Annotated in this window: 197 protein-coding genes, 4 tRNA genes and 1 pseudogene (1 of these 202 cut by a window edge); 124 read left to right on the top strand and 78 right to left on the bottom strand. The window is 68.7% G+C overall.

Translation table 11 applies throughout. The features are described 5' to 3' along the window. Nucleotides 1–116: 116 nt before the first annotated feature. Nucleotides 117–1,169: an NAD(P)-dependent alcohol dehydrogenase gene (locus tag ACFXIV_RS11855; RefSeq protein WP_379404190.1), complete on the bottom strand. Its 1,053-nt coding sequence runs from the start codon at nt 1,167–1,169 to the stop codon at nt 117–119. A gap of 105 nt (nt 1,170–1,274) precedes the next feature. Here ACFXIV_RS11855 and ACFXIV_RS11850 point away from each other — a divergent pair, with 105 nt between their 5' ends. Both ACFXIV_RS11850 and ACFXIV_RS11845 read left to right on the top strand, forming a co-directional pair. After that, nucleotides 1,275–2,012 (top strand): ZIP family metal transporter, encoded by a 738-nt coding sequence (locus ACFXIV_RS11850; RefSeq protein ID WP_379404191.1) that lies wholly within the window; start codon nt 1,275–1,277, stop codon nt 2,010–2,012. Nucleotides 2,013–2,076: 64 nt separating this feature from the next. Next, a complete protein-coding gene (locus ACFXIV_RS11845) occupies nt 2,077–3,225 on the top strand; it encodes a S1C family serine protease (RefSeq protein WP_379404192.1) in 1,149 nt (382 codons plus the stop codon). On the opposite strand, the gene ACFXIV_RS11840 is transcribed toward ACFXIV_RS11845, so the two are convergent. The 5 genes from ACFXIV_RS11840 to ACFXIV_RS11820 all read right to left on the bottom strand — a co-directional run bounded on the left by ACFXIV_RS11840 (nt 3,222) and on the right by ACFXIV_RS11820 (nt 7,419). After that, complete coding sequence (locus ACFXIV_RS11840; RefSeq protein WP_379404193.1) at nt 3,222–3,788, bottom strand: vitamin K epoxide reductase family protein; 567 nt, start codon at nt 3,786–3,788, stop codon at nt 3,222–3,224. The genes ACFXIV_RS11845 and ACFXIV_RS11840 overlap by 4 nt on opposite strands. Further along, nucleotides 3,788–4,582 (bottom strand): DsbA family protein, encoded by a 795-nt coding sequence (locus ACFXIV_RS11835; RefSeq protein ID WP_379404194.1) that lies wholly within the window; start codon nt 4,580–4,582, stop codon nt 3,788–3,790. Before ACFXIV_RS11835 ends, ACFXIV_RS11840 begins: the two co-directional genes overlap by 1 nt. A gap of 163 nt (nt 4,583–4,745) precedes the next feature. Then, on the bottom strand, nt 4,746–5,597 hold the full coding sequence (locus tag ACFXIV_RS11830; protein WP_379404195.1) for a polyphosphate kinase 2 family protein: 852 nt from the start codon (nt 5,595–5,597) through the stop codon (nt 4,746–4,748). A gap of 67 nt (nt 5,598–5,664) precedes the next feature. Further along, complete coding sequence (locus ACFXIV_RS11825) at nt 5,665–6,372, bottom strand: ESX secretion-associated protein EspG (RefSeq protein ID WP_379404196.1); 708 nt, start codon at nt 6,370–6,372, stop codon at nt 5,665–5,667. Between the two features lie 126 nt (nt 6,373–6,498). After that, complete coding sequence (locus tag ACFXIV_RS11820) at nt 6,499–7,419, bottom strand: esterase/lipase family protein (RefSeq protein WP_379404197.1); 921 nt, start codon at nt 7,417–7,419, stop codon at nt 6,499–6,501. Between the two features lie 133 nt (nt 7,420–7,552). Here ACFXIV_RS11820 and ACFXIV_RS11815 point away from each other — a divergent pair, with 133 nt between their 5' ends. Further along, nucleotides 7,553–8,101, top strand: coding sequence for a TetR/AcrR family transcriptional regulator (locus ACFXIV_RS11815; protein WP_379421240.1), 549 nt, complete (start codon nt 7,553–7,555; stop codon nt 8,099–8,101). An 11-nt stretch (nt 8,102–8,112) separates the two neighbouring features. Here ACFXIV_RS11815 and ACFXIV_RS11810 read toward each other — a convergent pair whose 3' ends face one another. Then, nucleotides 8,113–8,736 (bottom strand): TetR/AcrR family transcriptional regulator, encoded by a 624-nt coding sequence (locus ACFXIV_RS11810; protein ID WP_379399594.1) that lies wholly within the window; start codon nt 8,734–8,736, stop codon nt 8,113–8,115. 83 nt (nt 8,737–8,819) lie between these two features. Between ACFXIV_RS11810 and ACFXIV_RS11805 the strand changes: the two genes are divergently transcribed. Beyond that, nucleotides 8,820–9,776 (top strand): hypothetical protein, encoded by a 957-nt coding sequence (locus ACFXIV_RS11805; protein ID WP_379399593.1) that lies wholly within the window; start codon nt 8,820–8,822, stop codon nt 9,774–9,776. A 36-nt stretch (nt 9,777–9,812) separates the two neighbouring features. On the opposite strand, the gene ACFXIV_RS11800 is transcribed toward ACFXIV_RS11805, so the two are convergent. The 3 genes from ACFXIV_RS11800 to ACFXIV_RS11790 all read right to left on the bottom strand — a co-directional run bounded on the left by ACFXIV_RS11800 (nt 9,813) and on the right by ACFXIV_RS11790 (nt 13,365). After that, a complete protein-coding gene (locus ACFXIV_RS11800) occupies nt 9,813–11,054 on the bottom strand; it encodes a saccharopine dehydrogenase family protein (protein WP_379399592.1) in 1,242 nt (413 codons plus the stop codon). Nucleotides 11,055–11,080: 26 nt separating this feature from the next. Continuing rightward, entirely contained in the window at nt 11,081–12,514 is a 1,434-nt protein-coding gene (locus tag ACFXIV_RS11795) for an ABC1 kinase family protein (RefSeq protein ID WP_379399591.1), read from the bottom strand. A gap of 110 nt (nt 12,515–12,624) precedes the next feature. Beyond that, nucleotides 12,625–13,365, bottom strand: coding sequence for a TetR/AcrR family transcriptional regulator (locus ACFXIV_RS11790; RefSeq protein WP_379389195.1), 741 nt, complete (start codon nt 13,363–13,365; stop codon nt 12,625–12,627). Between the two features lie 186 nt (nt 13,366–13,551). Here ACFXIV_RS11790 and ACFXIV_RS11785 point away from each other — a divergent pair, with 186 nt between their 5' ends. The 6 genes from ACFXIV_RS11785 to ACFXIV_RS11760 all read left to right on the top strand — a co-directional run bounded on the left by ACFXIV_RS11785 (nt 13,552) and on the right by ACFXIV_RS11760 (nt 19,018). Next, nucleotides 13,552–14,847 (top strand): DUF445 domain-containing protein, encoded by a 1,296-nt coding sequence (locus ACFXIV_RS11785; protein WP_379399608.1) that lies wholly within the window; start codon nt 13,552–13,554, stop codon nt 14,845–14,847. A 136-nt stretch (nt 14,848–14,983) separates the two neighbouring features. After that, entirely contained in the window at nt 14,984–15,520 is a 537-nt protein-coding gene (locus ACFXIV_RS11780) for a helix-turn-helix domain-containing protein (RefSeq protein WP_379399590.1), read from the top strand. Next, a complete protein-coding gene (locus ACFXIV_RS11775; RefSeq protein WP_379399589.1) occupies nt 15,517–16,185 on the top strand; it encodes a heparin-binding hemagglutinin in 669 nt (222 codons plus the stop codon). Before ACFXIV_RS11780 ends, ACFXIV_RS11775 begins: the two co-directional genes overlap by 4 nt. Nucleotides 16,186–16,377: 192 nt before the next feature. Then, nucleotides 16,378–16,662, top strand: coding sequence for a DUF2516 family protein (locus ACFXIV_RS11770; RefSeq protein WP_379399588.1), 285 nt, complete (start codon nt 16,378–16,380; stop codon nt 16,660–16,662). Nucleotides 16,663–16,843: 181 nt separating this feature from the next. Further along, entirely contained in the window at nt 16,844–17,866 is a 1,023-nt protein-coding gene (locus tag ACFXIV_RS11765; protein ID WP_379399587.1) for an alpha/beta fold hydrolase, read from the top strand. A 147-nt stretch (nt 17,867–18,013) separates the two neighbouring features. Then, nucleotides 18,014–19,018 (top strand): alpha/beta fold hydrolase, encoded by a 1,005-nt coding sequence (locus tag ACFXIV_RS11760; RefSeq protein ID WP_379399586.1) that lies wholly within the window; start codon nt 18,014–18,016, stop codon nt 19,016–19,018. 59 nt (nt 19,019–19,077) lie between these two features. On the opposite strand, the gene purU is transcribed toward ACFXIV_RS11760, so the two are convergent. Both purU and ACFXIV_RS11750 read right to left on the bottom strand, forming a co-directional pair. After that, nucleotides 19,078–19,959, bottom strand: coding sequence for a formyltetrahydrofolate deformylase (gene purU, locus ACFXIV_RS11755; RefSeq protein ID WP_354847010.1), 882 nt, complete (start codon nt 19,957–19,959; stop codon nt 19,078–19,080). 161 nt (nt 19,960–20,120) lie between these two features. Then, nucleotides 20,121–20,669, bottom strand: coding sequence for a GNAT family N-acetyltransferase (locus tag ACFXIV_RS11750; RefSeq protein WP_379399585.1), 549 nt, complete (start codon nt 20,667–20,669; stop codon nt 20,121–20,123). Between the two features lie 72 nt (nt 20,670–20,741). On the opposite strand from ACFXIV_RS11750, the gene deoC reads away from it, so the two are divergent. Further along, a complete protein-coding gene (gene deoC / locus ACFXIV_RS11745; protein ID WP_379399584.1) occupies nt 20,742–21,401 on the top strand; it encodes a deoxyribose-phosphate aldolase in 660 nt (219 codons plus the stop codon). Here deoC and ACFXIV_RS11740 read toward each other — a convergent pair. Beyond that, nucleotides 21,398–22,522, bottom strand: coding sequence for a DUF2993 domain-containing protein (locus tag ACFXIV_RS11740; protein WP_379399583.1), 1,125 nt, complete (start codon nt 22,520–22,522; stop codon nt 21,398–21,400). The genes deoC and ACFXIV_RS11740 overlap by 4 nt on opposite strands. A 112-nt stretch (nt 22,523–22,634) precedes the next feature. Between ACFXIV_RS11740 and ACFXIV_RS11735 the strand changes: the two genes are divergently transcribed. Next, entirely contained in the window at nt 22,635–23,252 is a 618-nt protein-coding gene (locus ACFXIV_RS11735; protein ID WP_379399582.1) for a hypothetical protein, read from the top strand. A gap of 72 nt (nt 23,253–23,324) precedes the next feature. Continuing rightward, nucleotides 23,325–24,815 (top strand): hypothetical protein, encoded by a 1,491-nt coding sequence (locus ACFXIV_RS11730; protein WP_379399581.1) that lies wholly within the window; start codon nt 23,325–23,327, stop codon nt 24,813–24,815. Nucleotides 24,816–24,839: 24 nt separating this feature from the next. On the opposite strand, the gene ACFXIV_RS11725 is transcribed toward ACFXIV_RS11730, so the two are convergent. The 3 genes from ACFXIV_RS11725 to ACFXIV_RS11715 form a co-directional block, all read right to left on the bottom strand. Then, nucleotides 24,840–25,640 (bottom strand): class I SAM-dependent methyltransferase, encoded by an 801-nt coding sequence (locus tag ACFXIV_RS11725; protein ID WP_379399580.1) that lies wholly within the window; start codon nt 25,638–25,640, stop codon nt 24,840–24,842. After that, nucleotides 25,610–26,125, bottom strand: a complete 516-nt coding sequence (locus ACFXIV_RS11720) for a DUF2505 domain-containing protein (protein ID WP_379399579.1) — start codon at nt 26,123–26,125, stop codon at nt 25,610–25,612. The genes ACFXIV_RS11725 and ACFXIV_RS11720 overlap by 31 nt, the downstream gene beginning before the upstream one ends. Before the next feature lie 72 nt (nt 26,126–26,197). Then, nucleotides 26,198–26,683, bottom strand: a complete 486-nt coding sequence (locus tag ACFXIV_RS11715; RefSeq protein ID WP_379399578.1) for a DUF2505 domain-containing protein — start codon at nt 26,681–26,683, stop codon at nt 26,198–26,200. A gap of 44 nt (nt 26,684–26,727) precedes the next feature. Between ACFXIV_RS11715 and ACFXIV_RS11710 the strand changes: the two genes are divergently transcribed. The 3 genes from ACFXIV_RS11710 to ACFXIV_RS11700 all read left to right on the top strand — a co-directional run bounded on the left by ACFXIV_RS11710 (nt 26,728) and on the right by ACFXIV_RS11700 (nt 30,451). After that, a complete protein-coding gene (locus ACFXIV_RS11710) occupies nt 26,728–27,819 on the top strand; it encodes a UDP-N-acetylmuramate dehydrogenase (protein WP_379399607.1) in 1,092 nt (363 codons plus the stop codon). A 64-nt stretch (nt 27,820–27,883) separates the two neighbouring features. Next, nucleotides 27,884–29,122, top strand: a complete 1,239-nt coding sequence (locus ACFXIV_RS11705; protein ID WP_379399577.1) for an Ig-like domain-containing protein — start codon at nt 27,884–27,886, stop codon at nt 29,120–29,122. A gap of 15 nt (nt 29,123–29,137) precedes the next feature. Beyond that, nucleotides 29,138–30,451 (top strand): hypothetical protein, encoded by a 1,314-nt coding sequence (locus tag ACFXIV_RS11700; protein ID WP_379399576.1) that lies wholly within the window; start codon nt 29,138–29,140, stop codon nt 30,449–30,451. On the opposite strand, the gene ACFXIV_RS11695 is transcribed toward ACFXIV_RS11700, so the two are convergent. From ACFXIV_RS11695 to ACFXIV_RS11675, 5 genes are all read right to left on the bottom strand, one after another. Next, nucleotides 30,419–31,990, bottom strand: a complete 1,572-nt coding sequence (locus tag ACFXIV_RS11695; protein WP_379399575.1) for a class I adenylate-forming enzyme family protein — start codon at nt 31,988–31,990, stop codon at nt 30,419–30,421. The two genes, ACFXIV_RS11700 and ACFXIV_RS11695, sit on opposite strands and share 33 nt — an antisense overlap. Continuing rightward, entirely contained in the window at nt 31,987–32,739 is a 753-nt protein-coding gene (locus ACFXIV_RS11690; RefSeq protein WP_379399574.1) for a glycosyltransferase, read from the bottom strand. The genes ACFXIV_RS11695 and ACFXIV_RS11690 overlap by 4 nt, the downstream gene beginning before the upstream one ends. A 30-nt stretch (nt 32,740–32,769) precedes the next feature. Further along, nucleotides 32,770–33,651 carry a hypothetical protein gene (locus ACFXIV_RS11685; RefSeq protein ID WP_379399573.1) on the bottom strand — a complete coding sequence of 294 codons (882 nt, stop codon included), beginning with the start codon at nt 33,649–33,651 and terminating at the stop codon, nt 32,770–32,772. 6 nt (nt 33,652–33,657) lie between these two features. Then, nucleotides 33,658–34,692, bottom strand: coding sequence for a 3-oxoacyl-ACP synthase III family protein (locus tag ACFXIV_RS11680; protein WP_379399572.1), 1,035 nt, complete (start codon nt 34,690–34,692; stop codon nt 33,658–33,660). Between the two features lie 139 nt (nt 34,693–34,831). Continuing rightward, nucleotides 34,832–35,566, bottom strand: a complete 735-nt coding sequence (locus ACFXIV_RS11675) for an SDR family NAD(P)-dependent oxidoreductase (protein ID WP_354846970.1) — start codon at nt 35,564–35,566, stop codon at nt 34,832–34,834. 59 nt (nt 35,567–35,625) lie between these two features. On the opposite strand from ACFXIV_RS11675, the gene ACFXIV_RS11670 reads away from it, so the two are divergent. The 6 genes from ACFXIV_RS11670 to ACFXIV_RS11645 all read left to right on the top strand — a co-directional run bounded on the left by ACFXIV_RS11670 (nt 35,626) and on the right by ACFXIV_RS11645 (nt 42,699). Beyond that, entirely contained in the window at nt 35,626–36,450 is an 825-nt protein-coding gene (locus ACFXIV_RS11670) for an alpha/beta fold hydrolase (RefSeq protein WP_379399571.1), read from the top strand. Between the two features lie 119 nt (nt 36,451–36,569). Continuing rightward, nucleotides 36,570–37,937: a D-inositol-3-phosphate glycosyltransferase gene (gene mshA, locus ACFXIV_RS11665; RefSeq protein ID WP_379399570.1), complete on the top strand. Its 1,368-nt coding sequence runs from the start codon at nt 36,570–36,572 to the stop codon at nt 37,935–37,937. Next, the gene (locus tag ACFXIV_RS11660) at nt 37,934–38,503 is read left to right on the top strand and encodes a YbjN domain-containing protein (protein ID WP_379389216.1); all 570 of its coding nucleotides are present in this window, start codon (nt 37,934–37,936) and stop codon (nt 38,501–38,503) included. Before mshA ends, ACFXIV_RS11660 begins: the two co-directional genes overlap by 4 nt. Nucleotides 38,504–38,717: 214 nt before the next feature. After that, a complete protein-coding gene (locus ACFXIV_RS11655; protein WP_379399569.1) occupies nt 38,718–39,641 on the top strand; it encodes an ROK family protein in 924 nt (307 codons plus the stop codon). Further along, nucleotides 39,638–40,375, top strand: coding sequence for a phosphoglyceromutase (locus ACFXIV_RS11650; RefSeq protein WP_379399568.1), 738 nt, complete (start codon nt 39,638–39,640; stop codon nt 40,373–40,375). The genes ACFXIV_RS11655 and ACFXIV_RS11650 overlap by 4 nt, the downstream gene beginning before the upstream one ends. Nucleotides 40,376–40,650: 275 nt before the next feature. After that, nucleotides 40,651–42,699 (top strand): CocE/NonD family hydrolase, encoded by a 2,049-nt coding sequence (locus ACFXIV_RS11645; RefSeq protein WP_379399567.1) that lies wholly within the window; start codon nt 40,651–40,653, stop codon nt 42,697–42,699. Nucleotides 42,700–42,786: 87 nt separating this feature from the next. On the opposite strand, the gene ACFXIV_RS11640 is transcribed toward ACFXIV_RS11645, so the two are convergent. The 3 genes from ACFXIV_RS11640 to ACFXIV_RS11630 form a co-directional block, all read right to left on the bottom strand. Continuing rightward, nucleotides 42,787–43,818 carry a medium chain dehydrogenase/reductase family protein gene (locus ACFXIV_RS11640; RefSeq protein ID WP_379399566.1) on the bottom strand — a complete coding sequence of 344 codons (1,032 nt, stop codon included), beginning with the start codon at nt 43,816–43,818 and terminating at the stop codon, nt 42,787–42,789. An 81-nt stretch (nt 43,819–43,899) separates the two neighbouring features. Continuing rightward, nucleotides 43,900–44,463: a TetR/AcrR family transcriptional regulator gene (locus ACFXIV_RS11635; protein ID WP_379399565.1), complete on the bottom strand. Its 564-nt coding sequence runs from the start codon at nt 44,461–44,463 to the stop codon at nt 43,900–43,902. 47 nt (nt 44,464–44,510) lie between these two features. Continuing rightward, nucleotides 44,511–45,206: an NADPH-dependent F420 reductase gene (locus ACFXIV_RS11630; RefSeq protein ID WP_379399564.1), complete on the bottom strand. Its 696-nt coding sequence runs from the start codon at nt 45,204–45,206 to the stop codon at nt 44,511–44,513. Between the two features lie 88 nt (nt 45,207–45,294). On the opposite strand from ACFXIV_RS11630, the gene ACFXIV_RS11625 reads away from it, so the two are divergent. The 3 genes from ACFXIV_RS11625 to ACFXIV_RS11615 all read left to right on the top strand — a co-directional run bounded on the left by ACFXIV_RS11625 (nt 45,295) and on the right by ACFXIV_RS11615 (nt 47,783). Beyond that, nucleotides 45,295–45,681, top strand: a complete 387-nt coding sequence (locus ACFXIV_RS11625) for a winged helix-turn-helix transcriptional regulator (RefSeq protein ID WP_379399563.1) — start codon at nt 45,295–45,297, stop codon at nt 45,679–45,681. Nucleotides 45,682–45,846: 165 nt separating this feature from the next. Continuing rightward, nucleotides 45,847–47,097: a sensor histidine kinase gene (locus ACFXIV_RS11620; RefSeq protein ID WP_379389222.1), complete on the top strand. Its 1,251-nt coding sequence runs from the start codon at nt 45,847–45,849 to the stop codon at nt 47,095–47,097. After that, complete coding sequence (locus ACFXIV_RS11615; RefSeq protein WP_154790977.1) at nt 47,094–47,783, top strand: response regulator transcription factor; 690 nt, start codon at nt 47,094–47,096, stop codon at nt 47,781–47,783. The genes ACFXIV_RS11620 and ACFXIV_RS11615 overlap by 4 nt, the downstream gene beginning before the upstream one ends. 106 nt (nt 47,784–47,889) lie before the next feature. Here ACFXIV_RS11615 and ACFXIV_RS11610 read toward each other — a convergent pair whose 3' ends face one another. From ACFXIV_RS11610 to ACFXIV_RS11580, 7 genes are all read right to left on the bottom strand, one after another. Further along, on the bottom strand, nt 47,890–48,246 hold the full coding sequence (locus ACFXIV_RS11610; RefSeq protein WP_379399562.1) for a hypothetical protein: 357 nt from the start codon (nt 48,244–48,246) through the stop codon (nt 47,890–47,892). Nucleotides 48,247–48,502: 256 nt separating this feature from the next. Then, a complete protein-coding gene (locus tag ACFXIV_RS11605; RefSeq protein ID WP_379399561.1) occupies nt 48,503–48,985 on the bottom strand; it encodes a hypothetical protein in 483 nt (160 codons plus the stop codon). Nucleotides 48,986–49,007: 22 nt separating this feature from the next. Then, a complete protein-coding gene (locus ACFXIV_RS11600) occupies nt 49,008–49,463 on the bottom strand; it encodes an Ig-like domain-containing protein (protein ID WP_379399560.1) in 456 nt (151 codons plus the stop codon). A 177-nt stretch (nt 49,464–49,640) separates the two neighbouring features. Then, nucleotides 49,641–50,186 carry a hypothetical protein gene (locus tag ACFXIV_RS11595; RefSeq protein WP_379399559.1) on the bottom strand — a complete coding sequence of 182 codons (546 nt, stop codon included), beginning with the start codon at nt 50,184–50,186 and terminating at the stop codon, nt 49,641–49,643. A 55-nt stretch (nt 50,187–50,241) separates the two neighbouring features. Further along, nucleotides 50,242–50,856: a hypothetical protein gene (locus tag ACFXIV_RS11590; RefSeq protein WP_379399558.1), complete on the bottom strand. Its 615-nt coding sequence runs from the start codon at nt 50,854–50,856 to the stop codon at nt 50,242–50,244. A gap of 34 nt (nt 50,857–50,890) precedes the next feature. After that, nucleotides 50,891–51,646 (bottom strand): hypothetical protein, encoded by a 756-nt coding sequence (locus ACFXIV_RS11585; RefSeq protein ID WP_379399557.1) that lies wholly within the window; start codon nt 51,644–51,646, stop codon nt 50,891–50,893. Nucleotides 51,647–51,753: 107 nt separating this feature from the next. Next, nucleotides 51,754–52,674 (bottom strand): hypothetical protein, encoded by a 921-nt coding sequence (locus tag ACFXIV_RS11580; protein ID WP_379399556.1) that lies wholly within the window; start codon nt 52,672–52,674, stop codon nt 51,754–51,756. Between the two features lie 65 nt (nt 52,675–52,739). On the opposite strand from ACFXIV_RS11580, the gene ACFXIV_RS11575 reads away from it, so the two are divergent. From ACFXIV_RS11575 to ACFXIV_RS11535, 9 genes are all read left to right on the top strand, one after another. Beyond that, entirely contained in the window at nt 52,740–53,732 is a 993-nt protein-coding gene (locus ACFXIV_RS11575; protein WP_379389230.1) for a hypothetical protein, read from the top strand. Then, entirely contained in the window at nt 53,729–55,453 is a 1,725-nt protein-coding gene (locus ACFXIV_RS11570) for a hypothetical protein (protein WP_379399555.1), read from the top strand. Before ACFXIV_RS11575 ends, ACFXIV_RS11570 begins: the two co-directional genes overlap by 4 nt. A gap of 22 nt (nt 55,454–55,475) precedes the next feature. After that, nucleotides 55,476–56,396, top strand: coding sequence for a sugar phosphate isomerase/epimerase family protein (locus ACFXIV_RS11565; RefSeq protein WP_379399606.1), 921 nt, complete (start codon nt 55,476–55,478; stop codon nt 56,394–56,396). Nucleotides 56,397–56,495: 99 nt separating this feature from the next. Beyond that, nucleotides 56,496–57,392 carry a thioesterase family protein gene (locus tag ACFXIV_RS11560; protein WP_379399554.1) on the top strand — a complete coding sequence of 299 codons (897 nt, stop codon included), beginning with the start codon at nt 56,496–56,498 and terminating at the stop codon, nt 57,390–57,392. A gap of 85 nt (nt 57,393–57,477) precedes the next feature. Further along, complete coding sequence (proC, locus tag ACFXIV_RS11555) at nt 57,478–58,296, top strand: pyrroline-5-carboxylate reductase (RefSeq protein WP_379399553.1); 819 nt, start codon at nt 57,478–57,480, stop codon at nt 58,294–58,296. 212 nt (nt 58,297–58,508) lie between these two features. After that, a complete protein-coding gene (locus ACFXIV_RS11550; protein WP_045437601.1) occupies nt 58,509–58,751 on the top strand; it encodes a helix-turn-helix domain-containing protein in 243 nt (80 codons plus the stop codon). Between the two features lie 192 nt (nt 58,752–58,943). Then, nucleotides 58,944–59,045, top strand: a complete 102-nt coding sequence (locus ACFXIV_RS11545; protein WP_003402602.1) for a 30S ribosomal protein bS22 — start codon at nt 58,944–58,946, stop codon at nt 59,043–59,045. Nucleotides 59,046–59,272: 227 nt separating this feature from the next. Then, the gene (locus ACFXIV_RS11540) at nt 59,273–60,304 is read left to right on the top strand and encodes an NAD-dependent epimerase/dehydratase family protein (protein WP_379399605.1); all 1,032 of its coding nucleotides are present in this window, start codon (nt 59,273–59,275) and stop codon (nt 60,302–60,304) included. Next, nucleotides 60,301–61,320, top strand: a complete 1,020-nt coding sequence (locus tag ACFXIV_RS11535) for a lysophospholipid acyltransferase family protein (protein WP_379389234.1) — start codon at nt 60,301–60,303, stop codon at nt 61,318–61,320. The genes ACFXIV_RS11540 and ACFXIV_RS11535 overlap by 4 nt, the downstream gene beginning before the upstream one ends. Nucleotides 61,321–61,402: 82 nt before the next feature. Here ACFXIV_RS11535 and ACFXIV_RS11530 read toward each other — a convergent pair whose 3' ends face one another. Beyond that, nucleotides 61,403–62,353 (bottom strand): HAD family hydrolase, encoded by a 951-nt coding sequence (locus tag ACFXIV_RS11530; RefSeq protein ID WP_379399604.1) that lies wholly within the window; start codon nt 62,351–62,353, stop codon nt 61,403–61,405. 183 nt (nt 62,354–62,536) lie between these two features. Between ACFXIV_RS11530 and ACFXIV_RS11525 the strand changes: the two genes are divergently transcribed. From ACFXIV_RS11525 to ACFXIV_RS11500, 6 genes are all read left to right on the top strand, one after another. Continuing rightward, nucleotides 62,537–62,797, top strand: a complete 261-nt coding sequence (locus ACFXIV_RS11525) for a glutaredoxin family protein (protein ID WP_354846896.1) — start codon at nt 62,537–62,539, stop codon at nt 62,795–62,797. 323 nt (nt 62,798–63,120) lie between these two features. Continuing rightward, complete coding sequence (locus tag ACFXIV_RS11520) at nt 63,121–63,885, top strand: redox-sensing transcriptional repressor Rex (RefSeq protein ID WP_379399552.1); 765 nt, start codon at nt 63,121–63,123, stop codon at nt 63,883–63,885. Next, nucleotides 63,882–65,270, top strand: a complete 1,389-nt coding sequence (locus ACFXIV_RS11515; protein WP_379399551.1) for a glutamyl-tRNA reductase — start codon at nt 63,882–63,884, stop codon at nt 65,268–65,270. The genes ACFXIV_RS11520 and ACFXIV_RS11515 overlap by 4 nt, the downstream gene beginning before the upstream one ends. Beyond that, nucleotides 65,267–66,331 (top strand): hydroxymethylbilane synthase, encoded by a 1,065-nt coding sequence (hemC, locus tag ACFXIV_RS11510; protein ID WP_379399550.1) that lies wholly within the window; start codon nt 65,267–65,269, stop codon nt 66,329–66,331. The genes ACFXIV_RS11515 and hemC overlap by 4 nt, the downstream gene beginning before the upstream one ends. After that, nucleotides 66,328–67,890 (top strand): uroporphyrinogen-III synthase, encoded by a 1,563-nt coding sequence (locus ACFXIV_RS11505; RefSeq protein WP_379389237.1) that lies wholly within the window; start codon nt 66,328–66,330, stop codon nt 67,888–67,890. Before hemC ends, ACFXIV_RS11505 begins: the two co-directional genes overlap by 4 nt. Before the next feature lie 185 nt (nt 67,891–68,075). Beyond that, nucleotides 68,076–68,327, top strand: coding sequence for a hypothetical protein (locus tag ACFXIV_RS11500; RefSeq protein WP_379399549.1), 252 nt, complete (start codon nt 68,076–68,078; stop codon nt 68,325–68,327). 66 nt (nt 68,328–68,393) lie between these two features. Here the strand turns inward: ACFXIV_RS11500 and ACFXIV_RS11495 are convergent, their stop codons facing one another. Next, nucleotides 68,394–68,714, bottom strand: coding sequence for a hypothetical protein (locus ACFXIV_RS11495; RefSeq protein ID WP_354846878.1), 321 nt, complete (start codon nt 68,712–68,714; stop codon nt 68,394–68,396). Between the two features lie 208 nt (nt 68,715–68,922). On the opposite strand from ACFXIV_RS11495, the gene hemB reads away from it, so the two are divergent. The 5 genes from hemB to ACFXIV_RS11470 all read left to right on the top strand — a co-directional run bounded on the left by hemB (nt 68,923) and on the right by ACFXIV_RS11470 (nt 71,822). Then, a complete protein-coding gene (gene hemB / locus ACFXIV_RS11490; RefSeq protein WP_364620156.1) occupies nt 68,923–69,900 on the top strand; it encodes a porphobilinogen synthase in 978 nt (325 codons plus the stop codon). 22 nt (nt 69,901–69,922) lie between these two features. Next, on the top strand, nt 69,923–70,435 hold the full coding sequence (locus ACFXIV_RS11485; protein ID WP_379399548.1) for a hypothetical protein: 513 nt from the start codon (nt 69,923–69,925) through the stop codon (nt 70,433–70,435). 277 nt (nt 70,436–70,712) lie between these two features. Then, complete coding sequence (locus tag ACFXIV_RS11480) at nt 70,713–71,279, top strand: hypothetical protein (protein WP_379399547.1); 567 nt, start codon at nt 70,713–70,715, stop codon at nt 71,277–71,279. Beyond that, nucleotides 71,279–71,515 (top strand): hypothetical protein, encoded by a 237-nt coding sequence (locus ACFXIV_RS11475; protein ID WP_379399546.1) that lies wholly within the window; start codon nt 71,279–71,281, stop codon nt 71,513–71,515. Before ACFXIV_RS11480 ends, ACFXIV_RS11475 begins: the two co-directional genes overlap by 1 nt. Before the next feature lie 82 nt (nt 71,516–71,597). Next, entirely contained in the window at nt 71,598–71,822 is a 225-nt protein-coding gene (locus tag ACFXIV_RS11470; RefSeq protein WP_379399545.1) for a hypothetical protein, read from the top strand. A gap of 103 nt (nt 71,823–71,925) precedes the next feature. Here ACFXIV_RS11470 and ACFXIV_RS11465 read toward each other — a convergent pair whose 3' ends face one another. Beyond that, nucleotides 71,926–72,309, bottom strand: coding sequence for a hypothetical protein (locus tag ACFXIV_RS11465; RefSeq protein WP_379399544.1), 384 nt, complete (start codon nt 72,307–72,309; stop codon nt 71,926–71,928). Between the two features lie 514 nt (nt 72,310–72,823). Between ACFXIV_RS11465 and hemL the strand changes: the two genes are divergently transcribed. The 7 genes from hemL (at nt 72,824) to ACFXIV_RS11430 (ending at nt 80,655) form a co-directional block, all read left to right on the top strand. Continuing rightward, a complete protein-coding gene (gene hemL / locus ACFXIV_RS11460; protein ID WP_379399543.1) occupies nt 72,824–74,161 on the top strand; it encodes a glutamate-1-semialdehyde 2,1-aminomutase in 1,338 nt (445 codons plus the stop codon). A gap of 449 nt (nt 74,162–74,610) precedes the next feature. Beyond that, nucleotides 74,611–75,216, top strand: a complete 606-nt coding sequence (locus ACFXIV_RS11455) for a histidine phosphatase family protein (protein ID WP_354847158.1) — start codon at nt 74,611–74,613, stop codon at nt 75,214–75,216. After that, complete coding sequence (locus ACFXIV_RS11450) at nt 75,213–75,848, top strand: TlpA family protein disulfide reductase (protein WP_379399542.1); 636 nt, start codon at nt 75,213–75,215, stop codon at nt 75,846–75,848. The genes ACFXIV_RS11455 and ACFXIV_RS11450 overlap by 4 nt, the downstream gene beginning before the upstream one ends. A gap of 5 nt (nt 75,849–75,853) precedes the next feature. Beyond that, nucleotides 75,854–76,678, top strand: coding sequence for a cytochrome c biogenesis CcdA family protein (locus ACFXIV_RS11445; protein WP_379399603.1), 825 nt, complete (start codon nt 75,854–75,856; stop codon nt 76,676–76,678). 1 nt (nt 76,679) lies between these two features. Further along, nucleotides 76,680–78,299: a cytochrome c biogenesis protein ResB gene (locus ACFXIV_RS11440; protein ID WP_379399541.1), complete on the top strand. Its 1,620-nt coding sequence runs from the start codon at nt 76,680–76,682 to the stop codon at nt 78,297–78,299. Then, on the top strand, nt 78,299–79,288 hold the full coding sequence (gene ccsB / locus ACFXIV_RS11435; RefSeq protein WP_379399540.1) for a c-type cytochrome biogenesis protein CcsB: 990 nt from the start codon (nt 78,299–78,301) through the stop codon (nt 79,286–79,288). Before ACFXIV_RS11440 ends, ccsB begins: the two co-directional genes overlap by 1 nt. A 176-nt stretch (nt 79,289–79,464) precedes the next feature. After that, complete coding sequence (locus tag ACFXIV_RS11430; RefSeq protein WP_379399539.1) at nt 79,465–80,655, top strand: Rieske 2Fe-2S domain-containing protein; 1,191 nt, start codon at nt 79,465–79,467, stop codon at nt 80,653–80,655. A 61-nt stretch (nt 80,656–80,716) separates the two neighbouring features. On the opposite strand, the gene ACFXIV_RS11425 is transcribed toward ACFXIV_RS11430, so the two are convergent. Continuing rightward, on the bottom strand, nt 80,717–81,139 hold the full coding sequence (locus ACFXIV_RS11425) for a hypothetical protein (protein WP_379399538.1): 423 nt from the start codon (nt 81,137–81,139) through the stop codon (nt 80,717–80,719). Nucleotides 81,140–81,230: 91 nt separating this feature from the next. Between ACFXIV_RS11425 and ACFXIV_RS11420 the strand changes: the two genes are divergently transcribed. Both ACFXIV_RS11420 and ACFXIV_RS11415 read left to right on the top strand, forming a co-directional pair. Then, complete coding sequence (locus ACFXIV_RS11420) at nt 81,231–81,809, top strand: TetR/AcrR family transcriptional regulator (protein WP_379399537.1); 579 nt, start codon at nt 81,231–81,233, stop codon at nt 81,807–81,809. Between the two features lie 141 nt (nt 81,810–81,950). Beyond that, nucleotides 81,951–82,277, top strand: coding sequence for a Dabb family protein (locus ACFXIV_RS11415; protein ID WP_379399536.1), 327 nt, complete (start codon nt 81,951–81,953; stop codon nt 82,275–82,277). Between the two features lie 92 nt (nt 82,278–82,369). Here the strand turns inward: ACFXIV_RS11415 and ACFXIV_RS11410 are convergent, their stop codons facing one another. Next, entirely contained in the window at nt 82,370–82,558 is a 189-nt protein-coding gene (locus ACFXIV_RS11410) for a hypothetical protein (RefSeq protein ID WP_040862127.1), read from the bottom strand. 69 nt (nt 82,559–82,627) lie between these two features. Then, complete coding sequence (locus ACFXIV_RS11405; RefSeq protein ID WP_051152909.1) at nt 82,628–82,861, bottom strand: BldC family transcriptional regulator; 234 nt, start codon at nt 82,859–82,861, stop codon at nt 82,628–82,630. A gap of 251 nt (nt 82,862–83,112) precedes the next feature. Here ACFXIV_RS11405 and ACFXIV_RS11400 point away from each other — a divergent pair, with 251 nt between their 5' ends. Then, on the top strand, nt 83,113–83,424 hold the full coding sequence (locus tag ACFXIV_RS11400) for a DUF4229 domain-containing protein (RefSeq protein ID WP_354851448.1): 312 nt from the start codon (nt 83,113–83,115) through the stop codon (nt 83,422–83,424). After that, nucleotides 83,421–84,506: a PLP-dependent cysteine synthase family protein gene (locus tag ACFXIV_RS11395; RefSeq protein ID WP_379399535.1), complete on the top strand. Its 1,086-nt coding sequence runs from the start codon at nt 83,421–83,423 to the stop codon at nt 84,504–84,506. The genes ACFXIV_RS11400 and ACFXIV_RS11395 overlap by 4 nt, the downstream gene beginning before the upstream one ends. A gap of 38 nt (nt 84,507–84,544) precedes the next feature. Here the strand turns inward: ACFXIV_RS11395 and ACFXIV_RS11390 are convergent, their stop codons facing one another. Next, entirely contained in the window at nt 84,545–85,429 is an 885-nt protein-coding gene (locus ACFXIV_RS11390; protein WP_379399534.1) for a helix-turn-helix domain-containing protein, read from the bottom strand. 341 nt (nt 85,430–85,770) lie between these two features. Between ACFXIV_RS11390 and ACFXIV_RS11385 the strand changes: the two genes are divergently transcribed. The 3 genes from ACFXIV_RS11385 (at nt 85,771) to ACFXIV_RS11375 (ending at nt 87,033) form a co-directional block, all read left to right on the top strand. After that, nucleotides 85,771–85,992 carry a hypothetical protein gene (locus ACFXIV_RS11385; protein ID WP_040813561.1) on the top strand — a complete coding sequence of 74 codons (222 nt, stop codon included), beginning with the start codon at nt 85,771–85,773 and terminating at the stop codon, nt 85,990–85,992. After that, nucleotides 85,992–86,582, top strand: coding sequence for a Clp protease N-terminal domain-containing protein (locus ACFXIV_RS11380; RefSeq protein ID WP_379399533.1), 591 nt, complete (start codon nt 85,992–85,994; stop codon nt 86,580–86,582). Before ACFXIV_RS11385 ends, ACFXIV_RS11380 begins: the two co-directional genes overlap by 1 nt. Nucleotides 86,583–86,652: 70 nt before the next feature. Beyond that, the gene (locus ACFXIV_RS11375) at nt 86,653–87,033 is read left to right on the top strand and encodes a phage holin family protein (protein WP_379399532.1); all 381 of its coding nucleotides are present in this window, start codon (nt 86,653–86,655) and stop codon (nt 87,031–87,033) included. Nucleotides 87,034–87,050: 17 nt separating this feature from the next. Here the strand turns inward: ACFXIV_RS11375 and ACFXIV_RS11370 are convergent, their stop codons facing one another. Further along, on the bottom strand, nt 87,051–87,920 hold the full coding sequence (locus ACFXIV_RS11370) for a 1,4-dihydroxy-2-naphthoate polyprenyltransferase (protein WP_354851434.1): 870 nt from the start codon (nt 87,918–87,920) through the stop codon (nt 87,051–87,053). 72 nt (nt 87,921–87,992) lie between these two features. Then, nucleotides 87,993–88,448: an SRPBCC family protein gene (locus ACFXIV_RS11365; protein ID WP_379399531.1), complete on the bottom strand. Its 456-nt coding sequence runs from the start codon at nt 88,446–88,448 to the stop codon at nt 87,993–87,995. Nucleotides 88,449–88,609: 161 nt separating this feature from the next. Between ACFXIV_RS11365 and ACFXIV_RS11360 the strand changes: the two genes are divergently transcribed. After that, the gene (locus ACFXIV_RS11360) at nt 88,610–92,224 is read left to right on the top strand and encodes a BTAD domain-containing putative transcriptional regulator (RefSeq protein WP_379399530.1); all 3,615 of its coding nucleotides are present in this window, start codon (nt 88,610–88,612) and stop codon (nt 92,222–92,224) included. Nucleotides 92,225–92,264: 40 nt separating this feature from the next. Here ACFXIV_RS11360 and ACFXIV_RS11355 read toward each other — a convergent pair whose 3' ends face one another. The 8 genes from ACFXIV_RS11355 to ACFXIV_RS11320 all read right to left on the bottom strand — a co-directional run bounded on the left by ACFXIV_RS11355 (nt 92,265) and on the right by ACFXIV_RS11320 (nt 98,803). Next, nucleotides 92,265–93,104, bottom strand: a complete 840-nt coding sequence (locus tag ACFXIV_RS11355) for an ABC transporter permease (RefSeq protein ID WP_364620085.1) — start codon at nt 93,102–93,104, stop codon at nt 92,265–92,267. After that, nucleotides 93,101–94,111: an ATP-binding cassette domain-containing protein gene (locus tag ACFXIV_RS11350; RefSeq protein ID WP_379399529.1), complete on the bottom strand. Its 1,011-nt coding sequence runs from the start codon at nt 94,109–94,111 to the stop codon at nt 93,101–93,103. Before ACFXIV_RS11350 ends, ACFXIV_RS11355 begins: the two co-directional genes overlap by 4 nt. A gap of 144 nt (nt 94,112–94,255) precedes the next feature. Next, nucleotides 94,256–95,392 carry an o-succinylbenzoate--CoA ligase gene (menE, locus tag ACFXIV_RS11345; RefSeq protein ID WP_379399602.1) on the bottom strand — a complete coding sequence of 379 codons (1,137 nt, stop codon included), beginning with the start codon at nt 95,390–95,392 and terminating at the stop codon, nt 94,256–94,258. A gap of 109 nt (nt 95,393–95,501) precedes the next feature. Further along, a complete protein-coding gene (locus ACFXIV_RS11340; protein WP_379399528.1) occupies nt 95,502–95,861 on the bottom strand; it encodes a DUF3349 domain-containing protein in 360 nt (119 codons plus the stop codon). Nucleotides 95,862–95,886: 25 nt separating this feature from the next. Then, the gene (locus ACFXIV_RS11335; protein ID WP_379399527.1) at nt 95,887–96,156 is read right to left on the bottom strand and encodes a hypothetical protein; all 270 of its coding nucleotides are present in this window, start codon (nt 96,154–96,156) and stop codon (nt 95,887–95,889) included. A gap of 9 nt (nt 96,157–96,165) precedes the next feature. Then, a complete protein-coding gene (locus ACFXIV_RS11330; RefSeq protein ID WP_379399526.1) occupies nt 96,166–97,383 on the bottom strand; it encodes an anion permease in 1,218 nt (405 codons plus the stop codon). A gap of 96 nt (nt 97,384–97,479) precedes the next feature. Beyond that, the gene (locus tag ACFXIV_RS11325; protein ID WP_354851412.1) at nt 97,480–97,869 is read right to left on the bottom strand and encodes a VOC family protein; all 390 of its coding nucleotides are present in this window, start codon (nt 97,867–97,869) and stop codon (nt 97,480–97,482) included. A 40-nt stretch (nt 97,870–97,909) separates the two neighbouring features. After that, entirely contained in the window at nt 97,910–98,803 is an 894-nt protein-coding gene (locus ACFXIV_RS11320; RefSeq protein WP_379399525.1) for a 1,4-dihydroxy-2-naphthoyl-CoA synthase, read from the bottom strand. A 350-nt stretch (nt 98,804–99,153) separates the two neighbouring features. Between ACFXIV_RS11320 and ACFXIV_RS11315 the strand changes: the two genes are divergently transcribed. Continuing rightward, nucleotides 99,154–99,600: a DUF6918 family protein gene (locus ACFXIV_RS11315; RefSeq protein ID WP_379390844.1), complete on the top strand. Its 447-nt coding sequence runs from the start codon at nt 99,154–99,156 to the stop codon at nt 99,598–99,600. 133 nt (nt 99,601–99,733) lie between these two features. Here the strand turns inward: ACFXIV_RS11315 and ACFXIV_RS11310 are convergent, their stop codons facing one another. Beyond that, entirely contained in the window at nt 99,734–100,561 is an 828-nt protein-coding gene (locus tag ACFXIV_RS11310; protein ID WP_379399524.1) for a siderophore-interacting protein, read from the bottom strand. An 88-nt stretch (nt 100,562–100,649) separates the two neighbouring features. On the opposite strand from ACFXIV_RS11310, the gene menD reads away from it, so the two are divergent. After that, nucleotides 100,650–102,284 carry a 2-succinyl-5-enolpyruvyl-6-hydroxy-3-cyclohexene-1-carboxylic-acid synthase gene (gene menD, locus ACFXIV_RS11305; RefSeq protein WP_379399523.1) on the top strand — a complete coding sequence of 545 codons (1,635 nt, stop codon included), beginning with the start codon at nt 100,650–100,652 and terminating at the stop codon, nt 102,282–102,284. 21 nt (nt 102,285–102,305) lie between these two features. Here menD and ACFXIV_RS11300 read toward each other — a convergent pair whose 3' ends face one another. Both ACFXIV_RS11300 and ACFXIV_RS11295 read right to left on the bottom strand, forming a co-directional pair. Beyond that, a complete protein-coding gene (locus tag ACFXIV_RS11300; protein ID WP_379390838.1) occupies nt 102,306–102,533 on the bottom strand; it encodes a hypothetical protein in 228 nt (75 codons plus the stop codon). Between the two features lie 113 nt (nt 102,534–102,646). Next, nucleotides 102,647–102,880: a hypothetical protein gene (locus ACFXIV_RS11295; protein WP_364625607.1), complete on the bottom strand. Its 234-nt coding sequence runs from the start codon at nt 102,878–102,880 to the stop codon at nt 102,647–102,649. 195 nt (nt 102,881–103,075) lie between these two features. Between ACFXIV_RS11295 and ACFXIV_RS11290 the strand changes: the two genes are divergently transcribed. Then, nucleotides 103,076–103,654 carry a TIGR03086 family metal-binding protein gene (locus ACFXIV_RS11290; RefSeq protein WP_379399522.1) on the top strand — a complete coding sequence of 193 codons (579 nt, stop codon included), beginning with the start codon at nt 103,076–103,078 and terminating at the stop codon, nt 103,652–103,654. A 76-nt stretch (nt 103,655–103,730) separates the two neighbouring features. On the opposite strand, the gene ACFXIV_RS11285 is transcribed toward ACFXIV_RS11290, so the two are convergent. After that, nucleotides 103,731–104,417 carry a TetR/AcrR family transcriptional regulator gene (locus ACFXIV_RS11285; protein WP_379399521.1) on the bottom strand — a complete coding sequence of 229 codons (687 nt, stop codon included), beginning with the start codon at nt 104,415–104,417 and terminating at the stop codon, nt 103,731–103,733. Between the two features lie 85 nt (nt 104,418–104,502). Here ACFXIV_RS11285 and ACFXIV_RS11280 point away from each other — a divergent pair, with 85 nt between their 5' ends. Further along, nucleotides 104,503–105,537, top strand: a complete 1,035-nt coding sequence (locus ACFXIV_RS11280) for an aldo/keto reductase (protein ID WP_379399520.1) — start codon at nt 104,503–104,505, stop codon at nt 105,535–105,537. Between the two features lie 4 nt (nt 105,538–105,541). On the opposite strand, the gene ACFXIV_RS11275 is transcribed toward ACFXIV_RS11280, so the two are convergent. The 4 genes from ACFXIV_RS11275 to ACFXIV_RS11260 all read right to left on the bottom strand — a co-directional run bounded on the left by ACFXIV_RS11275 (nt 105,542) and on the right by ACFXIV_RS11260 (nt 112,693). Then, entirely contained in the window at nt 105,542–106,603 is a 1,062-nt protein-coding gene (locus tag ACFXIV_RS11275) for an alpha/beta hydrolase (RefSeq protein ID WP_379399519.1), read from the bottom strand. Between the two features lie 145 nt (nt 106,604–106,748). Continuing rightward, complete coding sequence (locus ACFXIV_RS11270; RefSeq protein ID WP_379399518.1) at nt 106,749–111,272, bottom strand: molybdopterin-dependent oxidoreductase; 4,524 nt, start codon at nt 111,270–111,272, stop codon at nt 106,749–106,751. Between the two features lie 157 nt (nt 111,273–111,429). Continuing rightward, on the bottom strand, nt 111,430–112,131 hold the full coding sequence (locus tag ACFXIV_RS11265) for a demethylmenaquinone methyltransferase (RefSeq protein WP_379399601.1): 702 nt from the start codon (nt 112,129–112,131) through the stop codon (nt 111,430–111,432). A 142-nt stretch (nt 112,132–112,273) separates the two neighbouring features. Next, on the bottom strand, nt 112,274–112,693 hold the full coding sequence (locus ACFXIV_RS11260; RefSeq protein WP_379399517.1) for a DUF3592 domain-containing protein: 420 nt from the start codon (nt 112,691–112,693) through the stop codon (nt 112,274–112,276). 147 nt (nt 112,694–112,840) lie between these two features. Here ACFXIV_RS11260 and ACFXIV_RS11255 point away from each other — a divergent pair, with 147 nt between their 5' ends. Then, nucleotides 112,841–113,344, top strand: coding sequence for a DUF2505 domain-containing protein (locus tag ACFXIV_RS11255; protein ID WP_379399516.1), 504 nt, complete (start codon nt 112,841–112,843; stop codon nt 113,342–113,344). 52 nt (nt 113,345–113,396) lie between these two features. Here the strand turns inward: ACFXIV_RS11255 and ACFXIV_RS11250 are convergent, their stop codons facing one another. Next, nucleotides 113,397–113,840, bottom strand: coding sequence for a VOC family protein (locus ACFXIV_RS11250; RefSeq protein ID WP_379399600.1), 444 nt, complete (start codon nt 113,838–113,840; stop codon nt 113,397–113,399). A 216-nt stretch (nt 113,841–114,056) separates the two neighbouring features. Between ACFXIV_RS11250 and ACFXIV_RS11245 the strand changes: the two genes are divergently transcribed. Continuing rightward, nucleotides 114,057–115,706: a purine-cytosine permease family protein gene (locus tag ACFXIV_RS11245; RefSeq protein ID WP_379399599.1), complete on the top strand. Its 1,650-nt coding sequence runs from the start codon at nt 114,057–114,059 to the stop codon at nt 115,704–115,706. Nucleotides 115,707–115,730: 24 nt separating this feature from the next. On the opposite strand, the gene ACFXIV_RS11240 is transcribed toward ACFXIV_RS11245, so the two are convergent. Further along, nucleotides 115,731–116,150, bottom strand: a complete 420-nt coding sequence (locus ACFXIV_RS11240; RefSeq protein ID WP_379399515.1) for a helix-turn-helix domain-containing protein — start codon at nt 116,148–116,150, stop codon at nt 115,731–115,733. Further along, nucleotides 116,147–117,421, bottom strand: a complete 1,275-nt coding sequence (locus ACFXIV_RS11235) for a geranylgeranyl reductase family protein (RefSeq protein ID WP_379399514.1) — start codon at nt 117,419–117,421, stop codon at nt 116,147–116,149. The genes ACFXIV_RS11240 and ACFXIV_RS11235 overlap by 4 nt, the downstream gene beginning before the upstream one ends. Before the next feature lie 178 nt (nt 117,422–117,599). On the opposite strand from ACFXIV_RS11235, the gene ACFXIV_RS11230 reads away from it, so the two are divergent. Next, the gene (locus ACFXIV_RS11230) at nt 117,600–118,622 is read left to right on the top strand and encodes a polyprenyl synthetase family protein (RefSeq protein ID WP_354850777.1); all 1,023 of its coding nucleotides are present in this window, start codon (nt 117,600–117,602) and stop codon (nt 118,620–118,622) included. 107 nt (nt 118,623–118,729) lie between these two features. Further along, nucleotides 118,730–119,611 carry a zinc metalloprotease HtpX gene (gene htpX / locus ACFXIV_RS11225; protein ID WP_379399513.1) on the top strand — a complete coding sequence of 294 codons (882 nt, stop codon included), beginning with the start codon at nt 118,730–118,732 and terminating at the stop codon, nt 119,609–119,611. Here htpX and ACFXIV_RS11220 read toward each other — a convergent pair. After that, nucleotides 119,608–120,099, bottom strand: coding sequence for a YajQ family cyclic di-GMP-binding protein (locus ACFXIV_RS11220; RefSeq protein WP_354850771.1), 492 nt, complete (start codon nt 120,097–120,099; stop codon nt 119,608–119,610). The genes htpX and ACFXIV_RS11220 overlap by 4 nt on opposite strands. A 138-nt stretch (nt 120,100–120,237) precedes the next feature. Here ACFXIV_RS11220 and ACFXIV_RS11215 point away from each other — a divergent pair. The 26 genes from ACFXIV_RS11215 to ACFXIV_RS11090 all read left to right on the top strand — a co-directional run bounded on the left by ACFXIV_RS11215 (nt 120,238) and on the right by ACFXIV_RS11090 (nt 147,265). Next, nucleotides 120,238–120,322: transfer RNA gene (locus ACFXIV_RS11215), tRNA-Tyr, on the top strand. 225 nt (nt 120,323–120,547) lie between these two features. Further along, nucleotides 120,548–120,620: transfer RNA gene (locus ACFXIV_RS11210), tRNA-Thr, on the top strand. Nucleotides 120,621–120,700: 80 nt separating this feature from the next. Next, nucleotides 120,701–120,773, top strand: a tRNA-Met gene (locus ACFXIV_RS11205). A 42-nt stretch (nt 120,774–120,815) separates the two neighbouring features. Further along, a complete protein-coding gene (gene rpmG / locus ACFXIV_RS11200) occupies nt 120,816–120,986 on the top strand; it encodes a 50S ribosomal protein L33 (RefSeq protein WP_029925945.1) in 171 nt (56 codons plus the stop codon). A gap of 199 nt (nt 120,987–121,185) precedes the next feature. Then, a complete protein-coding gene (locus tag ACFXIV_RS11195) occupies nt 121,186–122,238 on the top strand; it encodes a fused (3R)-hydroxyacyl-ACP dehydratase subunits HadA/HadB (protein ID WP_379399598.1) in 1,053 nt (350 codons plus the stop codon). A 181-nt stretch (nt 122,239–122,419) separates the two neighbouring features. Further along, nucleotides 122,420–122,492, top strand: a tRNA-Trp gene (locus ACFXIV_RS11190). Between the two features lie 29 nt (nt 122,493–122,521). Next, complete coding sequence (secE, locus tag ACFXIV_RS11185) at nt 122,522–122,911, top strand: preprotein translocase subunit SecE (RefSeq protein ID WP_379390814.1); 390 nt, start codon at nt 122,522–122,524, stop codon at nt 122,909–122,911. 135 nt (nt 122,912–123,046) lie between these two features. Beyond that, entirely contained in the window at nt 123,047–123,880 is an 834-nt protein-coding gene (gene nusG, locus ACFXIV_RS11180; RefSeq protein ID WP_379399512.1) for a transcription termination/antitermination protein NusG, read from the top strand. Nucleotides 123,881–124,038: 158 nt separating this feature from the next. Next, nucleotides 124,039–124,473, top strand: coding sequence for a 50S ribosomal protein L11 (rplK, locus tag ACFXIV_RS11175; RefSeq protein WP_354850762.1), 435 nt, complete (start codon nt 124,039–124,041; stop codon nt 124,471–124,473). Between the two features lie 70 nt (nt 124,474–124,543). After that, nucleotides 124,544–125,254 (top strand): 50S ribosomal protein L1, encoded by a 711-nt coding sequence (rplA, locus tag ACFXIV_RS11170; RefSeq protein WP_040862030.1) that lies wholly within the window; start codon nt 124,544–124,546, stop codon nt 125,252–125,254. 418 nt (nt 125,255–125,672) lie between these two features. Then, complete coding sequence (rplJ, locus tag ACFXIV_RS11165) at nt 125,673–126,227, top strand: 50S ribosomal protein L10 (RefSeq protein ID WP_354850760.1); 555 nt, start codon at nt 125,673–125,675, stop codon at nt 126,225–126,227. Between the two features lie 64 nt (nt 126,228–126,291). After that, the gene (rplL, locus tag ACFXIV_RS11160; RefSeq protein WP_040862028.1) at nt 126,292–126,672 is read left to right on the top strand and encodes a 50S ribosomal protein L7/L12; all 381 of its coding nucleotides are present in this window, start codon (nt 126,292–126,294) and stop codon (nt 126,670–126,672) included. A gap of 272 nt (nt 126,673–126,944) precedes the next feature. Continuing rightward, the gene (locus ACFXIV_RS11155; protein ID WP_379399511.1) at nt 126,945–128,006 is read left to right on the top strand and encodes an ABC transporter ATP-binding protein; all 1,062 of its coding nucleotides are present in this window, start codon (nt 126,945–126,947) and stop codon (nt 128,004–128,006) included. Nucleotides 128,007–128,016: 10 nt separating this feature from the next. Beyond that, the gene (locus ACFXIV_RS11150; RefSeq protein ID WP_354850753.1) at nt 128,017–128,811 is read left to right on the top strand and encodes an ABC transporter permease; all 795 of its coding nucleotides are present in this window, start codon (nt 128,017–128,019) and stop codon (nt 128,809–128,811) included. Between the two features lie 66 nt (nt 128,812–128,877). Then, entirely contained in the window at nt 128,878–129,681 is an 804-nt protein-coding gene (locus ACFXIV_RS11145; RefSeq protein ID WP_379390846.1) for an MlaE family ABC transporter permease, read from the top strand. Beyond that, nucleotides 129,678–131,030, top strand: coding sequence for an MCE family protein (locus tag ACFXIV_RS11140; RefSeq protein WP_379399510.1), 1,353 nt, complete (start codon nt 129,678–129,680; stop codon nt 131,028–131,030). Before ACFXIV_RS11145 ends, ACFXIV_RS11140 begins: the two co-directional genes overlap by 4 nt. Before the next feature lie 8 nt (nt 131,031–131,038). Further along, on the top strand, nt 131,039–132,115 hold the full coding sequence (locus ACFXIV_RS11135) for an MlaD family protein (protein ID WP_354850823.1): 1,077 nt from the start codon (nt 131,039–131,041) through the stop codon (nt 132,113–132,115). Beyond that, entirely contained in the window at nt 132,115–133,122 is a 1,008-nt protein-coding gene (locus ACFXIV_RS11130) for an MCE family protein (RefSeq protein ID WP_364625557.1), read from the top strand. Before ACFXIV_RS11135 ends, ACFXIV_RS11130 begins: the two co-directional genes overlap by 1 nt. Before the next feature lie 3 nt (nt 133,123–133,125). Then, the gene (locus tag ACFXIV_RS11125) at nt 133,126–134,403 is read left to right on the top strand and encodes an MCE family protein (RefSeq protein ID WP_379399509.1); all 1,278 of its coding nucleotides are present in this window, start codon (nt 133,126–133,128) and stop codon (nt 134,401–134,403) included. Continuing rightward, nucleotides 134,400–135,641 (top strand): MCE family protein, encoded by a 1,242-nt coding sequence (locus tag ACFXIV_RS11120; protein WP_379399508.1) that lies wholly within the window; start codon nt 134,400–134,402, stop codon nt 135,639–135,641. Before ACFXIV_RS11125 ends, ACFXIV_RS11120 begins: the two co-directional genes overlap by 4 nt. Then, on the top strand, nt 135,638–136,882 hold the full coding sequence (locus tag ACFXIV_RS11115) for an MCE family protein (RefSeq protein ID WP_379399507.1): 1,245 nt from the start codon (nt 135,638–135,640) through the stop codon (nt 136,880–136,882). Before ACFXIV_RS11120 ends, ACFXIV_RS11115 begins: the two co-directional genes overlap by 4 nt. Nucleotides 136,883–136,964: 82 nt before the next feature. Then, nucleotides 136,965–137,828, top strand: a complete 864-nt coding sequence (locus ACFXIV_RS11110) for a hypothetical protein (RefSeq protein WP_379399506.1) — start codon at nt 136,965–136,967, stop codon at nt 137,826–137,828. 12 nt (nt 137,829–137,840) lie between these two features. Further along, nucleotides 137,841–138,593, top strand: a complete 753-nt coding sequence (locus ACFXIV_RS11105; protein WP_379399505.1) for a hypothetical protein — start codon at nt 137,841–137,843, stop codon at nt 138,591–138,593. Between the two features lie 533 nt (nt 138,594–139,126). Further along, nucleotides 139,127–142,615, top strand: a complete 3,489-nt coding sequence (locus tag ACFXIV_RS11100) for a DNA-directed RNA polymerase subunit beta (RefSeq protein ID WP_379399504.1) — start codon at nt 139,127–139,129, stop codon at nt 142,613–142,615. Nucleotides 142,616–142,705: 90 nt separating this feature from the next. After that, complete coding sequence (locus ACFXIV_RS11095) at nt 142,706–146,659, top strand: DNA-directed RNA polymerase subunit beta' (RefSeq protein ID WP_379399503.1); 3,954 nt, start codon at nt 142,706–142,708, stop codon at nt 146,657–146,659. A 135-nt stretch (nt 146,660–146,794) separates the two neighbouring features. Then, on the top strand, nt 146,795–147,265 hold the full coding sequence (locus ACFXIV_RS11090) for a hypothetical protein (protein WP_379399502.1): 471 nt from the start codon (nt 146,795–146,797) through the stop codon (nt 147,263–147,265). A gap of 83 nt (nt 147,266–147,348) precedes the next feature. On the opposite strand, the gene ACFXIV_RS11085 is transcribed toward ACFXIV_RS11090, so the two are convergent. Together ACFXIV_RS11085 and ACFXIV_RS11080 are read right to left on the bottom strand one after the other, a co-directional pair. Next, nucleotides 147,349–148,044 (bottom strand): hypothetical protein, encoded by a 696-nt coding sequence (locus ACFXIV_RS11085; RefSeq protein WP_379399501.1) that lies wholly within the window; start codon nt 148,042–148,044, stop codon nt 147,349–147,351. Between the two features lie 129 nt (nt 148,045–148,173). Next, nucleotides 148,174–149,142 (bottom strand): DMT family transporter, encoded by a 969-nt coding sequence (locus tag ACFXIV_RS11080; RefSeq protein WP_379399500.1) that lies wholly within the window; start codon nt 149,140–149,142, stop codon nt 148,174–148,176. 39 nt (nt 149,143–149,181) lie between these two features. On the opposite strand from ACFXIV_RS11080, the gene ACFXIV_RS11075 reads away from it, so the two are divergent. Continuing rightward, complete coding sequence (locus ACFXIV_RS11075; RefSeq protein ID WP_379399499.1) at nt 149,182–149,718, top strand: CGNR zinc finger domain-containing protein; 537 nt, start codon at nt 149,182–149,184, stop codon at nt 149,716–149,718. 13 nt (nt 149,719–149,731) lie between these two features. On the opposite strand, the gene ACFXIV_RS11070 is transcribed toward ACFXIV_RS11075, so the two are convergent. Beyond that, nucleotides 149,732–150,613 (bottom strand): LLM class flavin-dependent oxidoreductase, encoded by an 882-nt coding sequence (locus ACFXIV_RS11070; RefSeq protein ID WP_379399498.1) that lies wholly within the window; start codon nt 150,611–150,613, stop codon nt 149,732–149,734. A gap of 254 nt (nt 150,614–150,867) precedes the next feature. On the opposite strand from ACFXIV_RS11070, the gene mqo reads away from it, so the two are divergent. Continuing rightward, on the top strand, nt 150,868–152,373 hold the full coding sequence (gene mqo, locus ACFXIV_RS11065; protein ID WP_379399497.1) for a malate dehydrogenase (quinone): 1,506 nt from the start codon (nt 150,868–150,870) through the stop codon (nt 152,371–152,373). Nucleotides 152,374–152,485: 112 nt separating this feature from the next. Beyond that, nucleotides 152,486–152,977 carry a PaaI family thioesterase gene (locus ACFXIV_RS11060; RefSeq protein ID WP_379399496.1) on the top strand — a complete coding sequence of 164 codons (492 nt, stop codon included), beginning with the start codon at nt 152,486–152,488 and terminating at the stop codon, nt 152,975–152,977. Nucleotides 152,978–152,998: 21 nt separating this feature from the next. Here ACFXIV_RS11060 and ACFXIV_RS11055 read toward each other — a convergent pair whose 3' ends face one another. After that, on the bottom strand, nt 152,999–154,006 hold the full coding sequence (locus tag ACFXIV_RS11055) for an aldo/keto reductase (protein ID WP_379399495.1): 1,008 nt from the start codon (nt 154,004–154,006) through the stop codon (nt 152,999–153,001). Nucleotides 154,007–154,171: 165 nt separating this feature from the next. Between ACFXIV_RS11055 and ACFXIV_RS11050 the strand changes: the two genes are divergently transcribed. Beyond that, the gene (locus ACFXIV_RS11050) at nt 154,172–155,011 is read left to right on the top strand and encodes a helix-turn-helix transcriptional regulator (RefSeq protein WP_379399494.1); all 840 of its coding nucleotides are present in this window, start codon (nt 154,172–154,174) and stop codon (nt 155,009–155,011) included. A gap of 54 nt (nt 155,012–155,065) precedes the next feature. Here the strand turns inward: ACFXIV_RS11050 and ACFXIV_RS11045 are convergent, their stop codons facing one another. The 4 genes from ACFXIV_RS11045 to ACFXIV_RS11030 form a co-directional block, all read right to left on the bottom strand. Further along, entirely contained in the window at nt 155,066–156,055 is a 990-nt protein-coding gene (locus ACFXIV_RS11045) for a pirin family protein (RefSeq protein WP_379399493.1), read from the bottom strand. A gap of 16 nt (nt 156,056–156,071) precedes the next feature. Further along, entirely contained in the window at nt 156,072–156,386 is a 315-nt protein-coding gene (locus ACFXIV_RS11040; protein WP_354836525.1) for a GNAT family N-acetyltransferase, read from the bottom strand. 3 nt (nt 156,387–156,389) lie between these two features. Further along, nucleotides 156,390–156,872: a carboxymuconolactone decarboxylase family protein gene (locus ACFXIV_RS11035; RefSeq protein ID WP_379399492.1), complete on the bottom strand. Its 483-nt coding sequence runs from the start codon at nt 156,870–156,872 to the stop codon at nt 156,390–156,392. 107 nt (nt 156,873–156,979) lie between these two features. Beyond that, nucleotides 156,980–157,768, bottom strand: coding sequence for an alpha/beta fold hydrolase (locus ACFXIV_RS11030; RefSeq protein ID WP_379399491.1), 789 nt, complete (start codon nt 157,766–157,768; stop codon nt 156,980–156,982). 45 nt (nt 157,769–157,813) lie between these two features. Here ACFXIV_RS11030 and ACFXIV_RS11025 point away from each other — a divergent pair, with 45 nt between their 5' ends. After that, nucleotides 157,814–158,212, top strand: coding sequence for a MerR family transcriptional regulator (locus ACFXIV_RS11025; RefSeq protein WP_379399490.1), 399 nt, complete (start codon nt 157,814–157,816; stop codon nt 158,210–158,212). Between the two features lie 15 nt (nt 158,213–158,227). Here the strand turns inward: ACFXIV_RS11025 and ACFXIV_RS11020 are convergent, their stop codons facing one another. Further along, on the bottom strand, nt 158,228–158,689 hold the full coding sequence (locus tag ACFXIV_RS11020) for a MarR family winged helix-turn-helix transcriptional regulator (RefSeq protein WP_379399489.1): 462 nt from the start codon (nt 158,687–158,689) through the stop codon (nt 158,228–158,230). Nucleotides 158,690–158,803: 114 nt separating this feature from the next. Between ACFXIV_RS11020 and ribA the strand changes: the two genes are divergently transcribed. Together ribA and ACFXIV_RS11010 are read left to right on the top strand one after the other, a co-directional pair. Then, nucleotides 158,804–159,439: a GTP cyclohydrolase II gene (gene ribA / locus ACFXIV_RS11015; RefSeq protein WP_379399488.1), complete on the top strand. Its 636-nt coding sequence runs from the start codon at nt 158,804–158,806 to the stop codon at nt 159,437–159,439. 117 nt (nt 159,440–159,556) lie between these two features. After that, nucleotides 159,557–160,360: a dioxygenase gene (locus ACFXIV_RS11010; protein ID WP_379399487.1), complete on the top strand. Its 804-nt coding sequence runs from the start codon at nt 159,557–159,559 to the stop codon at nt 160,358–160,360. 18 nt (nt 160,361–160,378) lie between these two features. Here ACFXIV_RS11010 and ACFXIV_RS11005 read toward each other — a convergent pair whose 3' ends face one another. Next, nucleotides 160,379–160,870, bottom strand: coding sequence for a MerR family transcriptional regulator (locus tag ACFXIV_RS11005; RefSeq protein WP_379399486.1), 492 nt, complete (start codon nt 160,868–160,870; stop codon nt 160,379–160,381). A gap of 150 nt (nt 160,871–161,020) precedes the next feature. Between ACFXIV_RS11005 and ACFXIV_RS11000 the strand changes: the two genes are divergently transcribed. Then, nucleotides 161,021–161,224, top strand: coding sequence for a hypothetical protein (locus ACFXIV_RS11000; RefSeq protein ID WP_354836509.1), 204 nt, complete (start codon nt 161,021–161,023; stop codon nt 161,222–161,224). A gap of 26 nt (nt 161,225–161,250) precedes the next feature. Here ACFXIV_RS11000 and ACFXIV_RS10995 read toward each other — a convergent pair whose 3' ends face one another. Continuing rightward, a complete protein-coding gene (locus tag ACFXIV_RS10995; protein ID WP_379399485.1) occupies nt 161,251–161,742 on the bottom strand; it encodes a SixA phosphatase family protein in 492 nt (163 codons plus the stop codon). Between the two features lie 225 nt (nt 161,743–161,967). On the opposite strand from ACFXIV_RS10995, the gene ACFXIV_RS10990 reads away from it, so the two are divergent. Further along, nucleotides 161,968–163,635: an FAD-dependent oxidoreductase gene (locus tag ACFXIV_RS10990; protein WP_379399484.1), complete on the top strand. Its 1,668-nt coding sequence runs from the start codon at nt 161,968–161,970 to the stop codon at nt 163,633–163,635. Between the two features lie 234 nt (nt 163,636–163,869). Here ACFXIV_RS10990 and ACFXIV_RS10985 read toward each other — a convergent pair whose 3' ends face one another. Together ACFXIV_RS10985 and ACFXIV_RS10980 are read right to left on the bottom strand one after the other, a co-directional pair. Beyond that, entirely contained in the window at nt 163,870–164,127 is a 258-nt protein-coding gene (locus ACFXIV_RS10985; RefSeq protein WP_379399483.1) for a hypothetical protein, read from the bottom strand. A 76-nt stretch (nt 164,128–164,203) separates the two neighbouring features. After that, nucleotides 164,204–164,980: an acyl-[acyl-carrier-protein] thioesterase gene (locus ACFXIV_RS10980; RefSeq protein ID WP_379399482.1), complete on the bottom strand. Its 777-nt coding sequence runs from the start codon at nt 164,978–164,980 to the stop codon at nt 164,204–164,206. A 334-nt stretch (nt 164,981–165,314) separates the two neighbouring features. Here ACFXIV_RS10980 and ACFXIV_RS10975 point away from each other — a divergent pair, with 334 nt between their 5' ends. The 3 genes from ACFXIV_RS10975 (at nt 165,315) to ACFXIV_RS10965 (ending at nt 169,491) form a co-directional block, all read left to right on the top strand. Continuing rightward, complete coding sequence (locus ACFXIV_RS10975) at nt 165,315–167,105, top strand: protein kinase (RefSeq protein ID WP_379399481.1); 1,791 nt, start codon at nt 165,315–165,317, stop codon at nt 167,103–167,105. A 247-nt stretch (nt 167,106–167,352) separates the two neighbouring features. Then, nucleotides 167,353–168,327 carry an NADPH:quinone oxidoreductase family protein gene (locus ACFXIV_RS10970; RefSeq protein ID WP_379399480.1) on the top strand — a complete coding sequence of 325 codons (975 nt, stop codon included), beginning with the start codon at nt 167,353–167,355 and terminating at the stop codon, nt 168,325–168,327. 51 nt (nt 168,328–168,378) lie between these two features. After that, nucleotides 168,379–169,491: a winged helix DNA-binding domain-containing protein gene (locus tag ACFXIV_RS10965; RefSeq protein WP_379399479.1), complete on the top strand. Its 1,113-nt coding sequence runs from the start codon at nt 168,379–168,381 to the stop codon at nt 169,489–169,491. Between the two features lie 21 nt (nt 169,492–169,512). Here the strand turns inward: ACFXIV_RS10965 and ACFXIV_RS10960 are convergent, their stop codons facing one another. Further along, nucleotides 169,513–170,031, bottom strand: coding sequence for an Lrp/AsnC family transcriptional regulator (locus tag ACFXIV_RS10960; protein WP_379399478.1), 519 nt, complete (start codon nt 170,029–170,031; stop codon nt 169,513–169,515). A 137-nt stretch (nt 170,032–170,168) separates the two neighbouring features. On the opposite strand from ACFXIV_RS10960, the gene hppD reads away from it, so the two are divergent. The 8 genes from hppD to ACFXIV_RS10920 all read left to right on the top strand — a co-directional run bounded on the left by hppD (nt 170,169) and on the right by ACFXIV_RS10920 (nt 178,772). Continuing rightward, nucleotides 170,169–171,404, top strand: a complete 1,236-nt coding sequence (hppD, locus tag ACFXIV_RS10955) for a 4-hydroxyphenylpyruvate dioxygenase (protein ID WP_379399477.1) — start codon at nt 170,169–170,171, stop codon at nt 171,402–171,404. Between the two features lie 164 nt (nt 171,405–171,568). Then, on the top strand, nt 171,569–172,099 hold the full coding sequence (locus ACFXIV_RS10950; RefSeq protein WP_379399476.1) for a DUF3558 domain-containing protein: 531 nt from the start codon (nt 171,569–171,571) through the stop codon (nt 172,097–172,099). A gap of 11 nt (nt 172,100–172,110) precedes the next feature. Next, a complete protein-coding gene (locus tag ACFXIV_RS10945; protein ID WP_354836489.1) occupies nt 172,111–172,689 on the top strand; it encodes a DUF3558 domain-containing protein in 579 nt (192 codons plus the stop codon). 277 nt (nt 172,690–172,966) lie between these two features. Beyond that, nucleotides 172,967–173,341, top strand: coding sequence for a 30S ribosomal protein S12 (gene rpsL / locus ACFXIV_RS10940; RefSeq protein WP_014353064.1), 375 nt, complete (start codon nt 172,967–172,969; stop codon nt 173,339–173,341). Then, nucleotides 173,341–173,811: a 30S ribosomal protein S7 gene (gene rpsG / locus ACFXIV_RS10935; RefSeq protein ID WP_030517120.1), complete on the top strand. Its 471-nt coding sequence runs from the start codon at nt 173,341–173,343 to the stop codon at nt 173,809–173,811. Before rpsL ends, rpsG begins: the two co-directional genes overlap by 1 nt. Before the next feature lie 178 nt (nt 173,812–173,989). Then, nucleotides 173,990–176,092 (top strand): elongation factor G, encoded by a 2,103-nt coding sequence (gene fusA, locus ACFXIV_RS10930; RefSeq protein WP_364614108.1) that lies wholly within the window; start codon nt 173,990–173,992, stop codon nt 176,090–176,092. A gap of 118 nt (nt 176,093–176,210) precedes the next feature. Beyond that, the gene (gene tuf / locus ACFXIV_RS10925) at nt 176,211–177,401 is read left to right on the top strand and encodes an elongation factor Tu (RefSeq protein ID WP_379399475.1); all 1,191 of its coding nucleotides are present in this window, start codon (nt 176,211–176,213) and stop codon (nt 177,399–177,401) included. A 174-nt stretch (nt 177,402–177,575) separates the two neighbouring features. Continuing rightward, nucleotides 177,576–178,772, top strand: a complete 1,197-nt coding sequence (locus ACFXIV_RS10920; RefSeq protein ID WP_379399474.1) for a hypothetical protein — start codon at nt 177,576–177,578, stop codon at nt 178,770–178,772. A 6-nt stretch (nt 178,773–178,778) separates the two neighbouring features. On the opposite strand, the gene ACFXIV_RS10915 is transcribed toward ACFXIV_RS10920, so the two are convergent. Continuing rightward, on the bottom strand, nt 178,779–179,558 hold the full coding sequence (locus ACFXIV_RS10915; RefSeq protein WP_379399473.1) for a glutamate racemase: 780 nt from the start codon (nt 179,556–179,558) through the stop codon (nt 178,779–178,781). Nucleotides 179,559–179,672: 114 nt separating this feature from the next. Further along, entirely contained in the window at nt 179,673–180,893 is a 1,221-nt protein-coding gene (locus ACFXIV_RS10910) for an NAD(P)/FAD-dependent oxidoreductase (RefSeq protein ID WP_379399472.1), read from the bottom strand. Between the two features lie 157 nt (nt 180,894–181,050). On the opposite strand from ACFXIV_RS10910, the gene ACFXIV_RS10905 reads away from it, so the two are divergent. The 6 genes and pseudogenes from ACFXIV_RS10905 to ACFXIV_RS10880 all read left to right on the top strand — a co-directional run bounded on the left by ACFXIV_RS10905 (nt 181,051) and on the right by ACFXIV_RS10880 (nt 186,374). Next, nucleotides 181,051–181,404 carry an SPW repeat protein gene (locus tag ACFXIV_RS10905; RefSeq protein ID WP_379399471.1) on the top strand — a complete coding sequence of 118 codons (354 nt, stop codon included), beginning with the start codon at nt 181,051–181,053 and terminating at the stop codon, nt 181,402–181,404. Between the two features lie 233 nt (nt 181,405–181,637). Then, nucleotides 181,638–182,264 carry a TetR/AcrR family transcriptional regulator gene (locus tag ACFXIV_RS10900; RefSeq protein ID WP_379399597.1) on the top strand — a complete coding sequence of 209 codons (627 nt, stop codon included), beginning with the start codon at nt 181,638–181,640 and terminating at the stop codon, nt 182,262–182,264. Nucleotides 182,265–182,392: 128 nt separating this feature from the next. Then, nucleotides 182,393–183,422, top strand: a pseudogene (locus ACFXIV_RS10895) (lipase family protein). Nucleotides 183,423–183,537: 115 nt separating this feature from the next. Continuing rightward, nucleotides 183,538–184,626 (top strand): hypothetical protein, encoded by a 1,089-nt coding sequence (locus tag ACFXIV_RS10890; RefSeq protein ID WP_379399470.1) that lies wholly within the window; start codon nt 183,538–183,540, stop codon nt 184,624–184,626. Nucleotides 184,627–184,681: 55 nt separating this feature from the next. Beyond that, complete coding sequence (locus tag ACFXIV_RS10885) at nt 184,682–185,461, top strand: DNA alkylation repair protein (RefSeq protein ID WP_379399469.1); 780 nt, start codon at nt 184,682–184,684, stop codon at nt 185,459–185,461. Nucleotides 185,462–185,789: 328 nt separating this feature from the next. Further along, nucleotides 185,790–186,374: a transglycosylase SLT domain-containing protein gene (locus tag ACFXIV_RS10880; RefSeq protein ID WP_379399468.1), complete on the top strand. Its 585-nt coding sequence runs from the start codon at nt 185,790–185,792 to the stop codon at nt 186,372–186,374. Between the two features lie 111 nt (nt 186,375–186,485). On the opposite strand, the gene ACFXIV_RS10875 is transcribed toward ACFXIV_RS10880, so the two are convergent. Next, nucleotides 186,486–187,541: a 2Fe-2S iron-sulfur cluster-binding protein gene (locus ACFXIV_RS10875; RefSeq protein WP_379399467.1), complete on the bottom strand. Its 1,056-nt coding sequence runs from the start codon at nt 187,539–187,541 to the stop codon at nt 186,486–186,488. 72 nt (nt 187,542–187,613) lie between these two features. After that, complete coding sequence (mftR2, locus tag ACFXIV_RS10870) at nt 187,614–188,234, bottom strand: mycofactocin system transcriptional regulator MftR2 (protein WP_354836466.1); 621 nt, start codon at nt 188,232–188,234, stop codon at nt 187,614–187,616. Nucleotides 188,235–188,608: 374 nt separating this feature from the next. Here mftR2 and mftF point away from each other — a divergent pair, with 374 nt between their 5' ends. From mftF to ACFXIV_RS10850, 4 genes are all read left to right on the top strand, one after another. After that, complete coding sequence (gene mftF / locus ACFXIV_RS10865) at nt 188,609–190,006, top strand: mycofactocin biosynthesis glycosyltransferase MftF (protein ID WP_379399466.1); 1,398 nt, start codon at nt 188,609–188,611, stop codon at nt 190,004–190,006. A 409-nt stretch (nt 190,007–190,415) separates the two neighbouring features. Further along, complete coding sequence (locus tag ACFXIV_RS10860) at nt 190,416–191,768, top strand: GAF domain-containing protein (protein ID WP_379399465.1); 1,353 nt, start codon at nt 190,416–190,418, stop codon at nt 191,766–191,768. 441 nt (nt 191,769–192,209) lie between these two features. Continuing rightward, entirely contained in the window at nt 192,210–210,215 is an 18,006-nt protein-coding gene (locus ACFXIV_RS10855; protein ID WP_379399464.1) for a non-ribosomal peptide synthase/polyketide synthase, read from the top strand. Continuing rightward, on the top strand, nt 210,215–221,352 hold the 5' portion of the coding sequence (locus ACFXIV_RS10850; protein WP_379399463.1) for a non-ribosomal peptide synthase/polyketide synthase. It continues 7,735 nt past the right edge of the window; 11,138 of the gene's 18,873 nt are visible here — the first part of the coding sequence; the start codon lies at nt 210,215–210,217; its stop codon lies off the right edge, out of view. The genes ACFXIV_RS10855 and ACFXIV_RS10850 overlap by 1 nt, the downstream gene beginning before the upstream one ends.

Raw genomic sequence — 221,352 nt, 5'->3', positions numbered from 1 at the left:
GGGGCCCCCCGGCCCCGCCCCCCCCCCCCCCCGCCCCGCCCCCCGCCCCCCCCCCCCGCCGCGCCGGGGGGCGGGCCCCCGCGCCGGCGCCCCCCCCCCAAACCACCCCCGCGGCCTCACATGGTGGCGGCGTCGATCACGAAGCGGTAGCGCACGTCGGAGGCGATCACCCGCTCGTAGGCCTCGTCGATGCGGTCGGCGGCGATCACCTCGATCTCCGCGCCGATGCCGTGCTCGGCGCAGAAGTCCAGCATCTCCTGGGTCTGCGGAATGCCGCCGATCATCGAGCCGGACAGCGAACGGCGGAGGCCCGCCAGCGCGGAAGCCCGCACGCTGTAGGGCTGCTCGGGCAGCCCGAGCGCCACCAGGCTGCCGTCCAGCCGCAGCAGTTTGAGGTAGTCCTCGATCGGCAGGTCGGCGGAGACGGTATTGATGATGAGGTCGAAGGATCCGCGCAGCTTCTTGAAGGTCTCGCGGTCACCGGTGGCGTAGTAGTGGTGCGCCCCGAACCGCAGGCCGTCCTCCTGCTTGGACAGCGAGTGGCTGAGCACGGTGACCTCCGCGCCCATGGCCGCGGCGATCTTCACGCCGATGTGCCCGAGCCCGCCCATGCCGATGATGGCGACCCGCTTGCCCGGCCCGGCGTGCCAGTGCCGCAGCGGCGAGAACAGGGTGATGCCCGCGCACAGCAGTGGCGCGGCCACATCCAGCCCGATGCCCTCCGGAATGGCCAGCACGAAGCTCTCGGTCACCACGATCTGCGTGGCGTAGCCGCCGAGGGTGCGCCCGCCCGCCTGCTGTTCGGCGGGCACCGGGCTGTTGTAGGTCCAGACCGCCCCGTTCTCGCAGTACTGCTGTTCGCCGGCCAGACAGGGGTCGCAGTGTCCGCAGGAGCCGACCAGGCAGCCCACGCCGACCCGATCGCCGACCCGGTGCCGGGTCACCTCGGAGCCCACCGCGGCCACGATGCCGGCGATCTCGTGCCCGGGCACGCACGGGTAGGCGGTCCCGCGCCACTCGTTGCGGGCGGTGTGGATGTCGGAGTGGCAGATACCCGCGTACTTGACGTCGATCAGCACGTCGTACGGGCCCAGTTCGCGGCGCTCGATGGCGATTTTCTCGAAGGCCCCGTCCGGGGCGGAGACCGCGTAGGCGGTAGCAGTGCTCATGAAGTCATGCCTACTCCCGCATGCCCGAAATGATCAACCGATCGTTCGATTTCTCACCCGCGGCGCGGGTGGCAATCCGGCCGCCAACGACGTCATGCTGGCGGAATGGCCATTCTGCTGTCCCTGCTCTCCATGTGCGCCACCCTGATCGGCGGGCTGCTGGCGGTGCACATCGGTGATCGCAAGCGGCTGGTGCTCGGCCTGGCCGCGGGCGTCATGCTGGGCGTGGTGGCCTTCGACCTGATGCCCGACGCGCTGGAGCAGGACAGCCGCATCGCGCTCGGCGTGCCGGTGCCGCTGCTGGCCGCGGTGGTCGGTTTCTTCACCGTGCACGTGATCGAGCGCTCGATGGCCCTGCACACCGGCTACGAGGACGAATTCGTCGCGCACCGGCACAATCACGACTTCTCCTCGCTCGGCCTGCTCGCGGGCGCGGGCCTGGTGTTCCACTCCACCCTCGACGGCCTCAGCATCGGCTTCGGTTTCCAGGCCGGCGCGGCGGTCGGCGTGGCGGTGGCCATCGCGGTCATCTGCCACGACTTCGCCGACGGATTCAACACTTTCACCCTGACCACGCTGTACGGCAATGCCCGCACACGCGGCCTGATCATGCTCGGACTGGATGCCGTCGCCCCGGTGGTCGGCGCGATCATCGGCACGCTGGTGCGGGTGCCCGCCGAACTCGTCGGCCTGTATCTCGGCTATTTCGCGGGCTTCCTGCTCTATCTCGCCACGGCCGATATCCTGCCCGAGGCACATGCGGGCAAACCCGCCCGGGGACCGCTGCTGTGCACCCTGGCCGGGGTGCTGGCCATGTTGGCTGTTGCGGCACTGAGCCATTGAAATACTGGTACACCAATAGACAGACATGCTCGAGTTGGCGGGCGAACCGCAATCGGGAGGGTCCGTGGACAGCGACACGCGCGGGGTTGATCCGGCGGGCGGCGCTACCGGCCCCTACCCGGCCCGGGGCCGTCGGCCCGGCCGGGGCGGGCGCACCCTGGCACTGGTCGTCGCCGCCGTCCTCGGCATCACCGGGTTTCTCGGCTACCGCGGCGAACTGCCGCGCTGGCCGTTCCGCGACGATGCCACCACCGCCGAGCTGGCCGGCCCGTCGCTGCCGCCGCTGGATGTCGATCTGGTCTCACGGGTGGCCGAACCGGCGCTGGTGAACATCACCGCCGGCATCCGACCCTACGGCCTGGGCGCGGCCGGCTCCGGCATCGTGCTGACCGCCGAGGGCGAGGTGCTCACCAGCCACCACGTCATCAAAGGCGCTGACACCGTGACGGTTTCGGATGTCGGCACCGGCGCGACCTACACCGCCACCGTCGCCGGCTACGACTCCGGCGCCGATATCGCCGTGCTGGATCTGAACGGCGCCGGCGGGCTCCCGGTCGCCCATATCGGCAACTCCGCCCCACTGCACCTGGGCGACGCCGTGCTGGCCATCGGCAATGCGGGCGGCACCGGCTCGCCGACCGCGGTGGGCGGGTCCATCACCAATCTGGATTCGGCCATTGTGGCCCGCAATGCCGCCGACCTGTCGCGGAAATCGCTGCACGGCATGATCGAGGTCGCGGCCGCGGTGGCCGCCGGCCAGTCCGGCGGCGCGCTGGTGGACCGCTACGCCTCGGTCATCGGCGTCATCACCGCCGCCTCGGGCGACATGCAGAAGGCAACGGGCAAGGGCCCCAACGGTTATGCCGTGCCCATCGACACCGCCATGAACGTGGTCCGCCAGATCCGTTCCGGCACACCGACCGACACCGTGCACATCGGCCCCACCGCCACCCTGGGCATCCTCACCTCCGACGCGCAGCCGGCCGGCGCGCGCATCGACGTGTCCATCTACGGACTGCCCGCCTACGCGGCCGGACTCACCGACGGCGAGGTCATCACCGCCCTCGACGACCGCGCCATCACCAGCTCACAAATGCTGAAAGCCGCACTCAACGCCCATCGACCGGACGATGTGGTGCGGCTCGAGGTCAGCGAACCGAACGGCGGGCACCGGACGGTGAACGTGACGCTCACCGTCGGCCCGCCCAACTAGAACTTGCTGTTCCAGTACGACTGGAACTGGAGGTACACGATCAGGATGACCACCGCGTAGAAGACGGCGACCAGCGTCCACCGCCACTCCACCAGGATCTGCAGCAGTCCCCGCGAGCGTCCCCACAGCAGGTTGGTCACGATGGCCAGCAGCGCCGGCGTCACCGCCCACACCACCATGCACCACGGGCACAGCGCGTGAATCTTGAACACCGCGTCACACACCAGGTAGCAGATGAACGCCACACCGAGCAGCAGGCCGAACCACAGGGCGCCGAAGAACCAGCGCGGCAGGGCAATTCCGCACACCACCAGCACGCCGATGGTGACGACCACCGAGAATCCCACCACGCCGATGATCGGATTGGGGAATCCGAACAACGCCGCGGTCGGCGATTCCATGACCGTCGAGCACGAGAGGGTCTGATCGATGGAGCAGATCGGCTTGTAGCCGGGCTCGGTCAGCAACTTGAATTTCTCGACCAGCAGCGTCACCGACGCCGCCCAGCCGATCAACGCACCCAGCAGCAGCGGCCAGGCCGAGCGGGGACCCGCCGCGATCATCACTTGCTCGCGTTCTCGATCGCCGAGGTCATGCCGCCCGGGCTCATGAGCGTCTTGGCATCCTGCACCTGGCTGCCGTTCACGTACACGGTCGGGGTGGACTGCAGGCCGGTGGCGAAGACCGCCTTGGTCTCGTCCTTCACGAACTGGATGTATTTGCCGTCCCGAATGTCCTGCGCCACCTGCGGATCGGTGTATCCGGCGTCGGCCGCGATCTGGATGAGCTGGTCATCGGTCATGCCGTTGCCGTTCTCCGGCGGCTGCTTGCCGAACATGGTGCCCAGCCAGGCCTGGAACTTCGACGGGTCCGCGGTCGCGACCACATAGGCGGCATTGGCCGCGCGGGTCGAGTACTGGTTGCCGTTGGAGGCCCGGTCCAGGAAGGAGATGATGTTGTAATCGATGGTGGCGGAACCGTTCTGGACCGCCTTGGCCAGCACGTCGGAGTTGTAGCCCTCGAACATCTTGCAGGCCGGGCACTGCAGGTCGGCGACGATCTGGATCTTCGCCTTGGCGTCCGGATTGCCGATGCGGATGGCGCCGCCGGGGGTGACGTTCGGCGGAACCGCGCCCGTGCTCGGATCGTGGGTGACGGCCGGGGCGAACGAGGCCGACGACGCGGCCGGCGTGCCCTTGTTGTCGTCGTGCTTGCGGATCGCCAGACCGATGCCGATGGCCGCCACCAGACCGACCAGAACCGCGGCCACGCCGACCTGGATGAAGATCTTGCGGTTGCGTTCGGCCCGCGCCGCTTTCGCGAGCGGATTTTTACGGTCACCCGGTTTAGTGCTCACCTCTGTGCTCACCACGCCTTCCGTTGTCACGACACGTGCGCGCCCATCTTCACCCGAGAACCTGAGAGATTCCTGCATGTGCGCGTGCCGAGTCGCGCCCGGTTTGCGACGACGAGCGATTTTCCGTGGTCAGCGGCGAGAATTCACCCGGTAGGGGTGTGAATCACCCCTGGATGAGACGTTTTTTCTGTTCGGCGATATCGAACTCCGCGGGCGGCCAGTCCAGCTTCAGGCCCTGCAGGGCGTCGATGAGCAGTTCGGTGACGGCCAGCCGTGCGTACCACTTGGAATCGCAGGGCAGCACGTACCAGGGCGCGTAGTCGGTATTGGTGCGGTCCAGCACCGCCTGGTACGCCTCCTGGTACTGCGGCCAGTACGCGCGCTCGTCGATGTCGCCCGGGTTGAACTTCCAGTACTTGTCGGGCCGGTCCAGCCGCTGCATGAGCCGCTTCTTCTGTTCGTCCAGCGAGACGAACATGGCCACCTTCACCACGGTCGTGCCGTCGTCCACCAGCTTGCGCTCGAACTTGTTGATCTCGTCGTAGCGCTTGCCCCACACCTCCGGCGCGACCAGATCGTGCACCCGCACCACCAGCACGTCCTCATAGTGCGAGCGGTCGAAGACACCGAGCTGCCCGCCGCGCGGCAGCTTCTTGCGAATGCGCCACAGGTAGTGGTGCTTCTGTTCCTCCGGCGTCGGCACCCCGAAGGCCGCGTGGTCCACGCCCTGCGGGTCCACCGAACCGATCACGTGCCGGACGATGCCGCCCTTGCCCGCGGTGTCCATGCCCTGCAGCACCAGCAGCACGCTGCGGGTGTCACCGGAACGGCCGTTGGCATAGAGCTTTTCCTGCAGATCCGACAACACCGCGCGGCGTTCCTCGAGCAGGGCCTCGCCGGCGCGCTTGTCGCCCTTGAAACCCGGAGTCGCGGATGTATTCAGATCGATCACCCTGACGCCATCGGCGCGTAGCGCCTTGGTGACCGGTTTCGACCTGGATGTCGCCTTCGCCATTCATCATGCCTAGCACGGGGCGTGGTTTCCCGCAGGCAACCGCGCCGAACCCGACCGGCGCCCGCACTCACACCCGGGCCAGCTGCACCAGGTGCGCGGCCAATTCCTCATCGGTGACCGGGGTCAGGGTGAGGTCGGCGGCCGTGGTCAGCAGATAGCGGCCGTCACCGGAGAAGTCCAGCCAGGTGCGATGCCGAGTCGGCGGCGACAGCGGATTCGCCGGTTCGACCGTGACGGTGATGAATCCGCGCCCGTCCACCGGTTCCCGCAGTTTGTGGCGGAAGCGGTCGGCCTCCGCGCCGGTGCCGGCGGCGTCGGGATACAGCACCGCCTGCTGCGGTTCGCGCAGCGGCTCCAGCCGTCCCGGCGGCGCCGACCCGATGACCTCCACCAGTTCCCGCCCCAATTGCTCAGCGGGACACAGCGATACCGTCACCGCGTCCGGCAGCGAGACCAGAATGCCAACCCGCTGCTGTGCCACCGCTGCGAAGGCGAGAATGCGCCGGGCCTCCGGGCCGGCGGTGCGCTCGCCGTACAGGGTGACGGTGGTGGTGTCGGTGCGGGCGCACAGGGTCAGTGCCGCGGCCAGGTCGGGATCGGTGCGGCGCAGGAAGCGCGCCGGCGCGCCGCCCGGGGTGATCGGACCGAATTGCGATGCGTCGTCGGGATTCTCGGGTGTCGCCGGAGTCGTGTCGAGCGGATAGGGACGGCGTTCCAGATCGGTTTCGCGGGTCCAGATCATCGCGAACTCGTCCGGGGTCAGGATCCATTTCACGTGGCCGACCCCCCTTTCTTGGGTACCACCTCCGTCCCGTCCGCGACCCTACCGGAGAGATTCTGCGGGTGCTGCCTGTCACGGGCACGCGCAATCTGTGACCTGCCGCACTCGAATGGTGGATTGCTATCGATCCAGCGGTCCTGCGAAAGGCAGGACGACCGTGCAGGAGACGGGTTCGGCGTGCGCGGGATCGAGGGCATTGAGGACCACGCGCACCGTGACCGGATCCGCGGGCAGCTCGTAGTGCTCGGTGTAGTCGGCCGGGCAGAGGTCCTGCAGCACCACGTCGTCGACATTGGGTCCGTCCAGCAGGCCGGTGGTCCAGGGGGTGGCGATCTCGTCGTAGCGGGAGACCACGGTGGTGAACCGGATGTCCGGTGCGAGGGCCGGGTCCGCGTTCAGATCGATGGCGACCTTCGAGCCGGGCGAGAGCTGGCACGGCCCGCACTGCGCGGCCAGTTCCGCTCCGGGCGCGGTGGATTCGAGCAGCGGCTGCAGGTTCGCGAGGCCGCTGACCGTGGAGCCGTGCAGCGGCGCGGCCAGCGCCACGTAGCGGTCGATCTTCGGGATGGCGCCGAGGTGGTTCAGGGCGTAGAACGGCACCGCGCCGCCCATCGAATGACCGACGAGATCGACCTTGTCCGAACCGGTTTCGGCGCGCACCCGGTCGATGAAGTCGGAGATCTGCCGGGCGCTGGTCTCGACCGGCGTGATCGCGCCCAGAACCGGGCCGAGCGCGCCGGTGCCGTAGGTCGTGGTGAACACGCAGTATCCGGCGTTCGTGAGGACCGCGGACAGGGTGTTCCAGGTGACGGTGTCATTGGACAGCCCGTGCAGCAGCACCACCGGATTCGGGTGCGCGGCAGCGGGTTTGCAGGACCAGTCGTTCGCGCCGGGCGGCGGCTGCCGGGGCGCGGTGAGCTCGGCCGCCAGTCCGCCGAAGTAGCTGTAGGACGGATTCGGCTCGTCGGCCGCGGCCGGGCGTCCGGCGAGCGCGGCGGCGAACAGGACGGCGGCGGTGAGGCAGCGGGTGACCGATCGCATGGGTACTCCCGGGGATTCGTGCCGGTCGGCCTCACGATGCCCCCTACGCGCCGCGTATGACCGACCGGTCGGTCATAGGCTAGCCGCTGTGTACCCTCGGGGGGAAGAGACAGCGCAGGAAAGGATTCCGGCCATGCCCCGACCAGCGGAACCCGGCCGCAACGCCCTGCTCGACGCCGGGGCGGAGGTCGCCGCGCGCACAGGCCTGGCCGGACTGTCGGTCAATGCCGTGGTCCAGGCCGCCGGCATGGCGAAAGGCACCTTCTACCACCACTTTCCGGATCGGCGCAGCTATGTCGTCGCCCTGCATCGCCGGTATCACGACGAGCTGACCGGTCTCGTCCTCGCCGCCGTCGGCGACCTCGCGCCCGGCCGCGAGCGACTGCGCGCCGGCCTCACCGCCTACCTCGACGCCTGCCTCGCCACCCGGGGCACCAAAGCCTTTCTCGCCCAGTCCCGCACCGAGGCCGATCTGCTCGACGAGGTGACCGCCCGCAATCAGCTGGTCGCCGCGGCGATCGCGCCCGATATCGAGCAGCTGGGCTGGGCGGACCCGCCCGCGGTGGCGCACCTGGTCATCGCCATGGTGGCCGAGATCGCGCTCACCGAACTGTATTCCGATGCGGCCCGCCCCGACCTGCGCGCCGCGCTCACCGCATTGATCGAGCACACGCCGGCCTGACGGCCGTCGCGTCACCGCCCGTAGTCGGCGAGTCCCGCTACTGCCGTGTCGAATCCGCCGGTCGCGGCCCGGATCGCGGTGGCGCGCACCGTCTCCGGGTCCGCTCCCGCCAGCGTGGCCCGGCGGATCTCCGCGTGCAGCGCGCGATCCAGTCCCGCGAGGGCGGACGCGGCGAGTCTCGGCGTGGAGTCGTCCGGGCTCGCGCCGGTGGCCGCCGCGAGCGCCACGGCCAGGGCCGCCTCGGTCTGCTCGCCGATTCGGCGCAATCGGGCCTGCAGGGCAGGGCTTTCGTCGATCATGCGCCAGAAGGTGGTGGCGCCGGGGGAAAGGCCGAGGGTGGGGTCGTCGCGCCGCACCCGGTCGAGGAAGGCGCGTCGCACGGCCGCGGCCGCCGATTCGCCCGGCTCGCGGTCGCGGACGGCGGTCGCGAGCCGGTTCGCGACCTCGTCCTGACGGTCGAAGAACAGGTCCTCCTTGGTCGGAAAGTAGTTGAACGCCGTGTTGACCGAGACGTTCGCGGCGCGCGCCACCTCGGCGACGGTCACCTTGTCGAAGCCCTTCTCCACGAACAACGCCATGGCGGCGTCGGCCAGTGCGGTCCGGGTGGCGCGCTTCTTCTCCTCGCGCAGTGCCAACGACCTCTCCTTCCTGTCGCAGAGCAGTATAGGTGTGACACTAAAATTGGTGTGGCACCAAAATTCGAGGTACGGTCGGACCCATGACGCTCAGATTCGGCATCTATGCCGGCGGACTCGCCGGCGATCAGTTCGGCAATGTCACGCCCGGCCCACCGGAACAGGCCGACCGCATCACGGCCGCCCTGGACGAACTGCACGGCGAGCATCCGTTCGTGGTGCGCGGCTACGTCCTCTACAGCGACACGCGCGGCGGGTTCCAGGAGGCGCCGCCGCAGCCCTGGCAGTACGCCACGGCGCACCGGAAACTCGATCTGGTGGTGTGCTTCCACGAACCCGGCGACGACCTCACCGGCTGGCTCGCGTTCCTGCGCAAGCAGATTCGCGACTACGGACCGGTGCTCTGCTCACTGCAGATCGCGGAGGAGCCCAACCATGCCGGACCCGGCGGCAACGGCGGCTACCCGCAGGTCCGGCAGGCCATCATCGAGGGGGTGCGCGCCGCCCGCGCGGAGGTCGACCGGCTCGGCCTCGCGGTCCGCATCGGCTGCAACTCGACACCGATCTTCGATCCGGCACAGGAGTTCTGGACCGATCTGGGCCGCCGGGGCGGGCGCGAATTCGCCGCCGCGCTCGACTATGTCGGCCTGGATTTCTTCCCCGACGTCTTCCGCCCGATCGCCGCCGAGAGCCTGGAAGCCGCCATCACCGCGGTGGTGACCGCCTTCCGCCGCGAAAGCCTGGCCGCTGCGGGCATTCCGGCCACCACCCCCATCCACATCACCGAAAATGGCTGGGCCACCGGGCCGGACCGGTCCTATGCGCGGCAGGCCGAGATGCTCGGGACCGTGGTGCGCCTTGTCGACGGCCTGGCCGACGAGCTCAACATCACCACCTACGAGCACTTCGGCCTGCGCGACTCCTACAGCGATGAGGGCGATATGAACCTCGAATTCGGGCTCCTGCGTTCGGATTACACGCCGAAGCCCGCCTTCGATCGCTACCGAGAGCTCATCGCGGAATACAGCACTCCGGCGTGACCGCCGCGGCGCGCCGGACGTGACCGCCGCGGCGCGTCAGACGGGCGCGACCTCGATGGTGATGCCCGCCGCGCGCAACCGCTCGCTCAGCGCGTCACCCATGGCCGAGGCCGGGGTGAGAATGCCCGCCAGCTCCGGCAGGCTGTCGAAGGCCAGGCACAGGCCGGACTGGCCCAGCATGACCGAGGTGGCCTGATAGCCCGGGTCGCCCTTGCCGGCGAAGGTGCACTCGTACTTCGCGCCCGAGGTGGTGTGCGCGAAGGTGCGCATGGTGAACCAGCCGCTGCGCCGGGCCTGCTCGCTCGGCCCGGTGCCCGGCTTGGGCACGATGCGGTCGATCAGCTTGCGGCCCACGGCCACTCGCGAGAGCACCGCGCCCGCCGCCATGGTGGCCACGATCCCGCCCGCGATGCCCGCGGCGACCAGCGGCGCGGTGGCCGAGGAGCCCGCGCTCATGACCTCCCGGTAGCGGAAGTTCTTGCCGTAGGGCCAGCCCAGCAGGCCATTGGAGCGGCGCACGATCTTGGTGTTGTGCGCGCCCATGATGAAGGTCGCCACCCAGCCGTCCAGGCTCGGATCGATGGCCGAGGCCCGCGAGAGCGCCTGATCGCTCTGGCGGCCGACGTCGGGCTCCATGGCCTTGTCGGGGCTCAGCGAATACGGGTGCGACATCACCGACGCCTTGCTCGGATCCTCCGCGATGGCCTCCATCATGGCCCGCCCGGAATCGATGGTGCCGCCGCTGGCCCCACCCTTGAGCCAGGCCACCAGGGTGACGTCGGTGAGCTCGCCGGCGTTGTCCGCGACACTGCGCTTGTACAGCTGATACACGCTCAGATCCGACGGAATCGAGTCGTAGCCACAGGAATTCACGATCTTCGCGCCGGTCTGGGCGGCCCGATCGCCGAAGCGGTCGATGCACTCCCGGATGAACAGCGGCTCACCGGTGAGATCGGCGTAGTGCGTGCCGTTCTCGGCACACGCCTGCACCAGCGGCAACCCGTAGCGCAGGTACGGGCCCACGGTGGTGACCACCACCGAGGTGCGCGCCGCCAGCGCGTCGAGGCTGGCCTGATCGGTGGAATCCGCCTGCACCAGCGGCCATTCCGCCGCCGCGGCCCCGAGTTCCGTGCGCACGGCGGCCAGCTTCTCCGGCGACCGCCCCGCCAGCGCGATGCGCGCACCGGCCGGTGCCGCCTCGGCGAGATACTGCGCGGTCAGCTTGCCTACGAAGCCGGTCGCCCCGAATAGGACGATGTCGAATTCCCTGTTGGCCATGGCTCTTCTTTCCCGTCGGTGAGGTTTCACGCCTTGGCGGCGCGCTTACGGGTCTTCTTGGTCGGCCCCCCGGTGGTCGGCGCCGGAGCCGGGCGGCTCGCCAGCCAGTTGTGATGGGCGCGGCCGAGTTCGGTGACCGGCTCGTCCCCGTAGAGCCACTCGCGCGCGATGCGATGCCAATTGCCGGTCGCCTCCAGCTGCCCCAGCATGCCGAAGGTGAGGAAGTCGGCCCGCCGGGAGAACAGATGCTCGGGCGGCAGATTCTGCTGCTTCATCCCGGTGAACTCGCTGGCCCGCGGATCCACCGCCAGAACGAAAGCGCCGGAGGCCAATTCGGGGGTGATGGTGAGATCCTCGTCCACCAGCGCCCACTCGCAGGCCGCCAGCACGTATTCCAGACACTCCTCGGGCGTGATCTCCTCCGGCGAATCGATGACCCCGCGCTCGACCATGAGATCGCGCAGATCCTCGGCCCGCTCCTCGGCCGCGGCGCGAATACAAATGGCCTCGAACTGCACGTGCTCGGGATCCATCCGGTTGAAGAGCCCGAAGTCCAGGAACGCCACCCGGCCGTCCGGGCCCAGCAGCAGATTGCCCGGATGCGGGTCGCCGCAGAACTCGTTGAAGGTGAACAGCGAGCCCACGTAGAAGCGGTAGATGATCTCGCCGATCCGATTGCGTTCCGCCGCAGGCAGTTCCCGGATCTCGTCGAAGCCGCGGCCCGGGAAGTACTCGCTCACCAGCACCCGGGTGGTGGACAGTTCCGGGTAGGTGGTCGGCACCACGATGAACGGATGCCCGGTGAACAACTCCGAAATCTGTTTCTGGGTAGTGGCTTCCGCGACGTAGTCGAGTTCGCTCTCCAGATTCAGGCGCAGTTCGTCCAGCACGGCCGGGGTCACCCACGGCATGGCCGACTGCAGGATGCGCCGGAACATGGCCAGGTTCTTCAGATCCGCGCGCACCGCGACGTCGATGCCCGGGTACTGCACCTTGACCGCGACCTCGCGGCCGTTGTGCAGCGTCGCCTTGTAGACCTGCCCGATCGAGGCCGCGGCCACGGGTTGCGGATCGAATTCGGCGAAAACGGCTTCCAGTGGCTGCCCGAAGTCCTCCTCGATGACCGCCCGCATCACCTCGAACGACACCGTGGGCGCGCTGTCGCGCAGCACCGCCAGCCGGCGCTGGAACCGCTCCCGATGCTCCGGCGGCACCAGATCCAGGTCCAGGACGGACAGCATCTGCCCGAGCTTCATGGCCACACCCTTCATGGTGCCCAGCACCATGACCATCTGCTCGGTGGCCCGGATCATGGACTCCTCGGCCATCCGCGCCCGCACGGCCTCGGAGCGGCCGCGCATGGATCGTCGAGTCTTCTGGGCGCGCAAGGCATTACCGGCGACGGCAATTCCCAGCTTCGTCCCCCGCGCAAGCCTGGATGTGGGCAGCTCTTTCGCCATAGTGACCCTCCATGGGAGCCAACACCCCCGTTGGTGCCGACACGGCGGATGCCCCGTGGTGTGGTCCGCCGGGTTCAGCCTAACCACACTGCGAACTCGAGTGCTAGCCGTCAGCTAGCACTGTTTTCGCGGTTTTCCGGGTCCGGCAGCACGTGCGGGCGCGCGTTGAAGTAGTGCCGGTCGCCGCCTGCGCGGACCATGCCCTCGATGGCGCTCCACGCCATCATCGTGAGGTAGTCGAGCATTTCCTCGCTGGACATGGTGCGGTTGGAGATCCACCAGTCGGTGGCCAGCTGCACGCCACCGACCAGCACGTAGGACCACAGCATCGCGCCTTCGGTCTGAATGCCGCGGTCGAAGGACTTGTCGATGATGACCGCCGAGACCACCTGCGCGAAGAGCTTCTCGAAATCGGCGAGGGTGGAGGTGTCGGTGGCCGAGCCGTTGCCCATGATGAACCGGTAGACATCGGTGTCCGAGTCGACCGTGTGTACATAGGCCGCCAAGGTATTGCGGACCAGCTGATACTCGTCGAGGTCGTCGCTGATGGCCTCGTAGATGCGCGGCATCAGCGTGGTCTCGATGAACCGCTCCATGGTGGCGCGGGTCAGGTCCTGCTTGTCCGAGAAATACCGGTAGAGCACGGTTTTCGAGACGCCGATCTCGGCGGCGATCTCATCCATGCCGGCATCGCCGCCGCGCTTGCGGATGGCGGCGAGGGTGCCGTCCACCAGCTCCTCGCGCCGGTCGATCTTGTGCTGTTGCCAGCGGCGTTTGCGGCCGTCGACACGACCACCGCGTGGACCGGTGGCCGCCTCCACGGCGGCACTCACGCTGCCTTTGGTGGTCACGCTGCGTTGGCTCCTTGTTCGCGTCCTGGGCCTGGGCCTATTCAGCTTAAGCCTCCCATGCTGTGGATCGTCGCCGATCGGGAAGGGCCCGGTGGCGGGGAGTTCGTCACACCACGCGCCAGAATGGACGATATGGAGCAACCTGCCGGCGGTGCCGGGGTACTCGACACGACCGAGCCGAAGCCGATGAAGACCACACCCAACGGCGGCGGAGCGTTCGCCGATCTCCTGGACGAAGAGGGCAAGAAGCGCGAACTGTGGCGCATGAAGGCCATTGCCACCGGCTTTCTCGCCGCGGCCACGATCATCTATATCGTCTGCGCCTGGATGACTTCGCGCGGCGCGGGCGGTGAGTGGGTCGGCTATGTGAAGGCCGCCTCCGAAGCCGGCATGGTCGGTGCGCTGGCCGACTGGTTCGCCGTCACCGCGCTGTTCCGGCATCCGCTGGGCCTGCCGATTCCGCACACCGCGATCATCCGCAAGAAGAAGGATCAGGTGGGCGCCGGACTCGGCGAATTCGTGCGCACAAATTTCCTGTCGCCGGAGGCCGTCGCCGTCAAGGTGAATTCCGCGCAGATCCCGCTCCGGCTGGGCCGCTGGATGGCCGAACCGGCGCACGCGGAACGCATCTCCGACGAGAGCGCGACCATATTGCGCGCGGTCATCGGTGTGCTGCGCGACGAGGATGTCGAGCAGATCATCGACAACACCATCGTCAAGCGCATCGCCGAGCCGCTGTGGGGTCCGCCCATCGGCAAGGTGCTCAACGAGCTGATCGCGGACAACCGGCAGGCGCCGCTGCTGGACCTGCTGGCCGAGCGCGCGCACCAGTGGGCACTGGACTCGCAGGAGACGCTGGACCGCATCGTGAACCGGGACGCGCCGTCCTGGGCCCCGAAATTCGTGAATTCGCTGCTGGCCGAGCGCATTTATCGGGAACTGGTGGAATTCACCTGGAAGGTGCGCACCCAGCCCGATCACGAGGTGCGGCTGGCGGCGAATCGCTTCCTCGAGGATTTCGCCCACGATCTGCAATTCGACGACGCCATGATCGAAAAGGCGGAGAAGATCAAGACCGAGCTCATGGGCCGGCGTGAGGTCACCGGGATGGCGCAGGCCACCTGGCGGGCGGCCAAGCGCATGATCCTGGAGTCGGCCGACGATCCGAATTCCACGCTGCGCCGCAAGGTGGCCGACAATGTGCAGCAGCTGGGCGAGCGGCTCTCGACCGACGCCGCCATGCGCGACAAGGTGGACGGCTGGCTCGAGCGCGGCGTCCGGTACCTGGTCACGAACTACGGCGTCGAGTTCGCGTCGCTGGTCAGCGACACCGTTGCCCGCTGGGATGCGGAGGAGGCCAGCCGCAAGATCGAATTGGCGGCGGGCAAGGATCTGCAATTCATTCGCATCAACGGCACGGTGATCGGTTCGCTGGCGGGCCTGGTCATCTATGCCGTCTCCCATTTGCTGTTCAATGGCTGAACATTTGACCAATAAGCGCCGCGGGCGGAGCGCCGGCTGTTTGCCACGTGCCATTCGGTGAACAGCGCTAGCAGAGCGCTTGCAAGAGTTAGCACCCCGTCCTAGAATTGACCGCACAACCGCCGGAAGGTGAGTGATGAAGCACGATTCCGAGGTTCCCGAACCGATCGAGGGCGACAGCGCGGAGACGTCCGCCGCCGGAGATCGGACGGGTCGCGTAGCCAACGCGGCTCACGACATCGGGGGCTTCATCCGGGCGCAACGCGAGGCCGCCCAGGTCTCGCTGCGTCAGCTCGCACAGCTGGCGGGGGTGAGCAATCCGTACTTGAGTCAGATCGAGCGCGGGCTGCGCAACCCGTCCGCCGAGGTACTCGCCCAGATCGCGAAGGGTCTGCGGGTCTCCTCGGAGGTCTTGTACATGCGGGCCGGGTACCTCGAGCAGAGGCCGCACGGCCCTGTCCGGGATGCCCTGCTGGCCGATACCGGCCTGACCGAACGTCAGAAGCAGGTCCTCCTGGACATCTATGAATCGTTCTGCCGGGAAAACCAGGCGAACGAGGACAGAGGGGACGCAACGGAGCTAATGGGGGGCGTTCCCGGGGGAAACAGGGACAACGAGGTTCCGCACCGCACAACCGAAGTTCCGCCACGCCAGGAGAGCGAACCATCATGACCGAATCGAACCTGACCGCGACCGTGACCAAGCCGATCTACGCCACGGTCGGCGCGGGCGACGCCATCTACGCCGCCGTGCTCGACGCCGTCTCGCAGATCCGCGAGCGCGCCACCTCCGCCGACGTCCAGGGCCGTATCGACGAGGCCCGCGAGCGCGTCGCCAACCTCCCGGCCGACCTGCAGGAGCAGGCCGAGACCCTGCGCCAGCGCGTGCAGGCGCTGCCGTCCGAGCTGCCCGAGGACCTGGCCGAGCTGCGCGAGAAGGCCACCGCCGAGGAGCTGCGCAAGCTGGTCGACCAGTACTACCACCAGCTGCTGGACCTGTACGCCGACCTGGCCGCCCGCGGCGAGGAGACCGTCGAGAAGCTGCGCAGCAACCCGGCTTTCGAGGAGCGCTTCGAGCAGGTCGAGACCCGCTACAACGACCTGCTGTCGCAGACCCAGGACATCCTCGGCAAGGTGACCGACCAGGTCGGCCCCTACATCGGGCTCGCCGGTAAGGAAGAGGCCGAGGAGGAGGAGACCGTCGACGCCGAGGTCGTGGACGTGACCACCGAGACCGCTCCGGTCGAGGACGAGGCCCCGGTCAAGAAGGCTGCCGCCAAGAAGGCTCCGGCCAAGAAGGCTGCCCCCGTCAAGAAGGCTGCCCCCGCCAAGAAGTAGATCTCGCACTTCGCGAAAAAGCTTGTCGCCCTCGCACACTCAGGTGTGCGAGGGCGGCCGCGTTTCGGGGGAACGCAGCCGCCCTCCGAGGGATGCGGTGCCACCGAGCGGTGTGAGCATCGGAGTTCCGCAACCCGTGTCGTGGTGAGAAGCCCTGGTGGGCAGGGCTTCACCCGTATGATGGGTGAGGTGATGGGAATCCCCAGCTTGATCTTGACGGTGTTGCAGCTGTGTGCGCTCGGCATGACGGTGTTCGCGCTCGTGCACGCGATTCGCCAGCGCCCGGATGCCTTCACGGCCGTGGACAAGCTGACCAAGCCGGTGTGGATCGCGATTCTGCTGGCGTCGCTGGGCGCCCTGCTGCTGGCGCAGACCCCGGTGGGGATTCTGGGTATCGCGGCGATCGTGGCCACCGGCGTCTACCTCGCCGATGTCCGGCCCAAGGTGGATGAGATCCAGCGCGGGCCGCGCTGGTAGCCCGCGTTCGAGACACTCGGCCGCCACTCCGGATCATCCGGGTGGCGGTCTTTTTTTCTCACATCAATGCGCTGGCCAGGGGTGAGGTGGGTTCCGGCTCGGGAACTTTTCGGGTGCTTGCACTAGCAAGCACGGGCCGGTGCGGGTTACTGCATCTAGCAGTAACACAAAGGAGTGTCCTATGCGGGCAATGCTGCCTCACCGGGCGAACCCCAGCCGGAAGGTCCGTGACCTGGTGCGCGAGCACCGGGCGGACCTGCGGACCCGGACCTACGGCAATGCGGATCTGAATCCGCCGGCCGGTCCCTGCGAGGTCGTCCCGGTCACCGCCTCCGATGGCGCCCGGCTCCGGGTGCACGCCTACGGCCCGGCCGACGGCGATGTGATCGTTCTCGTGCACGGCTGGACCTGCTGCCTCGAATACTGGAACCCCCAGATCAACGCCTTCGCCGGCGAATACCGCGTCATCGCCTACGACGTGCGCGGCCACGGCGAGAGCGACGAGGGCACCGCACCGCTCACCGCCGACCAGCTCGCGGACGATCTCGCCGATGTCCTGGACGCCGTGCTGAAGCCGGGCCGGCGTGCGGTGCTGGTGGGGCACAGCCTGGGCGGCATGACGATTCAGGCCTGGGCGGGCCGGTATCCGCAGCGGGTGCGGCGGCAGCTGCTCGCGGTGCTGCTCACCAATACCGCGGCCGGCGACCTGATCGCCGAGACCACCGTGGTCCCGTTCTTCAATCGGGGTATCGCCAGGCTGCCGTTCCTGGTCGGCCTGCTCGGGCTGAGCGCTCCGATTCTCTTCCCGCCGATCCTGCCGGTGACGTGGGTGTTCCGACGGCAGATCATGAGTCTGGCCGCGGTCGGCGACGTCGCCGCCTTCGGTCTGAACATCGTGCGCTCGTGCCCGGCGCGGGTGCGCGGCCGGTTCGGAACCCTGCTGTCCTACCTGGATATCGGGCGCGGTGCGGCCAAGCTGACCGTGCCGACCACCGTCATCGCCGGGTCGGCCGACGATATGACCCCGGCGGTGCACTCGGAGCGGATCGTCGAGATGCTCACCGCGACCGGCAGCCTGGACGGGTACCGGATCCTGCCGACCGGTCACCTGGGGAATGTGGAGGCGTACCGGGAGTTCAATGCCGAACTCGACCGGATCGCGAAGTCCGCGTTCGGAATCCCCGCGCGGGTGGTGGGCGCCTGAGGGGTGGGCTCGCCCACCCCTGAGGTTCCTTAACGAAGACGGCAGTCACAACGAACATAGTTGTAGAGCAAGAAGATATATCCCTGCTTGCTATTGCAAGCACTTTGGTTAGCGCGCTACGGTGGTCTGGAACACAAAGGAGTGCTCATGCTGGTGAAACTGCCAGAGGCCGGTGTCGGCGCCGACGCGCTGACCGCGCCCTTCCGCTCCGGGCTGCGGTCCCGGAATTACCGGACCGCATCGCTCAATACCCCGCGGCCCACCGAGGTCATCCCCGTCACCACGCGTGACGGCGCGAAGCTGCGCGTGCACGCCTACGGTCCGGCCGACGGTGAGGTCATCGTGCTGGCGCACGGCTGGTCCTGTGCCATCGAATACTGGAACCCGCAGATCAACGCCTTCGCCGGCGAATACCGCGTGGTCGCGTTCGATCAGCGCGGCCACGGCGAAAGCGAGAGCGGCACACGCACTTTCAGCGCCCATCAGCTCGCGGACGACCTCGCCGATGTACTCGAGGCGGTGCTGCGCCCGGGCCGGCGGGCGGTGCTGGTCGGGCACAGCATGGGCGGCATGACCATTCAGGCGTGGGCGGACCGCTATCCGCACCAGGTCCAGCATCGGGCCTCGGCAGTGCTGCTGGCCACCACCGCCGCGCGTCAGATTCCCAACCGCGCCACCGTGATTCCGCTGCTCAATGATGTGATCCCGGGCCCGGACTGGCTGGCGCTGGCGCTGTTCGGCACGCCGGTGCCGCTGCCCGGCGGCCCCGCGGTCAACCTGATCGCCAAGCATCGGCTGATGACTCCGGCCGCCACCCGTGACCAGATCCTCTTCGGCACCTCGATCGTCCGTTCCTGCCGCCCGTCGGTGCGCGCGGCCGTGGCCCGGGGCCTGCTCGAACTCGATCTGCACGGTGCCGCAGCGCATTTGACGGTCCCGACCACGGTGATCGCGGGCTCACACGATCGGCTGCTGCCGGAGGTGCATTCGCGCGAGATCGCCGACACCCTCGCCGCCGCCGGACATCTCGACCGGTACACCATTCTGCCCACCGGGCATCTGGTGAACATCGAGGCCGAGAAGGCGTTCAATGTGGAGCTGCACCGCGTGATCCGCCGGTCGCGCCGCGCCCCGGTCGCCGTCGCCGGCTGACCTCGGAGACGACAACGCCCGCCCTGGGAAAACCGGGGCGGGCGTTGGCTTTTCGGGTCCTATTCGAAGACGACGGTGCGGCGGCCGTGCACCAGCACCCGGCCCTCGAGATGCCAGCGCAGGCCGCGGGCCAGCACCACCCGCTCGATATCGCGGCCCTGGCGGACCATGTCGCGCACGGTGTCGGAGTGGTCGATGCGGGTGACGTCCTGCTCGATGATCGGGCCCGCGTCCAGCTCGGCGGTGACGTAGTGGCAGGTCGCGCCGATCAGCTTGACGCCGCGGGCGAAGGCCTGGTGGTAGGGGCGCGCGCCGACGAAGGACGGCAGGAAGCTGTGGTGGATATTGATGGCCTTGCCCGCCCAGTGCTCGCACAGCTCCGACGGCAGCACCTGCATGAACCGGGCCAGCACCACGGCGTGCGGGTCGTGCGCGTCGACCAGGTCGCGCACCTGCTCGAAGGCCGGGCCGCGTTCGGCCGGGTCCTTGGGGAAGGGCACGTAGTGGAACTTGATGCCGTGCGCCTCGGTCATGCCGGCCAGGTCCGGGTGATTGCCGATGACGGCCTCGATGGTGGCGGGCAGCTCGCCGCTGGTGGCCCGGCCGAGCAGGTCGTGCAGGCAGTGGCCGTCCTTGGAGACCAGCAGCACCGCGCGGCGGCGTTCACCGGAGTCGTGCACCTGCCAGTCGGTCTCCGGGCCGAGGTCGGCGGCGACGGCGGTGAAGCGGCTGCGCAGCTCGTCCAGATCGAACGGCACGGTGGCGGCCTCGAGCGCCTGCCGGGTGAAGAACCACCCGGTTTCCAGGTCGGAGTGATAGCCCGCCTCCACGATCGACCCGCCGAAATCGGCGATGAACGAGGTGATGCGGGCGATGATGCCGGGACGATCCGGGCAGCCCAGGGTGAGCACGTAGCGACGGTCGTCCAGGGTGGAACTCATACCGCGCAGTATCCGCCTCCCCGAATCTTCAGCACGCGGCCGGGTGCCGCCAACGATCATGCACGCGTGCCGGCGGTTGGGTGCCGAACGAATTCTGGGCGTGCCCGACGAGTTACCCCTGTCGGCACGAAATCAGTCGTCGCTCTGACAATCGATGCATTTCACGAGGTATAGAAGGCGTCGGCGTAGCGGAATTCGCCCTTGATCTCGAGTTCGTAGGCGGTGAGCGGGCGGACCTGGAAGTGGGTGGCCCACTCCGCCTGGTCGGGGACGATGCCCAGCCGGCTGCCCGGGACGAAGCCGAAACGCGGGTAGTACTCGAGGCTGCCGAGCAGGCCCACCAGTGGTTCGTCGAGAGCGTCGGCGGCGCCGAGGGCCGCGTGCATGAGCGCCGAGCCGATGCCCTTGCCCTGGTGGTCGGCGCGGACGCCGATCGGGCCCAGCGCCAGCACCGGGAACGGGCCGATGCCGGCCCGGGTGAGGCAGACGTGCCCGACGATCCGATCGTGGAACTCCGCCACCAGCGACAGGGTCGGGATCCAGGCGGATCCGTCGTCGCGGAGGAGATGGACCAGACCGACTTCGACGGGGTCGCCGATCGGCTCGGAAGAGGGGGTATCACCGTCGGCATCCGCGGAGCGGTCGAAGGCGCTGCGGTGCACCGCGTCGATCGCGTTGGCATCGCCGGTACGTTCACGACGGATCAGCACGCCTACAAGTCTGCGCGACAACGGTGGCGGCCCGCAACGAAATTCGCCGGGCGTGTGCCAAACTCGGTGCTCATGGCACAGATTTCCCGTCGTGACGTGGCGGCGATGATCGATCACACCCTGCTGTCGCCCGATGCCACACCCGCCGAGGTGGCCGCGCTGGTGGACGAAGCGCGCGAACTGGGCGTGTTCGCGATCTGCGTGTCGCCGTCCATGCTGCCGGTGCGGGCGCCGGGTCTGGTGGTGGCCACGGTCGCGGGTTTCCCTTCCGGCAAACATCATTCGCTGGTGAAGGGGGCCGAGGCGCGGCTGGCGGTGGACCAGGGCGCGGCCGAGGTGGACATGGTGATCGACGTCGGCGCGGCGCGGGCCGGCGATTACAACGCGGTGCTGGCGGACATCGTCACGGTGCGCGAGGCGATCGGGGATCGGGCGCTGCTCAAGGTGATCATCGAATCCGCCGCGCTCACCGACGACGCCATTGCCGAGGTGTGCCGGACCGCCGAGCGGGCGGGCGCGGATTTCGTGAAGACCTCCACCGGATTCCATCCCGCGGGCGGTGCGAGCGCGCATGCCGTGCGGCTGATGGCGGAGACCGTCGGCGGGCGGCTCGGGGTGAAGGCGAGCGGCGGTATCCGGAGCGCGGCGCAGGCGGCGGAACTGATCGCCGCCGGCGCCACGCGGCTGGGACTGTCGCGGTCTCGTGAAGTGCTGGAAGGGTTTCCGGACTAGCAGTCGATCGGTTGCTGCTGCTGGTTCGGATCCGCCTTCAGCTCGGTGTGCCCGCCCTGCAGCGCGACGTGCAGGCCGTCCTTGGTGACCTCGACCTTGGTGGGCTGCAGGCCCAGCGGGTAGCTCTGCAGGCTCTGCGTCATGAGATCCACGATGCCCGAGACCAGATCGGTGGGCAGGCCGAAGCCGAGCAATGAGGCCTGCAGGGTGTCGACCTCGATCTTGTCGCCGACAATCTTTGGCTTGACCTGCAATTGGGCCAGGCCGCCCAGCACCGCGAAGCTCAGCGTGCCGGAGCCGGGATCGGTGGTCGTGCCGGAGACCAGGCCGCCCAGCGTCTTCGTGATGCCGTCGGTGCTCCAGGTGACATCGGCGGTGGAGCTGTCGACAGTGGCCTGCTTGCCGCCATCGGACATTTCGAGGTTTTTGAAGGTGGCGTGCACGACCATGCCCTGCGCCGGGCCGAACTTGGAGTCGTCGCTGTTCACCGTCACCGAGTCGACCTTGTGGTCGAACATGGTGAGCAGCAGCGGTTTCCAGCCGAACGACACATCGATCTTGGAGCCCATCTGCGCCTGGAACTGCGAGCTGATGCACTTCTCGACCTTGTTGCGGGCGTAGGCCTCACCGCCCGCCAGGCCGCCCGCCACCAGCAGTGTCGACACCAGGCCCACGATGAGCAGGGTCCGCTTGCGATTTCGTCGCTTGCCGGACGAGCCGCCCTGCCCGCCACCGCCATTCATCGGGGGTGGCGGCGTGCCGGGCGGCAGTTGCGTGCCGCCGGGCTGCGGAATCGAACCGGAGGTGTCGGTGCCGGCCGGCAGCACCGTGGTCGGCGCGGTACCGGTCGAGTGGCCCGGACCGGCGGTGGCGCCGGGAGCGTAGGCCGCCTCGCCCGGGTGGAGGGCCTGGGTGGGCTGGGCGGTGGGGTCGTTCCACCAGTCGGTGGTGGCGCCCTGGCCGTTGAGCACCTCGGTGGGCGAGTCGTGCTCCGCACCCAGGACTTCGGTGGGCGTGCTGTCCGGCTTGCCGAATTCGACCGCCTGCGCGGCAGGGTTGTCCGGCTGCGCGACGGTGGCGTCGCGCTTGATCGCGTCGTCCGAGGTGGGTTCCGAATTCATGGAGGCGATTCTTCCCGAGCTTTCTGAGTGAGCTCTGTGCATCCTGTGAGGTGTCGGCTCACAGGCGTGGATTGTGACATAACGCACATGGGTGCCGCTTATCCTGAATGTCATGGCTGGGAACGCGGCACCGGAGCCCGATCCGGAGTACGGATGGCACGCGTTGCGGGAGCAGGCCTCGCGGCACGCGGGGTATTTCACCACCCGTCAGGTGCTGCGCACCGGATGTGAGGTCCGGATTCGCGACGGGTTGCGGGACGGCAGCATCCTGCGTTCGGGGGTCGGGTTGCTGCGGATGGCCGACTGGCCGGACGGGCCGCTCGACGAGTACGCCATGTGGTCGGCCTGGTTCGACGGGGCCGCGGCGGTCTCGCACCACAGCGCCGCCGAACTGCACGGGCTGGGACGGTTGCGGCCGCGGTTCGTGCACCTGTCGGCGCGGGTCGGGCGGTTCCCGCTGTCGCCGCGGCTGGTGGTGCTGCGGCGCAGCTTCGCCCGCAAGGATGTGGAGTCGGCGGGGGCCTTCCTGGTGACCACGCCGCTGCGGACCGTGCTGGATCTGGCCGAGGCCGGGATCGGGCAGGCCGCGCTGGACGAGGTGGTGGCCGACGCGGTCGCCATCCACCGCTGCGCCCGCGCCGAAATTCGTTCCGCCAGTACCGCTCTGGATCCGCCCACGGCGGCCCGGCTGCACCGGGCCCTGACCCGCGCCCAGGAGGACCCGCGTTAGGGGCCTCCCGGGGTTTTCGCGGTGTGGTCGTCGAGTTTTGCGGCGGCTCATTTCATGGCAGGGTGACTGGTCATGGGGACGGTCGGTGCTGACGTGTGGGATCTGGTGTTTCCGCCGGGCCCGCCCGAGCGGATCGCGGACATGTTCTCGGCGGCCGTGGTCGCCGACGCGATCCGGCCCTACGACGCCGATCTGGCGCAGTCGGTGGAGACCTGCCGGGACTGGCGGCGCGGCTACCACCGGGTTTTCCGGGGCATGACGGCGCTGGCCATCGGCGCGCCGGAGGTTTCGATCGGCATGGCCGAGGCGGGGCTGGGCGCGGTGCGGCACATGCTGCGGTTCACGGTCGGGCGCACGGTGGCGGCGCTGGACACCGTCGATGTGGACGCCGAGGCCGGCGGGACGGTCCTGGAGACCGCCGAGGTCCCGGGCGAGGCCCTCGCGGTGAAGCACCTCGAGGTGCCGTGGCGTGGGCTGCTGCTGGCCGAGGACGCGCTGCGGTTGCGACTGGCCGAGTGGCAGACCCGCGGGATTCTGGAAGCCGACTTCGTGGCGGCGATCGAGCGGGTCGTCGATCATCCGGAATGGTTGCGGCTGCCCGGCTTCCGGGTGACCGTGACCGGTGCGGACGCCGAGCTCGGACCGCTGCGGCCGCTGCTGGGGTGGGGCGCGGACGTGCTCGCGGTGGATCGGCCGGGCCGGGCGCGATGGGAGCGGTTGCGGGCGGTCGCGAAGGCCGGGGCGGGGGTCATGCGGTTCCCGGTCGCGGACGGCGAACCCGGCGTGGACATCTCCCGGAGTTTTCCCGCTTTGGCCAGGTGGATCACCGCGCACAGTGACGCCCGGCCGGTGCTCGGGTTGTATGCCGGGCTGCCCGGGGCGGCCGGTGTCCGGCTCGCCGCCGCGTCCGACGTGCTCGCCGAAACCCTGCTGCGGCATCATTCCGATGCCGCTCTGGCGCTGCTCGGCTCGCCGACCGACACCTACGCCGTGCCCGCCTCCGTGGTGGCGGCGGCCCGGGATCGCTTGGCGGAGCGCGGTATCCGTGGCAGCGCCCAGGATCTCCTGCATCGCGTGGCCCCGCACTCGCTCTATCGCCTCAACTACACGCGCCCGATCTTCGACTCCGAGGGCGGGGCCTGGGGTCTGTTCGACAATCTGCCCGCCCTGGCCGGACCGGATTACGCCCTGGCCCAACGTCTTCCGCGCTGGCGAGCCGTCCTGGCCCGGGCGGCGGGGCACACCGTGTCCTTCACGGTCGCCCCGCCCGCCTGGACCCGCAGCGTCGCCCGCGAATACCCCTGGCGCACTGCGGCATACCGTGCCGCCTCCCGTTTCGGTATCGAGGTCTTCGACCCCGCCACCGCCCGCACCCTGCTCGCCGCCAAACTGGTGGCGGATCTGTTCGCGGACGACGAACCCCGAAATGCCAACCCGGAGGCCCTCTTCGCCGCCGGCGCGGCCCACGGGGGCCTCTGGCGGCAGCCCTTCACCCCGCGCTCGTTGCTGGCCCCGGCCGCGATCTCCGGCACGATTCAGGAGCTGCGCCACAGGCTCCCATGATCCGCGTGCGGTCGGCGTACCCGCTCAGGGCAGGGGTGCGACGGCGGACCAGGGGACGGTGAGCAGGTTGTCGCGCAGGCGGCGGCGGTAGGGGCGGAGCGGAAAACCCTGCTCGCGCAGGAGGTTCGAGGCGTGCCGCCAGCGGACCCGGGGGCCGTAGGGGGCCAGGGGCGCGGCGACGGCCCAGGCGCGGTCGGCGGCGGTGAGCAGGGTGTGGATGGGTTCGCCGGGGACATTGCGGTGGATGAGGGCCTTGGGGAGGCGTTCGGCGATGTCGGAGGGGGTGCCGACGGTGAAGGGGTCCCAGGCGAGGGTCAGGGAGAGGGGTGCGGTGCGGTCGAGGAGGATCCAGGCGCAGCGGCGGCCCAGTTCATCGCAGGTGCCGTCGAGGAGGAGGCCGTCCGGAGCCAGACTGGACTGGATGGTCGACCAGGCTTCGGGGACAGCGGATTCCGGGTACTGGCGCAGCACATTGAAGGCCCGTACCAGGCTCGGACGCAGGCCCGCGAGTTCGAAACCGCCGCGCGCGAACACCACCCCGTCCCGGCCGGGAACCACGCGCTCCGGATCGATCTCCAGGCCGACCACCCGCAGGTCCGACCGGACGGTCCGCAGCCGGGCCGCCATCTCCAGGGTGGTGACGGGGCTGGCGCCGTATCCGAGATCCACCACGAGCGGCTCCGCGGCATCCAGCAATCGCCCGGCGACAAAGGAGTCGTGCGCCATCCAGCGATCGCCGCGGCGCAGCCGGTTGATGCCGGTGGTGCCGCGGGTGATCGTGCCGATCGGCTTGGCTACCCGACGGGGTGCTGCTGATCCAGCCAAACCTTCGTCACCTCGGCTTCGGCGCGGAACAGGTCCACCAGGTTGACCAGCATGAGCTGTTCGAGCCTGCGCCCGAAAAACGGAAGGTGGACCTGGGCCCGCGAGGAGGTGCGCAGCGTGCAACCGGTCTCGGTGGGAAACAAACGCATGGTGCCGCCGAGAGTGCCTGGGCTGTTGGGGATTTCGGCGGTGTACTCGCCGGTCACCTCGGGTCCGTAGGGGCCGTAGGTTTCCCGGCGGGTGATCACCATGTCCCTGTGCACCACCATCTGCACCATCTCGGGCAGGGTGTCGCGGGGTAGCACGTGCCGCAGTTCGATCGTGATGCCGTGCTCCCCGGAGTCGAGACTGACGATGTCGTTCGGGGAATGCTTGCGCAGTTCCTCGATGCGGGCATCCCAGTGCTCGCGGTTCGTCATCGCGGCGTACACCTCGTGCGTGGTGTGCAGCGGATACCGCGCGGAGTAGTCGAGTCGGCGTGCCACGATCGCTCAGGTTACTGCCGGGCGACCCCGGTCAGTGCGACCTTGGGGCATGCCGGCGGTGAACCGGGGTGCTCAATGCGAACTCAGCCACGTGTCGGTGAACTCGGCCTCGCGCTCCAGCAGCTCGGTGAGGTGCTGCTGGATGGCGGCCTCGATCTTCTTGCCGAACAGCGGGATCTTCACGTCGATGGAGCCGTCCACCACGAAGGTGGAGCCGGAGCCGTTGTCGGTAACGGTCAGGGTGCCGTTCACGGTGGCGGGCGCGCCGTCCACGCGGGCCTCGACGGTGCCGCCGCTACCGTGCCAGGTCTCGGTGCGCGGAATGGTCAGGCCGTCGGGCTTGATCGCGGTGATCTGCGCGGGCAGCTCTTCGGCCGGAATCGTCTGCACCATATCGACGCGCACCTGGTCACCGGTGATGACGAGGTTCTCGATGCGGGCATTGGGGCCGCCGACCGCCTCGATGCGGTCCTTCCAGTACTGCTCGTCGGCGAACGCCGCGCGCACCGCGGCCATGGGATGTGTCGAGTGCGCAGTGAAGGCCAGAGGTGTCGCCATGGTCGGACAGGCTACCGTCTGTGCCTGTGCGTACTTCTCGGGTGGTGTCGTTCGACGACCTGCGGGACCGGCTGACGGCGACCGGTGCGCGGCTGCGTGCCGCGGTCCCGTTGGCGGAGCTGACGACCCTGCGGGTCGGCGGTCCGGCCACGGTCGCCGACTGCGCGACCACCGACGCCCTGGTGGCGACCGTGCGCGAACTGGACGCGGCCGGAATTCCGGTGCTGCTCATCGCGGGTGGCTCCAACCTGCTCATCGGCGATGACGGGTTCGACGGGGTTGTCGTGCGGATCGCGACCGAGGACGTCGAGATCACCGGTGACACGGTGACCGCCGAGGCGGGCGCGAACTGGGACGCGGTGGTGGCCGCGACCGTGGCAGCCGGTTTGGGCGGTCTCGAATGCCTGTCCGGAATTCCCGGTTCGGCCGGTGCCACACCGGTCCAGAATGTCGGCGCCTACGGTGTCGAGGTGGCGAGTTTGCTGCGCCGGGTGCGGTTGCTGGACCGCGCGACCGGCGAGATTCGCTGGGCCGGGCCGGAGGAGCTCGGATTCGGTTATCGCACTTCGGTTCTCAAGCACAGTGACGCCGCCGTGGTGCTGGCGGTCGAATTTGCCCTGCGTGCTGACGGTTCCAGCGCGCCGCTCGCCTACCGCGAACTGGCCAACGCGCTCGGTGCGACCGAAGGCGAGTCCCGGCCCGCGGCGGAGGTGCGCGCCGCGGTGCTGCGTTTGCGGGCGGGTAAGGGCATGGTGCTGGATCCGGCCGATCACGACACCTGGAGTGCGGGTTCGTTTTTCACCAATCCCGTGATTCCGGACGCACAGGTGGCCATGGTGCGCGCGGCGATCGCGTCACATCTGGGGGCGGACGTGGCCGTGCCCACCTATCCCGCGGACGGCGGGGTAAAGTTCTCGGCGGGCTGGCTCATCGAGCGCGCCGGCTTCGCCAAGGGCTTTCCGGGCGACGGGTCTCCAGCGCGGTTGTCGACCAAACACACGCTGGCGCTGACCAATCGGGGCGCGGCTACCGCGACCGATCTGGTGACCCTCGCCCGCACGGTTCGCGAGGGGGTTGCTGAGCGCTTCGGCATTCATCTGGATCCGGAACCTGTGACCGTGGGAGTCAGCCTGTAGCGAGTGGCTTTCGCCACCAATTCAGCGTCCGGAATACACGGTTTGCGGGGGTAGGGTCGAGCAAGTGAGTAAACGAGGACTGACCCGTCGGGCGGCCATACGGGCCGCTCTGGTGGGGTCGACGGCAGTGATCGCGGCGGCGTGTTCGTCGTCGAACAAGGGTGGTGGCGGCCCTGCGCCGGCCGCTCCGGTCGCGTCCGTCAAGCTGGAGCCGGGTGGCGGCACCGACAATGTCAACCCGACCACCGCGGTGTCGGCGACGGTCAGCAATGGCCGCATCGATCAGCTGGCGCTGACCAATTCCAATGGCAAGCAGGTAACCGGCACCTTCGATGCCACTCACAGCAAATTCACGGTGAACGAACCGCTCGGCTACGGCGCCACCTACACCTGGTCCGGCACCGCCATCGGCACCGACAACAAGCCGGTGGCCATCGACGGCAAGTTCACCACCATCAGCCCCAAGAACACCGCGCCCGCCACCATCAATATCGGTGACGGCCAGGAGGTCGGCATCGCGGCGCCGATCATGCTCCAGTTCAAGGGGCACGTCGAGAACAAGGCCGCGGTCGAGAAGGCGCTCGTCGTCACCGCCACCCCGGCCACCGAGGGCTCGTGGGCGTGGCTGCAGGACGAAAACGGCGGCTCCCGGGTGCACTGGCGGCCCCGCGAGTACTGGCAGCCGGGCACCACCGTGCACGTCGGCGCCAAGCTGTACGGCCTGGACATGGGCAGCGGGCTGTTCGGCGACTCCGACCTGACCTCCGACTTCCGCATCGGCCGCGCCCAGATCGTGAAGGCCGCCGCCCCCACCCACCGCGTCCAGGTGGTGCGCGACGGGCAGACCGTCTTCGACTTCGCCTGCAGCTACGGCGAAGGCAACCAGGACCGCAATGTCACCCGCTCCGGCATCCACGTGGTGACCGAGAAGTACGAGGACTTCATGATGTCCAACCCGCCGTTCTACACGAACGTGCGGGAACGCTGGGCCGTGCGCATCTCCAACAATGGTGAGTTCATTCACGCCAATCCGGAATCGGTGTCCGCCCAGGGCAATTCGAACGTCACCAACGGCTGCATCAACCTCAACCCGACCGACGCCCAGGCCTACTTCCCGACCGCCCTCTACGGCGACCCGGTCGAGGTCACCGGTACCCGTATCCAGCTCTCCGCGGCGGACGGCGACATCTACGACTGGACCATCGACTGGGAGACCTGGAAGGGCCTCTCGGCGCTGCAGGGCGAGCCGAAGAACCAGATCTCGGCCACCCCGCTCCCGCCCCAGCCCGTCGGCGGCCGCTGAAAACCCTTCCGCGACATGCGCGCCCTGAGTCCCTCGGAGCGGTGGTTCTGGATCATCGACCGGATCTCGCCGTCGAATTGCACTGGGCGCGTGCGGGTTCACGGGCGGGTTTCGGTGCGGCGGCTGGAGGAGGCGGCCGCTGCTCTGGTGGCGGAGTATCCGCTCCTGCGGGTAGGGGTAGTGGACGAGGCGGGCCGGGATCCGTGGTTCCGGGAGTTGGCTGAGCCGGGAATTCCGGTGCGGCGCATGGAGTCGCACGATTCCGAGGCGTGGGTGCGGGAAATCGATGCCGAGATGGCTGATCCCTTCGATACCGCGAAGGGATTGGCGCGCATTGTCGATATCGCGGTCGGGGCGGGGACGGCGGAGGAGTTCCATGACGTCGTGCTCACGATCTCGCACCTCATCGTGGACGGCCGATCGCTGATGGCGTTGCTGCAGAAGCTGATCGGGCATGCGGTGGGGGCGAGTGCCGGGGTGGCAGCGCGTGCGGAGGTTCCCGCCGCGGATGATCTGATTCCCGCTGGGGCGCGGGGGTGGTGGCGGTGGGCGTATACGACGCTGTTCGATCAGGTGGCGGCGCTCGGGCAGCGGCCGCAGCGCGTGGCCGGTGCGTGGGCGGCGCTACCGGAGCGGCGAACCAGGGTCGTGCACCGGGTGCTCGATCGGGAAGCGCTGGCGGCGTTGGTAACCGACTGCCGGCGCGCCGGAGTCACCGTGCACGGGGCGCTGGCCGCCGCGGCGGCGTCCGCGGTCGGCGCCTCGAATTCCGGGGGGAGCGGAATCGCCGGGATCGCGTCGCCCGTGGATTTCCGGGAATTGCTCTCCCCGCGTCCGGCCGACGATGAGCTGGGGATCTATGCGCCGGTGCTGGTCGGATTCGTGCCGTTCGGAGTTCCGCTGTGGACCGCGGCCCGGTCGGTGAAGCGGCAACTCGAGCGCGGGGTGCGGCAGCGGCGGCATCTGGCGACGGTGGCGGGCATGCGATTCGGGACGCCGCGGGCGCTGGAATCCGGCCGGCGCCTGGCGGACCTGGTGGATCGGCGGGCGCCGTGGAATGTGTCGGTCACCAATCTGGGGCGGGTCGAATTGCCGGAAACGGCCGGGGCATGGCGGCTTTCGGGACTGATGCTGGCCGCGTCGAATTCCTGTGTGAGCGTCCTGACGGTGGCGGTCGCGACCGCGCACGGGGAAATGCGCCTCGGGTTCTGCTACGCGGAACCGGTCCTGTCCGAGCGGCGGGCGGCGGATTTCGCGGACGCGATGCTGACCGCGCTGCGCGAGCGCCCGGATCCCTCAGCCGAGCCGCTGCGCCAGCCGGGCGCGTAGCGCGGCCCGGTCGGGCTTGCTGGTGCGCCCGCCGACGGGGATCTCCGCGACCATCACGATGTCGTCCGGCAGCGCGGAAACATCGATCAGGGACGGTAATTCGCGGCGTAGCCGGTCCTCGATATCGGAGGCGTCCGGGTCCGGCACCACGGCCAGCACGATGCGCTCGTCGCCGATCTCGTCGGGAATGCCGACCATGACGGCCTGCCGTACGCCCTCGACGCCCGCGATGGCCGGTTCGTACAGGCCCGGATAGATATTGGTCTTGCCGCGGATCATCATGTCCTTCTTGCGGCCCATGAGCACCAGGGTGCCGCCCTCGAACCGGGCGAGGTCGCCGGTGGCGATCTCCTTCAGCGGTGGTTCCCCGAGGTAGCCGCGGCACAGATTGGGCCCGGACAGGATGAGCTCCCCGTCGTCGGCCAGACGCGCGTCCACGCCCTCGACCGGCGGGCCGAGCGGGTCGCCGGATCCCTCGAAGGCCAGCTTGTCCGTGCCGGAGGTGATGGCCACCGGCAGGATCTCGGTCATGCCGTAGACGGCCAGCAATTCGGTGTCCGGGAGGGCGGCGCGGGCGCGGCGCAGCAGCGCGGTGGTGACCGGCGCGCCGCCCAGCGAGACCTCCTCCAGGTGCACCGGCGCGACCAGTCGCCCGGCCTCGATGGCGTCCAGCACCACCGCCAGGTCGGCGGGGGTGAAGAAGGCGTGCGTCGCCGTGCCGAGGGTGCGCGCGAAGCCGATCGGGTCGATGTGGGTGCCGAAGCGCGGGTACCGCGGCATGGACCAGCGCGCGCCCTCCAGCACCGCGGGCAGCCCCATCATCAGCTGTTCGGTGTGCAGGTGCGAACCGGGCATGAGGCTGGTGCAGCCCGCCATGGCCGCCAGGCCCGCGCCCAGCGAACCGCGGGTGTGCACAACGGCTTTCGGGTCGGCGGTGGTGCCGGAGGTGAAGACGATGAGCGCCTCGGCGTCGGGGTCCTCGACGGGCGCGTCGAAGGTCGATGTGGCCGCGGGACCCTGCCAACCGGGCTCGGAACCCACCAGCTGCCGCAGCGGGAGGGCCCCGCGCGGCGTGCCCGGTAGCCACGGCCCGCAGCGGATGTGCCGCACCGGCAGCTGCCCGAACTCCGGCAGCGACAGGCCGAGCCGGCGGCCGAACCCGCGCAGCGGCCCGCTCAGCAGGTACAGCAGCGATTCCGTCGCGGCCCAGCTCGGCTGCACCAATTCGATACGGCGCGCGAACAATTCGGGCCCGACGCCCGGGTCCACGAACACGATGGTGCCACCCGCCGCGATGGTCCCGAACACCATGACCACGGCGTCCACGCAGGGCCGGATGGAGAACAGCATGCGGTCGCCGGGGCGGAAGCCCTTGCCGTGCAGGCGTTTCACGACCAGCCGGACGCGGGCGTCGAGTTGGGCGAAGCTGAGCGGTGGTTCGCCGATCATGCCCAGCGCGGGCGCGTCGGGGGTGCGCAGCACCTGCTCGCGGAGCAACGCGGTGAAATCCTCACCCGCCAAGGGGTATCCAGCGTTCACCGGATGTCCACCAGCTCCGGTTTGTAGCGGTGGTCGGCGTACCAGGCGAGAGTCTTGCGCACACCCCAGGCTCGCACGCGCCGGTTGGAGCCGTACACCCGCACGTCCCGGCGCAGCCCGTAGTCGGTGGTGAGGGTGCGCACGACGTTCACCAGCGCCCGATCCTCATGCAGCTCCTCGATGGCGGTGCGCGGGAATCCGCCCGCGGCCTCGTACAGTTCGGCGGTGATGGCCATATTGCAGCCGGGCGTCATGACATACGGGCCCAGGTAGCGCGGATCGCGGTTGCCGGGCCGGAACTTCCCGAACAGGGAGGCCACCTCCAGCGCGACCAGGATGATGGTGCGATCACGCAGCCGCACGCCCTCGTCGGTGCGCGGGATCAGCTGCCCGCTGATCAGCCGCAGCCCCGAGTCGAAGGCGGCCCGGATGCGCGCGGTCCAGTCGGGGGCGGGCAGGCAGTCGGCGTCGGTGCGGGCCAGCCGGGTCGCACCGGCCGCGATGGCGTGCCGCATGCCGGTGTCGGCGGCCGCGCCGGTGCCCTTGCGCAGCTCGGTGATCACCTCGACGCGCAGGCCCGGATGGGTGTCCGCGAAATCGCGCACCACCTTGACGGTGGCGTCGGTGGAGTTGTTGTCCACCACCAGCAGCGTGAAGTCCCGGTCCCGCTGCCCGGCCAGGGCGGACAGCGTGCCGGCGATGCCGTGCTCCTCGTTGTAGGCGGGCACGATCACCCACAGTTCGTTCATGGCCCCTCCCGGCGGATTCCTCGCCCCGGCTTACGGTTTCGGCAGACGGTAGGCGATGGCCGCGGCCGACGGCCCGGCCCCGGCGGCCACGAACAAGGCTACGTCGGCTCGATCGAGCTTGCCGCTGTCGCGGGCCGCCAGATACGCCACCGGGAGTGCCGAGGTGTGCGCGTCGCCGTCGGTGTCGTCGGCGCTGACCGCCTCCGGCGCGATGCCCAGGCGCTCGGCCAGCAGTGCGGGGAATCCGGCGGTGGGCCGCCCGCAGATGAGCACCGTCCGCGCGGGGGGAGCGTCGGCCACGTCGAGCGCCTCCGACGCCGCCGAAACCGCGTGGTGCAGCATCTCTTCCACCTCGCCGGTGCGGTTCACGGTGATCGAGGAGCGGCCGGTCGAGCCCATCTCCGACAGCCGCACGAAGCCCTCCGCCGGGGGCCGCCCGTCGGTGGCGCTGATGTGCAGCGCCCCGAATCCAGCTGTGCCCGGCCGCTTTTCCAGCAGCATGGCCGCGCCCACCGGCTTGATCGGGAAGCCCGGCTGCGGTTCGGGGGATTTCGACGGATGCGCGTCACCGGAGACCAGCAGCACCCGGTGCACGGTCGGGGCCTCCAGCAGCGCCTGGCTGACCTGGATGGCATTGAGCATGCCGCAGGCACCGTTCATCAGGTCGAAGGACAGGCACGGCACATCGCCGCTGCGATACTCCAGCCCGATGCCGGCCTGCTGTTGAATCAGCGCGGACATGGCCGGTTCCACCATGTTCGAGTCGCGATAGACGCCGGTATTGATCAGCGCGTCGATCTGCTCCGGCGTGGCGCCGGCCTCCGCGATGGCCCGGCGCGCCGCGGCCGCCGCCTGCTCGATGGAGCTGCCGCCGCCGATTTCGGTGGTTACGGAAGAAATGACGATTCCCATGCTGCATCACACCCGAAGGTCGCCGAGCGTCACCGACAGAAACCCGGCCACGACGCCGGAAGCCGCGGGCACCATCAGTACTTTCGCCCCGGACGCTATCCGCTGTTGTTTGAGCGCGTCGTGTAATACCACGAAATGCGAGGTGGATGCGGTGTTGCCATAGCGGTCCAGGACCATGAGCGCGGGCGGCACCGGGGCGTCGAATTCGCGTTCGGCGATCTTCGATACCAATTCCACCGCGGGTGCGCTGAATTGATGATGGATCACGTGGTCGTAGCCTTCCGCCGCGAAACTGCTGTCGTTCTCGCGCAGGAAATCCCGCTGCCGGGTGGTCCACAGCAGATAGCGGGATTCATTGTGCATCGCCCGGTTGTCGGTGTACAGCGCGATGCCGGAACTGCGATCGCTGGGCATGCCCAGGCACAACTGTGCGAAACCGGCGCTGGTATTGAGTTCGATGTAGTCGATGCCCTCGTCGGCGCTGCCCTCGTTGTCCAGAATGACGGCGGCCGCACCGTCGCCGACGGTCAGCGAGGCGAACTGCGGATCGTATTTCTCGGACATCTCACGCACGGCGGTGTCGGAGATGGGCGTGATGTACTCCCCGGAAACCACCAGCCCGCGTTTCACCATGCCCGCACGAATCATGCGATCCAGCACGAGAACTCCGCTCATCATGCCCGCGCAGGCATTGGAGACGTCGAAGTGGATGGCCCCGGTCGCGCCGAGTTCATTGCGGATCATGAGTGCGAAGGACGGCTCCACACAGAATTCGCCGTCGCGAATGCGGGTGATGGAGCAGGAGATGACGATATCCAGATCGGCAGCGTCATAGGACGAATTGGCCAGTGCGGTCCGCGCCGCCGCCAGCGCGACGCTCAGGGAATCCTCGTTCTCGGCGCAGCGGCGGCGGTGCCGCACGCCGCTGATGCGCTCCAGGTCGATGGGGGAGTCGATGGCCAGCTGGGCCAGCAACTCCGCGGTCGATATCTCGGTGTCGGGCAGGTAGGACCCGACCGCCTCGATTCGTGATCTCACCATGTTCACTCCAAGCAGCCCTCGGTTGCGGGCGACGCTAGCAGTGCCGGTATTTCGGTTTTGAAAAATCTATGATTCAGATCATGTGAGGTGAACTACATTGCGGCACAACACCATTTGACCTACCCCTGCAGAGGCGACTTCACGAGCGGCGGGCGAAACGTCCCGCCTCGGCCTGATCGCGCGGCTTGACGACAATGGTGTCCAGATCGACGTGCGGCGGGCGCGAGGCCACGAAGCCCACGATCTCCGCGATGTCCTGCGCGACCAGCGGATCGATGCCCTGGTACACACTCGCCGCGCGCTCGGCGTCGCCGCCAAAACGCACCAGCGAGAATTCGGTCTCCACCGCGCCCGGCGCGATCTCGGTCAGCCGCACCGGCTGACCCAGCAGCTCGCCCCGCAGCGTCCGGTGCAGCACCGCCTGCGCGTGCTTCGCCGAGGTGTAGCCGGAGCCGTTGTCGTAGGTGGAGAACGCGGCCACCGAGGTGATGGTGACGATCAGGCCGTCACCGGAGGCGATCAGCTTGGGCAGCAACGACTTCGTGAGCCGCAGCGTGCCCAGCACATTGGTCTCCCACATCCAGCGCCAGTCGTCCAGATCCGCCTCCAGCACCGGGGCCAGGCCCTTCGCGCCGCCGGCATTGTTGACCAGCACATCGCAGCGCTCGACGGCCTCGGTGAAGGCGCGCACCGACTCCTCGTCGGTCACGTCCAGCGGCAGCGCGGTCCCGCCGATCTCCGCGGCCAGCTGCTCCAGCCGATCGACCCGGCGCGCGCCGACGTACACGTGGTACCCCTGCTTGGCGAGTTCGCGGGCGGTTGCCTCGCCGATACCCGAACTGGCTCCGGTCACCACAGCGGTACGAGTGCTCATGTCCCTGAGCTTAGGCAGGGCGTGTCGCCGGTGCGTCGCGGGTGGTTAGCCTCACTCCTATGGCGATTCGGGAAGTAGCAAGCGCGGACGGCACGACCATCGTTTACCGGGTGACCGGTCCGGAGGGGGCCCGGCCGCTCGTTCTCCTGCACGGCTGGTCCGGAAACCTGCGCTGCTGGGGGCAGGCCGCGGACCTGCTCGCCGAGCAATTCCGGGTGATCGCCGTCGACCTGCGCGGCCACGGCTACTCCGACGCCCCCGAGGCCGGATACGACGACCCGAAGAACTGGGCAGCCGATATCGCCGCGGTGCTCGCCGCCGAGGACATCTCCTCCGGCGCGATCCTGCTGGGCTGGTCCTACGGCGGCATCGTGCTGTCCGACTATCTGACCGCCTACGGGACCGGCGCGATCGCGGGCGTCGTCTACACCGGTTCACAGGCCAATATCGGCCGCGGCGTCCAGGGCGCGGAGACCGGTCCGGGCATGAGCAAGGCCATCCCCGACGTCTTCGACGAGAGCGCGGGCAAGGCCATGCGCGGTTTCGCCGCCTTCGGCAATGCCAATACCGGGCCCGGCCGCGACAAGGGCGTGGACGCCCAGCGCCTGTTCGGCGGCAGCATCGCCACCCTGCCCCGGGTGCGCAAGGCCCTGTTCTATCGCACCGTCGACAACACCGAGACCCTGCGCGCCCTGGACGTGCCGGTGCTGGTGCTGCACGGCACCGCCGATCCGGTCGTGCCGATCGAGAACGGCCGCTACATCGCCGGCACCGCGCCGGACGTGCGGACCTCCTACTGGGAGGGCGCGCAGCACGGCCTGTTCATCGAGGATCCCAGCCGGTTCGTGACGGAGATCACCAATTTCGTTGAGGCGCTGGGGTAATCGCGCGTCGCGGGAGTTCGGGGGCGGAGCCCCCGGAAGGCTCACGCGAGTTGTGACCGACCTCACTTGGGAAGGTAACCCGTGCATGGGGTGTTACTACCCCCGTGCACACTGGAGTGGTGAGTCAGCGCCTGGACCTACGGCCCAATCGGATTGCCGTGTTATCGGTGCACACCTCACCACTCGCCCAGCCCGGGACCGGCGACGCGGGCGGCATGAACGTCTACGTGCTGCAGACCGCCATCGAACTGGCCCGCCGCGGCACCGAGGTCGAGATCTTCACCCGGGCCACCTCCTCCAATGACGAACCGGTGGTCGAGGCCGCGCCGGGCGTGCTGGTCCGCACGGTGGCCGCCGGGCCCTTCGAGGGGCTCGACAAGCACGATCTGCCCACCCAGCTGTGCCCCTTCGCCGCCGAGGTGCTGCGCACCGAGGCCCGCAATCTGCCCGGCCACTACGACCTCATCCACTCGCACTACTGGCTCTCCGGCCAGGTCGGCTGGCTGGCCCGCGACCGGTGGCGGGTGCCCATGGTGCACACCGCCCACACCCTGGCCGCGGTCAAGAACGCCTACCTCGCCGAGGGCGACTGCCCCGAGCCCGCGGTCCGCGAGATCGGTGAGAAGCAGATCGTCGCCGAGGCCGACCGGCTGGTCGCCAATACCGCCGACGAGGCCCGGCAGCTGATCGAGCTGTACGGCGCGGACCCCGACCACATCGATGTGGCCCTGCCCGGCGCCGACCTGACCCGCTACCAGCCCGGCGACAAGCTCGCCGCCCGCCGCGAACTCGGCCTGCCCGCGCACGAGCGCATCGTCGCCTTCATCGGGCGCATCCAGCCGCTCAAGGCCCCGGACGTGCTGGTGCGCGCAGCCGCCCAGGTGCTGGCCGAGGAGGCCGCCCTGCCGACCCCGCCGCAACGCCCGCTGCGCGTGGTGATCGTGGGCGGCCCGTCCGGCAGCGGACTGAAGAAGCCCGAGGCCCTGATCGAACTGGCTGCGGCCCTGGGCATTTCGGACCGGGTCACCTTCCTGCCGCCCCAGCCCGCGCACCGGCTGGTGCAGGTCTATCGGGCCGCCGACCTGGTGGCCGTGCCCAGCTACAACGAATCCTTCGGCCTGGTCGCCATCGAGGCGCAGGCCAGCGGGACCCCCGTGCTCGCCGCCGATGTGGGCGGGCTGAGCACCGCCGTCCATGACGGCGTCTCCGGTTTGCTGGTGCCCGGCCACCAGACCGGCGACTGGGCCGCAGCCCTGCATTCACTGCTCGACGATCCGGGCAAGCTCGAGGACATGGGCCGGGCCGCGGTCGGGCACGCCGCCAACTTCTCCTGGGCGCACACGGCCGAGGCGCTGCTCGACAGCTATGCCGCCGCGCTCGCCCAGGCGCCGGCCATCCGGCCGCACAGCGGTAACCTGCACACCGACAGCAATCACGCCAGATCGCTGGCGCTGTGGCGGCGTCGGATGGGAGCAGTACGCAGATGAGCGAGGCCGACCGCACCGAGGAGTGGACGCCCCGCCCGCATGCCAGCACCGGCGGCCTGAACGACGAAACCGCCCGTGCCACCGCGCAACTCATCGACGAGACGCTGCGCGAACGCGAGATCGAGTACACCCGCGACGCCCCCGACCTGTTCGTGGTGGTGCTCCCCGGTGAACGCAAGCTCAAGACCGTCATCGGCGTCAGCGTCGGCAAGCACGGCGTCCGCATGGAGTCCTTCGTCTGCCGCAAGCCCGACGAGAACTTCGAGGGCGTCTACAAATTCCTGCTCCGCCGCAACCGCCGCCTCTACGGCGTGGCCTACACCATCGACCGCGTCGGCGACATCTACCTGGTCGGCCGCATGTCCAACGACCGCGTCACCCCCGACGAACTCGACCGCTGGCTCGGCCAGATCCTCGAGGCCGTCGACGCCGACTTCAACACCCTCCTCGAACTCGGCTTCGCCGAATCCATTCGCAAGGAATGGAAATGGCGGGTCGCCCGCGGCGAATCACTGAAGAACCTCCGCGCCTTCGAACACCTCGTGGATTCTGCGGACAAGCCGTAGCTGTCCCGCCTCCCCGAATCTTCAGCGCCCGGCTGAGAGCCGTCGGCGTTTGGCGACGCGTGCCGGCGGTTGGGTACCGAACCGATTCCGGGCGTCCCCGACGAGTTACCCCGACCGTTACGAAATCAGTTGCCGCCTTGGCGTACGGAGACGGCATCGGCGCGCGACAATCGGCCGGGCTATCGGTACGGGAGCGTAAGGGAGGCGGCTGCGGATGACGGCGCTGGCACTGGATATCGGAGCGACGAAATTCGCGGCGGCGCTGGTCGATTCGGCCGGGGCGGTGGGAGAGCCCCGGCGGATCGCCGTGCCGGAGTCCGAGGTGTGGGAAGCCTGCCGGGAATTGCTGACCGAGGTTGTCCGGGATGCGCGAGTGAGTGCGGTCGGCATCGGGTCGGCCGGGCCGGTGGATGTGGGGGCCGGAGTTTGCGGGCCGCTCAATATTCCGGAGTGGGCCGACGGGTTTCCGATCGTGGATGCGGTGCGGAAACTGTTTCCGGAGGCCGAGATTCGGTTCGCCATCGACGGTGTGTGCCTGGTGCTGGCCGAGCAGCGGTTCGGGGCTGCGCGCGCAGTGGCGAATGTGCTCGCCATGACCGTTTCCTCGGGAATTGGTGGCGGCATCATCTCAGATGACCGGGTTGTCATGGGACGCACCGGAAATGGCGGGCACGTCGGTCATATTGTCGTGCCCGGTCAGAACGAGCCCTGCGCGTGTGGTGGATTCGGGTGTGTGGAAGCCGTGGCGAGTGGCAAATCCTCGGTGCGCTGGGCGCGGCGGCAGGGCTGGACCGGAACGACCGGGGTGGAGCTCGCGGCCGCGGCGCACGCAGGGGAGCCGATCGCGGTGGCCGCCCTCGAGCGCGCGGGCACCGCGATCGGGACGGCTGTCGCCTCGGCCGCCGCCTTGCTCGACACCGATCTGGTGGTCATCGGGGGCGGCTTCGCGCAATCCGGCGAACCGCTGTGGGGTCCGCTGCGGACCGCCGCCGCGGCGCACGCGCGGCTGAAGTTCTTGCGCGGACTGCGCGTGGTGCCGTCCGAATTGACCGACCAGGCCACCCTGCAGGGTGCCGCGATTCTCGCGCTCGGGGCCGCGAATGCAGGTGAGACCCCGCGTGGGAGGATGACGTCATGACGTACACCCTCGTGTTGCTGCGCCACGGCGAGAGCGAATGGAATGCCCTGAACCTGTTCACCGGTTGGGTGGACGTTCGTCTCACCGACAAGGGTGTCGCGGAAGGCAAGCGTGCCGGTGAATTGCTCGCCGAGCACGGGATTCTGCCCGATATCGTCTACACCTCGCTGCTGCGCCGTGCCATCAGCACTGCCAACAATGCCCTCGACGCCTGCGACCGGCACTGGATTCCGGTGGTCCGCGACTGGCGCCTGAACGAGCGCCACTACGGCGCGCTGCAGGGCAAGAACAAGGCGGAGATCAAGGAGCAGTACGGCAACGACCAGTTCATGCTGTGGCGCCGCAGCTACGACACCCCGCCGCCGCCGATCGAGGTGGACAGCGAGTACAGCCAGGACGGCGACCCGCGCTACGCCGGCATCGAGGTGCCGCGCACCGAGTGCCTCAAGGACGTCGTGGCCCGCATGGTTCCCTACTGGGAGGACACCATTGCGGCCGATGTGCGCTCGGGCAACACGGTTCTCGTTGCCGCGCACGGTAATTCGCTGCGTGCCCTGGTGAAGCACCTGGAGAACATCTCGGACGAGGAGATTTCCGAGCTGAACATCCCCACCGGTATCCCGCTCAAGTACGAGCTGGACGAGAACCTGCGGCCGATCGGCAAGGGCGAATACCTCGACCCCGAGGCCGCCGCGGCGGGCGCCGCCGCCGTGGCCAGCCAGGGCGGCAAGTAATTCGAAACGAAACTCGCGCTGTGACCGAATTATCCGGTCACAGCGCGTTTTTCATTTCCGGCGAATTTTTCGCGTCGAAGCCTCGATCGGAATGCCTTATCCGCTACTGTGATCCGCGTCTCACTACGTGACCGTAGGGTATTTCCCTGTCTCGCAAAATAATTTGCCGAATCGTTGCCAATTTAAATCGGTGTCTGTAACCGGGGTTTGCAACTTACTTCGGAGTAGATATGCTGCTGGGCGTTCGACCATTTGCGAGAGGTAGATCACGTTCGATGAAGCACGCGCTACGGGCCACGGTCTCGGCCGCCGCGGCCGCTCTGCTCCTGCCTGTTGCCGGCATCACCGCCGATGCCTCCATCCCCACCGGCCCCGACGGCGGTGCCGCGGGCGCCGAATGGACCACCACCGAGGACGGGCAGCAGCAGTACCCCAACGTCTTCATCGACTGGGACGTCCCGATCACCATGAGTGACGGCACCGTCCTGAAGGCCAATGTCTACCACCCGGCCGACGCCGCGGGTCATCCCATCGACGCCCCGACGCCGACCGTCGTCAATATGACGCCCTACACCAAGCTGGTGTCGAACGTCGCCGACAGCGCCTTCTCCATCCCCGGCCTGTCCGACGCGCTCCTCGACGTCTTCCGCAACATCCACCTCGACGGCACTCCGCTCACCGGCTTCGGTGAACTGCTGAACGCGGCGGGCAACGGCGAACTCCGCAACTTCTCCGTCGACCGCCAGCTCATCAGGTCCGGGTACACGCAGGTCGTCGTGGACGTGCGCGGCACCGGCTTCTCGCAGGGCGAGTGGGACATGCTGCGCGGCCGCGAACAGCAGGACACCGTCGAGGTCATCGACTGGGCGTCCAAACAGGGCTTCAGCAATGGCCGCATCGGTATGAACGGCCTGTCCTACTCGGCCATCAACCAGGTGCAGGCCGCCGAGAAACAGCCGCCCGCGCTGAAGGCCATCTTCCCCATCGTGCCCGGCAGCGACCTCATCGACGACGTGCTCGCGCCCGGCGGCGGCTTCGGCGTCAACTTCATTCCGCTGTGGCTGAGCGCCATCAACGGCCTCAAGTGGGTGCCGGACCTGGCCTCGATCGCCAACGGCGCCTTCGACTTCAAATGGCTGCAGGACCGCGTCAACGATCCCTTCGGCTACCTCGACGTGCTCATGTCGGCCTACACCAGCACGGACATGAACAGCATCGACCCGCGCGTCAAGGACATGCTCAACGGCTTCAGCCAGGAACGCCAGGAGTGGCTGGGCGACCCGGCCAAGATTCAGGTGCCGACCTTCGTGACCGGCGGCTGGCACGACCTGTTCACCTACTCGGAATCCAAGATCTACAACCAGATTCCGCTGCCGCCCGGCCAGAAGCAGCTGCTCATGGGCAACACCTACCACGTCACCTCGGGTGCGGATGTCAACCGGGTCGGGGCGCCGCCGCGCCTGGACGTGCTGCAGCGCGCCTGGTTCGACAAGTGGCTCAAGGGCATCGACAACAGCATCGATCAGTACGGCCCGGTGACCCTCAAGCAGCAGGGTGGCGGCTGGACCACCCAGGGCGGATTCGGGTCCACCGCACCGGTTTCCGAGGCCGCCGACTACCGCCGCATGTACCTCTCGTCGCAGCGCTCCGGCACCGCGAACAGTGTCTACGACGGCTCGCTCACCGCGGACGCCAATGGCGACACCGATCGGCTCACCGTCGCGCCCGGCCTGTCCACCGTCTGCTCCAATGACGCGGCCCAGGCCACCGCGGGCATCCTGAACCTGGTCGACGCCTGCGCCAAGGACTCCCGCATCGCCGAGACCAACGCGCTCACCTTCACCAGCGCGCCGGTGGCCGAGGCCACCACCGTCTCGGGCCCGATCGCGGTGCACCTCAACACCGTTCAGGACGCCGCCGACGGCTACTGGACCGTCACCGTGAACGATGTCGCGCCCGACGGCCAGTCGGCCGTGCTGACCTCCGGCGAGCTCATGGCCTCGCTGCGCCAGGTCGACGAGGCCGACAGCACCCGCTCCGCCAACGGCGACTACACCGACCCGCGCGCCTTCACCTCCCTGGACAAGCGCGAGGAGACCGTCCCCGGCGAGGCCACCACCCTCGACATCGCCCTCGGCGGCACCCAGGCCGTCCTGCAGCCGGGCCACCGCCTGCGCGTCGACGTCTTCGCCGGCAACTTCCCCAAGGGCCTTCCCATCCTGCCGATGCTCATCGACACCGGTCTGAAGCCCGAGCACCTCCAGCTCGACCCCGACCGTCCGAGCTTCGTGAACATCCCGGTCCGCGGTAACACCGGCTGGTGAATCCGTCCCTCCGGGATCGAAGCCCCGGGTGTGCACAACGGCGTGCACACCCGGGGTTTTGCTTTTCGCCCGCATCGGTGCCGAGGTTCAGGCTTCGCCGACGATGACGACTTTGCCGGTGACGGTGCCGGATTCGGCGAGGGTGAGCGCCCGTGCGGCCTCCCGCAACGGGATTCGGGCCGCGATCTGGGGGTGCAGCACGCCGCGCTCCGCGAGATCGAGCACCGCGCCGAGGTCCGCGGCGAGCTGAGCCCGGAACCGGGCGAGCCGGCGGCGTCCGGCCCAGATGTTGTAGAAGGACGCATGCCGCCCGTTGGGCAGCGCGTTCCACCACAGCAGCCGGGCGAACAGCTTCAGCACCGGCAGCCGGGAATCGCCCTCCTCGTCCTTGGTGGCCGCGCTGCCGTAGGAGACGAGGGTGCCGCCGGGCGCCAGCAATGCGAAGGAGTCCACGATGCCGGGACCGCCGACATGATCGAAGACGGCGTCCACCCCGTTCGGCGCGAGCGCCCGCACCTGGGCCGCCACGTCCCCGCGATAGTCCACCGGTAGTGCGCCGAGCGCGGCCACCGCGTCCGCATTGCGTGCCGACGCCGTCCCGATCACCCGGATTCCGGCGGCACGCGCCAGCTGCACCAGCGTCGAGCCGACGCCGCCGTTCGCCCCGTGCACCAGAATCGTCTGCCCCGCACGGGCCTTCGCCTTCCGGTGCAGCATCTGCCAGGCGGTGATGCCATTGACGACGAAGGTCTCCGCCGCATCCGCCGCCAGCCCGTCGGGTACCGGCACCAGATCGCCCGCGGGCACCGTGAGGTGACTGCTCCAGCCGCCGATCTTGGTCAGCGCCGCGACGTGGCGGCCGACGAGGGCCGGATCGACCCCAGTGCCCACCGCCAGTACTTCACCGACGATGTCGTAGCCGGGCACGAACGGGAACGCGGGCTGGTCGTAGTACTTGCCGCGCCGCATCTGCTGTTCGGCGAAGGACACGCCCGTCGCCTCCATGCGGATCAGCGCCTCGCCGGTGCCCGGCGGCGGCAATTCGCGGTCGGTGACGGTCAGGCCCTCCGGCTCGACGCGTCCCGGCAGCACTACCTCGGTGGCGATGATGTTCGACATCGGTTTGTCCCTCTCTGGTGTGTGATTGGTCAATCACTCTGTGGGTGAAAGAAAACGCCCTCGTCGGAGGGCGTGTGAAGCTCAGTTGAAGTGGCGGATTCCCGCGGTCAGGGTGGCGGCCCAGGCGCCCTCGCCGGCGTCCAGGCCGAGGGTGGTGATCAGGTGGCACAGCTGTCCGTAGGCCATGAAGTGCTGCACCTGCTCACCCGTTGCGCCGGAACGGGTTTCGGCGAAGTCGGTAATGCGCTGGAGGCCGCGGCGCATGGCCGCGGCGATATCGGGCGTATCGGCCGCGGACAGGGCGTGCACCTGCAGCATGAGCAGGCTCTTGTCCGCGATCAATTCGGCGTAGGCCCCGCCCATTTCGTGCAGCACCCGCTCCGGATCGCCGCCCGGTGTCCGGGCGGCTCCGGTGGCCAGCGCCCCCTCGACCCGCTCGAAACACCGGTCCAGCGCGGCGACGAACAACTCCACCTTGCTGGGGAACAGTTTGAACACGTACGCGGGGGAGATCCCGGCCGTCGCGGCGACGGTGTTGATCGGGGTCCCATGGAATCCGGTCTTGGCGAATTCGGTGATGGCCGCGTCCAGCACGGCTTCCCGTCGAATGTCCGAAGTCGAGAGTGCGATCCCGCGCCTGTTCATGTGAGTGACCGTACACTCACTCTGCGGCTCCCGGCAAGCCCACGGGCCTAATCGGCAACGGCGAAGGCGGACTCCAAGGGCGGGAGCATGGCTCGGGCGTCGTGGCCCGCGAACCAGAGACCGACGACGAAAGCCGAAGTGGCTTCGAGGTATCGGGCCTGGGTGAGGCCGCCCGCGTGGACCGGATGCAGCTTCAGGTCCGTGGCCAGGGTGGCCACCGTCGCCATGGCGTTCGGGTCGTCGCCGCACAGCGGGACGGTCAGGGGGCGGCCCTCGAACTCGCGGTGCGGGCCCGCCCAGACCTCGGCCGCAAGCAGATTGAACGCCTTCACCACACGGGCTCCGGGCACAGTGGCTGCGATCCGTTCGGCGACAGCGGGTTCGGAAAGGGTGAACCCTCCGCTGTCGGGCGCGAAGGCATTCGTGCAGTCGATCAGCGCGCGGCCCGCCAGGGCATGCCGTCCGTCGGTTCCGTCCGCCGCACCCACCCCCGTCACGTCCTCCGAGTTCGCCGCGGCGAGCACCTCGGCGAGGGCGTCGACCGGGACGGCGAGCAGTGTGATGTCGCCGAAGCGAGCGGCGTTGGCGATGGTGGTGGCTCGTGCGCCGTGGCCGATGACAGCGACTGCCTCGTCGGCGCGGGCCGAAATGCGTGCACCGAGCGCGATTTCGTGTCCGGCCGCGGCCCAGCCGCCGCCGAGGGCGCGGGCCATCTGTCCGGCTCCGATGATTCCGATTCGCATGTGAACTCCTTGGTCTGGCTTGCGAAATCGACGCTAGGGATTCCGATGCGCACTCCCGGGTGCCCAATGGCGGTGGCAGGCTGGATTCATGACGGCCGAGATCATCGAACCGGTGGAATTCGCGGAGTACGGCAGGCTCGAATCCGATTGCCCCGCGCGGCTCGCCGTGGACGTGTTCGGCAATTCGTGGCTGACTGTGATCGTTTACACACTTCGCGAGGGCCCGATGCGGCCGGTGGAGTTGCGGCGGGCGATCGGCGGCATCAGTCAGAAGATGCTCACCCAGACGCTGCGGCGCATGGAGCGGATGGGATTGCTGGCACGTCGCCGATACGCGGAAGCCCCACCGCGCGTGGAGTATTCGCTGACTCCGGCGGGCGCGGATCTGCTCATCCCCATCTTCGCGCTGGGGGAGTGGGCGGACCGCCACGGGGACACCGTCCGCACCGCCCTCTACGGCGACGCCGAGGACTGATCCGCGATCGCGAAAGTGGTTGCCGCAAGGGCGCTCAGCGGTCGAGACACGCTGACCGAACATTGCGTAAACGCCGGGCTAACGAGGATGGAAGTACCCATGACCTGCGTGAAACTTCCAGCACCCGGGGTTTGACCACGCGTCGGCGACCGTACGATTCAAAGTGTGAGCGTTCCACAGGCCGTGCTTTTGGCAGTCCTGGCGGCCGTAGTCGGACTGGCCGTCGGAGGACTGCTCATTCCGTATGTGAACGCTCGCCAGGAGCGCCTGCGCGCCGCCACCGACACCGGGCTGACCATGTCCCAGGTCCTGGACCTGATCGTGCTCGCCTCCGAGTCCGGCATCGCCGTGGTGGACCAGTATCGGGACGTGGTGCTGGTGAACCCGCGCGCCGAGGAGCTGGGCGTCGTCCACGACCGCCTGCTCGACGAGCGCGCCTGGGCCGCGGTGGAACAGGTGCTGGCCGGCGGCCAGGACGTCGATTTCGAACTCACCGCCAAGATCCCCATGCCGGGCCGCGCGCGCCTCGCTGTCCGAGGGGTTGCTCGGCCGCTCTCGCAGGAGAACACGAACTTCGTGGTCCTGTTCGCGGACGACGACTCCGAGCAGGCCCGCATGGAGGCCACCCGCCGCGACTTCGTCGCCAATGTGAGCCATGAGCTCAAGACCCCGGTCGGCGCCATGAGCCTGTTGGCCGAGGCGTTGCTGGAATCCGCCGACGATCCGGACTCGGTGCGGCACTTCGGGGAACGCCTGCACGGCGAGGCCCGCCGCATGGGCAAGATGGTGACCGAGCTCATCGCACTGTCCCGCCTGCAGGGCGCGGAACGGCTGCCGGAACTGGAAGCCGTCGACGTCGACACCGTCGTTACCCAGGCCATCGAGCGCTCCCGCAACGTGGCCGAGGCCGCGGGCATCACCGTCTCCACCGACGCCACCAGCGGCCTCGAGGTGCTCGGCGACCAGACCCTGCTGGTGACCGCCCTGTCCAACCTGGTCGAGAACGCCATCGCCTACTCGCCGCGCGGCTCGCACGTGTCGGTGAGCCGGGCGCTGCGCGGCGGCTACGTCAATATCGCGGTCACCGATCGCGGCATCGGCATCTCCAAGGAGGACCAGGAGCGCGTCTTCGAGCGTTTCTTCCGGGCCGACAAGGCGCGCTCGCGTGCCACCGGCGGTACCGGCCTCGGGCTGGCTATCGTCAAGCATGTGGCCGCCAACCACAACGGTGAGATCACCCTGTGGAGCAAACTGGGCACCGGATCGACGTTCACCCTGCGTATCCCGGCCCACCCTGCCGATTCCAACGGGCAGGTCGACAAGAGACTTGCCACCGGTGTTCCGGTGGCCAAGAAGGAAAACGGCTCGCGCCCCCTCGGGCGGGCCAGAACCAACGGTGTGGAGGCAACCCGATGACGAGTGTGCTGATCGTCGAGGACGAGGAGTCGCTGGCCGATCCGCTCGCGTTCCTGCTGCGCAAGGAGGGGTTCGAGGTCACCGTGGTGGGTGACGGCCCGGCCGCCCTGGCCGAGTTCGACCGTTCCGGCGCGGACATCGTCCTGCTCGATCTCATGCTCCCCGGCATGAGCGGCACCGACGTGTGCAAGCAACTGCGCGCTCGCGGCAGTGTCCCGGTGATCATGGTGACCGCGCGCGACAGCGAGATCGACAAGGTGGTCGGCCTGGAACTGGGCGCCGACGACTACGTCACCAAGCCCTACTCCTCGCGCGAGCTGATCGCCCGCATCCGGGCCGTGCTGCGCCGCGGCGCCGGCGAGGAACCCGACAACGGCAGCGAGACCAGCGTGCTGGAGGCCGGCCCGGTGCGCATGGACGTGGACCGCCACACCGTCCAGGTGAACGGCAAGGCGGTGACCCTGCCGCTCAAGGAGTTCGACCTGCTCGAATACCTGCTGCGCAATTCGGGTCGCGTGCTCACCCGCGGACAGCTCATCGACCGCGTCTGGGGCGCCGACTACGTCGGCGATACCAAGACCCTCGACGTGCACGTCAAGCGCCTGCGCTCGAAGATCGAGGCCGACCCGGCCAAGCCGGAACACCTGGTCACCGTGCGCGGCCTGGGCTACAAGCTCGAGGCGTAGCCCACCCGGACGACAAAGAACCCGCCCGCTTCGAATTCGCGAAGCGGGCGGGTTCGGCTTACTCCCGACCAAGTCCTTCGTGCGGCCCCCCGGCAGTCTTCGGTGCTTAGGCGTTGGGGTCGTTCTTCATCGTGTCGACCCACGCGGGGCCGAGGCCCGGCAGGTCCTGCTTGTCCAGAATGATCCAGCCCAGGCCCGGGTTGTCCTGCTGCATGCAGCCGTACCACGGCACGTCGGCGCCATTGCCCTTGCACGCGATGGTGTGGCTGGTGCCGTACGGGCTGACGATGATCTGCTTGCCGGCATCCTTGGCGCCCATGACGGCGGGATCGTTGTACGCGACGAAGTCGGCGGTGCGATCGCTGTACGCATTGGGGTCGGCGTTGTCGGCGAAGGCCTGCGGCGCGATGGCGAGAACGGCACCTGCGGCCAGCGCGGTGACGGCGAGAGTTTTCTTGATCATGGCCAGGATGTCTAACACGCTCCGGTGAATTCGCAATAGCGGAACAATGTCGCGCATACTTCGGGCTATTCACATCCCGAGGTCATCGGACCGGAGGGGATGCGAAATATACTTCTGCGCAGCCTGATTCGTTTGTCGCCGGGCCGCACCGGTTGTTCACCTCCCGGACACCCGCGATCGCGTCACATAACGACGCGGGCCGGGCTCGGGGCGTTCGCGCCCGCCGCGATGTGACAGCGGGCACGAAACCGGTGCGCTACGAGCCGGCGCTGCCGGTCAGCCCGCCGAGCAGGCCGCCCAGCGCCGAACCCGCGCTGCCGGTCCCGCCACCACCGCCGGTGCCACCGCCACCGCCCGGCTGGGACGGATCGGTCACGTTCACGATGATGGTCTTGGTGTTGCCGCCCTGCGAGGCGGTGATCATGTGCTGGCCCGCGGTGGTGGGCTTCCAGTCGACGTGGGAGTAACCGACCGGCCACGGCACGATGCCCACGCCATTGGTGAGGCTGGCGCCGTTGTCCGACCAGTAGACCAGCAGGCCGATCCCCGCGCCGCTGAGGTTCGCGGTGAGGGTGTAGCTGGTGTTGATCGTGTACGGGGCCGTGCCGGAGATGGCGACCGAGTCGACTGTGGCGGCGGCTTGCGGCGCGGCCAGCACGGCCACGGCGGCGGTGGTCGCGAGACCCGCGACGCCCGCGGCGATCCGGCGGGCTGATCTCGATGCGCGAATGCTGCTCATGCGGAAAGTCCTGTCTCGCTTACTAGTTCGGCGTGGTGCCGCTGCTGCCGCTGCCGAGCGGACCGGCGGGCCCGAAACCGCTGCCGCTGCTGCTGGAGCCCGAGCCGGGCGGCGCGTCGGCCACCTGCACGACGATCGACTGGCTGTTGGGGCCCTGGGACGCGGTGATGATGTGCTGTCCGCTGGTGGTGGGCCGCCAGCTGATCGAGGCGTGTCCGGGCGGGGACGGGATCTTGGGCGGGCCGATCTCGTTGCCGTTGTCGCTGAAGTACACGAGCAGGCCGATCGAGGCGCCGCTGAGGGTGGCCGAGATGGTGTACGCCTTGTCGACCACCGGGTTCGTCTGGTCGATGCTGACCGTGTCGACCGCGGCCAGGGACGCGGGGGCCGCGACCACGGCCGCGGCGGCGAGGGCGGCGAAGCCGGTGATCCCCACGCCGGCTCGGCGCGCGCGGATCCTCGGTGGTGTGTTGCGCATGTGTTGCTCTCCTGTGCTGCCCCACGGGGAGATGTGCGGGCTTCCGCACCCTAAGTGACCGAATGTGTGAAGCGTGGCTATTTCGAAAAAATAATCAAGCAAGCGTCCGCTTGGTCCTGGTGGGCGTGACGGGCCCCACCGGAAAACCCGTCACGCCGTACCCGAATCGGGTGGTTGCTAGCTGCTGCCGAACAGCCCGCGCAGCAGTCCGCCGACCAGGGTGCCCGCGCTGCCGCTCGCGCTGCCCGTGCCATTGCTGCCAGTGCCGCCGCTGCCCGGCGTGGTGGTGGTCGGGTTGCTGGTAGGCGGCGTGGTGGTGGTCGTGGTCGGCGGCGTGGTCGTGGTTGTGCCACCGGAACCGCTGCCGACATTCACGACCAGGGTCTGGGTGCTGTTGCCCTGCGAGGCCGTGATGATGTGCTGGCCCGGGGTGGACGGCGACCAGTCGAGGCTGGCCTCACCCGGCGGCCACGGGACCTTGCCGGCCGGAGTCAGGCCGGCGCCGTTGTCGCTCCAGTAGATGAGCAGGCCGACCGACGCGCCCGACAGGGACGCGTGCAGGGTGTAGTCGCCGCCGACGGTGGGCGTGGCGCTGGAAATGGTGATCACGTCGACGGTGGCGCTCGCGGTCGGCGACATGGCCACCGCAACCGCGGCGGCAGCCGCCACCGTGACGCCGGCCAGCCCGGCCCCGATCACGCGGCCCGAAGGTTTGCTGCGCATGGGTACTCCTGTGCTTCTCATGGTGTGCCCCAGAGGAATTGGGGTGGGAATCGGATCAGAGCCCGAAGGGCAGGCCATTGGCACTGCCGGTGCCGCCACCGCTGCTGCCGCTGTTGCCCGGCGACGTCGTGGTGGTCGGCGGGACCGTGGTGGTGGTCGTGGGCGGGACCGTGGTGGGCGGCACCGTCGTGGTGGTGGTCGGCGGGACCGTGGTCGTGGTGGTGGGCGGGACCGTCGTGGTCGTGGTCGGCGGGACCGTGGTCGTGGTGGTCGGCGGCACCGTGGTCGTGGTGGTGGTGCCGTCGCCGACGTTCACGATCAGGGTCTGGGTGGTGCTGCCCTGCGAGCAGGTGATGATGTGCTGGCCCGGGGTGCTCGGGGTCCAGTCGAGGCTGGCGTGGCCGGGGGGCCACGGGACCTTGCCGACCGGGGTCAGGCTGCTGCCGTTGTCACTCCAGTAGACGAGCAGGCCGATCGACGCGCCGGAGAGGTTGGCGCTGAGGGTGTAGCTGGTGCCGACGGTCCAGTTCGATCCCGAGATGGAGACCGAGTCGACGCTGGCGTGCGCGGCCGGGGCCTCATGGGTGGTCAGGACGGTGACCGCGCCGGTCGCGATGGCCAGCCCGGCCAGACCCGCGCCGAGGCTGCGCCCCATGGGGGTGATTCTCATGAAAACTCCTGGATTTCAGGGGAATTGGTCTCCATCAGAGACCGAAGGGCAGCCCGTTGGCGCTGCCGGTGCCGCCGCTGCCACCGCCGCCGGGGGTGGTCGTGGTGGTCGGGGGAACCGTTGTGGTGGTGGGCGGTTCGGTGGTGGTGGTCGGCGGTGCCGTGGTCGTCGTCGGCGGAACCGTTGTGGTGGTGGGCGGTTCGGTCGTGGTGGTCGGCGGAACCGTTGTGGTGGTGGGCGGCTCGGTCGTGGTGGTCGGCGGCACCGTCGTGGTCGTCGGCGGTTCAGTGGTGGTGGTGGGCGGGACCGTGGTGGTCGTGGTCGGCGGCACCGTTGTGGTGGTCGGCGGGACCGTGGTCGTGGTGGTCGGCGGGACCGTTGTGGTGGTGGTCGGCGGGACGGTCGTGGTGGTGGTGCCGTCGCCGACGTTCACGATCAGCGTCTGGGTGGTGCTGCCCTGTGAGCACGTGATGACGTGCTGCCCGGGGGTCTTGGGGGTCCAGTCGAGGCTGGCGTGGCCGGGGGGCCACGGGACCTTGCCGACCGGGGTCAGGCTGCTGCCGTTGTCACTCCAGTAGACGAGCAGGCCGACCGAGGCGCCGGAGAGGTTGGCGCTGAGGGTGTAGCTGGTGCCGACGGTCCAGTTCGATCCCGAGATGGAGACCGAGTCGACCGAGGCGTGGGCGGCGGGGGCTTCGTGTGTGGCCAGAACGGTGACTGCGCCCGTCGCGATGGCCAGCCCGGCGAGACCGATACCGAGATGTCGGCCGCCCAAGCGGATTTTGCTCACTATGCGTACTCCTGTGCTGCGACCCATGTGGGTAGGGGTCCGTCGCACAGTAAGGGAGGGGCAATGTGAAATTGGGTAATTTCAGAAAATTACTGGCTAGTTCTCCGCTATTGCTGCGCGGGCTTCGCCTTCCGGGCTGCCTTCTTCGCGGCCGCGGCCTCCCGCTTCGCGGCCTCGGCGGCCTTCTCCTCCGCGATGGCCGTGGCCGGATGCACCGCCACGATGCCCAGGCCCTGACGGCGTTTGCAGTGCTGCGCCAGCTCGTCGTAGGCGGGCTGGCCGATCAGCTCGATCAGCTCGGGCGCGTAAGCCTCCCACACCGGGCGAGTGCCGACGTGCGCATCCGGCGAACCGGTGCAGTACCAGTTCAGATCCAGGCCGCCGGGCCCCCAGCCACGGCGGTCGTACTCGGTGATCACGGTGCGCAGGATCTCCACCCCGTCCGGCCGGTCCACCCATTCCTGGGTGCGGCGGATGGGCAGCTGCCAGCACACTTCCGGCTTCACGGTGAGCGGCTCCAGGCCCTTGCGCAGCGCCATGGTGTGCAGCGCGCAGCCGATGCCCTCGGCGAAGCCGGGCCGGTTGAGGAAGATGCAGGCGCCGTCCACTCGCCGGGTGCGCAGGGCGGGCTCGTCGTCGAGGTCGTCCTCTTCCAGATACAGCTTCTTGCGGACCCGGCCCTTCTCGTCGACGGCCTTGTCCATCAGCTGCCAGTCCTCGGGTGTGAGCATTTTCACAGCCTGGTGCAGCTTCTTGCCGTCCTCCTCGTCGGAGAGGAACGCGCCGTGCGAGCAGCAGCCGTCGTTCTCCCGGCCGTCGATGATGCCCTGGCATGCCGGGGTGCCGAAAACGCAGGTCCAGCGCGAGAGCAGCCAGGTCAGATCGGCCGCGATCAAATGCTCATCATTTGCTGGATCGACGAATTCGATCCACTCCCGCGGGAAGTCGAGTTCAACTTCGGGCGCCGGGTCGATCTTCGCCGCTGGTCGCAGCCCGGTCGGTCCGCTCGCCGATGCACCTGCCGTCACAATGCGGAACGCTAACAGCTCAGTCGCCTGGCCAGAAGTCCTGACGCACCCAGTACCGTGTTCTTGTGCGTCTCGGTGTACTCGATGTGGGAAGCAATACCGTCCACCTGCTCGTGGTGGACGCGCATCGTGGTGGACACCCGATGCCTATGAGTTCGACGAAGTCGGCGCTGCGGCTGTCCGAGAACATGGACGACCAGGGCCGGATCACGTCCGCGGGCGCCGCGCGGCTGACCGCGACGGTAGCCGAATTCGCAAGTATCGCAAAGACTTCCGGCTGCGTGGAGCTGATGGCGTTCGCCACCTCCGCAGTCCGCGAGGCCACCAACTCCGACGAGGTGCTGGCCCGGGTGCGGCGCGAGACCGGAGTCAATCTGAAGGTGCTCACCGGTGTCGATGAGGCTCGACACACCTTTCTCGCCGTGCGGCGCTGGTACGGCTGGAGCGCCGGGCGGATGCTGAATCTGGACATCGGCGGCGGCTCGCTCGAGATGAGCAACGGCGCGGACGAGGTGCCGGATGTGGCGCTCTCGCTGCAACTGGGCGCGGGCCGGTTGACCCGCGACTGGCTGCGCCACGATCCGCCGGGCAAGCGCCGGGTCGCGGTGCTGCGCGACTGGCTCGACGCCGAGCTCGTGCTGCCCAGCAAGCAGCTGCTCGAGGTGGGCCGCCCGGATCTGGCGGTGGGCACCTCCAAGACCTTCCGCTCGCTGGCCCGGCTGACCGGCGCCGCCCCCTCTGTTGCGGGACCCCGGGTGCGGCGTACTCTCACCAGTTCCGGCCTGCGGCAGCTGATTGCGTTCATATCGAGAATGACGGCCGCCGACCGGGCAGAATTGGAAGGCGTAAGTTCTGATCGGTCACAGCAACTGGTGGCCGGTGCGCTGGTCGCGGAGGCGAGTATGCGGGCTCTGTCCCTGGACACGCTCGAAATCTGTCCCTGGGCACTGCGAGAGGGATTGATCTTGCGCAAACTGGATACCGACCTGGATAGCGAACCGATTACCGGCGGCCCCGACAGTGGCCTGTCGGGCCCGATCGAAACGGTGTCTCGATGACCGAGGATTCAAGCCAGCTGTCCGTCGCCGAGCTACTGGCGCGGAACGGCCAGCAGAGTGGGGCCCCCGCAGGCGGCGGCGGGCGCAGACGTCGAAGCGGCCGTGGCATTTCCGTCGCGGAACTGACCGGTGATATTCCGGTGGTGAGCGCGGGATCGTCCTCACACGCCGTGCCGGACGAGGACGTGGCCGAGCCCGCCCCGATCGAATCGGACTATTCAAACTCTTCGAACTTCTCGAATCATCCTGATTATTCGAGCTTTCCGGATTATTCGGACCTGGTAGCCGCCGCATCGGGCAAGCCGGACTATTCACAGTACGACGCGGTACCCGATCCGGACCCCGCGTATTCGCCGCTCTCCGGGCCGATCTCGTACTACGACCCGCTGGCCCCCGCCCCGCAGCCGCCGTCCGTAGCGGAGCCGTCCCAGGACTGGTCCGCCGGTCTGGACTGGCCGCCGACCGAGAACCCGCTACCGGAGGCCCGCCCGAGCGGCGGCCGCCGCCGCAAGCCGGACCCGCTGGACTCCGATGTCGCGCTGGGCCGGTTGCCGGGCATCGAACCTCCCGCCCCGCCCGCCGCGCCGCGCGAGGGCGGTCGCCGGCGCCGCTACGACCCGGACGACGAGAACACCGACGAGGTGCGTCCGTTCCGCGGTGACACCGGCCAGCCCGCCGACGGGGCCGCACGCACCCAGTTCAATCCCGCGGTCCGCCAGCCCTTCGACGACCGGCCGCCGTACGACGATCAGCCGCCCTTCGGTGACCCGGCCCGCACCCAGTTCCAGCCGGCCGCCCCCGCGTGGTCGCCGGTGCCGGGACCCGAACCGCTACCGCGCACCCCCGGGCAGGATCGGCCGCCCTTCGAGCCGCCGCAGGCCGCGCCCGCCGCGCCGCCCATGTCGCGCTCGGCGCGCCGGCACGCGGAATCGCAGGTCCAGAATGCCCCCCAGGGCCCGGCCGTCGACCGCCGCGGCGGCGTCGACCACGGCGCGGCCAACGGACTTCCGGAATGGTCCGCGCACCGACGACCCGACGCCGATCCCGTCCGCGACCGCCAGGATCAGGCCGCGGTGCCGACCGCCGCGTGGTCGTCGCTGGCCCACTCCGATCAGCAGCTGCTCTCCGGGGAATCGGTGGCAGGTGATCTGCTCCGCGACGCCCAGCAGCGCGACGATCAACGCGCGGAACGGAATTCGCGAAATGCCGGCAAACGTCCCGGCGGCGGGCGCGGCCGTGCGGTGGCGCCCGAGCCGGAGCCCGACGACCACCTCACCGATTTCTACGAGCCGTTCGACGACTACGACGACTATGACGACGACGAGCCCGAGACGTCGCTGGGCGGACGGCTTTCCGCGCTCACGCAGAAGGCCGGCTCCTTCGCCCGCAAGAGCAAGAGCAGGAGCACCCGCGGCGCCCCGGCCCGCTCGCGTGCCGCGGCCCGCTCCGACGACGACGAGCACCGCCGGCAATGGCTGATGATCGCGGGCCAGAGTGTGGGCGCCGCGGTCGCGGGCATGTTGCTGTTCAAGGGCTTCGAACGCATGTGGGAAATGCTCCCGTGGGTGGCCCTGGCCCTGGCCATGATCGTGATTCTCGGCCTGGTCGCCCTGGTGCGGGTGCTGCGCCGCACCGATGACATCTTCAGCACTGTGATTGCCGTCGTCGTAGGCGTCTTCGTGACGCTCGGACCGCTAGCCTTTCTACTCAGTACGAACTGAGCAGGGAGCAGCAGTGGGGAACATCGTGCAAGCGCAGGGGGCGAGCACCGAGGACCGGGCGGGGCGAAAGGAAGTCCGGGTCGGGCTCTCGACCGCATCGGTGTATCCGGAGAACACCGAGGCCGCCTTCCGCTATGCGGCCGAACTCGGATACGACGGCGTGGAACTCATGGTGTGGGCCGAGCCCGCCAGCCAGTCCATTTCGACCGTGCAGCATTTCGCGCACAAATACGATGTGCCGGTGCTGGCCGTGCACGCGCCGTGCCTGCTGATCTCGCAACGGGTCTGGGGGTCGGACCCGATCGCGAAACTCACTCGCAGCGTGCACACCGCCGAGGCGCTGGGCGCGGCCACGGTGGTGGTGCACCCGCCCTTCCGCTGGCAGCGCCGCTACGCCGACGGCTTCGCGAAACAGGTTGCCGAACTGGAGAATTCGAGCCCGGTCGCGGTGGCCGTGGAGAACATGTTCCCGATGCGCGCCGACACCCTGTTCCGCGGCAGCTCGATCGAGCGGCTGCAGCGCCGCGGCGGCCCCGGCCCCTCCATCACCACCTTCAGCCCCTCCTTCGACCCCACCGACGTCGGCTTCCGGCACTACACCCTCGACACCTCGCACACCGCCACCGCGGGCATGGATCCGCGCGTCCTGGCGGGCCGCATGGGTTCCGGTCTCACCCACCTGCACCTGGCCGACGGCCGCGGCGCCGCCACCGACGAGCACCTGATCCCGGGCGAGGGCACCCAGCCGGTGGCCGAACTCTGCGACATGCTGGTGCACAACGGTTTCGACGGCCAGGCCGTCATCGAGGTGAACACCCAGATGGCCCGCACCACCATGGACCGGGCCGCCATGCTCAACCGGGCGCTCACCTTCGCCCGCACCCACCTCAACCCCTTCACCCCCGCCCCCACCCCCGAACCGACCGTCGCCCACCGCGGCTGAGAGCCTCGGCGGGGGTTGCGTGATTCATCCCACCGCTGGGGCGGAAAGATCCGACCGTCCGTTTACGCTGTACAAACCGCGACAGTGGAAGGACAGCGGATGACAACGGAGTTGACCGTCGATCTCGAATCGGCGAGCGAACTGGCGAACGCGCCGTTCAGCCGCGTCTGCGCGCTGACCGAGGTCGAGGCGGAGACTCCCGGGCTCGGCCGCTACGCGGGCCTGATCGAACCCACCTGGACCATCGGCGACAAACTGCACGGCGGCACCATGGTCGCCGGCAGCGCGGCCGCCGCCACCGAATGGCTGCGCCGCACCGCGCCCACGCAGGCCGCCATGTTCCCCATCTCGGCCAGCACCGATTTCCTCGGCGCACCCGTCCCCGGGGAGGTCGAGTACGAGGTCCGCACCCGCAAGCTGGGCCGCCAGATCGCCCTCATCGACGCCGGCCTGATCCAGGACGGCCGCACCCTGGTCCACACCGCCTTCACCTTCGGCCACCTCGACGACGCCGTCCCGCAGTACGCCGCCGACCACGCCGGCGACATGCCCGCGGAACCGCCCGCCGACGCCCTCGCCTACGACGAGCGCAACCCCATGGGCAAGATCGTCCACGTCGCCCAGGGCTCCTCGGTCGCCATCGACCCGGCCTGGGCCCGCTTCCTCGCCGGCGAGAAATCCGAACCGCGCCTGCGCCTCTGGATCCGCCCCTTCGAGGGCGACGAACAGGACCCCGACGTCGCCGCCTTCTTCGCCCTGATGGCCGCCGACATGAGCCCCCCGGTCCCCATGAACCTCGGCCACTTCGGCTGGGCCCCCACGATTCAGCTCACCACCTACCTGCGCCGCCGCCCGGCCCCCGGCTGGCTCCGCGTCATCGCCCACAGCCGCGAGGTCGGCAACCGCATGTTCGACGAGGACCAACTCGTCGTCGACTCGACGGGCGCCATCGTCGCCCAGAGTCGCCAACTAGCCCTCATCCCTCAACCCCGCTGACCCCGCCGGCACGGGTTCCCAACGCCAACGCTCCTCGGCTGTGCGCTGAAGGCCCGGATAGGCGGGACAGCTAGCCTTGATCCTCATGACGAGGATTGCGGTTATCGGTGGGGGTCGGATCGGGGAGGCGTTGATCGCCGGTCTGCTCGAGTCCGGGCGGGCGAACAAGGATCTGGTCGTGGTGGAGCCGGTGCCGGCGCGGGCCGAAATGCTGGCCGACCGGTTCGGGATTCGCGCCACCGACGACATCGCCGATGCCGCCAAGTCCGCGGATCTCATCGTGATCGCGGTGAAGCCGAACGATGTGGACGCCGTGGTCGCCGAGCTGGGCAAGGCCGAACTGGGCGACGACCACGATCAGGTGCTGGTGTCGCTGGCCGCCGGCGTGCCGACCGCGCGCATGGAGTCCCGGCTGCCCGCCGGCTTCCCGGTCGTGCGGGTCATGTCGAACACGCCGATGCTGGTGGGCCAGGGCATGAGCGCCATCGCGCCCGGCCGCTACGCCCGCAAGGAGCAGCTGGCCCTGGTCACCGAGATGCTGGAGTCGGTGGGCAAGGTGGTGACGGTCGCCGAATCGCAGATGGATGCCGTCACCGCGGTGTCGGGTTCGGGCCCGGCGTACTTCTTCCTGATCGTCGAGGCCATGATCGACGCCTCGGTGGGCCTGGGTCTGAGCCGCGATGTGGCCGCCCAGCTGGTGACGCAGACGATGCTCGGTTCGGCGGCCCTGCTCGAGGAGTCGGGGCAGTCTGCTCCGGAATTGCGCGCGGCCGTCACCTCGCCCGCGGGCACCACCGCGGCGGGCCTGCGGGCGCTGGAGCGGGGTGCGGTGCGCTCGGCTTTCCACGATGCATTGGACGCCGCAAAACGCCGTTCCGCCGAACTCGGCGTGATCGCGGACTAACGTTGATGGTGCGGCGAGTGCGCTCCCCGCATTCAAATACTGCTCGGTTGCTAGTTTGCTGCCGAAGGCCGACTCGCCACAGCAAAGGCTGATTTCTCACACCCGTCGCAGCAATCCCACTGGTCCCGCTAAGCTTCAAGGAGCACGTGCGTGTCTGTTCCGCCGGTGGGGAAGCCGGCGGCGCGGACGTGCCGGAGGTCAGTGGCGCAATGATGTCTGGAAACAGCCAAGCGAGGTCCGGAAACAGCCCAATCAATGCAGGATCCGTCATCGGCGGAGGAACTCAGTTCCTCACCGTCGCCGAGGTCGCGAATCTGATGCGGGTATCCAAAATGACGGTGTACCGGTTGGTGCATTCGGGAGAGCTGCCCGCGGTGCGGGTGGGGCGTTCCTTCCGGGTACACGCCAAGGCGGTGCACGACTATCTGGAGACGTCCTACTTCGACGCGGGGTAGTACACCCGGATAACCGATCGGCCACCCGTTTCGTTCGCCGGAGAGTGGCCCGGTAGCATGGACCGGCATCCTGTACGTGCCGGTGGTGCCGCCGGGTCCATTCGGCCCGTATCGGGTAGGGACTGTGCAGGGTCAGACAGTGTGCACCCCGCGGAAGCGGGGATGACCCGAGAGAACGCGAGGAACAACCCTATGGGTTCTGTGATCAAGAAGCGCCGCAAGCGCATGTCGAAGAAGAAGCACCGCAAGCTGCTTCGCCGCACGCGTGTTCAGCGGCGCAAACTCGGCAAGTAAGCCGCTGTGTCGTAGCTGGAAGCCCGTCACCTCAGGTGACGGGCTTTCGTTTTTCACAGGTGATTGAAGTCATCGTTAGATCCTGGTTAATACCCTTCGGATGGTCCCTACTGGCCGGTTACTCTGGGAGCGCGGGAATAACACAGCGGCGATATTTCAAGACATGGGGGCTGCGAGTGGGATCCGGAGTGGCAGGGACTCGGGACGGGCAGGCGCCCAGGGTGGTGATGGTGACCGGTGCGAGCCGGTTCTTCGGCGGCAATGTGGTGGCCCGGCTGGCGGCCGACCCGGCCGTCGAACGCATCATCGCCGTGGACGCCAAACAGCCCAGCCGGGAGCTGCTGCGCCGTATGGGCCGCGCCGAATTCGTGCGCGCCGATATTCGTAATCCGTTGATCCGCAAGGTTATCGACGGAAATCAGGTGGATACGGTGGTGCATCCCGCGGCACTGTCGCGCCCGCCCTCGGGTGGCGGCCGGGCCGCCATGAAGGACATGAACGTCCTCGGCGCCATGCAGTTGTTCGCGGTGTGCCGCAAGGCTTCCAGCGTGCGGCGGGTGGTGGTGCGGTCCTCCTCCGCCGTCTACGGGTGCAGCGCCAAGGACCCGGTGAAATTCACCGAGGAAATGAGCGCGCGCACGCCGCCGCGCGGCTGGTTCGCCCGGGACATGATCGAGGTGGAGGGCTTCGTCCGCGGGCTGGCCCGGCGGCGGCCGGATATCTCGGCGGCGATTCTGCGCTTTCCGCCGATCGTGGGGCCGCAGCTGGCCAAACGCGGTGTGCAGTATTTCCGTTCGCCGATCACCCCGACCATCCTCGGGCGTGATCCGCGCATGCAGCTGCTGCACGAGGAGGACGGCATCGCCGCCCTCGTCCACGGGGCCATGACGGCTCCGGGCGGGACCTACAATGTGGCAGGTGACGGCGCGATGGCGCTGTCGCAGGCGATCCGCCGGGCCGGGCGGGTCGAATTGCCGGTCCCGTACGCGGTTTTCCGCACCGTCGGGCGGACCGTGATGGGCCCGGTCATGCGGGAGTTCACCGCGGAGCAGATCGACTACTTCCATTTCGGGTGTGGTCTGGACACCACCCGGATGCGCACCGAACTGGGCTTCCAGCCGCGCTGGACCACGGTGCAGGCGTTCGACGACTTCATAGGGGGCGCAGCGTTGCGGCCCGTGATCGATCCTGCGTGGATCGACGCCGCAGAAAACAAACTTCTCGGCCTGCTCGGGGCCGGGACGGGAGCACACCAATGAGTGATGTAGCGAAGGTGATTCGACTTCACGACGTGGACTTCGAGACGCGGCACAGCCGGCCGTCCCGGGCGTGGCCGGTGGGGGAACCGGCGCTCACCCCGGTGACCTCGCTGACCGACCGGCTCGCCGAAGCCGAAGCGCGCCAGCCCAAGTCGCTGGGCGACCTGATCCGGGGGACCGTTGCGGACGGGGTCCGCTACACCGCCGACTTCGCGCGCCGCCGCCTGACCGGCGATTATCAGGTCGACGAATTCGGTTTGGACGAGCACCTTCTCGAATCGGTGATCCTCCCGATGCTGCGCCCGCTGTCGGACCTGTGGTTCCGGGTCGAGGTGTCGGGCATCGAGAACATTCCGGAGGTGGGCGGCGCGCTCATCGTGGCCAATCACGCGGGCACGGTGCCGCTGGACGGGCTGATGCTGCAGCTGGCCGTGCACGACCGGCACCCCAAGCAGCGGGCGCTGCGCATCCTGGCCGCCGATCTGATCTTCGAGACGCCGATCGTCGGCGGGCTGGCCCGCAAGGCCGGGCACACCCTGGCCTGCCCGGCGGACGCCGAAAGGCTGTTGCGCGCGGGCGAAGTCGCGGGCGTGTTCCCCGAGGGCTACAAGGGCATCGGCAAGCCGTATTCGGACCGGTACAAGCTGCAGCGTTTCGGCCGTGGCGGTTTCGTGTCGGCGGCGGTGCGCACCGGCGTGCCGATCATTCCGTGCTCCATCGTGGGTTCGGAGGAGATCTATCCGAAACTGGCCGATCTGAAGCCGCTGGCCCGCCTGCTCGGTATCCCGTATTTCCCGGTGACGCCGCTGTTTCCGCATCTGGGTCCGCTCGGTGCCATTCCCTTCCCGTCGAAGTGGTACATCGAATTCGGCGAGCCGATTTCGACCGCCGGATACGAACCGGCGGATGCGGATGATCCGATGACGATGTTCGAAGTCACCGATCAGGTCCGCGAAACCATTCAGGGGACGCTGTACAAGAATCTGATCAAACGCCGGAATCCGTTCACCGGCTAGTTCTTTCGCACATATTTGCGACCGGCCCGCTCCGAAATGGAGCGGGCCGGTCGTTTTATGTGCTGGCGAAACTGCCCGAGAGCTAGCTCGCTTTGGCTTCCCGCTTACGCGAGAGCACGGCCGCGGCCGCGCCGCCCGCCGCGCCGAGTGCGAGGGCGGTGGGCACACCGACTTTCGCGGCCTTGCGGCCGGTGCGGAAATCGCGGATCTCCCAGCCGCGGTTCTTGGCGACCTCGCGCAGGTCCGCGTCCGGGTTGATGGCCACGGCGGTGCCGACCAGCGAGAGCATGGGCACGTCGTTGTGGCTGTCGCTGTAGGCGGTGCAGCGCTTGAGGTTCAGGCCCTCGCGAATGGCCAGGGTGCGCACCGCGTGCGCCTTGCCCAGCCCGTGCAGGATGTCGCCGACCAGGCGGCCGGTGAACACGCCGTCCTCGCTCTCGGCGACCGTGCCCAGCGCGCCGGTCAGGCCCAGCCGCTTGGCGATGACCTGCGCCAGCTCCACCGGCGTGGCGGTGACCAGCCACACCTGCTGGCCCGCGTCGAGATGCATCTGGGCCAGCGCCCGGGTGCCCGGCCAGATCTTGTCGGCGATGATCTCGTCGTAGATCTCCTCGCCGAGCGCGGCGAGTTCGGCGGTGGGGCGGCCGGCGATGAAGGAGAGCGCCTTCTCCTTGCCGGAGGCCATATCCTGGTGGCTCTCCTTGCCGGTGACCCGGAATTTGACCTGTTTCCAGGCCATATCGACCAGGTCGGAGGTCTTGAAGTACTTGCGTGCGGCCAGCCCGCGGGCGAAGTGCACGATGGAGGCGCCCTGCACCATGGTGTTGTCGACATCGAAGAAGGCGGCGGCGGTGAGGTCACGGGGGACCGCGAGGGGCGGCATGCCGTCGTCCCGCAGCGCGAGTTCGGCGTCGTGCAGGGCAATGGCGGCGTCGGCGCTGGCCTCGCCGGCCAGGTTGGCCCGGACCTCTTCCTCGCTGGGACCGAACGGACTGCGGGTGATGCGGGTGAACTGATCCTGCAGGTCCTGCAGGCCCTGACCCCAGCGCGCCGGGAATTCACCGAAGCGGCCCGCGATGAAGCCCGTCCCCTGCTCTTTCGAACGTTCCGGCACCAGTACCTCCGCCTGTTAGCGCGAACAAGTCCACAGTAACGCCCGGGGGTGGCCGCAACGTAGACGGTGAACGACATATCGGAGAGTTGTTAGATGGTGGCTATGAGCGATTCGACACATGCTGTGACTCTGTTGACCCGCAGCGGCTGCGGCCTGTGCCACACGGCACTGGAACAATTGCGGCCGATCTGCGCCGAGTTCGGCATCGAGGTCGCGACCGTGGACGTGGACGAGGCCGCCGCCACCGATCCGGGCCTGCGCGCCGAATACGGCGACCGGTTGCCGGTCGTGCTACTGGATGGGCGCGAGCACAGCTATTTCGACGTGGACGAGCCGCGACTGCGTGCCGACCTCGCGAAATAAGGCGCAATAGGGGCTTTTCGGGGGTTCGTGACGGCGGGCCTCCTTCACCCCTTCCCACCGGTGTGTTGCGTAGCGGGTTCGCGCTGATGAGGGTTGAATGAAGCCGGGGCCGGAGCCCGCCGCAAAGTGACTGAATTCACCGACTTTGTGCAGGGCTTCACAAGCGGTTACGGTGGTGGCACGCGACCCGCCTTCTCGGGCAGCGGAAGCGACCCCCTGAACCTGACTCGACCTCGCCTGCAAGGACCGCGACGGTCTCCCGGCGTCGGGTCGACAAGAGAACCCGGACACTCACCCCCGGCCGGACGAGGAGCGCAAGCGACGTGACAGAGCAGCACGAGACGCCGCCGACTGGCGTCTCCAAGGCTCTGCAGAAGGACATCCCGCAGGCCACGGTGGCCCGGCTGGCCACCTATCTCCGCGTGCTCGCCGTACTCGCCGACGACGGTGTAGCCATCGTATCGAGTGAGGAACTGGCTGTCGCGGCGGGTGTCGGTTCGGCGAAGTTACGCAAGGATCTTTCCTTCCTGGGGCCCAATGGCGTTCGCGGCGTGGGCTATGACGTGATCAAGCTGCGCGACCGCATCGAGGATGTGCTCGGCCTGTCCGAGGGGCACCGGGTGGTGCTGGTCGGAGCCGGTCATCTGGGCCGGGCGCTGGTCGGCTACGGCGGTTTCCGCCGCCGCGGGTTCGCCATGGTCGGGCTGTTCGACAACGATCCGGCGGTGATCGGCACGACGGTGTGCGGACTGGTCGTTCGCGATGTCACCGAAATGGCCGATGCCGTCGACACTCTGGAGCCCACCATCGCCGTCATCGCGGTGCCGGACGCGGCTGCGCAGGGCGTCTGCGATCTGCTGGTCGAGGCCGGCATGCAGTGCATTCTGAGCTTCTCCGCCCTGGCGCTCGAGGCGCCCGCCACCGTCGAGGTGCGGCGCGTCGATCTCGCGGTGGAGATGCAATTGCTGTCGTTCGAGCGGGCCCGCAGCGCGGAATCGGCCGCAGAGGAAGCGATGAGCGCGGCCGCCGGGAGCCTGATGCCCCGGGTACCGATGACAACCAGCAAGGGAGCGGTGGTCCAGCCATGAGTGTGCTTCTCGTCGGGATCTCGCATCGCAGCGCACCGGTGTCGGTGCTCGAGAAGATCGCCATCACGGAGACCGACCGGCCCAAGCTGACCGACAAGATGCTGGCCTCCAGCCACGTCTCCGAGGCGATGATCGTCTCCACCTGTAACCGCATCGAGGTCTACGCGGTCGTCGACGCCTTCCACCCGGCGCTGGGCGAGATCGGCGAATTGCTCACCAAGCATTCGGGTCTGCCGCTGCCGGAGCTCACCAAGCACGCGTACGTGCGCTACGCGGAGGCCGCGGCCGAGCACCTGTTCGCGGTGGCCTCGGGCCTGGACTCCATGGTGGTCGGCGAGCAGCAGGTGCTGAGCCAGATCCGGGCCGCCTACGCCGCCTCCGACGCGCAGCAGGCCGCCGGGCGCACCCTGCACGAGCTGGCCCAGCACGCGCTGCGGGTGGGCAAGCGGGTGCACTCCGAGACCGGGATCGACCGCGCGGGCGCGTCGGTGGTGTCGGTCGCGCTGGATCGCGCGCGCATGGTGCTGGGTCCGCTGGCGGGCCGCACCGCGCTGGTGCTGGGTGCGGGCGCCATGGGCGGGCTCGCGGTGGCGCAGCTGGCACGCGGCGGGGCGGCGAAGATCCTGGTGGTGAACCGGACGCTGGAAAAGGCGCAGCGCCTGGCCAATACGGCCACCACCATGCACGGCGTGGCGGCCGAGGCCATCGAGATGGACCGGCTGACCGAGGCGATGGCCGCCGCCGATGTGGTCGTCACCTGTACCGGCGCGGTCGGCGCCGTGGTGACGCTGGCGGACGTGCATCGCGCGCTGGCCGCCAAGACCGGCTCGGAGGAGCTGGTGATCTGCGATCTGGGCCTGCCCCGCGATGTGGACCACGCGGTGGCCGGGCTGCCGGGTGTGACCGTCATCGACATGGAGACGCTGCAGCGCGATCCGTCGGCCGGCGCGGCCGCCGACGACACCGCCGCCGCGCGCACCATCGTCGCCGACGAACTCGCGAAATACCTTGCCGGACAGCGCATGGCCGAGGTCACCCCGACCGTGGCCGCGCTGCGCCAGATGGCCGCCGACGTGGTCGAGGCCGAGCTGCTCCGGCTGGATTCCCGACTACCGGGACTCGAATCCACCGAACGCGACGAGGTGGCCCGTACCGTGCGACGGGTGGTCGACAAGCTGCTGCACGCGCCGACGGTGCGGGTCAAACAGCTGGCGTCCACGCCCGGCGGCGACAGCTACGCCGAGGCGCTGCGCGAGCTTTTCGAACTGAAACCCGGTGCGGCACAAGCGGTTGCCGCGCCGATGGAGATTTCCGCCCTGCAGGGCGAACTGGCCGACGATTTCACCGCCGCTCACCCGGGCGACGAACAGGGGCACACCGCATGACCGGAGCAATGGTGCACGAGAACGAAACAACCGTCCCCTCCACGGAGCGGATTGTTGGCCGCGGAACCGTCGAGGCGCCCTGGCGCATCGGTACCCGCGGCAGTCTGCTGGCCCTCACCCAGGCCGGGCATGTGCGCGACGCCCTGATCGCCAACGGCCAGCAGGCCGAGCTGGTCATCGTGAAGACCGCCGGTGACCAGAACGCCACCGATCCGGTGCAGAAGATCGGGGTGGGTGTCTTCACCGCCGCGCTGCGCGAGGAATTGGCCGCGGGCACGGTCGACATCGCGGTGCACTCCTACAAGGACCTGCCGACCGCGCAGGATCCGCGCTTCGACATCGCGGCCATCCCGGCCCGCCAGGATCCGCGCGACGCGCTGGTGGCGCGTGACGGCCTGGTGCTCGGTGAGCTGCCCGCGGGCGCGAAGGTCGGCACCTCCGCGCCGCGCCGGTCCGCGCAGTTGAAGGCGCTGGGCCTGGGCATCGAGATCGTGCCGTTGCGCGGCAATCTCGACACCCGCATCTCCAAAGTTACTTCCGGTGAATTGGATGCCGTCGTGGTGGCGCGGGCCGGGCTGGCCCGCATCGACCGCCTCGACGCCGTCACCGAATCGCTCGAACCGGTGCAGATGCTGCCGGCCCCGGCGCAGGGCGCGCTGGCGGTCGAATGCCGCAGCGCCGATACCGAACTCGTGACCATCCTGTCGGCTCTCGACGATCTCGGCACCCGTGCCGCGATCACCGCGGAGCGGGCATTGCTGGCCGAACTGGAGGCCGGCTGTACCGCACCGATCGGTGCGCTGGCGGAGGTCGTCGAATCGCTCGACGACGACGGCCGGGTGGTGGAGGAGTTGTCGCTGCGCGCCTGCGCGGCGGCGATCGACGGCTCGGATGTGATCCGGGCTTCAGTGGTCGGCTCGGTCGCGGATGCCGCGGACCTGGGTCGGGCACTGGCGCGCGAGCTCTTGGAGCTGGGGGCGCGCGACCTGCTCAGCGTCACAGAGGAGCCCGCTGAGCTCACCGACGACAGCAATCCCAGCCCAATGGAGAACCAACGATGAGCCGAGTGACGAAGAAGAATCCCGGTCGGATCCTTTTCGTGGGGTCCGGGCCTGGTGACCCGGCGCTGCTCACCGTGCGGGCCCGCGAGGTGCTCGGCCGGGCGACGCTGGCGTTCACCGATCCCGATGTCGACAAGGGCGTGCTCGCCCTGATCGGCACCGCGGTCGAGGAGAACCCCGACGGGACCCGTCCCGTCGACGTGCGTCCCGCGCTCGGTGACGCCGCCGAGGTGGCCAAGACGCTGATCGCCGAGGCGCGCAATGGTTCCGACGTGGTGCGGCTGGTCTCCGGCGACCCGATGACCACCGATTCGGTCATCCACGAAATCAACGCCGTCACCCGTTCGCACCTGAACTTCGAGGTGCTGCCGGGGCTTTCGGCCGGCACCACCGTCCCCGCCTACGCGGGCATCGAAATCGGTTCCAGCCACACCGAGGTGGATGTGCGCGGCGAGGTGGACTGGGCGGCCGTGGCGGCCGCGCCGGGTCCGCTGGTGCTGCACGCCACCTCCGGGCACCTGGCCGAGACCGCGTCGGCGCTGGTCGAGCACGGCATGGCGCCGCAGACCCCGGTCGCGGTGACCGTGCGCGGCACCACCCGGCAGCAGCGCACCATCGACGCCACGCTGGCGACGCTGAACAATGCCGCCTCCGAACTGGTCGGCCCGCTGGTGGTCACGGTCGGCAAGGAGGTCGAGAAGCGCGCCAAGACCTCCTGGTGGGAGTCGCGGGCCCTGTACGGCTGGACCGTGCTGGTGCCGCGCACCAAGGAGCAGGCCGGTGAGATGAGCGAGAAGCTCGTCATGCACGGTGCCATCCCGATGGAGGTGCCGACCATCGCGGTCGAGCCGCCGCGCAGTCCGGCGCAGATGGAGCGCGCGGTCAAGGGTCTGGTCGACGGCCGCTACCAGTGGGTGGTGTTCACCTCCACCAACGCGGTGCGGGCGGTGTGGGAGAAGTTCGGCGAATTCGGCCTGGACGCCCGCGCTTTCAGCGGCGTGAAGATCGCCTGCGTCGGTGAGGCCACCGCGGAGAAGGTGCGCTCCTTCGGCATCAACCCGGAGCTGGTGCCCAGCGGTGAGCAGTCCTCCGAGGGCCTGCTGGCCGACTTCCCGCCCTACGACGACGTTTTCGACCCGGTCAACCGGGTGCTGCTGCCGCGCGCGGACATCGCCACCGAGACCCTCGCCGAGGGCCTGCGCGACCGCGGCTGGGAGATCGACGACGTCACCGCCTACCGCACCGTGCGTGCGTCGCCGCCGCCCGCGGAGACCCGCGAAATGATCAAGACCGGCGGTTTCGACGCGGTGCTGTTCACCTCGTCCTCCACCGTCCGGAACCTGGTCGGCATCGCCGGCAAGCCGCACGCCCGCACCATCGTGGCCTGCATCGGCCCCAAGACGGCCGAGACCGCAATCGAATTCGGCCTGCGCGTGGACGTGCAGCCCGAAATCGCCCAGGTCGGCCCGCTCGTCGAGGCGCTCGCCGAGCACGCCGCCCATCTGCGCGCCGAGGGCCTGCTGCCCCCGCCCCGCAAGAAGAGCCGCCGCAGCCGCTAGCGCTCGCGGCCGGGCCCGGCGGTATCGCCGTGTTCGCCGGCCGGAACCGGGCCCCGCATCCAATGATGCGGGGCCCGTGGCATTTCGCGTTCGCTGGGCGTATGCCCATGAAAATGCTGGCGTTTCATTTCGACCCGAAATGCATACGCTGCGTTCAGCATTCGATCTTCGAAAGGTGAACGTCTATGAAGCGCACGGCAGTCGGCCTGATCGCGATGTCCGGGATCACCCTCGCGGTGCTGTCCCCGGCCGCGGCGTCGGCGGCGCCCGTACCGCTGGAGCAGGCCCCGGCCGCGGTTCAGACCACCGCGGTCGCACCGATCGATGCCACCAGCTCCGGTAGCGCGGCCGTGAACACGCTGCAATTCCTGCTGAAGTGCCTGACCACCGGCTCGGGTACCCCGGGCACCACCGGCACCGGCTGCCTGGTCTCCTAGCTGCCGCCGTGCGCGGCGGAGGTTCTCCGAAGTCTCTTGCGCGGCCTCGGAGAGCCTCCACCGTTGTCAGCGTTGCGCTGCCATCAGGCGGCGGACCATGCGGCAGGTGGCGTCCGAGGGCCGGTGCACGCCGATGACTTCCGCTGTGTGGCGGATGTTTTCATTGGTGGCCTGATCCGGGCTGAAGGATCCGGAGTCCAGTAGCGCGATGGCCAGCCGCATGGCCTTCAACCTGCGATTGTGCGAGATGTACCACGACCGCGGCCGCCCTGCGGGCAGCGGCTGTTTGGACAGCGGCCGCCACGCGTGATCGATCACGTCCCCCTTCTTCGGCACTTCGCCGGCCCGGTTCACCTTGTCGGACATGCTGGTAACAGCTGCGAGCACGACCATTCCTCCCGTCGCGATCCGGATCCGCACCCCGCATCGGCGGCGCGACTCCTTCGAACACATCTTCGATTCTACTCGTCCCCACCGACAAAATCGGCTGCTCACAATGACTTTGGCGATGCGACCCGATGGCCGTGACGGTGCGGCGCGGCCCGGCCGCGGAGGCGCGCGCACCCGGGTCGAAGGGCGGGCATATCATGCGAACATGACCGGAATGGACCGCCCTCGGCGGTTGCGCCGTACTCCCGCCATGCGTCGGCTCGTCGCCGAGACCAGCCTGGAGCCGCGGCATCTGATTCTGCCCATGTTCGTCGCCGACGGGATCGGCGAACCGCACGAGATCTCCTCCATGCCAGGCGTTTTCCAGCACTCGATGGACTCGCTGCGGAAGGCGGCCGTGGAGGCGGTGGCCGCCGGCGTGGGCGGGCTCATGCTGTTCGGCGTGCCCAAGCCGGAGGACAAGGACGCGCAGGGCAGTGCAGCCAGCGATCCGGACGGGATCCTGAACCGCGGCCTGCGCGCGCTGGTGCACGAGGTCGGCGGATCGACCGTGGTCATGGCCGACACCTGCCTCGACGAGTTCACCGACCACGGCCACTGCGGTGTGCTCGACGACAGCGGCGCGGTCGACAACGACGCCACGCTGACCCGCTACGTCGAAATGGCGTTGGCGCAGGCCGAAACCGGCGCGGACCTGCTCGGCACCAGCGGCATGATGGATGGCCAGGTGGCCGCGATCCGTGCGGGCCTGGACGACGCCGGGTACTCCGACACCGGCATCCTCGCCTACGCGGCCAAGTACGCCTCGGCCTTCTACGGTCCCTTCCGGGAGGCCGTCGGCTCCTCGCTGCAGGGGGATCGGCGCACCTATCAGCAGGATGCGGCGAACCGCCGCGAGGCAATTCGTGAGCTGGAGCTGGATCTGCTCGAGGGCGCGGACATCGTCATGGTGAAGCCCGCCATGTCGTATCTGGACATTCTGCGCGAGGTCGCGGACCGCTCCACGGTGCCGGTGGCGGCCTATCAGATCTCCGGTGAGTACGCCATGATCACCGCGGCCGCCCAGCACGGCTGGATCGATCGCAAGGGCGCGGTGCTGGAGTCGCTGCTCAGCATCCGGCGCGCGGGCGCGGACATGGTGCTGACCTACTGGGCCACCGAGGCCGCGCACTGGCTGTCGTGAGCGTGGCCGAGTAGCTCCGATCGTGAATCCGATGGTCCCGCCGGGTATTTCGCGCCCGGCTCCGGAAGACGTGCGCACCGCCTGCCAACTCTGGTACCTCACATTCGCTGTCGGCCTGGTGCAGTTGATCGCCTCGCTGGTGACGCAGTTCGGGCAGCGGCAGGATCTGGCGCAGCAAATGTTCGACCAGGTCAAGGAGCAGCAGCCGACCGTGACGCTGGCACAGGTGCAGGCCTGGATGGCGATCGTGTTCATCCTGGTCGGCGTGTTCTGGCTGGTGCTGACCGGCGCCGGAGTGGCCGTGGTGTACCAGCTGGGACGCGGAAAGGCCTGGGCGCGAGGGCTTCTCACCGGATTCGGCGTCTTCCTGGTGCTCGGCGCGGCGGGCACGCTGTTCGGCATCGGGATCAAGGAGGGTGCGGCCGCGCTGGTCGCCGGCGGGGCCGGAATCGTGGCGGCGGTGCTGGCGGGCGGGGCCGTATTCCTGTGCTATCGAAGCGAATCCGAGGCCTTCTTCCGTCCAGGACCGCAGTAGGAACGCCTGAGTTTGTGACAAGCGTACTAGCGGGTATGGTGAGGGCAGTCACAGAGAATTCGGGAACCGGGTGCCGGTCGTCATACGTTGTGTTATGGCGCGTTCGGCTCCGGGAAGGCGGAGGCAACGATGCGAGTGGTGATCCAGCAGCCGCACAGCCTGCGGCGCGATGTGCTGGTGCTGAGTCTGCTGTTTCTGTTCGGGCTGCTCACCCTCGCCGTGCTGTTGATTCCGGGCCTGGCCCGCTGAGCGAATCCACGATCTTTACGCTCGACCTATGAGTGAGGCCATCAACACCCCCGGGGCCGTGCTGTTCTCCGAGCCCGGTGCGCGCTGGCGGACCATCGCCTACGGACCCGCGCTGTGCGCGATCATCCTGGTCATCGAGCTGATCCGGGGCGGCGCCATCCACTGGTTCGGGCTGGTCTTCTGCGCGGTGCTGCTGGCCGGATTCGTGTGGTTGCAGGTGGTGGCGGGCAAGCGGCACATCAGTGTCGAGCTGACGCCGGAGCAACTGCGCGAGGGCACGGAGGTGGTGCCGCTGCGCGACATCGCCGAGGTGCTGCCGGAGGAAGACGACGAGTCCTGGGAGTATGAGGACTGGCAGTCGGCGCGGGCGCTGGGCGAGCTGACCGGAGTACCGCGGCGGCGCAAGGGAATCGGGCTGAAGCTGACCGACGGGCGGCTGGTGCAGGCGTGGGCGCGGGATCACGTCACGCTGCGCGCCGAGCTGACTGCCGCGCTGGAGCGGGCGCCCGGTACCGATGGCGACCCCGGCACCGATGACGAGCCTGGAACCGATGACGAGCGCGGGTCGGACGACGAGCGGAAGGAAGCGCTGTGATGCGATGGCTGACCGTATTCGCCGAATTCGTGCTGGTGCCGGTGCTGGTGGTGGCGGCGGTGTGGTGCTGGCACAACGGGATTCGGACCACTGTCTTCAAGCCGCAGGGTGAGGTACCCGCGTTCACCGCGACGCGGTACATCGGGCCCTGGCTGGCGGGGTGCGCGGTGCTGGCCATCATGTCGGGGCTGGCGCTGATCGACGTGGTGGCGCGGGCGGTTCGGCTCGCGCGCTGAGCTTTTCGCGACACGCTGCTCGAGGGGTGCGAAGTCCGGATTCGCCTTGGAGGCGTCCGGGCGGTCGCGGAGAATCATGGGCATGAAGCGCACAGATCTCGTGAAACGCATCGCCACCGCGGTGCTGGCCACGGGGGTCGTCGGCGTCGTGGCGGTGGCTCCGGCCGCCGCCGCTCCGGTCGATGCCGTCCCGGATTACCGGTCACACCCGGTCGCGCTGTCCTGGCAAGAACTACTACCGCCCCAGCTGAGTTGCCTGCTGTCCACCGGATGGGCGGCGTTCTGCCTGGGGATTCCGCTCCCGTAACGGGTCGCGGCGGCGCGACCGCAGACCGCGCCGCCGTCTCCGCTGCGGAAAAAGGTGTCAGCCCCGGTTACGCGAGGGCTGGGCTCCCGCTGATGCGAAAGCCTCAGCCCCAGTTCTGGTAAATATCCAGCACACGTCCGCTCCGGCTGCCCGGCAGATCGAGGAAGATCGCGACGTTGCCGTCTGGATGATCGGCGGCCTCCGCGATCACCTGCCGGAGCGAGGCGTGCACGCCACCCTTGTCGTCCTTGTAGATGCCGGTGTCGGGCCGCAGGCCCGCCCCCATCCGGTTCAGCGGCACGACCATGCTGATCACCGCGGGCACGGGACCATCGGCCAGCGCGGCGGTCTCACTGTGGGACAGTGTCACCCCCACCCGCCCCTGATCGACCTGCACCACCGGCTCCGCCGCTGCCGCGACGCCGGCCCCGGCGGCGAGCCCGGCCGTCACCGCGACGATCCCAACCCCGATTCGAACGACCCGCATACGTCCCGCCCTCTCTCCCAAGCCGTCTCCTGCTTCGAGACATTACGCACTAGCAAACGTGTAGCGAATAACGTTGTACGAAACTGGACTCCGGCGTGTTGCCCCACCGTCCCAGTGAGCCCACATCGGAGTCCGCGCACTGCAATTCGGAGTCCCGCGGCTGCGGGCTGGGAGAGGACCCGCGGGTATGTAATGCCCGGCAGCTCGCGGTTGAACCGCCATAGGTAGTTGCGTGCCGGGTAGCGGTTGACGGTCGCGCCGCACCCCGCGGACCCGGCACCAGGCCGTTCACCATCGTCGCGCTCGGGTCGCCCCATCGTTCGGCCGATGCCTCGGGGAGTTCGGCGGAGGCGGTATCGGTAGCGAGGGCTCGGGTGCCGGGGTGGGCGGCCGGGCCGCCTTCGGGATGCGGTGTTCGTATCGGGGTGCGAGGATGGCGGGTTGGCTGTGGGAAGGGCCACTCGACTACACCCTGTCGTCGACGAGGGCAGGGGCGGCTGAGAGACTGGGTGCCGTGAGTTCTTCTCCGCGTGCGAGCCAGGTGTCGGTCCCGGTCTCAGCCCAACTTTTCGAACGCGCCGCGGCGGTCATCCCGGGTGGCGTGAATTCGCCCGTGCGTGCGTTCAACTCCGTGGGCGGCACGCCGCGGTTCATCGCCTCCGCGCGCGGTTGCACGCTGACCGACGCCGACGGCAACGACTACGTCGACCTGGTGTGCTCGTGGGGCCCGATGATTCTCGGGCACGCGCACCCGGCAGTGGTCGAGGCGGTGCAGCGGGCGGCCACCGGCGGGCTGTCCTTCGGCGCGCCGACCGAGGCGGAAATCGAGCTCGCCGAGGCCATCGCGGGCCGGGTCGCTCCGGTGGATCGGGTGCGGCTGGTGAACTCCGGCACCGAGGCCACCATGAGCGCGGTCCGGCTGGCGCGCGGTTTCACCGGGCGCGGCAAGATCATCAAGTTCAGCGGCTGCTACCACGGGCACGTGGACGCGCTGCTGGCCGACGCCGGATCGGGCGTGGCCACGCTGGGCCTGCCGACCTCGCCGGGCGTCACCGGTGCGCAGGCGGCCGACACCCTCGTGCTGCCCTACAACGATCTCGACGCGGTGGCCGCCGCGTTCGCCGCCTACCCGGGTGAGATCGCGTGCGTCATCACCGAGGCCGCGGCGGGCAATATGGGCGCGGTCGCGCCGGTCGCCGGATTCAACGAGGGGCTGCGCCGGCTCACCACCGAGCACGGCGCGCTGCTCATCATGGACGAGGTCATGACCGGGTTCCGGGTGAGCCACTCGGGCTGGTTCGGCATCGACGGCGTGGCCGGTGACCTCTACACCTTCGGCAAGGTGATGAGCGGTGGCCTGCCGGCCGCGGCGTTCGGCGGGCGCGCCGACATCATGAATCACCTGGCGCCGCTGGGTCCGGTCTATCAGGCGGGCACCCTCTCGGGTAACCCGGTCGCGGTGGCCGCGGGTCTGGCCACGCTGCGCGCCGCGGACGAGCAGGTGTACGCGACGCTGAACAAGAACGCCGAGCGGCTGGGCGCGCTCATGACCGAGGCGCTGACCGCCGAGAGCGTCCCGCACCGGGTGCAATTCGCGGGCAATATGGTGAGCGTGTTCTTCGCCGAGAACCCGGTCACCGACTACGCCGCCGCCAAGGCGAGCGAAACCTGGCGTTTCCCAGCCTTCTTCCACGCGCTGCTGGATGCCGGTGTGTACGCGCCGCCGAGCGCCTTCGAAGCCTGGTTCGTCTCGGCCGCCCTCGACGAGGACGCGTTCGACCGCATCGCCGCCGCCCTCCCCGCCGCCGCGCGCGCCGCGGCGGCCGCCACCCCCGAAGGATCCGCCGCGTGAGCTCCGCCCACCCCGACTCCGGCCTACCCGCACCCACCCAGCACGAGGTTCCCCTCTCCGCCGCCGAGGCCACCCGCCTCCTGGACTCGATCCGTCAGGCCGAAGAGGAACTGGCCGAAACCGGCGAACACATCGCCGTCTCCCCGGCCGAACCCGTTTCCGCCCCAATGGAATCCGACAATTCCGGCGCAACCGCCGGGTCCGAAACGGATCCGGATGACTCCGATGCGGGTGAATCCGCTGCTCCGGTTGCGTCGTTCTCGTCCGAGATCGTGGTCGAGATCGATCCCGATGCGGGTGAATCCGGTGAATCGGGCACGGTATTCGCGGCCGCGGCCGCGGGCGATTCGGATGCGGCTGCCGCCGGTGCCGACGCGGCCTCCGGCACCACGGGCGGGTTGATCCTGCCGGGTGACGTGGCGGCCGATCTCGAGACGATCGTGCACGTCATGCGGCACGGCGAGGTCCACAATCCCAAGGGCATCCTGTACGGCCGGTTGCCCGGGTTCCAGCTGTCGGTGACGGGACGGGCGCAGGCGCAGGCCGTGGCGCGGTCGCTGGCGGATCATGACATCGCGCTGGTGGTGGCGTCGCCGCTGCAGCGGGCGCAGGAGACCGCGGATCCCATTGCGGCGGGCCACGGTCTGGTGATCCGGACCGACGACAATCTGATCGAGGCCGGCAATACCTTCGAGGGGCTGCGGGTCTCGGCGGGGGACGGCGCGCTGCGCAAGCCCCGGCACTGGTGGAAACTGCGCGACCCGTTCACGCCGTCCTGGGGTGAGCCGTACCTGCAGATCGCGCACCGCATGCTGGCCGCGGTGAACAAGGCGCGGGTGGAGGCCGCCGGCCGGGAGGCCGTGCTGGTCTCGCATCAGCTGCCGGTCTGGACGCTGCGCCGCTTCCTGCAGGGGCAGCGGCTGTGGCATGACCCGCGGCACCGCCAGTGCTCGCTCGCCTCGCTGACTTCGCTTGTCTACCAGGGCGATACCTTGATCGACATCGTCTACTCGGAGCCGGCGGGCGCCTCGGATCCCAAGGTGACCGGGGCATGAGCCGCGCCATCGCGTCCCGGCCCGCCCGCCGCCCGCTGCGCCGGGTCGCGGCGTTGCTGGCCGGTGTGAGTGTGGTGGCCGTGCTCGCCGGGTGTTCGACGGCGGGCAAGGACGCGGTGGCCCAGGGCGGCACCTTCGACTTCGTCTCGCCGGGCGGCAAGACCGAGATCTTCTACGATCCGCCGTCCTCGCGCGGCACCATCGGCAAGCTGTCCGGCCCGGATCTGCTGCACGACGGCAAGACCACGTCGGTGGACGATTTCCCCGGCAAGGTCGTGGTCGTCAATATCTGGGGCCAGTGGTGTGGCCCGTGCCGCGCGGAAGCGCCCGCGCTGGAACAGGTCTACGAGGCGAGCAAGGACAAGGGTGTCGCGTTCCTCGGCATCAATGTCCGCGACAACCAGAAGGACAAGGCCCAGGACTTCGTGACCGACAACAAGGTCGGTTACCCCTCCATCTACGACCCGTCCATGCGCAGCCTGCTCGCGCTCGGCGGCAAGTTCCCCACCAGCGTCATTCCCACCACCATCGTGCTGGACAAGCAGCATCGGGTGGCGGCGGTGTTCCTGCGCGCCCTGCTGGCCGAGGACCTGCAGCCGGTGGTGGACAAGCTCGCGCAGGAGCAGGCGTGAACCACGTGACCTACCTGGCGAGCGTGGGGGATTCGTTCCAGCAGACCGCCGCCACCGGACCACTGCTGCTGGCGTTGGGCGCGTGCATGCTGGCCGGTCTGGTGTCGTTCGCCTCGCCGTGCGTGGTGCCGCTGGTGCCCGGCTACCTGTCGTACCTGGCCGGTGTGGTGGGCGCGGAGGCCCCGCCGGTGACGGTGGAATCGGCCAAGACCACCAGAACCGCGGTGGCGAGCCGCAATTCCGCGCGCCTGCGGGTGGCGGGTGCGGCGGGCCTGTTCGTGGCGGGCTTCACCGTGGTGTTCGTACTGGCCTCGGCGACGGTGTTCGGCGCGATCCAGGTGCTGAACGTCAATCGTGATCTGCTGCAGCGCATCGGCGGCGTGGTGACCATCGTGATGGGCCTGGCGTTCATCGGTCTCATTCCGGCGCTGCAGCGCGACACCCGCATGGAGCCGCGCCGGCTCAGCGGCCTCATCGGGGCTCCGCTGCTGGGCGCGGTCTTCGCGCTCGGCTGGACACCGTGCCTGGGTCCGACGCTGTCGGGCGTGATGGCGGTGTCGGCGGGCACCGAGGGCACCACCGCGGTCCGCGGCGTGGCCCTCATCGTGGCCTACTGCCTGGGCCTGGGCCTGCCCTTCGTGATCCTGGCCTTCGGCTCGGCGACCGCGTTGCGCGGCGTCGGCTGGTTGCGCCGTAATTCCCGCACCATTCAGGTGATGGGCGGTCTGCTGTTGGTGGCCGTCGGTATCGCCCTGGTGACCGGGGCGTGGGACCAGTTCGTCTCCTGGGTCCGCGACGCCTTCGTCTCGAATGTGACCCTGCCGATCTGACATGACTGCCACCATCGAAACCCCCAGCGCCCCCGTCCGTCCGCCGCGTCAGTCGCCACTGCGGCGCGTACTCGGCGTCCTGCGCAATACCTGGCGCGGACTGACCAGCATGCGCACCGCGCTGATGCTGCTGTTCCTGCTGGCCCTGGCCGCCATCCCGGGTGCGCTGCTGCCACAGCGCAGTCTGAACGCGGGCAAGGTCGACGACTACATCCGCAATCGGCCCACCCTGGGCCCGTGGATGGACCGGCTGCAGCTGTTCGACGTGTTCTCCAGCTTCTGGTTCACGGCCGTGTATGTGCTGCTGTTCATTTCGCTGGTGGGCTGCATCCTGCCGCGCTGTGTGGACCACTACCGTGCGCTGCGGACACCGCCGGTCAAGGCGCCGCGCAACCTGTCTCGCCTGCCGCATCACTGGTCGGGGACCGACGCGGCCACCCCGGAGCAGGTGATCGAGCGGGCTCGCGGTCAGATGCGCGGCTGGCGCACGGTCGTGCAGCCCGGCGATCGCGCAGGGGAACTGACCCTCTCGGCGGAGAAGGGTTACACCCGCGAGCTCGGAAACCTGGTCTTCCACCTGGCGCTGGTCGGTCTGCTGGCGGCGATCGCGGTCGGCAAGCTGTTCGGCTACGAGGGCAATGTGGTCGTACTCGCCAATGACGGCCCGGGTTTCTGCACCACCTCGCCCGCGGTGTTCGACTCGTTCCGCGCGGGCAATGTGAACGACGGCACCGGCCTGACGCCGATGTGTGTGCGGGTCAAGGACTTCCGGGCCGACTACCTGCAGAACGGCCAGGCGTCCATGTTCACCTCGAACATCCAGTACCAGACCGGTAAGGATCTGAACTCCGACACCTGGCGCGACACCACCATCCAGGTGAACCATCCGCTGCGCGTCGCCGGCGACCGGGTCTACCTGCAGGGCCACGGTTTCGCGCCCAAGTTCACGGTGACCTTCCCGAACGGCCAGACCCGCACCGAGGCCATCCAGTGGAAGCCGGACGACGCCACCACCTTCCTGTCCTCGGGTGTGCTGCGCATCGATCCGCCGGGCGGCATGTATCCGAACGAGGAGGAGCGCCGCAAGCATCAGGTGGCGATCCAGGGCCTGTTCGCGCCGACCGCGCTCATGCACGGTCAGCTGCTGACCTCCATGTATCCGGCCATGAAGGATCCCGCGGTGGCGATCGACATCTACCAGGGTGATACCGGCCTGGACACCGGCCGCGCGCAATCGCTGTTCGCGCTCGACCCGGAGATGATCAAGCAGGGCCGCCTGGTGAAGGAACAGCGGGTGAACCTGAAGCCGGGTGAGTCCGCGACCCTGACCGACGGCACCAAGGTCACCTTCGACGGCGCGGAAGAGTTTGTGAACCTGCAGGTTTCGCACGATCCGGCGCAGCAGTGGGTGCTGGTGTCGGCGCTGACCATGATGGCGGGCCTGCTGGTGTCGCTGCTGGTGAAGCGCCGTCGCATCTGGTTGCGGGTGTACCCGGATACCGAAACCGACGGGGTACGACGTACCGTAGTAGAAATGGGCGGATTGGCCCGCACCGACCAGGCCGGGTGGGGCGGCGAGTTCGACCGCCTGCGTGAGCGGCTGCTGACGGGAGAGAAGTAATGCCGATCGACGAGAACATCGCCTCCTACAGCGATCTCGCGTTCAAGTCGGCCATCGTGATCTACGCGCTGGTCTGGATCATGCTGGTCTGGCAGTTCGCCCTCACCCGCACGGTGCCGACGGCCGCCGCCCGCCAGCTGGTCATCGCCGGAGGCGGTTCCGGCGTCGTCGACGAGCCGCCCGCCAATGTGCCCGGCAAGGTGCAGCCGCGCGGGGTCGAGCGCCCCTTCTCGGAGCGCCTGGGCAATATGGCCTTCGCGGTGCTGTTCGTGGGCTTCGGCGTGCACCTGGTCTCGATCGTGCTGCGCGGCTTCGCGACCCACCGCTTCCCGCTGGGCAATATGTTTGAGTTCATCTCGATGGCCACCGGCGCGGCCATGCTGCTCGGCCTGATCCTGCTGCGCGACCAGCGCTATCGCGGCATGTGGTCGTTCCTGCTGGTGCCGGTGCTGATCCTGCTGTTCCTGGCGGGCACCAAGCTGCACGTGGACGCGGCCCCCGTGGTCCCGGCCCTCAAGTCCTACTGGCTGCCGGTGCACGTCACCGTGGTGTCGATCGGCTCGGGCGTCTTCCTGGTCTCCGGCGTCGCGAGTCTGCTGTTCCTGTTCCGCCTCTGGCAGCCCGCGGGCGCGGAGTCCGACACCATCTTCGGCCAGCTGGCCCGCCGCCTCCCCGACGCCCAGCTGCTGGACCGGCTCGCCTACCGCACCACCATCATCGGCTTCCCGATCTTCGGCGCCGGCGTCATCCTCGGCGCGATCTGGGCCGAGGCCGCCTGGGGCCGCTTCTGGGGCTGGGACCCCAAGGAGACCTGCTCCTTCATCGCCTGGGTCCTCTACGCCGCCTACCTGCACGCCCGTGCCACCTCCGGCTGGCGCGACACCAAGGCCGCCTGGATCAACATCGCCGGTTTCGTGGCCATGCTCTTCAACCTCTTCATCATCAATATCGTGGTCAGCGGTCTGCACTCGTACGCGGGTCTGAACTGACCCGACAGGCTTCCTGAACTGGCCCAATGGGTTTCGGAAGGTCCCGGCACGTTTCAGTGCCGGGGCCTTCTTCTTTTCCCGAGAACTTCCGATCGGTGCTCGGGGGCTGTACGGTATTAAGCGACCGTGATTAGAACACGTTCTAGTTTTAGTGTTTAGTAGTGAAGGGGCTCGTCATGGCAGTGGCGCCGCAGGGTCGGGTTCGGAAGGTGCGGGAGATCGACGTGGGCGAGGCGCCCACGCGGTACGCACGCGGATGGCATTGCCTCGGGCTCGCGAAGTCGTTCCGGGACGGGAAGCCGCATCAGATCTCCGCCTTCGGGACCAAGCTGGTGGTCTTCGCCGACAGTAAGGGTGAGCTGCACGCGCTCGACTCCTACTGCCGGCACCTGGGCGGCGACCTCAGCATGGGTGAGATCAAAGGTGATTCCATCGCCTGCCCGTTCCACGATTGGCGCTGGGGCGGCAATGGGAAGTGCACCGGGATTCCGTACGCGCGGCGGGTGCCGCCGCTGGCGCGGACGCGGTCGTGGATCACCTTGGAGCGCAACGGCCAGCTCTTCGTGTGGCACGACCACGAGGGCAACCCGCCGCCGGACGAGGTGACGATCCCCTACATCGAGGGCCCGTACACCGATGCCGAGGGTAAGGGCACCGAGGGGCTCGCCGACGGCTGGACCGAGTGGACCTGGGAGTCCATGGTGATCGAGGGCTCCAACTGCCGCGAGATCATCGACAACGTCGTGGACATGGCCCACTTCTTCTACATCCACTACGCGTATCCGACGTTCTTCAAGAACGTCTTCGAGGGCCACGTCGCCACCCAGTTCCTGGACTCCACGGCGCGCCCGGACAAGGGCATGGCCACGCAGTACGGCGGCAACTCGACGCTGAAGTCGGTGGCCTCGTACTTCGGGCCGTCCTACATGGTCAATCCGCTGGTCAACAGCTACAGCGGGTTCGAGCTCGAGACCGTGCTGATCAACTGCCACTACCCGATCTCGCAGGACGCGTTCGTCCTGCAGTACGGCATGTCGGTGCGCAAGCCGCAGGGCGTCGACGATGCCTCGGCCGATCGGATCGCGAAGAAGATGACCGTCGGCATCGGTGAGGGCTTCCTGCAGGACGTCGAGATCTGGAAGCACAAGTCCAAGATCGAGAATCCGCTGCTGACCGAGGAGGACGGGCCGGTCTACCAGCTGCGTCGCTGGTACGAGCAGTTCTACGTGGACATCGCCGACATCGACCCGAAGTCGGTGCAGCGCTTCGAGTTCGAGGTCGACACCACCAAGGCCAATGAGGCGTGGCAGGCGGAGGTCGCCGAAAACCTCAGGCGCAAGGCGGAAGAGGACGCCGTCGGTCACTGACGGGGATCGGGTTCCGGACGGTCCGGGTGGGGCGCGTGCTGCGCGCCCACCCGGACCGTCGTCAGTTGGCGGCCGCGGTGACCGCCGCGATCAGCGCCTCGCCGGTGTAGGCGCGGCCGCCGATACCCCAGGCGCCGTCGAGGGCATTGAGGATATTGACCCAGATGTCCTCGCGCCGATGGCCTGCGGTGGTGAGCCCCGCGACGATGTCGGTGGCCGCGGTGATGAAGGCCGCGCGGGCGGTCGGGTCGGGCAGGCCGATATTGGGCAGCTTGAGTTCGACCATGACGATCGGCCGGTTCTCGCCGCCCGCGTAGATGTCCTCCGGCGGCAGCAGGTGCACGCTGCCGCCGATGATTCCGGTGAAGAAGTCATTGCCGGCGCCGCCGCTGACCTCGGCCAGGGCCGCGGTGAGGGCGGGCAGGATCTCGCGTTCGCCGCGGGCGGTGAGGATGCCGCGCGGTGCGGTCACGGTGATGGGCACTGGGCTCTCCGTTCTCGAAGGGCTAGTACGTACGTACTAGCGAGTCGAGTGTGTACTAGGATGGCCGTACTAGTCAATGGTGGGAGGAAGAATGGCGGCGACCACGCGGGATCGGATGATCGATGCGGCCATCGACGCGCTGCAGAAGAAGGGTGTCGCGGGCATGTCCTTCACCGCGGTCCTGGACGCCAGCGGCGCCGCGCGCGGCGCGATCTACCACCACTTCCCCGGCGGCAAGGCCGAATTGGTGGCGACGGCCGCCGCCCGCAACGGCGATCAGGTGCGCGAGCGTCTGGCCGCGCTACCGGCCCCCGATCCGGTGACTCTCGTCGAGTCCTTCCTCGCTCTGGTCCGCCCGGTAGTGGCCGCCTCGGCCGACGGCGCGGGCTGCGCCGTCGCCGCCGTCACCGTGGACCCCGACAGCGGCGACCTGCGCACCGTGGCGGCCACCGCATTCGATTCCTGGACAACCACTCTCGCCGAGCGCCTGACCGCCGCAGGCGCGGACCCGGCCACCGCCGCGGACCTGGCGATCACCCTGCTCACCCTGCTGCAGGGCGCGCACGTGCTCTGCCGCGCCGCGGGCGAGATCGAGCCCTTCGATCGAATGGCGCGCGCCGCAACGGATCTCGTCCGCCACCGGTTCGCGCCGGGCGCTCAGGGGCGGTAGGCGCGCAGGAACGTGTCCACGGCCGCGTCGGCGACGGCCTGGAGTTCGGCCGCGGCGACGGCCCGATTGCCCTGGCGCGAGCGCGCTTCCAGTGTTCGCGCGACGCGGCTACGCCCAGGCCTGTGTGAGGTGCTCGCGGCCATGCGTCGCACCGCGTCGGTGGAGTCGGTGAGTTTCGCGACGGTCGGGCAGAGCCTGGGGGATCCGGCCGAGGGCCTCACGCATGCCTACTGCGTGGGTATCGAGGATCTGGCCGCGTTGGAGCGGTATCTGCACGACCCGGTGCACCTGGCCGGGGATCCGGAGATCGCGCCGCATTTTGCGAAACTGGTGATCGGCCCGGATATTTCGGATGATCCGGACCCGGAGCTGTCCGACAAGATCAAGGCGCTGCATCTGCGCAAGGTCGAGATGTATCCCGCATGGGAGGAGCTCATGGCCACCATCCCCGAGGTGGCCTTCGCGTGAAACGACGCGTCCCCCGTGGGTCCGCTGGTGCGGATCCGCGGGGGACGGTCACATCTGTCTATATGGCTATCTGGTTGGCGAGCTTCGGTCATTCAGGTGGATTCGCCGTCACGATGCTCCCGGGAGAGCTTGGCGAGGAAATCCGGATCATCTTCGGGACCGATAACGCGGTTGCGCCGGGTGGGTGCTGGGCCGGTGCCGGCCGATCGCTGGGGTCCGAAAGCCTTCCAGCACAGCATCGCAATGGCCACGACCGCGATGAGTGCCAACAGGTACGTCACGTCGCTCACCTCCTGACAACGAGGGTAATCCGAGTGCGTACCCGCGGCACCTGAAGCGGGAAATAGGTGTTACACGCGGGTGGCCTCGGTGGTGAGGGACCGCAGGAGTTGCAGAACTTCTGATTCGCGGAACCGGCGGTGGCCGCCCGGAGTCCGAAGGGAGCCGAGCCGACCTGCGTGAGCCCAGCGGGTCACGGTCTTCGGATCGACGTGGAACAGGGCAGCGACCTGGCCTGGGGTGAGCAGAGTGTCCTGGCCGTTGACGGAACCCAATGCGCGGCTCGCCGCGGTGAACGCAGTCATTCGCAAACCTTTCCGTTTCGACAGATCCCTCATCAGTAGCGACATCGTTGCACTGGACCCCCTGGGTGTTCGAACGGTCTCGCTTTGGTAAAGGGGAAGTAATAGACAAAACGGATATCCGTTATGTGTTTACGGTCACTTTTGGCTCTAATGCAGCGAACTACCAGCGACATACGGGCTGGTCGGATTAATTTTCCGGCCGGGCGAGGGCCGCGGCGGCGCCCGAACCGCCGTCACCTAGGCTGTTCTGCGTGAGTGATGCAACCCGGCCCGAAGGTGCGGGCCGCCGCCTGGCACGCAGTTTGGCTATCTACACGGTGGCCCGGCTCGGGCTGGTCGCCGTCATCACCGCGATCATCATGGGCGTCGCCGCCGTGGTGAAAGTGGCCATCCCCCTCATCGTGGCCCTGCTGTTCGGGCTGCTCATCGCGATGCCGCTGTCGCTGCTGCTGTTCAAGAAGCTGCGTACCCAGGTCAACAAGGACATCGCGGCGGTGGACGCCAAGCGCCGCCGGGACCGTGACCAGCTGATGTCGAGACTGCAGGGCAAGGACGAGCAGTGAAACGCTGCGATCGCAGCGCACCCAGGGAGTGGGTCGACAATGCGGTCCGGCTCATCGACGCCGACACCCAGCGCAGCGCGGACACCCATCTGCTGCGCTATCCCCTGCCGCCGGAGTGGGGCGTCCAGCTCTATCTGAAGGACGAATCCACCCATCCGACCGGCAGTCTCAAACACCGCCTGGCGAGATCGCTGTTCCTGTACGCCATCTGCAACGGCTGGGTGACCGAGGGCACCACCGTGGTGGAGGCTTCCTCGGGGTCGACGGCCATCAGCGAGGCGTATTTCGCCAGGATGCTGGGCCTGGACTTCGTGGCCGTGGTCCCGGCCAGGACCTCGCCGGAGAAGCTGGCGCTCATCGAGGCCCAGGGCGGTCGCTGTCACCTGGTCGAACGCGCGCCCGACATCTATACGGAGGCAGCGCGTCTGGCGGACGAGACCGGCGGCCACTATATGGACCAGTTCACCAATGCCGAGCGGGCCACCGACTGGCGAGGTAACAACAACATCGCCGAATCCATCTTCCAGCAGATGACCCTGGAGGCACACCCGGTGCCGGAGTGGGTCGTGGTGGGCGCGGGGACCGGCGGTACCAGCGCGACCATCGGCCGCTACCTGCGCTACAAGCGGCACGCGACCCGGCTGGCCGTGGTGGATCCGGAGAACTCGGCCTTCTACGGCGGCTACGAGGTCGACGACCTGGACTATCAGACCGGAATGCCGTCCCGGATCGAGGGCATCGGGCGGCCGCGGGTGGAGCCGTCGTTCGTGCCGAGCGTGGTGGACTGCATGATCGAGGTGCCCGACGCGGCCTCGGTGGCGACCGCCAGGCACGCGAGCGCGGTGCTGGGCCGGCGCGTGGGCGGGTCCACGGGCACCAATCTGTGGGGGGCCTTTGCCCTGATTGCCGACATGATCGCCGAGAACCGTACCGGCAGTGTGGTGACGTTGCTCTGTGATGGCGGAGACCGTTATGCCGGAACCTATTTCAATGACGAATGGGTTGCCGACCAGGGGCTGAGCTTGACCGAGCCCACCGCGGTGCTGACCGAATTCATCGCCACCGGTACTTGGTCGGGATAGTTTTCGCACGGCACGACGGGTCGGCTGATATCGGTTGATCACCCATCGGAAAGATTGCTACTTATTTGCCGAAGTGGTTTGGTTGGGTTCGGATCGTTAGCGGGCGCAGCGTTTTTCGCGCGTCTCGACGGGGTAGCAGGGCCTCCAGGGGCGTTAATAGGCCTTGACGTTTCGGGGCGTTGCCGGACCACCGGACGGGTCACCGCGGTCGGTCGATCGACCGTGGTGCCGAGCACCAGGAGCCACGATTGCAGGCTCGATTGGGTGCGCCACATATTGATGCGCAACTCGGTGATGGCCAGCGTGCGCGGCTCGCGCACCAGCTTGGTGAGATCGGTGCGCTCGACGGCGATCGTGTCGGAGCGCCACAGCAGTGTGAAGTCCGTATCGGTGAGGCACTTCTCGAGGATCTGGCGGCCGCGCTCGTCTTCATCGCTGCGGGCCAGCTGCATACGAAACCGACCGGCTGCCATTCGCACTTCGGTATCCCAGTTCACCATGACGGTGCGCGAGATCGGATTGAAGATCAGCCATTCCAGGTAGTTCATCCCGGGGACGAGTTCCGGAAAGTACTCCTGGTGTGCGGCATTGGCCGCGACGATGTCCCAGAGCTCGGTGATGTACGCGCCGATGGCGGGGTTGAGCAGATCCAGGTACTCCTGGTCGGCGGGGGTGGGGTGGTCGGCCTCGAGGCGCGGCAGCGGCCCCTCGGCCAGCGCCAGGGCATACTCGAATTCGGCCGGCGGCAGTTTCAGTGCGCTGCAGAGGGATTCGATGACGCGCCGGGACGGAGTGGCCCCGCCCTCGATCTTGGTCAGGTAGGGGACCGAGAGGTTGGCCGGCCAGGCCAGTTGGGGACGCGTGAGATTCGCGGTGGTGCGGCGCTGGCGAATGTATTCGCCGAACGTGGGAACTCCATCCATTTACTTAGGCAGACCTTACTCGTATGGCCGTCAGGTACACGCGCGGTTGCCGACGGATACCCGCACGGTCCCGGGGTGTGGGCGGTGCGGCCTTCCGTTCTGCTCCAATAGTTTGAAGCAACAACAAATCAGAAGTGCGGGGCGGGGTCGTCTACGCCTGGGGGCCTGCGGCTTTCGGCCTGTTGCGCGACTGCGCGCCGTTCATTCCGTGGGACCGAACTGGTTCCGTTCTCGGGATCCCCGTTCCCGGCCGTCACGTGATGTCAGCTGACGGCGAACACCTTTCCGATTGGTGTCAATTTTCGTTGACGCGCGGCGAGTGTCAACGTAAATTGACACTCATGAGTGAAGCAACGACTCTGGCGGCCGCCGCCGGCAGCCCCGACCCCCAGGTCGGGCTCCGCGCGGTGCTGGCACTGCGTCGGTTGCTCGAGCGGCTCGAGGCCATTCAGGTCGGCAATGCCCGCAAGCAGGGCTGGTCCTGGCAGGCCATCGCGGACGCGCTCGAGGTCAGCCGGCAGGCGGTCCACCAGAAGTACAACCGGAAGGGCGGTATCCGCTGATGTTCGAACGATTCGACAAGGCAGCCAGATACGCGGTCGTCATGGCCCAGGAGGAGGCTCGCGACCTGTGCTCGTCGACCATCGAGGTCGAGCACATGCTGCTGGGTCTGCTCGTCAGCCAAGACCATGGTCTGCGGGAAATCCTTGCGGCACACGGCCTCACCGCCGAAGGCGTGCGAGACGCGGTGGCCCGCAAGCGGACCGGCGAGCCGCTCGGTGCGGAGGACGCGGCCGCTCTGCGTTCCATCGGCATCGACCTCGACGCCGTGCGCGAGAGCCTGGAGGCCACCTTCGGCGAGAACGCCCTCGATCAGGCGGCCGTGCCCGCCGAGCAATCGCGCTGGGGCAAGTACTGGGGCGCGGAAGGCGGCCCGCGCGGCCACATTCCCTTCACCAAGGACTCCAAGAAGGTCATCGAGCTGTCCCTGCGTGAGGCGTTGTCGCGCAAGGACAATCGCATCGAGGCCGGGCACATGATGCTGGCCGTGCTGCGCGCGCCCAATGCCGTCACCCGCCGCCTGCTCGGCGACGACGAGGCGATGCGCGTCCTGCGTGACGCGGTGTCCGGCTATCTCGACCGCGCGGCCTGATCCGGCCCGCGTAGCGACCGCCCTACCCGGATGTCCGGCCCGCGAGTTGATCTCGCCCTACGATCGGGGCATGACGCTACTGATACGTCTGCTGATCAACGGGGTGGCCATCTGGCTGGCCGCCGCCTGGGTGAACGGCATCGAGATCAAGACCCCCGAGGACACCACCCAGAGCAAGATCCTGGTGATCGCGGCCATCACGGTGGTGTTCGCCCTGGTGAACACGCTGGTGAAACCGATCGTGAAGGTGCTCTCGTTCCCCTTCATCGTGGTCTCGCTGGGCCTGTTCCTGCTGGTGATCAACGCGCTCATGCTGTGGCTGACCGCGAAGATCACCGGCACTACGGATTACGGCCTGCGCGTGGACGGCTTCTGGGCCGCCGTGCTCGGCGGCGTCATCATCTCGCTGGTGAACTGGGTACTCGGCGTCCTGGTCCCGGACGAGGACTGAGACCGGCCGGCCGTCGATCAGACGACGGCCAGCGCCACGGCCACCACGGCCGACCAGACCAGCATCGCCTGACCGGTACCGGCAAGGGCGGGAATCAATCCCGGACCGTTCTTGCCGGTCCGCACCGGCTCGTTGGCGCGGACCGCCAGCGGCAGCGCGACCAGCGCGGCCAGGGTCCACGGGCTGCGCCAGACCAGCAGTGCGAGTGCGAGGAACGGGATCAGGATCAGCACCATGTGCAGGGTGCGGGTGTGCGCGTCGCCCAGCCGCACCGCCAGGGTGAGCTTGCCCGATTCGGTATCGGTGGGAATGTCGCGCAGGTTGTTGGTGACCAGCACCGCGCTGGAGAACGCGCCGACGGACACCGCGCACACCAGGCCCGCCCAGTCCACCCGCCCGGCCTGCACGAATTCGGTGCCCAGCACCGCCACCAGGCCGAAGAACACGAACACCGCGATCTCACCGAAACCGCTGTAGCCGTACGGGTTCCGGCCGCCGGTGTAGAACCACGCCCCCGCCAGGCAGGCCGCGCCCACCAGCAGCAGCCACCAGGCGCTGGTGATCACCAGCACCAGGCCGATGACCGCGCCGACCGCGAGGCAGGCGATGGCGGCATTGCGCACCGCGGCCGGAGCCGCCAGCTTGGAACCGACCAGCCGCAGCGGGCCGACCCGCTCGTCATCGGTGCCGCGAATGCCGTCGGAGTAGTCGTTGGCGTAGTTGACGCCGATGATCAGCGCCACCGAAAGGAGCAGGCACAGTATCGCTTTCCACCACACGAACCCGTCGATCGAGGCGGCCGCCCCCGTGCCCGCCAGAACCGGGGCGATGGCATTCGGGAGGGTGCGCGGCCGAGCGCCCTCGATCCACTGTGCTGCTGTAGCCATGCTTGGCAGCCTAGTGCGAGAGTCGGCGGCCGCGCCCGCCCGAGTGTCCGGGGATGCCGGCGCCGGCGCCGGTCAGCTTTCGGCCGCGGCCTTGAGCTGGGCCAGCCCCTTCTCGAAGTCCTTGCCGACCAGGCGATCCATCGGGAACAGCTTGCCGATGATGGCCATCGGGCCGTTCTGTGTGCCGGTCATGCGCCAGGTCACCGCGGTGGTGTCGCCCTGCGGGCGGAATTCGAAGGTGACCTGGTTGGTCGCTTTGAACGGCTTCTCGAAGTGCAGCCTGATGCCGATGGCGTCGGAGGTGGCGGAGGTGATCTCCATATCACCGCGGCCGGCCTTGCGGTTGCCGCTCCAGAAGTAGCGGGCGCCGATGCCGCGATCGGCACCGCTGTAGACGCGCTCCATGGCGGGATCGGTGTCCTCCCACGGCGACCACTTGCGCCACTGGTGGAAGTCGTCGACGAGTGCCTGGACCTGTGCGGGATCGGCCTTGATGACCGTTTCCCGGCGAATGTCGAATTCGGCCATGGCATGAGGGTAAGCGCTGCCGACCCCGAATGGGCCTCGCCGTCGATAAACCGGTTGAGCCGGGCCCGGCGCGTCGGGTAAGCACGGGTCCCGTGTGACGGCCCGGCACCGGCCGTGCGCATCCGGCGACCGCCCGCCCGCTCACCTACGATTGGCAAGGAATGAATTCGCACAACGGCAGTTCGAGCAGCACGGGAAGCGCGCGGGTGGCGAACGTGGGCGACTCGACCCTGGTGGCCCTGCTGGGCGAGATCGCACTGCGCCGCGACGGTGCGCTGACCGCCGTACCCGGTGCGCGGGCCCGGCTGCTGGTGGCGGCACTGGCCGTGCACCCCGGCCGCAGTCGCAGCGCGCAGGCGCTCATCGACGAGGTCTGGGGCGAGGACCCGCCGCGCGCGCCCATGAACGCACTGCACACCCAGGTCTCGCGACTGCGCTCGGCGCTGCCGGAGGGCGCGCTCGAAATCGGTCCCGCCGGATACCGTCTGGTCCTGGCACCCGAGCAGGTCGATCTGTCGCTGGCCCAGCAGCTGGAAAGGCAAGCCCGCCAAGCCCATATCGCCGGCGACGGCCTCGCCTGCCTGGACCTGGTGGCCGCGGCCCGCGCGCTCTGGCGCGGCGAACCCGCCGCCGACCTGCCGCCCGGTCCCGTCGCCGAGGAACTCGCCACCCTGGCGGCCACCCGCCGCCGCGCGCTGGACGCGCTGGAGCTGACCGCCCGCGAAGCCGTCGGTGACCTGCCCGCCGCCATCGAACTGGCCCAGCAGGCCGTGGTCGCCGACCCGCTGGACGAGCCCGCCCACGGCACCCTCATGCGCCTGCTCGCCGCGGCGGGCCGCACCACCGAGGCCCTCGACGTCTTCGCCACCCTGCGTACCCGGCTGGTCGACCAGCTCGGCGCCGACCCGGGCCCGGCGCTGGTCGCTCTGAATACCGCGATCCTGCGCGGTGAACCGGTGGCATCGATCGGCAGTGCTGCTGGCGCGCAAGGATATTCGGTGACAGCGCCCGAATCCGGGGTGGTCCGGCCGAGCGCCTTCGCGCCCTCGGCCGACAGCGGCGTCCGGCCGGATGGGCCCGCCGGCGCCGCCGGGCACAGACTGTCCGTGGTGCCCGGCGTGGCCGGTGGGATCGGCTTCGGCAGTGACGGTTCCGCGGCGATCGGACAGGTGGCGTCGATCGATGGCCGTTCGTCCGGTCACGCGCGCACAGTGGGCCGTGCTGCGGGATCCACCCGGGCGGCCGAGGCGCGAGAACTGGCGGGCGAGAACGCGATCGGACTGCGTGCCGCGCCGAATCCGCTGCTGGGCCGGGAGGCCGATCTGGCAGCGCTGGAGGAGATCCTGCGGTCCTCGCGGGTGGTCACCGTGCTCGGACCGGGCGGGACCGGGAAGACCCGGATCGCCAACGAACTGGGTGCGCGGATAGCGCACGAGACCGCGGTGATGCTGGTGGAATTGGCCTCGCTGCGTTCGGAATCCGACGGTGCGGCCGAAACCCGCGACGAGATCGAGGTCGCCATCGCGACCACCCTCGGCGTGGCCGATGTCGTGTGGGAGACGAACGTGCTGCGGCAGGTGCGGGGCCGCGATATCCGGCAGAAACTGCGGGAGGCCCTCGGGGCGCGCCCGGTACTGCTGATCCTCGACAACTGCGAACACCTCATAGAACCGGTGGCCGAGGTGGTCGCCGATCTGGTCGGGGTGAGCGATCAGCTGACCGTGCTCACCACCAGCCGCGCACCGCTGGAGATCACGGCCGAGGCGGTGTATCCGTTGCCGCCGTTGACCATCGACGCCGCCGGGTCGCCGGCCACCGACCTGTTCGAGGCGCGGGCCCGCGCGGTGCGCCCGTCGGTGCGGCTGGATCCGGAGGTGGTGGCCCGGCTCTGCCGCAACCTCGACGGACTGCCGCTGGCCATCGAACTGGCGGCGGCGCGGGTGCGCACCATGAGCGTCGAGGAGATCGAATCCCGCCTCGACCATCGATTCGCCCTGCTGCGCAGCGGAGATCGCAGTTCTCCGCAGCGGCATCGCACATTGCACGCGGTGATCGAGTGGAGCTGGAACCTGCTCGACGAGCCACAGCGGGTGGCGCTGCGCCGACTGTGCCGATTTCCCGCCGGATTCACGCTGGCCGCCGCCGAATGTCTGCTGGCCGGGCCGGAGATCGATGATCCCGCCATGGCCGTCGATGGTCTGGTGAGCCAGTCGCTGCTGACGGTGCTCGAGGATGAGGCGGGCGGCACCCGCTATCGGATGCTGGAGACCGTCCGCGAGTTCGGTGAGGAGCAGCTGGCCTCCACCGGCGAAGCCGGCCTGGTCATGGACCGAATGTCGAAGTGGGCCAGGGATTTCGCGGTCGGCACCGCACAGCGGTACGACACCACCGAACAGGTGTCGGCGGTCCTGGCCCTGGGCGCGGACATGGACAACCTGATCGCCGTGCTGCGCTACGCGCTGGAGCGGCGCGATCCCGACACCGTGCACACGGTGTTCCCGACCCTGGCCGGAATCTGGGTGTTGCGCGGCGCGCACGCCGAACTGATCAGCTGGTCGCCGCGCGTCATCGCGTTGCCGCCCACGACCTTTCCGACGGTCGCGGCGGAGACCGACCTCTACATCCATGGCCAGTTGATGCTCGCCATGCACCTCATGTTCGGCGCCTCCGACCTGCGCGCGGTGGGGCGGGTGCGGACCACGATCCGGCGCATTCTGGCGTCGGGCGCGCCGATGAGCCCGGTCGCGCGGTATCTCGGCGAACTGATCACCCGGTCCCGCACCACCACCCAGCTGGCCCGGAGATTGAGCGCGGGCGTGCGGTCGCCGGATGAACAGATCCGGCTCGCGGCCCTGCTGCTGCGGGCGAACCTGTGCGAGAACAACGGCATGGCGTACCGCTCGATCAAGGACGCCGAGATCGCCATGGGCATCAGCGGTGACCGGGACACCTGGGGCACCGCCATGACCACGCAGCACCTCGGCAGCATGCACGGCCAGTCGGCGCGCTACACCGAGGCGGTCGGGTATTACCGGCGGGCCGTCGAACTGCTCGAGGAACTGCGGGCCTGGGACGAAGCCGTGGAGGTCCGCGGCCTGCTGGCCATCTCGCTGGCGGGCACCGGGCAGCCCGCGGCGGCCCGGCAGGCCCTCGAACCGGCCCTCGGGGTGGTCGGCGACCCGCCCCTCGACACACCGGTGACCAAGCCCAACCATCGGATCGCCGCCGTCGGGGCCGCACTGGCGGAAATCGAACTCGCCGAAGGGGATATCGACACCGGGCTGCGTCGCTTCCGGCAGGTGCCCGCGCTGATGGACTGGCCGCACAATGTCGGAATGCCGGGACCGGCGACCCTGATCTTCGTATCCGCCGTCATCGATGCTCACGTGCTGTCCGGCCGCGTCGAGCAGGTGCACCGGACCGCGGTGGAACTCGCCGATGTCGCGGTCCGCGTGATCGGCGGCCAGTTCTGGGATCTACCGCAGATCGGCTCGATGAGCTGTGCGATCGGCACCTATCTGCTCGCCACCGGGCAGCACGTCGAGCGCGGTCTGGACCTGATCCTCCTGACGCCGAAGGTGTTCGGCCGCCAGGACTACCCGTCGATGCAGTGGCAGCGACACCTGGACCTGCACCGCGCCGCGGTGGGGGAGGAGCGGATCGCCGCCGCGCTGAATTCGGTTGCGGGACTGGGGCGTCGCACGGCCGCCGAGCGGATCATGATTCACCTGAGGGCGATCGGCGGCACCCAACGCGAAACGCCCGCCCACCGGTGACCTGTGGACGGGCGTCCCAACCGCGGGGCTAGCGGCCGCGTCAGGCGCGGCGCATGTACGCCTTCACCGCGAGCGGGGCGAAGATCGCGATCACGACGATGGAGCCGATGATCGAGTACGCCACGTTCGAGCTGTAGACATTGCTGTTCATCAGTTCTCGGGCCGCATTGACCATGTAGTAGATCGGGTTGGCCTTGTTGAGGCCCTGCAGCCAGCCCGGCATGGTGGACACCTGGGCGAACGCACCGGACATGAAGGTCAGCGGGAACATGATCATCATCGAGATGCCCTGCACCGCGGGCGCGCTCTTACCGGTGATGCCGATCAGCGCCCAGATCCAGCTGATCGCGAAGGAGCAGAACACCACCAGCAGCCCGGCGACCACCACGGCCACGAACCCGCCGTGCGGGCGGTAGCCGAGGATCATGCCCATGACCACTGTCAGCACCGTGGCCAGGCCGTAGCGGACCATGTCCGCGAGCAGCGCCCCCGACAGCGCCGAAATGCGGGCGATGGGAAGGGATTTGAAGCGGTCGAAGACGCCCTTGTCCATGTCCTCGCGCAGCTGGGTGCCGGTGACCACCGAGGTCAGCACCACCGTCTGCACCAGCAGGCCGGGGATCAGCGTCGGCAGGTAGGCGCTCACGCTGCCCGCCATGGCCCCGCCGAAGATCCCGGCGAAGAGCGCCGTGAACAGGATGGGCTGGACGGTGACGTCGAAGAGCTGTTCGGGATTGTGCTTGATCTTCAGCAGTCCGCGGTAGGCCATGGTGAACGAGTTCGCCACGGTCTGCCGGAACGGAATATGGTTGCTCACTTCGGGAATCGGTGCGACCGTGGCCGCGTGCCGCCCGGCGGGGGCGGAGAGAGTCGTGGTCATGCCGCGCTCCGTTCGGTGTCGTCGGTGTCGTTCTCGGCGGCGTGCCCGGTGAGTGCGAAGAACACTTCGTCCAGGCTCGGCTTGGCGACATTGATCTCGTCGATCCGGATGTCGTTCTCGCGCAACCGGATCAGGATGTCGGTGGTGATGCTGGGGTCGGGCAGGGGCGCGGTGATACGGCCGGCCTCCGGGCTGATGGTGGCCTCGACGATCCGGCCCGCCGCGCGGGAGAGGACCTCGCCGACCACGATCCGGGCCGCTTCGATGCGGTCGCGGTCGGTCAGCGTCAGCTGCAGCGCGGACAGCCCGACCGAGGATTTGAGTTCGTCGGAAGTGCCGTCGGCGATGACCTTGCCGTGGTCGATGACCGCGATCCGGTCGGCCAGCTGGTCGGCCTCGTCCAGGTACTGGGTGGTGAGCAGCACGGTCGAGCCCTCGCTCACCAGCCGCCGGATGGTGTCCCACATCTGGGCGCGGGTGCGCGGGTCCAGGCCGGTGGTCGGCTCGTCCAGGAACAGCAGCGGCGGCCGCGCGATCAGGCTGGCGGCCAGATCCAGGCGGCGCCGCATGCCGCCGGAGAAGTTCTCCAGCGCCTTGTCGGCGGCCTCGGTCAGGCCGAATTCCTCGAGCAGCTCGGCCGACTTGCGCCGCGACTCGGTCTTCGACAGGCCCAGCAGTCGCGAGAAGATCACCAGATTCTCGGTGGCCGTGAGCTTTTCGTCGACGGACGCGTACTGGCCGGTGACGCCGATCAGCGACCGCACCGCCGTGGGCTCGGCGACCACGTCGCGGCCGAAGATGCGGGCGCTGCCGCCGTCCGGGCGGAGCAGGGTCGCGAGCATGCGGATGGTCGTGGTCTTGCCGGCCCCGTTGGGTCCCAGCACGCCGTAGACGGCACCCCGCGGCACCGCGAGACTCACGCCGTCGACGGCCCGCTGCTCCCCGAAGACCTTGACCAAGCCGTCCGCCTCGATGGCGAGAGTCTCAGCAGGTGTGTAAGAAGTCATGGCTACACCCTGCGGGGCTTGCCTTGCACCCCCCTTGCACGGCGATTGCGTGCCCCGCGCAAGAGGTGAGCACCTCGGCGCAAGCGGCCATCACTTCGGCGCAAGCGGCCATCGGCGTGGTGCACGCGGACCGGGCCGCTGCGTTCAGTGCGTGGAATCCGCCAGCAGCAGCTGTCGCAGTTTGGCGCGGTCGGGTTTGCCCGGGCCCCGCAGCGGAAGTTCGTCCAGCACGGCCAGTTCGCGCGGCGCGGCGATGGCGTCGAGTTCGGCGATCACGTGGTCGCGCAGTTCGTCGAGGCTCGGCGCGGTGGCGCCCGGGGCGGGAACGATGGCGGCGGCCACACGCTGGCCGAGGCGGTCGTCGGGCAGGCCCAGCACCACGCACTCGGAGACGGCCGGGTGGGTGATGAGGACGGCCTCGACGACCTGGGGGATGACCAGCAGGCCACCGGTCATGATGGCCTCGTCGAGGCGGCCGGTGATGGTCAGCACGCCATTGTCGAGGTGGCCGGCGTCCTCGGTCCGGAACCAGCCGGGTTCGGCGAAGGCGGGGTGGTCGGGGATATTGCGGTAGCCCTTGGCGATGGTCTCGCCGCCGAGCAGCACCCGCCCGTCCTCGATGCGTACCCGGGTGCCCGTCAGCGGTACTCCCTCGTACACACAGCCGCCGCAGGTCTCGCTCATGCCGTAGGTGCGGAACACCTTGATGCCCGCCGCGCGGGCCCGGTCCAGCACCGGCTTCGGGGTGGCCGCGCCGCCGACCAGCACGCCGTCCAGGTCGGCCAGCGCCGCGGTGGCGGCCGGCTCGTCGAGGGCCTTGATCAGCTGGGTGGGGACCAGCGAGGTGTAGCGGCGCGGACCGCGCATGCTCGCGATCGCGCCGACCAGGGCCTCGGGCAGGAAGCCGCCGGAGACGTCCAGCACGGTGGGCTCGGTCCCGGCCAGGATGCTGCGCAGCAGCACCTGGATGCCCGCGATGTGGTGTGTCGGCAGGGCCAGCAGCCACTGTCCGGGGCCGCCCAGGCGCTCGTGGGTGGCGTCGCCGCTGGCCCGCAGATTGGCCGCGGTGAGCATGGCGCCCTTGGGATTTCCGGTGGTGCCGGAGGTGGTGACCACCAGGGCCACGTCGTCGTCGATCTCCTCGCCGGGGCGCAGGCTGCCGCTCAGGCGCTGGGTCTCGCGGCGGTCGGTGGTGGGAACCGGAAGCCAGGCCGGGCCGTTGCCCTCCAAGGCTTCTCGCAGATGCGGCAATACATCGCCCACCGCTGCGCCGGTGGGCATGGGGAGGATTCGGAGGGTATTGCTCACGTTCGCGATCGTGTCATTCCGTGGGGTGGCGGCGCGCGCCGGGGTCGGCGGCCGGATGTCGATGCTGCAGGGTCTCGTGCGGTCAGTCGGACGTCGGTGTCGCCGGCGGCCATCCACCGGCTGCGAGCCTGGAGGCCACCCGAGCGATATCGTCCTCGCCGGGCTGCTCCTTGGCAACTCGGGCGATCGCCGCCTCGATGTCGGCGCGCTCGATATCGGAGGCGGCCACCCGCTCGCGGATCAGCTCCTCCACCACCAGGTGCACCTCGTAGTCGGTGAGCCGCCGGTGCAGGACCGCGAGCAGCGCCACATAGTCGGACTGCGGAATGCCCTGCGGGTATCCGGCTTTCAGCCAGTCCAGCACCTTCTGCAGCACGTTCTGGCGCGGTGGGGTGCGGGCCGGCTCGGCGGCCGCCTGGTTCGTTTGTTCGGGGGTGCTCACGAGCGTGCCTTTCGATGAGGCGGCGTCACGCGCCGAGCAGGTGAATTCCGAGTCGGGAGGCCAGGAAGCCGCGTGCGATGAAGAGCACACCGGAGACCACCGCGATCATGACCACCGCGAAGCAGAGCAGGGACGCGGCCAGCGCGGCGGTCCGGGTGGCTCCGGTCGCACCGTCGTCGACCTGGGAGCGGAAGCGGATGCCGACGGCGAACACGGTCGGCAGCCCGGCCCCGAAGATCAAGGCGGCCAGCATGACTCGCCACAGGTCGGAGAGGTTGTGCAGCAGGGTGTGCATCGCGGTCTCCTAGCCGATTCCGACGGTGTCGTCATTGCGGGAAGCAGCGGAGTTTGCACTGCGACCGTTCGAGGTGGCCGGGTCCGCCGCGCCACCCCACTCCTCGGTGACGTTGTGCGAGTTGACCACCGCGCGCTTGGACCGGAGCCAGATGAACGCGGCCATGGCGATCAGCAGCGCCAGCACCACCAGCACGCCGGCCGTGCCGCCGATGCCGTGCAGGATGGCCCAGCAGATCGCGCCCGCCACGCCGGCCAGCGGCAGGGTCAGCACCCAGGCCACCACCATGCGGCCGAGCACGCCCCAGCGCACCTCCGCGCCTGGGCGTCCGATGCCGGAACCGAGGATGGATCCGGTCACCACCTGGGTGGTGGACAGCGGCAGGCCGAAGTGGGCCGAGGTGAGAATGATCGCCGCACTGGTGGATTCGGCGGCGAAGCCCTGCGGCGGCACGATGTCGACCAGGCCCTTGCCCAGGGTGCGGATGATGCGCCAGCCGCCGAGGCAGGTGCCGGCGGCCATGGCGATGGCGCAGGACACGATGACCCACAGCGGCAGCGGATCGCTGGCCTTGGCCGAGCCGTGCGCGATGAGCGCCAGGAAGATGATGCCCATGGTCTTCTGCGCGTCATTGGTGCCGTGCGCCAGCGAGACCAGGGAGGCGGTGCCGATCTGTCCCCAGCGGAAGCCGCGGGTCACGGTCCGCTCGTTGCTGTCCCGGGTGATCCGGTACACCACCCAGGAGGCGATGGAGGCCACCAGCGCCGCCACGATCGGGGAGAGCAGGGCCGGGACGATGATCTTGGCGAGCACACCCTTGCTGCCCGCCGTCCAGATCACCCCGTGCAGGCCCAGCGCTGCGATGGTCGAGCCGATGAGACCACCGAACAGCGCGTGCGAGGAACTCGACGGCAAACCCAACAACCAGGTGAACAGATTCCACAGAATGCCGCCGACCAGTCCGGCGAAGACGATGTCCAGCAGGGCGCGGCCGCTCACCTCCGACAGGTCGACAATGCCCTCGGCGACCGTGGCGGCGACGGCGACGCTGAGGAACGCACCGACCAGATTCAGTGCTCCGGACAGGAGTACGGCGGTACGCGGGGCGAGGGCACCGGTGGCGATGGAGGTGGCCATCGCGTTCGCGGTGTCGTGAAATCCGTTTGTGAAGTCGAATGCCAAGGCTGTGCAAACAACGATCAGCAGAACGAGCAGTTCGGCAGACACACCGATCAGTTTGCGTCATGCTCTTTACGCTCCGTTAACCGGTGCCCCCGGACGCATTTCACAGTTACCGCCGTGCTAAGGGGCGGTCCGGCGCGCTCAGTCGCCCCGGGTGTCGCGCCGGAGCGGGTGATTCGCCGGCACCTCGACGAGCACCAGCGGCGTCCCCTCGGGATCGCGGATCCACATCTCGATCAGACCCCACGGTTCGCGCTCGGGCGCGCGGTCGATGATGACCCCGCGCAGCGCGAGTTCCGCGGCGGCGTCGTCGCAGTCGCGGACCTGTAGCCAGATGGCGCCGGCGAACCCGCTCGGAGCATCGTCCGCGCGCCCGTGGCCGGCCACCTCGATCAGTGACTGCCCCGCGAAAAAGACCGTCCCACCCGGATACTCGCGGGCAATGGCCAGTTCCAGCGCGTCGCGATAGAACTCGACCGTCCGCTCGTAGTCGCGCGGTCGCAGGATTACCCGACTGCTCAGTATCTCCATGAGTGCAGCATGACAGCTTGCCGTTTGCTGCGGTCCGGGTTCAGAAGTACCAGGGGTAGGGCTTCCAGTCCGGTTCGCGCTTCTCGAGGAAGGCGTCGCGGCCCTCGACCGCTTCGTCGGTCATGTAGGCCAGGCGGGTCGCTTCACCGGCGAACAGTTGCTGGCCGACCAGTCCGTCGTCGGTGAGATTGAAGGCGTACTTCAGCATTCGAATCGCCTGCGGCGACTTGCCGAGGATGTCGGCGGTCCATTCCAGCGCGACGTCCTCGAGCTGCTCGTGGTCCACGACCGCGTTGACCGCACCCATCTGATGCATCTCCGCCGCGGTGTAGGGCCGCCCCAGGAAGAAGATCTCGCGAGCGAACTTCTGGCCCACCATCTTCGCCAGATAGGCGCTGCCGTACCCGGCATCGAAGCTGCCCACATCGGCGTCGGTCTGCTTGAACCGCGCGTGCTCGCGCGAGGCCAGGGTCAGGTCGCAGGTGACGTGCAGGCTGTGCCCGCCACCGGCCGCCCACCCGTTGACCAGCGCGATGACCACCTTGGGCATGAAGCGGATGAGCCGCTGCACCTCGAGGATGTGCAGTCGCCCCGCACGCGCCGCATCCACGGTGTCGGCGGTGTCGCCGGAGGCGTACTGGTAGCCGCTGCGCCCGCGGATGCGCTGGTCGCCGCCGGAACAGAAGGCCCAGCCGCCGTCCTTGGGGCTGGGGCCGTTCCCGGTGAGCAGGACCGCACCGACGTCGGGGCTCATCCGGGCGTGATCGAGCGCGCGGTACAGCTCGTCGACGGTGTGCGGGCGGAAGGCATTGCGTACCTCGGGGCGATCGAAGGCGATCCGGACCGTGCCCTGCTCGATGTGCCGGTGGTACGTGATGTCGGTGAGGTTCTCGAATCCCGGGACGGGCCGCCACAGCGTCGCATTGAAGGTCACGGGAGTGAACATACTGTTCCGGTTCCCGGCGGGTGCAGACCCACCGCAGTTCGGCGCCATGTTCTGCGCGTCGCTCCGGATTACCGGCAGCGGAATTCGGCCATCCGACAAGCGCGCTGATTGTTAGCGGGCGGGGTTGCCCGGGGCTCGATCGGACGCTTGCTATTGGTACGGAGAGAACTCCGACCGATCGGTAACCGAAAGTGAAACGCTGCCAATCGATTGCGGAGGGCTTACAGTGCTGTTGCTGCTGAGGCAGTAGCAGCGCATTGGCATCGTGTGTGCGGGGACACCGGTGCGTATAGTTGCGTGCGCTCGTTCATCGAAAAACTATCCGGAGGAACCTGAAAGTGGTTGCAGCACTGTCTGAATCCCTGCTCGATGACGCCAAGCGTCCGGCCTTCATCGCCGACGCGGAGAAGGTTCTGGACGAGGAGGTGTCGGACAAGGGCGGCGCGTCGGGCCTGGTCGTCAAGGGCGGCTACGCCGCGATCAAGAAGGTCAGCCCCTCGATCGTGAGTGACGCGCTGGAGTCCTTCGCGCCCAAGTTCGTCGAGCAGCTGGAGCCGTTCTGGGCGGAGTACAAGAACGGTGGCGCCGGGTCGTTCGCCGATCTGCTGGTCTCCAAGCAGGACGAGGTGGCCGACGCGCTGCTGTCGGTGACCGACGCGCGGGCCGAGGCGTCGTCGCGCCCGGCGCTGACCAAGGTCTACAACTCCATGCGTTCGTCGGCGAAGAAGCATGTCGCCGAGGCCCTTCCGCGCCTGGGTGACCTGGTGCAGAAGCACGCTGGTTAATTAGGCCGACCGGTTCGCGGCCCGGCGAGGGGCCGCGAACAGTCAACGGTCCGCGGTGCTGCCGCCCGTGGACAGCGAATGCCCGCCGAGGTGGTTCGGGGGCACTCGCCTTTTTCCGGCTCCGTGAGCCGGTTCAGCCCTGGGACTTGCCCACCCGCCAGTAGCCGGTGAAAGTGATGTCCGCCTTGGCGATTTCGCGCTCCTGCGCCAGATGCCGCCGCACTCCCGCGGCCAGCTTCTGCTCACCCGCGACGAAGGCGTAGACGCCCGCGCCGGGCAGGTCCGCTCCGCGCACGGCCTCCGCCGCCAGTGCGCCGATCTCAGCGTGCGGATCCGTGCGGACCAGCCAGTTCACCTGCACGCCTTCGGGTTCGCCCAGTTCCTGCCGGTCCTCGGCGGACGGAAGCTCGAGATACGCCGCGCCCCTGGCGTCCCGTGGCAGCGACCGCAGCACGCCCGCGATGCCGGGCAGCGCGCTCTCGTCACCCACCAGCAGTGTCCAATCACTGTGGTCGGGAGCCTGATAGGTGATGCCCTCGTCCAGCAGTCCGACCTGGCAGCCGGGTGTGGCGCTGTTGGCCCACGCGGAGGCGGGGCTGTCGTCACCGTGTGAGACGAAATCGATGTCGATCTCGGCCGTGATGCCGAACTCCCCGAAACCGGCCGCTCGGTAATCCCGCACCGTGTAGTTGCGCGCCAGCGGACGGTGTTCCTTGCCCATCATCAGGTACTGCGCGAACCAGCCGAGGTTGCTCGCGGAGGTGGGTAGCCGCAGGTTGCCGTCGCGTCCGGGCATGAACAGCCGGAACCACTGGTCGTAGCCCATGGCGGTGAATCCGGCCAGGCCCGGGCCGCTGAGGGTGACGCGGACGAAATGGGGGCTGATCCGTTTGCTGGCCAGGACCTCCGCGGTGAGGATCTCGCGGTGCTCGGGCTTGACATGCTTGCTGCGCTTCGCCATTGGCTTAGGTTAGCAAACCCTAACTTAATAACACAGGTGTGAGCGGGCCGACGGAGCGGGGCGGGCGGCTGTCTGAGAGGCTGGAGGTGTGAATCCTTCGACAGCCCAGGCGCACGTCGTCGTCGACGAGCTCGCGCGCGGCGGAGTGCGGGATGTCGTCCTGTGCCCCGGCTCGCGAAATGCGCCGCTGGCTTTCGCGTTGCAGGCGGCCGACCGGGCCGGGCGGATCCGGCTGCACATGCGCATCGACGAGCGTTCCGCGGGCTTCCTGGCCGTCGGCCTGGCCGCCGCCAGCGGTCGCCCGGTGCCCGTCGTCATGACCTCCGGCACCGCCGTGGCCAATCTGGGCCCGGCCGTCCTCGAAGCGAACTACGCCCGCATCCCGCTGATCGTGCTGAGCGCCAACCGCCCGTACGAGATGCTCGGCACCGGGGCGAACCAGACCGTCGAGCAGTTCGGTCTCTTCGGCAGCCAGGTGCGCGCCGCCATCAGCCTGGGGCTGGCCGAGTCCGAGCCCGGCGACGATCTGTACTCGAAGCAGAACAGCGTGTGGCGCTCCGCGGTCTGCCGCGTGCTGGCCGCCGCCCGCGGCTCCCGCTCCGGCAATGCCGGGCCGGTGCACTTCGACATTCCGCTGCGCGAACCGCTGGTGCCGGACCTGGCCGCCGGTGATCTGCTGCCCCCGGGACGGATAGACGAAGAGCCCTGGACCGCAACGCAATACGCGACCCTCGACGTCCCCCTGGATATCGACCTGACCCCGGACACCGTGGTCATCTCCGGTCACGGCGCGGGCCATCGCCCCGAACTCGCGGCCCTGCCCACGGTCGCCGAACCCACCGCGCCCATGCACGGCCCGGCGCTGCATCCGCTGGCGCTGCCGCTGCTGCAGCCCCGGCAGGCGATCATCACCGGCCGGCCCACCCTGCACCGGCAGGTGTCGCGGGTGCTGTCGGACCCGGAGATCACGGTGTACGCGCTGACCACCGGCCCGCGCTGGCCCGATGTGTCCGGCAATGTGGTGGGCACCGGTACCCGCGCGGTCACCCATGGCGCGCCGCGGCCGGAGTGGCTGGAGCTGTGCCGGGATCTGAACGAGAAGGCCGTCACCGTGGTGCGCGCGAAGCTGGCCGGACACCCGAAGCCGACCGGTTTGCATGTCGCGTCCGTGGTGATGGACGCCCTGCACGACGGCGACCAGCTGCTGCTCGGCGCCTCGAACCCGGTGCGTGACGCCGCGCTGGTCTCCGAGCCGCGGCCCGGCGTGCGGGTGCTGTCCAACCGCGGCGTGGCCGGCATCGACGGCACCGTCTCGGCGGCGGTCGGCGCGGCCCTCACCCATCCGGGCCGCACCGTCGCGCTCATGGGCGACCTGACCTTCCTGCACGACGCGTCCGGCCTGCTCATCGGCACGGGCGAGCCGCGACCGCAGGACCTCACCATCGTGGTCGCCAATGACGACGGCGGCGGCATCTTCGAATTGCTCGAGCAGGGCGATCCGCAGTACGCGGGCGTGTTCGAGCGGGTCTTCGGCACCCCCCACGGCATGGATCTGGCCGCGCTGTGCGCCGCCTACCGCGTTCCGCACCGCCAGGTCGATCCCGGGCAGCTGGCCATCGAGCTGACCAGCAGCGCACACGGCATTCGGGTACTCGAGGTCGCGACCGAGCGGTCGAGCCTACGGGAGCTGCACGCCACCATGCGGGCAGGCGTGTCGAATTAGCCTGGGCGCGAACGCCGCCGGTCAGTACTCGGTGCCGGCGTCCGATTCGTAGTCGTCGTCCATGGGAACGGGGATCGCCTGCTCGACCAGATCCCCCTCGGAGGCGGTCCAGCCACTGTCTCCGGCGGGCAGCGATGTGATCTCGGAGTCCGATTCGAGCGTCTCGGGGTTCACCTCGTCCAGCGGATTGGCGGGGGTGCTCTGCTCTACATAGTCGGCCTCGGGCACTGCGTCGATGCGATCGATCATCGCTTGCTCCTCTCTGCCGGGGTGGGCGGGCCGTGCAGTCGGGCACTTCGAGAATGCTCCCGTTTCACCAGCTCGGCAACCCGTCTTCATCCCGCCCGGCAACCGGGCCGGCATCACTCGCCGGGCAGCGCCGCGTCGTCCGCGGGGTACTCGACGAGAGCCAGTACCCGGCCCGCCATGAACCGGGCGGTGCGGACCGGTCCGCCGGTTCGAGTCACTTCGCTGACCTCCACGATTCCCCGCGCAATGCGGGTCTCGATGCGGCGGCCCGCTCTGGTCGCCATGATTTCGTAGTTCCGAGACCCGTCGCCGGTGTCGACGACGATCTCCACGCGATCACCTTTCATCTATCAATTCTCCTCCCTACCAGGGTCTTTCGCCGCTGATACCGCCTAACGAACCGGTTGCGGCGCAGCGCTGCAAGCACATTCCGGGCGCTCGCCGGGCATCGTGCGCGCCGCGGCGATGAATTCCGCCGGGCCGCCCCGTCTCCATCGGTGACCGGGCCGCACCGTTGGTTCGGCATGTCCCCGGGAGGAACCATGACCACACCGGAATTCGACCTCGAAGCCGCCGCGAGCGCGGTGGAGGCGGTCGTCGCCGCTGTCTCCGAGGCCGACTTCGACCGCCGCACGCCGTCCGAGATCACCGTGCGCGACATGCTCGTTCATGTGCTGGGCTTCACCGAGGGCTTCCGGCAGGGCGCGACCAAGGAGATGATCGGCCGGTCCCAGCCGCCGGCGCCGGGGACCGGATCGCTCCCCGAGGATTGGCGCGACCGCATTCCGACGCAGTTGAAGGCTCTCGTGGCCGCCTGGCGCGAACCGGCGGCCTGGGTAGGTGACACCGAGGTCGGCGGTGTGCTCGCGCCCGCCCCGCAGATGGCGATCTTCGCTCTGGACGAGTTGGTGATCCATGGCTGGGACCTGGCCCGGGCGGTCGGACAGCCTTATGCCCCGGCGGAGCCGGATCTGGCGGTGCTGCTCGGCTTCCTTCGTGACACCCCGCGGGCAGGGGTGCCCGGGCTCTTCGGGCCGGTTGTCGATATCCCGGCCGAGGCGCCGCTCATCGATCGCGTGGTCGGACTGACCGGTCGCGATCCGGCCTGGACGGCGGACTGACCACGCTGGAAACGGCGACCGCAGGCACGGGGAGGGGTGGTGCGTGCGGGTGGCCGCGGGGTGGGCCGTGGGATGGCTATCGAGGCATCCGGTGCGCGTGCTCGGTTGTGCCGGAAGCGAATACGCCCTGCGCCGCGGCCAGTGCGGCGGCCTCGGCGGCGGCGTCGACGGCCCTCTCGTCGACCGGATCCCCGCTGACCAGCAGGCGGTAGTAGAGCGGGGCCGAGACGGCGGAAAGCACTGCGCGCGGGTCGGTTCCGGGTGGGACCTCGCCGCGCGCGACGGCCGCCTCGACGCAGGGGGACCATTCCGTCAGCCGGGTGTCGTAGAAGGCGCGCAGGGCCGCGGCGGCGGTGTCGTCGCTGGTGGCGGCGGCGATGACGGCCCGGAAGAGGCGGCCCTGCCGGGCATCGGTGAGCGTCTTCCCGACCAGCCGCGCATTGGCGAGCAGGTCCCCGCGCAGGCTGCCGGTATCGCTGTGGGGGAGTGAGGTTTCGGCCATGTCGGCCAGCAGGTCGGCGACCAGTCCCGCCGGGGTGCGCCAGCGGCGGTAGACGGTGGTCTTGCCGACTTCGGCGAGTGCGGCCACCTCGGCCAGGTCGAGGGTGGCGAAGCCGCGTTCGGCGAGCAGGTCGCCGGCGGCGCGCAGTACGGACTCGCGGACGCGGGCGGTGCGCCCGCCCGGGCGGACCGAGCCGGGGGTCGGATCGGCATGGTCCGCTGCGTGCGTCTCGCTGCCCTCTGCGCGTATGTCGCGGCTCATAACGGTTCTCCAGTTCCATTTGCGGCGAGACGAGTGTAGCGTCGGGCGAGTTAATGAAACTGCAGTTCCGTTAGGAGTGGTGATCATGGAATATCGTCGGCTCGGCGCCTCGGGTCTGCTGGTTCCGGCATTGAGCTTCGGCGCGGGCACCTTCGGCGGTCGCGGCGAACTCTTCTCCGCCTGGGGCGATACCGACGCCCGGCAGGCCCGCCGCCTGGTGGACATCAGCCTGGACGCGGGCGTCACCCTCTTCGACACCGCCGACGTCTACTCCGACGGCGCCTCGGAAGAGGTGCTGGGCGAGGCGATCCGGGGCCGCCGCGAGCAGCTGCTGCTCTCCACCAAGGCCTCGCTGCCCACCGGTCCCGGCCCGTTCGACGCCGGATCCGGTCGCGCCCGGCTGATCTCGGCGGTCGAGGGCTCACTGCGGCGGCTCGGCACCGACCACCTCGACCTGTTCCAGCTGCACGCCTTCGACGCGGGCACGCCGGTCGAGGAGGTGCTGGCGGCGCTCGACGAGCTGGTGCGCGCCGGCAAGATCCGCTATGTCGGCGCCTCCAATTTCGCGGGCTGGCAGCTCATGAAATCCCTTGCCGCCGCGGACCGGTACGGCTTCCCGCGCTATGTCGCGCACCAGGTCTACTACTCCCTGGTCGGCCGCGATTACGAGTGGGAACTGATGCCGCTCGGCCTGGATCAGGGGGTGGGCGCGGTGGTCTGGAGCCCGCTCGGCTGGGGCCGCCTCACCGGCAGAATCCGTCGCGGACAACCGCTTCCGGCCGGCAGCCGCCTGCACACCACCGCCGAGGCGGGCCCGCCGGTGCGCGACGAACTGCTCTACGACGTCGTGGACGTCCTCGACGAGATCGCTGCCGAAACCGGCCGCACGGTCCCGCAGATCGCCCTGAACTGGCTGCTGCGCCGGCCGAGCGTGGCCACGGTCATCGTGGGCGCGCGCAACGAGGAACAGCTGCGCCAGAATCTCGGCGCGGTCGGCTGGAGTCTCGATGCCGACCAGCTCGCCCGGCTGGACAAGGCGAGCGCGGTGACCCCGCCCTATCCCTATTACCCGTACTACCGGCTGCCGGACTTCGCCCGGCTCAATCCGCCGGCGGTGTAAGGGTTCACGGGTTCGGGAAGAGTCCCTGCGCGAGCACCGGCCACGAGGTCTTCAGGTCGTCCTGCCAGTAGCCCCAGATGTGGGTGCCGCTGCTGCGGAACTCGAATGTCGCCGGAATGTTCAGGGATTCCAGGCGTTTCTGCAGAATCGCCGTGGACAGTTCGCAATTCGCCTCGATGAGGGAGCCCAGCGCCACGGTCTTGGGAGTGTCCGCGGGCGCTTCCATCCGGCCGCGCGCGCCGGGCATGTCGAAGGCGCCCGGAATGCCGTTGCCGGTGGAGATGAAAAGGTTGGTGCCGCGCAGTTTCTCGGCATTGAGGGTGGGGTCGTTGGCCACCCACAGTGGACCGCCCTCGGGGCCCCACATGTTCTCGACCTTGCCGCCGCCGTAGAGCTCGGTGACCATCTTGATGGCCTCCCGGGCCATCGGCGTGATGGTCTGGAAGAAACCGCTGTACACGGCCGCGCTACGGAACAGCCCGGGATTGAAGATGACCGAATTCAGTACGGGCAGACCGGCCATCGAGATACCGGCGATGGCATTGTTGCCACTGCTGGTCAGTGCGGCCGTCATCAACGGCGGCAGTTCCTTGCCCAGATAGGTGGACCATTTGTTGACCCCCAGCGCGCGGTCGGGCTGGAGCCAGTCGGTGTACCAGCTGAATCTGCCGCCGATGATCTGCACGACATTGATGTTCTTGTCGCTCAGGAAATCCAGTGCGTCGGTGCGCAGTTGCCAGGTGGCGGCGTCCTCGCCGCCGCCGGCGCCATTGAGGAGGTAGAGGGTGGGGCGCGGCTCGGAGGTGTCCGCCGGGCGCAGCACGTCGACCGGGAAGGTCTGGTTCATGGCGGCGGAGTAGACGGTGAAGGTGACGTGGCGGTCGTCGGTGACGCCCACGCTCTTGATGAAGGAGCCGTCGTCGGTCTTCATGTCCGGGACCGAGACGCCGGGTGCGGTGGGATCGTCCGCGCCGGCGGGCACGGCGCCCGACAGGCCCAGTGCGGCGACGGTCGCGAGCACCGCCACCGTCAATCGTCCGGTGACTCGACTGATCCGACGGTTCAAGGCACCTGCCCTCAGCGTTCCTGGCAGCCGCCCCGGTGACGGCCCGCCCATCCGCATGAGCCTGGACAGGCGAGTTACAAATACCACAGTTTCACATTTGTGGAGGCCGGAATCGGCGGACCGACGCCGCGAGCGGACGACCGGATCAGTACACGTCGCGCACGTAGCGCTTCTCGGCCACCAGCTGCTTCTTGAACGCCAGCGCGCCGTCCTCGCTCAGCTTGCCGTGAATGCGGGCAATCTTCAGCAGGGTGTCGTCCACATCCTTGGCCATGCGCGCGGCGTCACCGCACACATAGAAATGACCGCCCTCACGCAACCATGCCCACAATTCCGCGCCGTGCTCGATCATCCGGTGCTGCACATAGATCCGCTCGCGCTGATCCCGGGAGAACGCCAGATCCAGCCGGGTCAGGAATCCCGAACGGAACATGTCCTCGAGTTCGGCGCGGTAATAGAAATTGTCCTTGGCGTGCTGATCGCCGAAGAACAGCCAATTGCGGCCCCGGCAGCCGAGGGCACGGCGCTCCTGGAGGAAACCGCGGAACGGCGCGATGCCGGTACCCGGACCCACCATGATCATCGGCGCGTTCGGATCCAGCGGCGGCCGGAAATGCGGCGCCCGCTGCAGGAAGATCGGCACCTCCGCGTGGGCACGATCGGCCAGGAACGTCGAGCTCACCCCGCCGCGCCGGGCCGCCGAACCGATGGCCGCCGGATCGCCGTAGCGCACCACGCCGACCGTCAGCTGCACCTCGCGCGGACTCACCAGCGGGCTCGACGAGATCGAATACTGGCGCGGCTGCAGCTTTTTCAGCGTGCCCAGCCACTCCACCAGATCGGCCCGCACCGGGAAGTCGCGCAGCACGTCCACCGCCTGCCGATCCCACAGATACCCGTCCAGCTCATTGCGATTGTCCCGGCGCAGCAGCTTGGCCAGCCGCGGGCTGGCATTGTGCTCGGCCACGAACGACAGCAGATCGGCGCTCACCCGCGTGATGTCGTAGTGCGTCCGCAGCGCCTCCGCCAGCGCCAGCTCGCCGTCCTCGACGTCGATCAGCCGCCGCCCCTCCAGTCCGGTCACCGCCAGCCACTCCGCCACCAGCGCTTCACAATTCGCGGGCCGCACCCCGAGCGAGTCCCCGACCTCGTAGGTGGCCTCGGGATCACTCAGATCGAAACCGAACTGCCGCACCTCTTTTCCGGAACCGTCCCGCGAAAGCAGTTCATTGCGGACCAATTTCGCCAGCACCGGCGAATTCCGTGTGAAAGGCGCGGCGGCGGTCGCGCGTATCCGCCGCCCCGGCGCGAGGCCGGTGATAGTGCCGGATCCGGCCCGCGGTGCGGCGGACCCTGGCGTGATTGCATCGGACCGGTGCGGCCGCGCCGACCCGGCCGCGCCGTGTTGGTCATCACCGCCCATGGGAGTGGAATTCGGGCCGAAGCCCGGGGAACCCCAACCCGGCGGCACATCGCCGGGCCTGGCGGCCGAACCATCCGAACCCGGGGCACCCGCTGCGGGCCCGCCGAACCCAGTGACGCCGCCCGACCGGTCGAGATTGCTGCCGCGGCCCGGTATGGCACCGGCTCCACCGGCGGAACGGTCGTCCGGTCCCGAACCAGCCGACGTGGCGGCGTGGTCCGCGATCTGGGCGAGGCCGTCGGCCACGGCGTCGAACCAGGCCGCGGACAGGTCCTCGTGATCGGGTTCGCTGTCGACGCGCGGCAACAGGCGCGTGGCTCCGCGTTTCTCGAACAGTTCGTCCAGCTTGCGGCCGTGGCCACAGAAGTCGTCGTACGAGGAATCGCCCAGCGCGAAGACCGCGTACCGCATCCCGGTCAGCCGGATCGCGCTGTCGTTCAGACGTTCCCAGAAGTCCGCGCCATTGTCGGGCGGGCCGCCGTCGCCGAAGGTGCTGCTGATGACCAGCACATCACCTGTCAGGTCGGACAATTCGGCGGAATCCATGTCCAGCAGGTGCGGCGCGAATCCCGAATCGGCCAGATAGGTCGCCAGGGCGGCGGCCAGTTCCTCCGCCGTCCCGGTCTGCGACGCCCACAGCACGGTCACCGTGCGCGTCGCCGCAGGCGTGGTGTCCGACGGGCCGTGCGACGCGCTGCTGCGCACGGCGCTGTCGAGCGCCGGTGAGTAGTGCTGCGCCCCACGCGAATACATCCCGCCCAGCAGCCCGTCGATCCACACCCGGCTGCGCTCCGAGATCGGCGCGGTCGCGGGCAGCACCGGGACGCCGCTGACCGGCAGGCTCTGCAGCGCCGCCAGATATCCACCGAGATAGATGCGCTCGGTCTCGGTCAGCATCGGTGCGACACCGGTCTCCAACCCGAGCATGAGCGCCAAGGGATGCAGTCCGCTCGCGGTCCGGTCCGGACCACCGCCCGCCCCGGCCGGATAGCGGTCCGCGGACAACGGGTCGGCGTGGCCGGTCTGATCGGCTGCACTGCCGGTGCCGGTCGGAGCGGTGGCGCTCAGGGCCGCCACCTTCCGCAGCCGGACCGCGCAGGCCTTGAACTCGGGTTGCAGGGAGATCGGGTCGACCGCGTCGTTGGTGACGGCATTGATGGTCAGGTATTCGCCCTGCTCGTCGTTCCAGTGGAACGGGGCGAAGCAGGTGCCGGGGAGGACGCGGTCGCTCACCTGGACGGGCAGCACGGCGCGGCCGCGGCGGGAGGTGATTTCGAGCTGGTCGTCCGCGCGCACCTCGAGGCGGGCGGCGTCCTCGGGGTGGATTTCCAGGAAGGGCTTGCCATTGAGCTTGGTCAGTTTCGCCACCTTCCCGGTCTTGGTCATGGTGTGCCACTGGTGTTGCAGGCGACCGGTATTGAGCACGAAGGGGTGATCCTCGTCCGGCATCTCGTCGGGCAGCAGGTGCGGGCGCGCCCAGAACACGGCCTTGCGGCTGGGCGTGGCGAAGGCCAGTCGCGGGGCGTGCCCGTGTTCGTCGGTGTGCAGGGTCTGGCTGACCCCGTCGTTGAGATAGCGAATCGGGTTGCGGCGCTGGGCCGGATCGGGGCACGGCCACTGCGCGGGCCCGGCCCGCAGCGCGTCGTAGTCGATGCCGCGCAGGTCGTAGCCGGTGGCAGGATTGGCGAATCGCCGGATCTCGTCGAAGATCTCGGCGCTGGAGGTGTACTCGAACCCGGGGAAGCCGAGGGCCGTCGCGACCTGCGCGATGAGCTGCCAGTCCGGGCGCGCGTCGCCGATCGGTTCCAACGACTGCTGCAGCAGGGTCAGATTGCGTTCCGAGTTCACCTGTACCCCATCGGCCTCGGCCCACAGGGTGGCGGGCAGCAGCAGGTCGGCGTAGGCATTGGTGGCGGTGTCGGTGAACACGTCCTGGGCGATCACCAGCTCGGCGGCCTCCAGCCCGGCGATGACGGTGCGCCGATTCGCCATGGAGGCAACGGGATTGCTGCACATGATCCAGCAGGCTTTGATCTCTCCGTCGGCCAGTCCGCGGAACATCTCGATGGAGCCGGGCCCGGCCTCGGCGCGAATGGTGCCCGGCGCCAGCCCCCATTCGGCCTCCACGAAGGCCCGGTCGGCGTCGGCGAGCACGCTGCGCTGACCCGGCAATCCCGGTCCCATGTAACCCATTTCGCGCCCGCCCATGGCATTGGGCTGCCCGGTGAGCGAGAACGGCCCGCTGCCGGTGCGGCAGATGGCGCCGGTGGCCAGGTGCAGGTTGATGATGGCGTTACTGGCCCAGGTGCCGTGCGTGGACTGGTTGATGCCCATGGTCCACAGCGACATCCATTCGCCCGCGGCGCCGATCCAGGCCGCGGCGGTGCGGATGTCGGCCTCGGGAATACCGGTCTCCTCGGACACCATCGACGGGGTGTAGGCGGCCAGGAACTCGGGCATGCCCGCCCAGTTCTCGGTGTGCTCGGCGATGAATTCGGCGTCGATGTCGCCGTTCTCGACCAGCAGGTGCAGCAGCCCGTTCAGCAGCGCCAGATCCGTGCCCGGCTTGATCTGCAGGAACAGGTCGGCGCGCGCCGCGGTGTCGGTGCGCCGCGGATCCACCACGATCAGCTTGGCGCCCGCCTTGAGCCGGTCGGCCATGCGCAGGAACAGGATGGGGTGGCAGTCGGCCATGTTCGCGCCGATGACGAAGAACAGGTCGGCGTGATCGAGGTCGTCGTAGGACCCGGGCGGCCCGTCCGCGCCCAGCGACAACTTGTACCCGCTGGCCGCGCTGGCCATGCACAGCCGCGAATTGGCCTCCATGTGCACGGTGCGCAGGTGGCCCTTGGCGAGCTTGGTGGCCAGGTACTGGGCCTCGATCGACAGCTGGCCGGACACGTAGAGGGCGATGGCGTCCGGTCCATCTGTGTCGAGAATCACGCGAAGACGCTGTGCGGCTTCGTGAATCGCCTCGTCGACGGGCATGGGCACCGGCGGCTGGCCGCGTTCGGGCCGGCGGTAGGCGGTCTCCATGCGGCCGGGCGCGGCCATCAGTTCGGCGTGCGTATTGCCCTTGGTGCACAGCCGCCCGGCATTGACCGGGTGGTCCTTGTCGCCCTTCACCTTGGCGATCACGGGCAGTCCGCGTGCGCCGGGCTTGGTTTCGACGGTGATGCCGCAGCCCACCCCGCAGTACGAGCACGCGGTCCGGGCGCTCGTCGGGGGCGTGGGCTGTTCCGGCATGGTTCCGAGTTAAGCCACCCCGGGTTGCGGTGGATTTACCGAACGTTATCGCCAGATGACAATCCACCTCACAGCCGTTTTCCGGGAGTGTGAGGCCCAGGTCGGGACGCTGCCGTGAGCAACGCCACAGGTCAGCCGCTCCGGACTCGTTCTCCGCTCAGCCCAGCTTGTACGCCCGGTGCAGGGCCACGGCCCCGCCCGAGAGATTGCGCCACTGCACCGAGGACCATCCGGCGTCGGCGATCCGCAGCGCCAGCTGCGGCTGGTTCGGCCACTCCCGAATCGACTCGGCCAGATACACATAGGCGTCCGGATTACTGGAGACCGCGCGCGCCAGCGGCGGCAGCGCCCGCATCAGGTACTCCATGTAGATGGTCCGGAAGGGTTCCCAGGTCGGCGTCGAGAACTCGGCCACCACCAACCGCCCGCCCGGCTTGGTGACGCGCAGCATCTCGCGCAGCGCCAGATCCGGGTCGGCCACATTGCGCAGGCCGTAGGCGATGGTCACCGCGTCGAAGGAGTCGTCGGCGAAGGGCAGCGCCATGGCGTCGGCGGCGACCATGGGCACATTGCGGTGCCGTCCGGCCGACAGCATGCCCTGGGAGAAGTCCGCGGCCAGCACCCACGCGCCCGATTTGGCCAGGTCCACGGTGGAGACACCGGTTCCCGCCGCCAGATCCAGCACTCGCTCGCCGGGTCGCAGGCCCAGTGCCTTGCGCGTCACCCAGCGCCAATACCTGTCCTGGCCAACGGAGATCACCGAATTGGTCAGGTCGTACCGCTTGGCGACACCGTCGAACATGGACGCGACGTCGCGCGGCTGCTTGTCCAGCTGGGCCCGAAACGATGCTCTGTTAATTTTGCCCTCCGCTTCGCTCCGGGCGGGTTCGCGGCCCCGGAGGTCTCGATTCTTCCCTCCTCCGCTCCTCCGCTTCGCTCCCCCGCTCCGTCAGTCCAGAATCGAGACGGGCCGCGAACCTGTGGGTGGTGGCCGGGTTCTTCTACCGCCGCAGCTTAGTTCGCAGTTTTGCTCGGAGCGCGCCCAGCCACCGGCTCGGGGGTGAGCCGAGGAACCACACCGCGGGGATGGCGACGGCCCAGGAGACCACGATGACCGACAGCGCCGGGATGATCGCGACACGCGCATCGCGACCCGCCACGCGTACGAGATCGGGATCACTGCGCCGGTATTCGACATTGATGCGTTCGCCGACGGTCAGTCTGGTGGGGTACAGCACCCCGGTCTTCGGATTGTGCGTCTCGCCGTCGGGCGTCACGAAGATGACCGCGGATCGCAGCGTGCCGGCCGAGAGGACTTCGGCGCTGGTCACGCCCTTGTCGGAGTTGATCAGGTGGTCGTCGCGCCAGGCCGCCAGCACCAGCAGCACGGCCAGGAAGCTGACCGTGGCCGCGGCGATCACGACCCCGATCCGAGCCCGCCGCAACCGAACCGCCCGCCGCTGTTCAGCGCGCTGTGTCCGATCGTCGCTCCGCTGCGCTCCGCTATCAGACTGGCTAGTTTCCGACACTTCAGCAGGCTATTCCATCGCTGGGCTACGGTCTTCGCCATGTCCCGAAAATTCAGCTTCACCGTGCAGTACAGCGTTCCGGTCGAAGAGCTTCACCGGGCACTGACCAATGACGAAATGTGGCAGGCCCGCTTCGCCGGGGCGACCACCGCCACACTCGAGCTCACCCACCCGGACGGCCCCGGCACCATCCAGATCCACATGACCGAGAAGGCGCCCGAGGACCAGATTCCCGGCATCGTCAAGAAGGTCCTCAAGAGCGAGCTCATGCTCGAGCGCACCGACACCTGGGGAGCGCTCACCGACGGCGTCGCCAAGGGCGGCTTCAGCGGCCGCTCCAGCGGCATCACCACCGAGATGGCGGGCGCGTTCGAATTGCGGCCCACCGCCGAAGGTTCCGAGATCGAGGCCACCGGCACGGTCGACGTGAAGGTCCCGCTGGTCGGCGGGGCCATCGAACCACTGGTCGAGAACCTGCTCAAGCGGGTCATGAACAGTGAGCGCAAGTCCGTCGAATCCTGGTTCGCCGCGCAGACCGCCTGATCTCGGTAAACCGTGGATGCGGGGGTGGTCCCGCATCCACGGTGGCTTGTGCTTACTCCGGGCCGAACTGGGCCGTGGCCGGATCGAATTCGCGGGGTTCGACCAGGACCAGCCAGTTGCCGGAGTTGTCGCGGACGATGGCCTCGACGCCGTAGGGGCGTTCCGACGGCGGCTGCACGAACTCCACGTCCTTGGCGGTGAGTTCCTCGAAGGCCTTCTGGCAGTTGTCGGTTCGCAGGCCCAGCGCGCCGTGCGTGCCATTGGCCATGGACCGCCGGATGGCCTCGGCCAGATTGTCGTCCAGCGGGGGACCCGGGATCATCAGCGTGACCTCCAGCTCCGGATGGTTCGGGTGCACCACGGTCACCCAGCGGAAGCCGTTGTCGCCCATGGTCACATCGCTGGCCTCCACGAAACCCAGCTTCTCGATGTACCACTGCTTCGCGGCGGTCTGATCGGTCACGTACACGGTCACGAGCGAGACATTGGTGATGATCGTCATGCCCCGAGCCTATGGACGGCGGGCCCGCGCGGGCTTCTCCGAAATTGCGCGTTTCCGCGCCGGACGGATTCGCGTCCGGATAGCCGAGTTCACACACTCGGAACCTCGGTGAGCCTGCCGTAACAGCCGCGCAATGGAGCGGAAAGCCGAGATCAATATTCGGTGACCACCCTCGAATCGGAAAAAGCTCGTGACGAGCCCGAACGAGGAGTGCCGGTGGTTCAGGTCGAAACACCCGCGGCCAATGCGGTCGCCGCGTCCAAGGAGACGCTGGAGGATTACACGCTGCGGTTCGCGCCCCGCGGCTACCGCAAATGGAGTCCGGCGGTGGTCGGCGTCTCGGCGCTGGGCGGCATCGCCTACCTGGCCGACTTCTCCATCGGCGCGAACATCGGCATCGCCAACGGCACCGGCAACGCTCTGCTGGGCATCGGCATCTTCGCCATCGTGGTCATGCTCACGGGTTTCCCGCTGGCCTACTACGCGGCGCGCTACAACATCGACCTGGACCTGATCACCCGCGGCAGCGGCTTCGGGTACTACGGGTCGGTGGTGACGAACATCGTGTTCGCCTCCTTCACCTTCATCTTCTTCGCCCTCGAGGGCTCGATCATGGCGCAGGGCCTGAAACTCGGCCTGCACGCGCCGCTGCCGGTCGGCTACCTGGTGTCCACGGTGATGATCTTCCCGCTGGTCATCTACGGCATGAACACCCTGTCCAAGCTGCAGGTGTGGACCACCCCGCTGTGGCTGATCCTGATGGTGCTGCCGTTCGGCTTCCTGCTGGTCCGCCACCCGGACTCGGTCGGCACCTTCCTGTCCTACGGCGGCCAGGACGGCAAGGGCGTGAGCCTGTCCGGCGCGCTGCTCGCCGCCGGTGTCTGCCTCTCGCTCATCGCCCAGATCGCCGAGCAGATCGACTACCTGCGCTTCATGCCGCCCCGGACCCCGGAGAACGCCCGCAAGTGGTGGGGCTGGATGCTGCTGGCCGGACCGGGCTGGGTGCTCTTCGGCGCCATCAAGCAGGTGGTCGGCCTGTTCCTGGCGGTCTACCTGATCGCGAATCTGCCCGGCGCGCAGGACATCGCCAACCAGCCGGTGCACCAGTTCCTCGAGATCTACCGCGACATGATGCCGTCCTGGCTGGCCATGACCCTGGCCGTGGCGCTGGTCGTCATCAGCCAGATCAAGATCAATGTGACCAATGCGTATTCGGGCTCGCTGGCGTGGACCAACTCCTTCACCCGCGTCACCAAGACCTACCCGGGCCGCATCGTCTTCCTCGGCCTGAACCTGGCCATCGCGCTGATCCTGATGGAAGCCAACATGTTCGACTTCCTCAACAACATCCTCGGCTTCTACGCCAACTGCGGCATCGCCTGGATCGTCACCGTCGCAACGGATATCGCGATCAACAAGTACGTGCTGAAGATCTCGCCCAAGGAGCCGGAGTTCCGGCGCGGCATGCTCCACGACTTCAACCCGGTCGGCCTGGTCGGCTTCGGCCTGTCGGCGGTGCTGTCGATCATGACCTTCTTCGGCATCTTCGGTGAGACCCTGAAGCCGTACTCGCCCATTGTGGCCGTGGTGGTTTCGTTCCTGGCGACCCCGCTGACCGCGATCCTCACCAAGGGCAGGTACTACCTGCGCCGCGACCACGACGGCATCGAGCTGCCCATGTTCGACGAGCACGGCAACCCGTCGGGGGAGACCCTCACCTGCGCTGTCACCGGCATGGAATTCGAGCGCCCGGACATGATCGCCTCGGCGGTCCCGGGACCCGAGGGCGAGATCCAGTACATCAGCTCGCTCGCACTCTCGACGGACAAGACCGGCATTCACGTCCTGCCGTCCCGATGAGGCTGTGGCCCGAACGAATTCGCGTCATTGTGTGCGTTTCCGATCCGAGAGGCCGTGCATGAAGACGTAGCAACCCGGGATATGGGGTGCGCCCTCGGCCGCGAACTTCGCTTGATACTCCGAGGGCGACATCCCCACCAGCTCGGTGAATTTGCTGCTGAACGACCCGAGACTGCTGTAGCCGACGAGCATGCAGGCCTCGGTCACCGTCACATTGGTGGCGCGCAACAGATCCTGGGCCCGCTCGATCCGGCGCTCGGCCAGATACACCGCGGGCGTCTTGCCGTACGTCGCCGCGAAACACCGCAGGAAGTGATACTTCGACACCCCCGCGGCCGCCGCCAGACTGTCCAGGTCCAAGGGCTCCGCGTAGTGCCGGTCGGCCAGATCCCGTGCTCGCCGCAGATGCGGCAGCAGCTCCTCGGGAACCGGCCGGGCGTTCACGAGAACGGCTGGATCTTGTCGAAACGCAGGGAGGCCCGGCCCGCGCCCCGCCACAGCCGGGCGGTCAGGTCCACGTCCTCGTCGGTGACCAGATTGCCCATCACCCGGACCGCGGTGCGCTGCAACAGCTTCGATCGCATCATCGGCGGCCCGCCCAGCGGCACGGTGCGCGGGTGGGTGGCCAGCCCCGCCAGCCGCCGGGCCACCGAATAGGTGCGGCCGTAGCGTTCCCGCAGCAGCTCCGGCCAGATATGGGTCAGATCGGGCTGGTCCAGGATCCCGGCGAGCATGTGCCCGCCCTCCAGGCCGTAGTCGATGCCCTCGCCGTTGAGCGGGTTCACGCACCCGGCCGCGTCGCCCACCAGCGCCCAGTTGCGCCCGGCCAGATTCGACACCGCGCCGCCCATGGGCAGCAGCGCCGACGCCACCGCCCGCGCCTCGCCCTCGAATCCCCACTCCGCGCGGCGCTCCGAAACATAGTGCTGCAGTAGCGGTTTCAAAGCGATATGCGACGGACGCCTTTCGGTGGCCAGCGAGCCGACGCCGATATTCACCTCGCCATTGCCGAGCGGGAAAACCCAGCCGTATCCGGGAATCAATTCCCCGTTCGCATCCCGCAATTCGAGATGCGAGGTGATCCACTCGTCGTCACTGCGCTCGGACCTGATGTAGGCCCGCGCCGCGGTCCCGTACGCGTACTGGCGATGCCAGGTGCGGCCCAGCAGCTTTCCGACGGGGGAGCGCACGCCGTCGGCCACGATCAGGATGTCGCACGACACCGCGCGCAGGCCGGCGTCGGTCTTGACCGTCACCCCGGTGACCCGGTCGCCCTCGCGGGCCACCTCCACCACCTTGGCCCCGTCCACCATCCGCACGCCCGACTTGATCGCCGTCTCGCGCAGCTTGTCGTCGAGTTCGGTTCGCGGAACGGCGCTTCCGTAGGCGGGGAACGACCCGTCCGGCCAGGGCAGCAGCGCCTCCCGCCCGAACCCGGCCATCCGCAGGCCGCGATTGACCGTGTGCGCCCGCACCCAGTCGCCGAGCCCGAGATGCTCGAGTTCGGCGGCGGCGCGCGGCGTCAGTCCGTCACCGCAGGTCTTGTCGCGCGGGAACACCGCCGAATCGGTCAGCAGCACATCCCGACCCATGCGCGCGGCCCAGGCGGCCGCCGCGGACCCGGCAGGACCCGCCCCGACTACCAGGACCTCGGCGTGCGCCGGCAGAACATCCGATGATTTCCCCTGCTCGGGCGCGTGTTCCGGTGAACCCATGCGATCAATACTTGCAGCACATCACCGGGCGCGCATATTTGCCCTGCGCTTCATAGCGGGCGTTTCGTTTCGCGTGGCGAGTGTTTCGTGCGTCGCACTACGGTGGTGTCCATAGGGGGTGATCGGTCCACACGCTAGGTTCTTTGGCGTGGGGTCGGACGCGGCATTGGGAGATGAAATGAGCGCATCAGCTGTGAGCGAGGAGAGCACCGTGGTCGCGGGGGTGGATCTGGGCGATCCCGAGCTCGCGGCGACCGTGCGCAAGGGCCTGATCGAGGTCGAGGATCTGCTGATCACCGAGCTGTCCGACGGCGAGGAGTTCCTGCAGGAGGCGGCGCTGCACCTGGCCAAGGCCGGCGGCAAGCGGTTTCGTCCCCTGTTCACCATCCTGACCGGTCAGCTGGGCCCCGACCCGACCAGCCCCGACCTGGTCACCGCCGGCACCGTGGTGGAGCTCGTGCACCTCGCCACCCTGTACCACGACGACGTCATGGACGAGGCCTCGATGCGCCGCGGCGCGCCCAGCGTGAACTCGCGCTGGGGCAACAGCGTCGCCATCCTGGCCGGCGACTACCTGTTCGCCCACGCCTCGCGACTGGTCTCCACCCTCGGCCCGGACGCGGTCCGCATCATCGCCGAGACCTTCGCCGAGCTGGTCACCGGCCAGATGCGCGAGACCATCGGCGCCCGGCAGTCCCAGGACCCGGTTGAGCACTACCTGCGCGTGGTGTGGGAGAAGACCGGTTCGCTGATCGCCGCCGCCGGCCGCTTCGGCGGCACCTTCTCCGGTGCGGATCGCGACCATGTGGAGCGGCTGGCCCGCCTCGGCGACGCCGTGGGCACCGCCTTCCAGATCGCCGACGACATCATCGACATCTCCTCGGTGTCCGAGCAGTCCGGCAAGACCCCCGGCACCGACCTGCGCGAGGGCGTCCACACCCTGCCGGTCCTCTACGCCCTGCGTGACGAGGGCGCCGAGGGCGACCGCCTGCGCAAGCTGCTGGCCCGCCCGCTGGAGACCGACACCGAGGTCGACGAGGCCCTGTACCTGCTGTCCCGCTCCCGGGGCCTGGTGCTGGCCAAGGAGAAGCTGCACGGCTACGCCGACATCGCCCACGCCGAACTCTCCGCCCTGCCCGCCGGCCCGGCCAACGAGGCCCTGGAACACCTGGTCCGCTACACCATCGAACGCGTCGGCTGATCCGAAACCGATCAGTCGAACAACTGGGAACTTCAACCCGGCTCGAGTTCGTTGACCTGGTGTAAGGCACCCAACTGCCGGCAAAAGTCGCGGAGAGGCGGGTAAGCATGCATGGGCACGGGTACGCGAACGGGTTGAAGACATTCGGGCTGCTGGTAGGGATGTCGGCGCTGATCGTGTTCGCGGGAGCGATGTTCCGCAGTCCCACGATCCTGATCCTGTCGATCATGCTGGCCGTGGGCATGAACGCCTACGCCTACTTCAACAGCGACAAGCTGGCGTTGCGGGCCATGCACGCGCAGCCGGTGACGGAGCTGGAAGCCCCGGCCATGTATCGCATCGTGCGCGAGTTGGCCACGGCCGCACGGCAACCCATGCCGCGCCTCTACATCAGCCCCACCAATGCGCCGAATGCCTTTGCCACCGGCCGCAATCCGCGCAATGCCGCGGTCTGCTGCACCACCGGCATCCTGCAGATCCTCGACGAGCGGGAACTGCGCGCGGTGCTGGGCCACGAACTCTCGCACGTCTACAACCGCGACATCCTGATCTCGTCGGTGGCCGGCGCGCTCGCCTCGGTCATCTCCGGCCTGGCGAACCTGGCCTTCTTCGCCGGCGCCTTCGGCGGCAGCCGGGACGGCGAGGGCCCGAATATCATTGGCATCCTGCTGGTTTCGCTGCTGGGCCCGATCGCGGCCTCGCTCATCAAACTGGCCGTCTCCCGCTCCCGGGAGTACCAGGCCGACCAGGACGGCGCCGAACTCACCGGCGACCCCTTGGCCCTCGCATCTGCCCTGCGCAAGCTGGAACGCGGTACCCAGGCCGCCCCGCTGCCCCCCGAGCCGCAGCTGACCGCTCAGTCGCACCTGATGATCGCCAACCCGTTCCGCAACGGCGATCGGATGGCCCGCTGGTTCTCCACCCACCCCCCGATGGCGGACCGTATCGCCCGCCTCGAGGAGATGGCTGGTGGAAACCGCAATTACTAGCGGTAGTTCACGAACTGCAGGGCGATATCGAAGTCGCCGCCCTTCAGCAGCGAGATGACCGCCTGCAGATCGTCGCGGCTCTTGCTGCTGACCCGCAGCTCCTCGCCCTGGATCTGCGCCTTGACGCCCTTGGGACCTTCGTCACGGATCTTCTTGGCGATCTTCTTCGCATTCTCCGTGGTGATGCCCTGCACCAGGGTTCCTGTGATCTTGTACACCTTGCCGGAGGCCTGCGGATCACCCGCGTCGAACGCCTTGAGCGAGATGTCGCGGCGAATCAGCTTCTCCTTGAACACATCCAGGGCGGCCTTGACGCGATCCTCCGACTCGGCGCTGAGGATGATCTTCTCCTCGCCCGACCATTCGATGCTCGCCCCGGTGCCCCGGAAGTCGTAGCGCTGGCTCAGCTCCTTGGCGGCCTGGTTCAGGGCGTTGTCCACCTCCTGGCGATCGATCTTGCTGACGACATCGAACGACGAATCCGCCACACTCTTCTCCTGTCCGAGACTCGGATATTCGGGATGTTCCACGCCGACGCTAGCCCCTTCGGCACGGCTGTATCCAGCCGGTTTGCATTCCGGGCGTGTGTTCGTTGTATTCTGCTGGAGCGCTGCAAGGCGTACCCCGGCGGATTGCCCGAGCGGCCAAAGGGAGCTGACTGTAAATCAGCCGCGTAATGCTTCGGAGGTTCAAATCCTTCATCCGCCACCAGAGAGCCCCGTGGACCCAGTGTCCACGGGGCTCTTGGTATTTCGGGCCACGCCGGCCGGTTGTCCCGAGCCCTGCTCCGGCCGACGCGGGCACCGACGTCTGGGTTACCCCGCTCGAATAGCCGCGAAACCCGCGTTGACCAGCCGGTTTGGATAGTCGGCTAGGATGTGTGTAATCTCGTTCAAGTCGTCAGCGCCCCGGCCGAGACCGGAGCAAGATAGACACGCCCCCTTAGCTCAGTCGGCAGAGCGTTTCCATGGTAAGGAAAAGGTCAACGGTTCGATTCCGTTAGGGGGCTCGCCGGATTGCCGGTGGTGACCGACTCGGCTTCTCGTTGCAGGACCCGGGACCTTCCCGCCGTCAGTACCGACAACAGATGGCGGTGTAGCTCAGTCGGTAGAGCAAACGACTCATAATCGTTGTGTCGCCGGTTCAAGTCCGGCCATCGCTACATACTGATATCCCAATCAGGCTGACCGGAAAGAAGGCAATCGTGGCCGCGAAGTCCACTGATATCCGGCCAAAGATCACCTTGGCCTGCGAGCAGTGCAAGCACCGCAACTACATCACCAAGAAGAACCGGCGCAATGACCCGGACCGCCTCGAGCTGAAGAAGTTCTGCCCGAACTGCGGTACCCACCGGGCGCACCGCGAGTCTCGCTAACTTAAACCCGCGCGATCTACCGCGTGGATGACAGTGCCGGATCGGCAGGTCACCTAGTCTCTTAGAAAGAGACGGTGGCGCCGGTCCGGCATTTGGCGTATATAGCGGTGGTTCAGCGCTCTCGCCCGATCCCGTACCGGGGATCAGATAGGGACTTCCTGCCGTGACGATCAACATCGACATTGACACCGAGGCCGACATGGTCGATTCCAGCGAGGTCTTCGACCCCGCCGCACACGCCGCCTCCATGGTCGGCCACCACTACCGCGTCGACGACCACTACGAGGTCGGCCGCGAGAAGGTGCGCGAGTACGCCCGCGCGGTGCAGGACTACCACCCGGTCCACTGGGACGAGGACATCGCCCGGAGTTACGGTCACGACGGGCTGGTCGCCCCCCTCACCTTCATCTCCCTGGTCGGAATCCTGGCCCAGCGCAGGCTCTTCGAGCAGATGATCACCGGCTACGACCTGAGCCAGATCATGCAGACCGACCAGATCCTGGAGTTCCACCGGCCCATCCGGGCCGGCGACCAGCTGTCCTGCATCGTCTACCTGCACTCCTTCCGGCAGGCCTTCGGCGGCGACATCATCGTCACCCGCAACGACGTGGTCGACCAGAACGACGAGCTGGTCCTCACCACCTACACCACCCTCATCGGCCGCAGCGGCGGTGACATCGATCCCAATATCGGTGACGCCGTGCGCAACGTGCTCATGCACGGCGTCGGCCCGGAGGAGCGTCCGGAGCACCACTCGGGCAGCGCCGACGTGCCGCCGCCCCCGCCGGCGGTCAAGATCGCGGCCACCGGGACGATCGTCGCGAGCAAGCACGTCCGCCGCTTCGAGGATGTGATCGTCGGCGCCGAACTGCCCCCGCGCGTGGTTCGTCTCACCCGTGGTGATCTGGTGAACTACGCCGGCGTTTCCGGCGACGCCAACCCGATCCACTGGAGCGACGATGTCGTGAAGCTGGTCGGCCTGGAAAACATTGTGGCGCACGGCATGCTGACCATGGGCCTGGGTGGCGGCTTCGTCACCTCCTGGCTCGGCGACCCCGGTGCGGTCAAGGAGTACAACGTCCGCTTCACCAGCCCCGTCTACGTTCCGGTCGACCGTCCCGCGGAGATCGAGTACACCGGCAAGGTCAAGTCCGTGGACCCGGAGACCCGCACCGCCGTCGTCGCCATCGTGGCGAAGTCCGAGGGGCGCAAGATCTTCGGCCGCGCCACCGCAACGGTGCAGCTCTCCTGACCTTCGACCCGAGGTACGCTGCGACACCCCGATTGGCGATCGCCACGCGGGGTAACGTACACTCGGGAATCTGGGGTTACCAGCCGATGCGCGCTGCTCCGAGGAGCGGCGCGCGTGTTGTGTGAAAACCCGTGTACAACTGAATAGAACAGTGGCTGGACTCGTTACCCCGTCCAGCCGAAGGGGCGTAGCTCAACTGGCAGAGCAGCGGTCTCCAAAACCGCAGGTTGCAGGTTCAAGTCCTGTCGCCCCTGCCCTGGATGCCGACGTAGAGAGGATCGACGTGAGCGACGAGCGGGACACTCGCCACGAAGATGGCGATGACACCGCCGCGGTGGCTCGGCCGAGCGGCAAGCGGTCCGCCCGGCGCACGCGCGCCGCGTCGTCCAGCGCCGTCGCGACGATCGATCGACCGTCGGACTCGGCCAAGGCAACCACCAAGCAGTCCGGCAAGGACAAGAAGGCCGGGCGAGGCGGAACGGGCAATCCGTTCAAGCGCCTGGTGAAGTTCCTCAAGGAAGTCATCGCGGAACTTCGCAAGGTCATCTGGCCCAACCGCAAGCAGATGGTCACCTATACGAGCGTTGTCCTGGTGTTCGTGATTTTCATCGTCGCGTACATCAGCGGGTTGGATCTGGCGTTCATCAAGGGTGTCAGCTGGCTCTTCGGCTAGGCGGCACGATGACCGCGTCTGACCGTCGCGGCCGGTGACCGGCCCCCGGGCAGAGGCGGGGAGCGGGACCATCCGCCGGGCGTTTTGTCCCGGCGCGCAGAGGATTACGTGACGACTAAGGAAGCGAGTGCCCCAGTGAGCACCCCGGAGAACGGCACAACCGAGGAATTCCCGGTGGATGATGCGGTGATCGAAGAGACCACCGCGGACGTCGAAGACGACGCTGAGGGCTTCGCCGACGAGGCCGAGACTTTCGCCGCCGACGCGGAGGCCGGCGAGTTCGCCGCCGACGCCGAGGAGGACGAGCCCGCCCGCCCCGCCGCCGAGCTCTCCGATGAGCCGGCCGACCCGGTCGCCGAGATGACCGCCGCGCTCCGGCGCGCGCCCGGTGACTGGTACGTCGTCCACTCCTACGCCGGCTACGAGAACAAGGTGAAGACCAATCTCGAGACCCGCGTGCAGAACCTCGGTCTCGAGGACTACATCTTCCAGGTCGAGGTGCCGACCGAAGAGGTCACCGAGATCAAGAACGGCCAGAAGAAGAACGTCAACCGCAAGGTGCTGCCGGGCTACATCCTGGTCCGCATGGAGCTGAACGACGAGTCCTGGGGCGCGGTGCGCAACACCCCCGGTGTCACCGGTTTCGTCGGCGCCACCTCGCGGCCCTCTCCGCTCACCATTCCCGAAGTGGTGAAGTTCCTGGTCCCGGCCGCGCAGCAGAAGAAGGCCGCCCCGGCCGCCGCTGCTGCCGCCGCCGCGGCCGCCGGCGAGACCCCGATCGTGAAGCCGGTCATCGAGGTCGACTTCGAGGTCGGCGAGTCGGTGACCGTCATGGACGGCCCCTTCGCCACCCTCCCGGCCAGCATCTCCGAGGTCAATGCCGAGCAGCAGAAGCTCAAGGTGCTGGTCTCGATCTTCGGCCGCGAGACTCCGGTCGAGCTGGCCTTCACGCAGGTCGCCAAGATTTAAATGCGTCAGGGCGGTGGCCCGGTCCGCTTCGGGCCGGTGTCACCGCCTTTTTCGCGTTCGCATAGACTTGACGGGTTGTGCCTCGGGCGATGCTGTCCGGGGCATGGTCCGGAGAAGGCTTACGGGAATCCGTAAGGAACCTAACCCAAGGAAGAAAGATGCCCCCGAAGAAGAAGAAGGTCGCTGGGCTCATCAAGCTCCAGATCCAGGCCGGTGCCGCCAACCCGGCTCCGCCGGTCGGTCCGGCGCTGGGTCAGCACGGCGTCAACATCATGGAGTTCTGCAAGGCGTACAACGCGGCGACCGAGTCGCAGCGTGGCAACGTCATCCCGGTCGAGATCACGGTCTACGAAGACCGCTCGTTCGACTTCAAGCTGAAGACGCCGCCCGCCGCGCGTCTGCTGCTGAAGGCCGCCGGGATCCAGAAGGGCTCCGCCGAGCCGCACCGCAACAAGGTCGCGCAGATCACCATGGACCAGGTCCGTGAGATCGCCAAGACCAAGCAGGAAGACCTGAACGCCAACGACATCGACGCCGCGGCGAAGATCATCGCTGGTACCGCCCGCTCGATGGGTATCACCATCGCGGAGTAGGGCTTTCGAGCTCTTGTGGAAGGGACCGCCTGTCCCGCACCACTTCTGACTTAGACAAGGACAGAGAATCATGGCAAAACGAAGCAAGGCTTATCTCGAGGCGGCCGCCAAGGTCGACCGCGCCGCGCTCTACGCTCCGCTGGCCGCCGCGCGCCTGGCGAAGGAGACCGCGACCACCAAGACCGACGCGACCGTCGAGGTCGCCGTCCGTCTGGGCGTCGACCCCCGCAAGGCCGACCAGATGGTCCGTGGCACCGTCAACCTGCCGCACGGCACCGGTAAGACCGCCCGCGTCATCGTGTTCGCGGTCGGCGACAAGGCCGCCGAGGCCGAGGCCGCCGGTGCGGACGCCGTGGGCGCCGAGGACCTGATCGAGCGCATCCAGGGCGGCTGGCTGGACTTCGACGCCGCGATCGCCACCCCGGACCAGATGGCCAAGGTCGGTCGTATCGCTCGCGTGCTGGGCCCGCGTGGCCTGATGCCGAACCCGAAGACCGGCACCGTCACCCCCGATGTGACCAAGGCCGTCAACGACATCAAGGGCGGCAAGATCAACTTCCGCGTCGACAAGCAGGCCAACCTGCACTTCGTGATCGGCAAGGCTTCCTTCGACGAGAAGAAGCTGGCCGAGAACTACGGCGCCGCGCTCGACGAGATCCTGCGTGTCAAGCCCTCCACCGCGAAGGGCCGCTACGTCAAGAAGGTGACGTTCTCGACCAACACCGGACCGGGCATCCCGGTGGATCCGAATCGCACCCGTAACTTCGCCGAGGAAGACTGATTCCTCGCCGCGGTAACGCGTAGCAACGCATGAAGCCCGAAGGGCCGGTACGAATCTCGTACCGGCCCTTCGCTTTTGCGAAGAAGAACAACAGCGGACGGGCGGGGGTGTCACCCCCGTTTTGGCGTATCGATGCTGGTCCGCTATATTGGACGACGGTCACCGGCCCGTTCGGTGATCACCCCCAAATCGTTCTACCGAAGACCGTTGGTTGCTGCCGTCAGGCGGCTGAAGGTCCGGCGATATTGCCGGCGGCCCACGCAGGGAGAGCCGAGGTCGGGAAACCCGCGAGAAATCGCGACTGTTTCTTGTGCGCCCCGGGACCACCTTGCGTCCGGGGCGTTTGCTTTGTCGCCGGCCCCTGTGGCGGAACTCGGTAGTTCATACGAGATCCGACCATCCAGAGAGGAGGCGAAGTATGGCAAAGGCTGAGAAGGTCACCGCGGTTGCGGAGATCACCGAGCAGTTCAAGTCGTCCACCGCGACTGTCGTCACGGAATACCGTGGCCTGTCCGTCGGCAAGATCACTGAGCTGCGTCGTGCCCTCGGCGCGAACGCTACCTACTCCGTCGCCAAGAACACCCTGGTCAAGCGCGCTGCCGCCGAGGCGGGCGTGGAAGGCCTGGATGACTTGTTCGTCGGTCCGACCGCCATCACCTTCATTACGGGTGAGCCGGTCGACGCCGCGAAGGCGCTGAAGGCGTTCGCCAAGGACAACAAGGCGCTCATCATCAAGGGCGGCTACATGGACGGCGCCGCGCTGTCCGTGTCCGAGGTCGAGCGCATTGCCGACCTGGAGTCGCGCGAGGTGCTGCTGGCCAAGCTGGCCGGCGCGATGAAGGGCAACCTGTCGAAGGCTGCCGGGCTGTTCGCCGCCCCGGCCTCGCAGATCGCTCGCCTGGCCGCGGCCCTGGAGGAGAAGAAGCGCGCCGAGGGTGGCGCCGCCGAAGCTCCGGCCGCAGACGCCGAATAAGTCACTACCCCAAACCTCTTCGTCGCCGTTCGCGCGGTGACGGAACTACCGAAAGGAAATATCAATGGCCAACGTTGATGAGCTGCTCGAGACCTTCGCCGGCATGACCCTGCTGGAGCTGTCCGAGTTCGTGAAGGCGTTCGAGGACAAGTTCGAGGTCACCGCTGCCGCTCCGGTCGCCGTCGCCGTCGCCGGTGGCGCCGCTGCTCCGGCCGAGGCCGCCGAGGAGCAGGACGAGTTCGACGTCATCCTCGAGGGTGCCGGCGACAAGAAGATCCAGGTCATCAAGGTCGTGCGTGAGATCGTCTCCGGCCTGGGCCTGAAGGAAGCCAAGGACCTGGTCGAGGGTGCCCCGAAGCCGATCCTGGAGAAGGTCGCCAAGGACGCCGCCGAGGCCGCCAAGGCGAAGCTGGAAGAGGCCGGCGCCAAGGTTTCCGTCAAGTAAGACGGACCTGTGGCGGGGCACAGCCCCGTGCCGCGTTGATTGTGAAAAGGGTGGTTCCCATTGGGGGACCGCCCTTTTCGCGTATTGTGCCGTCGTGATTGGCGCGTAATCGATAATTCGATACGAATGTTGCTACCGACCAGTCAGGTCCCAGTGTCCGAGACGGTGTATATGCGATACAGTGACCGGACCTACTGTGATGCGCCACACCGCGCGAATTTTGTGGCCCGTAGTCACACGTAGTGCGCTCGTCGGAGAAAGTGGAGGTTGGCGTGGGCGTCGAGGTCAGAACCGAAGGCATCACGAAGTCGTTCGGTTCGCAGCGTATTTGGCAGGACGTCACGCTGACGCTGCCGCCGGGGGAAGTCAGCGCATTGCTCGGCCCGTCCGGTACCGGTAAGTCGGTCTTCCTGAAGTCGTTGATCGGTCTGCTGCGCCCGGAGAAGGGCTCGATCTACATCGACGGCACCGACATCACCACCTGCTCGAACAAGGATCTCTACGAGATCCGCAAGCTGTTCGGTGTCCTGTTCCAGGACGGCGCGCTGTTCGGGTCGATGAACCTGTTCGACAACACGGCCTTCCCGTTGCGCGAGCACACCAAGAAGAGCGAATCCGAGATCAAGAAGATCGTCATGGAGAAGCTCGAGCTGACCGGTCTGCTCGGCGCCGAGGGCAAGCTGCCCGGTGAGATCTCCGGTGGTATGCGCAAGCGTGCCGGCCTGGCCCGCGCGCTGGTGCTGGACCCGCAGATCATCCTGGTCGACGAGCCGGACTCGGGTCTGGATCCGGTTCGCACCACCTATCTTTCGCAGCTGTTGATCGATATCAACGCGCAGATCGACGCGACGATCCTGATCGTCACGCACAACATCAACCTGGCCCGTAGCGTGCCGGACAACATCGGCATGCTGTTCCGCCGCAACCTGGTCATGTTCGGCCCCCGCGAGGTGCTGCTCACCTCGGAGGAGCCGGTGGTCAAGCAGTTCCTCAACGGCCGTATGCAGGGCCCGATCGGTATGTCCGAGGAGAAGGACGAAGCCCAGATGGCCCGCGAGCAGGCCATGTTCGACTCGGGTCACCACGCGGGTGGCGCGGAGGAGATCGAGGGCATCATCCCGCAGATGCGCGCCACGCCGGGCATGCCGATCCGTGGCGCCGTGCACCGGCGGCGCGAGCGGGTCCGTCAGATCATGCACACGCTGCCCCCGGCCGCTCAGGAAGCCATCCGAGAGTCCATGGCGGGGAACGGCGATGATTCCGATACACAGGTGATGCCCGCATATCAAGGCGGGTACGACTCCACGGTTCGACAGAACCTGACTAACGGGTAACATACGCGGCGTGAATCCCACCCTGACACGACTGCGCACCCCGGTCGAGTCGGGACTTGCCCAGGCCGGCAACATATTCGCACTCTTCCTGGACGTGTTCCGGAAGACGTTCCGCCGGCCCTTCCAGTGGCGGGAGTTCATCGAACAGTCGTGGTTCATCGCGAGTGTCTCGATCCTCCCCGCCGCTCTGGTGGCAATCCCGTTCGGCGCCGTGGTGGCCCTGCAGACCGGCTCGCTCATCAAGCAGCTGGGGGCGGAGAACTTCACCGGCGCGACCAGTGTGCTGGCCACCGTGCAGCAGGCTGCACCGGTCGTCACCGCGCTGATCATCGCCGGCGCCGCCGGCTCGGCCGTGGCCGCCGATCTCGGCTCGCGCACCATTCGCGAGGAGATCGACGCCATGGAGGTCCTCGGCATCGATCCCATCCAGCGCCTCGTGGTTCCGCGTGTGCTGGGCATGATGCTGGTGGCCTTCCTGCTCAACGGCCTGGTCTCGGTCGTCGGCATCTGCGGCGGCTACTTCTTCAACGTCGGGCTGCAGGGCGGCACCCCGGGCGCGTACCTCGCGTCCTTCTCCGCCCTCGCGCAGATCCCCGACCTGGTCATCGGCGAGATCAAGGCCCTGATCTTCGGCGTGGTGGCGGGCGTGATCGCCGCCTACAAGGGCCTGCATCCGAAGGGGGGACCGAAAGGAGTGGGTGACGCGGTGAACCAATCCGTGGTGATCACGTTCCTCGTTCTGTTCTTCCTGAATCTGATCCTCACCCTGATCTACCTTCAGGTCGTCCCCGCAAAGGGCGCGTGATCCATGGTTGTTTCGCAGCGCACCACCGTCTTCTCCCGGTCGGCGCGCCGGGTCAGACCCGTGCTCATGGCGCCGGTCGACCTGGTCGACAAGGCCGGCGATCAGATGTCGTTCTACTCCCGGGCGATCGGCGCGATCCCGAAGACGATCGTGCACTTCCGCAAGGAGGTCATGCGGCTGCTGGCCGAGGTGACCTTCGGATCGGGCGCCCTCGCGGTCATCGGCGGCACCATCGGCGTCATCGTGTTCATGTCGGCCTCGGTCGGTGTGGTCGTCGGCCTGCAGGGCTTCAAGGCCCTCGACGCCCTGGGCTCCGGTGTCCTCACCGGCTTCCTGACCGGGTACATCAATACCCGCGAGCTCGCGCCACTGGTCGCGGCACTGGCACTGTCGGCGACGGTCGGCTGTGGTTTCACCGCGCAGCTGGGCGCCATGCGGATCTCCGAGGAGATCGACGCGCTCGAGGTGATGGCGGTGCCGTCGGTGCCCTTCCTGGTGACCACGCGCGCCATCGCCGGCTTCCTCGCCGTGATTCCGCTGTACGTGGTCGGCCTGCTGGGCACCTACCTGGCCTCGCGGATGATCAGCATCTACTTCAACGGGCAGTCCAGTGGTTCCTATGACCACTACTTCAGTCTGTTCCTGCCACCGGAGGACGTGCTCTATTCCTTCGTGAAGGTGCTCATCTTCGCGTTCGTGATCATCCTGGTGCACTGCTACTACGGTTACAACGCCAGCGGCGGTCCTGCGGGCGTGGGTGTGGCCGTGGGCCGCGCGGTGCGCGCCGCCATCGTGCTGATCAACGTGCTCGATTTCTTCCTGTCCCTGGCGATCTGGGGCACGACCACGACGGTGCGGGTGGCCGGATGAGCGACCCGCAGCGCGTGCAGTTCTGGCGTTCCACCGAGAAACTGCGCAGCCGTACCCTCGGCGTGCTGTTCTTCGTGCTGGTGGCGCTGTTCCTGTGGACCACCATCGCCATCTACAACAAGCAGTTCGTGGACACCGTCCGGGTCAACCTGATCACCGACACCGTCGGAAACGCGCTGACCCGCAACGCGGATGTGAAGGTCCGCGGCGTCACGGTCGGCGAGCTGCGGTCGAGCTCCTACGACGGCAAGAACGTCACGCTGGATCTGGCCATCGATCCGGGCAAGGCCGACAGGATTCCGTCCAATGTGACGGCCCGCCTGCTGCCCAAGACGCTGTTCGGTGAGCGCTACATCGACCTGGTGTGGCCGGAGAGCCCGCAGGGCCATCTCACCGCGGGCGTGACCCTGCACCAGGACACCAGCGGCAACGCCGTCGAGGTGAGCCAGCTGCTGGACCACATCCTGCCGCTGCTGCAGGCGATTCCGCCGCAGTACCTGTCCTCCACGCTGGGCGCGCTGTCCAATGCGCTGCAGGGGCAGGGCGAGGAGCTGGGCAGGACCATCGACCGGCTCGACGACATCGTCACCCAGGTCAACGGTGAAATGCCGACGCTGCAACAGGATCTGAAGAGCCTGGCCGACGTGGCGACCACCTACGCCGATGCCGCGCCCGAGCTGGTGTCCGCGCTGGACAACCTGCGCACCACCAATGCCACCATCGTGCAGAAGCGTTCGCAGGTCGACACCCTGCTGGCGACGCTGACCCCGAGCGCCTCGACCACCGCCGACTTCCTGGTGGCCAACCGCGACAACATCATCGACGTGGCGGCGGACTCGCGGCCCGCGCTGGAGGCGCTGGCCAAGTACTCGCCCAGCTACAGCTGCGCGCTGGCCGGTTTCGCGGAGCTGAAGCCGCGCATCGACCAGATCTTCGGCAAGGGCACCAACCTGCCGGGCTCGCGCGTGACCATCCAGATCGTGAATCCGCGCGGCCGCTACGTGCCCAACCAGGACGAGCCGCGCTGGTTCGATCCGCGTGGGCCGCTGTGTGTTCCCATGTACCCGCCGTTCACCGACCCGGGCCAGTACACCGACGGTTCCGCCAATGACGGTTCCTACCAGCCGCCGAGCCGTAATCCGGGTGACCAGAACATCGGCCGCATGCCGGAGCCGCAGTACAAGGTGTACGGCCCGCAGGCGCCGACCACCGCCTACTCGCCGCAGGAGGCCCAGGCCCTGGGCGCGATCTACGGTGCGGCACACGGAGTTTCGCCCGAACAGGTGCCCACCTGGGTGACCAAGATCGCCGCCCCGGCCTTCCGTGGCAGTGAGGTGAGCGTCAAGTGAAGGATCTGCTGCGCGGCCTCGGGCCGACGCTGACCAAATTGATCGCCTTCATTCTCGTCACGGTCTTCCTGACGGGTGTGCTGGCGCTGACCATCGCCAACTACGGTGGCGGCGGTACCAAGTTCAATGCCCGGTTCACCGATGTGACCTCCCTGAACAAAGGCGACGAGGTACGTGTGGCCGGTGTCCGGGTGGGCAAGGTGACCAATGTGTCCATCGTGGACAAGCGCCTGGCCAATGTGGAATTCGAACTGACCGACCGGGATTGGCTGCCCGCCTCCACCACCGCGACCATCAAGTACCGGAACCTGGTGGGCCAGCGCTACATTGCGCTGGAGCAGGGCACCGGGCAGCAGGGCCGCAAGATGAACAAGGGCTCGACCATCCCGCTGGAGCGCACCAAGCCGGCGGTCAACCTGACCGAGCTGTTCAACGGCTTCCGACCGCTGTTCCAGACGCTCACCCCCGAGGACGTCAACAAGCTGTCGTCCGAGATCATCCAGGTCTTCCAGGGCGAATCCGGCACCATCGCGGACCTGGTGGCCAATACCGCCTCCCTCACCAACAAGGTGGCCGACAAGGACGCGGTGATCGGTGAGCTGATCAAGAACCTGAATGCCGTGCTGGACAGCATCAATTCGCGCGGCGACCAGCTCGACCAGCTGATCGTCAATACCGAGGCGCTGGTCACCGGGCTGAACGCCGATCGCGGCACCATCGGCTCGGCGGTCACCTCGCTCGGCAACCTGGCCTCGGCCACCGCCGACCTGCTGGTCCCGGTGCGGCCGAACCTGCAGGGCGCCATCGCCGGTCTGAACCAGCTCACCGGCACTCTCAACGACCGCAAGGACGAGGTCGACGAGGGCCTGACCAACCTGCCCATCAAGATGGAGAAGCTCGGTCGCGCGGCGTCCTACGGCTCCTGGTTCCAGTTCTATTTGTGCGGCATCGACATCGTCGCCGGACCGGGCACCAAGGACGCGCCGCAGCTGAACTTCCCGCCCGCACTGCAGAACATGCCGACTGTGAACCAGCCGATCTACACGAATCCGGCCCCGCGCTGCCATGGGAAGGGAGGCCGCTGATGGACGACCGCGCTGTATTGGGCAAGCGCAGTCCGGCGTTCATGGGTGGGCTGGGCCTGATCCTGGTGCTGCTGGTGACCCTGTCCGCGTTCAACCTCGACAAACTGCCGATCATCGGCGCCGGCATCAAGTACACCGCCGAGTTCTCCGAGGCCGCGGGCCTGAAGAAGGGCAACGAGGTGCGCATCGCCGGCGTCAAGGTCGGCGCGGTGTCCGATGTCCGCCTCGACGGCGACAAGGTGCTGGTGGACTTCCGCACCCAGGACGCCTGGATCGGGGACGAGTCCACCGCCTCGATCCAGATCAAGACCCTGCTCGGGCAGAAGTACCTGGCGCTGGATCCCAAGGGCACCAAGGTCCTGAACCCCTCGGACCGGATCCCGCTCTCGCGCACCGTGTCTCCCTACGACGTGGTGGACGCGTTCAGCGACGCCGCCAAGAACATCGAGCAGACCGACACCGCGCAGCTGGCGAAGAGCTTCACCGTGCTGTCGGACGCCTTCTCGGCCACCCCGCCGGAACTGCGCAGCTCCATCGACGGCGTCGCCCGGCTCTCGGAGACGCTGGCCAAGCGTGACGATCAGCTCAAGAAGCTGTTCGCGGCCACCAAGACCACCACCAAGGTGCTGGCCGACCGCAACCAGGAGTTCGAGCGGCTCATCTCCAACGGCGGCGAGCTGCTGGCCGAGCTGAACGTGCGCCAGCAGGCCATCCACCAGCTGCTCACCGGCGCGAAAACCGTTGCGGCGGAACTGACCGCGCTGGTCAAGGACAACGAGGCCCAGATCGGCCCGGCGCTGACCAACCTCAACAAGACCATCGACCTGCTCAACGATCACCAGGCCGACCTGTCCAAGACCCTCACGCTGGCCGCGCCCTTCTACGGGCTCTACTCCAACGTGCTGGGCAACGGCCGCTGGTTCGACGCGGTCATCACGAACCTGATTCCGCCCGCGCTGCCGGACATCCCGGGTGACCGCCAGCCGATCCGAAAGATGGGAGGTTAACTCGTGGCGAGCAACCCGCTGACCGCCCTGCGTGGCACCAGCACCAAGAGCAAGATCATCGCCGGAGTGACCGTCCTGGCGGTGGTGCTCGCGGGCGTCGCGTGGTGGAGCTTCGATCGGCTCAACACCACCACCATCACCGCGTACTTCGACAAGTCCATCGGCATCTACAAGGGTTCCGACGTGCGCGTCCTGGGCGTGCCGGTGGGCCGGGTGGATTCGGTGGACCCGCAGGGCGACGTGGTCAAGGTCGTCATGAAGGTCGACCGCAGCTACGACATCCCCGCCGACGCCAAGGCCGCCCAGATCACCCCCTCGGTGGTGTCGGACCGGTACATCCAGCTCGCGCCCGCCTACAAGGGCGGACCGAAGATGGCCCGCAACGCCACCATTCCGAAGGATCGCACCGCGACCCCGGTCGAGGTGGACCGGCTCTACAACAGCATCACCGAACTGTCGAAGGCACTCGGCCCGGAGGGCGCCAACAAGCCCGACGGCGCCACCGGTGAAGGCGCACTGAACCAGCTGGTGCGCACCGGCGCGGCGAACCTCGCCGGCAACGGCGACGCGCTGGGCAACAGCTTCACCCAGCTGTCCAAGGCCGCGCACGTGCTCTCCGATTCGCGCACCGACATTTTCGACACGGTCAAGAACCTGCAGACCTTCGTGCAGACGCTGGCCGACAACGACGCGCAGGTGCGGACCTTCAACACCCAGCTGGCCTCGCTGGCCGGGTTCCTGTCCGACGAGCGCCAGACCCTCGGCCAGGCGCTGAACCTGTTGTCGGTCGCGCTCGGCGACGTGGCCCGGTTCATCGACAACAACCGGGACCTGGTGCAGTCCAATGCCGATGCGCTGACCAAGCTCACCCAGACCCTCGCCGACCAGCGCGACGATCTGGCCAAGGCGCTGCCGCTCATCCCGACCGCGCTGAGCAACCTGATCAACGTGCACAACGGTGAGACCGGCACGCTCGACATGCGTCCCAACTTCACCGACCTGCAGGATCCGTTCGGCGTCATCTGCAAGATGCTGGACCTGGGCAAGCTGCGTCCCGGCGACCCCAAGTTCGACGCCATCTCGCGTCAGCTGCAGCCGATCCTGAACAACTGCAAGATGATCACCGATCAGCTCACCGCGGGCGTGAAGACACCCTCGCTGGTGTTGCCCTTCGGCATCCTCAGCGGCGAGAACGAGCAGCACAACCCGGTCCCCGGCACCGTCCCCGGCACTCCGTCCGACCAGCTGCCGCCGTCGCAGCAGGAAGGTGGGCAGCGATGAGCGCCAACCGGATTCGCGGCGGCCGGGTCCGGCGCATCGCCCTCCTGGCCACCTCGCTGGGCGCGGTGACGCTGATGGCGGCCGGCTGCGGCGCGGACAGCATTCCGCTGCCCGGCGGCCCGAGCATCGGCAAGCACCCGCTGCACCTCGACATCCGCTTCTCCGACGTGCTGGACCTGGTCCCGCAGTCGTCGGTGAAGGTGGACGGTGTCGCGGTGGGCCGGGTCGACAAGATCCGCATCGCCCCCGACAACGCCTGGGAAGCCAGCGTGCAGGTGCTCGTCGACGACAGGGTGAACCTGCCCGCCAATGCCCACGCCGAGGTCAAGCAGACCAACCTGCTGGGTGAGAAGTACATCGAACTGTCCGCTCCCGCAAAGGATGCCGATTCCGCGCGGCTGAAGGACGGCGCCAAGATCCCGGTCGAGAACACCCGCACCGCCACCGAGGTGGAGCAGGTGCTGGGCGCGCTGTCGCTGCTGCTCAATGGCGGCGGCGTGGCGCAGCTGCAGCCGATCGTGGTGGAGCTCAACAAGACTCTGGGCGGCCGCGAAGGCAAGGTCCGGGACCTGCTGAGCCAGGCCAACACCCTGATCAAGGGCCTCGACGACCAGGTCGACAACATCACCCGCGCGCTGGACAGCCTCGACACGCTGACCAGCCGGGTGGGGCAGCAGACCACCCAGATCTCCAAGATCCTCGACGAGCTGCCCGGCGGCATCAAGATCCTCAACGAGCAACGGCCACAGCTGATTCAGCTGCTGGGCCAGCTGGATCGGGTGGGGCAGGCCGGATTCGACGTGCTGAACAAGTCCAAGGACAACCTGATCACCGACCTGTCCTCGCTGCGGCCCACGCTGCAGGCGCTGGGCTCGTCGGCGGGTGACCTGGTGACCGCGTTCCCGCTCATCCCGACCTACCCGTTCCCGGACGAGGCCATCAAGTCCGCGTTCGGCGGCCAGGTCAACACCTGGCTCTCGGTGGACCTGCAGATCGGCACCCTGCTGTCGAATCTCGGTGTGGGCAAACAGGATCCGCAGTACCTGCCGCCCGCGGGCCGCCAGGTCAACGTGGATCCGACCAACCCGTACTACAACGGCAACGGGCCGCGCGGCGGCTGGCCGACCGTCTCGCTGCTGCCGCTGCCGCCCACCGTGGCGCGGCCGATCGGGCAGCCGGGACCGACCGATCCGCTGGGATCGATTCTCGAGCAGCTGGGAGTGGGTGGTCCGCGATGACTCGTCTGGTGCGTAATCAGCTGATCGCCTTCGCGGTCATCGCGGTGCTCGGCGTCGTGTTCGTCGGCGCCAAGTACGTGCGGCTGGACAATATGCTCGGCTTCGGGCTGTACAAGGTGAAAGTGGAGGCCGCCGAAACCGGCAACCTGTCCAAGGGCGCGGAGGTCACCTACCGCGGTGTCCCCGTGGGCCGGGTCGGCGACCTCGACGTCACCCCCGACGGCGTGCTCATCACCCTGGAGATGAACTCCGGCAAGCCCAAGGTCCCGGCCAATGCCAAGGCGGTGGTGGCCGACCGCTCCGCCATCGGTGAGCAGTACGTGGACCTGCAGCCCACCAGCGACGGCGGGCCGTACCTGAAGGACGGCTCGGTCATCGTCGGCGCGCAGCTGCCCGTCCACGTCGAGGAGCTGCTCACCAGCGTGGACCACTTCGCCAGCACCACCGACCTGAAGGCGCTGTCCACCACCATCACCGAGCTGGGCAAGGCGTTCGACGGCAAGGGCGACGACCTCAAGATCCTGGTCGACTCGCTCAACAAGTTCAGCGCCACCGCCAGCGGTGACAACCTGCAGCAGACCCTGGCCCTGATCCGCTCGGCCCACACCGTACTGGGCACCCAGGCCGAGCAGTCCCCGGCGATCCTGCAGTTCAGCGACGGCCTCGACAAGCTCACCGCGCAGCTGAAGTCCAACGACCCGGATATCCGCCGCCTCATCGGCACCGGTACCGACGCGGGCTCCGCGATCCAGCGCCTGCTGCAGGAGAGCGGCCCGGCCCTGACCAAGGACCTCACCAACCTGCGCACCCTGCTGCTGGCCATCTCGCCGAAGTTCTACGCCCTCGGCCCGGTGCTGCAGATGCTGCCGCTGCTGCCGCTGGGTGGCTCGTCCACCGCACCCGGTGACGGCACCACCCACTTCGGCCTGGTGCTGGAGACCAACAACCCGCCCGCCTGCACGGTGGGATACGAAGGCACACAACGGATTCTGGACCAGATGAAGGCCCAGAACCCCAACTTCGACGACACCCGCGACGACTTCCCGCTCAATACCCAAGCCGGGTGCACGGTGCCGCAGGGCAGCGAGACCGACGTCCGCGGCGCGAGTCGCGCGGAGCTGGCCGACCCCAGCGTCGGGCAGCCCTGGGACGACAAGCCGAAGTACGACCCGGACAAGCTCAACCTGAACCCGGTGGCCACCCAGCTGGCCACGCTCATGGGCGTCACGCCCAAGCACTGACCGAGCTGCCCGGCACGCTCCGGGCAGCGAGATGGCACACAGTCCCGACCAGGGCGCGAAGAGAGGAAAGTATGGTGGCGGCGTGAGTCAGCACAAGGACAGCGAATCGGGGGCGAACCTCGAGAAGCCGGCAACCCCGCCGGTTCCCGAAACAACCCCGGACGCGTCCTTGGCGGACGTCGCGCCGGAGCCGGCCGCATCCGAGACGGAGTCGGCCGAGTCGACCGCCGTACCGGAGTCGGCCGAATCCACCACCGTGCCGGACGAGCCCACTGCGCCGGACGAACCTACTGAGCCGGCCGCTGTGCCGGACGAGCCCGCTGAGCAGGTCGCCGAGCTGCCGCCGACGCCCGGTGCCGCCGGCTCGGACCCGCGGAAGCTCGTCACCGTCGGCGCGGCCGCCCTGCTGGTGGTGTCCGTGATCGCCGCCGCCGTGGTCGGATTCATCTGGTTCGGTGACGCCAAGGACAGCTCCCGGGCCGATGCCCGCGACGCCGTCCTGACCGACGCCCGCCAGGCCGCCGTCAACCTCATGTCCATCAACCCGGACGATATCGACGGGTCGCTGGCGAACATCCGGTCATCCATGACCGGCGAGCTGCTCAAGCAGCAGGAGGACGGGCAGGACCAGCTCAAGCAGACCGCCCAGGACTCCAAGACCCGCATCGGGGCCACCGTCGAGGGCATCACGGTCACCGCGCTCAACAGCGAGCTCGACCATGCCTCCGCCTTCGCGGTCCTGAAGATCACCCGCAGCTGGCCCGGTGGCCAGCCCGCGTCCTTCCGCCAGCTGTGGACCCTCGACCTGGTCAAGGTCGGCAGCACCTGGAAGGCCGAGAAGGCACAGAACCTCGGCGAGCCGGTGCCCCTGGGCTCGGCCGCGCCGCAGCAGGACGCGCCCCAGCAGCCGACTTCGACCCAGCCCACCCCCAAGCCGGGCAACTAGGAGGGAGTGACCATGGCCAACCGGAAACGACCCGTCAACCGCGTCACCCCGCGCCGCCCGGCCGCCCAGCGCGGCACCGCGTCGCGCACCACCGCCGCCGACGTCCAGGCCGGGAGCACCGAGCGGAAGACCACGAGCGCCCGGTCCACCTCCGAGCGTTCGGATCGGACCGCGTCGCGCACCACCCCGCCGCGCGGTCCGGGTCTGTCCAAAGACAGTGCCCCGCAACAGTATTCCAAGCCGACCGGCCAGGGCGGATTTTGGCGTAACTGGGGTGTCGCCACGGTGTGCGCAGCGCTCTCCGCGCTACTGCTGGCCTTCGCGATCACCGGTGCCGTGCACCACTGGGTGAGCAAGCCCGATTCGGACTCGGGCAATCTGGCCTACGTCGACAACAAGGCCACCGACGAGGTGAAGGCCGCCGGCGACCACGCGCTGACCACGCTCTACGGCTACAAGGCCGCCGAGATCGACAAGTGGAAGGCCTCGGTCAACTCGGTGCTCACCGACAAGATGCAGAAGGACTTCGCCAAGTACGTCGACACCACGGTCGAGACCATCAAGCAGACCCAGACCGACACCGACGTCAAAACCGATCCGATCGGCGTGACCCTTCTCACGGGCGACCGTGCCGAGCTCCTGGTCAATCTGAACATCTCCGCGGTCAAGGACGGCAAGCCCGAACCCCTCGCCTCGGGTCCGATCGTGCTGCGCATGCAGAAGGTCGGCGGTCACTGGCTGGCCGCCGAGATCACCGACAAGTAAGCGCCTCCCCACCGTCGCATGCCGGTGTCTTTCCGGCATCGCACGACGTCGGAAGGTGATCTTGTAGGGGGACAGGCGATCTCGCGATTTGTCAACTCGGGCCGCCACTTGACGAGTTTCGTCCGACCCGTCACGCTATTCACAACAGCGGCGGCTGTCACAGGGGACAGAACGCCGGCGAGGGCCTTGCGAACGCAGCCAGCGGACTTGCGGCCCGGCCGGAAAACCGTGTGGAGACCGTCACTCGACTGTGGTGATATCGGCGTTCTGATCGCCGGATATCGACACGGACACACCGGGGCGAAGTTGCCGCCCGCGGATCGCCACGGGTGGTACTTTGACACCCCCGTAGGTTTGGGTGTAGTTTTGGACGTTGCGCTGGCTGCCTCCTGTCCATACCTCGATCGCATCACGAAAGTTCCACCTTCCGGTGTTACTTCCGCTGTTTGCTGTTCGGGTTTCGTTCGGGTCGTAACCAGCGGAATTCGTAGCAGACAAGCGACGGTCGCGGACCACCACGCGACGCGCGTGAGGTGCTGGAAGGACGCATCTTGGCAGTCTCCACCCAGACCAAGGCCGGTATCCCCGGAGCCCCGAAGCGGGTGTCTTTCGCGAAGATTCGTGAGCCCCTGGAGGTTCCCGGACTTCTCGATCTACAAACCGAATCGTTCGCCTGGCTGGTCGGTTCAGCAGACTGGCGTGAGCGTGCCATCGCGCGCGGCGACGTCACAAATCCCGTCGGGGGCCTCGAGGAGGTGCTCGAGGAGCTGTCTCCGATCGAGGACTTCTCCGGCTCCATGTCGCTGTCCTTCTCCGACCCACGCTTCGAAGAGGTCAAGGCCTCCATCGAGGAGTGCAAGGACAAGGACATGACCTACGCGGCGCCGCTGTTCGTGACCGCGGAGTTCATCAACAACAACACCGGTGAGATCAAGTCTCAGACGGTCTTCATGGGTGACTTCCCGATGATGACCGACAAGGGCACGTTCATCATCAACGGCACCGAGCGCGTCGTCGTGTCGCAGCTGGTCCGTTCCCCGGGTGTGTACTTCGACGAGTCGATCGACAAGTCCACCGAGAAGACGCTGCACTCCGTGCGTGTCATCCCGTCGCGCGGTGCGTGGCTGGAGTTCGACGTGGACAAGCGCGACACCGTCGGCGTCCGCATCGACCGCAAGCGTCGTCAGCCGGTCACCGTGCTGCTCAAGGCGCTGGGTATGACGACCGAGGAGATCACCGAGCGCTTCGGCTTCTCCGAGATCATGATGTCCACCCTCGAGAAGGACTCCACCCCGGGTCAGGACGAGGCGCTGCTCGACATCTACCGCAAGCTGCGTCCGGGCGAGCCGCCGACCAAGGAGTCCGCGCAGACCCTGCTGGAGAACCTGTTCTTCAAGGAGAAGCGCTACGACCTGGCTCGCGTCGGTCGCTACAAGATCAACAAGAAGCTCGGCCTGAACCTGGACAAGCCGGTCACCGGTTCGACGCTGACCAAGGAAGACATCGTCGCGACGATCGAGTACCTGGTCCGCCTGCACCAGGGCGATCGTCTGATGACGGCCCCCGGCGGCTCCGAGGTCCCGGTCGACGTCGACGACATCGACCACTTCGGCAACCGTCGTCTGCGGACGGTTGGCGAGCTGATCCAGAACCAGATCCGCGTCGGTCTGTCCCGCATGGAGCGCGTCGTGCGTGAGCGCATGACCACCCAGGACGTCGAGGCGATCACCCCGCAGACCCTGATCAACATCCGCCCGGTCGTGGCGGCGATCAAGGAGTTCTTCGGCACCTCGCAGCTGTCGCAGTTCATGGACCAGAACAACCCGCTGTCGGGTCTGACCCACAAGCGTCGTCTGTCGGCGCTGGGCCCGGGTGGTCTGTCCCGTGAGCGCGCCGGCCTGGAAGTTCGTGACGTCCACCCGTCGCACTACGGCCGCATGTGCCCGATCGAGACCCCGGAAGGCCCGAACATCGGCCTGATCGGCTCGCTGTCGGTGTACGCGCGGGTCAACCCGTTCGGTTTCATCGAGACCCCGTACCGCAAGGTCGTGAACGGCCGGGTCACCGATGAGGTCAAGTACCTGACCGCCGACGAGGAGGACCGCCACGTTCGTGCGCAGGCCAACTCTCCGGTCGACGCCGACGGCAACTTCCTCGACGACAAGGTGCTCGCGCGCCGCGGCAACGAGGAGATGGAGTACGTCGCGCCGACCGAGGTGACCTTCATGGACGTCTCGCCGCGCCAGATGGTGTCGGTCGCGACCGCCATGATTCCGTTCCTCGAGCACGACGACGCCAACCGTGCCCTCATGGGCGCGAACATGCAGCGTCAGGCCGTGCCGCTGATCCGTTCCGAGTCGCCGCTGGTCGGCACCGGCATGGAGCTGCGCGCCGCCGTCGACGCCGGCGACGTGGTCGTGAACCAGAAGGCCGGTGTGGTGGAAGAGGTTTCGGCCGACTTCATCACCGTGATGCACGACGACGGCACTCGCCGTTCGTACCGGCTGCGTAAGTTCGAGCGTTCGAACCAGGGCACCTGCGCCAACCAGCGTCCGATCGTGGACGAGGGTATGCGGGTGGAGGCCGGGCATGTGCTCGCCGACGGTCCGTGCACCGAGAACGGTGAGATGGCGCTGGGCAAGAACCTGCTCGTGGCGATCATGCCGTGGGAGGGTCACAACTACGAGGACGCGATCATCCTGTCGCAGCGCCTCGTGGAGGACGACGTGCTGACCTCGATCCACATCGAGGAGCACGAGATCGATGCTCGTGACACCAAGCTCGGTGCCGAGGAGATCACCCGCGACATCCCGAACGTCTCCGACGAGGTCCTGGCCGACCTGGACGAGCGTGGCATCGTGCGTATCGGTGCCGAGGTTCGTGACGGCGACATCCTGGTCGGCAAGGTCACCCCGAAGGGTGAGACCGAGCTGACGCCGGAGGAGCGGCTGCTGCGCGCGATCTTCGGTGAGAAGGCGCGTGAGGTGCGTGACACCTCGCTGAAGGTGCCCCACGGTGAGTCGGGCAAGGTCATCGGTGTGCGCGTGTTCTCGCGTGACGACGATGACGATCTGCCCCCGGGCGTGAACGAGCTGGTGCGTGTTTACGTCGCGCAGAAGCGCAAGATCCAGGACGGCGACAAGCTGGCCGGCCGCCACGGCAACAAGGGTGTCATCGGCAAGATCCTCCCGCAGGAGGACATGCCGTTCCTGCCCGACGGCACGCCGGTCGACATCATCCTGAACACCCACGGTGTGCCGCGTCGTATGAACATCGGCCAGGTGCTGGAGACCCATCTGGGTTACATCGCCAAGACCGGTTGGCAGGTCGACGGTTCCCCGGACTGGGCGAAGAACCTGCCCGAGGAAATGATCGGCCAGCCCGCCGACACGAACATCGCCACCCCGGTGTTCGACGGTGCGCGTGAGGAAGAGCTGACCGGCCTGCTCGGTTCGACGCTGCCGAACCGCGACGGCGAGAAGATGATCAACGACGACGGCAAGGCCATCCTGCTGGACGGCCGCTCCGGCGAGCCGTTCCCGTACCCGGTCTCGGTCGGTTACATGTACATCCTGAAGCTGCACCACCTGGTCGACGACAAGATCCACGCGCGTTCGACCGGTCCGTACTCGATGATCACGCAGCAGCCGCTGGGTGGTAAGGCGCAGTTCGGTGGTCAGCGCTTCGGTGAAATGGAATGTTGGGCCATGCAGGCGTACGGCGCGGCCTACACCCTGCAGGAACTCCTCACCATCAAGTCGGACGACGTTGTCGGCCGCGTGAAGGTGTACGAGGCGATCGTCAAGGGCGAGAACATTCCGGAGCCGGGTATCCCGGAGTCGTTCAAGGTTCTGCTCAAGGAGCTCCAGTCGCTGTGCCTGAACGTGGAGGTGCTGTCCTCGGACGGTGCCGCCATCGAGATGCGCGACGGCGACGACGAGGACCTGGAGCGCGCCGCGGCGAATCTGGGTATCAACCTGTCCCGCAACGAGGCTGCGACGGTCGACGACCTGGCGCAGTGAGCGAACGGTCCTGGAGCGCCGGGAGGCGCTCCAGGGCAACGGATTTGAACTTTTGCTCATTCTCAACCCGAACAGGGGAAAGGAAGTTACGTGCTAGACGTCAACTTCTTCGATGAACTCCGGATCGGCCTGGCGACCGCCGAAGACATTCGCAACTGGTCTTTCGGCGAGGTCAAGAAGCCGGAGACCATCAACTACCGCACGCTGAAGCCGGAGAAGGACGGCCTCTTCTGCGAGAAGATCTTCGGTCCCACCCGGGACTGGGAGTGCTACTGCGGTAAGTACAAGCGTGTCCGCTTCAAGGGCATCATCTGTGAGCGCTGTGGTGTCGAGGTGACTCGTGCCAAGGTGCGTCGTGAGCGCATGGGCCACATCGAGCTGGCCGCCCCGGTCACCCACATCTGGTACTTCAAGGGTGTGCCGTCGCGCCTGGGCTACCTGCTCGACCTCGCGCCGAAGGATCTGGAAAAGATCATCTACTTCGCCGCGTACGTGATCACCTCGGTCGACGACGAGCTGCGCCACAACGAGCTGTCCACGCTCGAGGCGGAGATGGAGGTCGAGAAGAAGTCGGTCGCCGATCAGCGCGACGCCGACCTCGAGGCCCGCGCCCAGAAGCTGGAAGCCGACCTGGCCGAGCTGGAGGCCGAGGGCGCCAAGTCCGACGTCCGCCGCAAGGTCAAGGACGGCGGCGAGCGCGAGATGCGTCAGCTGCGCGACCGCTCCCAGCGTGAGCTGGACCGGCTCGACGAGATCTGGACCACCTTCACCAAGCTGGCCAAGAAGCAGCTGATCATCGACGAGGTGATCTACCGCGAGCTGCAGGACCGCTACGGCGAGTACTTCACCGGTGCCATGGGTGCCGAGGCGATCCAGAAGCTCATGGAGACCTTCGACATCGCCGCCGAGGCCGAGAACCTGCGCGAGACCATTCGCACGGGCAAGGGCCAGAAGAAGCTGCGCGCGCTGAAGCGTCTGAAGGTCGTGGCCGCGTTCCAGACCAACGGCAACTCGCCGATGGGCATGGTCCTCGACGCCGTGCCGGTGATCCCGCCGGAGCTGCGCCCGATGGTGCAGCTGGACGGTGGCCGCTTCGCGACCTCCGACCTGAACGACCTGTACCGCCGCGTCATCAACCGCAACAACCGGCTGAAGCGACTGATCGATCTGGGTGCGCCCGAGATCATCGTCAACAACGAGAAGCGCATGCTTCAGGAGTCGGTGGACGCGCTGTTCGACAACGGCCGTCGTGGCCGTCCGGTCACCGGTCCGGGTAACCGCCCGCTGAAGTCGCTGAGCGATCTGCTCAAGGGCAAGCAGGGTCGTTTCCGTCAGAACCTGCTCGGTAAGCGTGTCGACTACTCCGGCCGTTCGGTCATCGTCGTCGGTCCGCAGCTGAAGCTGCACCAGTGTGGTCTGCCCAAGCTGATGGCGCTCGAGCTGTTCAAGCCGTTCGTCATGAAGCGTCTGGTCGACCTGAACCACGCGCAGAACATCAAGTCCGCCAAGCGGATGGTCGAGCGTCAGCGTCCCCAGGTGTGGGATGTCCTCGAAGAGGTCATCTCCGAGCACCCGGTGCTGCTGAACCGTGCGCCCACCCTGCACCGCCTGGGTATCCAGGCCTTCGAGCCGCTGCTGGTCGAAGGTAAGGCCATCCAGCTGCACCCGCTGGTGTGTGAGGCGTTCAACGCCGACTTCGACGGTGACCAGATGGCCGTGCACCTGCCGCTGTCGGCGGAGGCGCAGGCCGAGGCCCGCATCCTGATGCTGTCCTCGAACAACATCCTGTCGCCGGCGTCGGGTCGTCCGCTCGCCATGCCGCGTCTGGACATGGTGACCGGTCTGTACTACCTGACTCGCCTGGAAGAGGGCGCGAAGGGCGAGTACCGCGCGGCCACCAAGGACGAGGCCGAGTTCGGCGTCTACTCCTCGCCCGCCGAGGCGCAGATGGCCGTCGACCGCGGTGAGCTGACCGTGCGTTCGCTGATCAAGATTCGTCTGACCGAGCAGCGTCCGCCGAAGGACGTCGAGGCCGAGCTGTTCCCGGACGGCTGGCGGCGGGGCGACGCGTGGATCACCAAGACCACGCTGGGCCGCGTCATCTTCAACGACCTGCTCCCGGCGGACTACGCGTTCATCGACGAGCCGATGCCGAAGAAGCGTCAGGCGGCGATCATCAACGATCTCGCCGAGCGCTACCCGATGATCGTCGTGGCGCAGACTGTCGACAAGCTGAAGGACTCCGGCTTCTACTGGGCCACCCGCTCCGGTGTCACCGTCTCCATGTCGGACGTGCTCGTTCCGCCGGAGAAGGCGGAGATCATGGAGCGCTACGAGGCGCAGTCGGATCAGATCGAGAAGAAGTACCAGCGTGGTGCGCTCGATCACCAGGAGCGCAACAACGCCCTGGTCAAGATCTGGCAGGAAGCGACCGAAGAGGTCGGTAAGGCGCTGCGCGCGCACTACCCGGCCGACAACCCGATCATCACGATCGTCGACTCGGGCGCGACCGGTAACTTCACCCAGACTCGTACCCTCGCCGGTATGAAGGGTCTGGTTACCAACCCGAAGGGTGAGTTCATCCCGCGGCCGATCAAGTCCTCCTTCCGTGAGGGTTTGACGGTTCTGGAGTACTTCATCAACACCCACGGTGCGCGAAAGGGTCTGGCCGACACCGCGCTTCGTACCGCCGACTCGGGTTACCTGACCCGTCGTCTGGTGGACGTGTCGCAGGACGTCATCGTGCGCGAGACCGACTGTGGCACCGAGCGCGGCATCGTGGTGCCGATCGCGGAGAAGCAGGCCGACGGCTCGCTCATCCGGGACGCCCACGTGGAGACCAGCACCTACGCTCGTACGCTGGCCACCGACGCGGTGGACGCGAACGGCAATGTCGTCGTCGAGAAGGGCCACGACCTGGGCGATCCCGCCCTGGAGGCACTGCTCGAGGCCGGCATCACCGAGGTGAAGGTCCGCTCCGTGCTGACCTGCACCACCGGCACCGGCGTGTGTGCCACCTGCTACGGCCGCTCGATGGCGACCGGCAAGCTGGTGGACATCGGCGAGGCCGTCGGTATCGTCGCCGCCCAGTCCATCGGTGAGCCCGGTACCCAGCTGACCATGCGTACCTTCCACCAGGGTGGTGTCGCGGGTGACGACATCACGGGTGGTCTGCCCCGAGTGCAGGAGCTCTTCGAGGCTCGTGTGCCCAAGGGCAAGGCCCCCATTGCCGAGGTGTCGGGTCGCGTGCGGCTCGAGGACGACGACCGCTTCTACAAGATCACGATCATCCCGGACGACGGGTCGGACGAGGTCCTGTACGACAAGCTGTCGAAGCGTCAGCGTCTGCGGGTGTTCAAGCACGAGGACGGCTCCGAGCGTCTCCTGGCCGACGGTGACCACGTCGAGGTCGGTCAGCAGCTGCTCGAGGGCTCGGCCGATCCGCACGAGGTGCTGCGCGTGATGGGTCCGCGTCAGGTGCAGGTCCACCTGGTCCACGAGGTCCAGGAGGTGTACCGCTCGCAGGGTGTGTCCATCCACGACAAGCACATCGAGGTGATCGTCCGCCAGATGCTGCGCCGCGTCACCATCATCGATTCGGGTGCGACCGAGTTCCTCCCGGGTTCGCTGGTGGAGCGCGCCGAGTTCGAGTCCGCCAACCGCCGCGTGGTCGCGGAGGGTGGCGAGCCCGCCTCGGGTCGCCCGGTGCTGATGGGTATCACCAAGGCGTCGCTCGCGACCGATTCGTGGCTGTCGGCGGCCTCCTTCCAGGAGACCACCCGCGTGCTCACGGACGCCGCGATCAACTGCCGCTCCGACAAGCTGATCGGCCTGAAGGAGAACGTGATCATCGGTAAGCTGATCCCGGCCGGTACCGGCATCAACCGGTACCGCAACATCCAGGTTCAGCCCACCGAAGAGGCCCGCCAGGCCGCGTACGCTGTCCCGTCCTACGACGAGAGCTACTACAGCCCGGACGGCTTCGGCACCTCCACCGGTGCCGCGGTCCCGCTGGACGACTACGGCTTCAGCGACTACCGCTGAGCCTTGTAGGCAGTCAATGGAATTCGGCCCCCGCTCCGATCGGAGCGGGGGCCGAACTCTTTTCACGTCCGGGTGCGTATCGCGGGTTTATGCTGGTTGCGGCGATTTGGCCCATCCCCCGGTGGAGGAGCTGGCATGTCCGTTGGTCGTGTTCGTCATGGCGTCTTCGCGGCGGTCTTCGGGGTGGCGGTGCTGTCCCTGTGGGCGCCGCAGGCCGCGGCCGATCCGGGCGGCGGGCCGGGCGGCTGTCAGCATGGTGGAGTGCTCAGCGGCACCAGGATTTCCGGTACCGGCAGCGCCGGCCAGAGCGTGCGGCGGGAGGCGGATCTGTGGGGATGCTCCAGTCCGTTGCTGCCCGGCATCGTGGCGGGGCATTTCAGCGCCGAATTGCCGTTCAACAGTCTCGACGCGCCGTCCATGGGCCAATTCGCCTGGGCCGACGGCAGTTTCAGCACGGTGATCGCCCAGCCCAATGCGTTGTGGACGATCACCGACGGGCCCGGCAGCGGGCACACCTTCCGGTTCAACCTCGCCGGTGAGATGAACGTGTGGTGGTACCACTGGGACAGCAGCATGCCCGTGGACTCGATGATCTTCCTCGAGTGAATCGGGAATGCTCGAGTGAATCGGGAATGCGAACGGCCCGCGCTCTGACGAGGAGCGCGGGCCGAATTGTGCTGCGGGGCGGGTCAGTTCGCCGGTTGGGGGGCGGCGGGGAGGGCGGCGAAGACCGGGCGGAAGAGGTTGCCGGTGCCGGGGGCGAGGGTGTCGACGTAGCTGAGGGCCGCGTCGGTGGCCTGCTGGCCGCCGGACATCTGGAGCCCGATGGCGCCGCCGACCACGCCGCCGACCACGGCGAGCAGGGGAGCGGTGATGAAGTCGAGGACGAACAGGCCGACGGGGAAGCCCGCGATGAAGCCGATGGTGGCGCCGATGGCCGCGCCGGTGGCTACGGCGGGGAGGTTGGCCTGGACGACGTCGAAGAAGTGCTGCTGGGCGTCGACCTCGCGGACCGGGGTGTCGGATTCCGCGATGGGGGTGAGGGTCAGCCGGCGGTTGTCCTGGTCGATCGTCGGGGTGAATTCGGCTGTCTTGCCGTCGATGTCGTACTTCAGGGGGACCGTGGAGACCAGGACGCCGTCGTCGTTGGTCACGATGACGGCGTCGCCGTCCCAGGTGGCGAGGAAGTGCCCGGCCTGCAGGGTGCTGACGGCGGCGCGATGGTCGGCGGTGAGGGCCACGTCATAGCCAATGTTGTGATCGGTGCCCTTGATCTGCAGGGCGGGTTGCTCCGGAGCCTGCGCCGGTTCGGCGGTTGCGGTGCCCGCGACCGTGGTCGCGGTCAGGCAAAGCAGGGCGGGCGCAATGTATTTGGTTATAGCCATCGTGGTTTTCCTCGAGTTGCGGACTGGTTCCCCGACATTTGCGACAAACTACCGTTATCAACTCGAGATGTGAAGGGTTGTGGCGCACAAGTGCAATCGACACATGGAATCGGCAGGTCAGCGCCGGTGTCAGGAGTGGGGCGTGCCGGTCGCGAGTGGGTCGTCCGCGGGCTCGCCCAGCCGGACCACCACCACGCCGATGAGAATCAATGCGCCACCGAGCAATTGGATCGGCGCCGGCGCCTGACCGAGCAGCGCCCAGGAGAACAGAATGGCGGCCAGCACCTCGCCGAGCGCCGCGAAGGACGCCAGCCGGGAGCCGAGCAGCCGGGTGGCGGCAATGCCGGTCACGTACGAGACGGCGGCGGTGATCACGCCGAGCGCGAGCAGCGGCGCCCACCAGTCCACCGTGAAGCCCTGGAACGCTACGGACGCCGTGGTGGCGTGCAGCGGCACGATGCCGATCAGCCCGGCCGCCAGAATGCCGAGCCCGCCGACCAGCAGTCCGCCGGTGGCCAGCACGGTGCCGGGTACCTGATCCCCGGCGTGCGCCGACAGGATGAAATACGCTGCCGCGCCGACCATCGCGCCCAGCGCCCAGGTGATGCCGACCCAGCTGGTGGCCGTCCCGGAGTTCGGGTCGAGCACCAGGATCAAGCCGGTCACGCCGATGATCGCGCCGAGAACGGTTGCGCGACCGGGCTTCTGGCTGTGCCGCAGCCACAGCCACACCACCACCGCGATGGGTGCGGTGTATTCGATGAGCAGTGCCACCGCGACATCCATGTGCGCGACGGCATTGAAGTAGGCCAGCTGCGCGGTGGCGACGGCCAGCAGGCCGTAGCCCGCGAGCAGGGCGGCATTGCGGCGCAGCAGGTTCCAGTCGCCGCGCAGCTGCCGCACGGCCACGGGCAGCAGCACCAGCGCGCCGAGTAGCACCCGCACGATGACCACGGCGGCCGGACTCCAGCCGGCGTCGATGAGCCCGCGGGCCAGCGGGCCGGAGAGCCCGAATGCGGACGCCGACAGCGCGGCGCAGAGCAGTCCGGAGCGCAGCCGCTGCGACACCGCCGCCCTGTCATGAGTCAAAGTCGCCATGACAAATGACGCTAAGCGGCCCGGGTGTAATCTGTCAAAGTGATTTTCGCTGATGACACAGTGGCGGCCATGGCGGCGGCGGTGGAACTGGTGAACTCGGCCGAGGACCCGGACACCCTGACCGAGATCGCCCAGCTGGACGAGTTTTTCGTCAAGCACGGCTACACCGGCGTCCATGCCCGCACCCGGGCGGAGCTGACGGCCGTCCGCGCCCAGCGCGCCCCGCTGCGCCGCTTGCTCACCGCCGACCGCAACATCGCGGTCGACCTGGTGAATGCCATCCTGGCCGAGCATCGCGCGGTGCCGCGGCTGGTCCGCCACGACGGCCTCGACTACCACATCCACGCGGTGCCGCCCGAGGCTCCGCTGGATGTCCGCATGGCCGTCGAGACCGCCATGGCCATGATCGACCTGATCCGCGCCGACGAGCTGTCCCGGCTGGCCATCTGCGCCGACGAGACCTGCGCGGGCATCGTGCTGGACCTGTCCCGCAACCGTTCCCGCCGCTACTGCTCCACGGCCTGCACCAACCGCAATGCGGTCGCGGCCTACCGGGCTCGCAAGATGGTCGGCTGAGCCCGCGGGACGATCAGCTGATCACGTCGGCGAGCCGATCCACCTGATCGGCGTCGCGGCCGTAGCAGTACAGCATCACCTCGTCCGCCCCGAGATCGCCGAATTGCCGGATGGCGTCGCGGATTTCGCCGGGCGTGGTCAGCATGCCGTCGACCATGAAGTCGGCGCGGCCGGAGAATTCGTAGTACGCGCCCATGGACGCGCGGGCGTCGTCGAGCACGGCGGCCGGGCCGAGCGCGACATTGACCTGGGCCACGATGCGGGGCGCGCCGGCGCGGCCGTGGTCGCGCCAGGAACGGCGGACGGTGTCGAAGAGCCCGCCCGCCCAGGAGGGCGCGGCGGCCGCGAGGAAGCCGCCGCCCCAGCGGCCGACGCGTTCCAGCGCCGCGGGCTGGAAGCCGCCGAAGAGCAGTTCCGGGCCGGGGAGCGAGCTCGGTGCGGGGCCGATGGGCCCGCAGGTGGAACTGAACGGTTTGCCCGCCCAGAGGTCGCGCATGAGGCCGATCTGCTGATCGAGGCGGCGGCCGCGAGTGTGCAGGTCGGTGCCGGAGGCCTCGTGGTCGTCGGCGCGCCCGCCCACGCCGAGCCCGAGCACGAAGCGCCCGCCGGACAGCACATCCAGGGTGGCGGCCTGTTTGGCGAGCAGTGCGGGATCACGCAGGGGTGCGATGAGGACCTCGGTCTGCAGCTTGACGCGGCTGGTCGCGCCGGCGAGCACGCCGAGGGTGACCAGCGGTTCGGGATTGTCGTAGACCAGCCGGTCGAGCAGGCCGAGGGTGGAGAAGGGGCCGGCGTCGGCGCGGCGCGCCCAGTCGAGCAGGGCGTGGGGATCGGAAATGGGAAGTCCGAGACCGATGTGCATGGGGATGACCTCCATGGAGAGATGAGTGGGCACAACTGCACTGCCGCCCACTCCGCGCCTCTCCGGAGGCGGATGCTCTCATTCTGCGGCACAACTTCTGGAGAGCATCTCTTGGATTGTGGCCAATATAGGACGCTTTCGAACAATGTCGCAACCCGGCCGGTAGCTCCGGGTGCGCGGGGCGGGGTTCGGCGATAGTGTGGCTGCGCCGCCCTGGCGGGCCGGTGGATGGTGCTAGCGTGCCCGTACGCTGTACGAGTTCAATCGGGGTTTTCCAGGTAATGACGATGAGAACACAACTGCCGCTGCGGCCCTACGATGTCGTGCTGATCGGCGGCGGCATCATGAGCGCAACGCTCGCGATGCTGATCAAGCATCTGGAACCCAGCTGGACCATCGGCGTGTACGAGCGATTGCCCGAGGTGGGTTCCGAAGCGTCGGCGGCCTGGAACAATTCGGGCACCGGCCATGCCGGACTGTGCGAACTCGATTACACCACCGAGAATCCCGACGGCAGTATCGATATCGAGCCGGCGCTGGAGCTCAATGAGCAGTTCCAGCTCACCCGGCAGCTGTGGGCGTCGCTGGTGGAATCCGGGGTGCTGCGCAAGCCGGAGACCTTCATCAATCCAGTCCCGCACCTGACGCTGGCGCGCGGGCAGCGGGAAGTGGATTTCCTGCGTCGCCGCCACGAAACCATGTCCGCGCACCACCTTTTCGCGAATATGCGATTCAGCGACGACCCGGAGGTCATTGCCGACTGGGCTCCGCTGATCACCCGGGGCCGTGACGCCTCCGAGCCGATCGCCGCGACCCGCGATATCACCGGTAGCGATGTGGATTTCGGCGAACTGACCGGCCAGCTGTTCCATTGGCTGCGCTGGCAGGATGTCGAGATCCACCGCAATTGCGAGGTGCGCGGACTGCGCCGCAACAATGACGGCACCTGGCAGTTGCGGGTCGACTGGCGCACCGACAACGACCGCCTCACGCGAAAGGTGGACGCCCGCTTCGTATTCGCGGGCGCGGGCGGCTGGGCGCTGAAAATCCTGCAGCGGGCCGGTGTTCCGGAAGTGCGCGGTTACAGTCTGCTGCCGGTCAGTGGTCGATTCCTGCGCTGCGACAATCCCGCCGTGGTGGCCGAGCACGACGGGAAGGTCTACGGCAGTGCGCCCTCGGGTGCGCCGTCGATTGCCATGCCGCACTTGGATACCCGGGTGGTGAACGGCGATCGCGCGCTGCTGTTCGGTCCGTACGCGGGGGCGAATCCGCGTTTCCTGAAACGGGGTTCGCTCTTCGACGCCGCGGGGTCGGTGCGGCCGGGCAATGCGGGTGCGATCGCGGCCATGCTGAAGTCGAATCCCGAGCTTATGCGGCTGCTGGTGACGCAGCTGGCATCGACCCGCAAGAGGAGGCTCGCCGCCCTGCGGGAATTCGTCCCCGAGGCGCGCGCCGAGGACTGGACCCTGATCACCGCGGGTCAGCGCGCCCAGCTGGTGAAGCCGGATCCGGAGCAGGGCGGGGTGCTGGAGTTCGGGACGGAAGTCGTTGCCGCGCAGGATGGTTCGATCGCCGCGGTGCTGGGCGCGACACCGGGTGCGTCGACCGCCCCGGTGATCCTGCTGGAGGTGCTGGAGCGCTGCTTCCCGCGCTACTCCCGGCTCTGGGAGCCGCGGTTGCGCGAGCTCATGCCGACACTGGGGCAGAGCCTGGCCAAGGATCCCCGGCTGGCGCGCCAGACCATGGCCCGGACCGCGGAGGCGCTGGGGCTGGCCGGCCGGGTGGTGGGCTGATCCGGCGGGCAGCTGCCGTGGATCCGTGGCAGGAAGCTGCCGTGGACAAAGCCGCGCCCGGCCCGGTATGAAATTGGAACAGGTTTCAATTTCTGGCCGGGTAGGAGAGGCGATGGACAGCGCTACCAAGGACGAGGCGAACGCCGCCATGGGTGAGATGGTGATGGCGGGCTTCCAGAAGCTCGGCTTCATCCAGTTCACCGGCATCGAGGGCGTGCACTACGCCCCGGGCCGCAATGTGGTCCGCATGGCCGCGCGCCCCGAGCACTTCAACCACAATGGCGATATCCACGCCGCCCTGCTGTTCGGCCTGGCCGAGACGGCCGCCATGGGCGCGTCCATCTCCGGCATCGTGGACCTGCTCGGCGACACCTTCATCGTCGCCCGCAACGGCCGCATCGAATACCTGGCCCGCGCCAAGGGCGAGGCGGGCCCGTTCAGCGCCACCGCAGAGCTGACGCCGGAGACCATCGCCGAGACCCGCGCGAACATCGAATCCGGCACCGAGATCGAGCTCGAGGTGCCGGTGACGATCGCCGACGTCACCGGCAAACCCGTGGCCCGCGCCGCCTTCACCGCGGTGATCCGGCCGCGCCGGAAGTGATTCCGGCTCCAGCGAGGTGACTCAGCGCTCGCTGTCGAGCATGGCCATCTGCGCGGGCGCGTAGCGGCCGCCCGCCACCTGGTCGGCGGGCACGGCCGCCTCGATGGTGGCCAGCTCGGCCTCGGACAGCCGAATGTCCACCGCCGCAACGGCTTCCGCCCAGCGTTCCGGACGCCGCGCGCCGATCAGCGGCACGATGTCCGTGCCCCGCGACAGCACCCAGGCAATGGCCAGCTGGGCCACGCTCACCTGGTGTTCGGCCGCGATCTTCGCCAGCGCGTCGACCAGGCGCAGGTTGGCGTCGAGGTTCTCGCCCTGGAAACGCGGGCTGTGCGCCCGGAAATCGGAGGGTGCGAACTGCTGCCCGGGCCGCAGCGAATCGCTCAGCAGGCCGCGGGAGAGCACCCCGTACGCGGTGATGCCGATGCCGAGTTCCCGTGCGACGGGCAGGATTTCGGCCTCGATGCCGCGCGAGACCAGGGAGTATTCGATCTGCAGGTCCACGATCGGGTGCACGGCCGCCGCGCGGCGCAGCGTCTCCGCGCCCACCTCCGACAGGCCGATGTGGCGGATGTAGCCGGCCTGCACCAGCTCCGCCAGGCCGCCGATGGTCTCCTCGATCGGAATGTTCGGGTCCAGCCGGGCGGGCCGGTAGATGTCGACGTAGTCGGTGCCCAGTCGCTGCAGGGAGTAGGCGAGGAAGTTCTTGGTGGCTGCGGGCCGGGTGTCGACGCCGCCGAAGCTGTTGTCGGGTCCGCGCAGCGCGCCGTACTTCACGCTGAGCAGGATGTCCTCGCGTTTGCGGTCGGCCAGCGCCTGCCGGATCAGCAGTTCGTTGTGGCCCATGCCGTAGAAGTCGCCGGTGTCGATGAGGTTCGCGCCCGAGTCGAGGGCGGCGTGCACGGTGGCGATCGAGACGGCGTCGTCGGCCGTGCCGTACATGCCGGACATACCCATGGCCCCGAGGGCCGGGCGGGAGACGGCGGGCCCGGTCTTGCCGAGCTGAACGGTGCTGAGGTTCGTGGTCATGCCGATAACACTGCGCCTCCGCGGCGGGGTCCGGGAGAGGAGCGTTCATCCAGGGATCGGCGATCCCTGGTTACCGCCGGTGGACGGCTGGGGCGGAATTCGCGCGGCGCAGACTGGGATCGCCGGTACCTGGCTAGCGGGCCCGGGACGGGGGACAGTGGTGAGGTGGATCGAACCGAGCTGGCCGACTTCCTGCGCCGCCGCCGTGAGCAGCTGCAACCCGCCACCGTCGGGTTGCCGCCGGGCGCGCGCCGCCGCACCCCCGGCCTGCGCCGCGACGAGGTCGCCATGCTCGCGGGCATGTCGACCGACTACTACACCCGGCTGGAGCAGGCGCGCGGCCCGCGCCCGTCCGTGCAGGTGCTGGCGTCGCTGGCGCGGGCGCTGCGACTGACCGACAGCGAGCGCGACCACGTCTACCACCTGTCCGGCCACCAGGCCCCCGCGCGCGGCGGCGACAGCCACGTGGGACCGGGCCTGCTGCACCTGCTCTCGAAGCTGGACGACACCCCGGCCGTGGTCATCTCGGACCTGGGTGAGGTGCTGGTGCAGAACCGTATGCACACCCTGCTGTCCGGGGACTACTCGCAGCGGCGCGGGCTGGAACGATGCATCCCGTGGCGCTGGTTCACCGAACCGGGCTCCCGCGCCATCTTCCCGCCGGAGGACTGGGAAGCCATGAGCCACAAGCATGTCGCCGATCTGCGCGCGGTCTCCGCCCGCCGCGCCGGCGACGCCGACGTGACCGAGCTGGTGGCCCGGTTGCGGGCCGCCAGCCCGGAGTTCGAGCGGCTGTGGAACGAGCACGAGGTGGGTACCGGAACCGGCCACATCAAGCGCATGGTCCACCCGGAAGTCGGTGTGCTGGAGCTGATCTGCGAACCGCTGCTCACCCCCAGCGCCACCCGGCACGTGCTGATCTACTACCCCGCGCCCGGCACCGACACCCAGGAGAAGCTGGATCTGTTGCGGGTCATCGGAACTCAGTCGATGACCAGCCGCTGACTGCCGGCCGCAACGAAATCGGCCCCGAACCAGTGCGGTTCGGGGCCGACCTTGTCACTCGTGCGGCACGCCGCAGCGGCGCTTGCGCGGCTTCAGATGCAGCCCCGGCAGCGGCGGCGCCGGGATCCGCTGGTCCGGCGTGTGCCCGGCGATATCGGCGAAGCGGCCGACATCGTGCTTCTCCCAGTCGTTGCGGGCCTGTTCGATCTCCTCGTGGCTGCGGGCCACGAAGTTCCACCACATGACCAGATCCTCGCCGAACGGTTCACCGCCGAGCAGCAGCAGATGCGCGCCGCCCGTGGATTCGTGCAGCCGGAGGGACTCCCGGTCGCTGCCCAGGTAGAACAGGCTGCCGGGCGCGACGTCGGTGTCGTCGACGCGGAGCCCGCCCGTGATCACCAGCACCGCGTGCTCGAAGTCCGGATTCAGCGGCAGCGTCACCGCCGCGCCCGCCTCGAGCCGCAGATCGGCGCCGACGATCGGGGTGTAGGCCCGCGCCGGGGAGGTGGCCCCGCCGAGCGAGCCCATCAGGACGACGCCGTGCAGCCCCGGCAGCGTGAACTCGGGCAGGTCCCGATGCTGCTCGAAATGCGGTGCGATATCCCGGGATTCGTCCGGCAGTGCCACCCACAGCTGGAGCCCATGACCCGAGATGTGGCCCGGCACTCGATATTCCGAGTGCGCGATGCCGCGTCCGGAGGTCATGAGGTTCAGCTGCCCGGGTGCGATCTCCACATCCGAGCCCACACTGTCGCGGTGACGGATCCGCCCGTCCAGCGGCCACGTGACCGTCTGCAATCCGATATGCGGATGCGGGTCGATGTCGTGCCCCTCCGGGTTGGCGGGCGAGCCACCGTCGAAATGGTCCAGGAAGCACCATGCGCCGACCGTCGGCAGGTCCCGCTGCGGCAGCGAGCGGAAGACGGTCACCCCGCGCACGCCACCCAGCGGCACCTCGCGGGCCGGGAAGAACTCGGCGCGTGGCCCGGGGCGCCCGGACGATTCGCACAGCGCCTCTTCCGGCCGCGGCTCCAGATCACTCATGCCCGCTCCTCCCTGCTCACCTCTTGATGCCCTTGCCCACCACGTATTCGTCGTATTCCGGGTGCTTGTCCAACCAGCCCTTGATGAACGGGCAGCGTGCCACGATGACGCGGCCGCGGGCGATCACATCCTTGATCGCCTCCTGCGCGAGCAGATTCGCCAGGCCCTTGCCGCTGAATTCCTGATCCACCTCGGTATGAATGAAGGTGGTGTCGTTGTCGTCGCGCTCGCGGTACTCGCTGAACCCGGCGAGCGAATTCCCGTACCACACCTCGTACCGGTGTTGCGCGTCGTTACGAACGACTGCGGCCGTCACGGCCTGTTCGCTCATTGTTCAGTTCTCCTTCCGCACCCGCACCGGATGTCTGCTCATAATCGACACGCGATTGAACGCGCCGATAGTGGTCGCAGCCCAGATGAGAACGGACATCTGGTCATCCGACAAATGTTGCCGCGCAGCAGCATACTCACGCTGCATGGTCTCCTCATCCGGCAATGAAGTGACCGTCTCGGCCACCGAGAGTGCGGCCTGCTGCAGTTCTGTGAACAGGTACGGACTGCGGTGCCAGGTGGTCAGGACATCCAATTGCTGCTGGGTGACACCGGCTTCGCGGGCGTACCGGGAATGCAGGTCCAGGCAGAACGGGCAACCGGTGAGCTGGGAGACGCGGACATTCACCAATTCCATGACCGCGCGGTCCAGATCGGCGGCCGCGGCGGCGTTCCGCACGGCGAACGCGACGCTGTTGAGTTCGCGGAAGACCTCGGGCGTCTGCTTGTCGATCCACACCCGGTCGTGAGTTACAGGCGACTGCATAGTGGCTGCATCGTAAGCCGAGAATGTGAACCGTGCCTTCTGGTCTGAAAATTGGTGTTTCAGACCGAGGTCTTCCGGGTGAACTCACCGGGGTCTTCCGCGTGAACTCAGCGTGCCGCGGCCGCCCGCTGCCGGGCGAAGAAGTCGAGCACGGCCGCGTGCCAGGCATCGGGCTGCTCCACCATGACGACGTGCCCGCCCGGGAGCTCGGTGTACTCGGCCCCCGGAATCCCGGCGGCCTGTTCGCGGGCGTTGGCCGGATCGCAGAGCAGGTCGCCGGCGAGCCCGATGACCAGCGTCGGCACCGCCACCTGCGGCAGGTCGGCGCGCACGTCCGTGTGCTCGATCAGCGCCGCCTGCGCGGCCGTGCCGCCCGGGATGTTCGCCGCGGTCTGCGCCAGGATCTCCGAAAGCTGCTCTTCGGGAAGGGCATTCACGAAGTCCGCGCTGAACCCGGCGAGCAGGGCGAACCGTGCGAAGGATTCGCGGTCCCCGGCCGCCAGGGCGCGCTGCCACAGTTGGATGTTCAGTCGCGACCGATTGTCGGGCCTGGCGAAGCCGCCGGTGAGCACCAGCCCGCGCACCCGCTCCGGATGCCGCACCGCCGCCCGGATCGCCACCGCGGTGCCGAGGGAGAAGGCGACGATCGACAAGGTCTCGGCCCCGCGAGCCACCGCCTCGGCGATCAGGGCGTCGGCGAGCGAGTCCAGGGTGAGCGGAGTGTCGTCGGCCGGGTAATCGGACCCGATGACCAGGTGATCGGTGGCGAGCAGGGGGATCAAGCCGCCGAAGTTGGCGTCGATGCCGCCGCCTCCGCCGTGGGCCAGCACGATGGTGGGGCCGGAACCGGAGACCTGGGTGGTGAGGACCGGGCTTTCGGGAGAAATGTTCGTCATGGCGGCGACGTTAGGGATTCACATGGGTGTGAAGGTCAACGCGATGTGCGGGAGGTCACAGTGCTGATCGGCGAACTGTCCCGGGCCACCGGGGTGCCCGCCCGGTTGCTGCGCTACTACGAGGAGCAGGGACTGCTTGTCCCGCACCGGGATTCGAACGGCTACCGCAGCTACCCCGCCACCGCCCCGGATCGGGTCGCCCGCATCCGCGAACTTCTCGACGCCGGACTGCCCACCCGCGATATCCGGGAACTGCTGCCCTGCGCCACCGAATCCGGCTTCCAGCACTGCGATCACTCCCGGCAGGTGGTGAGCGACGGCCTGGATCGCCTCGACGACCAGATCGCCGAGCTGACCCAGCGCCGTATGCTGCTGGCCCGGCAGCAGGACGCGGTCCTGGCCGCGCCCTACGACCCGAATCCCGGTGTGGCCGAGGCGTCCTGAGCCGGCTCGGAACGATCAGGCGGTTTCTTCCCGAAGGCGGCGATTGACCTCGGTGAAACCCGCTGCCACAGCGGCCAATTGCTCCGGAGTGAAGGCGTCGACGAAGAATTCACGCACCGTCTCGACGTGGCCCGGGGCGGCCTGTTCGAGGCGCTCGCGTCCGGAGTCGGTGAGGCGGGCGTAGACCGCGCGTAGATCGGTGCGGCAGTTGCGGCGGGTCACCAGGCCCGCCTTCTCCAGCTGGTCGACCTGGTAGGTGAGCTTGCTCTTGGAGTTGAGCAGTGTCGAGGCCAGTTCGGTCATGCGCAGTTCGCCGTCGGGGGCGGCGGCGAGGCGGACCAGGATCTCGTATTGCAGGTGGGAGAGTCCGGAGTCCCGCTCGAGCTGTCTGCCGAGTCGGCGTTCCAGCAGGCTGGAGGCGCTCAGGAAGGCCAACCAGGCCGCCCGTTCCTCCTCGTTCAGCCAGCGTGGACTCATCTGCCCAGGTTACAGCCGGTTGTTCGGGTTGGAATAACCTCCGGGCCCTTGCGGTTCAAATTTGAACACTGTGCCCCATTCAAAGAATTGGTCCCTGGCCTCAGGAGAATCCTCATGAGCAGCACCTTCGTCGGCGCAAGCGTCCGCACCCGCGTGCGGATTCCGCTGACCTTCGCCGACGGCTACTCGACGACCGCGCAGGCGGTCACCTTCGACGGCCTCGCCGACGGCCGCGAGCACGTCGCCCTCGTCCTCGGTGAAACCGACCTCGGCCCGGACGGGCCGGCCACGCCGCTGGTGCGGCTGCACTCCGAATGCCTCACCGGCGACGTCTTCGGCTCCGCCCGCTGCGACTGCGGACCGCAGCTGCGCGAGGCCGTCGAGCTCATCTCCGGCACCGGCGGCATCCTGCTCTACCTGCGCCAGGAGGGCCGCGACATCGGCCTCTACAACAAGCTCGACGCCTACGCGCTGCAGGACTCGGGCCTGGACACCTACCAGGCCAATACCGAACTCGGCTTCGACGAGGACGCCCGCGACTACACCGCGGCCGCCCAGATGCTGACCGCCCTCGGCGTCGGCGAACTCGACCTGCTCACCAACAATCCCGACAAGGTCCGCCAGCTGACCGCGCTCGGCGTGACGGTGCGCGACACCGTCCCCACCGGCGTCCACGCCACCCCCGACAACCTGCGCTACCTGCGCGCCAAGGCCGAGCACACCGGGCACACCATCCGGCTCGTCGGCTGAGCCGACCATCCAGCTCCGTGGCTGAGCCGACCATCGAGTTCTGTGGCCGAGCCGACCATCGAGTTCCGTGGCTGAGCCGACCATCCAGCTCCGTGGCTGAGATCGAGAGGAAATCCCATGTCCCAGGCCGTGACTCACGAGCGGACGGACCGCATGCCGGTGCTCTACCTGAGCCACGGCGCACCGCCCCTGGCCGACGACCCGATCTGGCCCGGCCAGCTCGCCGCCTGGTCGGCCGAACTGCCCAGGCCCACCGCCATTCTGGTGGTCTCCGCGCACTGGGAGGACGCGCCCGTCACCCTCGGCGCGACCACCACAGTGCCGCTGCTCTACGACTTCTGGGGCTTCCCCGAGCACTACTACCGGGTCCGCTACGCCGCCCCCGGCGCTCCGGACCTGGCCGCGAAAGTCCGTGCGCTGCTGGGCAGTCCGGGCCGGCCGGTGCACGAGGCGCCGACCCGCGGCCTCGACCACGGCGCGTACGTGCCGCTCGTCGAGATGTACCCCGATGCCGACATCCCGGTCCTGCAACTGTCCCTGCCGACCCTCGACCCGGTCGGCCTCTACGACCTGGGCCGCCGTCTCGCCCCACTGCGCGACGAGGGCGTCCTCATCCTCGGCAGCGGCTTCTTCACGCACAACCTGCGCGAGGCGAACTTCTCCATGCCGGCCGACTTCGCGCCCGGCTGGTCCCGGGAATTCGATCACTGGGGTGATGAGGCACTGGCCGCCGGTGACATCGACGCCCTGCTGGACTTCGAGCACGCCGCCCCCGACGCTCGCCGCGCCCACCCGCGCACCGAGCATTTCGCGCCGCTGTTCGTGACCCTCGGCGCGGGCGCGGACGAACTGGCCACGCAGCATACCGCCATCGACGGCTTCTGGTACGGAATGGCCAAACGCTCCATCCAGATCGGCTGATCCGGGCGGAGCCTGCGCTCAGTTCCCCTGGCGGGCAGCGTCGTTCGGCCCGACCCGGGCAGCGCCGTACGACCCGACCGGCGGATCACACGTCTGCCCGCCGCCGTAGAGCTCGATCTTGTAGTCGAGGACCACCAGGGTGGACTGCAGTTCCTCGATCTGGGCGAGGACTTCGGCGCGGGTCCGCCGGAACATCTCGAGCCGCTCCGGATAGGTGTGCTCCCCGGCCCGCACCAGCTCCGCGTACTTGACCATGTCGGCTACCGACATGCCCGTGCGCCGCAGTTTCCCGATGAACCCCAGCCAGTCCAGATCCCGGTCGCTGAACCGGCGCTGGCCGGAGTGGTCGCGGCCCACGTAGTCCATCAGGCCGATGCGCTCGTACCAGCGCAGGGTGTCCCGGGTCAGGCCGCAGCGATCGGAGACCTCGCCGATCGAATATCGCGGCCGTTCGCGCTCCACGGTGTCCTGCGGTGCCGGATTGCGCTGTTGTACCGGTGCTGCGCTCATCGGTCTCGCCCCTTCCTGCCGAACCATCCACGACGTTAGTGGGTTGGAGTGCACTCCAAGCAAGCCTACGGGCGTGCGACGTCGAGGGCGTGGGTGCGCGAAGTTTCGATGTGCGGCTCGACCGGCCCGTTTCGCGCCTACTCTGGGGTCATGGCTGGAAAAGACGTGGATCGGATCAGGGCCCGCTCGGCCCTGGAGACGGCCAAGGAACAACCGGTGATCACGGCCATTGCCGCGCTGCCCGTGGTGGCGGTGCTGGGCGTGGTGTGGTGGCTGCTCGGCTTCTGGCCGGCGTTGCTGCTCCTGCTGATCTTCGGTGGTGTCGTGGTGTGGAAGGGCAAGCTACTCGGCTGAGCCCGGCCCTTCCGAGGTCGCCGGGCCTATCGCGGCACGTGGAATCGCACCAGTTCACCCGTGCCCGGGTCGGCTGCTGCCCATGGGCGGTCGAACTCGATGACGGCCAGCGCCGAGGTGGGGAATTTCGCGCTCATCTCCTCGGCCGGGCCCGAATGCCGGTTGGCCGCCAATTCCCAGGCCGTCCAGGGCATTCCGGGGGAGTGGCCGATGACCAGCAGGGTTTCCACGGCATCGTCGGTGAGTTGCAGCATCTCGATGATGATGTGCGGGGACGCCTCGTAGATCGAGCTCTCGAACGTCACCGGCGCGGTGATGCCGGTGGCCGCCAAGGTCTCCCGCGTTCGCGTCGAAGTGGAACAGAGGACGGCGTCGATCTCCGGCTGGGTGGCGCGCAGCCAGTCACCCGCCAGTGCCGCCTCGCGCCGCCCGCGCGGGGCCAGGGGTCGCTCGTGGTCCTGCACGCCCTCGGGGTATCCGGATTTGCCGTGCCGCATCAGGATGAGAGTCCGCACCATAGGCATTACGGTAGGGGGCCTCGAGTGCGCCCGGGAGACCGGTCTCACAGCGGTGCACGCCGGTGCCGACGTGAGACAGTGCTCACACTCGAGGCACACTGAAGGTGGCGACACATCGCAGTGCCGACACCCGATGGAACGCCGCCTATATTAGAACGTGTTCTACCGACCCTGCTCGACCCCGAGCGGAGTATTACACGCGACAGTTTCGAGGATCTGCGAGATATGGCCTATGTGATCACGCAGCGTTGTTGCAACGACGCCAGCTGCGTACCCGAGTGTCCGGTCGATTGCATTCGTCCCACGCCCGAGCAACGCGAGTTCGCCACCACCGAGCAGCTCTACATCGACCCGGACACCTGCATCGACTGCGGCGCCTGCGTCGACGCCTGCCCGGTCGACGCGATCTTCTCCGAGGACGATCTACTCGCCTCGCTGGCGCGCTTCAGCGATATCAATGCCGCCTACTTCCAACGGCATCCGCTGGAGTCGAACTTCGAGCCGCTGGTCGCGCCGTCGCGGGCGCCCAAGGAACTGGGCACGCTGCGGGTCGCCATCGTCGGCGCGGGCCCGGCCGCCTGCTACGCCGCCGAAGAGCTGCTGCGCCGCGCCGATGTCGAGGTGGAGCTGTTCGACCGGCTGCCCACCCCGTACGGCCTGGTGCGCGCGGGCGTCGCCCCCGACCACCCGGGCACCAAGTCGGTGGCCGGCCTGTTCGAGTCGGCCTTCCGGCGCGAGGCGCTGCAGTACCGGTTGAATGTCGAAGTCGGCAAGCACATCTCGCACGAAGAGCTGCTCGCCCACCACCACGCCGTCATCTACGCCGTCGGCGCGGCCACCGACCGCCACCTCGGCATCCCCGGCGAGGACCTGCCCGGCAGCCACTCCGCCACCGAGTTCGTGGCCTGGTACAACGGCCACCCGGACTTCGCCGACCGCGAATTCGACCTCTCCGGCGAGCGCGCCGTCATCGTCGGCAACGGCAATGTGGCGCTCGACGTGGCCCGCGTGCTCACCGTCGACCCGGACGAGCTGGCCAAGACCGATATCGCCGACCACGCCCTGGATGCGCTGCGCCGCAGCAACATCAAAGAGGTCGTGGTGCTGGGCCGCCGCGGTCCGCTGCAGGCCGCCTACACCTCGCCGGAGTTCCTGGCGCTCACGCACCTGAAGGGCGTCGACATCATCGTCGACCCCGAGGACCTGGTCCTGGACCCGGCCTCGCAGGCCGAGCTGGACGATCCGGAGGTCGAGCCCTCGCTGCAGCTCAAGTACACCCTCGCCCAGGAATACGCCGCCGGTTCCCGCAACCCGGACAACAAGCGAATCGTGTTCCGCTACCTGGTCTCTCCCACCGCCATCACCGGCGATGGCAGGGCCGAGGCGGTCGAGTACGTGCACAACGAGCTGGTCGAGGAGAACGGCCGCACCGTGGCCCGCGCCTCGGACCGCACCGGCACCGTCGAGGCGTCGCTGGTGCTGCGCTCCATCGGCTACAAGGGCGAGCCCGTCGCGGACGTGCCGTTCGACGAGTCCGCCGGCGTCATCCCCAATGACAAGGGCCGAGTCCTGGCCGCCGGCAACCCCGTTGCGGGCGTGTACGTCTCCGGCTGGATCAAGCGCGGCCCGCGCGGCGTCATCGGCTCCAACCGCATGGACTCGCAGGAGACCGTCGACCAGCTCATCGAGGACTTCACCCAGGGCAAGCTCGCTGCCCCGCAAGCCGGTCGCGCCGGGCTGGAGGCCCTGCTCTCCGAGCGCCAGCCCGACCAGATCGGCCGGGACGGCTGGAAGGCCATCGACGCCGCCGAGAAGACCGCGGGCAAGTCCGCGGGCCGCCCGCGCGTGAAGTTCACCAGCGTCGAGAACCTCCTCAAGGCCGCCAAGGGGTAAACCCAACTCTCGGGACTCTCAGGGGCTTCGCCCCCGAACCGCCAGGGACATCGGGGGCTCTCCTCGCACCCCGAGGGATGTCGGGGCTCAGCCCCCGCGCCCCGAGGGGCGTCGGGGCCATGCCCCGGACTCCCAGGGACATCGGCGCCCGGGGGGTGGGGCTGATCACCCCCCCCCAACGGCTGTGGCCCCACCTGTAATGGGTTGGGCCACAGCCATTTTGGCGTCGGGGAGTCAGCTCGCGCCGAGGTTGATGAGGAGGCCGTCCTTGGTGCACAGGGAGGGGACGGCGGGGTCGGGCTGGGCGTTGCAGGACCAGCCGTTGATGGTGGCGACGTCGGTGTCGCTGACCTGCTGGACGTAGGCGGTGGCGACGGTGATGGCCTCGGTGCAGCCGGGGATGCCCGCCTGGTTGGCGTAGGCGATGACATCGGCGCCCTGGCCATCGGCGCCGGTAATCCCTCCGCTTTCGCAGTTGCGCCACCGGCTCAACTGAGCAGCATCCGATTCGGCTCGGCAGTATCGAATTCAGTTGGGCGGTATCGGATTCAGTTGGGCAGTATCGAATTCAGCTGGGCAGCGGCCCGATGCGCACCGCCGTGGTCGTCACCCCGCCCACCACGAACCACAGCCGCAGCGCCGCCGGATGCCCGGTCCGATCGCCCGGCTCGTACCGGCTGCGCACGCTGACGTGCTGGCGCGCCAGCACCGGCGCCACGTACTCGATGACCGCGCGATGCGGCCCGGCCACCAGCTTCGGGTAGTCGACCAGGTACTGCTCCACCGCCTGCCAGTAGGCCGCGTTGTTCACGTGGTTGTACTGGTCGATATCGGTGGCGCGCACCGGGAACGGCAGATCCACATCCGATTCCGGCGGCGTGGGGTCGGTCAGCCAGGGCCGCCAGCGCAGCCGGTGCTGATCGGTAGTGCGGGCGAGTTCGGCCAGGCCCTCGTCGCTGATCCGGGTCGGCATATTGGTGAACTCGTTGATATTGATCCAGAACCCTTCGGTCTCGATCAGACCGCCGTTCTCGCTGGTGATCCGCACCCGCATATTGGTCCACCGCGTCGACATGGCCGAACACCAGCGCCGTAGTTCCACCCGGTCCGGCCAGTGAATGGGCCGCACCACGTCCACCACGGTGCGCCGCACGATCCAGGCCGGATCCGTCCGATGGAAGAATCCGGATTGCATTTCCTCCCAGGCGATGTCCTGGAGGTAGCGGGCCACGGCATCGAATCGCAGCCGTTGATAGGGATCCACGTCGCCGGCTCGGACGGGCCACGCGGAAGCGAAGCCCATGCCCTCCTGGGGAAGCGGGGCGAGTGGCTCATCGAGTGACACTGGTGCTCCTCGCGCTGCACGGTGTGCCGCATGTCTTTCCAAAAGCACCGGTGAGGTGCCTACTGACCGAAGTCCGTGACATGACTCTACGGGGCGTGCGGGACACACTCACGTCGAGTCACCTGTACTTCTGTTCGGGGAACGACAGTGTTTCTCGGCTGCGGAGATCAGTCCAGCCGAATGGGAAACGGCACTGTTCGGGGCTTGACGGGGTCGTCGCGCACTGTGGCCGTCATCGGCGGAAGGACTGTGCCGCTATCGAGGGAATGACAGTGCGTCATACGGCCCGTAGCCTTTCCTGTTGTATATCCAGCGGCAGGGAGGACGACGCAGGGTGGCCGCAGGGGCGAGGGCCGGTTCGCGGTTCGGGCAGTACGAGTTGCGGCGGCTGCTCGGGGTCGGCGGCATGGGCGAGGTCTACGAGGCCTACGACACGGTGCGCGACCGGGTGGTCGCGGTGAAACTGCTGGATGTCGATCTGGCGCGGCAGCCCACCTACGTCGAGCGCTTCCGCCGCGAATCCCGCACCGCCGCCAAACTCCAGGAACCGCACGTCATTCCGGTGCACGACTGGGGTGAGGTGGACGGCGTCCTGTTCATCGACATGCGGCTGGTGCGCGGCCGCGACCTCAAGGCCTACCTGCACGACGAGGGCCCGATGGCGCCCGAGCAGGCCGTCACCGTGGTGGAGCAGGTGGCCGCCGCACTCGACGCCGCCCACGAGAGCGGACTCGTGCACCGCGACGTCAAACCCGCCAATATCCTGCTCACCGGCGAAACCTTCGCCTACCTGGTGGATTTCGGCATCGCGCACACCGAGTCCGACGTCCAGCTCACCCAGACCGGCAATGCCATCGGCTCCTTCGCCTACATGGCCCCGGAACGCTTCGAGCACAATGCCTCGGTCTCGCCCGGCGCCGACATCTACGCGCTGGCCTGCGTGCTCTACGAATGCCTCACCGGCGGGCCGCCGTTCCGGGTGGAGGGCAATCTCGCCACCATCCGCGCCCACATGCTCACGCCCCCGCCGCGGCCCAGCGTCCGCGCCGGGGTCCCGGTCGGCCTGGACCAGGTGGTCGCCATCGGTATGGCCAAGGATCCGACCCGGCGCTACGCCACCGCCGGGCAGCTCGCCCGCGCCGCCAGGGCCGCGCTGATGCGGGCCGGCCACGGCGAGCCCACCCGCACCACCGTGCCGCCCGCCCCGCCGACCGTCGGCTCCCCGGCCGTCCCGCCCGGGCACTCCGGGCCGAATTACCTCGACCAGCCGTCGGGCTCCGTCGAATACCCGCGTCCGGGTCACCCGTCCGGGTCCGGCAATGTCCCCGGGGGCGCTCATCCCTCGGGCCCGGTGGATTACCCCCGCGGCGGCCAGATTTCCGGCCCGCACACGGGGCCGGGCAACAACCAACCGACCGTGCTGCGCCCGATTCCCGCCGGGCAGGCCGGGTACCTGCCCGGTCACGCGCCGTACGAGAACCCGGCAGCGTCCTATGCGGTAAACCCCGCAGCGGCGCCCTACGAACACCCGGCCCTGCCCCGCGAGCACCCCTCCGCGCCGCTGCCGTTGCCGCCCAGGCAGCGCAACAACCTGCCGCTGCTGGTGGGCGCGCTCATCGGGGTGGTCCTGGTGCTGGGCGCGGTGCTCGCGTGGGCACTGCTGTCCGGCAAGACCGGTGGCAACGGTGCCGGCGGCGTCACGACGGTCACCGGTCCGGCGCAGACCACCGCCGCATACACCTCCGTGACCACCGCCCGCACGACCGCCCCGACCACCACCCTGGTCCCACTCTCCGGCACCGTATCCGGTACGGACACACAGGGTTTCACCGCACAGCCGCCGCGCTGCAATGCCGACGACCCGGCCATGGCCATCGGCCGCACCGACAAGTCGCGCCTGGTGGTTTGCCGTACCGCGACCGGCCGTTTCTACTACAAGGGCGTCCGCATCAGCGACAATGCGGGCATCCAGCTCGACGACCCGGTGCCCGACGGCACCGGCGGTTACACGGTCACCAATCCCACCGACGGCACGCAGTACCGGATCACCGCCTACAGCCTGGTCATCACCACCGGCGGTCAGGTCGCGGCCAATGAGTCCATGATCGAATACGCCCATCGCTGAGCCTCGGCGACCGAATTCCTTCGTGCCCGCCGAATGATGTTGTTGCTCTCCGACTCCCAAGGCGGCAACTGGTTTCGGAATGTTCGGGGTAACTCGACGGGTACGCCCGGAATTGTTCCGGCACCACCCGCAGGCACGGGTACGAAACCGGCAACGGCTCTCAGCCGTCCGCTGAAGGCACACGGGGAGGCGGGGGGTGCTACGTTCGGCTGGTATCCGCCGGTGGATTGATCGGAGTTGATCGAGAATGCGCGCAGCCGTGGTGAGCAAGCTGGAAGGCCCGGAGGCCATCGAGGTTCTCGAGATTCCCGAGCCGGCGGGGTATCCGGGCGGCGTCGTCATCGACGTGCACGCGGCCGGGATCGCCTTCCCGGATGTACTCATGACCCGCGGCCTGTACCAGATGAAGCCGCCGCTGCCGTACGTCGTCGGCTGCGAGGTCGGCGGCATCGTGCGCGAGGCGCCGGAGGGCTCGCACGTGCGGCCCGGCGACCGGGTGGTCGCGCTGACCCTGCTCGGCAACGCGGCCGCGGAAGTCGCGGTGGCGCCGGCGGAAATGGTCTTCAAACTGCCCGACAATGTCTCGCTGGAGTCCGGGGCGGGCGTGCTGTTCAACGACCTGACCGTGCACTTCTGCCTCCGCAACCGCGGCCGCCTGGCCCCGGGGGAGACCGTGCTGGTGCACGGCGCCGCCGGCGGCATCGGCACCTCCACGCTGCGCATGGCGCAGGCGCTGGGCGCTGGGCGCGTCATCGCCGTGGTCAGCACGGAGGAGAAGGCCGAAGTCGCCCGGGCCAACGGGGCCACCGACGTGGTGCTCACCGACGGCTGGCTGGCCGCGGTCAAGGAACTCACCGGCGGCCGCGGCGTCGACATCGTGCTCGACCCGGTCGGCGGTGACCGCTTCACCGACAGCATTCGCTCGCTGGCTTCGGCCGGTCGGCTGCTGGTGGTCGGCTTCACCGCGGGCGACATCCCCACCGTCAAGGTGAACCGCCTGCTGCTCAAGAACGTCGAGGTGGTCGGCGCGGCCTGGGGCGAGTGGGTCATGTCCCACCCGGGCTACCTGCAGGAACAGTGGGCCGAGGTGGAACCGCTGCTCGCGAACGGCAAGATCACCCCGCCGGAGCCCGTCCTCTACGCCCTCGCGCACACCGCCGAGGCGGTCTCCGCCCTCGACAAGCGCACCGCCACCGGCAAGGTCGTCGTCACCCTCCGCTGACCCGGTGCGATCGCGCGCGAACCGGGTGCGGCTCACGTAGCGTCACCGATCGTGAAGCTGTCCAACCGGGTGCTGAACCGGACCCTGCTCGCGCGTCAGCATCTGCTCGAGCGGTCCGGGCTCGGCGTGCACGAGCTGTGCGACCACCTCGTCGGCCTGCAGGCGCAGGACATGCTGCCGCCGTTCGTCGCATTGTGGAGCCGCACAGCCGATTTCGATCCCGAGATGGTGTCGAAGGCCCTCGACGACCGGTCGCTGGTGCGAATCACCCTGATGCGCGGCACCATTCACCTGGTCACCCCGCCCGACGCGCTGCGCATCGCCCCGCACATCCACCCGGAACTCGAAAAGATCCCCTTCCGCAAGGGTTTCAACTTCGGCGCGCTGGTCGGCCTGGATCCCGAGGAGGTGCGCGCGCAGGGGGAAGAGGTACTCGGCGACGAGCCGACCCCCGCCGCGACGCTGCGCGAACACGCTGCCGCCCGGTACCCGGACCGCGATCCCGGCGCGATCGTGCAGGCCTGGCTCTACCAGCTCCCCGTCCTGCAGACCCCGCCGCGCGGCCGGTGGGGCGACAGCAGCCGCCCGGTCTGGTCCCGCGTGCGACCCTGGCTCGGCGCATCCCTCGACCCCGGCTACCCGCTGGAGGAACTGCTGCTGCGCTATCTGCGCGCCTTCGGTCCCGCCACCACCATGGACATGCAGACCTGGTCCAAGCTCACCGGTATGAAGAAGGCCGTCGAGAAGCTCGGCGACCGGGTCCGCACCTACACCGACGACCGCGGCCGCACCCTCTACGACGCCGCCGACGCCACTCTCGCCGACCCGGATCTGCCCGCCCCCGTCCGCCTGCTCGGCTGGTACGACAACGCCATCCTGTCCCACCAGGACCGCACCCGCATCGTCCCCGACGGCAATGCCCCGCCCCTGCGCGCCTTCGCCAACCAGGTCTCCCCGATCCTGATCGACGGCTTCCTGTCGGGCGTCTACAAGGTGTTCGCCAAGGGCGACACCGCGTCGCTGCGGATCAGCCCGCACGCCAGGTGGTCCCGCGCCGACCGCGCCGCGGTGGAGGCGGAAGCCGCTGCCCTGCTGTCCTTCTCGGAACCGGACCGCAAGCCCGTCGTCGAAATCCTCGATCCCGGAGCGGACCTGCGCCTCTGACCATGGACGCGTTCCGGATTCTCAGTGCGCGGCGCGGTATGCCGGCGCCTTGCTCGACCCGGACGGGGTGAGCGTGCGCAGCAGTGGCAGGGCGCGCTGCGGGACGACGGTGGACAACACCACCACGCTGTGCGACCGCACCACCGAGCTGGTCCGGTCGATGCTCAGCAGGACCGCCTGCAAGCCGGCGTGCGAATCCGCGCCGATCCGGCACAGCACATCCCCGGAACCGGTGGTGGCATAGGCCTCCAGCACCCCGGGGATGGCGTCGAGGTCGGTGGCGACCGCTTCCAGCGCGCCCTGCGCGATCTCCAGCGTCACGAACGCCTGCACATCGAAACCGGCCGCGGTGACATCGATCTGCGGATCGTAGGAGGAGATCACCCCCGCCTCCTCCATGCGCGCGATGCGCGACTGCACGGTGGCCCGGGCGACCCGGGTGCGGCGGGAGAGTTCCAGAATGCCCGCCTTCTGGTACTCGTGCATGGCGGTGAGGATGGCCAGATCCAGCTCATCCAGCCGGGCGGGCGTGCGGGACATGGCGGAACCTCCGCTCGTGAGTTCGCTGCTATTCAAATTGTCCAGCACCCGGCGGCAGATGGTGGTGCAATTCACCAGAGTGTCCAGTGGAATTCGGCGATATTGCCTAGTCGCGCCGCTGGGCCTTTCCTGGGCACATGAGCATCGACGCAGGACACCACGGCAGCGCCCACGCCCGCCCCGGGTTCGCTCGGGCCCGATCCGGCGACCTGCCCGGCGACGACGAACTCCGCCGTCTCGTCGGCCTGGTGGACCACGATGCCGCCGCCGACCCGTTCCCGGTGCTGGGCTGGGACGCCATCGTCTGGGTGGTCGGCAATGCCACCCAGACCGCGCACTACCTCCAGTCGGCCTTCGGCATGCGGCTGGAGGCCTACTCGGGTCCCGAAACCGGCAATCGTGACCACAAGGCGTTCGTGCTGCGCAGCGCCGGCGCCCGATTCGTCGTCAAGGGTGCGGTGGATCCGGCCAGTCCGCTTGTCGCACACCACGATCTGCACGGCGACGGGGTGGTCGACATCGCGCTCGAGGTCCCGGACGTGGACCGCTGCATCCGCCGCGCCCGCGCCCAGGGCGCCACCGTGCTGGTCGAACCGCACGACGAGATCGACGACTACGGCACCGTCCGCACCGCCGCCATCGCCACCTACGGCGACACCCGGCACACCCTCGTCGACCGCTCCCGCTACTACGGCCCGTACCTGCCCGGCTACGCCCCGCGCCGCTCCGCCTACGCCCCGCGGGCCGGGCAACCCCGGCGCATCTTCCAGGCCATCGACCACGTGGTCGGCAATGTGGAACTCGGGCGCATGGACGAATGGGTCGAGTTCTACCGGCGCGTCATGGGTTTCGAGAACATGGCCGAATTCGTCGGCGACGACATCGCCACCGAGTACTCCGCCCTGATGAGCAAGGTGGTCGCCAACGGCAACCACCGGGTCAAGTTCCCGCTCAACGAACCCGCCCCCAGCCGCAAGCGCTCCCAGATCGACGAGTACCTCGAGTTCTACCGCGGACCCGGTGTCCAGCACATCGCGCTGGCGACCGGCGACATCCTCGCCGCCGTCGACGTGCTGCGCCGGGAGGGCATCGAATTCCTCGACACCCCCGACAGCTACTACGAGGACCCGGAACTGCGGGCCCGCATCGGCCACGTCCGCGTCCCGGTCGCCGAACTGCAGCGCCGCGGCATCCTGGTCGACCGCGACGAGGACGGCTACCTGCTGCAGATCTTCTGCAAGCCCATCACCGACCGGCCCACCGTCTTCTTCGAGCTGATCGAACGCCACGGCTCCCTCGGTTTCGGCAAGGGCAATTTCAAGGCGCTCTTCCAGGCCATCGAGCGGGAACAAGAGGCACGCGGAAACCTCTGAGCTGTGCCCAATTTGCCCTCCGCTTCGCTCCGGGCGGGTTCGCGGCGCTGGAGGTCTCGTTCTTCTCTCCCTCCGCTCAGTCCAGAACGAGACGCGCCGCGAACCATGGGGTTTCGCTATCCGCGCAACGGCTGCTCCTGGCTGCGCACAGTAGAGTCGGGTCCATGCGAATGGCGTCCGCGGTTGTCACGGGGTTGAGCCTCGCGCTGCTGGTGTCGGCGTGTGGGGGGAAGAGCGATTCCGGCGACGAACCGGGGTTCCACCCGCCGCAGAAGGTGGCGGCGCTGGGCCCGTTCGTCGGGGAGTGCGGCCACCTCACCGACGACGAGGTACGCGACCTGGGTGGGCTCGGCACCCTCACCACCGTCTTCAAGAACTCGACCGGCTGCAACTGGCAGGCTGGCGGAATCAGTTCCTCCAGCGTCACTTTCGCCTCCTACCGCGGCAGCCCCATCGATCGCGAGAAGGCGTGGGTCGCCAGCGTGGGCCGCACCCCGGACACCATCGAGGTGGGCGGGAAGAAGGGCTTCCAGGCCCTCGACCCCAGCAACGCCGTCTGCGATCTCGCGGTGCAGCTGGACGACGACTTCTTCGAATGGTCCATCTCCTACGGCGTATTCAGCAGCGGCAACCTCGGCAACCCGTGTGACCGCACCCGCAAGATGGCCGAACTGACCGTGCAGCGGCTCGCATGAGGGGGACCGGAATGTCAGGTCGATCCAGGCGGGTGCGCGGCGCGATCGCCCTCTCGGTGCTGGCCCTGACCGCCGCGCTGGGCGGCTGCGGCAAGACCGTCCCCGGCAGCGCGCTGCCCGCGGGCGGCACCACCGGCACCGGCACCGGCGGAACCTCGCGCATCAACACCAATTTCGACAAGCTGCTGCGCGAATGCCAGGTGGTCGCCCAGGACGACATCGCGAAATCGGTGGGCGACAACATGTATGTGGAGCCGTCCTTCAATGGCGCGGTCTGCATGTGGAACCTCACCGGCGGCACCGCCGGCAGCGGCATGGTCACCCTCAGCTGGTACGAGCTGGGCTCGCTCAACAACGAGAAGCAGAACAACGACCGCCTGAAGTATGTGACCAACGACATAACCGTGCAGGGCCGCCGGTCGGTGGAAACCCGTCGCCCGAACGATCCGGACTCCTGCGGCGTGAGCGCGCCGGCCGCGGATACCGGCATCGTCGGCTGGTGGGTCAACTACCGCAGCGGATCTCAGCATGCGGACCCCTGCGACGCGGCGCGCAAGCTCGTCGAGTTGACGTTGAATCTGGCTCGATAACGGCTCTACCAGCCCCGGTGGGGGGACCCTCTTTTGCCCCTGAAAGAGCCGACGAGTATCGTGGACCGCTGTGCCCGGAGCATGCGGGCAAGTTGATGTGCAGTACGTAGGCCAGCGAGAGCGGCTGACCGTTTCAGCATGCCTTGAAAAAGGCCTCTGAACTGTGCACGACACGCCCGACCTCGTGGAGACGAAATGCCATGAGAACAGGGCGGAAAGCTCGAATGACAAAGACATGAAGTTCCAGACACCTGGTTACTAAAAGGAAAGCCGGTCTATGCCAACCATCAACCAGCTGGTCCGCAAGGGTCGCCGCGACAAGGTCGCCAAGACCAAGACTGCGGCCCTCAAGGGGAGCCCGCAGCGTCGTGGCGTGTGCACCCGCGTGTACACCACGACCCCGAAGAAGCCGAACTCCGCGCTGCGTAAGGTCGCGCGTGTTCGCCTGACCAGCGCGGTCGAGGTCACGGCTTACATCCCTGGTGAGGGCCACAACCTGCAGGAGCACTCGATGGTGCTCGTCCGCGGCGGTCGTGTGAAGGACCTCCCGGGTGTGCGCTACAAGATCATCCGCGGCTCGCTCGACACCCAGGGTGTCAAGAACCGCAAGCAGGCCCGCAGCCGCTACGGCGCCAAGAAGGAGAAGAGCTAATGCCGCGTAAGGGTCCCGCTCCCAAGCGTCCCCTGATCAACGACCCGGTCTACGGCTCGCCCCTGGTGACGCAGCTGGTCAACAAGATCCTGCTGGACGGCAAGAAGTCCACCGCCGAGCGCATCGTCTACGGCGCCCTCGAGCAGGCTCGTGAGAAGACCGGCACCGACCCGGTCGTCACCCTCAAGCGCGCGCTCGACAACGTCAAGCCCGCCCTCGAGGTGAAGCCCCGCCGCGTCGGTGGCGCCACCTACCAGGTGCCGGTCGAGGTTCGTCCCGGCCGCGCCAACACCCTGGCGCTGCGCTGGCTGGTCAACTACTCCCGCGCTCGTCGCGAGAAGACCATGATCGAGCGTCTGGCCAACGAGCTGCTGGACGCCAGCAACGGCCTGGGCGCTTCGGTGAAGCGTCGCGAGGACACCCACAAGATGGCCGAGTCCAACCGGGCCTTCGCGCACTACCGCTGGTGACCTGTGGCCCGGCCCTCCGTTCGGAAGTGCCGGGAGACGAGTCACATGTCGGGCGCGACAGCTGAGCTGTTTCAAGCGAGGCACCCACGCGTCGCGCCCGACGTTGACACCGAGGGCTTCGGAGAACTCGAGGCCTATCCCGTTGAATCCCAACTAGCTACGAGCGGGGAAGATTTCCGTGGCACAGGACGTGCTCACCGACCTGCACAAGGTCCGCAACATCGGCATCATGGCCCACATCGATGCCGGTAAGACGACGACTACCGAACGCATCCTCTTCTACACCGGTATCACCTACAAGATCGGTGAGGTGCACGACGGCGCCGCCACCATGGACTGGATGGCGCAGGAGCAGGAACGCGGCATCACCATCACGTCGGCCGCGACGACCTGTTTCTGGAAAGACAACCAGATCAACATCATCGACACCCCCGGCCACGTGGACTTCACGGTCGAGGTCGAGCGCTCGCTGCGCGTCCTCGACGGCGCCGTCGCGGTGTTCGATGGCAAGGAAGGCGTCGAGCCGCAGTCCGAGCAGGTGTGGCGCCAGGCCGACAAGTACGACGTCCCGCGCATCTGCTTCGTCAACAAGATGGACAAGCTGGGCGCCGACTTCTACTTCACCGTCCAGACCATCAAGGACCGCCTGGGCGCGAAGCCGCTGGTCATCCAGCTGCCGATCGGCGCCGAGGACACCTTCGAGGGCATCGTCGACCTGGTCGAGAACAATGCCAAGGTCTGGCGGGGCGAGACCAAGCTCGGTGAGCAGTACGAGGTCGTCGAGATCCCGGCCGATCTGAAGGACCGCGCCGAGCAGTACCGCCAGGAGCTGCTCGAGACCGTCGCCGAGTCCGATGAGGCCCTGCTGGAGAAGTTCTTCGGCGGCGAGGAGCTCTCGGTCGAGGAGATCAAGGGCGCCATCCGCAAGATGACCGTGAACTCGGAGCTCTACCCCGTGCTCTGCGGTTCGGCGTTCAAGAACAAGGGCGTGCAGCCCATGCTCGACGCCGTCATCGACTACCTGCCGTCCCCGCTGGACGTCGAGTCCGTGCACGGTCACGTGCCGGGCAAGGAGGACGAGGTCCTCACCCGCAAGCCGAGCTCGGACGAGCCGTTCGCGGCGCTGGCGTTCAAGATCGCCACCCACCCGTTCTTCGGCAAGCTGACCTACGTCCGCGTGTACTCGGGCAAGGTCGACTCCGGCGCCCAGGTCATCAACGCGACCAAGGGCAAGAAGGAGCGTCTGGGCAAGCTGTTCCAGATGCACTCCAACAAGGAGAACCCGGTTTCCGAGGGTGTGGCCGGCCACATCTACGCGGTCATCGGCCTGAAGGACACCACCACGGGTGACACCCTGTGCGATCCGCAGAACCAGATCGTGCTCGAGTCCATGACCTTCCCGGACCCGGTCATCGAGGTGGCCATCGAGCCGAAGACCAAGGCCGACCAGGAGAAGCTGGGCGTCGCGATCCAGAAGTTCGCGGAAGAGGACCCCACCTTCAACGTGAAGCTGGACCAGGAGACCGGCCAGACCGTCATCGGCGGTATGGGCGAGCTGCAGCTCGACATCTACGTGGACCGCATGAAGCGCGAGTTCAAGGTCGAGGCCAACATCGGCAAGCCGCAGGTGGCGTACCGCGAGACCATCACCAAGAAGGTCGAGAAGCTCGAGTACACCCACAAGAAGCAGACCGGTGGCTCGGGTCAGTTCGCCCGCGTGATCATCGGCCTGGAGCCCTTCGTCGGCGAGGACGGCGCGACGTACGAGTTCGAGAACAAGGTCACCGGTGGCCGCGTTCCGCGTGAGTACATCCCGTCGGTCGACGCCGGTGCGCAGGATGCCATGCAGTACGGTGTCCTCGCCGGATTCCCGCTGGTCAACATGAAGGTCTCGCTGCTCGACGGCGCCTACCACGAGGTCGACTCCTCGGAAATGGCGTTCAAGATCGCCGGCGCGATGGCCCTCAAGGAAGCGGCCCGCAAGGCCGGTCCGGTGATCCTCGAGCCGCTCATGGCTGTCGAGGTCACCACGCCCGAGGATTACATGGGCGAAGTGATCGGCGACCTGAACTCCCGCCGTGGCCAGATCCAGGCCATGGAGGAACGCAGTGGTGCCCGTGTCGTCAAGGCGCTGGTTCCGCTCTCGGAGATGTTCGGTTACATCGGTGACCTGCGGTCGAAGACCCAGGGCCGAGCGAACTTCTCGATGGTGTTCGATTCGTACGCGGAGGTTCCGGCCAACGTGTCGAAGGAGATCATCGCCAAGGCGACCGGCGAGTAGTTCGCTACCGGGACGGGTTTGCGAGAATCCGTCCCGAGTCGGTCGGCTGAACGACCCACCTGTAATACAAACCGCACTGCTGCAAAAAGCACGCACTAACTAGTCCAGGAGGACAACAGTGGCGAAGGCGAAGTTCGAGCGGACGAAGCCCCACGTCAACATCGGCACCATTGGTCACGTCGACCACGGCAAGACCACGCTGACCGCGGCGATCACCAAGGTGCTGGCTGACAAGTACCCGGACCTGAACGCGGCCTTCGCGTTCGACCAGATCGACAAGGCGCCGGAGGAGAAGGCTCGTGGTATCACGATCAACATCTCCCACGTCGAGTACCAGACGGAGAAGCGCCACTACGCGCACGTCGACGCCCCGGGTCACGCGGACTACATCAAGAACATGATCACCGGTGCCGCCCAGATGGACGGCGCGATCCTGGTCGTGGCCGCCACCGACGGCCCGATGCCGCAGACCCGCGAGCACGTGCTGCTCGCCCGCCAGGTCGGCGTGCCCTACATCCTTGTCGCGCTGAACAAGTCCGACATGGTCGACGACGAGGAAATCCTCGAGCTCGTCGAGATGGAGGTCCGCGAGCTGCTGGCTTCGCAGGAGTTCGACGAGGACGCGCCGGTCGTGCGGGTCTCCGGTCTGAAGGCGCTCGAGGGCGACCCGAAGTGGACCGAGTCGATCGTCGAGCTGATGAACGCCGTCGACGAGTCGATCCCGGACCCGGTCCGTGAGACCGACAAGCCGTTCCTGATGCCGATCGAGGACGTCTTCACGATCACCGGTCGTGGCACCGTCGTCACCGGTCGTATCGAGCGTGGCATCGTGAACGTGAACGAGGAAGTCGAGATCGTCGGCATCCGCGAGAAGGTCACCAAGACCACCATCACGGGCATCGAGATGTTCCGCAAGCTGCTCGACAACGGCCAGGCGGGCGACAACGTCGGTCTGCTGGTCCGTGGTATCAAGCGCGAGGACGTGGAGCGCGGCCAGGTCGTCATCAAGCCGGGCACCACCACCCCGCACACCGAGTTCGAGGGCCAGGCGTACATCCTGTCGAAGGACGAGGGTGGCCGCCACACCCCGTTCTTCAACAACTACCGCCCGCAGTTCTACTTCCGTACCACCGACGTGACCGGCGTCGTGACCCTCCCCGAGGGCACCGAGATGGTCATGCCGGGCGACAACACCGAGATGAGCGTCAAGCTCATCCAGCCGGTCGCCATGGACGAGGGCCTGCGTTTCGCGATCCGTGAGGGTGGCCGCACCGTCGGTGCCGGTCGCGTCACCAAGATCATCAAGTGATTTTCCGAAATCACTGGTGATTCTCTGAATCGCTGACGAACGGCGTCGCTCCGAAAGGAGCGGCGCCGTTCGTGTTTCCGCGCTCCGGTTCACCCGGTGCACCACGCGATCCAGTAGTAGCCTCGAACGACGGGCCTGGCGGATCCGGGGGTGATCATGGCCGGTCGAGCTCGAATGTCCTGTGCGGCAGTGTGTTTCGTGGTGGTCGCACTGCTGGCCGGTTGCGCGGGTGTGCGGGGTACGCCGGCCCCGGCCCGAATCGACGTCAGGGCATTGGATGTCGGCACGTACCCGCTGAATCGGGTGACCTACGACCGGCCCGCGGGTACCTATGGCGGCCTGGTCGAGGGCATGCGGATGTCGGGGGCCATGGCTACAGGGCTGCAGCTCGATCCCATGCTCACCGCGGGCCGTGGTGGCCACGTGCTGGCCGATGTCCATGATGCGGTTCGTCTGGGCGGCTTGGCCGATGCCACGCGCCCCGTGCTGGAACGAGATCGCATGCTGGCGGGCTACACGGCAACCGCCGCCGATCAGCCTCGGCCGAAATCCGATGCCACCACCAGCCCGACCGCGACGGTGATCACCACGGCCCTGTTGCGCTTCCCGGATGCCGATACCGCCACCCGGGCCGCGACCGAGCTGGAGGCCGCCGATTTCGATGTGGCCCCGGCGCTGAACCGCCGGCTGCTGCTCGCGGATTACGGTGCGGCGCATATCCATTGGCAACCCGGTGTGCCTACGGCGGGGGCTTTCCTGGCGCACGGTGATTTCGTGCTGTGGGTCTTCGCACACCGCCCGAGTGCCGATGAAAGCGACCTGCTGGCCTGGTTGCACAAGGTGTTCGATGTGCAGATCCCGGCCCTGGACAGGTTCCGGCTCACGCCGGAACGGGACCTGCCGAATCTCCGGGTCGATGCCGAAAGCATGCTGGCGCGGATGATGACTCGCGATCGCGACCAGCGTGCGCCCAATGTGGAGAGCTTTGCCGTGCTGAGCCCGAACGCGATCGTGATGGGTAGCGCGGACGCCGGATTCTGGTCCCGGGCCTATGGGGACGCCGGCGCCGATCTGCTCGCATACCTGGACCGCGACACCCTGATTCGTGCGCGCGACGCGAAATCGGCTCGTGCACTGATGGATACGCTCGTGGCCAAACGTCACGACGAATACGTCGACGCCGACCCGCCCGCGCACGTGCTCGATGTGCACTGCCTGGTCCCCAAACCCGATGTCCCGTCCGCGGATGTGCAGGACGGCAAGTGTTATCTCGCCTACGGGCGCTATCTCGCGGCCGTCAACGACAAGGATCAGGCCGAAGCCAGGCGGCGCGCCGCCGCGCAATATGCACTGCTGGCCAACAGTTTCTGACTTCCGTCAGCAGACCTGCGCCTGCGAGGCGGTCGCGCCGAGGAGGCGGCCGGACTCGAAAGCGGCTGCGGCGGTGGGGAGTTGGGCGGTGCGGCCGGACGCGAGAACGCGGGCGGTGCCGGCGCCCGCGGTGGGGCGGTCGAGGGCGTCCATGCGGCGGAGGGTTTGGCCGGCGACGGCTTCGGCACTGTCGAAGACGCGGACGCCCGGGGGGAGGGCGGTGAGGATGTCGTCCAGGACGAGGGGGTAGTGGGTGCAGCCGAGGACGATGCCCTCGGTGTCGGCGGGGGTGCGGGCGGCGGCGTCGGCGATGGCGTCCGCGATGACGGGGAGGTCGCCACGGTCGATGGCGTCGGCCAGGCCGTGGCAGGCGACGCCGGTGATGTCGGCGTCGCCGCCGAAGCGGGCGATGAGGTCGGCCTGGTAGGCGCTGGCGGTGGTGGCCGCGGTCGCCCAGACCGCCACCTTCCGGCAGGCCGCGGCGGCGGGTTTGATGGCGGGCACGGTGCCGATGACCGGCACGCCGGGGCCGACCATGGTGCGGACGTGTTCGAGGGCCTGCACGCTGGCGGTATTGCAGGGCAGCACAATGACTTCCGCGCCCTCGCCCAGGGCGAGGCGCGCGGTGTCCAGTACCCGGTCGATGACCCACTGCTCGGGCTTGGGTCCCCACGGCGCGCCGTCGGGGTCGTTGAGCAGCAGCAGGTCGAGATCGGGCCGCAGCTTCCGCAACCAGGCGGCCGTGGGGAGCAGCCCCAGTCCGGAGTCGATGAGCGCGACGATCACACCCTGCACGGTAGTGAAGGAACCGCCTCCGCCGCGAACCGCGGGTCGAAAGACCGCGTGGGCGTGGCGCAGCCGACCGCGGCGGAGAGCCTCAGCCGACCGCCGTAGAGAGGCTCAGCCGACCGCCGCCGAGGGGCGCAGGGCCGCGGCGAGCTGGGCGCGGGCCTTCATGACCCTGCCGGCCATGCTCGCGCCGACGACCGCGACGAGTTCGCCGCCGCGCAGGTAGTGGGCGAGGAACTTCCGCCCCTTGTCCTCGACGATCTGCACCTCGTCGGCGAGCGCCGGGATGCCGAGCACCTGGATCTTCATGTCGTACTGGTCGCTCCACACGTAGGGCACCTGCACCTCTGTGGACCGGTCGGCGCCCAGCAGCGCGGCGGCCAGCACCTGGGCCTGCTCCCCGGCATTGGTCCAGTGTTCGACGCGCTTGTTGCGACCGCTCGCGTGCGGCCAGGCGGCCACGTCGCCGACCGCCCAGACGCCCGGGACGCTGGTGCGTCCGCTGTCGTCGGTGAGGACGCCGCCGCCCTCGGCGGGCGCGGCCAGCGGGATGCCGGAGTCGTCCAGCCAGCCGGTGACGGGCACCGATCCGATGCCGATGACCACCAGGTCGGCGTCGATCACGCTGCCGTCGGTCAGCCGCACGCCGCGGACCCTGTCGCCGTCGTTGGCAAGCGCCGAGTCGTCTTCGGTGACAAGCGATTCCACGCCGATCCCGCACCGCAGTTCGACGCCCTCGGTTTCGTGGAGCCGTGCCACCAGCGCGCCGACCTGTTCGCCGAGTGCGGCGAACAGGGGAGTGGGCTGGGGTTCGACGATGGTCACCGCGAGGCCGCGGGACCGGAAGCTGGCGGCCAGTTCGCAGCCGATGAAGCCCGCGCCGACAATGACGGCCTTGCGTGCGCTGCCGAGGTGTTCGCGCAGGGCGTGGGCGTCGGAGTGCGAGCGGAGCACGTGGACGCCGGAGACCTCGGGCAGACCCGGGATTCGCCGCGGCCGCAAACCCGTGGCGATCACGAGGGCGTCGTATCCGGCTTCGCTGCCGTTGGAGAGCCGGACCCGCCGGGCGGCGGTGTCGACGCCGGTGGCGGCGACTCCCAGCCGCAGCCGGATGTGCTGCTCGGTGAAGAATTCCGCGGGCCGCAGGGCGGTGTCGTCGGTTTCGCCGCGCACGTACTGTTTGGACAGCGGCGGCCGGTCGTAGGGCGCGCGGTTCTCGTCGCCCAGCAGGGTGAGTTCGCCGGTGTAACCCCCACGTCGCAGCTCTTCGGCCGTGCGCAGTCCCGCGAGGCCCGCGCCGACAATTAGAACGTGTTCTACCGCTTGCGACATGCGCCAACCATAGCGGTTCCCGAGGTCACGCGCCGACGTGTCGACCGTCACACCCGAGATGCGGCCCAATCGTATCCGGGCATTTATTGATCGGGCGGTCAATCAGGAATACAACGGGATCAGAACATATTCCCTGGCCTTTCAAAGGAGGCATTCCATGTTCACCGTGAGTCGCGCGGAGCAGGCTATGACGGTCGTGCTCGGCGCAATCGCCGCGCTGTCCCCGATCTGGGTGGCGCACAGCAACCGCGCACTGTGGACCCTTGTGGTGCTCGGCGTGCTGGTCGCACTCGCGGGCCTGGCGCAGATCGCGGAAATGGCGACCGGCATGGTCGGCTACGCGCTCGGCGTGCTGGGCATCCTGATGTTCATCTCCCCGTGGGTGATGAACTTCCACTCCTACAGCGGCGCATCCTGGGTCGCGTGGATCGTGGGTGTGTTGACGGTCGTGGTCGCGCTGGCGGAGATGCCCGAGGTGTCGGGCCGCTTCGGCGCAGCGGCGCATCACTGACCGATTCGCGGCGCGCCGGCCTCGGCTCTCCGTGATCGCGGGTGCACAGCCCGCGTGATCTTGGGAGACGCAGCGAGGTCGGCGCGTCCGCGCGTTATGCTTGTCGTCTACGTCCGCCGACCGGTGGCGGCCGCCTCCGCGTCGAAGCGTGAGGAGGAAGTCGAGCAGTGCCCACATCACGCAAGGCGGAATCGGATTCGCCGCGCACAGCAGAGTCTGAACTGCTGCGCAATGTGGGACCCGCGCCCCGCCGGGTGGGCCGTCGCCGCAGCAAGAAGGTCGACGGTGACGCTCGCCAGCTCATCCTGGATGCCGCCGAAAGGCTTTTCGCGGCCAATGGATTCGACGCGACTCCCACGGCGTCCATCGCCGAGGAGGCCGGGGTGCCCAAGGGCCTGGTCTTCTACTACTTCCCGACCAAGGGCGCCATTCTGTCGGCGCTCATGGCCGAGCGGGTCCCCTCGCAGCCGCTGGACGATATCGAGTCGGTGGTGGTGCCGGGTGATCCGGCCAAGAGCCTGGTCAATATGGATGCCGCGCTGAATCTGCGCGAGAACAACTCCTCGGTGCTGCGGGTGATCATGTGGCGCGAGGCCGATACCCACCCGGATGTGCGGAAACAATTGCGCCGCATGCGGGATCAGCTGCTGGACGCGACGGCACGGGTGCTGGCGGCGAGCGCGCCGGCCCCGGTGCAGCCGGGGACATTGCGGGCGTGTGCGGCGGCGTGGGTGTCGGCGATGCTGGCCATCGCGAGTACGGATCGGTTGCACGCCCTGGACGGGGTGCCGCTGCCGACGGCCGACGAGATTCTGAATGTGGCGCAGGTGGTGGCGGCGGGCATGACCCATCTGGGTTGAGCCGGCGGGAACCCGGAGCGACCGCAGAAGGTTTGCTGGCGTGTCGCTGTTTCTTCCGAAGAACTCCCGAACCACACTCGTTGTGGGGTAATCGTCTGATTTCCACTGCGAAGTTCGTGGAGGACCTGATGAATGCCAAGTTGTTGCTGCGTGGTTTCGGGATCCTGGCGACGGGCCTGGCGCTCGCGGGCGTGACATCCGCGGCGCCCGCGGATCCGATCTATCCTGCGCCCGACCCGGACCCCTTCTACGCGCAACCGGCCGACATCGCCGACCATGATCCGGGCGACGTGCTGGCGGTGCGGCCGATGCCGCCGCTGCTGATATTTCCCGAGACCACGGTCACGATGGTGAAATTCCGGTCCACCAGCTCCGAGGGCGCTCCGATCGCGGCGGTCACCACGGTGCTCACCCCGCGCGAGCGTCAGCCGGACGGGCCGCTGCTGTCGTATCAGCACATCATCAACGGCCTGGGCTCCGAATGCGCGGTGTCGCGGGTGCTGTACACCAACGACCCGAATCTGCAGGTGCGCGAGGCGGTCGCGCTGAATGTGGCGCTGCGGCGCGGCTGGTCGGTGGCGCTGCCGGATCATCTGGGCCCGAATTCCGCCTACGGTGCGGCCAGATTGGGCGGGATGATCACCCTGGACGGTATTCGCGCGGCGAAGCGGCTACCGGAATTGGCGGTGGCGAACAGCCGGGTGGCGATGGCCGGATATTCCGGCGGCGGCATGGCGACCGCGTGGGCGGCGGCGCTCGCGCCCCGCTATACGCCGGAGTTGGAGATCGCGGGCGCGGCCACGGGCGGCGTGCCGATGAATCTGGTGAAGATGGTGAACGCCCCTGGCCTGCAACCGCATCCGGCGTTCGGGCTGGCGATGGCGGCGGCCATCGGATTGGAGCGGGAGTATCCGGACCGAACTGTACGGCGGGGTGCCGAATACACCCATCTTCGAATGGCATTCGCCGAGTGATCCGCTGATTCCGGTGGACGCCATCGTGAATACCGATCATCGCTATTGCGCGGCCGGGGTGCGGCTGGATATGGATATGAATCCGTCTCCGGAACATCTGTCGGCGGCGGTGCTGGGACTGCCCGCCGCACTGTGGTGGATCGACGCGCGGTTGCGCGGCGAACCCGCTCCGAGCAATTGCTGAGCGGCGTCAACACCCCAATACTGTTGATCGTGAGCCGGTTTCGCGGTGACCATGCGCACGCCCCGGCCCCAGCCCGAGTCGCACCCCTTCCCGCGGGCCGGTAAGAATGTCGGCCATGGATGCCGATTTCACCACCGGCCCGGGGGATTCGCGCCCCGCGCGCCAGCCGGGCTACCGACTCACCCATCCCGATACCCAGTCACCGGGCACGTCGCCGAACCCGGTGCTGACCGGCATCGACACCGGCAGCTACGCCGGCCCGGGCCGAAATGGCCAGGAGCAGGCCGTGCAGTGGTCGACCGCGCCCGTAACCCTGCGCGCCACACCGGAACCCGATGCGCTGCCGCGCCGGATCGCCCCCGATCTGCCGCAGCGCACCGCGGACCCGGAGGCGGTGGCCGCCCGGCTCGCCGCCGACAGCGAGCCGTTCTCGGCTCGGATCACCACCGACAGCGAACCGCTCGCGATGCCCGCCACCAATGGCGAGCCCTTCGCCGTACGACCCGCCACCAACGGGTCGCCCTACGCCCGATCTGTGTCCGACAGCGGATCGTTCACCAGTGCCGCCCTCGACAGCGAGCCCTACGCGGCGGCGCCCGTGGCGGACAACGAGACGATCGCCGTGCGCCCCGCGGCCAATGGCTCGCCGTTCGCGGCCCATTCCGGTGTGCACGAGGATGTATTCGCGGCGAGCCGGCCCGCCGATCTCGAGGCTCCCACCGGTCGCCGGCACGCGCCGGACCCCGAGCCGCCGGCTCGGCTGGAGAGCCCCGCCCGCATGGAGACCCCCGCCCGCATGGAGGACCTGGAGGCCGTCGCGGCCTCGCTGCGGGAGAGCGCACCCGCTTCGCCCGCCGAGCCCGAGCGTCCGGCGAGCGTCAAGTCCCGGCGGCGTGCCGCTCCGGAGCCCGCTGTGGCGCAGCAGGATTCGACCACGGCCGCGACCAGGGCCGGCGCCGAGTTCCGGACCGGTGACGCCACCATCGATCTGCACCACATCATGCGGCTGCTGGTGGCCAGCCACGATCTGGACGTGGCCGCGGCGGCGGTCGAATCCGGCGAGATCACCGTTGCCGAACTGGCCGACGTCGCGCGGCGCACCCGCACCGCGGCCGTGGAATTGGTGGCGGCCTGGTACGGCGGAGCGGATCACATGCGGAAATTCGGCGAGGTGCTGTTACAGGCCGCGGCTGAAACCGCTTGATAGAGATCTAGGATTCGATCGACAGTCTCTCCGGCCCACGGACGCAGGAGGCGCGATGAGCGGAACCGGCGTGCCGTCGAAAACCCTGACGGCGGCCGCGGTGCGGGCGGAATTGGCGGCCTTCGCCGATCCGGCCGACGCGGTGAATCTGCAGCGGTTCTTCAAAACCGGGCCGGGTGAGTACGGGGAAGGGGATGTATTCATCGGCGTCCGGGTTCCGCAGACCCGGAAGGCGGTGAAACAATTTGCCGGCCTGCCGCTTTCGGAGATCGATCTGTTGCTCGACAGTCCGGTGCACGAGCACCGGCTGGCCGGATTGGTGATTCTGAACGGCGAAATGGCCAGGGCGACACGCAAACGCGGGGGCGGGACACACAATCGCAGCGGTGATGCGGCGCAACAACGGGAGATCGTCGATCTGTATGTGGCGGCCGTGCGCCGCGGCCGGGTGAACAACTGGGATCTGGTGGATTCCTCGGCCGAGTTCATTCTCGGCCCGTGGCTGTTGGAACGTCCCCGGGACCTGCTCGACGAATTCGCATCGGGGGATTCGCTCTGGGAGCGGCGGGTGGCCTTGCTGACGACATTCGCGTTCATCAAGCAGGGTGATACCGCGACCACGCTCGAGCTGTGCGAACGCCTGCTCTCCGATCGCCGCGATCTGATCCAGAAGGCGATGGGCTGGATGCTGCGGGAGATCGGCAAGCGGGTGGATTCCGCGATTCTCACCGGATTTCTGGACGCGCACGCGGCGGATATGGGCCGTACCGCACTGAGTTACGCGACCGAGCATCTCGCTCCCGAACAGCGGGCGAAGTACCGCGCGCAGCGGTGATCCGCGGGCGAAACGCGCCCGGCGGATGACGCTGTCAGATTGCTGTGACGAACCACTCGGCCAGTTCGCATCGAGTGTTCATCCTGTGTTCAGATTACGTTTACTTAGCGAGATCAGTCTGTGATCAGTCGGTGAAGGCCGATACCAGCTCGAAATGAGCCGGTGACTACCACGCAGAGACCGCCGCCTTCGGCGGGAGCGTGACTGAACGTTGATAGCTGGGAAATATCCCAGATCTCGTTCCGCCACTTGCACATCACAATCCATGCAGTGCATCGGCGAGTCCCTCCGGGTGCCCGCCGTGGTGAGCTCTGCGCCTGTTACCACCATGAAACGAAACCTGTTCGCCCAGCCCGTCAAGACCATCACCGGCGCAGCCGCCGCGGCCCTGGCCGTCTCGGCCGTGATCGCCGCCGGTCCGGCCGCCGCCGACATCAACGGCGTCCCGCCCGAGTTCCAGGCCACCGCTCAGCAGGTCCAGCAGCAGGCCACCCAGCTCGACAAGGGCCTCCCCGCTGCGCAGCAGGACCAGGTCCGTCAGGCCGTCCAGGGCCTCCCGGCCCCGTTCAACCAGGTCCTCCCCCCGGCCTTCGGCAACGACCTGAACGGCTGGATCCAGAATGCCCTCTTCGTCATGGGCCAGCACGGCATCCCCGGCAGCTACGACGGCATCTTCCGCAACATCCAGCGTGAGTCGGGTGGCAACCCGCAGGCCATCAACCTGTACGACTCCAACGCTGCCGCGGGCATCCCGTCCAAGGGCCTGATGCAGGTGATCGATCCCACCTTCCAGGCGTACCACGTCGACGGAACGTCCTGGGACATCTACGACCCGGTCGCCAACATCACCGCCGCCTGCAACTACGCGGCGCACCGCTACGGCTCCATCGACAACGTCTTCTCGGCGTACTAGGCAGCACCGACTTTTCGGTTGCTCTCCGGGGTTCAACGCCGCACCCCTCGAATAAGAATGTGGCCGCCGCGTTTTCGACGCGGCGGCCACATTTCGCTTTTCGCGGGCTCGTCAGAACTGGATCTTCAGGTGATCCGTCACCGGACGGGCCTGGCAGCCGAGGATGTAGCCGTTGGCGATGTCCTCGGGGTCGAGGATTTCGGCGTTCTCCATTTCCACTGCGCCTTCGAGGACGGTGCAGGCGCAGGAGCCGCATTCGCCTTCGAGGCAGGAGTACGGGACGTCGAGGCCCTTGGCGAGCATGATGTCGACCAGGGTCTGGCTGCGGGGCCAGGTCATCTCGTGGGTTTCGCCGTCGAGTTCGACCTCGACGCTGGCGGCGTCGGCGGCCTCCTCGGCGGTGATCTCGCTCGGTGCGACCTCCGCGAAGGGGTCGCCGGAGAGCGAGTTGAAGACCTCGGCGTGGGTGCGGTTGCGCGGCATGCCGAGCTGGCCGAGGGCGTCGTGGACGCGGTCCATGAACGGCTTGGGGCCGCACATGAACGCCTCGTGCGCGACGTAGGGCGCGACCAGGGTGGCGAAGGCGTCGGTGGTGGGCAGGCCCTGCAGGTGCTCGAGCCAGTGGATCACGACCAGCCGCTGCGGGTGCTTGTCGGCCAGCTCGCGCAGTTCCCGGGCGAAGATGACCGAGTCGTGGTCGCGGTTGGCGTAGACGACCACGATGCGGCCGTTGCCGCGGGCCAGCGCCGACTTGAGGATGGACATCACCGGGGTGATGCCGCTGCCGGCCGCGAACAGCAGCAGGTCCTCGTCGAGGTTCTTGGGGGTGAAGACGCCCGAGGGCGGCAGCACCTCGAGCGAGTCGCCCGCTTTCACGTTGTCGCACACCCAGTTCGACGCGTACCCGTCGACGGTGCGCTTGATGGTCACCTTGGGCTTGTCGTCGGTGTGCGGCGAGCTGGCCAGCGAGTAGCAGCGGGCGACGGACCCGGTGAGGTCGCTGGGGATGCGCAGGGTCAGGAACTGGCCCGGCTGGTAGGTGAAGCGCTCACGCAGGTCCTCGGGCACGTCGAATACCAGCGAGCAGGAGTCGGCCGTCTCGTTGATGACCGCGGAGACCCGCAGCACGGCCGATCGCGAGCTGTGCGGTACGTCGACGGTGGTCATAGTGTCCTCTCGAACCCGGCGGTGCTGGGCAGCCGGTGCAGTCTACCTAAACTAGAACGTGTTCTAGTTTGACTATACGTGGCCGTCCCGCTGCCGGACAAGCTGAGCTTCCAGGCCCGCGATCAGCACGTCCATCGAGAAGTCGTAGGAGTACTTGCCGCGGAGATCCGCCAGGTGTTTGGTGGCGCGTTCCACCGCCTCCGGAAGCACCCGGTCCAGCAGGCCCGCCCGATCGCGCGGGTTCACCTTCGAACGCCCGAACAGATAGGTGTGGATGGTGGCATAGGCGGAGAGCACATTGCGCTCGTCGAAACCGGCGTCGAAGAGGATTTCCATGACGGCGGCGATCAGGTCCAGCTGTTTGCCGAGCATCTGCTCGATCAACACGTCGCCGAGACCCGGGTGCTTGCGCAATTTCTCGTCGATCTGGTCGATCAGATCCCGCAATCGCATTTGCCACGTGCCGAATTCGGGTGGCGGCTTGCGCACGCCGGTGAGGGCGGCGGTGGCGACCAGATCGAGTAGCTCGCGCTTGTCGGCGACGTAGTAATAGGGGGCCATCGGCGAAACTCCGAGTTCGCGGGAGAGCCGTCGCATGGACAGCTTCTCCACACCGTCCTGCCGGACCACCCGCAGGGCGGCCTCGACGATCTCGGATTCCGAGAGGGTGTTACCGCCCCCGCCTGTCTGCATGCGCCCGACTCCCATACCGCCTCGACCACCACGGGCACGGATTTCCGTCCCCTACCTGTTCAACTGCCGATTTTCCTCCCGCAGTGTAGAGCGCGCCGGACTCCGGCTGTCGAGCTACGGTCCGATGCGTGGACAAGGCTGAATCCCGAGCCGAGATCCTCCATTTCTCGAGTACCTGTCAGAAGCTCCCCGGAGGTTCGCGGCCGTCTCGATTCTGGACTGACGGAGCGGGGGAGCGAAGCGGAGGAGCGGAGGAGGGAAGAATCGAGACCTCGGGGCCGCGAACCCGCCCCGGAGCGAAGCGGAGGGGCAAATTAGACAGAGCCAGCGCGCCAATCATCATTGCCAGTGGTTGGCTGACTTAGCATTCGGGAATGCGCCATGATCGCCTTCCCGATGGTTTCGGGGTGCGAATCGATCCCAGGGTGCGCACTTATTCCGGTGGACGGCTCCTGGTCGGCGGCACGCCGACGAGGTTGCTGCGGCTCGCCCCGGAAGCTGCGGCCTTGATCGGTGACGGGTACCTCGAGGTGACCGACCCCGCGTCGGCTCGGGTTGCCAGACGTCTTCTCGATTCCGGCGTCGCGAATCCGCGCCCGCGGCTGCTGCCGTCGCTGGAGGACGTCACCGTGATCGTCCCGGTGCACAACAATGCTCCCGAGCTGTCCCGGCTGCTGTCGGCGCTGCGCGGCCACACGGTGATCGTGGTGGATGACGGCTCCGATCAGCCGGTGCAGATTCCGGATGCCAGAAGCCGCTGCCGGATCACCGTGCTGCGCCGCGACCGCCGGTACGGGGCGGCCGCCGCCCGCAATTTCGGATTACGGGCCGCGGCAACCGAATTCGTGGCCTTCCTGGACCCGGAGGTGGTGCCCCGCACCGGCTGGCTGGAAGTCATGCTCGGGCACTTCAGCGATCCCAAGGTGGCGCTGGTGGCCCCGCGCATCCTGGCCATGGATCCGGACTCCACCCTGCTGGCCCGCTACGAGCACACCCGCGGCTCGGTGCATCGCGGCCGCCGCGAGTCGGCGGTGCACGCGCACGGCCCGGTGCCGTACGTGCCGAGTTCGGCGGTGCTGGTGCGCCGGCTGGCGCTACTCGGCGAGGGCGGGTTCGACGAGACCATGGCGGCGGGCGGCGATGTCGACCTGTGCTGGCGGCTGGACCGCGCGGGCTGGCGGCTGCGCTACGAACCGGCCGCCCGGGTGGCGCACAGCAATCCGGTGTCACTGCGAAAGTGGTTCGCCCACAAGGTCACCCACGGGACCGGTGTCGCGCCGCTGGCCCAGCGGCATCCCGGCCTGGCCGCGCCGCTGTCGCTACCGATCTGGACCGCGGTGTCCGCGGTGTTGTTGAGCACGATGTCGCGCTGGGGCGTGTTCGGCGGTCTGCTGACGCTGGGCGCCACCCTGGTCCGGCTACGCCGGGTCTTCGCCGGACTGGACAATCCAACCCGGGTGGCTGCCATCTATCTGACGCGCGGTTTCACCGGCGGCGTGTGGCGGCTGGCCACGGCCATGTGCCGGCACTACTGGCCGATCACGCTGCTGGGCATGCTGTGCTCGCGGCGGGTCCGTCATATCGCGTTCACCCTGGCCATGGCCGAGGGCCTGGCGGACTGGTTCACCCACCGGGAGCCGGGCAGCCTGGACCCGGTCCGGTATGTGCTGTGCCGGCGGCTGGACGATGTCGCCTACGGGACGGGTCTATGGTGGGGTGCGGCCCGCATTCGCAGCGCGGCGGCGCTGAAGCCGACCCTGCCGACGAGCTGAATTCAACACTGCTCCCGGCGGAGATGATCGAAGACCGCGTGCGGGAAGCCGTGCGCGAGGCGTTCGAGGTCGGTCGGGTCGATGTCCTCCACAGACCCACCCCGGCACAGTGCCCGGGAGCGGGGCGGTACATTCGATGCACCGCACAGCCGTGAAATCCTGCTCACCGCAAGGGATTCGAGCCTCGGCGAGCGGCCGTGACCCGGTCCGCAGCGCCACCGCAACCCTCCCGGGCGAGGGGCGACGCGCGGGTGCCGCGCCAGCATTGAACACGCCGTGTTTAACAAAATGCTGTGTAGCTCACATTTTGTTGGGCGCCTGTTGGCGTGTGACCTGCCGGACAAACGTCCGGCTTCCGCCTTGAGGTTCTCGGTGCGCGGGTACTCTTCGGGGGCGGAAAGAAAGGCAAATGGTCAGCAATCTCGCAGGTGGTGGGCAACCCAACCACGGCGTCGAACCGGGCAGTCAACTCGGGGCGCTCGAAACATATGCCGCCCAGGCGCACGGATATCTCAGTGTGGGCGGGGATCAACTGGGGCAGTTGCCCGGCCTGCTGCGGCCGATGGTGCTCGAGTCATGGCTGCGCAGTCTGCGCGGCGGCGTCGATCCGATGGACGACGGAGACGGTCGTGGCCTGCGCGGCACCGACCTCGAGCGCTACCGTGACGCGCATCCGATCGCCTCGGTCATGCCGTTGGTGGACAAGCTGCTACTGCGCGACGCGACCAGCACCGGATTGATCGTGGTGGTGGCCGACCAGTTCGGCCGCGTGCTCTCGGTGCACGGCAATGCCGATCGGGTGCAGGCGGCCGCGGAGGCGGGCCTGCGCGAGGGCAATGACCTGAGCGAGCGCCGGGTGGGCACCAATGCGGTGGGCCTGGTGGTACGCACCGGCCGCGCGGCCTGGATCCATGGGCCTGAGCATTTCCTGCATCGCATGCACCAGATCACCGGAGCCGCGGCGCCGGTGCACGATCCCGACGGCCGCCTGGTGGGCGTGCTGATGATTGCCGGCGGGGTGCGGGTGGCGCGCCCGGAGATCCTGGCGCTGGTGAAGGCGGCCGCGACCGCCGCGGAGATGGATCTGCTGCTGGCCGCGGTCCGTTCGGGTCAGGATCGCCGTTCGAACGCCGATGCGCCGGCGCCCGAGCGGCTGGGCCTGGAGGTGCTCGGGCTGGGCCAGCCGCAGCTGACGGTGGCGGGGGAGCGAGTCCCCCTGTCGCAGCGGCATGCCGAGATCCTGCTGCTGCTGGCCGAGCACACCGAGGGCCTGTCGGCCGATCACCTGGCGCTGCTGCTGGACGATGCCGATCTGGACAACGCCACCATTCGCGCGGCCATGTCGCGTTTGCGTTCGGTGGTCGGGTCGAATGTGTTCGGCTCGCGTCCCTATCGGCTGCGTGTGCCGATCGCCACGGATGTGGAGGCGCTGCGCGCCGCGCTGGATTCCGGGGATGTGGATTCGGCGGTCCGGCTTTACGCGGGTCCGGTGCTGCCGCGTTCCACGGCGCCTGGAGTTATAGACATTCGCGATGAATTGCGAGTGCGTCTGCGCACCGCTGTATTACGTTCCGGCGACGCTTCGGTCTTGAGTCGGTGGACATCCGGTGCCGAGGGCCGTGACGATGCGGCCGCGTGGGCGGCCTATCGCGCCACCGTCGATCGTGAGTCTCCGCTGTATGCGCAGATCGAGGCCAAGATTCGCGTGCTGGATCGGCGCATGGGCGCCGATGCAACGCAGTTGCAACGTTTCGACTCATAGTCTCCACATCCGAAAGTGCGGTCGGTCACACCGCCGCCTTGTCATGTGGTCGTACCCACATTGATCGCGTTCTCAGCGCGATGCCGTCGGCCAACTAGACGCTCGTCCAACTTTTTTTCGGGAAAAAGTTCCTTTTTATTGTGTAAACGCCTAGTGTCCACATGCATGAACGGCATCCCTGTGATGCAGGTGACAGTTGGAGGAGATCGGCAGCAGGACACCCCGGATGCGATGACCCGGAGGCACTCGCATCCAGGCCGGAGAGCCAGCAGGCCCGGCCGCTTCGAGCACTAGTTGGATCACGCGCGGACTTCGCCGCGCATTCGTCGAATCACCCAGGGCGGTGCGATTTTTCGCGACCTGGGTGCGCCCTCGTCAGCCGAGCGCACCCAGGTCTATTTCGCGATGCCCGAAAACCGTTGGTCGACATAGCAATTCGCCATGACAAGGGAGGCTCTGGTGCAGGGTACGGACTCGAGTGGTCTCGGACCGAGTGAAGTTCCGACGTCGGATGTCTCAGCGCCTTTTCCCCTCGGACCCGCACAGATCGGCGTCTGGTACGCCCAGCTGCTGAACCCCGACGTGCCGTGCAGCATGGCCCAGTACGTCGATATCCAAGGCGATTTCGATGCCGACCTGCTCCTGCGGGTGTCCCAGGACGGCGTGCCGATCTGGCGCTCCTCCCAGCTGCGCTTCACCGAGATCGACGGACAGCCCTTCCAGTACATCGACGAGTCCGCCGGCCACAACACCCGCGTCATGGACCTGCGGTCGGAGGCCGATCCCATTGCGGCGGCGCATGAATGGATGCGCACCCAGATCGTCCAGCCGGTGAACGTCCTCACCGATGCCGAGCGGCTCTTCGCGCCCGCGCTGATCCGGGTCGCCGATCAGCGCTGGTTCTGGTTCGTGGTCGGCCATCACATCGTGGGCGACGGCTACGCCGCCATGAACACCATGCAGTGGACGGCTCGGCGCTACACCGCCCTGAAGCGCGGCCTGGAACCGGAGACGGTGCAGGTCGGCACGCAGCAGGAGCTGGTCGAGTCCGAGCTGGCCTACCGCGAGAGCAGCCGGTTCCGCACCGACCGCGCGCACTGGGCCGCACGCACCGCCGGCCTGGAGGGCGGCACCACTCTCAAGGGCCGTTCCGCGCCGCCGCGCGCGGGCAATATGCGCTACGGCCAGATCCTGCCCGAGGAGCTGCAGCGGCGCATCGAAAAGTGCGGCGAGCAGCACGATTCCGGTCTGCCCGGGGTGATCATCGCGGCCTTCGCGGCCTATATGGCCCGGCTCACCGGCAAGGACGAGGCGGTGCTGAGCCTGCCGGTGACGGCCCGCACCACCGCGGTGATGCGGCGCTCGACGGGCATGCTGTCCAATATCGTGCCGCTGCGGATTCCGGTCCGGGACGAGACCACCTGGGGTGAGCTGCTCACCTCGGCGCGGGTGGAGATCTCGGGCGCGCTGCGCCACCAGCGCTACCGTCACGAGGACATCCACCGCGACGCCGAACAGCAGGGCAGCCCGGCCTCGCGCGCGCTGTTCGGCCCGATGGTCAATGTCATGCTGTTCCATCCCCAGCTGGAGTTCGGGGATATCCAGGCGCGCCTGCACCTGTTGTCCTCCAGCCCGATCGAGGACATGAGCCTCAATCTCTTCTACGGGGAAAACGACCGGATCCACCTCGATCTCGAGGTGAACCCGAACCTGTACACCAGCGCGGAGAACGTCCGCCACCACCGGCGCTTCCTGACCTTCCTGGAGCGGCTGGTCGGCCTGGAGTCGGATGAGCGGCTCGCGGGCGTGGACGTCTGCACCGAGCTGGAACGCGATGTGGTGCTGCGGCTGTGGAACGACACCGCGTATCCGGTGGACGGCCGGGCGACGCTGGTGTCGATGTTCGACGCGCAGGCGGCCCGCACGCCGTCGGCCCCGGCGGTGCGTTTCGCCGGTGAGCCCGCCCGCGATCTCGGCTATGGCGCGCTGGCCGAGCGCGTGAATCGCCTTGCCCGCCACCTGATCTCGCTGGGCGTCGGCCCGGAGTCGCTGGTCGCGCTGCACCTGCGCCGGTCGCCGGAGCTGGTGGTGGCCATGTACGCCGTGCAGGCCGCCGGTGCGGCCTACGTGCCGCTGGATCCGGACCACCCGGCCGAGCGCACCACGCACATCCTGAGGACGGCCGCGCCCGCGCTGGTGCTGACCACCTCGGCCGATCGCCCCGAAACCGATGTCACCGCACTGGATCTGGACCAGCTGGGCGGCGACGCCCTGGCCGGATACTCGGCCGCGCCGGTGACCGATGCCGAGCGCCGTGCGCCGCTGCGGCCCGCGAACACCGCCTACGTCATCTTCACCTCGGGTTCCACCGGCCGCCCCAAGGGCGTGGCGGTGACCCACGCGGCGATCGTGAACCGCCTGGTGTGGATGCAGCAGACCTACCGGCTCTCCGATGCCGATGTGGTGCTGCAGAAGACGCCCGCCACCTTCGACGTGTCGGTGTGGGAGTTCTTCTGGCCGTTGCAGATCGGCGCGACCCTGGTGCTGGCGCAGCCCGACGGCCACCGTGACCCCGCCTACCTGCGTGCCGTGATCGCCGAATACGGCGTCACCACCGCACATTTCGTGCCGTCCATGCTGGACGCGTACGTGACCGAACTCGAGATCCACCAGGACGAGCAGGCCCGCGGCGCACTGCGTCAGGTGTTCGCTTCCGGTGAGGCGCTGCCGGGCCGGACCGCCCAGCGGTTGCGCGCGCTGACCGGCGCCGAGCTGCACAATCTCTACGGTCCCACCGAAGCTGCGGTCGATGTCACCTTCCATGAGGTGACGGCCGCGGACACCGTTTCCGTGCCGATCGGCGCACCGGTGTTCAATACCCGGCTGTACGTGCTCGACGCACGTCTGCGGCCGGTCCCCGTCGGGACCCCGGGTGAGCTGTATCTGTCGGGGGTTCAGCTCGCCCGGGGCTACGTGGCGCGTCCGGGCCTGACGGCCGAGCGCTTCGTCGCCGATCCGTTCGCCGGGGAGTCCGCAGAGCTCATGTACCGGACCGGCGACCTGGTCAGCTGGACCGACAATGGTGAGCTGGAGTACCTGGGCCGCACCGATTTCCAGGTGAAGGTGCGCGGCCTGCGCATCGAGCTCGGCGAGATCGAGTCGGTGCTGGTGGCCGTGGACGGCGTGTCCCGCGCGGTGGTGATCGTGCGTGACGATCAGCTGGTGGCCTACGTGGTCGCGCCCGCCGAGGTGGACGCCACCCGGTTGAAGGCCGCGGCGGCGCGGGCGCTGCCGGGCTACATGGTGCCGAACGCCTACGTGGTGCTGGATGCCCTGCCGGTCAACGCCTCCGGCAAGCTGGATCGGGCCGCGCTGCCCGAGCCGGTTCGGGTGGCGGTGCGGCACGAGGCGCCGGTCACCGTGACCGAGCAGGCAGTGGCGCGGGTCTTCGGCGAGGTGCTGGGTGCGACCGAGGTCGGCCGCACCGACGATTTCTTCGCCCTGGGCGGCAACAGCCTGATCGCCACTCAGGTGGCGGCGCGGCTGAACGCCGAGCTGGGTTGCCGGCTCACCGTGCGCGAGATGTTCTCCGCCACCGGCGTATCCGAGCTGGCGGCGGCGATCGACGACCAGTTCCTGGACGCCGACGCGGAGGCGGGCAACGCGGTCGCCCTGGTGCGGCGCGAGCGCCCCGAGGCGCTGCCGCTGTCCCCGGCGCAGCAGCGCATCTGGTTCCTGAACCGTTTCGACACCGGCAGCGCGGGCTACAATATGCCGTTCGTGGTGCGCCTGCGCGGCGAGGCCGACGAGGCGGCCATGCGGGACGCGCTGATGGACGTGCTGGACCGGCACGAGGTGCTGCGCACCGTATTCCCTTCGACGGCTTCGGGTTTCGCGGTTCAACAGGTGCTGACGGTCGCCGCGGCGGCGGAGCCGGTGGCGCACGAGACCTGTGACGCCGACGAACTGGACGCGCGTTTGCGCGAGTTCGCGGCGCAGGGCTTCGACCTGGAACGCGAGATCCCGTTCCGTGCACGACTGTTCACCGTCACCGGCGCGGTCGCCTCGGACTGCGGACTGGGCGGTCCGGTCCTGGTGGACGCCGCCGATCTGGACGTGCCCGAGTACGCCATCGCCATCGTGCTGCACCACATCGCCGCCGACGGCCTGTCGCTCCCGGTCCTGGCCCGCGACCTGATCACCGCCTACCTGGCGCGGTCCCAGGGACAGGCCCCGGCCTGGCAGCCGCTGGCCGTGCAGTACGCGGATTACACGCTGTGGCAGCGCGATCGCCTCGGCGCGGCCGACGATCCGGACTCGCTGCTGTCGCGGCAGCTGGACTTCTGGCGGCAGACCCTGGCGGGTGCCCCGGACCTGCTGGAGCTCCCGGCCGATCGCCCGCGTCCGGTGGCCGCCACCGGCCGCGGCGCCAAGCTGGCCGTCGAACTGCCCGCCGAGTTGCACGCGCGTATCTCGGAAACCGCTCGGGCCGAGGGCGTTTCGACCTTCATGCTCATGCACGCCGCGCTGGCGGTGCTGCTCTCCCGCCTGTCCGGCGAGTCGGACATCGTCATCGGCACCCCGGTGGGCGGCCGCGGCGCGCGCGAACTCGACGACCTGATCGGCATGTTCGTCAATACGCTGCCGCTGCGCACCGACGTCGACGGCGCGCTGAGCTTCCGGGAACTCGCGCACCGGGTTCGCGACACCGATCTCGCGGCCTTCGCGCACGCGGACGTGCCCTTCGAACAGCTTGTCGAGGCACTGAATCCGGCCCGCTCGCAGTCGCGCCATCCGCTGTTCCAGGTGGCGCTGTCCTTCACCGCGACCGGAGACATCAGCCTCGAACTGCCCGGATTGCTTGCCACGACGGGTACCCTGGACACCGAGGTGACCAAGTTCGACCTCTCGGTAGCGGTCACCGAAAGCTTCGCCGGTGCCGGTCCCGGGGAAGGTCCGGCACCGGCGGGGATCCACGCGGAGTTCGAGTTCGCGGTGGATCTGTTCGACCCCACCACCATCGAGGTCTTCGCACACCGTTTCGTGCGCCTGCTCGAGGCCGTCACCACCGATCCCACCGTGATCGTGGACGCGCTGCCGCTGCTGGCCCCCGCCGAATACACCGATCTGACAACCCGTTCGGGCGGCCCGGTGCGGGCCACCCGGCTGCTGCCGGACATGATGGCGCGCGCCGTGGCCGTCGGCCCGGACCGCGCGGCGCTGATCTCCGGCGAGACCACGCTCAGCTACGGCGAACTCGACGCGACCACCAGCCGCCTGGCCCGCCTGCTGATCGATCGCGGCATCGGCCCGGACGATCTGGTGGCCGTCGGCCTGCCGCGGTCGCTGGAAGCCGTTGTCGCGGTGTGGGCGATCGTGAAGACCGGCGCCGCCTGGCTGCCGGTGGATCCCGCATTCCCGGCCGAGCGCATCGCGCACATGGTGCGCGACTCGGGCGCGGTCCTCGGCGTGACCGGTTCCGCCGTGGTCGACGGGCTGCCGGAGGTGCTGCCCTGGCTGGTGCTCGACGAGCCCGGATTCCGTGCCGACTGGGCCGGATTCGCCGCCGATCCGGTCGGCGACGCGGACCGGGTGCGCCCGCTGCGCGCCGGGAATGTCGCCTACACCATCTACACCTCCGGCTCGACCGGTGTGCCCAAGGGTGTGCTGGTCACGCACGCGGGCGTGCCCGGCCTGGCCGCCTCGCAGTACGAGCGCTACGTCGGTTCGCCGTCGGCGCGGGTGCTGCAGGGCTCCACCCCGAACTTCGACATCTCGGTCGCCGAACTGCTGATGGCCGTCGAGTCGGCCGGCACGCTGGTGATCGCGCCGCCCGGGGCCACCGTGGGCCCGGAGCTGGCGGAAGTGATTCGCGCGCAACAGGTGACGCACGTGCTGATGACGCCCTCGGCGATCGGCACCATCGATCCCGCCGACGTGCCCGGCCTACGCCACATCGCGGTCGGCGGCGAGGCCGTCCCGGCGGAGCTGGTGCGGCGCTGGGCCGAGGCCGGGCGCACCCTGGTCGACGCCTACGGGCCCACCGAGACCACGGTCGTCGTGAATGCCAGTGCGCCACTGCCGGCCAACGGTCCGGTGACCATCGGCCGTCCGCTGGCCGGGGTGCGGGAATGGGTGCTCGACGCCCGGCTGCGGCCGGTGCCGGTGGGCATGATCGGCGAACTGTACGTGGCCGGCCCGCAGCTGGCCCGCGGCTACCGCGGCCGCGCCGCCCTCACCGCCGACCGTTTCGTGGCCTGCCCGTGGGCGCCCGGTGAACGCATGTACCGCACCGGCGACCTGGTGCGCTGGACAGCCGACGGCACCGTGGATTACCTGGGGCGCAACGACTCCCAGGTCAAGGTGCGCGGCTTCCGGATCGAGCTGGGCGAGATCGAGTCCGCCGTGGCGGCGCATCCGCAGGTGCGCAGCGCCGCGGTGATCGTGCACCGCGACGCCGTGCGCGGGGATCAGATCGTCGCCTACCTGGTGCCCGAGTCCGCGGGCCTCGACCTGCCCGAGCTGAAGGCCGGGCTGGCGAATCGACTGTCCGCGTACATGATTCCGGCCTCCTTCATGGTGCTCGACGCCCTGCCGATGACCATCAACGGCAAGCTGGACTACCGCGCGCTGCCCGCGCCGGTCTTCCCCAAGCGCGAATTCCGCGCGCCCGCCACCCCGGTCGAGCAGCTGGTCGCCGATGTCTTCGCCGAGGTGCTGGGCCTGGTCCCGGCCGTCGCGGAGACCGCCGTCGAGACCGTGCCGCCGCGTCCCCGGCCGACCTCGGCCGATGCCGCCGACGCCGGCGAGGCCGCCCACGCGGTCGGCGCGGACGACGACTTCTTCGAGCTGGGCGGCAATTCGCTGATCGCCACCCAGGTGACCGCCCGCCTGGGCGCCGCCCTCGACACCCAGATCCCGGTGCGGCTGGTCTTCGAGGCCTCCAGCGTGGCCGAGCTGGCCGCTCGGGTGGCCGAGCTGGCCGGATCCGGTTCCCGCGCACCGCTGGTGGCGGGGGAGCGGCCCGAGGTGGTGCCGCTGTCCTACGCCCAGCAGCGCATGTGGTTCCTCAACCGCTTCGACAACAGCTCGATCGCGGACAACCTGGTCGCGGCCATCCGGCTGGACGGCCCGCTGGACGCGGACGCGCTGGCCGCGGCGGTCACCGATGTGGTGTCCCGGCACGAGACGCTGCGCACGGTGTACCCGGCCGTGGACGGCGTCGGCCGCCAGCTGGTGCTGTCCGCGGAGGCGGCCGGCATCGCCCTGGCGCCAGAGCAGGTGAGCCAGGACGCGCTGGAATCGCGCATCATCGAGCTGGCCGTGCTGCCCTTCGCGGTGGACGAGCAGCCGCCGGCGCGGCTGACCCTGCTGCGCCTGGCGCCGCAGACCCACGTGCTGGTGGTCGCCGTGCACCACATCAGCGCCGACGGCTGGTCGATCGCCCCGCTGACCCGGGATCTCATGGTGGCCTACACCGCCCGTCGCGCCGGCGCCGCGCCGCAGTGGACGCCGCTGCCGGTGCAGTACGCCGACTACACGCTGTGGCAGCGCGCGGTGCTGGGCGACGAGGACGATCCGGAATCGCTGCTGGCGGAGCAGATTCGCTTCTGGCGCGCCGAACTGTCCGGTCAGCCCGACACCCTGGAGCTGCCCAGCGACCGGCCCCGCCCGGCGGTCGCCACCCGCCGCGGCGCGCAGTACCGCTTCGTCATCTCCGCCGAGCGGCACCGCCGCCTGCGCGAGCTGGCCGAGCGTGATCACGCCACGGTGTTCATGGTGCTGCACGCGGCGTTCGCCACGCTGCTCGCGAAACTCTCCGGCACCGCGGACATTTCGATCGGCTCGCCGGTCGCGGGCCGTGGCGAGCAGGCGCTCGACGACCTGGTCGGCATGTTCGTCAACACCCTGGTGCTGCGCACCGAGGTCACCCCGCACCGCTCGTTCCGGGAGCTGCTGGCCCGGGTGCGCGAGGCCGATCTGCGCGCCTTCGCCCACGCCGACGTGCCCTTCGAGCGGCTGGTCGAGGTGATCGCCCCGATGCGCTCGCAGGCCCGCCACCCGCTGTTCCAGGTGGCCCTGGACCTGGCCAATGTCACCCAGCCCACGCTGGAGCTGGACGGGCTGACGGTCTCGCGCATCGATCTGGATCCCGGTGCCGCCAAGTTCGACCTGCAGCTGTCGGTGGGCGACGACGCCGCGACCGGCGAGCTGAGCGCCCAGTTCACCTATGCCACCGACATTTTCGACGAGGCCACCGTGGCGGCCTTCGCGCGGCGGCTGGACGTGGTGCTCGAGGCCGTGACCGACGAGCCGGACCGGCTGGTCGGCGAGATCGACCTGCTCATCGGCGACGAGCGCTCCCGGGTGCTGATGTCCTGGAACGACACCACCCGCGATACGCGAGAGCTGCTGCCCGCCACCGGTTCCGGCGCCGCCACCCTGGTCGACCTGTTCGAGGCCAGGGCGCTGACCTGCCCCGATGCCCCCGCTGTGGAATTCGAGCACGCCGATACCTCCCAACCGGCTACAACTCTGTCCTACGGCGAGTTCGCCGCCCGGGTGCACCGCCTGGCCCGCAAGCTCGCCGACTCCGGGGTGAGCGCGGAATCCCGGGTGGCCCTGGCCATGCGGCGGTCGGACGACATGGTCGTGGCCATGTACGCCGTGCTCGCCGCGGGCGGCGCGTACGTGCCGGTGGACCCGGACCAGCCGCGCCTGCGCATCGACTATGTGCTCGACGCCGCCGCTCCGGTGGCCGTGCTCACCACCGTGCGGGACGGTTTCACCACCGATCGCGACCTGCCGGTGCTGGCCGTGGACGCCCTCGACCTCGGCGACTACTCGAGCGCCCCGCTCACGGATGCGGATCGCACTGTGCCGCTCCGTGATTCGAACACCGCCTACGTGATCTTCACCTCGGGGTCGACCGGCCGCCCGAAGGGCGTGGCCGTGCCGCACTCGGCCATCGTCAACCGCCTGGTGTGGATGCAGGCCGAGTACGGCCTGACCGCCGCGGATGTCGTCCTCCAGAAGACGCCCTACACCTTCGACGTGTCGGTGTGGGAGTTCTTCTGGCCCTTGCAGATCGGCGCCAAGCTGGTGGTGGCCGCGCCCGACGGCCACCGCGATCCGGCCTACCTCGCCGGCACCATCGCCCGCAGCGGCGTCACGGTCGCCCACTTCGTGCCGTCCATGCTGGCCGTCTTCGTGGCCGAACCGGCCGCTGCGCTGTGCCTCGGCCTGCGGCAGGTGTTCGCCTCCGGTGAGGCGCTGCCCGCGCCGACCGCGCAGAAGCTGCGCGAACTCACCGGTGCGCGGCTGCACAATCTGTACGGGCCGACCGAGGCCGCGATCGATGTCACCTATCACGAGGTGGCCGACGCGGATACTGCCTTCGTGCCGATCGGCCGCCCGGTGTGGAACACCCGCACCTACGTGCTGGACGGGCGCATGAACCCGGTCGCGCCGGGTGTCGCGGGTGAGCTCTATCTGGCGGGCGACCAGCTGGCCCGGGGCTACCTGGGCCGGGCGGATCTGTCGGCGGATCGCTTCGTGGCCAACCCCTTCGGCACCGGCGAGCGCATGTACCGCACCGGTGACCTGGTCACCTGGACCCCCGAGGGGGAGCTGAACTACCTGGGCCGCACCGACTTCCAGGTGAAGCTGCGCGGTCTGCGCATCGAGCTGGGTGAGATCGAGGCCGCGCTGCTGGCGCAGCCGGGCGTCGCGCAGTCGGTCGTGGTGGTGCACGCCGACGCGCACGCCGGTGACCAGCTGGCCGGATACGTGGTCCGCGAACCCGAGGCCGTGGTCGACCTGGACGCGATCAAGACCGCCCTGGCCGCCACGCTCCCGGGCTACATGGTCCCGGCCGCGCTGGTGGTGCTGGATGCCTTCCCGCTCAATGCCTCCGGCAAGCTGGACCGCACCGCCCTGCCGGCCCCCGTCTTCGAGACCGCGGTCTACCGGGCGCCGGAGACGGTGGCCGAGGAGGTCGTGGCCGGTGTCTTCGCGGACCTGCTCGGGGTGGAGCGGGTCGGCGCGTACGACGACTTCTTCGCCCGCGGCGGCAGCTCGCTGCTCGCGGCCCGCGCCGTGGCCCGGGTGGGCGCGGCCCTGGACGCCGAGCTGTCGGTGCGCGACCTGTTCGACGCCCCGACCGTCGCCGGCCTGGCGGCCATCGCGGAGGCCAGGGCGGGCACCGGAACCCAGCTGCCGCTGACCGTGCGGCCCCGCCCGGAGCGGGTGCCGCTGTCGGATGCCCAGCGCCGCATGTGGTTCCTCAACCGCTACCACGCCGATGTGATCGGCACGGGCCCCGGCGCGGCCTCGGACAATATCCCGCTCGTGCTGCGGGTGTCCGGCGTGCTGGACGCCGAGGTGCTCGATGCCGCACTGCGGGACGTGGTTTCGCGCCACGAGACCCTGCGCACCGTCTACCCCGACGGCCCGGACGGCCCCGAGCAGCAGGTGCTGGCGGCGGCCGACGCCGAGCTGCTCACCGCCCGCGTCACCGCGGACGAGGTCCCCGGCCGGGTGGCCGGGATCATCGGCCACGCCTTCGACCTGACCCGCGAAACCCCGTTGCGCGCAGCGCTGTTCAGCGTTTCGGAGACCGATCACGTGCTGGTGCTGGTGGTCCACCACATCAGCGCGGACGGATTCTCGCTGGGCCCGCTGGCCACCGACTTCATGACGGCCTACCAGGCCCGCCGCTCCGGCGTGGCCCCCGCGTGGGCCCCGCTGCCCGTGCAGTACGCCGACTACACGCTGTGGCAGGCCGAGCGTCGCGGCGACGAATCCGATGCGCGGTCCCTGGCGCACCGGCAGCTGGAGTTCTGGCGGCAGCGCCTGGCCGGGCTGCCCGAGCAGCTGGAACTGCCCGCGGACCGGCCGCGTCCGGCGGTCGCCTCGCTGCGCGGCGGCACCCACCGCCTGAGCATCGACTCCGATCTGCACGGTCAGCTGGGCGAATTGGCGCGCAAGCACGACACCACCCTGTTCAGCACCGTGCACGCGGCGCTGGCGGTGCTGCTGGCGCGGGTGTCGAACAGCACCGACATCGCGATCGGCACCCCGGTCGCGGGCCGCGGCGAGCAGGCTCTCGACGGCCTGGTCGGCATGTTCGTCAACACCCTGGTGCTGCGCAGCGAGATCGACCCGCGGGCCCGCTTCGACACCGTGCTGGACGCGGTGCGCGAGGACGACATCGCCGCGCTCTCGCACGCGGAGGTGCCCTTCGAGCGCCTGGTCGAGGTGCTGTCCCCGGCCCGCTCGCAGGCCCGGCACCCGCTGTTCCAGGTGGCCCTGACCTTCCACAACTACGCGCTGCCCACGGTGGAGCTGCCCGAGCTGCGGGTGCACCCGGAGACCCTGGACGCCGGAGTGTCCAAGTTCGATCTCCAGTTCACCGTGCTCGAGACCCACGCCGAGGATGGCCGCGCCGGTGGCATGGACATCGAGATCACCTATGCCAGTGAGCTTTTCGACGCCGTCACCATCGCGGCGCTGGCCGGCCGCTTCGGCCGGGTGCTGGCGGCGGTGGCCGCCGACCACACCGTGGTGGTCGGCGATATCCAGCTGCTGAGCAGCGAGGAGAGCGCCCGCGTACTGCGCGAGTGGTCCGCCACCGGTCCCGATGTCGCCGAATTCACCACTCTCGCCGATCGATTCGCGACCGCCGCCGCCCTCGACCCGGCGGCCCCGGCCGTCCGCGCCGGGGACGTGACCCTCACCTACGCCGAGCTCGACGCCCGCTCCAACCGCCTGGCCCGCTGCCTCATCGCGGCCGGTGTCGGACCGGAATCGCTGGTGGCCGTGGCGCTGCCGCGCACCGCGGAGCTGGCCGTGGCGCTGCTGGCCGTGGTGAAGGCCGGCGGCGGCTACCTGCCGATCGACCCGAACTACCCGGCCGACCGCATCGAGTACGTGATCGACGACGCCCGCCCGGTGTGCGCGATCAGCAGCGGTGACGCGCAGCTGCCGGCCGGCTGGTTCGGCGGACCGGTCGTCTGCCTGGACACCATCGACCTCGACGGCTATGCCGCAGACCCGGTCGCCGACCGCGACCGGCGCGCGCCGCTGCGCCCGGCCGACACCGCCTACGTCATCTACACCTCGGGTTCCACCGGCCGCCCCAAGGGCGTGGTGATCCCGCACCGCAATGTGATCCGCCTGTTCGACAATGCGCAGGGACACTACGGTTTCGGGCCCGCCGACGTGTGGACCATGTTCCACTCCTACGCCTTCGACTTCTCGGTCTGGGAGCTGTGGGGCGCGCTGCTGTACGGCGGCAGCGTGGTGGTGGTCGACTACTTCACCTCGCGGTCGCCGCAGCAGTTCCGAGAACTGCTCGCCACCGCGGGCGTGACCGTGCTCAACCAGACTCCGTCGGCGTTCTACCAGCTGATCACCGCCGACACCGAGTCCGATACCGAGCTCGCGCTGCGGTATGTGATCTTCGGCGGCGAGGCGCTGGAACCGCAGCGGCTCGCGGGCTGGTTCGCCCGGCACCCGCAGGGCCCGGCGCTGATCAACATGTACGGCATCACCGAGACCACGGTGCACGTGTCCTACCGCCCGATCACCCCGGACACCGGCTCCGCCAGCGTGATCGGCGGCGCGCTGCCGGGTCTGACCATGCGCGTGCTGGATTCGCGACTGCGTCCGGTTCCGGTCGGCGTCCCCGGCGAAATCTATGTCTCCGGTGGGCAGTTGGCGCGCGGTTACCTGAACCGCCCGGCGCTCACCGCCGGTCGCTTCGTGGCCGATCCCTACGGCGGTCCCGGCGAATCCGCCTACCGCACCGGCGATCTGGCGCGCTGGACCGCCACCGGCGACCTCGAGTACCTGGGCCGTATCGACCAGCAGGTGAACCTGCACGGCTTCCGGGTCGAGCTCGGCGAGATCGAGGCCGCGCTGCTGCGGGATCCGCAGGTGCGCGAGGCCGCGGTCATCGTGCGCCACGATGCCGCCGTGGACGCCTCCCGCATTGTCGGCTACGTGGTCCCGGCCGCGGACACCGCGCCGTCCACCACCGACCTGCGTGCCTTCGTCGCCCGGGAGCTGCCCGAGCACATGGTGCCCGCCGCGGTGGTGATCGTGGACCGGATCCCGTTGACCGTCAACGGCAAACTCGACCGCGCGGCGCTGCCCGCCCCGGTCTTCGAGGGCACCGAGTACCGGCAGCCGGCCACCGTCGCCGAAGAGCTCATCGCCAACGTCTACGCCGACCTGCTGGGCATCGAGCGGGTGGGCGCGGACGACGACTTCTTCGCCCTGGGCGGCTCCTCGCTGCTCGCGGCCAAGGCGGTCGCCCGCATCGGCGCCCTGTTCGACACCACGGTCGGCGTGCGCGCCCTGTTCGAGGCGCCCACCGTGACCGCCCTGGCCGCCCGCGTGCAGGCCGAGGCCGGCGGGCCGAAGCGTCCGGTGCTGGTCGCCGGCGCCCGGCCCGAGCACCTGCCGCTCTCGCCCGCCCAGCAGCGCATGTGGTTCCTCAACCGCTTCGATCGCGCGTCCACGGCCTACAACATCCCGCTCGCCCTGCGCCTCGCCGGTGAGCTGGACGCCCCCGCGCTCGAGGCCGCCTTCGCCGCCGTGGTGGAACGCCACGAGACCCTGCGCACCGTCTACCCGGAGACCGCGGACGGGCCCGCGCAGGTGATCCTGCCTGCCGCGCAGGTGGTTTCGGAGCTGAAGCCGGTCGACGTGACCGAGGCCGAGCTGGTGGCCCGGGTCACCGAATTCGCCACCACCACCTTCGACGTGACCGTCGACGTGCCGGTGCGTGTGCTGCTGCTGCGGGTGGTCGACGCCGACGGCGCGCCCACCGGCGATCACGTGCTCGCCGGTGTGCTGCACCACATCTCGGCCGACGGCTCTTCGGTGGTCCCGTTCGTGCGCGACCTGATGGTCGCCTACGACGCCCACCTGGCCGGCTCCCGGCCGTCGTGGACCCCGCTGGCCGTGCAGTACGCCGACTACGCGCTGTGGCAGCGCGCCCTGCTCGGCGCCGAGGACGATCCCGCCTCGGTGGCCGCGGGCCAGCTCGCCTTCTGGCGCGAGACCCTGGCGGGTCTGCCCGATCAGCTGGACCTGCCGGCCGACCATCCGCGCCCCGCGCGGCAGAGCCTGCGCGGCAGCTACATCCGGCTCCCGCTCGACGCCGACCTGCACGCCGGTCTGACCGAGCTGGGCCGCCGTCGCGGCGCGACCCTGTTCATGGTGGTGCACGCCGCCTTCGCGGCCCTGCTGTCGCGGCTCTCGGGCACCAGCGACATCGCGGTCGGCACCCCGATCGCCGGCCGCGGCGACGCCGCCCTCGACGACGTGATCGGCATGTTCGTCAACACGCTGGTGCTGCGCACCCGCACCGACGGCGGCGAACCGTTCACCGACCTGCTGGCCCGCGTGCGCTCGGGCGACATCGCCGCCTTCGGCAATGCCGACGTGCCCTTCGAACGCCTGGTGGAGGTGCTCAACCCGGCCCGCTCCACCGCCCGGCACCCGCTGGTCCAGGTGGGCCTGTCCTTCCAGAACCACGAGCGCGCCGAGCTGCAGCTGCCCGGCCTGACCGTGTCGGAGGTCGAATTCGACACCCACGTGGCGCAATTCGATCTGCACCTGTTCGCGGTGGACCACTACACCGAGACCGGCGCGCCCGCCGGGCTGGAGCTGACCCTCGGCTATGCGCACGACCTGTTCACGGAGGGCACCGCGCAGCGGTTCACCGCCGCGCTGGCGCGGCTGCTGGAAACCGTTGCGGCGCAGCCGGACACCGTCATCGGCGATATCGACCTGCTGGGTGCGGGTATGCGCCAGCGCATCCTGCACGACTGGAACGCCACCGCGCACCAGCTCGCGCCGGCCACCCTGGCCGATCTGGTCGACGCCCGGGTGGCGACGAACCCCGCCGCGGTCGCCCTGCTGGACGCCGGAACATCGCTCAGCTATGCGGAATTCGATGCCCGGGTCAACCGCCTGGCCCGGCGGCTCATCGCCGCGGGCGTCGGCCCCGAGACCGGCGTGGTGCTCGCCATGCGCCGTGGCATCGACCTGGTGGTCGCCATGTACGCGGTGGTCAAGGCGGGCGGTGCCTATGTGCCGATCGACCCGGACCACCCGGCCGACCGCATCGCCTACATTGTCGAAACCGCCGCTCCGGCAGTGGTTCTCAGCACGTCGGCCGACGGCGTGCCCTTCGAGGCCGCGGTCCCGGTGCTTGAGGTGGACCGGCTGGAGCTGTCCGGCCTGTCCGCGGCGCCGATCACCGACGGTGAGCGGGTGCGCTCGCTGCGCCCGCAGCACCCGGCCTACGTCATCTTCACCTCGGGTTCGACCGGCCTGCCCAAGGGCGTGACGGTGCCGCACGCGGCCATCGTCAACCAGTTGCGCTGGCTGCGCGCCACCTTCGAGCTGGACGCGGGCGACCGCGCGCTGCTGAAGACCCCCGCCACCTTCGACCTGTCGGTGTGGGAGTTCTGGTCCGCGCTGACCACCGGCGGCAGCCTGGTGGTGTCCGCCGCGGGCGACGAACGCGATCCCGACCGCCTGCGCGCCCTGATCGAGACGCACGCCGTCACGATCCTGCACCCGGTGCCCTCGCTGCTCGGCATGCTGCTGGCGGGCGGTCCGCTCCCTGCCTCGGTGCGTGCGGTGCTGGCCATCGGCGAGGCGCTGCCGGCCGCGACGGCCGCGGAGTTCCTCGACCAGCACCCCGACAGCGAGAATGCCGAGGGCGCACGGCTGTTCAACCTCTATGGCCCCACCGAGGCGGCGGTCTCCATCACCTCCTACGAGGTGCGCGAGCGGCACCGGCAGGCGGTGCCGATCGGCTCGCCCGCCTGGAACAGCCGGGTCTACGTGCTCGACGCCCGCCTGTCCCCGGTCCCGATCGGCGTGCCCGGCGAGCTGTACCTGTCCGGCGCGCAGCTGGCGCGCGGCTACCACGGCCGCCCGGCCCTGACCGCCGACCGCTTCGTGGCGGACCCCTTCGCCGGCGGCCGCATGTACCGCACCGGCGATATCGTCCGCTGGCGCGCGGACGGCGCGCTCGAGTACATCGATCGCGTCGACTTCCAGGTCAAGATCGGTGGTTTCCGCATCGAGCTCGGTGAGGTGGAGACCGCGCTGTACCGGCAGCCCGGCGTGAGCGCCGCGGTCGCCGTCGCTCGCAGCACCGCCGACGCGGGCGCCCGGCTGGTCGCCTACGCCGCGGTCCCCGGCACCTCCGGGGAACGCCGCGACGAAGTGTCGGCCGCCCTGCGCGCCGCGCTCGCCGCGGAGCTGCCGACGTACATGGTCCCGGCCGCGCTGGTCGTGCTGGACGCCCTGCCGCTGAACGCCAACGGCAAGGTCGACCGGGCGCGGCTGCCCGAACCGGTCTTCGCCGTGGCGGCCTACCGCGAGCCGGTGACCGCGCTCGAGCAGGCCGTCGCCGCGGGCTTCGCGGAGGTCATCGGCGCGGCCGAGGCCACCCCGATCGGCCTGGATGCGGACTTCTTCGCACTGGGCGGCAATTCGCTCATGGCGACCCGCCTGGCCGCCCGGCTCGGCTCGGATCTCGGTGTGCGGGTGCCGGTCTCGGCCCTGTTCGAGGCCCCGACCGTGGCCGGGCTGGCGGGCTGGATCGCCACCGCCGATCCGGCCGAGCTGCTGCCCGCGCTGACCCGCCGTACCGACTCGGGCCCGGCCCCGCTGTCGCTGGCCCAGCAGCGCATGTGGGTGCTCAACCGCCTGCACCCGGAGTCGGGCGCCTACAACGTGCCCGCCGCCGTCCGGCTACGCTCCGTAGACCCGCGCTTCGGCGCGCTCGACAAGGCCGCGCTCACCGCGGCCCTGCGGGATGTGCTGGAGCGCCACGAGATTCTGCGCACCCGCTATCCCGAGGTGGACGGCGAGCCCGTGCAGGTGGTGCTGGAGCTGGGCGAACTCCAGGGCGAGCTCACCCCGGTCCAGGTGTCCGAGAACGAGATTCAGGCCCGCCTGGTCGAGACGGCCACGGCCGGTTTCGATGTCACCGTCGCGCCGCCGGTACGGGTGACGCTGTTCGAACTCGGCCCGGCCGACCATGTCCTGCTGGTGGTGCTGCACCACATCAGCGCCGACGGCTACTCGGTACTGCCCATGACCCGGGATCTGGTGCTGGCCTACACCTCCCGCCTGGCCGGGGACGCGCCCGCCTGGGCGCCGCTGGAGATCCAGTACGGCGACTTCGCCGCCTGGCAGCGCCGCGTGCTCGGTTCGGACGCCGATCCGGACAGCCTGCTGTCGCGGCAGCTGCGCTTCTGGGTGGACGAGCTGTCCTCCGCGCCCGAGCAGCTGGCGCTGCCCACCGACCGCCCCCGGCCGGCGCGGCGCGAGATGCTCGGCGAGACGGTCGATTTCGCGGTCGACGCGGAGACCGTCGAGCGGCTCTCGGCCCTGGCCCGGGCGCACGGGGCCACCCTGTTCGGGGTCGTGCACGCCGCCTTCGCGGTGCTGCTGGCCAAACTGTCCGGCCAGCGCGACATCTCGATCGGCGTCCCGCTCGCCGGTCGCGGCGAGCGGGCGCTGGACGACCTGATCGGCATGTTCGTCAATACCGTGGTGCTGCGCGCCGAGGTGGACGGCAAGCTCGCCTTCACCGATCTGCTGCGGCAGGTGCGCGACCGCGACCTGGCGGCGTTCGCCCAGGCCGACGTGCCGTTCGAGCGCGTGGTGGAGGCCGTGCTGGCCGCCACCGGCCGGGCCCGTTCGGCGTCGGTGAGCCCGCTGTTCCAGGTGGCCTTCGCCTTCCAGAACATGTCGCCGGTGTCGGCGGCACTGCCCGGACTCACCGTCGAGGCGCTCGACCCCGAGCTCACCGAGGCCAAGTTCGACCTCCAGCTCACCGGCATCGAGCGGCACGACGAGGCCGGCCGGGTGGTGGGCCTGGACATGCGATTCGGGTACGCCACCGACATTTTCGGTGCGGACAGCGTGCGCCTGCTGGCGCAGCGGCTGCTGCTGGTGCTGGACACCGTGGTGGCCGATCCGGAAGCGCCGGTGCGCGACATCGACATTCGCACCGAGGCGGAACGCACCCGCCGCCCCGGTGGCACCCCGGTCAAGGTCACTGCGGCGGTGTCGCACACGAATGCGGCGGCAGCGCCGCAGCAGCCGGCCGACCTGCCCGCCCTGCTCGCCGCCGCGGCGGCGGCCGCCCCCGAGGTGGTCGCCCTCACCCACGGCGAGCACACCGTCACCTATCGGGATCTTGCCGAGAAGATCGCCGTCACCGCCCGCGCCATGGGCGCCGCCGCGAAGCCGGAGGCGCTGGTGAACGTGGCACTCGCCGGATTGGTACCCGGCATTCTGGCCGCTCTCGGCGCGGCCGGACTCCATCAGGCCCTGAGCACGCTCACCGCGGACGCGCAGGCCCTGGTTCTTCGCTCGGAGAGCATGTCGGAAGGAAGCCTCTGATGCACTACGCAGAGTCGATCGCCACCAGCCGGAACGGACGGGCCACGGCCTTGCGCCGAGCCTACGGCGTGGGCGACCTACCATGTCTGATCGCTGTCGTGGCCGAGCTGGACGCCGACCGCATAGCCCTGCGGGACGCCGGCGACACTGTCGCCTACGGCGCCCTGGCCACCGAGATCGCCATGCTCAGCGAGGCCATGGGCGGCGCGCTGGAGCCCGAGGCGCTCATGCAGGTGGTGGTGTCCGGGCAGCTCCCCGGACTGATGAGCGGCGAGGCCGGCGGCCTCACCGCGGCGTTGGAGGCGCTGGTCGACGACGCCGTGCTGGCCGCCTCCGACGTCCTCGACCCCAAGCTGGCCCCGGTCGAGACCCTGAGCACGCAGTTCCGCGCCCAGGTGCAGCGCACCCCCGACGCGGTGGCGATGGAATTCGAGGGCGCGACGCTCACCTACGCCGAATTCGCCACCCGCGTCACGGTTCTCGCGCGGCATCTGCGCGGCCTGGGCGTCGGCCCCGATGTCCTGGTGGGCCTGTCGGTGCGCCGCTCCTTCGAGCTGATGGTCGGCATGTTCGCCATCCTCGAAGCCGGTGGCGCGTACGTGCCCCTCGATCCGGATCACCCGGCCGAGCGCATCTCCTACGTGCTCGAGGTGGCGCAGCCCGCGGTGGTGCTCACCACCACCGCCGACCAGCCCGCCTTCGCCGTCGAGGCCCCGGTGCTGCGCATCGACGAATTCGAGCGCAACGCACGGGAATACGGCATCGACGGTGATCGGCTGCTGTCCCCGGCCGACGATCCCGAGCTGCCCCAGCCGGGCCCGGACAACCTGGCCTACGTCATCTTCACCTCGGGCTCCACCGGCCGCCCCAAGGGCGTGGCCATCCCGCACCGCGCGGTCGTCGCCTTCCTGCGGTGGCAGCAGCGGCAGTTCCGGATCACCGAGGACGACGCGGTGCTGTTCAAGACCAGCACCACCTTCGACGCGTCGGTGTGGGAGATCTTCTGGCCCCTGCAGACCGGGGCGCGACTGGTCATCACCACCCCGGACGGTCACCTGGACCCTGCCTACCTGGTGCGCGTCATTCGCGAATCACGGGTCACCACGGCCTTTTTCGTGCCGTCGATGCTGGCCGCGCTGGTGGGCGAGGTCATGCGCAGCGGCGAGGACCTGCCCGATTCCCTGCGCTATCTGCTCACCGGTGGCGAGACCGTCCCCGTCGGAACCGCCGCTGACTTCCGCAGCGTCAGCGGCGCGACCCTGTTCGACGTGTACGGTCCCACCGAGTCCACCGTGGTGGCCACCGCCCACGAGGTCACCGCGGCCGATGTCGACACCATTCCGATCGGCAGCCCCGGCGACGATGTCGAACTGCTGGTCCTCGACACGGATCTGCGCCCGGTGCCGGTCGGCGTGGTCGGCGAGTTGTACATCGCCGGCACCCAGCTGGCCCGTGGCTATGTGGGCCGCTCGGGTCTGACCGCCGAACGGTTCGTGCCCAACCCCGAGGGCCCGTCCGGCGATCGCATGTACCGCACCGGTGATCTGGTGCGCTGGGTCTCCGGTGTGGACGGCGGCCCGGACGAGCTGGAATACGTGGGCCGCAGCGACTTCCAGGTGAAGATGCGCGGCCTGCGCATCGAGCTCGGCGAGGTGGAGTCCGCGCTGCGCCGCGCCGCCGCGGTCGCGCAGGCGGCCGTGCTCATGCACACCCGCCCGAACGGCGAGCAGGCACTGGTCGGTTATGTCGTCGCGGCCGACGGGGGCGAAATCGACAGTGCCGCGGTGCTTTCCACCGCACGGGCGCACGTGCCCGAGTACATGGTGCCGTCGCTGCTGGTGGTTCTGCCCGAGATGCCGATGAACGTGAACGGCAAGCTGGACCGGCGCGCCCTGCCCGACCCGGTCTTCGCCGACACCGCCACCGCCTATCGCGCCCCGGCCACCCCCGCCGAGGAGGCGGTCGCGGCCATCTTCGCCGATCTGCTGGACCTCACGGTGGTCGGCGCGGACGACGACTTCTTCACCCTGGGCGGCAACTCCCTGATCGCCACCCGCGCCATCGCCCGGATCCGGGAGTCGCTCGGCGTCACCGTGGACGTGCGCGCCTTCTTCGAGCGCCCGACCGTGTCCGCGCTGGCGGCGCTGGGCGACGGCGCGGGCCCGGGGGCCCGGCCGCCGCTGACCGCCGGGCCGCGCCCGGACCACATTCCGCTCTCGCCCGCCCAGCAGCGCATGTGGTTCCTGAACCACTTCGCGCGCAGCGAATACGACCCGGCCGCCGATGATTTCGATCCGTCGGCGGTGGACAACATGCCGTTCGCGCTGCGCCTGCGCGGCGAGCTCGACACCGCGGCGCTGGCCGCCGCCTTCGCCGACGTCATCGAACGCCACGAGTCGCTGCGCACCTACTACCCGGCCGCCGACCAGGGCCCCGCCCAGGTGGTGCTGCCCGCCGCCGCGGTGGACCTGACCCCGCGCGAGGTGCCCGAGGACCAGCTGGCCGCGACCGTATTGGCGCTGGCCGCACAGGGATTCGACGTCACCGCCGAGGTGCCGCTGCGCGCCCGGCTGCTGCGGTCGGGTCCCGGCGACCACACGCTGGTGGTGGTGGCCCACCACATCGCCGCCGATGGCGCCTCCATCGGACCGCTGGTGCGCGACCTGGTGCTGGCGTACGTGGCGCGGCAGGCGGGTCAGCGGCCGTCCTACGAGCCGCTGGCCGTGCAGTACGCCGACTACGCGCTGTGGCAGCGGGCCTGGATGGGCGACGAATCCGATCCGGACTCGGTGGCGTCCCGCCAGATCGCCTTCTGGGCAGGCGAACTCGCGGATCTGCCCGCCCAGCTCGACCTGCCCGCGGACCGCCCGCGTCCGGCCGTGTCCACCTTCCGCGGCACCTCGTTCGAGACCGTGCTGGATGCCGACCTGCGCGCCGCGGTCGACCGGGTGGCCGCCGACCACCGCGCCACCCCGTTCATGGTGCTGCACGCCGCGCTGGCCGCGGTGCTGGCCCGGCTCTCGGGCACCGGCGACATCGCCATCGGCACCCCGGTCGCCGGACGCGGCGACCAGGCCCTCGACGACCTGGTCGGCATGTTCGTCAACACCCTGGTGCTGCGCGCCGAGGTGCGCGGCGCGGACTCCTTCGCCGACCTGATCGCCCATGTGCGCGACCGGGATCTGCGCGCCTTCGCCCATCGCGACGTGCCCTTCGAGCGCCTGGTGGAGGTGCTCAATCCGGCGCGCGCCCGCAACCGCCACCCGCTGTTCCAGGTCGCGCTGTTCATGCAGAACCTCGGCGACCTCACCGCCGCGCTGCCGGGACTGACCGCCGAGGAGCTGGACTTCGATCCGGGCATCGCCAAGTTCGACCTGCAGCTGACCGTCGTCTCCGACGGCGACCGCTACCGGGTCCAGTACACCTACGCCACCGACCTTTTCGACGATCACACGGTGCGCGAGTTCGCCGCCAAGTTCACCCGCCTGCTGAGCGCCGCCACCGCCGACGCCGCGGTGCCGGTGGGCGATATCGAACTGCTCGACGCCGGCGAGCGCGACTACGTCACCTCCAGCTGGAACGCCACCGGCTCCCGCGTCCCGGATCAGTTCCTGCACCAGGGTTTCGACGCGCAGGCGGCCCGCTCCCCGCACGCCCGCGCCCTGGTCTTCGGCGACATCGAACTCACCTACGCGGAGTTCTCCGAGCGCGCGAACCGGCTGGCGCGCTACCTCATCGCCGCCGGGGTCGGGCCCGAATCGCTGGTTGTGCTGGCCATGGCCCGCTCGGTGGAGCTGGTGGTCGCCATGTACGCCGTGCTGCGCGCCGGCGGCGCGTACGTGCCGGTGGACCCGTCCCACCCGGCCGAACGCATCGGCCACATCCTCACCACCGCCGGCCCGCACGCCGTGCTCACCACCCGCCGCGACGGCTTCACCCTGCCCGAAACCGTCGACGTGCCACTGCATCACCTCGACGAGCTGGAGCTGGCGGAGTACTCCGCGGCCAAGATCGGCGACCGTGAGCGGCGCGCCGTCCTGCACCCGGACCACCCGGCCTACGTCCTGTTCACCTCCGGCTCCACCGGCAAGCCCAAGGGCGTCGCGGTCACCCACCGCGCCATCGCCAACCAGCTGGCCTGGATGCAGGCCGAGTACGGCGTCCGCGGCCAGGACGTGTACCTGCAGAAGACCGCCACCACCTTCGACGTCTCGCTGTGGGGCTACTTCCTGCCGCTGCGCGCGGGCGCGACCCTGGTGGTCGCCACCCCCGACGGCCACCGCGATCCCCGCTACATCGCCGAAACCATTGCCCGCCACGGGGTCACGCTCACCGACTTCGTGCCCTCCATGCTCGCGGTGTTCGCCGCGCACGCCGAGGCGGGCGAACTCGATTCGCTGCGTGAGGTCTTCGTCATCGGCGAGGCGCTGCCGCCGGAGACCGTCACCGCCTTCTGGGCCGTCAGCGACGCCGGGGTGCACAACCTCTACGGCCCCACCGAGGCCGCGGTGTCCATCACCTTCCGCGAGGCGCACAGCTCCGACACCCTCACCGTGCCGATCGGTGAACCGGAGTGGAATTCCCAGGTATTCGTGCTGGATTCGCGCCTGCACCCGGTGGCCATCGGGGTGCCGGGCGAACTCTATCTGGCCGGTGTGCAGCTGGCCCGCGGCTACCACGGCCGGGTCGACCTGACCTCGGATCGCTTCGTGGCCAACCCCTTCGGCCGGCCGGGCGAGCGCATGTACCGCACCGGCGATCTGGTGAAGTGGACCGAGGACGGCGAGCTGGTCTACCTCGAGCGTCTCGACTTCCAGATCAAGTTCCGCGGCCAGCGCATCGAACTGGCCGAGATCGAGAGCGCCCTGCTGCTGGCGCCCGCGGTGGCGCAGGCCGCGGTGCGGCTCATCACCGCCGACTCCGGCGACTACCTGGCGGGCTACGTGGTCGCGGCCCCCGGCATCGACCTGGATCCCGAGACCCTGCGGGACGGGCTGACCCGGGTGCTGCCGCCGTACATGGTGCCGACCGCCCTGATGGCGCTGCCCGAACTGCCGCTCAACTCCAGCGGCAAGCTGGACCGCAAGGCGCTGCCCGTTCCGGAGTTGCGCGCCAAGAGCTTCCGCGCCCCCGTCGACGCCGCCCAGCGTCTGGTGGCGGCCGTGTTCGCCGAGGTGCTGACCGCCGAGCGGGTCGGCCTGGACGACGACTTCTTCGCCCTCGGCGGCAGCTCGCTCGACGCCGCCCGGGTGACCTCCCGCATCGGCGCCGAGCTCGGCGTCCGGGTGCCGGTGCGCCTGCTCTTCGAGGCCTCCACCGTCGAGGGCCTGGCGGCCGCGCTGGTCGCCGCCAACCCCGACGCCGCCCGGCCGGTGCTGGCCGCGCGCCCGCGCCCCGACCGCATTCCGCTCTCGCCCGCCCAGCAGCGCCTGTGGTTCCTCAACCGGATCGAGAGCGAGGACGGCGAGCACAGCGTCTACAACCTGCCGATCGTCCTGCGCCTGCGCGGTGCGCTGAACATCGCGGCGCTGGAACAGGCCACGCTGGACGTGCTGGCCCGCCACGAGTCCCTCCGCACCACCTACCCGGACTCGGAATCCGGCCCCTACCAGCACATTCTGGATGTGGCGGACATCGGACTGAGCCTGAGCCCGGTGCCGGTCGCCGCCGCGGAGATCACTGGCGCGCTCACCGCCTTCGCCTCGGCCGGATTCGATGTGACCGGCGAACTGCCTTCGCGCATCGGGCTTTTCGTACTCGACGAGGAGACCGAGGACCGGTCCCCGGAATACGTCCTGGCCGTCGTCGTGCACCACATCGCCGCCGACGCCCTCTCGCTGGCGCCGCTGATCACCGATCTCATGCGCGCCTACACCGCCCGCCTCGCCGGCGCCGAACCCGGCTGGGAGCCGCTGGCGGTGCAGTACGCGGACTACAGCATCTGGCAGCACGAATTGCTCGGCGACGACCGGGAACCGGGCTCGGTGGCGCACCAGCAGCTCGAGTTCTGGCGCGCGACCCTGGCGGGCCTGCCCCCGCAGCTGGCGCTGCCGACCGACCGCCCCCGGCCCGCGACGCCCGCCGATACCGGTGCGTCCGTGCCGTTCTCGGTGGACGAGACCGTCGCCGCCGGCCTGCGCGAGCTGGCCCGGGCCCACGGCGTGACCATGTTCATGGTCGTGCACGCCGCCTTCGCGGCCCTGCTGGCGCGCAGCAGCGGCACCGCCGACGTGGCCGTGGCCTCGCCGATCGGCGGCCGCGGCGAACGCGAACTCGACGCCCTCATCGGCATGTTCGTCAACACCCTGGTGCTGCGCACCCAGGTCGAGCCCGACCTGTCCTTCACCGACCTGCTGGGCCGGGTGCGCACCGCCGACCTGGCCGCCTTCGCCCACGCCGAACTGCCCTTCGAGCGCATCGTCGACGCCCTGGCGGTGGACCGCACCACCGGGGCGCCGCCACTGGCCCAGGTGATGCTGACCTTCACCGACGCGGCCCGCATGGAGGGCGCGCAGGACTTCGCCCTGCCCGGCCTGACCGTAGCCCCGATCGAGATCGACGACCCCACGGTCAAATTCGACCTGCACCTGGTGGTCGGCGAGCTGGGCGACCAGGCCGGCCTGAGCGGCAATCTGCGCTACGCGACCGAGCTGTTCGACGCCGGCACCGCCGCCGCGCTCGCCGAGCGGCTGAGCCGGGTGCTGGCCTCCGTGGCCGCCGACGCGACAGTGCGGGTCGGGGACATCGACCTGCTCGACGCCGCCGAGCGGACCCGGATCCTGCACGAGTGGAACGACACCGCCGCCGCGCTCGACCTGCCCGCGGGCGACGCCGCGACGCTGGTGTCGCTGTTCGAGACCCAGGTGGCCCGGACTCCCGACGCGACCGCTCTCACCTTCGAGGGTGCGAGCCTGACGTACAGCGAGTTCGCCGTGCGCGTACGGCAGCTGGCGCGCTGGCTGATCGGCGAGGGCGTCGGCCCGGATTCCTTCGTGGCCCTGGGCATGCGACGCTCCGTCGACCTGCTGGTCGGCATGTACGCGGTGGCCGCCGCCGGCGCCGCGTACGTGCCGTTGGACCCGGACCACCCGGCCGAGCGCATCGAATACATTCTCGACACCGCCGATCCGGTCACCGTGCTGACCTCGGGCGAGGACCTGGCGATGGATGTCGCGCAGGTGCGGATCGATCTGCTGGACCTGACCGGGTTCTCCGACGAGCCGATCACCGACGCGGATCGCGCTGCGCCGCTGCGGGCTTCGAACAATGCCTACGTCATCTTCACCTCCGGTTCGACCGGCCGCCCGAAGGGCGTGGCGGTGCCGCATTCGGCCATCGTCAATCGTCTGGTCTGGATGCAGGCCGAGTACGGCCTGACCGCCGCCGACGTGGTGCTGCAGAAGACTCCGGTCACCTTCGACGTGTCGGTGTGGGAGTTCTTCTGGCCGTTGCTGATCGGCGCCACGCTGGCGGTGGCGCGGCCGGAGGCGCACCGCGACCCGGCTCAGCTCGCGGAACTCATTGCCCGCGAAGGCGTCACGGTCACCCACTTCGTGCCGTCCATGCTCGCGGTTTTCGTCGCGGAGGAGGCGGCCGCGCGCTGCACCAGCCTGCGCCAGGTGTTCGCATCGGGCGAGGCTCTCCCGCCGAAGTCCGCGCATCGACTACGTGAGCTGACCGGCGCCGAGCTGCACAACCTCTACGGTCCGACCGAGGCCGCCGTCGACGTGACTTATCACCAGGTCACCGCTGCCGACGTGGACTCGGTGCCGATCGGCCGCCCGGTGTTCAACACCCAGGTGTACGTGCTGGATTCGCGGCTGCGGCCGGTGCCCGCGGGTATCGCCGGTGAGCTCTACCTCGCGGGCGATCAGCTCGCCATCGGCTACGTGGCACGCCCGGACCTCACCTCGGATCGCTTCGTGGCCAACCCCTTCGGTGTCTCCGAGCGCATGTATCGCACCGGTGACCTGGTGAAGTGGCTCGGCAACGGCGAACTGGAATACCTGGGCCGCACCGATTTCCAGGTGAAGCTGCGCGGCCTGCGCATCGAGCTCGGCGAGATCGAATCCGCCCTGGCCGAATCGGCGTCGATCGCCCAGGCGGCGGTCGTGGTGCGCGGTTCCGGCCGCGCCGGCGCCGAGCCACAGCTGGTCGCCTACCTGGTGCCCGCCCCGGGCGCGGAGATCTCGCCCTTCGAGTTGAAATCAGCGCTCGCGCAGCGCCTTCCGGCCTACATGGTGCCCGCTGTCTATGTGACGCTGGACGCCCTCCCGCTCAATGCCTCCGGCAAGCTCGACCGCGCCGCCCTGCCCGCGCCGGCGGCCGCCGGCTCCGCCTTCCGCGCCCCCACCGGGCCCGAGGAGCGGATCGTCGCGGAGGTCTTCGCCGCCCTGCTCGGGGTCGAGCGGGCCGGCGCCGACGACGACTTCTTCGCGCTGGGCGGCAACTCGCTCATCGCCACCCAGCTGGTGGCGCGCCTGGGCAAGGCCGCGGGCGTGCGGATTCCGCTGCGCGCGGTCTTCGAGGACGCCACGGTCGCCGGGCTGGCGGCCCGGATCTCCGCGGCCGACGCCGAAACCGTGGTCGAGCTGCCGCCGGTCTCGGTGCAGCAGCGCGGCGACCGCATCCCGCTGTCCATCGCACAGCAGCGCATGTGGTTCCTCAACCGCTTCGACATCCGCGACGGCTACACCATTCCGTTCGCGCTACGGCTCACCGGCTCCCTGAACCTCGAGGCCCTGCAGGCCGCGGTGGCCGATGTGGTGGACCGGCACGAGACCCTGCGCACCATCTACCCCGAGCACGACGGCGAGGCCAGTCAGCTCGTCCTGCCCGCCGGCACCCGCCTGATCGATCTGATGCCCGAGCCGGTCTCGGCCGCCGAGCTGCCCGGGCTGGTGGAAGCGGTGGCGCGCACCGCCTTCGACGTGACCGCCGAGGTGCCCTTCCGCATCCGCCTGCTCGAGCTCACCGACGAACCCGGCGCCTACCTGCTGGTCATGGTGGTACACCACATCGCCGCCGACGGCTGGTCCTTCGGCCCACTCACCCGCGACATCGCCAGCGCCTACGTGGCCCGCTGCGCGGGGGAGATCCCCAACCTCGCCCCGCTGCCGGTGCAGTACGCCGATTTCGCGCTGTGGCAGCGCGCCGCCCTGGGCAGCCCCGACGACGCCGACTCGGTGCTGGCGCACCAGCTGGCGCACTGGACCCGGCGCCTGCACGGGGTGCCCGACGTGCTGGCCCTGCCCACCGACCGCCCCCGCCCGGCGGTCGCCAGCGGCCGCGGCGCGGGCTTCGGTGGCCGCTTCGACGCCGAATTGCACAAGGCCGTCCTGGATTTCGCAGCCAACCGCCGGGTGACCCCGTTCATGGTGCTGCACACCGCGCTGGCGGTCACGCTGGCCCGGCTCTCCGGCACCGGGGACATCGTCATCGGCACCCCGGTGGCCGGACGCGGTGACGAGGCCCTCGACGACCTGGTCGGCATGTTCGTCAACACCCTGGTGCTGCGCACCGAGGTGCGCCCGGACGCGTCGCTGTCCGAGCTGCTCACCCAGGTCCGCGACACCGACCTGACCGCCTTCGAACACGCCGTGGTGCCCTTCGAAATGCTGGTCGACGCGGTGAATCCGGTGCGCTCCCAGGCGCATTCGCCGCTGTGCCAGGTCACGCTGACCCTGCAGAACCACACCCGGCCCAGCATCCGGCTCAACCGCCTGGCCATCGAGGCGCTCACCGTCGACGCCACCGCCGCCCAGTTCGACCTGGACTGGACCATGGCCGAGACCACCGACGCCGAGGGCGCGCCCGCCGGCATCGAGGTCTACATCACCTACGCCACCGACCTTTTCGACGCCGCGACCATCGGCGCGTTCCAGGACACCTACGAACGCGTGCTGCGCGCCCTGCTCGCCGACTCGCGCACCACCGCCGGGGACGTGGAGATCATGGCGCGCGCCGAACGCGGTGTGCTGCTGGTGGACCGCAATGCCACCACCCGGGTGCTGCCCGCCGAGACCCTGGCCGAGCTGCTCGACGCCCGCGCCGCGCAGGACCCCGGCGCGGACGCGCTCGTCTTCGAGGGCGACCGGGTCGCCTACGCCGACCTGGCGCGGCGGGTGAATCGCCTGAGCCGCCTGCTGATCTCGGCGGGTGTCGGCCCGGACGCCATCGTCGGCGTCACCGCGCAGCGCTCGATCGACATGGTGGTGGCGCTGTACGCTGTCGTGGCCGCCGGCGCCGCCTACGTGCCGGTCGATCCGTCGCATCCGGCCGACCGCATCGCGCACGTCCTCGGTACCTCCGCCGCCACCCTGGTGCTCACCGTCGGCGGCGCGGAGCTGCCCGCACTCGACGGCGTGCGCGTGCTCGACGTTGCCGAGCTGACGGAATCCGGTGCCCTGGACGGTCTTTCGGACCAGCCGATCACCGATGCCGACCGGCGGGGCGTACTGCGGCCGGACAACCTCGCCTATGTCCTCTACACCTCCGGCTCCACCGGCCTGCCCAAGGGCGTGGCGACCAGCCACCGCGCCATCATGAACCAGCTGCGCTGGCTCGAGGACCGCTACGGCGTCACCCGCGCCGACCGCATCATGCAGCGCGCCCCGCTGGCCTTCGACGTCTCGGTGTGGGAGTGCTTCCTGCCCGCCATGGTCGGTGCGCCCCTGGTGATTCCGCGTCCCGGCGGCCACCAGGACCTCGACTACCTGGCCGGGCTCATGCGCGAATTCGGCGTCACCATCGCCGAACACGTGCCGTCGGTGCTGGCGGCCCTGGTCGCCGAGGGCCACGGCGACGCGCTGCGCTCGTTCCGCCACCTGCACACCGGTGGCGAGGCGCTGCCCGTCGAACTGCTCGGCCGGCTGCGCGAGCTGGTGAGCGGCTCGGTGCACAATGCCTACGGCCCGACCGAGGCCGCGATCTCGACCATCTACCACGAATTCTCCGACGCCGACCCGGATTTCGAGGTCGCCATCGGCCGCCCGAACTGGAACACCCGCGTCTACGTACTCGACGCCCGGCTGCGCCCGGTGCCCACCGGTGTCATCGGTGAGCTCTACCTGGCCGGTGCGCAGCTGGCCCGCGGCTACCAGGGCCGGGGCGGGCTCACCGCCGACCGGTTCGTGGC

Origin of the sequence: Nocardia sp. NPDC059236 (assembly GCF_042754085.1) — a bacterium.
GTDB lineage: Bacteria > Actinomycetota > Actinomycetes > Mycobacteriales > Mycobacteriaceae > Nocardia.
This window is presented reverse-complemented; position numbering and strand designations above follow the sequence as displayed.

Bases quoted from the DNA above. Each gene is read 5' to 3' on its own strand.
- ACFXIV_RS11855 (WP_379404190.1), bottom strand. From the start codon at position 1,169: ATGAGCACTGCTACCGCCTACGCGGTCTCCGCCCCGGACGGGGCCTTC.
- ACFXIV_RS11850 (WP_379404191.1), top strand. From the start codon at position 1,275: ATGGCCATTCTGCTGTCCCTGCTCTCCATGTGCGCCACCCTGATCGGC.
- ACFXIV_RS11840 (WP_379404193.1), bottom strand. From the start codon at position 3,788: ATGATCGCGGCGGGTCCCCGCTCGGCCTGGCCGCTGCTGCTGGGTGCG.
- ACFXIV_RS11830 (WP_379404195.1), bottom strand. From the start codon at position 5,597: ATGGCGAAGGCGACATCCAGGTCGAAACCGGTCACCAAGGCGCTACGC.
- ACFXIV_RS11820 (WP_379404197.1), bottom strand. From the start codon at position 7,419: ATGCGATCGGTCACCCGCTGCCTCACCGCCGCCGTCCTGTTCGCCGCC.
- ACFXIV_RS11815 (WP_379421240.1), top strand. From the start codon at position 7,553: ATGCCCCGACCAGCGGAACCCGGCCGCAACGCCCTGCTCGACGCCGGG.
- ACFXIV_RS11805 (WP_379399593.1), top strand. From the start codon at position 8,820: ATGACGCTCAGATTCGGCATCTATGCCGGCGGACTCGCCGGCGATCAG.
- ACFXIV_RS11800 (WP_379399592.1), bottom strand. From the start codon at position 11,054: ATGGCCAACAGGGAATTCGACATCGTCCTATTCGGGGCGACCGGCTTC.
- ACFXIV_RS11795 (WP_379399591.1), bottom strand. From the start codon at position 12,514: ATGGCGAAAGAGCTGCCCACATCCAGGCTTGCGCGGGGGACGAAGCTG.
- ACFXIV_RS11785 (WP_379399608.1), top strand. From the start codon at position 13,552: ATGAAGACCACACCCAACGGCGGCGGAGCGTTCGCCGATCTCCTGGAC.
- ACFXIV_RS11780 (WP_379399590.1), top strand. From the start codon at position 14,984: ATGAAGCACGATTCCGAGGTTCCCGAACCGATCGAGGGCGACAGCGCG.
- ACFXIV_RS11775 (WP_379399589.1), top strand. From the start codon at position 15,517: ATGACCGAATCGAACCTGACCGCGACCGTGACCAAGCCGATCTACGCC.
- ACFXIV_RS11770 (WP_379399588.1), top strand. From the start codon at position 16,378: ATGGGAATCCCCAGCTTGATCTTGACGGTGTTGCAGCTGTGTGCGCTC.
- ACFXIV_RS11765 (WP_379399587.1), top strand. From the start codon at position 16,844: ATGCGGGCAATGCTGCCTCACCGGGCGAACCCCAGCCGGAAGGTCCGT.
- ACFXIV_RS11760 (WP_379399586.1), top strand. From the start codon at position 18,014: ATGCTGGTGAAACTGCCAGAGGCCGGTGTCGGCGCCGACGCGCTGACC.
- purU (WP_354847010.1), bottom strand. From the start codon at position 19,959: ATGAGTTCCACCCTGGACGACCGTCGCTACGTGCTCACCCTGGGCTGC.
- deoC (WP_379399584.1), top strand. From the start codon at position 20,742: ATGGCACAGATTTCCCGTCGTGACGTGGCGGCGATGATCGATCACACC.
- ACFXIV_RS11740 (WP_379399583.1), bottom strand. From the start codon at position 22,522: ATGAATTCGGAACCCACCTCGGACGACGCGATCAAGCGCGACGCCACC.
- ACFXIV_RS11735 (WP_379399582.1), top strand. From the start codon at position 22,635: ATGGCTGGGAACGCGGCACCGGAGCCCGATCCGGAGTACGGATGGCAC.
- ACFXIV_RS11730 (WP_379399581.1), top strand. From the start codon at position 23,325: ATGGGGACGGTCGGTGCTGACGTGTGGGATCTGGTGTTTCCGCCGGGC.
- ACFXIV_RS11715 (WP_379399578.1), bottom strand. From the start codon at position 26,683: ATGGCGACACCTCTGGCCTTCACTGCGCACTCGACACATCCCATGGCC.
- ACFXIV_RS11700 (WP_379399576.1), top strand. From the start codon at position 29,138: ATGCGCGCCCTGAGTCCCTCGGAGCGGTGGTTCTGGATCATCGACCGG.
- ACFXIV_RS11690 (WP_379399574.1), bottom strand. From the start codon at position 32,739: ATGAACGAACTGTGGGTGATCGTGCCCGCCTACAACGAGGAGCACGGC.
- ACFXIV_RS11685 (WP_379399573.1), bottom strand. From the start codon at position 33,651: ATGGGAATCGTCATTTCTTCCGTAACCACCGAAATCGGCGGCGGCAGC.
- ACFXIV_RS11680 (WP_379399572.1), bottom strand. From the start codon at position 34,692: ATGGTGAGATCACGAATCGAGGCGGTCGGGTCCTACCTGCCCGACACC.
- ACFXIV_RS11675 (WP_354846970.1), bottom strand. From the start codon at position 35,566: ATGAGCACTCGTACCGCTGTGGTGACCGGAGCCAGTTCGGGTATCGGC.
- ACFXIV_RS11670 (WP_379399571.1), top strand. From the start codon at position 35,626: ATGGCGATTCGGGAAGTAGCAAGCGCGGACGGCACGACCATCGTTTAC.
- ACFXIV_RS11660 (WP_379389216.1), top strand. From the start codon at position 37,934: ATGAGCGAGGCCGACCGCACCGAGGAGTGGACGCCCCGCCCGCATGCC.
- ACFXIV_RS11655 (WP_379399569.1), top strand. From the start codon at position 38,718: ATGACGGCGCTGGCACTGGATATCGGAGCGACGAAATTCGCGGCGGCG.
- ACFXIV_RS11650 (WP_379399568.1), top strand. From the start codon at position 39,638: ATGACGTACACCCTCGTGTTGCTGCGCCACGGCGAGAGCGAATGGAAT.
- ACFXIV_RS11645 (WP_379399567.1), top strand. From the start codon at position 40,651: ATGAAGCACGCGCTACGGGCCACGGTCTCGGCCGCCGCGGCCGCTCTG.
- ACFXIV_RS11640 (WP_379399566.1), bottom strand. From the start codon at position 43,818: ATGTCGAACATCATCGCCACCGAGGTAGTGCTGCCGGGACGCGTCGAG.
- ACFXIV_RS11635 (WP_379399565.1), bottom strand. From the start codon at position 44,463: ATGAACAGGCGCGGGATCGCACTCTCGACTTCGGACATTCGACGGGAA.
- ACFXIV_RS11630 (WP_379399564.1), bottom strand. From the start codon at position 45,206: ATGCGAATCGGAATCATCGGAGCCGGACAGATGGCCCGCGCCCTCGGC.
- ACFXIV_RS11625 (WP_379399563.1), top strand. From the start codon at position 45,295: ATGACGGCCGAGATCATCGAACCGGTGGAATTCGCGGAGTACGGCAGG.
- ACFXIV_RS11615 (WP_154790977.1), top strand. From the start codon at position 47,094: ATGACGAGTGTGCTGATCGTCGAGGACGAGGAGTCGCTGGCCGATCCG.
- ACFXIV_RS11610 (WP_379399562.1), bottom strand. From the start codon at position 48,246: ATGATCAAGAAAACTCTCGCCGTCACCGCGCTGGCCGCAGGTGCCGTT.
- ACFXIV_RS11605 (WP_379399561.1), bottom strand. From the start codon at position 48,985: ATGAGCAGCATTCGCGCATCGAGATCAGCCCGCCGGATCGCCGCGGGC.
- ACFXIV_RS11600 (WP_379399560.1), bottom strand. From the start codon at position 49,463: ATGCGCAACACACCACCGAGGATCCGCGCGCGCCGAGCCGGCGTGGGG.
- ACFXIV_RS11595 (WP_379399559.1), bottom strand. From the start codon at position 50,186: ATGCGCAGCAAACCTTCGGGCCGCGTGATCGGGGCCGGGCTGGCCGGC.
- ACFXIV_RS11590 (WP_379399558.1), bottom strand. From the start codon at position 50,856: ATGAGAATCACCCCCATGGGGCGCAGCCTCGGCGCGGGTCTGGCCGGG.
- ACFXIV_RS11570 (WP_379399555.1), top strand. From the start codon at position 53,729: ATGACCGAGGATTCAAGCCAGCTGTCCGTCGCCGAGCTACTGGCGCGG.
- ACFXIV_RS11560 (WP_379399554.1), top strand. From the start codon at position 56,496: ATGACAACGGAGTTGACCGTCGATCTCGAATCGGCGAGCGAACTGGCG.
- proC (WP_379399553.1), top strand. From the start codon at position 57,478: ATGACGAGGATTGCGGTTATCGGTGGGGGTCGGATCGGGGAGGCGTTG.
- ACFXIV_RS11550 (WP_045437601.1), top strand. From the start codon at position 58,509: ATGTCTGGAAACAGCCAAGCGAGGTCCGGAAACAGCCCAATCAATGCA.
- ACFXIV_RS11545 (WP_003402602.1), top strand. From the start codon at position 58,944: ATGGGTTCTGTGATCAAGAAGCGCCGCAAGCGCATGTCGAAGAAGAAG.
- ACFXIV_RS11540 (WP_379399605.1), top strand. From the start codon at position 59,273: ATGGTGACCGGTGCGAGCCGGTTCTTCGGCGGCAATGTGGTGGCCCGG.
- ACFXIV_RS11535 (WP_379389234.1), top strand. From the start codon at position 60,301: ATGAGTGATGTAGCGAAGGTGATTCGACTTCACGACGTGGACTTCGAG.
- ACFXIV_RS11525 (WP_354846896.1), top strand. From the start codon at position 62,537: ATGAGCGATTCGACACATGCTGTGACTCTGTTGACCCGCAGCGGCTGC.
- ACFXIV_RS11515 (WP_379399551.1), top strand. From the start codon at position 63,882: ATGAGTGTGCTTCTCGTCGGGATCTCGCATCGCAGCGCACCGGTGTCG.
- hemC (WP_379399550.1), top strand. From the start codon at position 65,267: ATGACCGGAGCAATGGTGCACGAGAACGAAACAACCGTCCCCTCCACG.
- ACFXIV_RS11505 (WP_379389237.1), top strand. From the start codon at position 66,328: ATGAGCCGAGTGACGAAGAAGAATCCCGGTCGGATCCTTTTCGTGGGG.
- ACFXIV_RS11500 (WP_379399549.1), top strand. From the start codon at position 68,076: ATGAAGCGCACGGCAGTCGGCCTGATCGCGATGTCCGGGATCACCCTC.
- hemB (WP_364620156.1), top strand. From the start codon at position 68,923: ATGACCGGAATGGACCGCCCTCGGCGGTTGCGCCGTACTCCCGCCATG.
- ACFXIV_RS11480 (WP_379399547.1), top strand. From the start codon at position 70,713: ATGAGTGAGGCCATCAACACCCCCGGGGCCGTGCTGTTCTCCGAGCCC.
- ACFXIV_RS11475 (WP_379399546.1), top strand. From the start codon at position 71,279: ATGCGATGGCTGACCGTATTCGCCGAATTCGTGCTGGTGCCGGTGCTG.
- ACFXIV_RS11470 (WP_379399545.1), top strand. From the start codon at position 71,598: ATGAAGCGCACAGATCTCGTGAAACGCATCGCCACCGCGGTGCTGGCC.
- ACFXIV_RS11465 (WP_379399544.1), bottom strand. From the start codon at position 72,309: ATGCGGGTCGTTCGAATCGGGGTTGGGATCGTCGCGGTGACGGCCGGG.
- ACFXIV_RS11455 (WP_354847158.1), top strand. From the start codon at position 74,611: ATGCGGCACGGCGAGGTCCACAATCCCAAGGGCATCCTGTACGGCCGG.
- ACFXIV_RS11450 (WP_379399542.1), top strand. From the start codon at position 75,213: ATGAGCCGCGCCATCGCGTCCCGGCCCGCCCGCCGCCCGCTGCGCCGG.
- ACFXIV_RS11440 (WP_379399541.1), top strand. From the start codon at position 76,680: ATGACTGCCACCATCGAAACCCCCAGCGCCCCCGTCCGTCCGCCGCGT.
- ccsB (WP_379399540.1), top strand. From the start codon at position 78,299: ATGCCGATCGACGAGAACATCGCCTCCTACAGCGATCTCGCGTTCAAG.
- ACFXIV_RS11430 (WP_379399539.1), top strand. From the start codon at position 79,465: ATGGCAGTGGCGCCGCAGGGTCGGGTTCGGAAGGTGCGGGAGATCGAC.
- ACFXIV_RS11420 (WP_379399537.1), top strand. From the start codon at position 81,231: ATGGCGGCGACCACGCGGGATCGGATGATCGATGCGGCCATCGACGCG.
- ACFXIV_RS11415 (WP_379399536.1), top strand. From the start codon at position 81,951: ATGCGTCGCACCGCGTCGGTGGAGTCGGTGAGTTTCGCGACGGTCGGG.
- ACFXIV_RS11405 (WP_051152909.1), bottom strand. From the start codon at position 82,861: ATGACTGCGTTCACCGCGGCGAGCCGCGCATTGGGTTCCGTCAACGGC.
- ACFXIV_RS11390 (WP_379399534.1), bottom strand. From the start codon at position 85,429: ATGGATGGAGTTCCCACGTTCGGCGAATACATTCGCCAGCGCCGCACC.
- ACFXIV_RS11385 (WP_040813561.1), top strand. From the start codon at position 85,771: ATGAGTGAAGCAACGACTCTGGCGGCCGCCGCCGGCAGCCCCGACCCC.
- ACFXIV_RS11380 (WP_379399533.1), top strand. From the start codon at position 85,992: ATGTTCGAACGATTCGACAAGGCAGCCAGATACGCGGTCGTCATGGCC.
- ACFXIV_RS11375 (WP_379399532.1), top strand. From the start codon at position 86,653: ATGACGCTACTGATACGTCTGCTGATCAACGGGGTGGCCATCTGGCTG.
- ACFXIV_RS11370 (WP_354851434.1), bottom strand. From the start codon at position 87,920: ATGGCTACAGCAGCACAGTGGATCGAGGGCGCTCGGCCGCGCACCCTC.
- ACFXIV_RS11365 (WP_379399531.1), bottom strand. From the start codon at position 88,448: ATGGCCGAATTCGACATTCGCCGGGAAACGGTCATCAAGGCCGATCCC.
- ACFXIV_RS11360 (WP_379399530.1), top strand. From the start codon at position 88,610: ATGAATTCGCACAACGGCAGTTCGAGCAGCACGGGAAGCGCGCGGGTG.
- ACFXIV_RS11355 (WP_364620085.1), bottom strand. From the start codon at position 93,104: ATGACCACGACTCTCTCCGCCCCCGCCGGGCGGCACGCGGCCACGGTC.
- ACFXIV_RS11350 (WP_379399529.1), bottom strand. From the start codon at position 94,111: ATGACTTCTTACACACCTGCTGAGACTCTCGCCATCGAGGCGGACGGC.
- menE (WP_379399602.1), bottom strand. From the start codon at position 95,392: ATGCCCACCGGCGCAGCGGTGGGCGATGTATTGCCGCATCTGCGAGAA.
- ACFXIV_RS11335 (WP_379399527.1), bottom strand. From the start codon at position 96,156: ATGCACACCCTGCTGCACAACCTCTCCGACCTGTGGCGAGTCATGCTG.
- ACFXIV_RS11325 (WP_354851412.1), bottom strand. From the start codon at position 97,869: ATGGAGATACTGAGCAGTCGGGTAATCCTGCGACCGCGCGACTACGAG.
- ACFXIV_RS11310 (WP_379399524.1), bottom strand. From the start codon at position 100,561: ATGGCGAAGCGCAGCAAGCATGTCAAGCCCGAGCACCGCGAGATCCTC.
- ACFXIV_RS11300 (WP_379390838.1), bottom strand. From the start codon at position 102,533: ATGATCGATCGCATCGACGCAGTGCCCGAGGCCGACTATGTAGAGCAG.
- ACFXIV_RS11295 (WP_364625607.1), bottom strand. From the start codon at position 102,880: ATGAAAGGTGATCGCGTGGAGATCGTCGTCGACACCGGCGACGGGTCT.
- ACFXIV_RS11290 (WP_379399522.1), top strand. From the start codon at position 103,076: ATGACCACACCGGAATTCGACCTCGAAGCCGCCGCGAGCGCGGTGGAG.
- ACFXIV_RS11285 (WP_379399521.1), bottom strand. From the start codon at position 104,417: ATGAGCCGCGACATACGCGCAGAGGGCAGCGAGACGCACGCAGCGGAC.
- ACFXIV_RS11280 (WP_379399520.1), top strand. From the start codon at position 104,503: ATGGAATATCGTCGGCTCGGCGCCTCGGGTCTGCTGGTTCCGGCATTG.
- ACFXIV_RS11270 (WP_379399518.1), bottom strand. From the start codon at position 111,272: ATGCCGGAACAGCCCACGCCCCCGACGAGCGCCCGGACCGCGTGCTCG.
- ACFXIV_RS11255 (WP_379399516.1), top strand. From the start codon at position 112,841: ATGTCCCGAAAATTCAGCTTCACCGTGCAGTACAGCGTTCCGGTCGAA.
- ACFXIV_RS11235 (WP_379399514.1), bottom strand. From the start codon at position 117,421: ATGGGTTCACCGGAACACGCGCCCGAGCAGGGGAAATCATCGGATGTT.
- ACFXIV_RS11230 (WP_354850777.1), top strand. From the start codon at position 117,600: ATGAGCGCATCAGCTGTGAGCGAGGAGAGCACCGTGGTCGCGGGGGTG.
- htpX (WP_379399513.1), top strand. From the start codon at position 118,730: ATGCATGGGCACGGGTACGCGAACGGGTTGAAGACATTCGGGCTGCTG.
- ACFXIV_RS11195 (WP_379399598.1), top strand. From the start codon at position 121,186: ATGGTCGATTCCAGCGAGGTCTTCGACCCCGCCGCACACGCCGCCTCC.
- rplK (WP_354850762.1), top strand. From the start codon at position 124,039: ATGCCCCCGAAGAAGAAGAAGGTCGCTGGGCTCATCAAGCTCCAGATC.
- rplA (WP_040862030.1), top strand. From the start codon at position 124,544: ATGGCAAAACGAAGCAAGGCTTATCTCGAGGCGGCCGCCAAGGTCGAC.
- rplJ (WP_354850760.1), top strand. From the start codon at position 125,673: ATGGCAAAGGCTGAGAAGGTCACCGCGGTTGCGGAGATCACCGAGCAG.
- rplL (WP_040862028.1), top strand. From the start codon at position 126,292: ATGGCCAACGTTGATGAGCTGCTCGAGACCTTCGCCGGCATGACCCTG.
- ACFXIV_RS11145 (WP_379390846.1), top strand. From the start codon at position 128,878: ATGGCGCCGGTCGACCTGGTCGACAAGGCCGGCGATCAGATGTCGTTC.
- ACFXIV_RS11140 (WP_379399510.1), top strand. From the start codon at position 129,678: ATGAGCGACCCGCAGCGCGTGCAGTTCTGGCGTTCCACCGAGAAACTG.
- ACFXIV_RS11130 (WP_364625557.1), top strand. From the start codon at position 132,115: ATGGACGACCGCGCTGTATTGGGCAAGCGCAGTCCGGCGTTCATGGGT.
- ACFXIV_RS11120 (WP_379399508.1), top strand. From the start codon at position 134,400: ATGAGCGCCAACCGGATTCGCGGCGGCCGGGTCCGGCGCATCGCCCTC.
- ACFXIV_RS11115 (WP_379399507.1), top strand. From the start codon at position 135,638: ATGACTCGTCTGGTGCGTAATCAGCTGATCGCCTTCGCGGTCATCGCG.
- ACFXIV_RS11105 (WP_379399505.1), top strand. From the start codon at position 137,841: ATGGCCAACCGGAAACGACCCGTCAACCGCGTCACCCCGCGCCGCCCG.
- ACFXIV_RS11090 (WP_379399502.1), top strand. From the start codon at position 146,795: ATGTCCGTTGGTCGTGTTCGTCATGGCGTCTTCGCGGCGGTCTTCGGG.
- ACFXIV_RS11085 (WP_379399501.1), bottom strand. From the start codon at position 148,044: ATGGCTATAACCAAATACATTGCGCCCGCCCTGCTTTGCCTGACCGCG.
- ACFXIV_RS11080 (WP_379399500.1), bottom strand. From the start codon at position 149,142: ATGGCGACTTTGACTCATGACAGGGCGGCGGTGTCGCAGCGGCTGCGC.
- mqo (WP_379399497.1), top strand. From the start codon at position 150,868: ATGAGAACACAACTGCCGCTGCGGCCCTACGATGTCGTGCTGATCGGC.
- ACFXIV_RS11060 (WP_379399496.1), top strand. From the start codon at position 152,486: ATGGACAGCGCTACCAAGGACGAGGCGAACGCCGCCATGGGTGAGATG.
- ACFXIV_RS11055 (WP_379399495.1), bottom strand. From the start codon at position 154,006: ATGACCACGAACCTCAGCACCGTTCAGCTCGGCAAGACCGGGCCCGCC.
- ACFXIV_RS11045 (WP_379399493.1), bottom strand. From the start codon at position 156,055: ATGAGTGATCTGGAGCCGCGGCCGGAAGAGGCGCTGTGCGAATCGTCC.
- ACFXIV_RS11040 (WP_354836525.1), bottom strand. From the start codon at position 156,386: ATGAGCGAACAGGCCGTGACGGCCGCAGTCGTTCGTAACGACGCGCAA.
- ACFXIV_RS11035 (WP_379399492.1), bottom strand. From the start codon at position 156,872: ATGCAGTCGCCTGTAACTCACGACCGGGTGTGGATCGACAAGCAGACG.
- ACFXIV_RS11030 (WP_379399491.1), bottom strand. From the start codon at position 157,768: ATGACGAACATTTCTCCCGAAAGCCCGGTCCTCACCACCCAGGTCTCC.
- ACFXIV_RS11020 (WP_379399489.1), bottom strand. From the start codon at position 158,689: ATGAGTCCACGCTGGCTGAACGAGGAGGAACGGGCGGCCTGGTTGGCC.
- ribA (WP_379399488.1), top strand. From the start codon at position 158,804: ATGAGCAGCACCTTCGTCGGCGCAAGCGTCCGCACCCGCGTGCGGATT.
- ACFXIV_RS11010 (WP_379399487.1), top strand. From the start codon at position 159,557: ATGTCCCAGGCCGTGACTCACGAGCGGACGGACCGCATGCCGGTGCTC.
- ACFXIV_RS11005 (WP_379399486.1), bottom strand. From the start codon at position 160,870: ATGAGCGCAGCACCGGTACAACAGCGCAATCCGGCACCGCAGGACACC.
- ACFXIV_RS11000 (WP_354836509.1), top strand. From the start codon at position 161,021: ATGGCTGGAAAAGACGTGGATCGGATCAGGGCCCGCTCGGCCCTGGAG.
- ACFXIV_RS10995 (WP_379399485.1), bottom strand. From the start codon at position 161,742: ATGGTGCGGACTCTCATCCTGATGCGGCACGGCAAATCCGGATACCCC.
- ACFXIV_RS10990 (WP_379399484.1), top strand. From the start codon at position 161,968: ATGGCCTATGTGATCACGCAGCGTTGTTGCAACGACGCCAGCTGCGTA.
- ACFXIV_RS10970 (WP_379399480.1), top strand. From the start codon at position 167,353: ATGCGCGCAGCCGTGGTGAGCAAGCTGGAAGGCCCGGAGGCCATCGAG.
- ACFXIV_RS10960 (WP_379399478.1), bottom strand. From the start codon at position 170,031: ATGTCCCGCACGCCCGCCCGGCTGGATGAGCTGGATCTGGCCATCCTC.
- hppD (WP_379399477.1), top strand. From the start codon at position 170,169: ATGAGCATCGACGCAGGACACCACGGCAGCGCCCACGCCCGCCCCGGG.
- ACFXIV_RS10950 (WP_379399476.1), top strand. From the start codon at position 171,569: ATGCGAATGGCGTCCGCGGTTGTCACGGGGTTGAGCCTCGCGCTGCTG.
- ACFXIV_RS10945 (WP_354836489.1), top strand. From the start codon at position 172,111: ATGTCAGGTCGATCCAGGCGGGTGCGCGGCGCGATCGCCCTCTCGGTG.
- rpsL (WP_014353064.1), top strand. From the start codon at position 172,967: ATGCCAACCATCAACCAGCTGGTCCGCAAGGGTCGCCGCGACAAGGTC.
- rpsG (WP_030517120.1), top strand. From the start codon at position 173,341: ATGCCGCGTAAGGGTCCCGCTCCCAAGCGTCCCCTGATCAACGACCCG.
- ACFXIV_RS10920 (WP_379399474.1), top strand. From the start codon at position 177,576: ATGTCCTGTGCGGCAGTGTGTTTCGTGGTGGTCGCACTGCTGGCCGGT.
- ACFXIV_RS10910 (WP_379399472.1), bottom strand. From the start codon at position 180,893: ATGTCGCAAGCGGTAGAACACGTTCTAATTGTCGGCGCGGGCCTCGCG.
- ACFXIV_RS10905 (WP_379399471.1), top strand. From the start codon at position 181,051: ATGTTCACCGTGAGTCGCGCGGAGCAGGCTATGACGGTCGTGCTCGGC.
- ACFXIV_RS10890 (WP_379399470.1), top strand. From the start codon at position 183,538: ATGGATGCCGATTTCACCACCGGCCCGGGGGATTCGCGCCCCGCGCGC.
- ACFXIV_RS10885 (WP_379399469.1), top strand. From the start codon at position 184,682: ATGAGCGGAACCGGCGTGCCGTCGAAAACCCTGACGGCGGCCGCGGTG.
- ACFXIV_RS10880 (WP_379399468.1), top strand. From the start codon at position 185,790: ATGAAACGAAACCTGTTCGCCCAGCCCGTCAAGACCATCACCGGCGCA.
- ACFXIV_RS10875 (WP_379399467.1), bottom strand. From the start codon at position 187,541: ATGACCACCGTCGACGTACCGCACAGCTCGCGATCGGCCGTGCTGCGG.
- mftR2 (WP_354836466.1), bottom strand. From the start codon at position 188,234: ATGCAGACAGGCGGGGGCGGTAACACCCTCTCGGAATCCGAGATCGTC.
- mftF (WP_379399466.1), top strand. From the start codon at position 188,609: ATGCGCCATGATCGCCTTCCCGATGGTTTCGGGGTGCGAATCGATCCC.
- ACFXIV_RS10860 (WP_379399465.1), top strand. From the start codon at position 190,416: ATGGTCAGCAATCTCGCAGGTGGTGGGCAACCCAACCACGGCGTCGAA.
- ACFXIV_RS10855 (WP_379399464.1), top strand. From the start codon at position 192,210: ATGACAAGGGAGGCTCTGGTGCAGGGTACGGACTCGAGTGGTCTCGGA.